The organism is Actomonas aquatica, assembly GCF_019679435.2.
Lineage (GTDB): Bacteria > Verrucomicrobiota > Verrucomicrobiia > Opitutales > Opitutaceae > Actomonas > Actomonas aquatica.
Window position 1 is genome coordinate 3,976,664 of the sequence record NZ_CP139781.1, and the last position, 230,686, is coordinate 4,207,349.

129 protein-coding genes and 1 pseudogene (2 of these 130 cut by a window edge) are annotated in these 230,686 nt (G+C 65.3%); 59 read left to right on the forward strand and 71 right to left on the reverse strand.

The genetic code is table 11. From position 1 onward, the window contains the following. The 5 genes and pseudogenes from K1X11_RS15345 to K1X11_RS15360 all read left to right on the forward strand — a co-directional run. Window positions 1-40,511 carry the 3' portion of a hypothetical protein gene (locus tag K1X11_RS15345; protein ID WP_324726003.1) on the forward strand. 16,408 nt of this gene lie to the left of the window's left edge, so the window shows 40,511 of its 56,919 coding nt (coding positions 16,409-56,919); its start codon lies beyond the left edge, outside the window; its stop codon occupies window positions 40,509-40,511. Then, window positions 40,450-40,707: pseudogene (locus tag K1X11_RS23520) on the forward strand (LEPR-XLL domain-containing protein); the annotation flags it as partial. The gene K1X11_RS15345 and the pseudogene K1X11_RS23520, both read left to right, overlap by 62 nt. A 45-nt stretch (window positions 40,708-40,752) precedes the next feature. Then, window positions 40,753-60,174 (forward strand): hypothetical protein, encoded by a 19,422-nt coding sequence (locus K1X11_RS15350; protein WP_324726004.1) that lies wholly within the window; start codon window positions 40,753-40,755, stop codon window positions 60,172-60,174. Then, window positions 60,171-62,645, forward strand: a complete 2,475-nt coding sequence (locus K1X11_RS15355) for an MBG domain-containing protein (RefSeq protein WP_221031120.1) — start codon at window positions 60,171-60,173, stop codon at window positions 62,643-62,645. The genes K1X11_RS15350 and K1X11_RS15355 overlap by 4 nt, the downstream gene beginning before the upstream one ends. Before the next feature lie 135 nt (window positions 62,646-62,780). Continuing rightward, window positions 62,781-63,785, forward strand: a complete 1,005-nt coding sequence (locus K1X11_RS15360) for an autotransporter outer membrane beta-barrel domain-containing protein (protein ID WP_221031121.1) — start codon at window positions 62,781-62,783, stop codon at window positions 63,783-63,785. A gap of 175 nt (window positions 63,786-63,960) precedes the next feature. On the opposite strand, the gene gndA is transcribed toward K1X11_RS15360, so the two are convergent. Both gndA and K1X11_RS15370 read right to left on the reverse strand, forming a co-directional pair. Continuing rightward, entirely contained in the window at window positions 63,961-65,466 is a 1,506-nt protein-coding gene (gndA, locus tag K1X11_RS15365; protein ID WP_221031122.1) for an NADP-dependent phosphogluconate dehydrogenase, read from the reverse strand. Window positions 65,467-65,589: 123 nt separating this feature from the next. Further along, complete coding sequence (locus K1X11_RS15370; protein WP_221031123.1) at window positions 65,590-65,874, reverse strand: hypothetical protein; 285 nt, start codon at window positions 65,872-65,874, stop codon at window positions 65,590-65,592. A gap of 152 nt (window positions 65,875-66,026) precedes the next feature. Between K1X11_RS15370 and K1X11_RS15375 the strand changes: the two genes are divergently transcribed. Then, the gene (locus tag K1X11_RS15375) at window positions 66,027-67,064 is read left to right on the forward strand and encodes a hypothetical protein (protein ID WP_225919454.1); all 1,038 of its coding nucleotides are present in this window, start codon (window positions 66,027-66,029) and stop codon (window positions 67,062-67,064) included. 33 nt (window positions 67,065-67,097) lie between these two features. Here the strand turns inward: K1X11_RS15375 and K1X11_RS15380 are convergent, their stop codons facing one another. The 10 genes from K1X11_RS15380 to K1X11_RS15425 all read right to left on the reverse strand — a co-directional run bounded on the left by K1X11_RS15380 (window position 67,098) and on the right by K1X11_RS15425 (window position 85,915). Then, the gene (locus K1X11_RS15380) at window positions 67,098-67,463 is read right to left on the reverse strand and encodes an energy transducer TonB (protein WP_221031124.1); all 366 of its coding nucleotides are present in this window, start codon (window positions 67,461-67,463) and stop codon (window positions 67,098-67,100) included. A 152-nt stretch (window positions 67,464-67,615) separates the two neighbouring features. Next, window positions 67,616-67,981, reverse strand: coding sequence for an energy transducer TonB (locus tag K1X11_RS15385; protein WP_221031125.1), 366 nt, complete (start codon window positions 67,979-67,981; stop codon window positions 67,616-67,618). A gap of 212 nt (window positions 67,982-68,193) precedes the next feature. Then, on the reverse strand, window positions 68,194-68,646 hold the full coding sequence (locus K1X11_RS15390; RefSeq protein WP_221031126.1) for a molybdenum cofactor biosynthesis protein MoaE: 453 nt from the start codon (window positions 68,644-68,646) through the stop codon (window positions 68,194-68,196). A gap of 29 nt (window positions 68,647-68,675) precedes the next feature. Next, entirely contained in the window at window positions 68,676-72,041 is a 3,366-nt protein-coding gene (locus K1X11_RS15395) for an immunoglobulin domain-containing protein (protein WP_221031127.1), read from the reverse strand. Between the two features lie 62 nt (window positions 72,042-72,103). Further along, window positions 72,104-76,141 carry an immunoglobulin domain-containing protein gene (locus K1X11_RS15400; protein ID WP_221031128.1) on the reverse strand — a complete coding sequence of 1,346 codons (4,038 nt, stop codon included), beginning with the start codon at window positions 76,139-76,141 and terminating at the stop codon, window positions 72,104-72,106. Between the two features lie 131 nt (window positions 76,142-76,272). Continuing rightward, the gene (locus K1X11_RS15405) at window positions 76,273-79,854 is read right to left on the reverse strand and encodes an immunoglobulin domain-containing protein (protein WP_221031129.1); all 3,582 of its coding nucleotides are present in this window, start codon (window positions 79,852-79,854) and stop codon (window positions 76,273-76,275) included. Next, window positions 79,851-83,648, reverse strand: coding sequence for an immunoglobulin domain-containing protein (locus tag K1X11_RS15410; protein ID WP_221031130.1), 3,798 nt, complete (start codon window positions 83,646-83,648; stop codon window positions 79,851-79,853). The genes K1X11_RS15405 and K1X11_RS15410 overlap by 4 nt, the downstream gene beginning before the upstream one ends. A gap of 259 nt (window positions 83,649-83,907) precedes the next feature. Beyond that, on the reverse strand, window positions 83,908-84,150 hold the full coding sequence (locus tag K1X11_RS15415) for a MoaD/ThiS family protein (RefSeq protein ID WP_221031131.1): 243 nt from the start codon (window positions 84,148-84,150) through the stop codon (window positions 83,908-83,910). Next, complete coding sequence (gene moaC / locus K1X11_RS15420; RefSeq protein ID WP_221031132.1) at window positions 84,147-84,671, reverse strand: cyclic pyranopterin monophosphate synthase MoaC; 525 nt, start codon at window positions 84,669-84,671, stop codon at window positions 84,147-84,149. The genes K1X11_RS15415 and moaC overlap by 4 nt, the downstream gene beginning before the upstream one ends. Before the next feature lie 26 nt (window positions 84,672-84,697). Then, complete coding sequence (locus tag K1X11_RS15425; RefSeq protein ID WP_221031133.1) at window positions 84,698-85,915, reverse strand: molybdopterin molybdotransferase MoeA; 1,218 nt, start codon at window positions 85,913-85,915, stop codon at window positions 84,698-84,700. Window positions 85,916-86,026: 111 nt separating this feature from the next. Between K1X11_RS15425 and moaA the strand changes: the two genes are divergently transcribed. Both moaA and K1X11_RS15435 read left to right on the forward strand, forming a co-directional pair. Next, complete coding sequence (moaA, locus tag K1X11_RS15430; RefSeq protein WP_221031134.1) at window positions 86,027-87,052, forward strand: GTP 3',8-cyclase MoaA; 1,026 nt, start codon at window positions 86,027-86,029, stop codon at window positions 87,050-87,052. Window positions 87,053-87,202: 150 nt separating this feature from the next. Next, window positions 87,203-93,343: an autotransporter-associated beta strand repeat-containing protein gene (locus K1X11_RS15435; RefSeq protein WP_221031135.1), complete on the forward strand. Its 6,141-nt coding sequence runs from the start codon at window positions 87,203-87,205 to the stop codon at window positions 93,341-93,343. 116 nt (window positions 93,344-93,459) lie between these two features. On the opposite strand, the gene K1X11_RS15440 is transcribed toward K1X11_RS15435, so the two are convergent. The 4 genes from K1X11_RS15440 to K1X11_RS15455 all read right to left on the reverse strand — a co-directional run bounded on the left by K1X11_RS15440 (window position 93,460) and on the right by K1X11_RS15455 (window position 96,950). After that, complete coding sequence (locus tag K1X11_RS15440; protein WP_221031136.1) at window positions 93,460-93,657, reverse strand: YgaP family membrane protein; 198 nt, start codon at window positions 93,655-93,657, stop codon at window positions 93,460-93,462. A gap of 90 nt (window positions 93,658-93,747) precedes the next feature. Next, the gene (locus K1X11_RS15445; RefSeq protein WP_221031137.1) at window positions 93,748-94,392 is read right to left on the reverse strand and encodes a Crp/Fnr family transcriptional regulator; all 645 of its coding nucleotides are present in this window, start codon (window positions 94,390-94,392) and stop codon (window positions 93,748-93,750) included. Then, on the reverse strand, window positions 94,389-95,291 hold the full coding sequence (locus K1X11_RS15450; RefSeq protein WP_221031138.1) for a 3-methyladenine DNA glycosylase: 903 nt from the start codon (window positions 95,289-95,291) through the stop codon (window positions 94,389-94,391). The genes K1X11_RS15445 and K1X11_RS15450 overlap by 4 nt, the downstream gene beginning before the upstream one ends. A gap of 33 nt (window positions 95,292-95,324) precedes the next feature. Beyond that, a complete protein-coding gene (locus K1X11_RS15455; RefSeq protein ID WP_221031139.1) occupies window positions 95,325-96,950 on the reverse strand; it encodes a sigma-54-dependent Fis family transcriptional regulator in 1,626 nt (541 codons plus the stop codon). Window positions 96,951-97,173: 223 nt separating this feature from the next. Between K1X11_RS15455 and K1X11_RS15460 the strand changes: the two genes are divergently transcribed. Then, on the forward strand, window positions 97,174-97,626 hold the full coding sequence (locus tag K1X11_RS15460; RefSeq protein ID WP_221031140.1) for a YHS domain-containing (seleno)protein: 453 nt from the start codon (window positions 97,174-97,176) through the stop codon (window positions 97,624-97,626). Window positions 97,627-97,659: 33 nt separating this feature from the next. Then, a complete protein-coding gene (locus tag K1X11_RS15465; RefSeq protein WP_221031141.1) occupies window positions 97,660-98,238 on the forward strand; it encodes a uracil-DNA glycosylase family protein in 579 nt (192 codons plus the stop codon). Window positions 98,239-98,258: 20 nt separating this feature from the next. On the opposite strand, the gene K1X11_RS15470 is transcribed toward K1X11_RS15465, so the two are convergent. Then, the gene (locus K1X11_RS15470; protein WP_324726005.1) at window positions 98,259-99,164 is read right to left on the reverse strand and encodes an N-acetylglucosamine kinase; all 906 of its coding nucleotides are present in this window, start codon (window positions 99,162-99,164) and stop codon (window positions 98,259-98,261) included. A gap of 46 nt (window positions 99,165-99,210) precedes the next feature. Further along, entirely contained in the window at window positions 99,211-100,137 is a 927-nt protein-coding gene (locus tag K1X11_RS15475; protein WP_221031143.1) for an alpha/beta hydrolase, read from the reverse strand. 99 nt (window positions 100,138-100,236) lie between these two features. On the opposite strand from K1X11_RS15475, the gene K1X11_RS15480 reads away from it, so the two are divergent. Further along, window positions 100,237-101,556: a TonB family protein gene (locus K1X11_RS15480; RefSeq protein WP_221031144.1), complete on the forward strand. Its 1,320-nt coding sequence runs from the start codon at window positions 100,237-100,239 to the stop codon at window positions 101,554-101,556. Window positions 101,557-101,651: 95 nt separating this feature from the next. Here the strand turns inward: K1X11_RS15480 and K1X11_RS15485 are convergent, their stop codons facing one another. Together K1X11_RS15485 and K1X11_RS15490 are read right to left on the reverse strand one after the other, a co-directional pair. Then, window positions 101,652-102,380, reverse strand: a complete 729-nt coding sequence (locus tag K1X11_RS15485; protein ID WP_221031145.1) for a sugar isomerase domain-containing protein — start codon at window positions 102,378-102,380, stop codon at window positions 101,652-101,654. 27 nt (window positions 102,381-102,407) lie between these two features. Beyond that, window positions 102,408-103,286, reverse strand: a complete 879-nt coding sequence (locus K1X11_RS15490) for a class I SAM-dependent methyltransferase (RefSeq protein WP_225919455.1) — start codon at window positions 103,284-103,286, stop codon at window positions 102,408-102,410. A 149-nt stretch (window positions 103,287-103,435) separates the two neighbouring features. Here K1X11_RS15490 and K1X11_RS15495 point away from each other — a divergent pair, with 149 nt between their 5' ends. Together K1X11_RS15495 and K1X11_RS15500 are read left to right on the forward strand one after the other, a co-directional pair. Then, window positions 103,436-104,479 carry a DUF481 domain-containing protein gene (locus tag K1X11_RS15495; RefSeq protein WP_221031147.1) on the forward strand — a complete coding sequence of 348 codons (1,044 nt, stop codon included), beginning with the start codon at window positions 103,436-103,438 and terminating at the stop codon, window positions 104,477-104,479. Window positions 104,480-104,546: 67 nt separating this feature from the next. Beyond that, window positions 104,547-105,278: a DUF1223 domain-containing protein gene (locus K1X11_RS15500; RefSeq protein ID WP_324726006.1), complete on the forward strand. Its 732-nt coding sequence runs from the start codon at window positions 104,547-104,549 to the stop codon at window positions 105,276-105,278. Between the two features lie 7 nt (window positions 105,279-105,285). On the opposite strand, the gene K1X11_RS15505 is transcribed toward K1X11_RS15500, so the two are convergent. From K1X11_RS15505 to K1X11_RS15520, 4 genes are all read right to left on the reverse strand, one after another. Then, the gene (locus tag K1X11_RS15505) at window positions 105,286-106,335 is read right to left on the reverse strand and encodes a histidine kinase dimerization/phospho-acceptor domain-containing protein (RefSeq protein ID WP_221031149.1); all 1,050 of its coding nucleotides are present in this window, start codon (window positions 106,333-106,335) and stop codon (window positions 105,286-105,288) included. Window positions 106,336-106,346: 11 nt separating this feature from the next. After that, window positions 106,347-107,030, reverse strand: a complete 684-nt coding sequence (locus tag K1X11_RS15510; RefSeq protein WP_221031150.1) for a response regulator — start codon at window positions 107,028-107,030, stop codon at window positions 106,347-106,349. Window positions 107,031-107,088: 58 nt separating this feature from the next. Continuing rightward, window positions 107,089-107,640, reverse strand: a complete 552-nt coding sequence (locus tag K1X11_RS15515) for a DUF2231 domain-containing protein (protein WP_221031151.1) — start codon at window positions 107,638-107,640, stop codon at window positions 107,089-107,091. Between the two features lie 99 nt (window positions 107,641-107,739). After that, window positions 107,740-108,759 (reverse strand): aldo/keto reductase, encoded by a 1,020-nt coding sequence (locus K1X11_RS15520; RefSeq protein ID WP_221031152.1) that lies wholly within the window; start codon window positions 108,757-108,759, stop codon window positions 107,740-107,742. Between the two features lie 107 nt (window positions 108,760-108,866). Between K1X11_RS15520 and K1X11_RS15525 the strand changes: the two genes are divergently transcribed. Beyond that, window positions 108,867-109,421 carry a PAS domain-containing protein gene (locus K1X11_RS15525; RefSeq protein ID WP_221031153.1) on the forward strand — a complete coding sequence of 185 codons (555 nt, stop codon included), beginning with the start codon at window positions 108,867-108,869 and terminating at the stop codon, window positions 109,419-109,421. Further along, window positions 109,418-110,593 carry a methyl-accepting chemotaxis protein gene (locus K1X11_RS15530; protein ID WP_221031154.1) on the forward strand — a complete coding sequence of 392 codons (1,176 nt, stop codon included), beginning with the start codon at window positions 109,418-109,420 and terminating at the stop codon, window positions 110,591-110,593. The genes K1X11_RS15525 and K1X11_RS15530 overlap by 4 nt, the downstream gene beginning before the upstream one ends. Window positions 110,594-110,746: 153 nt before the next feature. On the opposite strand, the gene K1X11_RS15535 is transcribed toward K1X11_RS15530, so the two are convergent. Continuing rightward, window positions 110,747-111,655, reverse strand: coding sequence for a 5'-methylthioadenosine/S-adenosylhomocysteine nucleosidase (locus tag K1X11_RS15535; protein ID WP_221031155.1), 909 nt, complete (start codon window positions 111,653-111,655; stop codon window positions 110,747-110,749). An 86-nt stretch (window positions 111,656-111,741) separates the two neighbouring features. On the opposite strand from K1X11_RS15535, the gene K1X11_RS15540 reads away from it, so the two are divergent. Together K1X11_RS15540 and galB are read left to right on the forward strand one after the other, a co-directional pair. Beyond that, the gene (locus K1X11_RS15540) at window positions 111,742-112,659 is read left to right on the forward strand and encodes a malate dehydrogenase (protein WP_221031156.1); all 918 of its coding nucleotides are present in this window, start codon (window positions 111,742-111,744) and stop codon (window positions 112,657-112,659) included. Window positions 112,660-112,792: 133 nt separating this feature from the next. Next, a complete protein-coding gene (gene galB, locus K1X11_RS15545; RefSeq protein WP_221031157.1) occupies window positions 112,793-115,504 on the forward strand; it encodes a beta-galactosidase GalB in 2,712 nt (903 codons plus the stop codon). 250 nt (window positions 115,505-115,754) lie between these two features. On the opposite strand, the gene K1X11_RS15550 is transcribed toward galB, so the two are convergent. From K1X11_RS15550 to K1X11_RS15565, 4 genes are all read right to left on the reverse strand, one after another. Further along, complete coding sequence (locus K1X11_RS15550; RefSeq protein WP_221031158.1) at window positions 115,755-117,149, reverse strand: Gfo/Idh/MocA family oxidoreductase; 1,395 nt, start codon at window positions 117,147-117,149, stop codon at window positions 115,755-115,757. Between the two features lie 70 nt (window positions 117,150-117,219). Next, window positions 117,220-117,777 (reverse strand): NUDIX hydrolase, encoded by a 558-nt coding sequence (locus K1X11_RS15555; protein WP_221031159.1) that lies wholly within the window; start codon window positions 117,775-117,777, stop codon window positions 117,220-117,222. 177 nt (window positions 117,778-117,954) lie between these two features. Beyond that, window positions 117,955-118,998: a glycoside hydrolase family 113 gene (locus K1X11_RS15560; protein ID WP_221031160.1), complete on the reverse strand. Its 1,044-nt coding sequence runs from the start codon at window positions 118,996-118,998 to the stop codon at window positions 117,955-117,957. 19 nt (window positions 118,999-119,017) lie between these two features. Beyond that, complete coding sequence (locus tag K1X11_RS15565; RefSeq protein WP_221031161.1) at window positions 119,018-119,944, reverse strand: TerC family protein; 927 nt, start codon at window positions 119,942-119,944, stop codon at window positions 119,018-119,020. A gap of 123 nt (window positions 119,945-120,067) precedes the next feature. On the opposite strand from K1X11_RS15565, the gene K1X11_RS15570 reads away from it, so the two are divergent. Then, the gene (locus tag K1X11_RS15570) at window positions 120,068-120,619 is read left to right on the forward strand and encodes a hypothetical protein (protein ID WP_221031162.1); all 552 of its coding nucleotides are present in this window, start codon (window positions 120,068-120,070) and stop codon (window positions 120,617-120,619) included. A 220-nt stretch (window positions 120,620-120,839) separates the two neighbouring features. Then, window positions 120,840-121,073, forward strand: a complete 234-nt coding sequence (locus tag K1X11_RS15575) for an SWIB/MDM2 domain-containing protein (protein ID WP_221031163.1) — start codon at window positions 120,840-120,842, stop codon at window positions 121,071-121,073. A 175-nt stretch (window positions 121,074-121,248) separates the two neighbouring features. On the opposite strand, the gene pap is transcribed toward K1X11_RS15575, so the two are convergent. Next, complete coding sequence (gene pap / locus K1X11_RS15580) at window positions 121,249-122,739, reverse strand: polyphosphate:AMP phosphotransferase (protein WP_221031164.1); 1,491 nt, start codon at window positions 122,737-122,739, stop codon at window positions 121,249-121,251. Between the two features lie 122 nt (window positions 122,740-122,861). On the opposite strand from pap, the gene K1X11_RS15585 reads away from it, so the two are divergent. After that, a complete protein-coding gene (locus K1X11_RS15585) occupies window positions 122,862-123,827 on the forward strand; it encodes a DMT family transporter (RefSeq protein WP_221031165.1) in 966 nt (321 codons plus the stop codon). Between the two features lie 129 nt (window positions 123,828-123,956). On the opposite strand, the gene K1X11_RS15590 is transcribed toward K1X11_RS15585, so the two are convergent. From K1X11_RS15590 to K1X11_RS15600, 3 genes are read right to left on the reverse strand one after another with little or no spacing between them, the layout of a single operon-like run. After that, window positions 123,957-124,739 carry an esterase/lipase family protein gene (locus K1X11_RS15590; protein WP_221031166.1) on the reverse strand — a complete coding sequence of 261 codons (783 nt, stop codon included), beginning with the start codon at window positions 124,737-124,739 and terminating at the stop codon, window positions 123,957-123,959. Continuing rightward, window positions 124,736-125,611, reverse strand: coding sequence for a DMT family transporter (locus K1X11_RS15595; protein WP_221031167.1), 876 nt, complete (start codon window positions 125,609-125,611; stop codon window positions 124,736-124,738). The genes K1X11_RS15590 and K1X11_RS15595 overlap by 4 nt, the downstream gene beginning before the upstream one ends. A 15-nt stretch (window positions 125,612-125,626) precedes the next feature. Continuing rightward, window positions 125,627-126,064, reverse strand: a complete 438-nt coding sequence (locus K1X11_RS15600; RefSeq protein ID WP_221031168.1) for a cytochrome b562 — start codon at window positions 126,062-126,064, stop codon at window positions 125,627-125,629. Between the two features lie 178 nt (window positions 126,065-126,242). Between K1X11_RS15600 and K1X11_RS15605 the strand changes: the two genes are divergently transcribed. The 3 genes from K1X11_RS15605 (at window position 126,243) to K1X11_RS15615 (ending at window position 133,129) form a co-directional block, all read left to right on the forward strand. After that, the gene (locus tag K1X11_RS15605) at window positions 126,243-127,922 is read left to right on the forward strand and encodes an alkaline phosphatase family protein (RefSeq protein ID WP_221031169.1); all 1,680 of its coding nucleotides are present in this window, start codon (window positions 126,243-126,245) and stop codon (window positions 127,920-127,922) included. A 551-nt stretch (window positions 127,923-128,473) separates the two neighbouring features. Further along, on the forward strand, window positions 128,474-132,256 hold the full coding sequence (locus K1X11_RS15610; RefSeq protein ID WP_221031170.1) for a TonB-dependent receptor plug domain-containing protein: 3,783 nt from the start codon (window positions 128,474-128,476) through the stop codon (window positions 132,254-132,256). Window positions 132,257-132,436: 180 nt separating this feature from the next. After that, entirely contained in the window at window positions 132,437-133,129 is a 693-nt protein-coding gene (locus tag K1X11_RS15615) for an SDR family NAD(P)-dependent oxidoreductase (protein WP_221031171.1), read from the forward strand. Between the two features lie 137 nt (window positions 133,130-133,266). Here K1X11_RS15615 and K1X11_RS15620 read toward each other — a convergent pair whose 3' ends face one another. Continuing rightward, complete coding sequence (locus tag K1X11_RS15620; RefSeq protein ID WP_221031172.1) at window positions 133,267-135,732, reverse strand: glycoside hydrolase family 44 protein; 2,466 nt, start codon at window positions 135,730-135,732, stop codon at window positions 133,267-133,269. Between the two features lie 149 nt (window positions 135,733-135,881). Between K1X11_RS15620 and K1X11_RS15625 the strand changes: the two genes are divergently transcribed. Then, window positions 135,882-137,480 (forward strand): GH39 family glycosyl hydrolase, encoded by a 1,599-nt coding sequence (locus K1X11_RS15625; protein WP_221031173.1) that lies wholly within the window; start codon window positions 135,882-135,884, stop codon window positions 137,478-137,480. Between the two features lie 303 nt (window positions 137,481-137,783). Here the strand turns inward: K1X11_RS15625 and K1X11_RS15630 are convergent, their stop codons facing one another. Together K1X11_RS15630 and K1X11_RS15635 are read right to left on the reverse strand one after the other, a co-directional pair. Then, the gene (locus K1X11_RS15630) at window positions 137,784-138,491 is read right to left on the reverse strand and encodes a response regulator (protein ID WP_221031174.1); all 708 of its coding nucleotides are present in this window, start codon (window positions 138,489-138,491) and stop codon (window positions 137,784-137,786) included. A gap of 12 nt (window positions 138,492-138,503) precedes the next feature. After that, the gene (locus tag K1X11_RS15635) at window positions 138,504-141,545 is read right to left on the reverse strand and encodes a sensor histidine kinase (protein ID WP_221031175.1); all 3,042 of its coding nucleotides are present in this window, start codon (window positions 141,543-141,545) and stop codon (window positions 138,504-138,506) included. Between the two features lie 157 nt (window positions 141,546-141,702). On the opposite strand from K1X11_RS15635, the gene K1X11_RS15640 reads away from it, so the two are divergent. Next, window positions 141,703-142,725, forward strand: coding sequence for an LLM class flavin-dependent oxidoreductase (locus tag K1X11_RS15640; protein WP_221031176.1), 1,023 nt, complete (start codon window positions 141,703-141,705; stop codon window positions 142,723-142,725). Between the two features lie 22 nt (window positions 142,726-142,747). On the opposite strand, the gene K1X11_RS15645 is transcribed toward K1X11_RS15640, so the two are convergent. After that, complete coding sequence (locus tag K1X11_RS15645) at window positions 142,748-142,975, reverse strand: addiction module protein (protein ID WP_225919456.1); 228 nt, start codon at window positions 142,973-142,975, stop codon at window positions 142,748-142,750. Window positions 142,976-143,222: 247 nt separating this feature from the next. On the opposite strand from K1X11_RS15645, the gene K1X11_RS15650 reads away from it, so the two are divergent. After that, window positions 143,223-144,923, forward strand: a complete 1,701-nt coding sequence (locus tag K1X11_RS15650) for a family 43 glycosylhydrolase (protein WP_221031178.1) — start codon at window positions 143,223-143,225, stop codon at window positions 144,921-144,923. A 14-nt stretch (window positions 144,924-144,937) separates the two neighbouring features. Here K1X11_RS15650 and K1X11_RS15655 read toward each other — a convergent pair whose 3' ends face one another. From K1X11_RS15655 to K1X11_RS15670, 4 genes are all read right to left on the reverse strand, one after another. Next, window positions 144,938-145,189, reverse strand: coding sequence for a hypothetical protein (locus K1X11_RS15655; RefSeq protein WP_221031179.1), 252 nt, complete (start codon window positions 145,187-145,189; stop codon window positions 144,938-144,940). A 220-nt stretch (window positions 145,190-145,409) separates the two neighbouring features. After that, entirely contained in the window at window positions 145,410-146,594 is a 1,185-nt protein-coding gene (locus K1X11_RS15660; protein ID WP_221031180.1) for a Bcr/CflA family efflux MFS transporter, read from the reverse strand. A gap of 365 nt (window positions 146,595-146,959) precedes the next feature. Then, entirely contained in the window at window positions 146,960-149,764 is a 2,805-nt protein-coding gene (locus tag K1X11_RS15665; RefSeq protein WP_221031181.1) for a cellulase family glycosylhydrolase, read from the reverse strand. 118 nt (window positions 149,765-149,882) lie between these two features. After that, window positions 149,883-150,341 (reverse strand): hypothetical protein, encoded by a 459-nt coding sequence (locus K1X11_RS15670; RefSeq protein WP_221031182.1) that lies wholly within the window; start codon window positions 150,339-150,341, stop codon window positions 149,883-149,885. Window positions 150,342-150,476: 135 nt separating this feature from the next. Here K1X11_RS15670 and K1X11_RS15675 point away from each other — a divergent pair, with 135 nt between their 5' ends. Next, window positions 150,477-152,300, forward strand: coding sequence for a hypothetical protein (locus K1X11_RS15675; RefSeq protein ID WP_221031183.1), 1,824 nt, complete (start codon window positions 150,477-150,479; stop codon window positions 152,298-152,300). On the opposite strand, the gene K1X11_RS15680 is transcribed toward K1X11_RS15675, so the two are convergent. From K1X11_RS15680 to K1X11_RS15700, 5 genes are all read right to left on the reverse strand, one after another. After that, window positions 152,219-154,309, reverse strand: a complete 2,091-nt coding sequence (locus K1X11_RS15680) for a protein-disulfide reductase DsbD family protein (protein WP_221031184.1) — start codon at window positions 154,307-154,309, stop codon at window positions 152,219-152,221. The two genes, K1X11_RS15675 and K1X11_RS15680, sit on opposite strands and share 82 nt — an antisense overlap. Before the next feature lie 78 nt (window positions 154,310-154,387). Further along, a complete protein-coding gene (locus K1X11_RS15685; protein WP_221031185.1) occupies window positions 154,388-155,344 on the reverse strand; it encodes a PLP-dependent cysteine synthase family protein in 957 nt (318 codons plus the stop codon). Window positions 155,345-155,367: 23 nt separating this feature from the next. Continuing rightward, window positions 155,368-158,214, reverse strand: coding sequence for an insulinase family protein (locus tag K1X11_RS15690; RefSeq protein WP_221031186.1), 2,847 nt, complete (start codon window positions 158,212-158,214; stop codon window positions 155,368-155,370). A gap of 40 nt (window positions 158,215-158,254) precedes the next feature. After that, complete coding sequence (locus tag K1X11_RS15695) at window positions 158,255-159,241, reverse strand: PLP-dependent cysteine synthase family protein (RefSeq protein ID WP_221031187.1); 987 nt, start codon at window positions 159,239-159,241, stop codon at window positions 158,255-158,257. 117 nt (window positions 159,242-159,358) lie between these two features. Further along, entirely contained in the window at window positions 159,359-160,537 is a 1,179-nt protein-coding gene (locus tag K1X11_RS15700) for a helix-turn-helix transcriptional regulator (protein ID WP_221031188.1), read from the reverse strand. A gap of 105 nt (window positions 160,538-160,642) precedes the next feature. Between K1X11_RS15700 and K1X11_RS15705 the strand changes: the two genes are divergently transcribed. The 10 genes from K1X11_RS15705 to K1X11_RS15750 all read left to right on the forward strand — a co-directional run bounded on the left by K1X11_RS15705 (window position 160,643) and on the right by K1X11_RS15750 (window position 174,909). Next, window positions 160,643-163,330, forward strand: a complete 2,688-nt coding sequence (locus tag K1X11_RS15705) for a TonB-dependent receptor plug domain-containing protein (RefSeq protein ID WP_221031189.1) — start codon at window positions 160,643-160,645, stop codon at window positions 163,328-163,330. A 113-nt stretch (window positions 163,331-163,443) separates the two neighbouring features. Next, window positions 163,444-164,670, forward strand: a complete 1,227-nt coding sequence (locus K1X11_RS15710) for a TlpA family protein disulfide reductase (RefSeq protein WP_221031190.1) — start codon at window positions 163,444-163,446, stop codon at window positions 164,668-164,670. A 221-nt stretch (window positions 164,671-164,891) separates the two neighbouring features. Further along, the gene (locus tag K1X11_RS15715; protein WP_484460793.1) at window positions 164,892-165,644 is read left to right on the forward strand and encodes a sulfotransferase-like domain-containing protein; all 753 of its coding nucleotides are present in this window, start codon (window positions 164,892-164,894) and stop codon (window positions 165,642-165,644) included. Window positions 165,645-165,656: 12 nt separating this feature from the next. Then, window positions 165,657-166,559: an aminotransferase class IV gene (locus K1X11_RS15720; protein WP_221031192.1), complete on the forward strand. Its 903-nt coding sequence runs from the start codon at window positions 165,657-165,659 to the stop codon at window positions 166,557-166,559. A gap of 28 nt (window positions 166,560-166,587) precedes the next feature. Further along, a complete protein-coding gene (locus K1X11_RS15725) occupies window positions 166,588-167,463 on the forward strand; it encodes a YitT family protein (RefSeq protein ID WP_221031193.1) in 876 nt (291 codons plus the stop codon). Window positions 167,464-167,613: 150 nt separating this feature from the next. Next, window positions 167,614-168,144 (forward strand): RNA polymerase sigma factor, encoded by a 531-nt coding sequence (locus K1X11_RS15730; protein ID WP_221031194.1) that lies wholly within the window; start codon window positions 167,614-167,616, stop codon window positions 168,142-168,144. 14 nt (window positions 168,145-168,158) lie between these two features. Further along, the gene (locus K1X11_RS15735) at window positions 168,159-169,304 is read left to right on the forward strand and encodes a FecR family protein (protein ID WP_221031195.1); all 1,146 of its coding nucleotides are present in this window, start codon (window positions 168,159-168,161) and stop codon (window positions 169,302-169,304) included. Window positions 169,305-169,412: 108 nt separating this feature from the next. Next, entirely contained in the window at window positions 169,413-172,637 is a 3,225-nt protein-coding gene (locus K1X11_RS15740; protein ID WP_221031196.1) for a TonB-dependent receptor, read from the forward strand. A 23-nt stretch (window positions 172,638-172,660) separates the two neighbouring features. After that, window positions 172,661-173,818 (forward strand): TlpA family protein disulfide reductase, encoded by a 1,158-nt coding sequence (locus K1X11_RS15745; protein WP_221031197.1) that lies wholly within the window; start codon window positions 172,661-172,663, stop codon window positions 173,816-173,818. A gap of 98 nt (window positions 173,819-173,916) precedes the next feature. Further along, complete coding sequence (locus tag K1X11_RS15750; protein ID WP_221031198.1) at window positions 173,917-174,909, forward strand: aldo/keto reductase; 993 nt, start codon at window positions 173,917-173,919, stop codon at window positions 174,907-174,909. Here K1X11_RS15750 and K1X11_RS15755 read toward each other — a convergent pair. Genes K1X11_RS15755 through K1X11_RS15765 form a run of 3 tightly spaced genes read right to left on the reverse strand, consistent with a single transcriptional unit; the run spans window position 174,903 to window position 177,678 of the window. Further along, entirely contained in the window at window positions 174,903-176,378 is a 1,476-nt protein-coding gene (locus tag K1X11_RS15755) for a hypothetical protein (RefSeq protein ID WP_221031199.1), read from the reverse strand. The genes K1X11_RS15750 and K1X11_RS15755 overlap by 7 nt on opposite strands. Next, complete coding sequence (locus tag K1X11_RS15760) at window positions 176,375-177,250, reverse strand: ABC transporter ATP-binding protein (protein ID WP_221031200.1); 876 nt, start codon at window positions 177,248-177,250, stop codon at window positions 176,375-176,377. The genes K1X11_RS15755 and K1X11_RS15760 overlap by 4 nt, the downstream gene beginning before the upstream one ends. After that, window positions 177,247-177,678: a GntR family transcriptional regulator gene (locus tag K1X11_RS15765; protein ID WP_221031201.1), complete on the reverse strand. Its 432-nt coding sequence runs from the start codon at window positions 177,676-177,678 to the stop codon at window positions 177,247-177,249. The genes K1X11_RS15760 and K1X11_RS15765 overlap by 4 nt, the downstream gene beginning before the upstream one ends. Before the next feature lie 172 nt (window positions 177,679-177,850). Here K1X11_RS15765 and K1X11_RS15770 point away from each other — a divergent pair, with 172 nt between their 5' ends. From K1X11_RS15770 to K1X11_RS15790, 5 genes are all read left to right on the forward strand, one after another. Then, the gene (locus tag K1X11_RS15770; RefSeq protein ID WP_221031202.1) at window positions 177,851-179,101 is read left to right on the forward strand and encodes a helix-turn-helix domain-containing protein; all 1,251 of its coding nucleotides are present in this window, start codon (window positions 177,851-177,853) and stop codon (window positions 179,099-179,101) included. Window positions 179,102-179,189: 88 nt separating this feature from the next. After that, window positions 179,190-179,981, forward strand: coding sequence for a hypothetical protein (locus K1X11_RS15775; protein ID WP_221031203.1), 792 nt, complete (start codon window positions 179,190-179,192; stop codon window positions 179,979-179,981). Window positions 179,982-180,198: 217 nt separating this feature from the next. After that, window positions 180,199-183,003: a TonB-dependent receptor gene (locus K1X11_RS15780; protein WP_221031204.1), complete on the forward strand. Its 2,805-nt coding sequence runs from the start codon at window positions 180,199-180,201 to the stop codon at window positions 183,001-183,003. A 32-nt stretch (window positions 183,004-183,035) separates the two neighbouring features. After that, on the forward strand, window positions 183,036-184,475 hold the full coding sequence (locus K1X11_RS15785; protein WP_221031205.1) for an alkaline phosphatase D family protein: 1,440 nt from the start codon (window positions 183,036-183,038) through the stop codon (window positions 184,473-184,475). 49 nt (window positions 184,476-184,524) lie between these two features. After that, window positions 184,525-185,868: a GntP family permease gene (locus tag K1X11_RS15790; RefSeq protein WP_221031206.1), complete on the forward strand. Its 1,344-nt coding sequence runs from the start codon at window positions 184,525-184,527 to the stop codon at window positions 185,866-185,868. Here the strand turns inward: K1X11_RS15790 and K1X11_RS15795 are convergent. Together K1X11_RS15795 and K1X11_RS15800 are read right to left on the reverse strand one after the other, a co-directional pair. Continuing rightward, the gene (locus tag K1X11_RS15795) at window positions 185,848-186,558 is read right to left on the reverse strand and encodes a hypothetical protein (RefSeq protein WP_221031207.1); all 711 of its coding nucleotides are present in this window, start codon (window positions 186,556-186,558) and stop codon (window positions 185,848-185,850) included. The two genes, K1X11_RS15790 and K1X11_RS15795, sit on opposite strands and share 21 nt — an antisense overlap. Window positions 186,559-186,641: 83 nt before the next feature. Next, entirely contained in the window at window positions 186,642-187,181 is a 540-nt protein-coding gene (locus K1X11_RS15800) for a S24/S26 family peptidase (protein WP_221031208.1), read from the reverse strand. Here K1X11_RS15800 and K1X11_RS15805 point away from each other — a divergent pair. From K1X11_RS15805 to K1X11_RS15820, 4 genes are all read left to right on the forward strand, one after another. Beyond that, window positions 187,180-187,791: a flavin reductase family protein gene (locus tag K1X11_RS15805; RefSeq protein ID WP_221031209.1), complete on the forward strand. Its 612-nt coding sequence runs from the start codon at window positions 187,180-187,182 to the stop codon at window positions 187,789-187,791. The two genes, K1X11_RS15800 and K1X11_RS15805, sit on opposite strands and share 2 nt — an antisense overlap. Before the next feature lie 145 nt (window positions 187,792-187,936). Beyond that, window positions 187,937-189,127, forward strand: coding sequence for a hypothetical protein (locus tag K1X11_RS15810; protein ID WP_221031210.1), 1,191 nt, complete (start codon window positions 187,937-187,939; stop codon window positions 189,125-189,127). A 60-nt stretch (window positions 189,128-189,187) separates the two neighbouring features. Beyond that, window positions 189,188-189,739, forward strand: a complete 552-nt coding sequence (locus tag K1X11_RS15815) for an adenine phosphoribosyltransferase (RefSeq protein WP_221031211.1) — start codon at window positions 189,188-189,190, stop codon at window positions 189,737-189,739. Window positions 189,740-189,802: 63 nt separating this feature from the next. Continuing rightward, window positions 189,803-190,786 (forward strand): D-2-hydroxyacid dehydrogenase, encoded by a 984-nt coding sequence (locus K1X11_RS15820; RefSeq protein ID WP_221031212.1) that lies wholly within the window; start codon window positions 189,803-189,805, stop codon window positions 190,784-190,786. Window positions 190,787-190,897: 111 nt separating this feature from the next. On the opposite strand, the gene rsgA is transcribed toward K1X11_RS15820, so the two are convergent. Further along, window positions 190,898-191,977, reverse strand: coding sequence for a ribosome small subunit-dependent GTPase A (rsgA, locus tag K1X11_RS15825; RefSeq protein ID WP_221031213.1), 1,080 nt, complete (start codon window positions 191,975-191,977; stop codon window positions 190,898-190,900). Window positions 191,978-192,204: 227 nt separating this feature from the next. Here rsgA and K1X11_RS15830 point away from each other — a divergent pair, with 227 nt between their 5' ends. Further along, on the forward strand, window positions 192,205-192,894 hold the full coding sequence (locus K1X11_RS15830; protein ID WP_221031214.1) for an energy transducer TonB: 690 nt from the start codon (window positions 192,205-192,207) through the stop codon (window positions 192,892-192,894). Window positions 192,895-193,227: 333 nt separating this feature from the next. On the opposite strand, the gene K1X11_RS15835 is transcribed toward K1X11_RS15830, so the two are convergent. Beyond that, window positions 193,228-193,530 (reverse strand): YhbY family RNA-binding protein, encoded by a 303-nt coding sequence (locus tag K1X11_RS15835; RefSeq protein ID WP_221031215.1) that lies wholly within the window; start codon window positions 193,528-193,530, stop codon window positions 193,228-193,230. Window positions 193,531-193,584: 54 nt separating this feature from the next. Next, window positions 193,585-195,654: a TonB-dependent receptor gene (locus tag K1X11_RS15840; RefSeq protein WP_221031216.1), complete on the reverse strand. Its 2,070-nt coding sequence runs from the start codon at window positions 195,652-195,654 to the stop codon at window positions 193,585-193,587. A 459-nt stretch (window positions 195,655-196,113) separates the two neighbouring features. Between K1X11_RS15840 and K1X11_RS15845 the strand changes: the two genes are divergently transcribed. Further along, entirely contained in the window at window positions 196,114-197,658 is a 1,545-nt protein-coding gene (locus tag K1X11_RS15845; protein ID WP_221031217.1) for a SulP family inorganic anion transporter, read from the forward strand. 74 nt (window positions 197,659-197,732) lie between these two features. Here the strand turns inward: K1X11_RS15845 and K1X11_RS15850 are convergent, their stop codons facing one another. Continuing rightward, window positions 197,733-198,518, reverse strand: coding sequence for a M90 family metallopeptidase (locus tag K1X11_RS15850; RefSeq protein ID WP_221031218.1), 786 nt, complete (start codon window positions 198,516-198,518; stop codon window positions 197,733-197,735). 94 nt (window positions 198,519-198,612) lie between these two features. Here K1X11_RS15850 and K1X11_RS15855 point away from each other — a divergent pair, with 94 nt between their 5' ends. Further along, window positions 198,613-199,497 (forward strand): nucleotidyltransferase family protein, encoded by an 885-nt coding sequence (locus K1X11_RS15855; RefSeq protein ID WP_221031219.1) that lies wholly within the window; start codon window positions 198,613-198,615, stop codon window positions 199,495-199,497. Window positions 199,498-199,602: 105 nt separating this feature from the next. On the opposite strand, the gene K1X11_RS15860 is transcribed toward K1X11_RS15855, so the two are convergent. The 5 genes from K1X11_RS15860 to K1X11_RS15880 all read right to left on the reverse strand — a co-directional run bounded on the left by K1X11_RS15860 (window position 199,603) and on the right by K1X11_RS15880 (window position 202,889). Continuing rightward, on the reverse strand, window positions 199,603-200,370 hold the full coding sequence (locus K1X11_RS15860) for a DUF547 domain-containing protein (RefSeq protein WP_221031220.1): 768 nt from the start codon (window positions 200,368-200,370) through the stop codon (window positions 199,603-199,605). A 65-nt stretch (window positions 200,371-200,435) separates the two neighbouring features. Beyond that, entirely contained in the window at window positions 200,436-201,104 is a 669-nt protein-coding gene (locus tag K1X11_RS15865) for a peroxiredoxin-like family protein (protein WP_221031221.1), read from the reverse strand. 69 nt (window positions 201,105-201,173) lie between these two features. Then, window positions 201,174-201,425, reverse strand: coding sequence for a glutaredoxin family protein (locus tag K1X11_RS15870; RefSeq protein WP_221031222.1), 252 nt, complete (start codon window positions 201,423-201,425; stop codon window positions 201,174-201,176). Window positions 201,426-201,559: 134 nt separating this feature from the next. Further along, on the reverse strand, window positions 201,560-202,153 hold the full coding sequence (locus K1X11_RS15875) for an acyloxyacyl hydrolase (protein WP_221031223.1): 594 nt from the start codon (window positions 202,151-202,153) through the stop codon (window positions 201,560-201,562). 148 nt (window positions 202,154-202,301) lie between these two features. After that, entirely contained in the window at window positions 202,302-202,889 is a 588-nt protein-coding gene (locus K1X11_RS15880) for a carboxymuconolactone decarboxylase family protein (protein ID WP_221031224.1), read from the reverse strand. 148 nt (window positions 202,890-203,037) lie between these two features. Here K1X11_RS15880 and K1X11_RS15885 point away from each other — a divergent pair, with 148 nt between their 5' ends. Together K1X11_RS15885 and K1X11_RS15890 are read left to right on the forward strand one after the other, a co-directional pair. Then, the gene (locus K1X11_RS15885) at window positions 203,038-203,982 is read left to right on the forward strand and encodes a LysR family transcriptional regulator (protein ID WP_221031225.1); all 945 of its coding nucleotides are present in this window, start codon (window positions 203,038-203,040) and stop codon (window positions 203,980-203,982) included. A gap of 159 nt (window positions 203,983-204,141) precedes the next feature. After that, on the forward strand, window positions 204,142-206,829 hold the full coding sequence (locus K1X11_RS15890) for a hybrid sensor histidine kinase/response regulator (protein WP_221031226.1): 2,688 nt from the start codon (window positions 204,142-204,144) through the stop codon (window positions 206,827-206,829). A gap of 100 nt (window positions 206,830-206,929) precedes the next feature. On the opposite strand, the gene K1X11_RS15895 is transcribed toward K1X11_RS15890, so the two are convergent. Next, a complete protein-coding gene (locus K1X11_RS15895) occupies window positions 206,930-207,487 on the reverse strand; it encodes a hypothetical protein (protein WP_221031227.1) in 558 nt (185 codons plus the stop codon). 161 nt (window positions 207,488-207,648) lie between these two features. On the opposite strand from K1X11_RS15895, the gene K1X11_RS15900 reads away from it, so the two are divergent. Further along, a complete protein-coding gene (locus K1X11_RS15900) occupies window positions 207,649-208,929 on the forward strand; it encodes a dicarboxylate/amino acid:cation symporter (RefSeq protein WP_221031228.1) in 1,281 nt (426 codons plus the stop codon). Between the two features lie 167 nt (window positions 208,930-209,096). After that, the gene (locus K1X11_RS15905) at window positions 209,097-210,467 is read left to right on the forward strand and encodes a hemolysin family protein (protein ID WP_221031229.1); all 1,371 of its coding nucleotides are present in this window, start codon (window positions 209,097-209,099) and stop codon (window positions 210,465-210,467) included. A 150-nt stretch (window positions 210,468-210,617) separates the two neighbouring features. Here the strand turns inward: K1X11_RS15905 and K1X11_RS15910 are convergent, their stop codons facing one another. Further along, window positions 210,618-211,673, reverse strand: a complete 1,056-nt coding sequence (locus tag K1X11_RS15910) for an SMP-30/gluconolactonase/LRE family protein (RefSeq protein WP_221031230.1) — start codon at window positions 211,671-211,673, stop codon at window positions 210,618-210,620. 269 nt (window positions 211,674-211,942) lie between these two features. On the opposite strand from K1X11_RS15910, the gene K1X11_RS15915 reads away from it, so the two are divergent. Beyond that, a complete protein-coding gene (locus tag K1X11_RS15915) occupies window positions 211,943-212,875 on the forward strand; it encodes a hypothetical protein (RefSeq protein WP_221031231.1) in 933 nt (310 codons plus the stop codon). A gap of 77 nt (window positions 212,876-212,952) precedes the next feature. On the opposite strand, the gene K1X11_RS15920 is transcribed toward K1X11_RS15915, so the two are convergent. From K1X11_RS15920 to K1X11_RS15940, 5 genes are all read right to left on the reverse strand, one after another. Further along, window positions 212,953-213,597 carry a D-sedoheptulose-7-phosphate isomerase gene (locus tag K1X11_RS15920; protein WP_221031232.1) on the reverse strand — a complete coding sequence of 215 codons (645 nt, stop codon included), beginning with the start codon at window positions 213,595-213,597 and terminating at the stop codon, window positions 212,953-212,955. A gap of 12 nt (window positions 213,598-213,609) precedes the next feature. Then, window positions 213,610-214,563 carry an ROK family protein gene (locus K1X11_RS15925; RefSeq protein ID WP_221031233.1) on the reverse strand — a complete coding sequence of 318 codons (954 nt, stop codon included), beginning with the start codon at window positions 214,561-214,563 and terminating at the stop codon, window positions 213,610-213,612. A gap of 313 nt (window positions 214,564-214,876) precedes the next feature. Beyond that, complete coding sequence (locus tag K1X11_RS15930; protein WP_221031234.1) at window positions 214,877-215,872, reverse strand: DNA/RNA non-specific endonuclease; 996 nt, start codon at window positions 215,870-215,872, stop codon at window positions 214,877-214,879. A gap of 279 nt (window positions 215,873-216,151) precedes the next feature. Further along, the gene (locus tag K1X11_RS15935) at window positions 216,152-216,658 is read right to left on the reverse strand and encodes a peroxiredoxin (RefSeq protein ID WP_221031235.1); all 507 of its coding nucleotides are present in this window, start codon (window positions 216,656-216,658) and stop codon (window positions 216,152-216,154) included. Between the two features lie 151 nt (window positions 216,659-216,809). Continuing rightward, window positions 216,810-219,188 (reverse strand): TonB-dependent siderophore receptor, encoded by a 2,379-nt coding sequence (locus K1X11_RS15940; RefSeq protein WP_221031236.1) that lies wholly within the window; start codon window positions 219,186-219,188, stop codon window positions 216,810-216,812. A 229-nt stretch (window positions 219,189-219,417) separates the two neighbouring features. On the opposite strand from K1X11_RS15940, the gene K1X11_RS15945 reads away from it, so the two are divergent. Further along, window positions 219,418-220,503, forward strand: a complete 1,086-nt coding sequence (locus tag K1X11_RS15945) for a LacI family DNA-binding transcriptional regulator (RefSeq protein ID WP_221031237.1) — start codon at window positions 219,418-219,420, stop codon at window positions 220,501-220,503. A gap of 12 nt (window positions 220,504-220,515) precedes the next feature. Here K1X11_RS15945 and K1X11_RS15950 read toward each other — a convergent pair whose 3' ends face one another. Further along, window positions 220,516-222,204, reverse strand: coding sequence for a mucoidy inhibitor MuiA family protein (locus K1X11_RS15950; protein ID WP_221031238.1), 1,689 nt, complete (start codon window positions 222,202-222,204; stop codon window positions 220,516-220,518). 207 nt (window positions 222,205-222,411) lie between these two features. On the opposite strand from K1X11_RS15950, the gene K1X11_RS15955 reads away from it, so the two are divergent. Continuing rightward, window positions 222,412-222,927 (forward strand): RNA polymerase sigma factor, encoded by a 516-nt coding sequence (locus K1X11_RS15955; RefSeq protein WP_221031239.1) that lies wholly within the window; start codon window positions 222,412-222,414, stop codon window positions 222,925-222,927. 22 nt (window positions 222,928-222,949) lie between these two features. Beyond that, the gene (locus K1X11_RS15960; protein ID WP_221031240.1) at window positions 222,950-223,744 is read left to right on the forward strand and encodes a hypothetical protein; all 795 of its coding nucleotides are present in this window, start codon (window positions 222,950-222,952) and stop codon (window positions 223,742-223,744) included. 288 nt (window positions 223,745-224,032) lie between these two features. Here K1X11_RS15960 and K1X11_RS15965 read toward each other — a convergent pair whose 3' ends face one another. Together K1X11_RS15965 and K1X11_RS15970 are read right to left on the reverse strand one after the other, a co-directional pair. After that, complete coding sequence (locus K1X11_RS15965; RefSeq protein WP_221031241.1) at window positions 224,033-225,193, reverse strand: spondin domain-containing protein; 1,161 nt, start codon at window positions 225,191-225,193, stop codon at window positions 224,033-224,035. A gap of 80 nt (window positions 225,194-225,273) precedes the next feature. Beyond that, complete coding sequence (locus tag K1X11_RS15970; RefSeq protein ID WP_221031242.1) at window positions 225,274-225,870, reverse strand: GNAT family N-acetyltransferase; 597 nt, start codon at window positions 225,868-225,870, stop codon at window positions 225,274-225,276. A 315-nt stretch (window positions 225,871-226,185) separates the two neighbouring features. Here K1X11_RS15970 and K1X11_RS15975 point away from each other — a divergent pair, with 315 nt between their 5' ends. Further along, window positions 226,186-227,613 (forward strand): PAS domain-containing protein, encoded by a 1,428-nt coding sequence (locus tag K1X11_RS15975; RefSeq protein ID WP_221031243.1) that lies wholly within the window; start codon window positions 226,186-226,188, stop codon window positions 227,611-227,613. Window positions 227,614-227,826: 213 nt separating this feature from the next. Here K1X11_RS15975 and K1X11_RS15980 read toward each other — a convergent pair whose 3' ends face one another. Continuing rightward, window positions 227,827-229,266 (reverse strand): esterase/lipase family protein, encoded by a 1,440-nt coding sequence (locus K1X11_RS15980; RefSeq protein WP_221031244.1) that lies wholly within the window; start codon window positions 229,264-229,266, stop codon window positions 227,827-227,829. 289 nt (window positions 229,267-229,555) lie between these two features. Between K1X11_RS15980 and K1X11_RS15985 the strand changes: the two genes are divergently transcribed. After that, window positions 229,556-230,686: the 5' portion of an FRG domain-containing protein gene (locus tag K1X11_RS15985; RefSeq protein ID WP_221031245.1), read on the forward strand. The gene runs 78 nt beyond the window's last position; only the first 1,131 of its 1,209 coding nucleotides appear in the window; it begins with the start codon at window positions 229,556-229,558; its stop codon lies off the right edge, out of view.

A 230,686-nucleotide genomic window follows, 5' to 3' on the forward strand; every position in this document is an offset into this window, starting at 1 on the left:
TTGCCGGTTCCGGCGGACCTTACTGGGTCGACTCCAACGGCGACGGTATCGTCAACGGCGACGATACGCCCGACGCCTCCGGCGCCCTCGGCCTCGCCGTCGGTGGCGTGAACGCCGCCCTCGCGCTGCTCAAGCAGACCGTCGAGACCGACCCGATCACTTACGTCGCCCTCAAACTCCACGCCGACTCCGCGGCCTTCGTTGGCCTTTCCGACCTCTTGGTCCTCGAAGCGACCAACATCACTGTTGAGATCAACTACGCCGACGATCCCAACGGCGTGGTCCGCGCCGGCGACTTCAGCCAGATGACTGGCGGCGGCCTCTCCATCCTGACCGGTGGCGAGTCCATCCTCATCGACTTCAGCGACGAGCTGCTGCGCGTGAACATCGGCACCGCCAAACTGCAGGTGGCCAGCTTCGTGTTCCTCGAAGGCTCCCTCGCGCTCACCCGCACGCCGCAGACCATCACGCTCGCCGACGGCACCTCCGTGGCGACCTCGATGCTCACCCTCGGCGGCTCGAACCTCAACGTCTTCGCCGGCGTCAACGGCCCGGCCGACGCCGAAGGCGCGATCGGGTTTAGCCTCACCGGCGTCGACTTCGGCCTCGCGCTCTTCACCCCGGACGAAGGCCAAGACGCGCTCGCCGACCTCACTTGGCTGAGCCTCAAGGCCGAAGCGACCAGCATCGGCGTGATCGGCATCCCGGGCCTGACCCTCTCGGCCACCGACGTGGCGATCGAACTCAACCAAGTTTCCGGCGCCGACGCCGCCACCGCCGACCTCCGCGTCGTCGATTACGGTGCCCAATCCATCACGGTCGAAACCGGCCCGTCCTCCTCGGTCGAAATCGACTTCGCCGGCGAGCTCGGTCAGCTGATCCAGGTCAGCGGTCAGATGAACGCCAACGTGTTTGGCTTCTTCCACGTGGCTGGCGGCCTCGCCTTCCGCCAAGCCTCCGAGACGATCACCCTCGCCGACGGCACCGAAGTCGAAACCCGCGCCCTCACTCTCGGCGGCACCGGCCTCACCGCCTTCGCCGGCATCAACGGCCCGGCGACCAACAGCGGCGCGATCGGCTTCAGCCTGACCGGCGTCGAGTTCGGCCTCGCGATCTTCAGCGAAGTCGTCGACCAGAACGATCCGTCCGCGGTCGCCGGTCGCTGGCTCTCCCTCTTTGCCACCGCCGAGACCGCCTCCTTCGACGGCATCACTGGTGTCACGATCGCCTCCGAAAACCTCGAAGTTCAGGTCAACCGCCAACTCGGTCTCGCGGATGGCGTCACGCCCAATGTGGTCGACTTCAGCACCGAGGCCTTCGAGCTGCCGACCAGCTCCAGCTCTTCCATCGCGCTCGAAATGAACGGCGCCGACGGCGAGCTCCTGCGCGCCTCCGGTCTGCTCGACATTGATCTCTACGGTTTCGTCCAACTTCACGGTAACCTGGCCGTCTCCCGCTCGGACGGCAGCGTTACCCTCGACGACGAGTCCACCGTCGCGACCGACCAACTGCTCATCGGCGGTGAAGACCTCAACGCCTTCGCGGGTGTGGCGATCGACGGTGAACCCTTCCTCGGCTTCGAACTCGGCAACGTCGACTTCGCTCTGGCCCTCCAGACCGACAAGGCCGACGCCACTCGCCAATGGGTCACCTTCGATGGCGAAGCCGGCCGCGCCGCCTTCATCGGGGTCCCGGGTCTGACCGTCGAAGCCGACACCGTGAACCTTGAGATCAACCAGGCCGCCTCCGACGGCACGATCATCGATTATGCCACCACGCCGCTCAACGTGGCTACCGGCACGGGCACGACCCGCGACATCACACTCTCCGCCGAAAACGGCGAAACCCTGCGCGCTTCGGCCAACATCAATCTCGATGTCTTTGGCTTCGTCCAACTCTCCGGCGGCTTCGCCTTCGAGAAGACCCAGACCGAAATCACCCTCGCCGACGACACCACGGTGCAGACCGAAGTGCTCGCCATCGGCGGCACGGGTGTCACCGCCTTCGCCGGTATCAACGGTCCGGCCGACAATGGCGGCGCCCTCGGCTTCAGCCTCACCGGCGTCGACTTCGCGCTTGGTCTCTTCTCCGGCACGATCGCGGGTGAAGACGTTTCCTGGACTTCCCTCCAAGCCAACGCCGCCGGCTTCGCCATGGTCGGCGTGCCGGGCCTCACCGTTGGCGGCGACACGGTCTCCATCGAGATCAACCGCTTCAACGGCGACATCGATGGCCGCGACTCCGCCGACCTCGTCATCGACTACGTCACCGGAGCCACCAGCTTCACCGTAGCGACCGGCCTATCGGATTCCTTCTCCTTCAACATGGATGGCGCGAAGGGTCAGCTCACCCGCATCGTGGGCAACCTCGACCTCGATATCGCGGGCTTCTTCTCCTTCTCTGGTGGCGTCGCCTTCGAACAATCGCGCGGCACCGTCATGCGCAGCGACGGCAAGTCCGTCGACGCCGACCTGCTCCTCGTGGGTGCGGCCAACGTCGACGCCTTTGCTGGCCTGAACGGCGGCTCCTCCAACGAGCTCGGCCTCAAACTCTCCTCCGGCGACTTTGCCTTCGCCCTCGTCACCGATCGCTCGAACCCGAACTGGCGCTGGATGGCCCTCCGCGCCGAGGCGACTCAACTTCAATTTGTCGGCCTCGACGGCATCACCGCTGAAGGGCAGGGCGTTATCGTTGAGATCAACCGTAATCTCAGCTCCTCCGATAATACCGTCCTCGGTCTCGACCTCACCGGCACGCTCGGCGAAGTGACCTTCGGCCTCGGCGGCGAGACGGCCTCCTTCACCATTACGCAGGACAGCTCCGACGCCGACGTCGACGCCGCCCTCAAGACTGCGCTCGAATCCCTCACCGGCATCGGCGCAGGCAACGTCCAGATTCTCGGCAACCGCACCACCGGCTACACGCTGGAATTCATCGGAGCGCTGCAGGGCCAGGACGTGACCGGGCTGACGGTAAACACGACCGCGCCGACGATCACGACCGACGTAACCGAACGCATCGCGGCCGCCGCCGGCGTTAACAGCGTCCAGGAGCTTCGCCTCACCACCAACGGCGCGGGCTTCGGTGCCTTCACCCTGACCTTCGGCAGCGAAACGACTGCAGCCATCACGCTGACCGACGACGCCACCGCGCAGGCCGCCGCCATCAAGGCCGCCCTCGAAGCGCTCAGCGGCATCGGCACCAGTGACATTACTGTCAGCGAAGCGACCGGCTCGGTCTCCGGCGACCGCCGCTACGCCATCACCTTCGGCGGCAGCCTCGCCGCCACCGAAGTCGATCTGCTGCGCGCCAAAGTCACGCTCTCCGGCGTGGTGCAAAACGCCACCTACACGCTGACCCTCGGCACCGCCGAATCGACCCTGACCTTCACCTACAATGGCAACTCGGTCGACGTCGCCATCCCCGAGGCCGCCTCCGACGCCTTCATTGCCTCGGCGATCCGCACCAACCTCGAGACCCTCGCCGGCATCGGAGCCAACAACGTCGAAGTCACCGGCACCCGCACCGACGGCTTCACCATCACCTTCATCGGCGCCCTCGCCGGCCAACCCGTCAACGGCCTCACCGTGGCGACCGCGCTGCCCGAGATCACCACCACCGTCGACATCATCGGCAGCGGCACCTCCGGCCAGCTCGAGATCCAGGTCATCACGATCGACAACTCCAGCCTCTCCGGCTCGGGCCGCTACCGCCTCACCCTCAACGGCGAAACCACCGTCGAGATCCGCTTCGCCGGCAGCGACGTTACCAACAACAAGCGCTACATCCGCCAAGCCCTCGAAGGCCTCAGCTTCGTTGGCGCGGGCCGCGTGACGGTGACCTACGACTCGTCCTCCACGATCAGCGAACAACGCTACATCGTGACCTTCGCCTCCAGCGTGTCCCCGCGGATCAGCGGCGTGATGACGGTCAACAACTCGGGCCTGCGCAACGCGACCGTGTCCACCACCCGGACCCAAGCCGGCAGCCTCTCAGCGGGTCAGTCCCAACGCATCACGATCACCGCGCCGACCGGTGGCACCTTCCGCCTGCAGATCACCGACAACGGCGTCACCTATACCACCAGCGTGCTCTCCATCGGCGCGACCGCCTCCGAAGTCGCCCAAGCCCTCACCGCCGCCTGGACCCCGATCTCCTCGGGCACGGTCGAAACGACCGGCACCGACGTTTACGTCATCACCTTCAATCCGGACTCCTTCGAAGGCCGCACGCCGGACACGATCGCGGTGCTCGCCACCCCGACCGGCCCGTCCGCCACCCTGACCTCCGAGATCACCGGCGGTTCGACCAAGAACCTCGGCGGCGCGATCACCGTGGCGGTGACCATGACCACCGCGGGTCAGGCTCCGACCGGCGAGACCCAACGCCTCGTCCTCGGCCAAGGTGCCAACGGCACCTTCACGCTCAGCTGGGTGATCGACGGCACGACCTACACCACCGCCGCGGTCTCCTTCGACGCCACCGCCGACGAACTGGTCGACGCGGTCTTCAACGCGCTGAAGGACGACTTCACGACGCTGACGATCACGGTGACCGAATACGGCAACCGCACTTGGGACATCGAATTTGAAGACGACCTCGCCGGCCGCGATTTGGTCGCCGCCACCGTTGCGCTCACCCTCGACACCACCAGCGCTTCCCTCACCACCGTCCAGGTCGGTAGCGCCAACCCGAATGGCGGCGACGTGGTCCTCGACTGGTCCGGCGCCAACGCCCTCACCGTCACCACCGGTCCGGGCGAGACCCTCGACATCACCATCGACGGCGTCGATGGCAACGTCACCCGCGCCGAGGCCTACCTACACCTCAACCTCTTCAACTTCGTCAACCTCGCCGGTCTCTTCGCCCTCGAGGTGAAGGAAAACACGCTGCCGGCCACCGACGGTAACGGCACCGAGGACTTCGACATCCTCACCCTCGGCACCGACGACGCCTACCTCTTTGCCGGTGTCGGTGGTCCCTACTGGGTCGATTCCAACGGTGACGGCCGTATCACCGTTTCCGATACGCCGGAAACCGCCGGTGCCTACGGCATCCAAGCCGGTGGCGTTTCCGCCGCCATCGCATTGGTCCGCGCTGCCGGTGGCACCTCCACGGTTTCCTACGTTGGCGCCACCGTCACGGCCGCCACCGCCGGGGTTGTCGGCTTCGACGGTCTCTTCACCCTGACCGCTAACGACATCACGGTGGAGCTCAACCAGGCCAAGGACTCCGCCGACGAGACCGCCACGCCGGACGTCTTCGACTTCACCCGCTTCACCAACACCGGCCTATCCGTTCGCACCGGCGGCACGCCGATCGATGTAGCCTACGACGCCAAGGTGCTGCGCGCTGTCATTGGTGACGCCACCGTGGCTGTCTCCGAGTTCATTTACCTGCGCGGTTCGCTCGCCTTCGAAGTCGGCAACGCCGTCACCATCTCCGACACCGATGGCACCGAACACGAGGTCACTAGCCTCAACTTCGGCGGTGACGGTCTCCATGTCTTCGCCGGCATCGGTGGTCCTTATTGGGCCGATTCCAACAACGATGGTGTAATCAACGGCGACGACACGCCGGACTCCGCCGGGGCGCTCGGTATCGCTCTGGAGAACGTCTCCGTCGGTCTCGGCGTCTTCACCCCGACTGCGGACGGTGCCACCGATCGTTACTACGCGCTCAAGATCGCCGCCGACACCGCCAGCTTCGTGGGCGTCAACGGCTTCACGCTCTCCGCCAGCGGCATCACCATCGAGGCCAACCAGGTCAGCTCCTCCGACGCCAACGCCACGCCGCTCGACTTCACCAGCCTCGTGGCCGGTGGCTTCGATATCCTGACCGGCGGTGACACCATCACCCTCGACTTCGATTCCGAGCTGCTCCGCGTTTCGGTGGCCGACGCGACCATCGCCATCTCCAGCTTCTTCTACATCCGCGGTGGCTTCGCCTTCGAGAAGGGCCGCGAGATGACCATCACCGACACCGACAACGCCACCAAGACGGTGGATGTCGTGACCTTCGGTCTCTCCGACGCCTACGTCTTTGCCGGTATCGGCGGCCCGTATTGGACCGACTCCAACAACGATGGCGTGCTCGACGAAAACGACACCCCGCTCAGCGACGGTGCCCTCGGTGTGGCCATGGCCGATGTCGACGTGGGTCTCGCGCTCTTCAAGCCGACCGACACCAACGACGCGGTTTCTTACACTGCACTCTCTGCCACCGCCGCCACCGGCCAACTCGTGGGCATGGGCGACTTCGTGGGCCTCATCGCCAACGGCATCACGCTCAACCTCAACATCGCCAGTGACCCGGCCGTGACCGAGGCCCCGTGGCCCGCCGCCATCGACTTCACCAAGCTCGACGGTGGTTCGCTCTCCGTCGCGACCGGCAACGATCCGGTTACCCTCGATTTTGATTCCCGCACCGTCGGGGTCTCCATCGCCGATGCCACTCTGACGCTCGGCAACTTCATCTACGTGCGCGGCGCCTTCGCCTTTGAGCAGTCCTCCGCCATGACGATCGACGACGCCGACGGCACGCAGATCGAGGTCGAAGGCATCACGATTGGCGCCTCCAACGTTTACGTCTTCGCCGGTGCCGGCGGTCCTTACTGGAACGACTCCAACAACGACGGCGTTGTGAATGGCGACGACACGCCGGCCGCATCCGGTGCCCTCGGTATCGCTCTCGCCGGTGTCGACGTGGGTCTTACGCTCTTCAAGCCGACCGATGTCGCTTCCACGGTGCGTTACACCTCGCTCAGCGTGGCGGCTGACTCCGCGTCCTTCATCGGCTTCGGCGGACTCGACCTCACCGCCAACGGTATTTCGGTCGAGGTGAACCACGCCTCCGATACGGCCGACGCCAATGCCGACGTGGCCGTGCTCGACTTCACCAGCCTCACGGGCGGCAAGTTCTCCGTGCCGACGGGCGGTGATCCGGTTGACCTCGACTTCGACGCCTCGCTCCTGCGCGTGCAGGTGGCCGACGCGACCTTCGCCATCGGTGAATTCATCTACATCCGTGGCGGTTTCGCCTTTGAACTGCGTGACACCGTCGAGATCACCGACGTCGGCGGTTCCACCAAGGAAGCCCAGCTCGTCACCTTCGGCCTCTCCAACGTCCACGTTTTCGCCGGCGTCGGCGGACCTTACTGGAACGACTCCAACGGCGACGGCGTGGTCGACGGCACCGACACCCCGGATGCAGCCGGCGCCCTCGGCGTGGCTCTCGGCGGTGTGGATGTGGCCATTGCCTTCTTCAAGCCGACCGACGTCACCGACACGATCACCTACACCGCGGTCAAGGTGTCCGCCGACTCCGCCAGCTTCGTGGGTCTCGGCAACGCGCTCCAGCTCTCCGCCAACGGCATCACCATCGAGGCCAACATCGCCAGCGACTCGGCCAACCCGACCTTTGATCCGGCTCCGGTGAACTTCACTGCGCTGACCGATGGCAGCCTCTCGGTCGCCACCGGCAATGGCTCGATCGCCCTCGATTACGCCACGACACTGCTCCGCGTTTCGATCGCCGACGCCGTCTTCCAGGTTTCCGAGTTCGTTTATGTGCGCGGCGCCTTCGCCTTCGAGGCGGGCACCACCGTCACGGTCAACACCGCCGGCAGCACCCCGACCAGCGTCGAAGCCGATGTCATCACCTTCGGCGCCGAGAACGTGCGCATCTTCGCCGGCGTGGGCGGTCCCTATTGGCAGGACAACGACAACGACGGTGACATCGACGCCGACGACGAAGCCCTCGACACCACCGCCACCGGCGTGGCCATCGACGGCGGCACCGTGGCCCTCGCGCTCTTCAAGCCGACCGACGAAGCCAATACCAACAGCTACCTCTCCCTCAGCGCGTCCGCCGCCTCCGCCAAGCTGGTGGGCATCCCGGCCCTCACGCTCAGCGCCAGCGACATTTCGATCTCGCTCAATCAGGTCAGCTCGACCGACAACGAGGCCCCGGTCCTCGATCTTTCCGGCCTGCCGGGTGGTGGCCTTTCCGTGGCAACCGGTGCATCGACCCAGCTGCTCAGCTTCGCCGACAGCGTTCTCCAGGTGGAGATTGGCGATGCGACCCTCGCGGTCTCCGAGTTTATCTACGTGCGCGGCGGCTTCGCCTTCACCAAGGGCGCGACCACCACGGTCACGGATACGGCCGACACGCCGAACTCCATCGAGGTCGACACCCTCAGCTTCGGCGCCTCCAACGTGCACGTCTTCGCCGGTGTCGGTGGTCCTTATTGGGCCGACTCCAATGGCGACGGTCGTATCGACTCCTCCGATACGCCGGACAGCGACGGTGCGGTCGGCATCGCCTTCGGCGGCGTGGACGTTGCCCTTGCGCTCTTCACCCCGACCGACGAGGCGAACCTCTCCCGTTACACCGCCCTCAAGATCGAGGCCGACTCGGCCGAGTTCGTGGGCCTGCCCGAGGACACCTTCACCTTCGAGCTCAACGACATCACGGTGTCCTACAACGCGGCCACGGGGCCGACCGGTCTCTCGCCCCCGCCGTCGGCACTCAACCTCAGCGCACTCACCGGCGGTGGCTTCACCGTCGCCACGGGCGGCGATCCCGTGTCCCTCGACTTCAATGGCGAGCTGCTGAGTGTCTCCGCGGCGGATGTCACCCTCGGCATCGCCAACTTCGTCCAGGTGTCCGGCGCCTTTGCCTTCTCCAAGTCCGGTAGCAACATTCAGGTCGTAGCGAGCAACGTCGCCGCCGGCATCACGGTCGGTGGATTTTCGGTCGGCATCAACAGCGGTTCACTCGCCCTCGTCATCGACGAAAACGGCGGTGTGGCCATGCAGGCCGGTGGCGCCTTCTACCTCACCGGTCTCGACTTCGCCGGCATCACGGTCGATTCGATCGCCCTCAGCTACAACAACTCGGGCGTCGATTACTCCGGCGTCGGCGACGCGCTCGACATCGAGATCGACGGCATCACCCAGACCCTCGCCGTCGCCAACGGCACCGCCGAATCGCCCTTCATCGAGTTTAAGGCCAATAACCTGAGCTTCACCGTTGGCGGCCTCATCTCGGTTTCCGGTGACTTCACCTTCTCCAAGGGCCCGAACGCCGACGGCCTCGATGTCGTTAAGATCGGCATCACCAACTTCGAGACCGCGATCGGTGACGGCACGACTGACTTCCTCTCCATCTCCAACGGCACGGGCGCGATGGTGGTCAACGATGCCGGCTACATCGCCAGCCTCTCCGCCGACGTCGCGGTCGACTCCGGCATCGGTATCAGCCTCACCGCCGACAACTTCACCTTCAACCTCGCCAACGTCACCCGCGTCGTTTCCGAGACCATCGAGGTGGGCGGCCAATCCTACACCCTCGAGGCCAACGCCGGCACGCTCATCAGCGTCTCCGCCGATCCGCTCTCTCTCACCGTCGCCGGGGTCACCCTGAGTGGCAGCTTCTCCTTCAGCCAGACCACCGACACCGATGACAACAGCATCGTGGTCGTCTCCGCGGCCAACATCTCCATCCCGAACTTCGCCGGTCAAGGGGCAGGGGACTCGCCGGTCAGCATCACCAACGCGCAGGGTCTCTTCGTTCTCACCAACGACGGCATCGCCGGTTCGCTCTCCTTCGTCGCCGACCTCAACATCGGTGTCTTCGCCGCGGGTGCCACGCTCATCTTCGAGATCAACGACACCGGCAACGCCATCTCCGCCGAGGGCGTGTTCGGCACCGTCATCCTCGAGGCCGGCAACTACACCCGCATCGTCATCGAGGGCCTCGAGATCTCCTTCCCGGGTGTCACCATCTCCGGCAACTTTAGCTACAAGTCTGCCACGGTTAATGGCTCCACCGCCCAAGTGATCGTCGGCTCCGAGGTCGAAGTCTTCATCGGTGACAGCGGTGTTGGTCTCAAACTCGTCAACGGCGAGGCCATCTTCGTCGAGCAGGGCGGTAAGCGCGCCGGTCGTATCACCGGCACAGTGTCCATCGAAGGCGTGCCCGGCTTCACCCTCGGCGCCACGCTGACCCTGCGTATCAACGATCTCACTACCGCGGTGACCCAGACGGCCATCATCGCCGGCGACACCGTTTCGCTGAACTTCTCCGCCTCCGAAGTCAGCGACGGCACCACGCCGTTCCTCCAGTTCGTCGGCACCGATGTGAAGCTCTCCATTGCCGACACCATCGAAGTCTACGGCAACCTCGCCTTCACCCGCACCGCCAACAAGTTCCTCCTCGGCATCGACAGCGGCTCGGTGTTTGTCGGCAGCGGTCCTTACAAGAACAGCGACGGCACGCTCAACAGCGACGCCATCGGCATCTTGGTGAAGGACATCGAATTTGGCTTGGTGATGTATACCAACAGCGCCACCGCCAAATACGCCTTCAGTGGTTTGGGCACCCTCGGTTTTGTGGGCCTCGACGGACTCGACTCCGCCGCCAGCTCGGTCGGCGCCAAGTTCGGCGTCGCTCTCAACAAGACCGGCGCGGTCGTTTCCGAATCCATCCCGACCGGCGGCACCTCACCGTTCGCGCTGTCGATCACCACCACGACCGACTCCCCGATCTACCGCGGTGGTCTCACCATCAGCATTCCGGATGCGTTCACCCTGAGCGGCACCTTCGACTTCCAGCGTCAGACCAATGGTGACCTCAACATCGGCATCACTTCGGCCTCCCTCTCCATCGGCAGCGGCGACTACGCCATCGGCGGCACCGCGGCCTTCGTGATCTCCGAGACCAACGGCTTCCAGCTCACGTCCTGGTCCATCACCAGCGCCACCATCGCTGGCACGACCCTCAGCTTCGCCAGCGGCGCGTCCCCGAGCGCCGCGTCCTTGCCCAACGGTGGCGAGATCTATGCCGCCACCGGCTCCAGCCCGCCCGTAGCCCAGAGCACCACCGACTTCTCCGTCGGCCCGCTGTCCATCACCGGCCCGGGCGTGTCCCTCGAGGACTTCAACTTCAAGGACAGCAAGCTGATCCTCACGATCGGCATCTCGACCGACAAGATTGCCCTGGCCTTCGGCGGTTCCTCCTCCGCCTCCGCCCAATCCTCTTCCGGCATCAAGGCTGAACTCACCGGCCTGCTCGTTACCTTCGACGTTTCCGTCGACCTCGCTGCCGGCTTCGAAATCGACGCCACCGGCGCGTGGACCGTCGATGCCGACAACCTGCTCATCAGCGTCCCGGGTGTCTTTGAAGTCACCGCCACCGATGTTTCGGTCGGTTACGATCCGGCCGCCGGCGACAGCCAGGAGCTGCTCTCCCTCGGCACCGCGTCGATCAAGTTCCTCGTCAGCGCCACCGGCGACGGCAACGCGCCGCTGACCGCCTCCCTCGCGCAATACACCACCGACGAAGGCACCGTCCTGCCGGGTCTCACGCTGCGCGGTGACGGCTTCACGATTGGTGAAGCGCGCCTCACGGTCGCCAACCCCAACGGCAAGATCTCGATCGCCGGCATCCTCGAGTTCGACGACATCAGCATCGGCGTCACGAACTGGTCTGTGAAGTTCGACGGCACCGAGTCCCCGGGCTTCGACGGCACCATCTTCCTCGCCACCAGCGGTGCGGCCTTCTTCCCGGGTTCCTCGGTCTTCTCGGCCACCTTCTCCGACAGCACCGACTCCGGCACCGACGCGCTACGCGCCGACCTCACCTTCACCGACGGTCGCGTCGATGGCTTCGTCTTCTCCGCCGACATCTTCGAGATGACCATCGGCACCTTCTTGGTGCTCGGCACCGAGAAGTTCACCCTCGATACCCGTGCGGCCGGCACCGACGACGCGCTCGCCATCTTTGGTCAGGTCACCGCCGACGTGAAGATCGGCTCGATGCAGCTCGGTGGTCTCGGCCGCAACTTCTACATCACCGGCAATGGCGACTTTAAGGTCGGCAACCCGAATGACCCGTCCGCGAAGTTTGCGGTGGGTATCCGCCTCGGTGGTGCCACGGGTGAAAACTTCATGTGGCCGTCTTGGCTGCCGATCCGCATCAGCTCGATCGCGCTGGAGTGGGCCGACTTCGAGGCCGATCCGGGCAACTTCGACATCATCCTGTCGGCCACCGTTGCGCCAAATGCGCTGCCGGGCTTCACGCTCACGGGCACGGTCGATGGCATCCGCATCCGTCCAAGCCTGTTGCTCGAGGGTAAGTTCCCGATCGTGGATATCGCTGGCTTCGGCATCACCGCCGAAGGCGCCGGCATCAGCGGCGGTCTCATCGGCGGTATCATCAAGGTCACCGGCAACGCCACCGACGGATATGAACTCGGCGACGAATTCACCGCCGAGTCCGACATCGTCGACCGCATCCTCTTTGTTGGCATCCAGGGCGGCATGGAACTCGCCGGGGCCGCCGGCTTCGGCGTGCAGCTCGCCTTCAGCGAACTCGGCCCGCTGGGCATGATCGTCGAGGCTTCGGTGCCGGGCGGCATCATCCTCGAACCCAACACCGGTCTCGCCATCAACAACTTCGTCGCCGGCGTCGAGTTCTTCAAAACGCTGCCGTCGATCGACGAGCCGTTTGAGCTGCGTAATCCGGAGTTCGATGTCACCGCCGTCGCCGGTGATGCCGGCGCGTGGTTAGCCGCCGTCAAACAGCAGGTCCTCAACCAATGGGTCGGCATCCAAGCCAACCCGGCGCTGGGTGGCTTCGGTGCGGCCTTCACGTCCCCGATGCTCATCAAGGGCTCGGCCAAGATCTTCACCGCCTACGCGTCGCAACAGACCTTCAACGGTCAGGTCGACCTGATCATCAGCACTGACGGCAAGATCCTCATCAAGGGTCAGCTCAACTTCGCCGCCGACCTCATCAGCATCTCGGCCAAGCTCTACATCGACATCTCCAACATCGCCGATGGGGCCGCCACCGTGCTCTTCCTCGCCGACATCCCGGATCAGGTCGAGCTGCTCAGCATCGACGGCAAGTTCCAGATGGGCTTCCGCAATGACGCCGGCGAAGAGGTGGCCATTCCGGTCGTGCCGACGTCCGCCTTCAACAGCACCGCCGTGCCCACCGCCTCGCTGGCCAACCCGACGACGAACGGAGCCAACGCCGGCACGCTCAACCTCTACCTCGACGCCGATGGGAAATATTACATCGACGTCAACTACGAGCCAGGCGCACTCGGCACCCTCAACTACGAGTCCATTCTCGACTCCGGTCAGGAGTTCACCCTGTCGCTCACCAAGGCGGACGGCACCACCGTCAACATCGCGGTCAACGGTCGTCCGACCCCGATCGCCACCGGCTTCGATGCCAATAGTCTGCCCACGTTCTCGGTCGTCACCGGCAACTCCGAGGCCGACCTCCTCGCCAAGCTCAAGAACGAGGGCGTTACCCGCTTCCGTTACCAGATCACCGAAGCCGACTTCGGTTGGCAGCCGGGCACCCTGAGTGTGTCCTTCGCGGCCGGCTCCTTCGCCCAGGTCACGTCTTCGAGTTCGTCCAATGTGCGCCTTATCAGCGAAGGCGGTAAGCACTACATCGATGTCAACCTCGGTGCCGGCAGCACCTCTCTCAACTACGCTGCGATCCTCGAGGATGGCCAGGAGTTCAGCACCACTTACGAACGTGAGGACGGAGACTCACTGCGCCTGACTCTCGACGGCACCCCGGTGGGCCTCAGCACGTCCACCAACGGTAGCGGGGAAACCGTCTACAGCGTGGTCGCCGTCGGTGGTGGCGAAGATGCCGCGACCGTTTACGAGGCTGCCGATGTGCAGTGGTTCCGCTACGAAATCACGGCCGTCGCCAACCTCACGGATCCGGCTGACACTCCGGTGCCCGCCACCGATCTCGCCAGCGGGTCGCTCACTGTAACGTTGGCGTCCGGTCAGGCTTTCGAGACTGCCGTGGGCGCAACCAGTCCGGGCGAAAACGCGGCCCAAACCCTATCGGTGGTCATCGAGGGCCCCACCGCATCGCTCGCATCACTCGGATCGGGTGGGGCGGCCGCCATCCGCGACATCAACCGTCAGGGTTACATCGACATCATCTTCAACCCGACCACCACCAGCGGGGCGACGCTCTCCATCACGGATGCACCGGTGGTCACCCTCGATGGTGCCAGCGCGGCCAACGTCACCCTCGGCGTCGGCACGCTTGTCGCCGGCACTACCGGCACCTACCGCTACACCTTCACCGGTGAATTTGAGGCCGGCGATATCACCCTCAACATCGCGGCGGCCACGTTCGGGGATTCCACGGGCGCAACCAATCTCGCGCAGACTATTGCCCTCACCATCGAAGGCAGCACCGCCTCGGTCGTCGATCTCGTGCCCGGCTCCATCATCGGTCTCACCGTCTTCGAAGATCGTGGTTATATTGACGTCACCTTCTCGGCCGGCACGGGCGCCGGTGTGACCAACGAGTCCATCGTCGATGCTGACGCCGAGTTCATCCTGTCCTTCGCCGATGGCACCGCGCTCACAATCAACGGCGCCGCCACCCAGCCGGGCGATCTCGCGGGCACCGACACCTATCGTTACAGCTTCACCGGCGATATCGTGGCCGGCACTGCCACCATCACCTTCATCGCCGGCTCCTTTGCCGACGAGGATGGTGTGGGCAACTTGGCCAGCACGGTCGAAGTCACCTTCGCCCAGCCGACGACCAGCCTGACCAATGTGGCCGACGGCGGTATCACCGATACCGAGACGCTCAATGGCATGGGTTACTTCGAGCTCGAGCTCGCGGCCGCTCTCGCCAACGGCACCATCGACGCCTCGACGCTCACCGCCGACGATCTGGCGCTCATCGTTTCCAGCATCAAGACCCTGTCCTTCAATGGCACGGCCTTCTCGGGCGACGACCTTTCCAACTACACCGTTTCGGCCACCGACTTCGATGGGGATAACAACACCCTCACCATCGCCAATCACGGCTTCGCCGCCAACACCCGGATCCGCCTCTCCTCGCTCCCGGATCCGGATGACGTCAACGCCACCGTCGCCTTCCCGACCGGCCTCAGTGCCAAGGACTATTACGTCATCGTGGTGGATGCGAATACCATCAAGCTCTCCGATAGTGCGGGCGGCGCGGCCGTCTCCTTCACCACCGGCAGCCTTAAGAGCACCACCAGCTTCCAGGTGCGCGAACAGCCTGCCGCTACCAGCGGCAGCTCCATCACGCTCAACGCTCACGGTCTGAGCGATGGCGACCTCGTTACCCTCAGCGAGGTCACGCTCGGCACGTTGCCGTCCGGTCTCGTCGCGGGCGATTACTACGTCATCCGAGAGGATGCCAACACCATCCAGCTCGCGCTCACGGCCGGTGGCGACGCGGTGGCCTTTACCACCTCCACTTCCAGCGAAGGCGGCGAATTCCAGCTCGTCACGCGCAGCACGGTAACGACCGGTGTCACCATCGATCGCGTGGAGCGCGTCCAGGAGAACGGTGCCGATACCAACCGCTTCCGCTTCTACTACACCGGCACCTTCTCGGTGCCCGATCTCTCCACCCGTTACGAGGTTCGCATCACCATGGCCGAGGGCGCCTGGCAGGACAGCGACGGCAACGACTCCGCCGCCTTCTCCGCCAGCTTCAGCCTGCGCAAGCCCGCCACCACCTTCTTCATGGAGCTCAGCGGTGGTCTCACCCTTAACGCCCTCGGCCTCACCGATGAGCCCATCCTCGATATCCGCGGCAACGTGCTCTTCGAGATCACCGAGGTCGACGGCGGCTCGCAGATCAAGCTCACCTTCAACGGCACCTTTAAGGTCATCTACCTCGGTAACCTCGGTTCCGTCGCCGGTGTCTTTGTGCTCGATACCTCCAGCACCACCGCCAACGAAGCCGTCACCGTGCGCGACCTGCTCTCCGACATGGGCATCACGGTTCCGGACGGCGCGGCCTACGATATTGCCCTGCCGCGCCTCTGGGGTGCCATCGGCCTCGAGACCAATCTCGAGTTCCTCAAGAACATCGGCATCGACATCAAGGTCGCGGGCACCTTCCAGATCAACACGACCAACGTCGACAAGACGGTCACGCTGAGCCTCGAAGGTATCCCGGGTGACCAGTTCGCCACCCTTGATGCGACCGACAATGCCATCGCCGCCCTCAATGACGGCACCATCGATGCCGCGCTCCTCGCGCTCTTCACCGGCGCCAACAGCCTCGATGCGGCCAACTACTCGGTCTACGAAATCGTCAACGATACCCTCTGGCGCATCGTCGATAACACCACCGAAGCCCAATACTTCATTGAACTCAGCCGGACCGGCGGCATGGGCGGCTCCGATGGCTCCGAGAAGAGTGTCTTTAACCTCCGCAACGACAACCAGACCATCGTGCTGGAGTCGAAGACGCTGCTCATCGCGGCTTACGCCTACGCCTCGTTCACCATCGACGGCACCGAGCTCTTCCGCATCAGCGCCGCGTTCTCCTTCAAGCTGAAGACCTCCAGCGTTGAGTTCTTCGCCGACGGCCACATTCGCATCGGCCCCAATGGCACCGAGATCCTCGAGGCCCGCGTGCAGGCCCTGCTCATCGCCGACACCGGCGGTATGGCTGGTAAGTTTAAGCTGGGCGCGAACCTCAATCTCCCGGGCATCGCCATGGGTGGTTCGATCGACCTGCTCATCAATACCCGCGGTGAAGACGTCGTCTACAACGTGCCGGTATTCCTGCGTGCCGCCGTGGGCTACGATACGGTCACGATTTCCGGCACCCCGCAGCAGCTCAACATCGCCCCCGATACCCTGCCTCCGGGCGACGATGGCTCCAGCTACTTCGATCCGATCACCGACGGTGGTGACGTCACCAAGTCCTCCCTGCGCGACGACGACTCCAAGTCGCCCGGTGCCTACATTGCGATCGGGGCCATCGCCTCGGCCGATGTGCTCGGCGTCTTCAACTTCGATGGTATCTTCTTCTTCTCCATCGATGCGTCCGGCATCGAGCTGCAGGCCGCCTTCAACACCCAGCTGAAGACCCCGATCGGCAACAAGGTGCTCTTCGAATTGAGCGGCTCCCTTTCCGTGGTGGTCGATGGCGACGGTGTTTATGGCCGGGCCGAACTGACCATGGTTGATTCCAACGAACCCATGATCCCGGGCTGGACCTGGTCCAACGCCAACTTCCTGTTGGAACTCAACACCGCGACGGTTTCCAAGACCTTCACGAGCTATAGCTACGATACGAGCTCCGGGGCCAAATCGCTGGTGGCCGCGGACGTCACCCTCCAAGGTCTCTACTTCCGCCTCAAGGTCGGCGGCACCCTGGCGTTCCAGACGACTCTCGGTGACGCGGTCGCCCTCACCGGTAGCTTCACCTTCACCATCAACGGCACCGACGGCTACGTGGAGATGTTTGCCAATGCCAAGGCGGAGGTCGCGGGTGCCGAGGTGGGTTCAGCCGCCGGCGGTTTCCGTATCGGTGTGCTCGATGGCACGCCCTACATCGCGGCCTTTGTGCAGATCCAAGTCGGGGCGGGCGCGAGCGTGGATGCGCCAGACGGAGCCGAAGAACTCAGCGGCACCGGCTTCGAGATTCAGTTCCGCTTGGCCTTCTTCGTGAACACCGCCGGTTCGGATATCACGATTGATGGCGTCCTGCTCAAGCAAACCGAGATCAAGCTCGCGGCCTCCGGTTTCATTCAGTTCAACCTCGGCGGCGTCGCCGGTTTCCGCATCGAAGGCGAGTTCTCGATGGTGGCTAACGCCGACGGGTTCGAAGTCGGCGTAGCGGGTTCCTTCAAGGCGCAGCTCGCTGGTGAGGTCATCTTCAGCGCTCGTGCGTCCGGCGCACTCTCCGTCATCGATATCGCCCCGGACGGCGCGCCGACTCCGATTTACGTCATCGCCGGCTTCCTCGAAATCACGGTCGGTGCCGGCAACATCGCTGGCGGTAACGGCTTTGGCTTCGACGCCACCTTCCGTCTCGAGGTCAACACCACCAACGAGGAAAAGGTCTACACCTTCCAGAGCTCCTCCAAGACCCTTGAGGCCGGTATCTATGTGCGCCTCTTCGCTTCGGGCGACCTCTGGATCGGCACCGAGGACACCGGCTTCAACCTCGGCGGCTCCTTCTACCTCGAAATGGGGACGAATGGCCTGATGGTCTCCGTCACGGCCACGCTCGGCCTGCAGGTGGCGGGCACTCAGATCATCGGCTTCGACGCATCTGGCGCTCTGTTGATCAACACCAAGGGCATTGCCGCCCAGTTCAACGTCACCCTTGGCGTGGGCGGCACGTCATTGTTCGATTTGAGCGGCACCTTCACCTTTGAGGTCAATACCACCGGCGACGCCATCAACACCACCATTGGCAACGCCACCGTCGATCTGCCCGCGGGTCCCTACCTGCGCCTCGAGCTCGTCGGCCAGTTGACCTTGTTGAGTATCCTCGAACTCGACGGTAGAGCCCTGTTCCTCTTCGAGAACAACACCCTGACTCTAAGCGTCACTGCGACAGCCGACTTCTCGCCGCTCGGCTCGCTCGGCGCGACCGGCACCCTCACCATCAGTTCGGCCGGCGTCTGGGGCAGCCTCTCTCTGGCCGGTTCCCTCGGCTTCGATCCGGTGACGCTCTCCGGCTCCTTCCGTGTTGCGATCAACACCACCTCCTCGGCGCGCAACATCTTGGTGCTCGACGTCAACACCACCACGGGCGCCGTCGGCGGCACCAAGGAAGAGTCCATCGCCGCCCAGACCATCATCCTGTCCTTCGGTGGCTCCTTCAATGTCGGTCCGTTCTCCATCAAGGGCAGCGCGATGCTGAAGATGTCCTCGAGCGGCTTCACCATCACCTTTGATGCCGGCATCGACCTCGGCATGTTCGGCAGCCTCTCCGTGAAGGGTGGAGCTGAGATCGGCACAAACGCCCAAGGCGCTTACTTCGCCATGTATCTGGGCCTCGGCACCAACGTGCTCGGCTTCGGCCTCATTCAGATCTCCGGCAACTTCACCCTGGTCCTCAACACCAGCTCGCAGTCGGTCACCATCGGCTCCGAGACCATCGCCGGCAGCACCTTCAAGGTCTCCATCGGCATGAAGCTCAAGATCTGGGTCTTCGAGGTGAATGGCTCAGCCTCCATCGGCGTCGAGAACGGTCTGTTCATCATCCGAATCAACAACTTCGGGATGAACTTCTTTAACATCATCACCGTGCGCCTCAGCGGCTACGTCCGCTCCGACGGCCAGTTTGAGTTCACCGCTTCCGCTGGTGTCCGCCTCAGCTTCGGCCCGGTCTACTTCTACGCCAACTTCAGCCTCACGCTGGCCAGCTGGGGCTTCCGGGCCTCCGGCAGTGCCGGTGCCGGTGTGAACATCGACTTCGGTCTCTTCGAAATCGATATCAGCATCTCCTTCGGGTTCACCCTGTCCTTCAACATCCAGAAGGGCGAAGCGACCTTCTCCTTCAACATCTGGAAGTTCAGCTTCGACATCACTTGGAGCTTCGGTGCCCCGCCCATCCTCGCCACCAAGATTGGCTCCACCCTGCGGCTTAACGTGGGTGTCGACGCGCGCCACCGCGGCGGCAGCTACACGTCCGACGGAAACGAGAGCTTTACCGTCACCCATCTCGGTGGTTCTCGCGGCAACGAAACCGTGCGTGTCTCCGGCCTCGGCTTCGAACAGGACTACGGAGGCATCTCCAAGATCCTCGTCAACGACGCCGGCAACGGTAACGACTCCCTCACCATCGGGGCCGGTGTGCTTGCCGATGTCGAAATGAACGGTGGTGTCGGTAACGATACCCTCATCTCCTTCACCTCCGGGTCCAACATCCTGCGTGGTGGCTCCGGCAACGATACCCTGGCCGGCGGCTCCGGCAGTGATCGCATCTACGGCGGTTCCGGCGACGACACCTTGTTCGGTTACAGCGGCAACGACTTCCTCTACGGCGAGTCCGGCAACGACACCATCTTTGCTGGCTCCGGTAGCGACTGGATCGAAGGCGGCGACGGTAACGACACGCTCTACGGCGAATCCGGCAACGACACCTACGTCTTCTCCGGCAACTTCGGCACCGATACCCTCAACGAGACCGTCACGGCCGTCACCAACTCCTCCGGTGACACCATCATCAGCAACAGCACCCACAACGACACCGGCGACACCGTCGACCTCTCCGGCATCGGCGGCGCCATCACCTTCGACCTCACCACCTCCTCCTACAAGGCGACCTTCGGCAGCAACGTCATCAACGACGCCGGTCGCAACCTCGAGATCTGGGTCGGTGGCACCGCCTCCGATCGCTACAACGTCAGCGGCACCTCCTCCAACAACGTCACCCTGCGCGGCACCGTCGCGCCCGACACCTACAACGTCACCATGGGCAACCTCGGCGGCGCGGTCATCATCGACGACTCCAACAGCTCCACCGATGTCGACGTGCTCAACGTCACCTCGACCGGCAACACCGCCATGCGTGTTTCCGATACCTCCGGCGACGCCAAGATCACCCAGAACGGCGACGAGGTGCGCTATGCCCCGGACTTCAACAACGTCGAATCGATCAACATCGTCGCCAACTCCGCCACCGTCACCATCGACGGCAGCGGCACCGAAAAGATCGACCTCCGCGAAGACTTCACCATCGACGCCAACCAGATCCTCTGGAACGGCCGCGTCCACGCCGGCCGCATCGACTTCGACTCCGCCACCACGCTCACGGTCAACTACGACCTCGTCACCCGCGACAACGGCAACATCCGCCTCCACAATACCGCCGGTAACATCCACCTCTCCGCCGGTATCTACGTGGCCTCCGGTAGCGGCTACATCGGCAACGGCAACGGCACCGTAACGCTCACCTCCGACGCCGGTGCCATCACCACCGACGGTGAGGGCTGGGACATCGGCGACGGCGCCGGCGCCGGTGGCTTCGACACCTGGCTCGATTGGGCGCTGCGTTACGCCAAATACACTGCGGACTCCGTCGATACCGATAACGGAGAGATCATCCAAGCCGGCGCCTTCTCTTGGGAAGAGTCCCTCTACCGCTCCAACGGCTCGACCCTCCGCTCCGCCAACGGTGCCTTCATTCAAGCCGACGCCGGTCGCCTTCTCCTCACCGCCCAGAACGGCGTCGGTGCCGCCGTCTCCGGTGCTCAGATTTCGCCGCTCTCCATCTTCATGGACGTCAATGAACTGTCCGTGAACACCCCGACGTCCGTCACCTCCTACATCATCGAGATCGACGACGTCACCAACATCGCCGATTCCACCACCGGCGTCATTCAGCTCATCAGCCTCTTCGGCAACCAGACGGTTCAGGAGCCGATCAACACCACCACCGAGGTCATCCTCTCCGGTAACACCCTGGAAATCTCCCAGCCGGTCATCTCGACCAACACCATCTACGTTTACCCGACCAATCCGTCGCTGGCCTTCACCATCATCCCGACCCTCACCACGCTCGGCAGCGTCCCCGAGGGCTCCGGCGGCCTGATCCTCACCCAGGACGAGGTCGATAACATCCAGTCGAGTAACATCGTTTACTTCGGCTCCGACGAGCTTCTCACCCGCTTCTACATCGGCGACCGCACCATCACCCCGGTTATCTTCTCGGTGCCGACCACCGTCCTGCGTGGTGATACGATCGACATCCTTTCGCCGCTCCAGACCCAGGTGCTCTACATCCTCGGCGACGGCACCACCACCACGCTCTCCGCCGATGTCACCGGTCTCAGCCAGTCCATCAACGACACGGTTGAAGTCGACGGCGTCCGCTCCATGACCGCCACCGCCGGTAGCATCATCATCGGCAACCCGGGTGGTCAGATCGATGGCAACGGCGCCGGCGGGGCCGACAGCCTTTCGCTCTCCGCCACCGGTTCCATCACCATCGCCAACGGTGTCGGCCAAAACAAGGCCCTCCAGGACCTCACCCTCACCGCCGGCAGCACCATCGATATCGGCGGCTCCGTCACCCTCGACGGCGACCTCACCGTCACCGATGCCACCACGCTGCGCTTCCGCGGTTCCGTGACCATCGCCGGTGACCTCGTCATCACCCAAGCGACCGACATCACCTTCGACGGCCCCGTCACGGTCACCGGCAACGTTACGATCGCCGAAGGCGCTTCCATCACCTTCAACGGCAACACCGCCGTCGCCGGCAACGTCACCATCGGCGACGCCAACGACTACTCCAAGATCGCCTCGATCTTCTTCGCCAACAACGCGCGCTTCGACTTCGGCGGTGACACCGCCATCTACGCCAATGGTGCCATCACCTTCGGCAACGCCGTCGGCGGCCTCGGCGCTCCCTACGAGCCCGACAGCTTCACCCTCGGCACCAACGCCACCCTGACCTTCAACAACAACACCGACATCGGCGAATCCACCCCGATGACCGTCGTTCAAGCCGCCGCCGTCAACGTGACCGGCGCGCTCACCGCCGGCGACGTCGTCATGACCAATGTCGCGGGCAATCTCATCCTCGATGCTACCAACGTCGTCCGCTCGCTCGACATCACCTCGACCGGCTCCGGCGTCTCCACTTTCATTCGCATCAACACCCTCGAGGTCGGCGACGGCAACGCCACCATCACCGCCAACCAGCTCAACCTCCTCGGCACCGTTTCCGACACCGGCGCGCAGTCCTCGCTGACCATCAAGCCTTACACGGTCTCCCGTGCGATGGTCATCGGCAACTCGCCGCCCTCCGTCACCACCCCGACCTTCAACAACCGCCTCGACATCTCCGCCACCGAGGTCGGCCTCATCCTCCCGGGCTTCTCGGTCGTCAACTTCGGTGACGCCGCCGCCGGCACCGGCGCGGTCTACCTCGCCTACATGGGCTCGCAGATCTCCACCGGCGAATACTTCAACAAGACCCAGATCTTCGGCGGTTCGATCAACGTCACCCGCGACCACGACATCAACGCCACCGTCCCCGAGTTCCGCCTCGTCGCGCTCACCGGTGACATCAACGTCGATGCCCGCATCGGTTACGCCCAGGACAACACGGCCGCCGATCGCAACCCGTGGGTCCGCCTTGAGGCCGCCGGCAGCATCAACGTCAACGCGGCGATCTACGCCCTCGACCGCATCTCTCTCACCGCGGGCCAGGGCACCGGCAACGGCAGCATCACGGTCGCCTCCACCGCCTTCCTCGCCACCACTTCCACCACCGGCTCCAACAAGCGCATCGAACTCGCCGCCGGTCTCACCTCCGGCAACATCACCCTCACCGGTGCCTCCGCCGAATCCTCCATCCTCAGCGCCGCCGGCGATAACAGCTCCATCGTTCTCTACGCTCGCGCCGGCACCATTACCCAGACCGATGGTCGCCTCGTCGCCGAGCTCTTCACCAGCCAGAGCAGTGGCAACACCTCCGTCCGCACCACGGTCGAGCGGGTAGGGGAAGCCTCCCTCGCCGGCGAAATCTTCACCGATGGCACCCTGCGCACCATCGACGGCGCCCGTATCACCGGCTCCGGTGCCTACACCCAGACGGAAACCGATGACCTCCAGCTCGACCAGATCACCACGGTCTCCGGCGGCATCAACGTCACCACGACCAATGGCGGCACCATCACGGTCGACACCCTAAATTCCTCCACCGGCAACGTGACCCTCACCGCCGCCGGCGCCATCACCGACTTCACCCCGTCCGCCGACACCACCAACAACGTCACCACCGGCGGCACCTTCATCTTCTCCGCCCAAACCGGCGTCGGCACCTTCGGCCTCGCCGACTTCGACATCGCTGTCAGCGCCGTCCAGGGCACCAACGCCGTCTCCGGCGACATCGTCCTGCAGGATCCCAACACCCTCACGATCTCCGGTGCGGTCGCCACCCTCGCGGGCAACGGCAACATCCACATCACCGTCGATGTCGGCACCTTCACCGTCGCCGCCGGCGTCACGGCCCACGGCTCCGGCAACATCGTCCTCAACGCGGTGAATGGCACCTTCACCCAGAACGCCGCCACCACCATCTCCTCCACCACCGGCTCGCTCGACCTCGACGGCAACAGCGTCAACCAGTCCGGCGCTCTCGCCACCGGCAGCACCGGCACGATCGATGTCACTGCCGACATCGGCACCATCACCATGGTTGACGGCGCCACCACCACCACCGTCGACGGCGCCATCACCTACACCGCCGCTGCGACCATCAACGTGGCCACCCTCACGTCCACCACCGGTGACCTCACCCTCACCGCCACCGCCGGTCGCATTTCCGACAACACCGCCGCCGAGGCCGCCAACCTCACCACCACCGGCCAGACGACCCTCACCGCCGCCACCGGCATCGGTGCTTCCGGCGTGGCCGACATCGATACCTCCATCGCCACTCTCCAGGCGACCAACACCGCGACCAACCACATTTATATCCAGGAAACGGATACGCTCGTCATCAACGGCACCGGCGTCCGCACCCTCGCCGGCAACGGTCGCATCGATATCGACGTCGATGCTGGCAGCCTCACCAACGACAGCGTCATCACCGCTCACGGCTCCGGCACCATCACCCTCAACACCGACGCCGGCACCTACACCGCCAACGCCGCCGTCTCCTCCACCTCGGGTGCCATCACCTTCACCGCCGACGCCATCGCGCAAAACGCCAACGTCAGCACCACCACCGGCTTTGTGAGCTACACCGCCGATGTCGCCGGCATCACCATGGCCGATGGCACCAGCACCACGCTCACCACCGGCGCGACCACCTTCACCACCGCCACCGACATCGCCCTGTCCCGCATCGTCGCCACCACCGGCACGATCACCCTCACCGCCACCGCCGGCAGCATCACCGACAACACCGCCGCTGAGACCGCCAACCTCACCACCACCGGTCAGGCCACGATCACGGCCGACACCGGCATCGGCTCCGCCGGCAGCGATGCCGACATCGACACCACGCTCGCCAGCCTCGCCATCACCAACAACACCAGCGGCAACATCTTCATCCACGAGACCAACGGCCTCATCATTAACGGCACGGGCGCTCGCACCCTCGCCGGTAACGGCAACATCAACATCGATGTCGACGCCGGTGCCTTCACCGTTTCCTCCGTCGTTACCGCTCACGGTTCCGGCACCATCACCCTCAACGCCGACGCCGGCGCGCTCACCCTCAACGCGGTCGTCAGCTCCACCACCGGTGCCATCGCCCTGAGCGCCGACTCCATCGCCCAGAACGCCAACGTCTCCACCGGCGACGCCGCCACCATCACCTACACCGCCGACACCGCTGGCATCATCATGGCCGACGGCACCACGACCACCACGGTCACCGGCGACATCACTTACACCGCCGCGACCAACGTCGCGCTCTCCCGCCTCCTCAGCACCGACGGTAACCTCACCGTCACCGCCACCGCTGGTGCCATCACGGACAACACCCTCGCCGAGTCCACCAACCTGAGCACCTCCGCGCTCGCGACCCTCACGGCCGCGACGGGGATTGGAGCGACGGGGGCAGCAGACATCGACACGGCCGTCGGCTCCCTCACGGGTCGCAACACGACTTCGGGCGGGATCGTGATCGAGGAAGACGACGCGCTGACGATCACGCCGGCAGGCCTGATCAACGACGCGAGCGGGCAGCCGATCATCCTGACGACGGAAGCGGGCACGCTGACGATCACGGGCGTGATCACGGCGACGGGCGCGGGCAAGATCCGCCTGAGCGTGGCCGGAGCGACGTCCGACATCATCACGAGTGCCGCGATCAGCACGGGCAGCGGCCCGATCAGCCTGATCGCCGCGCGCAGCATCAATCTCAATGCCGGCACCTCGATCGCCACGACCGGCGCCGGCACGATCGACCTCGAAGCGACGGCCGGCTCGCTCACCCTCTCCGACAACGTGGCAGTGACCACCGCCGGCGGAAACATCCGCTTGCTGGCGCAAATCGACGTGACGCTGTCGGGCCTGAACGCGGCGAGCGGCAACATCTCGGTGACGGCGACGACCGGCTCGATCGCCGACGCCGGCGAAACCCTCACCGACCTCACCGCGACGGCCACGCGCCTGTGGGCGGCGATCGGCATCGGCACGGCCGACGCGATCGACACGAACATCGCGACCCTGGCCGCCGCCGCGACGACCGGTGGCATCCGGATCAGCGAGGAAGACGACCTCACCATTGGCACCGTGGCCGCCGTGCCGGTCAGCCGCGTGACGACGGCCGACACGACCACGACCGCGACCAATACCGCGTCGACCTCGGACCTCGAAGCGACGACCGGCGCCACCGAGATCACCTCGCTGGCCGGCTCGATCCTGCTGACCGACGGGGTGGACGCCGACACCCGCGCGATCCAGTCGACGACCGGCGACATCACGCTGACCGCGGCGAACAACATCACCTTCGAAGCCTCGATCGAATCGACCTCGGGCAACCTGAGTCTGACCGCGCAGACCGGCGGTATCATCGACAACACGGTCACCGAAACCGCGCTGCTGATCACCACGACCGACGCGACGCTCACCGCGGCGACCGGCATCGGCAGCGCGAACGCGGCCGACATCGATACGACGGTCGGGCGCATCACCCTCACCAACACGACCAGCGGCGGCATCTTCATCCACGAAACCGCCACGCTGACCCTCCTCGGTGCGCAGACCCAAGCCGGCAACGGCCCGATCTCGATCCTGGTCACGACCGGCGACCTGCTCACCACCGGCGCAGTCACCGCGCACGGCTCGGGCAATATCTTCATCCAAGCGGCCGCCGGCAACGCGACCCTGCAAGCCGACCACACGTCCACCAGCGGCCACCTCACCGTCCTCGCCGCCCAGACCCTCACCCTCGAAGCGGACCTCAGCACCGGCACGACCGGCACGGTGGACTTGGAAGCCAACGCGATCAGCGCCATCGCCACGGCCGACATCACCACGGCCGACGGCGACGTCCGCCTGCTCGCCACCACCAACATTATCCTCGGCGGCGTCATCACGACCAACACCGAGGTCTCACTCACCGCGACCACCGGCTCGATCACCGACGTCGATACCGACAACACGGTCGACATCGTCTCCAACAAGCTCCGCATCGTGGCCGGCGTCGGAGCCGGCGAATCCACCAACCACCTGGAAACCACCACCGGCACCTTGTCGGCGCGCGCGACCTCGGGCGGCCTGTTCCTGACCGAGACCGATGCGCTCATTATCGACGACGTGGCGGTCACGGTGCAAAAGGTGGGCGTCGACACCGGCGTCACCCCGACGACCGACGCCACTCAGTCCGACCTGATCACGACTGCAGGCAACGGCTCGATCGTCCTCATCACCGGCGGCGACCTCACCTTGGAAGACGGCACGGCCACGGCGAACAACCGCGCGATCGAGGCCAACGGCACCGGCAACATCCTCCTTTCCACGACCGGCACGATTACGGCCAACGCCGACACGCTCGCGGGCACCGGCCACATCAGCGTCATCGCCTCCGACACGATCACGCTCAACGCGACGGCCGATATCGAGACCGGCGGCACGGGCACGATCAACTTGGAGGCCACCAGCGGCTCGATCACCCAAGCCGACAACAGCCGCATCACCTCGGCCACCGGCGACATCCGCTTGCTCGCCAACGTGGACGTTACCCTCGGTGGTATCACCACGGACGCGAACGCGTCCGTCACTGCCTCAACCGGCCAGGTTGTCGACGCTGGCGACGTGAGCGGCGGCGAAGACATCAACGCGGTGGGCCTGCGGATGGTGGCCGGCCTCGGCATCGCCGGAGCGACGACCCACCTCGAAACGCAGGTCACGACGCTCACCGCACGCGCCACCTCTGGCGGCATCTACCTTACCGAAACCGACAGCCTCGGAATCGACGACGTCGCGGTGACGATCCAGCAAGTCGACACCGACGCGACGGTCGACCCGGTTACGGACGCCACGCAGTCCGACGTCATGACGACGGCCGGCGACGGCAATATCGTCCTCGTTACCGGCGGCGACCTGCTCATCAACGACGGCACGGCCGCTACCGATGACATCGGCGTCCAGGCTGACGGTGCCGGTAACATCCTGCTGTCCACGACCGGCACGATCACCTCGAACGTGGATGTCAACTCGACCACGGGTCACATCACGCTGATCGCGTCCAACTCCATCTCGCTCACCGACACGGCCGACGTGCGCACGGGCGGCACGGGCACCATCAATCTCGAAGCGACGACCGGTAGCATCACGCAGGACGACAACAGCCGGATCATCAGTGACGCTGGTGAAATCCGCCTCCTGGCGAACGTGAACATCACGCTGGGCGGCATCACGACCAACACCGACGCCTCGCTCACGGCGACCACCGGCTCGATCATTGATGCTGGCGACGCGTTTGGCGGCGAAGACGTCATTGCGGCAGGCCTGCGCCTGGTGGCCGGCCTCGGCATCGCCGGACCGACGACGCACCTTGAAACGCAGGTGACGACGCTCACCGCACGCGCCACCTCCGGCGGCATTTACCTTACCGAAACCGACAGCCTCACGATCGACGACGTCGCGGTGACGATCCAGCAGGTCGACACCGATGCGACGGTCGACCCGGTGACCGACGCGACGCAGTCCGACGTCATGACGACGGCCGGCGACGGCAACATCGTGCTGGTTACCGGCGGCGACCTCTTGATCAACGACGGCACGGCCGCGACCGACGACATCGGCGTCCAAGCCGACGGTGCGGGTAACATCCTGCTGTCCACGACCGGCACGATCACCTCGAACGTCGATGTGAACAGCACCACGGGTCACATTACGCTCGTCGCCTCCGACTCGATCTCGCTCACCGACTCGGCTGACATCCGCACCGACGGCGGAGCGGGCACGATCAATCTCGAAGCGACGACCGGTAGCATCACGCAGGACGACAACAGCCGGATCATCAGCAACACCGGTGAAGTCCGCCTGATCGCGAACGTGAACATTACGCTGGGCGGCATCACGACCAACACCGACGCGTCGCTCACCGCCACCACCGGCTCGATTATTGATGCTGGCGACGCGTTTGGCGGCGAAGACGTGAACGCCCTGGGCCTGCGCCTGTGGGCCGGCCTCGGTATCGGTGGAGCGAATACGCACATCGAAACGGCCGTCACGACGCTGACCGCGCGTGCGACTAGCGGCGGCATCTACCTTACCGAAACCGACAGCCTCACGATCGACGACGTCGCGGTGACGATCCAGCAGGTCGACACGGATGCGACGATCGACCCGGTTACCGACGTCACGCAGTCCGACGTCTTCACCACCGGCGGCGACGGCAACATCGTGCTCATCACCGGCGGCGACCTGCTCATCAACGACGGCACGGCGGCGACCGACGACACGGGCGTCCAGGCGCACGGCGCGGGTAACATCCTGCTGTCCACGACCGGCACGATCACGAGCCACGTCGACGTCAACTCGACCACGGGTCACATCACGCTGATCGCGTCCGACTCCATCTCGCTTACCGACTCGGCCGACATCCGCACGGGCGGCACGGGCACGATCAATCTCGAAGCGACCACCGGTAGCATCACGCAGGACGACAACAGCCGGATCATCAGTGACGCTGGCGAAATCCGCCTCCTGGCCAACGTGAACATCGTCCTTGGCGGTATCACGACCAACACCGACGCCTCGCTCACGGCGACCACCGGATCGATCACCGACGCGGGTGACGCCTTCGGCGGCGAAGATGTGATCGCGGTGGGCCTGCGCCTGGTGGCGGGTATCGGCATCGCCGGTCCGACCACGCACATCGAAACGTTGATCACGACGCTGAGCGCACGCGCCACCAGCGGCGGCATCTACCTTACCGAAACCGACAGCCTCACGATCGATGACGTCGCGGTGACGATCCAGCAGGTCGACACCGATGCGACGATCGACCCGGTCACGGATGCGACCCAGTCCGACGTCATGACCACGGCCGGCGACGGCAACATCGTCTTGGTCACTGGCGGCGATCTGCTGATCAACGACGGCACCGCGCTCACCGACGACATCGGCGTCCAAGCTGACGGCGCGGGTAACATCCTGCTGTCCACGACGGGCACGATCACCTCGAACGTGGATGTCAACAGCACCACGGGTCACATCACCCTGGTCGCGTCCGACTCCATCTCTCTCACCGATACGGCCGACATCCGCACGGGCGGCACGGGCACCATCAATCTCGAAGCGACCACCGGTAGCATCACGCAGGACGACAACAGCCGCCTGATCACGGCCAATGGCGACATCCGCCTGCTCGCGAATGTGAACATCGTGCTCGGTGGCATCACGACCAACGTGAACGCGTCGCTCACGGCGACCAACGGCTCGATCACGGATGCCGGCGACGTGAGCGGTGGCGAAGACGTGAACGCCGCGGGCCTGCGCCTGTGGGCGGCGATTGGTGCGGGTGAATCAAGCGCACACCTGGAGACTGCGGTCGATACGCTGAGCGCGCGTGCAACCTCGGGCGGCGTATTTATTGATGAAACCGACGCGCTCGTAATCGACGACGTCGCCGTGACGATCCAGCAAGTCGACACCGACGCGACGGTCGACCCGGTCACGGATGCGACGCAGTCCGACGTCATGACGACGGCCGGCGACGGCAATATCGTCCTGGTTACCGGCGGCGACCTCTTGATCAACGACGGCACGGCTGCGGCCGACAACGCCGGCATCGCCGCGCACGGCACGGGTAACATCCTGCTGTCCACGACGGGCACGATCACCAGCAACGTCGATATCAGCAGCGGCACCGGCCACATCAGCTTGATCGCCTCCGACTCGATCACGCTGAACGCGACTGTGGATGTGACGACGGCCGGCACGGGCACGATTAACCTTGAAGCGACCACCGGTAGCATCACGCAGGCCGACAACAGCCGCCTCACCACGGCCGATGGCGACATCCGCCTCCTCGCCAACGTGGACATCACGCTCGGTGGCCTCACCACCAACGTGAATGCGTCGCTCACCGCGACCACCGGCTCGATCATCGATGCCGGCGACGCCTTCGGCGGGGAAGACATCAACGCCGCGGGTCTGCGGATGGTGGCGGGAATCGGCATCGCCGGCCCGACGACCCACCTCGAAACCGCGGTCACGACGCTCACCGCGCGCGCCACCTCGGGCGGCATCTATCTTACCGAAACCGACAGCCTCACCATCGACGACGTCTCTGTGACGATCGAGCAGGTCGACACGGACGCGACGACCGACACCGTCACGGACGCCACGCAGTCCGACGTGATGACGACGGCTGGCGACGGCTCAATCGTCCTGGTGACCGGTGGTGATCTGATGATCAACGACGGCACGGCCGCGACCGACGACATCGGCGTCCAAGCCGACGGCGCGGGTAACATCCTGCTGTCCACGACGGGCACGATCACCTCGAACGTGGATGTCAACAGCACCACGGGCCACATCACGCTGGTCGCGTCCGACTCCATCTCTCTCACCGATACGGCCGACATCCGCACGGGCGGCACCGGAACGGTGAACCTCGAAGCGACGACCGGTAGCATCACGCAGGACGACAACAGCCGGATCATCAGCGCGACCGGCGACATCCGCCTGCTCGCCAATGTGGACATCACCTTGGGCGGCATCACGACAGGCGTGAATGCTTCGCTCACCGCCACGACCGGTAGCATCACCGACGCTGGCGACGCCTTCGGCAACGAAGACATCATCGCGGCGGGTCTGCGGATGGTGGCCGGAATCGGCATCGCCGGCCCGACGACCCACATCGAAACGGCCGTCACGACGCTGACCGCGCGCGCCACCTCTGGCGGCATCTACCTTACCGAAACCGACAGCCTCACCATAGACGACGTCTCTGTGACGATCGAGCAGGTCGACACCGACGCCACGACCGACACCGTCACGGACGCCACCCAATCCGACGTCATGACGACGGCCGGCGACGGCAACATCGTGCTCATCACCGGTGGCGACCTGCTGATCAACGACGGCACCGCGCTCACCGACGACATCGGCGTCCAAGCCGACGGTGCGGGTAACATCCTGCTGTCCACCACCGGCACGATCACCTCGAACGTGGATGTCAACAGCACCACGGGCCACATCACGCTGGTCGCGTCCGACTCCATCTCTCTCACCGATACGGCCGACATCCGCACGGGCGGCACCGGAACGGTGAACCTCGAAGCGACGACCGGTAGCATCACGCAGGACGACAACAGCCGGATCATCTCGGTCAGCGGCGACATCCGTCTGCTCGCCAATGTCGACATCACCTTGGGCGGAATCACCACCAACGTGAATGCGTCGCTCACCGCGACCACCGGATCGATCATCGACGCCGGCGACGCCTTCGGTGGCGAAGACATCATCGCGGCGGGTCTGCGGATGGTGGCCGGTATCGGCATCGCGGGTCCGACGACCCACATTGAAACCCTGGTGACGACGCTCACCGCGCGCGCCACCTCCGGCGGCATCTACCTTACCGAAACCGACAGCCTCACGATCGACGACGTCGCGGTCACGATCCAGCAGGTCGACACCGATGCGACGATCGACCCGGTCACCGACGTGACCCAGTCTGACGTGATGACGACGGCTGGCGACGGTGACATCATCCTGGTGACCGGCGGCGATCTGCTCATTAATGACGGCACGGCGGCGACCGACGACACGGGCATCAGCGCGGACGGGGCAGGGGACATCCTGCTGTCCACGACCGGCACCATTACCAGCAACGTCGATATCACTAGCGGCACGGGTCACATCACGCTGGTCGCGTCCGACAGCATCTCTCTCACCGATAGCGCCGACATCCGCACGGGCGGCACGGGCACGATCAACCTCGAAGCGACCACCGGTAGCATCACGCAGGACGACAACAGCCGGATCATCTCCGATACTGGCGAAGTCCGCCTGGTCGCCGACATCGACATCGTCCTCGGCGGCATCACGACCAACACCGACGCCTCGCTGACGGCGACCACCGGCTCGATCACCGATGCGGGTGATGTGAGCGGCGGCGAAGACATCATTGCTTCCGGTCTGCGCCTGGTGGCTGGCCTCGGTATCGGTGGAGCGAATACGCACATCGAAACGGCGGTCACGACGCTCACCGCGCGCGCGACCTCGGGCGGCATCTACCTTACCGAAACCGACAGCCTCACCCTCGACGACGTCGCGGTGACGATCGAGCAGGTCGACACGGACGCGACGACCGACTCGGTCACCGATGCGACGCAATCCGACGTCATGACGACGGCCGGCGACGGCAACATCGTCTTGGTCACCGGCGGCGACCTGCTCATTAACGACGGCACGGCCGCGACCGACGACATCGGCGTCCAGGCTGACGGCGCGGGTAACATCCTGCTGTCCACCACCGGCACGATCACGAGCAACGTGGATGTGAACAGCACCACGGGTCACATCACGCTGGTCGCGTCCGACAGCATCTCTCTCACCGATAGCGCCGACATCCGCACGGGCGGCACGGGTACGATCAACCTCGAAGCGACCACCGGTAGCATCACGCAGGACGACAACAGCCGGATCGTCAGCGCGACCGGCGACATCCGCCTGTTCGCCAACGTGGACATCACCTTGGGCGGTATCACCACGGGCGTGAATGCGTCCCTCACCGCCACGACCGGCTCGATCACGGACGCTGGCGACGCGGCTGGTGGCGAAGATGTCATTGCAGCGGGCCTGCGCTTGGTGGCCGGCCTCGGCATCGGCGGTGCCACGACCCACCTTGAAACGCAGGTGACGACGCTCACCGCGCGCGCCACCTCCGGCGGCATCTACCTTACCGAAACCGACGCCCTCACCATCGACGACGTCGCGGTGACGATCGAGCAGGTCGCTACCGACGCGACGACCGCCACCGTCAATGACGCCACCCAGTCCGACGTGATGACGACGGCTGGCGACGGCGACATCATCCTGGTGACCGGCGGCGATCTGATGATCAACGACGGCACGGCGGCGACCGACGACACGGGAATTAGCGCGGACGGGGCAGGGGACATCCTGCTGTCCACGACCGGCACCATTACCAGCAACGTCGATATCACTAGCGGCACGGGTCACATCACGCTGGTCGCGTCCGACAGCATCTCTCTCACCGATAGCGCCGACATCCGCACGGGCGGCACGGGCACGATCAACCTCGAAGCGACCACCGGTAGCATCACGCAGGACGACAACAGCCGGATCATCTCGGTCAGCGGCGACATCCGTCTCCTCGCCAACGTGAACATCACCCTGGGTGGTATCACCACGGACGCGAACGCGTCCGTCACTGCCTCAACCGGCCAGGTTGTGGACGCCGGCGACGTGAGCGGCGGTGAAGACGTGAACGCGGCGGGTCTGCGCCTGGTGGCCGGCCTCGGTATCGGTGGCGCGAATACGCACCTTGAAACCGCCGTCGACACCCTCACCGCACGCGCCACCTCCGGTGGCATCTACCTTACTGAAACCGACGCCCTCACCATCGACGACGTCGCGGTCACGATCGAACAGGTCGACACCGATGCGACGACCGCCACCGTCACCGACGCCACCCAATCCGACGTGATGACGACGGCCGGCGATGGCTCCATCGTCCTCATCACCGGCGGCGACCTGCTCATCAACGACGGCACCGCGCTCACCGATGACATCGGTGTCCAGGCTGACGGCGCGGGTAACGTCCTGCTGTCCACCACCGGCACGATCACCTCGAACGTCGATGTGAACAGCGCGACGGGCCACATCACCCTGGTGGCGTCCGACAGCATCTCGCTCACCGACTCGGCCGACCTGCGCACGGGCGGCACGGGCACGATCAACTTGGAAGCGACCGCCGGTAGCATCACGCAAGCCGACAACAGCCGCATCATCAGCGCGGCCGGCGACATCCGCTTGGCTGCCAACGTGAACATTACCCTGGGTGGCATCACCACGGACGCGAACGCGTCGCTCACCGCCACGACCGGCTCGATCACTGACGCTGGCGACGTGAGCGGTGGCGAAGACGTGATCGCCGCGGGCCTGCGCCTGGTGGCCGGCCTCGGCATCGGTGGCGCGACGACGCACCTCGAAACCGCCGTCGACACGCTCACCGCGCGCGCCACCTCCGGCGGCATCTACCTTACCGAAACCGACAGCCTCGTAATCGACGACGTCGCCGTCTCGATCGAGCAAGTCGGCACCGACGCGACCACCGCCACCGTCAACGACGTGGCCCAGTCCGACGTGATCACCACGGCCGGCAACGGCGCGATCGTGCTCTCCACGGGCGGCGACCTGACGCTGAACGACGGCACGGCGGCCGCCGACAACACCGCGCTCTCCGCGCACGGCACGGGCAACGTGCTGCTGCAAACGAGCGCCGGTTCCATCACGGCCAACGCCGACCTGCTCTCGGGCACCGGCCACGTCACGCTGACGAGTGCGGACTCGATCACCTTCACCGCCACCGCCGACCTGCGCACCGCGGGCACGATCACGCTCACCGCGCAAACCGGCGCGATCACCCAAGCCGACGACAGCCGCATCGCCTCGACCGCGGGTGCGATCCAACTGAGCGCGGCGACCGACATCACGCTCGGCGGCCTCACCACCACGGGCAACGTGGCCGTGACCGCGACCACCGGTTCCATCCTCGATGCCGGCGACGCCTTCGGCGGCGAAGACATCCTTGCCTCCGGCCTGCGCCTGTGGGCCGGCACCGGCATCGGTGGCGCGACCACCCACCTGGAAATCAACGCCACGACCCTCACGGCGACCGCGACCAGCGGCGGCCTCTACCTCTCTGAAACCGATACGCTCACGATCGGCACCGTCACGGTCACCACTCAAGCGGTGGACAGCGCCGCGGGCATCACCGCCGTGACCGCGACCGCCCAGTCGGGTCTGTCCACCACGGCCGGCGACGGCAACGTGGTCCTCGCCACCGGCGGCGCGCTCACTGTCACCACCGCGGTCACCACCCACGGCGCGGGCAACCTCCTGCTCGCCACCACCGGCTCGATTGCAATCGCCGCCAACCTCGCTTCCACCAGCGGTCACCTGACCCTGACCGCGACCGACTCGATCACCCTGGCCGCTGCGACCACGGTCACGACCGGTGGCACCGGCACGCTCACCGCGATCGCCACCACCGGCGCGATTACCCAAGCCGACGACAGCCGCTTTATTACCGCCACCGGCGACATCGCGCTCACCGCCGCCACGGACCTCACCCTCGGCGGCCTCACCACCGACGCGAACGCCTCGCTCACCGCCACGACCGGCTCGGTCCTGGACGCCGGTGACGCCTTCGGTGACGAAGACGTGATCGCCGCCGGCCTGCGCCTGACCGCCGGCCTCGGCGCGGGCACCAGCACCGACACTCTGGAAACCGCCGTCACGACCCTGGCCGCGACCGCGACCTCCGGCGGCCTCTTCCTCCTGGAAACCGACGGCCTCACCATCGGCACGGTTGCTACCACCACGCAAACCGTCGGCACCGACGCCACGACCACCACGACCACCACCACCGACCTCACGGGTCTAAGCACCACGGCTGGCTCCGGTGCGATCGTGCTCACCACCGGCGGCGACCTGACCCTCAGCGCCCCGGTTACCACCGCCGCGGCCGGCAACGTCCTGCTTGCGGTCACCGGCACGCTCACCGCCGATGCTGTCATCAGCAGCACGACCGGCCACCTCACGCTCACCGCGACCGACACCCTGGCCCTCAACGCCAACCTCAGCACCGCGGGCACCGTGACCGTCACCGCCACCACCTTCACCCAGACCGACGGCACCCGCATCACCACGACCGGCGATGTGGCCATCGAGACCACCGGCGACCTCACCCTCGCGGGCATCACCAGCAGCGGCAACGTGGCCCTCACCGCGGGCAACATCTTCGATGGCGGCGACACCGGTGGCGCCGATGTGGTCGCCAGCGGCCTGCGTGCTGTGGCGACCGACGGCATCGGCTCGGCCACCGACGCCCTCGAAACCACCCTCGCGACTCTCGCCGCGACCGCAACCGGCGGCGGTATCCACCTCTCCAATACCACTGCGCTCACCGTGGGCAGCGTGGCGGTCAGCACCGCGCAGGTGGGCACCGACGGGACCACCACCGCCGCCGACCTGGCCGCCCTCGCCGGTGTCACCACCACCGCCGCCGACGGCGTGATCGCGCTCACCACCGCCGGCACCCTCACCATCAGCGCCGAGGTCACCGCCCACGGCGCGGGCACGATCGCCCTCACGACCACCACCGGCGACATCGCCTTGGGCGCGCTCGTGAGCTCCACCTCCGGTGACCTCACCCTCAACGCTGCGGCCCGCGTGCTCGACACCACCGCCACTGAAACCCCGCTGCTCATCACCACCGGTGCGCTCGACCTGACCGCGACCGGCGGCCTCGGCCAAACCGGCCTGGGCGACCTCGACGTGTCCGCCAGCAGCCTCTCGCTCACCAACAACGGCGCCGGCTCGATTTACCTCAAGTCCCACGCCACCACGACCCTCTCGGCCACCAGCCTCACGCCCTCGGGCTCGCTCTTCTTCACCCAAGCCACCGGCAACCTCACCGTGGGCGGCGCCCTCACCGTGGCCCAGGGCAACCTGACCCTGCGCGGCGCGGGCACGATCGCACTCAACAACGCCCCGGTCAGTGCCGCCGGCACGATCACGATCCAGGGCGGCACGGTCACCGCCACCGCCTCCTCGCTCACCTCCACCGCCGGTGACATCAAACTGGCCGCCGCCTCGAGCCTCAGCCTCGACGCTAGCTCCAGCCTCACCGCCGCCGGTGACCTCTCAATCGTGAGCGGCGGCAACGCGACCCTCGCGCAGGCGAGCACCCCGGGCCTCCTGGATATCCGCGTGGCGGGCAACCTGAGCCGCGCCGGTGGTGAACTCCAATCGAACCAGCTGCGCCTGACGGTCGGTGGCAGCGCGGGCAGCTCGGGCAACCCGATCATCACGCGCACCAGCGGCACGGCCGATGTGCGTGTGAGCGGTGCGACCTATATACTGGAGCAAAACGCCCTGTCCGCAGGCCGCGGCGGCGTGACCCTGGCGACCACCTCGGGTGGCAGCTCGGTGCTCAACGTGGCCGGTGGCAGCCTCACCTCGACCGGCGGTGGCATCACCGCGACCGGCTCGGGCACGCTCATCCTGCAAAGCGGCGGCAGCCTCACGATCGGCACCAGCGTGACCAGCAACTCGGGCAGCATCACGGTCAACGCCGGCTCCATCGTCGATGGCACCGGTGATGAAGGTGCCTTGTTCGTGACGCCCAACGGCACGCTCACCCTCAACGCTTCCAGCGGCATCGGCAGCGCCGGTTCCGGAGACATCGACTTTACCGCCGCCGCCGTGGGGGCCTCCACCTCCACCGGCAACCTGAACCTCTCGACCACGGGCTCGACCACCACCACCGGCCTCACGGTGGGCTCCGGCTCGGGCACCCTGCAGATCGCCGCCGGCGATGACCTCACCGTCTCGGGCACGATCTCCCACGGTGGCTCGGGCGCGGTCAACGTCACCGCCTCGGACAACCTCAACGCCTCGGGTGCGATCACCGGTGGCACCGGCACGGTCACGGTCACCGCGGGCACCAATGCCAACGTGGGCCGCGTGTCCACCGCGGGCACCGGCGCCGTCACCGTCACCGCTGGCGGCAGCCTGAGCACCGGTCAGGTCAGCACCGCCACGGGCACCCTCGATCTTAACGCCGGTGGCACGGTCACGGCCAATGGCACCGTCTCCAGCGGCTCGGGCCGCATCACGGTCCAAGGCGGCGGCAACGTCACCACCACCACGATCAGCTCCACCTCGGGCAACATCGGGGTGAGCTCCACCTCCGGCCGCATCCAGACCGGCAGCGTGAGCACCGGCAGCGCCGGCACGCTTACCTTCAACGCCGCCACCACGCTGTCGACCGGAGCGCTCACCAGCGCCACCGGCCGGATCCAACTGAGCTCCGGCGGCGCCACCACCGTGAACGGCGCGGTGAACACCACCTCGGGTGCCTTCACCCTGACCAGCGGAGGTAACGCCACCACCGGCACGCTCACCAGCACCACTGGCGCGATCAGCGTCACCGCGGCCGGCTCGGCCACCCTCGGTGCGATCACCAGCCAAAGCGGCAACGTGAGCCTCACCGCGCAGGGCGGTAGCCTGACGCTGTCCACCGTGGCCACCGGCAACGCCGGCACGCTCACGGCCACCGCCGCCACCACCTTTACGGCCACCAGCCTCACGACCGGCACCGGAGCGATCAACGTGACCGCCGCCGGCAACCTCACCAGTGGCGCGATCAGCAGCCAGAGCGGCGCGGTCACCGCGCGCAGCACCGGCGGAGCGACCCAGCTGTCCACCGTGGCCACCAGCGGGGCGATCACGCTCTTCGGTCAAACCGGCCTCACCGTGACCGGTGCGATCACCGGTGGCGCGAATGCGATCACCCTTACCAGCGCAGCCGGAGCGATCAACGCGGCTGGTGCGGTGACGGGCACCGGCGGCCTCAGCGCCACTGCCGCCACCACGCTTAACCTGCACAGCTACACCGGCGCGGGTGCCGTGAGCCTGCAAAGCGGCGGCAACCTCCAAAGCGGCGCGATCAGCCTCACCTCCGGCAACATCGCCGTTACCTCCACCAGCGGCAGCGTGACCCTGGGCACCGTGTCCACCGCTGGCGCGAGCACGCTCACCCTGCAGTCCGCCGGCGCGCTCACCACCGGAGCGCTGGCCACCCAGACCGGCCGCATCTCGCTGACCGGTGGCAACACCACCACTGGCGCGATCAGCACCACCACCGGAGCGCTCACCGTCACCGCCGCGGGCACCTTCCGTGCCACTGGCGCCCTCACCACCACCAGTGGAGCGATCAACCTGTCTGCCACCGGCAACGTCACCCTGGGCACCGTCTCCAGCAGCACTGGAGCGATCACTCTGGCGAGCACCGGCGGCAGCCTGAGCGTGGGCAACGTCGTGACCACCGGGGCAGTCGACCTGGACGCCCAAGGCAACCTGGTGCTCACCGGCACGCTGCAAGGCGGCTCGGGCGCGGTGACGCTGACCAGCGCCACCGGCCAAGTGACCCTCGAAGGGGCGGTCACCACCACCACCGCCTCTTTGAACCTGCAAAGCGCCGGCGCGCTGGTGCTGCGCGGCGGCTTTACCTCGACCCAAGGCGGCACGCTGAGCCTGCGCTCCACCGGCTCGACGGTGAACGTGGGCCGGGTGCAGACCACCGGTCGGGTGGACCTGGAAGCGGCCGGCACGCTGACGGTTGAAGAAGTGGTCGGCGGCGCAGGCGCCGTGAACCTGACCAGCACGGGCAGCTTCATCGAAATGACCGAGCGCATCTCCACGGGCACTGGAGCGATCACCCTGTGGGCCTACGGGGACGCCAAGCTGCACACCCTCAGCTCCTCCTCCGGCCTGATCAAAGTCACCTCCCAGACCGGCTCGATCACCAGAACCACCTCCGGCACCAACATCTTCGCTTCGGTTGCTCCGCAGCTGACGATTATGGCGGCCGGCAAGGTGATCGACCTCACCGTGGAGTCCGACACGGTCGTCGTGAATGGAACGACGGTCTACCGTCGTCCGCCGTCCCTCACCATCAACATCTACGTCGTTCTCTAGCCATGACCGTAGATGCCAAAAATTTACCTTCTTTTGCGTTGTCAGTGGCGAGTGCCGCCAGCTTCCTAAAACCCCTCAAGCGAGGAGAATACGTTTGATAAGCGGCACGCATAATACTTCACCCCGAAAGTCTGCCTTCCTTATCGAAGGGTTGGAGCAGCGCGTGTTGTTGTCTGCGACGCCGATGGCCGTGCCGTTTGAGCCAGTCGTGCCGGTGGGTGCCGTTCAGGTCGAAAGCCCGATGTCCGAGACCTCCGCTGAAGTGATGGCGGCCACGGCAGGGGAGGATGTTTCGCTTTTCTCGCTGGCTGATCTGCCGACCATCGTAATGGAAGCCTCCACCGAGGACGACGCAGCGGCGGCCGGCGCGGATGTGGTGGGGGATGAGGGAAGCGTGGAAGGTGATGATGCTCCGGCGGTCGACGTGATCGATGAAAACGGTGCGGCTGACCCGACCGAGAGCACTGACGATGAGGTCGTGGTGGCGGATGATTCCGGCGCCGATTCCTCCGATGAGCCCACGACGATTGCAGACGACGAGCTGACGCAGCTCGCCGAATCGCTCTTTGGTCCGGGAGCCGGCGATACGACCACCATGATTGGCGGGATCGGCTCGGAAGTGATTCTGCAGGGGGAACACGAAGGCGAAACCGTGACCTTGCTCAGCGACAACACGCTGTTGGTCGGTGACGAGATCTTCATCCTTTCGCCGCTCCAGACCCAGAACCTCGTCATCTTGGGCGACGGTTCGACCACCACGATTTCCACCAACATTTCCGGCACAAGCCAGTCCATCAGCGATACGGTGGAGGTGGACGGTGATCGTTCGATCACGGCCACTGCTGGTAGCATCATCATCAGCAATCCCGGTGGCCAGATTGATGGCAACGGTGCCGGCTTGGCCGATAGCCTTACCATGAGCGCGACGGGATCCATCTCGGTCGCCAATGGGGTCGGGCAGAACAAGGCCCTGCAAAACCTGACAATGACCGCCGGCGGCTCCATTGACATCGGCGGAGCCACGACCCTCACCGGTAACCTCACGGTCAACAACGCCACCACCGTCCGCTTCCGTGGAGCGGTTACCATCACCGGAAATGTCGTTATCACCAAGGCAACTGACATCACCTTTGACGGGGCGGTGACGATCACCGGCAGCCTCACCATCGCCGAGGGTGCGTCCATCACGTTTAATGGTAACACTGCGGTGGCGGGCACGGTATCGATCGGAAGTGCGGTGGACTATACGAAGATCGCCTCGATCTACTTCGCCAACAATGCCCGGTTCGATTTCGGCGGCCTCGCTTCGATCTACGTCAACGGCGCCATCACGTTCGGCAATGCCGTCGGTGGCCTCGGCGGCGCTTATACGCCCGACGGCCTGACCATCGGTCTCAACGCCACGCTCACCTTTAACAACAATATCAATCTCGGATCTTCCTCCCCGTTCAGTGTGGTCAATGCCGCTGAGGTGACCCTGACGGGATCCCTCACCGCCGGTGATGTCACGATGAGCAACGTGGCGGGGAACCTGATCCTCGCGGCCACGACCACGGTCCGCTCCATCGACCTCACGTCCACCGGTTCTGGCGCTTCGACGTCGTTGCGGGTCAACACCCTCGAGGTGGGTGATGGCAATGCCATCTTGACCGCCAATCAGATCAATCTCCTCGGCACCATTTCCGACACCGGCGCGCAGTCCACGCTGACCATCAAGCCCTACACGGTATCGCGTCCCATTGTCGTTGGGCAGTCCCCGCCGTCCACGACCACCCCGACTTTCAATAACCGCCTCGACCTCGAGGCCAGTGAGATCGGCCTCATCCTGCCGGGCTTCGCAGAGGTCAACATCGGTGACGCAGCCGCGGGCACAGGCACGGTTTATCTCGCCTATATGGGGTCGCAGATTTCCACCGGCGAGTATTACAACAAGACCCAGATTTTCGGTGGCGACATCATCGTCACCCGCGACCACGACATCAACGCCACCGTTCCCGAGTTCCGCCTCGTGGCCCGCACCGGCGACATCACCGTCAACGAGCGCATCGGCTACGCGGTCAACAACACCTCGGCCGATCGCAACGACTGGGTTCGCCTCGAAGCCGCCGGCGACATCATTGTCAACAAGGGCATCTACGCTCTGGACCGCATCTCCCTCACCGCAGGCCAGGGCACCGGCACGGGCACCATCACGGTTGCCTCCACTGGGTTCATTTACACCACCGGCACGACCGGTTCCAATCTCCGCATCGAACTCGTCGCCGGTCTCACCTCCGGCAACATCAACCTCGCCGCCCCGTCCGCCGAAGCCGCTCTCCTCAGCGCCGCCGGCGACAACAGCTCCATCGTCCTACTCGCCGCCTCCGGTTCGATCACTCAGACCGACGGCCGTCTCGTCGCCGAGCTCTTCACTGCCCAAAGCAGCGGAACCACTTCCGTCCGCACCACCGTCGAGCGGGTAGGGGCCGCGACCCTCGCCGGCGAGATCTTCGCCGATGCCACCCCGCGCACCATCGACGGTGTGCTCATCACCGGCAGCGGGGCCTTCGTCCAGACCGAGTCCGACGACGTTCAGGTCGACCAGATCACCACCCACACCGGTGGCATCGACCTCACGACCACGAACAGCGGCACCATCACGATCGATTCGATTATCTCCAATACCGGTGGCAGCGTGGTCCTGACCGCCGATGGCGCTATCGCCGACCTCACTCCGGCCAACGACGCAACGGCCAACATTTCCACCACCGGCAATCTCACCTTCACCGCTCAGACCGGAGTGGGTGCCACCGGTGATGCCGACCTCGATATCGCAGTCACCGGCGTCCAGGGCACCAATGCCGTATCCGGCGACATCGTGCTCCAAGACCCGAGCACCCTCACGATCTTCGGTGCCCTCGCCACCCTGGCCGGCAACGGCAACATTCAAGTCACCGCCGATGCCGGCACCCTCGCCGCCAACGCCGATGTCACCGCCCACGGTTCCGGCAACCTCACGCTCACCGCTTCCACCGGCGCGCTTAACCAAGCCGCCTCCACCACCGCCAGCTCCACGTCGGGTAACCTCGACCTCGATGGCGATACAGTCACGCAGTCTGGCGCGCTGAGCACTGGTGACACTGGCACCATCGATGTGGATGCCGACGTCGGCGCCATCACCATGACCGACGGTGCGACCACCGACACGGTCGACGGCGCCATCGCCTACACCGCCGCGACCAATGTCGACCTCAGCGACATCGAATCCGCCACCGGCAACCTGACGATCACCGCCACCGCCGGTTCGATCACCGACAATACCGCCGCCGAGACCGCCAATCTCACCACCACCGGCGACACCGTGCTTACCGCCGATACAGGCATCGGTGGATCCGGCGCCGCCGACATCGACACCACCATCGCGACCCTCGCCGCCACCAATAATACCAGCGGCGACATCGTCATTCAGGAGTCCGATGGTCTCGTCATCAATGGCACCGGTGTCCGCACCCTCGCTGGCGACGGCAACATCGACATCGACGTCGACGCCGGCGCTCTCACCAACGACGCCGTCGTCACCGCCCACGGTGCCGGCACCATCACCCTCAACACCGACGCCGGCGCCTACACCGCCAACGCCAACGTCTCCTCGACTTCCGGCGCCATCGCGGTCACCGCCGACTCCGTCGCCCAAAACGCCGACGTCACCACCACCACCGGCACCATCGATGTCACCGCCGACACCGCCGACGTGGTCATGCAGGATGGCACCACCACCTCGACCACCACGGGGGCCATCACCGTCGGCGCCGCCACCGACATCGACCTTTCCGTTATCAACTCTACCAGCGGTGACCTCACCCTGACTGCCACGGCTGGTGCCATCACCGACAATACCGCCGCCGAGACCGCCAACCTCATCACCACGGGCCAAGCCACCCTCACGGCTGCCACGGGCATGGGATCCGGTGGCGGGGATGCCGACATCGACACGACCCTCTCCACCCTCGCGGCGACCAATACCACGAGCGGCAACATCTTCGTCCACGAGACCGACGGCCTTATCATCAACGGCACCGGCCTCCGCACCCTCGATGGCAACGGCAACATCGACGTCGATGTTGATGCCGGTGACCTCACTGTCGACAGCGTGGTGACCGCCCACGGCTCCGGTTACGTCACCCTTAATACCGACGTCGGCACCTTCACCTTCAACGCCGCCGTTTCCTCGACCTCCGGCGACCTCACCTTCTCGGCCGACGATATCGCCCAAAACGCCGACGCCAGCACCTCCATCGGTGCCATCGTTTATACTGCCGATGTCGCCAACATCACCATGGCCGATGGCACGACCACGTCGACCACCACGGGCACCATCACTTTCACCGCCGCCGACTCTATTAATCTGTCCGCCGTTACCTCCACGTCGGGCAACCTGGATCTCGAAGCCACCGCCGGCGCGATCACCGACAACACCTTGGCCGAGGACGCCAACCTCTCGACGTCCGGTTTGGCTGAGCTCCTTGCGGCGACGGGCATTGGAGCGACGGGAGCAGCAGACATCGACACGGCGGTGGGTTCGCTCACGGGCCGCAACACGACCAGCGGTGGAATCGTGATCGAAGAAGACGACGCGCTGACGATCACGCCGGCCGGCCTGATCAACGACGCGAGCGGGCAGCCGATCATCCTGACGACGGAAGCGGGCACGCTGACGATCACGGGCGTGATCACGGCGACGGGCGCGGGCAAGATCCGCCTGAGCGTGGCCGGAGCGACGTCGGACCTCATCACCAGCGCCGCGATCAGCACGGGCAGCGGCCCGATCAGCCTGATCGCCGCGCGCAGCATCAATCTCAATGCCGGCACCTCGATCGCCACGACCGGCGCCGGCACGATCGACCTCGAAGCGACGGCCGGCTCGCTCACCCTCTCCGACAACGTGGCAGTGACCACCGCCGGCGGAAACATCCGCTTGCTGGCGCAAATCGACGTGACGCTGTCGGGCCTGAACGCGGCGAGCGGCAACATCTCGGTGACGGCGACGACCGGCTCGATCGCCGACGCCGGCGAAACCCTCACCGACCTCACCGCGACGGCCACGCGCCTGTGGGCGGCGATCGGCATCGGCACGGCCGACGCGATCGACACGAACATCGCGACCCTGGCCGCCGCCGCGACGACCGGTGGCATCCGGATCAGCGAGGAAGACGACCTCACCATTGGCACCGTGGCCGCCGTGCCGGTCAGCCGCGTGACGACGGCCGACACGACCACGACCGCGACCAATACCGCGTCGACCTCGGACCTCGAAGCGACGACCGGCGCCACCGAGATCACCTCGCTGGCCGGCTCGATCCTGCTGACCGACGGGGTGGACGCCGACACCCGCGCGATCCAGTCGACGACCGGCGACATCACGCTGACCGCGGCGAACAACATCACCTTCGAAGCCTCGATCGAATCGACCTCGGGCAACCTGAGTCTGACCGCGCAGACCGGCGGTATCATCGACAACACGGTCACCGAAACCGCGCTGCTGATCACCACGACCGACGCGACGCTCACCGCGGCGACCGGCATCGGCAGCGCGAACGCGGCCGACATCGATACGACGGTCGGGCGCATCACCCTCACCAACACGACCAGCGGCGGCATCTTCATCCACGAAACCGCCACGCTGACCCTCCTCGGTGCGCAGACCCAAGCCGGCAACGGCCCGATCTCGATCCTGGTCACGACCGGCGACCTGCTCACCACCGGCGCAGTCACCGCGCACGGCTCGGGCAATATCTTCATCCAAGCGGCCGCCGGCAACGCGACCCTGCAAGCCGACCACACGTCCACCAGCGGCCACCTCACCGTCCTCGCCGCCCAGACCCTCACCCTCGAAGCGGACCTCAGCACCGGCACGACCGGCACGGTGGACTTGGAAGCCAACGCGATCAGCGCCATCGCCACGGCCGACATCACCACGGCCGACGGCGACGTCCGCCTGCTCGCCACCACCAACATTATCCTCGGCGGCGTCATCACGACCAACACCGAGGTCTCACTCACCGCGACCACCGGCTCGATCACCGACGTCGATACCGACAACACGGTCGACATCGTCTCCAACAAGCTCCGCATCGTGGCCGGCGTCGGAGCCGGCGAATCCACCAACCACCTGGAAACCACCACCGGCACCTTGTCGGCGCGCGCGACCTCGGGCGGCCTGTTCCTGACCGAGACCGATGCGCTCATTATCGACGACGTGGCGGTCACGGTGCAAAAGGTGGGCGTCGACACCGGCGTCACCCCGACGACCGACGCCACTCAGTCCGACCTGATCACGACTGCAGGCAACGGCTCGATCGTCCTCATCACCGGCGGCGACCTCACCTTGGAAGACGGCACGGCCACGGCGAACAACCGCGCGATCGAGGCCAACGGCACCGGCAACATCCTCCTTTCCACGACCGGCACGATTACGGCCAACGCCGACACGCTCGCGGGCACCGGCCACATCAGCGTCATCGCCTCCGACACGATCACGCTCAACGCGACGGCCGATATCGAGACCGGCGGCACGGGCACGATCAACTTGGAGGCCACCAGCGGCTCGATCACCCAAGCCGACAACAGCCGCATCACCTCGGCCACCGGCGACATCCGCTTGCTCGCCAACGTGGACGTTACCCTCGGTGGTATCACCACGGACGCGAACGCGTCCGTCACTGCCTCAACCGGCCAGGTTGTCGACGCTGGCGACGTGAGCGGCGGCGAAGACATCAACGCGGTGGGCCTGCGGATGGTGGCCGGCCTCGGCATCGCCGGAGCGACGACCCACCTCGAAACGCAGGTCACGACGCTCACCGCACGCGCCACCTCTGGCGGCATCTACCTTACCGAAACCGACAGCCTCGGAATCGACGACGTCGCGGTGACGATCCAGCAAGTCGACACCGACGCGACGGTCGACCCGGTTACGGACGCCACGCAGTCCGACGTCATGACGACGGCCGGCGACGGCAATATCGTCCTCGTTACCGGCGGCGACCTGCTCATCAACGACGGCACGGCCGCTACCGATGACATCGGCGTCCAGGCTGACGGTGCCGGTAACATCCTGCTGTCCACGACCGGCACGATCACCTCGAACGTGGATGTCAACTCGACCACGGGTCACATCACGCTGATCGCGTCCAACTCCATCTCGCTCACCGACACGGCCGACGTGCGCACGGGCGGCACGGGCACCATCAATCTCGAAGCGACGACCGGTAGCATCACGCAGGACGACAACAGCCGGATCATCAGTGACGCTGGTGAAATCCGCCTCCTGGCGAACGTGAACATCACGCTGGGCGGCATCACGACCAACACCGACGCCTCGCTCACGGCGACCACCGGCTCGATCATTGATGCTGGCGACGCGTTTGGCGGCGAAGACGTCATTGCGGCAGGCCTGCGCCTGGTGGCCGGCCTCGGCATCGCCGGACCGACGACGCACCTTGAAACGCAGGTGACGACGCTCACCGCACGCGCCACCTCCGGCGGCATTTACCTTACCGAAACCGACAGCCTCACGATCGACGACGTCGCGGTGACGATCCAGCAGGTCGACACCGATGCGACGGTCGACCCGGTGACCGACGCGACGCAGTCCGACGTCATGACGACGGCCGGCGACGGCAACATCGTGCTGGTTACCGGCGGCGACCTCTTGATCAACGACGGCACGGCCGCGACCGACGACATCGGCGTCCAAGCCGACGGTGCGGGTAACATCCTGCTGTCCACGACCGGCACGATCACCTCGAACGTCGATGTGAACAGCACCACGGGTCACATTACGCTCGTCGCCTCCGACTCGATCTCGCTCACCGACTCGGCTGACATCCGCACCGACGGCGGAGCGGGCACGATCAATCTCGAAGCGACGACCGGTAGCATCACGCAGGACGACAACAGCCGGATCATCAGCAACACCGGTGAAGTCCGCCTGATCGCGAACGTGAACATTACGCTGGGCGGCATCACGACCAACACCGACGCGTCGCTCACCGCCACCACCGGCTCGATTATTGATGCTGGCGACGCGTTTGGCGGCGAAGACGTGAACGCCCTGGGCCTGCGCCTGTGGGCCGGCCTCGGTATCGGTGGAGCGAATACGCACATCGAAACGGCCGTCACGACGCTGACCGCGCGTGCGACTAGCGGCGGCATCTACCTTACCGAAACCGACAGCCTCACGATCGACGACGTCGCGGTGACGATCCAGCAGGTCGACACGGATGCGACGATCGACCCGGTTACCGACGTCACGCAGTCCGACGTCTTCACCACCGGCGGCGACGGCAACATCGTGCTCATCACCGGCGGCGACCTGCTCATCAACGACGGCACGGCGGCGACCGACGACACGGGCGTCCAGGCGCACGGCGCGGGTAACATCCTGCTGTCCACGACCGGCACGATCACGAGCCACGTCGACGTCAACTCGACCACGGGTCACATCACGCTGATCGCGTCCGACTCCATCTCGCTTACCGACTCGGCCGACATCCGCACGGGCGGCACGGGCACGATCAATCTCGAAGCGACCACCGGTAGCATCACGCAGGACGACAACAGCCGGATCATCAGTGACGCTGGCGAAATCCGCCTCCTGGCCAACGTGAACATCGTCCTTGGCGGTATCACGACCAACACCGACGCCTCGCTCACGGCGACCACCGGATCGATCACCGACGCGGGTGACGCCTTCGGCGGCGAAGATGTGATCGCGGTGGGCCTGCGCCTGGTGGCGGGTATCGGCATCGCCGGTCCGACCACGCACATCGAAACGTTGATCACGACGCTGAGCGCACGCGCCACCAGCGGCGGCATCTACCTTACCGAAACCGACAGCCTCACGATCGATGACGTCGCGGTGACGATCCAGCAGGTCGACACCGATGCGACGATCGACCCGGTCACGGATGCGACCCAGTCCGACGTCATGACCACGGCCGGCGACGGCAACATCGTCTTGGTCACTGGCGGCGATCTGCTGATCAACGACGGCACCGCGCTCACCGACGACATCGGCGTCCAAGCTGACGGCGCGGGTAACATCCTGCTGTCCACGACGGGCACGATCACCTCGAACGTGGATGTCAACAGCACCACGGGTCACATCACCCTGGTCGCGTCCGACTCCATCTCTCTCACCGATACGGCCGACATCCGCACGGGCGGCACGGGCACCATCAATCTCGAAGCGACCACCGGTAGCATCACGCAGGACGACAACAGCCGCCTGATCACGGCCAATGGCGACATCCGCCTGCTCGCGAATGTGAACATCGTGCTCGGTGGCATCACGACCAACGTGAACGCGTCGCTCACGGCGACCAACGGCTCGATCACGGATGCCGGCGACGTGAGCGGTGGCGAAGACGTGAACGCCGCGGGCCTGCGCCTGTGGGCGGCGATTGGTGCGGGTGAATCAAGCGCACACCTGGAGACTGCGGTCGATACGCTGAGCGCGCGTGCAACCTCGGGCGGCGTATTTATTGATGAAACCGACGCGCTCGTAATCGACGACGTCGCCGTGACGATCCAGCAAGTCGACACCGACGCGACGGTCGACCCGGTCACGGATGCGACGCAGTCCGACGTCATGACGACGGCCGGCGACGGCAATATCGTCCTGGTTACCGGCGGCGACCTCTTGATCAACGACGGCACGGCTGCGGCCGACAACGCCGGCATCGCCGCGCACGGCACGGGTAACATCCTGCTGTCCACGACGGGCACGATCACCAGCAACGTCGATATCAGCAGCGGCACCGGCCACATCAGCTTGATCGCCTCCGACTCGATCACGCTGAACGCGACTGTGGATGTGACGACGGCCGGCACGGGCACGATTAACCTTGAAGCGACCACCGGTAGCATCACGCAGGCCGACAACAGCCGCCTCACCACGGCCGATGGCGACATCCGCCTCCTCGCCAACGTGGACATCACGCTCGGTGGCCTCACCACCAACGTGAATGCGTCGCTCACCGCGACCACCGGCTCGATCATCGATGCCGGCGACGCCTTCGGCGGGGAAGACATCAACGCCGCGGGTCTGCGGATGGTGGCGGGAATCGGCATCGCCGGCCCGACGACCCACCTCGAAACCGCGGTCACGACGCTCACCGCGCGCGCCACCTCGGGCGGCATCTATCTTACCGAAACCGACAGCCTCACCATCGACGACGTCTCTGTGACGATCGAGCAGGTCGACACGGACGCGACGACCGACACCGTCACGGACGCCACGCAGTCCGACGTGATGACGACGGCTGGCGACGGCTCAATCGTCCTGGTGACCGGTGGTGATCTGATGATCAACGACGGCACGGCCGCGACCGACGACATCGGCGTCCAAGCCGACGGCGCGGGTAACATCCTGCTGTCCACGACGGGCACGATCACCTCGAACGTGGATGTCAACAGCACCACGGGCCACATCACGCTGGTCGCGTCCGACTCCATCTCTCTCACCGATACGGCCGACATCCGCACGGGCGGCACCGGAACGGTGAACCTCGAAGCGACGACCGGTAGCATCACGCAGGACGACAACAGCCGGATCATCAGCGCGACCGGCGACATCCGCCTGCTCGCCAATGTGGACATCACCTTGGGCGGCATCACGACAGGCGTGAATGCTTCGCTCACCGCCACGACCGGTAGCATCACCGACGCTGGCGACGCCTTCGGCAACGAAGACATCATCGCGGCGGGTCTGCGGATGGTGGCCGGAATCGGCATCGCCGGCCCGACGACCCACATCGAAACGGCCGTCACGACGCTGACCGCGCGCGCCACCTCTGGCGGCATCTACCTTACCGAAACCGACAGCCTCACCATAGACGACGTCTCTGTGACGATCGAGCAGGTCGACACCGACGCCACGACCGACACCGTCACGGACGCCACCCAATCCGACGTCATGACGACGGCCGGCGACGGCAACATCGTGCTCATCACCGGTGGCGACCTGCTGATCAACGACGGCACCGCGCTCACCGACGACATCGGCGTCCAAGCCGACGGTGCGGGTAACATCCTGCTGTCCACCACCGGCACGATCACCTCGAACGTGGATGTCAACAGCACCACGGGCCACATCACGCTGGTCGCGTCCGACTCCATCTCTCTCACCGATACGGCCGACATCCGCACGGGCGGCACCGGAACGGTGAACCTCGAAGCGACGACCGGTAGCATCACGCAGGACGACAACAGCCGGATCATCTCGGTCAGCGGCGACATCCGTCTGCTCGCCAATGTCGACATCACCTTGGGCGGAATCACCACCAACGTGAATGCGTCGCTCACCGCGACCACCGGATCGATCATCGACGCCGGCGACGCCTTCGGTGGCGAAGACATCATCGCGGCGGGTCTGCGGATGGTGGCCGGTATCGGCATCGCGGGTCCGACGACCCACATTGAAACCCTGGTGACGACGCTCACCGCGCGCGCCACCTCCGGCGGCATCTACCTTACCGAAACCGACAGCCTCACGATCGACGACGTCGCGGTCACGATCCAGCAGGTCGACACCGATGCGACGATCGACCCGGTCACCGACGTGACCCAGTCTGACGTGATGACGACGGCTGGCGACGGTGACATCATCCTGGTGACCGGCGGCGATCTGCTCATTAATGACGGCACGGCGGCGACCGACGACACGGGCATCAGCGCGGACGGGGCAGGGGACATCCTGCTGTCCACGACCGGCACCATTACCAGCAACGTCGATATCACTAGCGGCACGGGTCACATCACGCTGGTCGCGTCCGACAGCATCTCTCTCACCGATAGCGCCGACATCCGCACGGGCGGCACGGGCACGATCAACCTCGAAGCGACCACCGGTAGCATCACGCAGGACGACAACAGCCGGATCATCTCCGATACTGGCGAAGTCCGCCTGGTCGCCGACATCGACATCGTCCTCGGCGGCATCACGACCAACACCGACGCCTCGCTGACGGCGACCACCGGCTCGATCACCGATGCGGGTGATGTGAGCGGCGGCGAAGACATCATTGCTTCCGGTCTGCGCCTGGTGGCTGGCCTCGGTATCGGTGGAGCGAATACGCACATCGAAACGGCGGTCACGACGCTCACCGCGCGCGCGACCTCGGGCGGCATCTACCTTACCGAAACCGACAGCCTCACCCTCGACGACGTCGCGGTGACGATCGAGCAGGTCGACACGGACGCGACGACCGACTCGGTCACCGATGCGACGCAATCCGACGTCATGACGACGGCCGGCGACGGCAACATCGTCTTGGTCACCGGCGGCGACCTGCTCATTAACGACGGCACGGCCGCGACCGACGACATCGGCGTCCAGGCTGACGGCGCGGGTAACATCCTGCTGTCCACCACCGGCACGATCACGAGCAACGTGGATGTGAACAGCACCACGGGTCACATCACGCTGGTCGCGTCCGACAGCATCTCTCTCACCGATAGCGCCGACATCCGCACGGGCGGCACGGGTACGATCAACCTCGAAGCGACCACCGGTAGCATCACGCAGGACGACAACAGCCGGATCGTCAGCGCGACCGGCGACATCCGCCTGTTCGCCAACGTGGACATCACCTTGGGCGGTATCACCACGGGCGTGAATGCGTCCCTCACCGCCACGACCGGCTCGATCACGGACGCTGGCGACGCGGCTGGTGGCGAAGATGTCATTGCAGCGGGCCTGCGCTTGGTGGCCGGCCTCGGCATCGGCGGTGCCACGACCCACCTTGAAACGCAGGTGACGACGCTCACCGCGCGCGCCACCTCCGGCGGCATCTACCTTACCGAAACCGACGCCCTCACCATCGACGACGTCGCGGTGACGATCGAGCAGGTCGCTACCGACGCGACGACCGCCACCGTCAATGACGCCACCCAGTCCGACGTGATGACGACGGCTGGCGACGGCGACATCATCCTGGTGACCGGCGGCGATCTGATGATCAACGACGGCACGGCGGCGACCGACGACACGGGAATTAGCGCGGACGGGGCAGGGGACATCCTGCTGTCCACGACCGGCACCATTACCAGCAACGTCGATATCACTAGCGGCACGGGTCACATCACGCTGGTCGCGTCCGACAGCATCTCTCTCACCGATAGCGCCGACATCCGCACGGGCGGCACGGGCACGATCAACCTCGAAGCGACCACCGGTAGCATCACGCAGGACGACAACAGCCGGATCATCTCGGTCAGCGGCGACATCCGTCTCCTCGCCAACGTGAACATCACCCTGGGTGGTATCACCACGGACGCGAACGCGTCCGTCACTGCCTCAACCGGCCAGGTTGTGGACGCCGGCGACGTGAGCGGCGGTGAAGACGTGAACGCGGCGGGTCTGCGCCTGGTGGCCGGCCTCGGTATCGGTGGCGCGAATACGCACCTTGAAACCGCCGTCGACACCCTCACCGCACGCGCCACCTCCGGTGGCATCTACCTTACTGAAACCGACGCCCTCACCATCGACGACGTCGCGGTCACGATCGAACAGGTCGACACCGATGCGACGACCGCCACCGTCACCGACGCCACCCAATCCGACGTGATGACGACGGCCGGCGATGGCTCCATCGTCCTCATCACCGGCGGCGACCTGCTCATCAACGACGGCACCGCGCTCACCGATGACATCGGTGTCCAGGCTGACGGCGCGGGTAACGTCCTGCTGTCCACCACCGGCACGATCACCTCGAACGTCGATGTGAACAGCGCGACGGGCCACATCACCCTGGTGGCGTCCGACAGCATCTCGCTCACCGACTCGGCCGACCTGCGCACGGGCGGCACGGGCACGATCAACTTGGAAGCGACCGCCGGTAGCATCACGCAAGCCGACAACAGCCGCATCATCAGCGCGGCCGGCGACATCCGCTTGGCTGCCAACGTGAACATTACCCTGGGTGGCATCACCACGGACGCGAACGCGTCGCTCACCGCCACGACCGGCTCGATCACTGACGCTGGCGACGTGAGCGGTGGCGAAGACGTGATCGCCGCGGGCCTGCGCCTGGTGGCCGGCCTCGGCATCGGTGGCGCGACGACGCACCTCGAAACCGCCGTCGACACGCTCACCGCGCGCGCCACCTCCGGCGGCATCTACCTTACCGAAACCGACAGCCTCGTAATCGACGACGTCGCCGTCTCGATCGAGCAAGTCGGCACCGACGCGACCACCGCCACCGTCAACGACGTGGCCCAGTCCGACGTGATCACCACGGCCGGCAACGGCGCGATCGTGCTCTCCACGGGCGGCGACCTGACGCTGAACGACGGCACGGCGGCCGCCGACAACACCGCGCTCTCCGCGCACGGCACGGGCAACGTGCTGCTGCAAACGAGCGCCGGTTCCATCACGGCCAACGCCGACCTGCTCTCGGGCACCGGCCACGTCACGCTGACGAGTGCGGACTCGATCACCTTCACCGCCACCGCCGACCTGCGCACCGCGGGCACGATCACGCTCACCGCGCAAACCGGCGCGATCACCCAAGCCGACGACAGCCGCATCGCCTCGACCGCGGGTGCGATCCAACTGAGCGCGGCGACCGACATCACGCTCGGCGGCCTCACCACCACGGGCAACGTGGCCGTGACCGCGACCACCGGTTCCATCCTCGATGCCGGCGACGCCTTCGGCGGCGAAGACATCCTTGCCTCCGGCCTGCGCCTGTGGGCCGGCACCGGCATCGGTGGCGCGACCACCCACCTGGAAATCAACGCCACGACCCTCACGGCGACCGCGACCAGCGGCGGCCTCTACCTCTCTGAAACCGATACGCTCACGATCGGCACCGTCACGGTCACCACTCAAGCGGTGGACAGCGCCGCGGGCATCACCGCCGTGACCGCGACCGCCCAGTCGGGTCTGTCCACCACGGCCGGCGACGGCAACGTGGTCCTCGCCACCGGCGGCGCGCTCACTGTCACCACCGCGGTCACCACCCACGGCGCGGGCAACCTCCTGCTCGCCACCACCGGCTCGATTGCAATCGCCGCCAACCTCGCTTCCACCAGCGGTCACCTGACCCTGACCGCGACCGACTCGATCACCCTGGCCGCTGCGACCACGGTCACGACCGGTGGCACCGGCACGCTCACCGCGATCGCCACCACCGGCGCGATTACCCAAGCCGACGACAGCCGCTTTATTACCGCCACCGGCGACATCGCGCTCACCGCCGCCACGGACCTCACCCTCGGCGGCCTCACCACCGACGCGAACGCCTCGCTCACCGCCACGACCGGCTCGGTCCTGGACGCCGGTGACGCCTTCGGTGACGAAGACGTGATCGCCGCCGGCCTGCGCCTGACCGCCGGCCTCGGCGCGGGCACCAGCACCGACACTCTGGAAACCGCCGTCACGACCCTGGCCGCGACCGCGACCTCCGGCGGCCTCTTCCTCCTGGAAACCGACGGCCTCACCATCGGCACGGTTGCTACCACCACGCAAACCGTCGGCACCGACGCCACGACCACCACGACCACCACCACCGACCTCACGGGTCTAAGCACCACGGCTGGCTCCGGTGCGATCGTGCTCACCACCGGCGGCGACCTGACCCTCAGCGCCCCGGTTACCACCGCCGCGGCCGGCAACGTCCTGCTTGCGGTCACCGGCACGCTCACCGCCGATGCTGTCATCAGCAGCACGACCGGCCACCTCACGCTCACCGCGACCGACACCCTGGCCCTCAACGCCAACCTCAGCACCGCGGGCACCGTGACCGTCACCGCCACCACCTTCACCCAGACCGACGGCACCCGCATCACCACGACCGGCGATGTGGCCATCGAGACCACCGGCGACCTCACCCTCGCGGGCATCACCAGCAGCGGCAACGTGGCCCTCACCGCGGGCAACATCTTCGATGGCGGCGACACCGGTGGCGCCGATGTGGTCGCCAGCGGCCTGCGTGCTGTGGCGACCGACGGCATCGGCTCGGCCACCGACGCCCTCGAAACCACCCTCGCGACTCTCGCCGCGACCGCAACCGGCGGCGGTATCCACCTCTCCAATACCACTGCGCTCACCGTGGGCAGCGTGGCGGTCAGCACCGCGCAGGTGGGCACCGACGGGACCACCACCGCCGCCGACCTGGCCGCCCTCGCCGGTGTCACCACCACCGCCGCCGACGGCGTGATCGCGCTCACCACCGCCGGCACCCTCACCATCAGCGCCGAGGTCACCGCCCACGGCGCGGGCACGATCGCCCTCACGACCACCACCGGCGACATCGCCTTGGGCGCGCTCGTGAGCTCCACCTCCGGTGACCTCACCCTCAACGCTGCGGCCCGCGTGCTCGACACCACCGCCACTGAAACCCCGCTGCTCATCACCACCGGTGCGCTCGACCTGACCGCGACCGGCGGCCTCGGCCAAACCGGCCTGGGCGACCTCGACGTGTCCGCCAGCAGCCTCTCGCTCACCAACAACGGCGCCGGCTCGATTTACCTCAAGTCCCACGCCACCACGACCCTCTCGGCCACCAGCCTCACGCCCTCGGGCTCGCTCTTCTTCACCCAAGCCACCGGCAACCTCACCGTGGGCGGCGCCCTCACCGTGGCCCAGGGCAACCTGACCCTGCGCGGCGCGGGCACGATCGCACTCAACAACGCCCCGGTCAGTGCCGCCGGCACGATCACGATCCAGGGCGGCACGGTCACCGCCACCGCCTCCTCGCTCACCTCCACCGCCGGTGACATCAAACTGGCCGCCGCCTCGAGCCTCAGCCTCGACGCTAGCTCCAGCCTCACCGCCGCCGGTGACCTCTCAATCGTGAGCGGCGGCAACGCGACCCTCGCGCAGGCGAGCACCCCGGGCCTCCTGGATATCCGCGTGGCGGGCAACCTGAGCCGCGCCGGTGGTGAACTCCAATCGAACCAGCTGCGCCTGACGGTCGGTGGCAGCGCGGGCAGCTCGGGCAACCCGATCATCACGCGCACCAGCGGCACGGCCGATGTGCGTGTGAGCGGTGCGACCTATATACTGGAGCAAAACGCCCTGTCCGCAGGCCGCGGCGGCGTGACCCTGGCGACCACCTCGGGTGGCAGCTCGGTGCTCAACGTGGCCGGTGGCAGCCTCACCTCGACCGGCGGTGGCATCACCGCGACCGGCTCGGGCACGCTCATCCTGCAAAGCGGCGGCAGCCTCACGATCGGCACCAGCGTGACCAGCAACTCGGGCAGCATCACGGTCAACGCCGGCTCCATCGTCGATGGCACCGGTGATGAAGGTGCCTTGTTCGTGACGCCCAACGGCACGCTCACCCTCAACGCTTCCAGCGGCATCGGCAGCGCCGGTTCCGGAGACATCGACTTTACCGCCGCCGCCGTGGGGGCCTCCACCTCCACCGGCAACCTGAACCTCTCGACCACGGGCTCGACCACCACCACCGGCCTCACGGTGGGCTCCGGCTCGGGCACCCTGCAGATCGCCGCCGGCGATGACCTCACCGTCTCGGGCACGATCTCCCACGGTGGCTCGGGCGCGGTCAACGTCACCGCCTCGGACAACCTCAACGCCTCGGGTGCGATCACCGGTGGCACCGGCACGGTCACGGTCACCGCGGGCACCAATGCCAACGTGGGCCGCGTGTCCACCGCGGGCACCGGCGCCGTCACCGTCACCGCTGGCGGCAGCCTGAGCACCGGTCAGGTCAGCACCGCCACGGGCACCCTCGATCTTAACGCCGGTGGCACGGTCACGGCCAATGGCACCGTCTCCAGCGGCTCGGGCCGCATCACGGTCCAAGGCGGCGGCAACGTCACCACCACCACGATCAGCTCCACCTCGGGCAACATCGGGGTGAGCTCCACCTCCGGCCGCATCCAGACCGGCAGCGTGAGCACCGGCAGCGCCGGCACGCTTACCTTCAACGCCGCCACCACGCTGTCGACCGGAGCGCTCACCAGCGCCACCGGCCGGATCCAACTGAGCTCCGGCGGCGCCACCACCGTGAACGGCGCGGTGAACACCACCTCGGGTGCCTTCACCCTGACCAGCGGAGGTAACGCCACCACCGGCACGCTCACCAGCACCACTGGCGCGATCAGCGTCACCGCGGCCGGCTCGGCCACCCTCGGTGCGATCACCAGCCAAAGCGGCAACGTGAGCCTCACCGCGCAGGGCGGTAGCCTGACGCTGTCCACCGTGGCCACCGGCAACGCCGGCACGCTCACGGCCACCGCCGCCACCACCTTTACGGCCACCAGCCTCACGACCGGCACCGGAGCGATCAACGTGACCGCCGCCGGCAACCTCACCAGTGGCGCGATCAGCAGCCAGAGCGGCGCGGTCACCGCGCGCAGCACCGGCGGAGCGACCCAGCTGTCCACCGTGGCCACCAGCGGGGCGATCACGCTCTTCGGTCAAACCGGCCTCACCGTGACCGGTGCGATCACCGGTGGCGCGAATGCGATCACCCTTACCAGCGCAGCCGGAGCGATCAACGCGGCTGGTGCGGTGACGGGCACCGGCGGCCTCAGCGCCACTGCCGCCACCACGCTTAACCTGCACAGCTACACCGGCGCGGGTGCCGTGAGCCTGCAAAGCGGCGGCAACCTCCAAAGCGGCGCGATCAGCCTCACCTCCGGCAACATCGCCGTTACCTCCACCAGCGGCAGCGTGACCCTGGGCACCGTGTCCACCGCTGGCGCGAGCACGCTCACCCTGCAGTCCGCCGGCGCGCTCACCACCGGAGCGCTGGCCACCCAGACCGGCCGCATCTCGCTGACCGGTGGCAACACCACCACTGGCGCGATCAGCACCACCACCGGAGCGCTCACCGTCACCGCCGCGGGCACCTTCCGTGCCACTGGCGCCCTCACCACCACCAGTGGAGCGATCAACCTGTCTGCCACCGGCAACGTCACCCTGGGCACCGTCTCCAGCAGCACTGGAGCGATCACTCTGGCGAGCACCGGCGGCAGCCTGAGCGTGGGCAACGTCGTGACCACCGGGGCAGTCGACCTGGACGCCCAAGGCAACCTGGTGCTCACCGGCACGCTGCAAGGCGGCTCGGGCGCGGTGACGCTGACCAGCGCCACCGGCCAAGTGACCCTCGAAGGGGCGGTCACCACCACCACCGCCTCTTTGAACCTGCAAAGCGCCGGCGCGCTGGTGCTGCGCGGCGGCTTTACCTCGACCCAAGGCGGCACGCTGAGCCTGCGCTCCACCGGCTCGACGGTGAACGTGGGCCGGGTGCAGACCACCGGTCGGGTGGACCTGGAAGCGGCCGGCACGCTGACGGTTGAAGAAGTGGTCGGCGGCGCAGGCGCCGTGAACCTGACCAGCACGGGCAGCTTCATCGAAATGACCGAGCGCATCTCCACGGGCACTGGAGCGATCACCCTGTGGGCCTACGGGGACGCCAAGCTGCACACCCTCAGCTCCTCCTCCGGCCTGATCAAAGTCACCTCCCAGACCGGCTCGATCACCAGAACCACCTCCGGCACCAACATCTTCGCTTCGGTCCAGCCTGTCTTCCAAGCTGCGAGGATCATTGACCTCACGGTTGAAGCGGCATCGGCCTCGATCAACGGCACCGTCGTTTATCGTCGCGATTCCGCCACCACCATTAACATCTACGTCGTCTTCTCATGAGCGCTTTAACTTTTGCAAAAGTGATCACTGGGGCGGTGGGACTTTCGCTGGGCGCGGGAACCCTGCTCCATGCCCAAGTGGTCGAAGAAAACCTCGCCGCGCTGGCCCAAGCCGATTCCGCCCTGGTTGCCATCGCTTCGCCTTCGGGTGACTTGGTGCAATCCACCGATGGTGGCGCCAACTTCAGTGTCACCCGCACGGCGACTGCCACGGGCCTGATTAACCTCAATGCCTCGGGCGACACCGTCATAGCCGTGGGCGACGCCGGTTTTATCGTCCGTTCCACTGATGGCGGTTCTACGTGGGCCGGTGCCTCGTCGCCGGCCTTTACCGGAGAATTGCGCGATGTGGTGTCCGATGGCACCCGTTGGGTTGCGGTGGGCACGGCCAATTTCAACACCGCGGTGTTTTACTCCAACAATGCCGGCAGCAGCTGGTCGACCGCGTCGGTTCCGGCCATCAGTGGTGTGCTCCACGGTGTTACCCATGATGCCGGCACGGGCTTGTGGACGGCGGTGGGCACGGACGGCATCTTCAGCGCCCGCATTCTTTCCTCGAGCGATGGTATGACTTGGACGTCAGTGACCGTGCCGACCGGAGCCTCGGGTCTCACCGATGTGGCTGCCGATGGCGCGGGTAATCTGTTGGCCGTTGGCGAGGCGGGTTCACTCCTCGTTTCCAGCGATGGCGGCGCGACCTTCGCGCTCGCGGCCAACTCTGGCCTCGTTTCGGAAAACCTCAACGTGGTCGCCTACTCGTCTACGGCGGGCTGGGTCGCGGGTGGTGACGATCTCGCTCAAATCAGCTATACGACGGGCGGCGGTGCGGTGCTCATGCAGGCACCTGTGCCCGGAGCTGGTGACATAACGGCGCTTGCGGTGGATGCGACCGGTGCGGTGATCACTGCCGGACAGCTCGCTGGTTTCCAGTCCATTACGTTCGCCCCGATCGACGACCAATCACTCTCCGTGGGCACCTTGACGCTCACTGCCACGGCCAGCTCCGGCCTGCCGGTCGCCTTTGAATTGGTCTCGGGCCCGGCTACCCTCGCTGGCGATCAACTCACGCTTACTTCCACGGGCACGGTCACGGTGCGTGCAGTGCAAACCGGTGATGAAACCTACGGACCGGCGGCGCCGGTCGAGCGTTCCTTTGCCGTCGTCTTGGAGGCTGCGACGGTATCGCTGTCCGATTTGAGTGCGACCTACGACGGTTCACCCAAGGCCGCTTCCGCCACCACGGACCCGGCGGGGCTGACGGTTGTCCTCACCTATGATGGCAGTAGCACGGCCCCCAGCGACGCCGGCAGCTACGCGGTTGTCGCCACGATCTCCGATGACACTTATTCTGGCTCGACGACCGGCACCCTGGTCATCGCCAAGGCTGACCAATCGATCACCTTCAGTGCGCCGGCGGATCGTGATCTTGCAGACGGAGGCTTTGTGCTGAGTGCCACTACTTCGTCTGGTCTCCCAGTGAGTTTCACGGTCGATTCGGGTCCCGCTACGCTCGCGGGCAACACCCTCACGCCCAACGACGTGGGCACGATCACGGTGACCGCCAGCCAATCCGGTGGGGTCAACTACAACGCCGCGTCGCCGGTGACGCAGAGCTTTGACGTCACGGTGGCCACTCCGGAGATCATCCTGAGCGACCTCGAGGTGCCCTATGACGGCAGCCCTAAAACGGTGACGGCTACGACTGTGCCTCCGGGTCTCACGGTAGTGATCACCTACGATGGTTCGGCTACTCCGCCCACTGCGGTGGGTTCCTACACCGTGTATGCGGAGATCGATGATATCCAATACTCGGGCAATACCACGGCCACCTTCGTGATCACCAAAGGTGCGCAAACGATCGATTTCCCGGCTCCGGCCGACATCGCCTTCACGGCTGATCCGCTGGCGCTCACCGCAACCGCGAGCTCTGGTTTGCCGGTGACCTTTGAGGTGGTGAGCGGCCCGGCGGCGGTCGTCGATGGTGCGCTCGAGTTGAGCGGTGCGGGCACGATCACCGTGCGTGCGCTCCAGGCGGGTGATGCGACCTACGCGGCGGCCTCGCCGGTCGAGCAGAGCTTCAACGTTTCGGTCAACTTCGGCTCCTGGCGCGCCGAGAACTTTAACCCGACCGAGCTGGGCGATCCGGCCGTCAGTGGCGCCGATGCGGTCTATGCTGATGACGGCATCAACAACCTGTTGAAATATGCGCTCGGCCTGCCGGTGGCCGCCAACACCGTCCTACCGACCGCGATCACGGCCGAGACCGGGGTGTTCGTTTTCACCTTCGACCATCCCGAGTCGGTGACCGATGTGACCTACGAGGTGGAGGTCTCGAGCGACCTGCAGAACTGGTCGACTGATGGCGTGAGCCTTGAATCCACCGGCACCAGCGAAGGTCGCGTGCACTGGCGTGCGACCCACGCGAGTGATGGGGTGCAACGGCTCTTCTTCCGCCTTAAAGTGACGCTTTGAAGGCGTTCGTTGCTGCTGTATTGATCCTGGCCTGAATCGAGCTAACGCTTGTTTCCGCTGGTCCTATCTGCGGGGCTACCCGCTTTCCTATTCACCGAACTGAACGCCCGAACCCGGATTCATTCCTTTTCACTCATGAAGACCACACGCACTTTGCGGATCCTTGCACTCGGCCTCACCGGCCTGCTGATGAGTGGCGCCCTTCGCGCCCAAATTGATAATTTCGACAGCCTCAACGGTTACGCCGCCGGCTTGGAAATGCGCCTGACCAACTGGCACTCCGATCTGAGCACGCTGCGCAGTCCGGCGCAGGGCTGGACGGTTTCCGTCGATGGTGAGCATTTCGAACGTGACGTCGATCCCGCCACCGACCGGCTGAAGCGCGACAACTCCGGTCAGCAATTTGCCCTCAACATCGGTTGGGGCACCACCGAATGGAACGCGGGTGTGTCCGTCGGTATGACCGACGCGAGCAGCGACTACGAAGAGATCAATTCGCCCGCGCCGGTGCCCACCACGGGCTCCGTCGATACCGAAGGCGTCTCGGGTCGCCTCTGGGTCGTGGGTAAGGTGGGAGCGGTCACCATCGATGCGGCGCTCGGCATGGCCGAGACGAGCTACGATGGTATTCGCAACAGCGACATCGGCTCATCGATGGCCGAGTTCGACGGCTCCGACACCTTTGGCTACGTCCGTGCGTCCTACGATTGGGCGGTGAGCGATTCGATCGTCATCGTGCCTTTCGCCGGTCTGGTTTGGGTCGATTCCGATGCCGATGGTTTCACCGAGCAGGGCACCTCGCCGGATCGCCGCATCGTGGGCGACTTCTCCACCAGCGAGAGCAACGCGGTCTTCGGCGCGACCATCATGGCCGCCAAGGGCAACTGGAAGCCCTACCTCACGCTGGGCTACTTCACCGAGCTTTCCTCCGACGCCGCAGTGCTGTCCGTGCAAGCGATCAACGGCTTTGACCTCGGTCAAGGTGTCGTGCCCAACGCCTCGGAGAGTCTCTTCCATGCCTCCCTCGGCGTTGATGCCGACTTGGGTGAAGGCTGGGCCCTGCGTGGCTCCGTCGACTTCTACACCGGCGGTGACGAAGAGCAGACCGGCCTCCGCCTGAGCGTCGGCCGCAGCTTCTGAAGCGGCCCGGTCTCCTTTTCACGTTCCAGACCCCCGTCGTCTTCTGACGGGGGTTTTTTGTATCCATTTGGACAGGACACTGCGGCCCGGCCCGCGCCCCAAAGAAAAGCCGCGTTCCGGGGAGGGAACGCGGCGAGAAGGATGAGAGAAAGGGAATCCTTAGTCAGACCCGGGCTCAGGCCTCGAGCTGCGGACGGTCCTTCTGCGGCCAATCAACGTGGTAGAACTTACCGCGGGGCTGGTCGACGCGCTCGTAGGTGTGGGCGCCGAAGTAGTCGCGCTGAGCCTGAAGCAGGTTGGCCGGGAGGCGGGCACTGCGGTAGCCGTCGTAGTAGGCGAGGGAGGAGGCAAAGGTCGGGGCCGGGATGCCGTGTTCGGCAGCGAGGGCGACCACCTTGCGCCAGTTTTCCTGGGCGGCCTGGATCGTCTTGTTGAAGTAGGGATCGAGGAGCAGGTTGGCCAACTTCTTGTCGCGAGCGAAGGCCTCGGTGATCTTCTGCAGGAAGCCGGCGCGGATGATGCAACCGCCCCGCCAGATCTGAGCGATTTGGCCGAAGTTGAGTTTCCAGCCATACTCGTTTTGCGCCTCGCGCATGAGCTGGAAGCCCTGGGCGTAGGAGCAGATCTTGGAGCAGTAGAGGGCGTCGTGGATGGCCTGGATAAGGGCCTTCTTGGCGCCGGTGTATTTCTTCTTCTTCGGACCCTTGAGGATCTTGGAGGCGGCGACGCGCTCGTCTTTGACGGCGGAGAGGCAGCGGGAGAAGACGGACTCGGCGATGGTCGGGGCGGCGACGCCCATGTTGAGGGCGTTCACGCTGGTCCACTTGCCGGTGCCCTTTTGGCCGGCGGTGTCGAGGACAACGTCGACGAAGGCCTTGCGGGAGGCGGGGTCCTTTTGGCCGAGGATGTCGGCGGTGATCTCGATGAGGAAGGAGTCGAGCGCGCCCTTGTTCCACTCGCCGAAGATCTCGCCCATTTCCTTCGGCTTGAGGCCGAGGATGCCCTGCATGAGGTCGTAGGCCTCACAGATCATCTGCATGTCGCCATACTCGATGCCGTTGTGGACCATCTTCACGTAGTGACCGGCACCGTTTTCGCCGATGTAGGCGGTGCAGGGCACGCCACCCTTGACGGGCTTGCCGGGCTCGGCGCCCTCGAGGGGCTTGCCGGTGTCCTTGTCGACCTTGGCGGCGATGGCCTTCCAGATCTTGGCGAGTTCCTTGAAGGCGGCCTTGTCGCCGCCGGGCATGAGGGACGGGCCGAAGCGCGCACCCTCTTCGCCCCCGGAAACGCCGGAGCCGATGAAGCGCAGACCCTTGGCCTTGAGCTCCTGCTCGCGACGGATGGTGTCGGTCCAGAGGGCGTTGCCGCCGTCGATGATGATGTCGTCCTTGTCGAGCAGCGGGATGAGGCCGTCGATCACGGCATCGGTCGCACGACCGGCCTGCACGAGGATGATGACCTTGCGCGGCTTGGCGAGGGACTTGACGAAGTCCTCCATGGTGGCCGTGCCGACGAGACCGCCCGGGGTGTCGGGATTGGCTTCAACAAACGCATCGGTCTTTGCCGTGGTGCGGTTGTAGACCGAAATCTGGAAACCGTGGTCGGCGATATTGAGGGCAAGATTTTGACCCATCACGGCGAGGCCGATGAGTCCAATGTCGGAGTGTTCTTTGGGCATACGGAAAGGGTGAACGTGCATGAATAACGCCGATGTGGCTATCGCAAAACCCGCACCGGGATTGTGAAAAGACGCAAGCAGTTGAGCGCTTCATCCAATTGATGAACGCACCCATGGCGGGAGCTAACGGGACTGGTAAAACCCCTTGGTGGGGAGGAACTGGGCCAGCACATCGACCACCGGAGTGAGGACCCGCGGTTCGTTGCGTTCGTAGATCCACTGGAAGCCGACGGTGCTGACGAACAGGAATATGAGCAGGCCGAGCACGTATTTATTCATGCGCGCGGCGTGACGCACCAGAATGAGCGCGAGGACGCCACCGGCGATGATCAGGAGCACGTTGATCCAGAAACGCTGCGGCACCGCCTGCAGCTTCTCCAACGTGGTCATGGCCATCAGTAACAACATGGTGGTTTTCCCTAAGGGATACTCCCCCGCATGGACAGGGCAATGGTGGCACTGCGGTTAGTTTGACCAATTTTTGCGCAGCCCGGCTCCGACGTTGCGCGGGTATCGGGCACGGCCCAAGTTGCCGCATTGTGAGCGACGAGCGCCCCCAGTTGAAAAAACCCAGTTTCCCGATCGCGGATCGCTTGCGCGAGTATCTGCTGCACTGGCGGCGAGAGCGGCCCTTGCCGGTGAGTTACGAGCGGTTGCGCGGGTTTGAGGAGTCCTGCCCGTTACCCGACGCCAAGGGAGAGCCGACCCTATGGGATAGCGTGATCTACAGCCGGCTGGAGATGGGTCCTCTGCACGACGACCTCAAACGCATGTATGCGCTCCTGCGCACGGATGGCGACATGTCGGTGATGCAACACCTCTACGTCGACCGCATCGACTACTGTTCGTTCGGCAACTCGGCGCCGTTTCGCATTCGCATCGTCAATGCCTACAACGACAACGCCGACTACTTTTACATCAAGCGCGGTGACGCGTCGCGCGTTTACGGCCTCGAGCTCGAGCACCTGCTCTCACCCAACCGCATGAACTACCTGACTCACGGCGGCACCTTGGTGGAGGAGCATGTGGCGGGGGTGCCGGGTGACGCCTTTACCCAGAACTGGCTCACCGGCCGGGATCTCAAACCCGTGCGCGTCGCCAAGGAGTTGGTGAAGTTCAACGAGCGCTGTTTCGTGCGCCTGCTCGGCGACATGCGCGCCTACAACTGGGTCGTCGTCATCATCCCTGATTTTGAAAACTTCCAGCTGCGCATCCGTGCGATGGATTTTGACCAACAGAGTTACGAGGGGCGCCTGAACTTCTACCGTCCGCAGTTTTTTAAAGAGAACCGAGAGCTGGCGATGTTCTGCATGAAGCACCTGCGGGTGGAGACGGCGCAGCAATATCAACGCGAAGAACACGTCGCGATCCTGCACCGCGCCGCCATCACCCAGACCAAGCTGGCTGAGCTGCTCGGAGCGATGATGGCAGACCGCATCGCGCCCGACGAACACGTGAAGCAACTGCGCGAAGGCCTCGCGGATTACTTCAAGCGCGAGGCGTATCTGCGCTGCGCCTGCATGGGCGAAATCGTGCGCGAAAACCTCGAGTCGATCCGACTCGGCGTGACTTCACCGGTGCCTGGCCCGCTGGCTTGAACGCCGGGCTCGGTGGCCTCGCGATCGCGCGTTTCAGGAGAACTTCAGCGGCAGGCGCAGGCGCACCCAGACGGCCGCACCGTCCTTCTTGGCCGGCTTGAAGACCCACTGGCTCACGGCCTTCACCGAAGCGGCATTGAAGCCGTCGACGGTGGATTTCACCACCTCGGCGGTCGAAACCTTGCCTTGATCGTCGATCACGACCTCGACCAGCACCATTCCGGTCACGCCTTGGGCTTTAAGCTCCGCCGGGAAAACCGGCGGCGGCGTGCGCAGCGGCTGCGGATTTTCATCCACTTGGGAGTGGACGACCGGGTCGCCCGCGACGGCGCACATGGCGCTGCCGACGAAGGCGAAAATCAGACTCAGGAGACGGAGGCGATTCGTATGCTTAGGCATGACGACAGCGCCTTCGGCGCAAGTCGAGGCGACTTGAGCCGATTACATGAATTAATTTCAGGTCGTGTCTAAATTGAGGAGAACTTCTGCTGGCGCTGGAGGCTTCTCCTCATCCTGGCGCTGCCCGCGCCGGCGTGCGGCCGAGCTTCACCTCAGGTCTGCGGCGTGAACTTCAAGGGCAGCTTCAAGCGCACCCAGACGGCGTGACCGTCTTTTTGGGCGGGACGAAAGCGCCAGTTTTTCACCGCTTCCAGCGAAGGAGCGTTGAAGTCGTCTTCGGTCGATTTCACGACCGCGGCGCTGTCGACCTTGCCGGTGTCGTCGACGATCAGTTCGAGCACCACCATGCCGGTGATTCCCTTGATCTGGAGCTTGCGCGGATACTCCGGCGGAGGGGTGCGCAAGGGCTGGGGAAAGACATCCACGGCGGAGTGGATCTCGGGAGCATCCGCGGCGAAGACGGAGCTCGCAATGGCGAGGCAGAGGGCGAGCAGAAGACAGGATGGTTTTGCTGGCATGTCGGCCCTGTTTTCGGCCCGATTGCCGCCGAGTTGAGGTGACGAATTGGTGGCGGGCAGGCAGGGCTTTTGGCCTGACGCGAATTTACCTCTGAAAGCCGGGCAGATGACCGCGCTCAGCCATGAAAACATTTCAGCCAGAAACTGTCCGATGTATTCAAATTAGTAATACTGAAAGGCTTTTGCGGTTGCCGTGTGCCGCCGACTTGAACTCAAGCGAGTGGAGGAGAGGCGTCCGCAAAATCGCCGCGGGTGGCGCAGTTGATCCAGGTGGTGGCGCCGCTGGAGTAGTGTTCCTTTTTCCAAATCGGCACGCGGGCTTTGAGCTCGTCGATGATGTAGCGGCAGGCGTCGAAGGCGGGTCCGCGATGCGCGGCGGCGACGCCCACCCACACGGCCATGTCGCCGATCTGCAGGTGGCCGACGCGGTGCACGGCCTCGGCCGCGAGGAGGTCGAATTTTTCGAGGGCTTCGGCGAGCACGCGTTCACCTTCGCGTTCGGCGAGTTCGGCGAAGGCCTCGTATTCCAGCGAGTCAACGGGCTGGCCCTCGTTGTGATTGCGCACGCGACCCTCGAAGGTCGCGCAGGCCCCGGCCCGCGGATGGTCGAGGGCCGTGGCGAGCGGGGCCGGATCGATGGGTTGGTCGCTGATTTTAAAAGCCATGCTGAGGCCAAGGTTGAACGGAGGCCGGTCTAGTTGTCGACGGCCGGTGCTTCGTAAACCTCGACCATGGCCTCTCCGCTCTGTTGTTGGGCCGAGGTAATCTGCGCGGTGTAAACCCCGGGCGGGAGGTGAACCAGCAGACAGGCATCGTTGCTGTCCTCGGCCAGCGCGAATGCGCCCACTTGGGCACTCACGCCGGGTAGCTGGGAGGCGTTGGGGGCGTCGGTCCAACGACTGTTTTGCAGCAACACCTGCTCGCCTTCGAAGAGTCTGAGCACCGGATCGGGCAGCGGGTTGGCGACGTTGAAGGTGCCCAGAGTGGGGCCGATGCCGCGGATGAGCAGTCGTTTGGGTTGCGGGCCCGAGACCACAAATCCGAGCACCACCGCGCCTTCGCCGGAGCCCGAGACCTGACCTCGGGCAGAGAGGTTGGTGAGCCGGGCGGCGTAGCCCACCGGAGCCTGGCGATCGTAGATTTCGATCAGCGTGACGCCCGGCTCGCCGGAGGCGTCGCTGACATGCATGGTCACCGGACCGGCATACGCTTGGTAGAGGAGCGCGGCGTCGGTGCTGTTTTCATCGAGGGGAAAGGCGCCGACCTGGCTCGCGGTCAGATTGAGTCCGTTGGCGTCGCTGCCCTGCGACCAGTTGTTGTTTTCCAAAAACGGGTAGCCATTGGCGTAGAGCTGCAGGCGAGGGTCGGGCAGGTAACCGGCAATCTGGTAGTTGCTCAGGGTCGGTCCCACGGCGCGGAGCATGGTAGCGAGTCCGCCTTGGCCGCCGACCACGAAGCCAACGATGATCTGTTGATTGGCACCGAGGCGGGTGCGCGTGGAGAGGTTGATCAAGCGCTCGGGGCCGTTGGCTGCCGCTGGCGTGGCAAACAGCGCACCGAAGGTGCCGCCGGTCAGTGTGGCGGTTAAGGAATTGTCATGCAGCGAACCGGCCAGGGTTTGCCCATTGGCGGTGAGTTGGAAGGAGCCATTTGGGGTGATGGTTCCCTGCAGTCGGGTCTGGGTGGCGCCGCTCAGGACGAGTGCCTCGACGTTGCCGTCTCCGAAAACGAAAAGATGGCTCGAGGGCAGTAGGCTGCGCATCGGCGCCAGCGAGTGGTGTCCGATCAAAGCGGATGGGGTGAAGGCGTCGGGTGCGACCGGGGTGGTTTCGAGAACCACGGACTCGTCCGGCAGCGTGATTGTCGCGCCGGTGGGCGTCAGCCCGATCAGGAGTTTGCCCCGGTAGGCGCCAGGGACGGCTTCAGTCGAGGTCTGGGCGAGATCGATCTCGGTGGTGTCGTTGTTGGCGAGGGTCAGGTTCTGCGCGAAGGCGACCAGTCCGGTCGCTGGCACGTGCAGCAACAGCGTCGCCCGGCCGAGGGTGTCGAAGTCCAGGGCGCCAAAATTCGCCGCAGTGGCGGGAGTGCGATACGTGGTGTCGTTGATGGATGAGCCGACTGAAACCGTGACGGCGGGACCGCGGGTCAGCCCGCGCCCATTTCGGGCCGAGAGCATGTAGAAGCCGGCATCACGGGCGGCGAATCCGGGCAGGCGCAGGGTCGGCTGATTTTGGTTCGGAATGATCGTGCCGTCCTTTGTCCACCACAGGTCCGGGTCGGGCCAGCCGGTCACGTGGGCCGCGAGGACGAGCTCTCCACCCGGCGGCACAGCGACGGTGGTGGTGGCCATGGAGATGGTGGGTTTGGTGAACACCGGGAATGTGACCGGCAGGTCGAGCTCGACGATCCGGCTGTTCACCGAGCCGACCCCGTTGGTGACGGTGACCCAGTAGGTGCCGTCGTCGGCGGCCTGCACGTTGTTGAGCGTGAGCGTGGTTCCGGTCTCGCCCTCGATGGGGCCGCCATTGTGGTTCCACTGATAGGTGGGGGCCGGGACGCCGGTGGCCGCGACCGAAAAGGTGACCGTATCGCCAAACGACGCGGAGAGTCCCTCCGGTTGCTGGGTGATCACCGGGGCCTCGCCGGCCAGCACGGTGACGGTCGCGGTGCGGCTGGGGCGGCTGCCGGTGTAATCGGTCGCGACGAGGACGTAGGTGCCGGCGTGGTATGGGCTCGCCGACTGAACGGTGAAATCCGGGGTGCTCAACCCCCGCCACTCTTGCCCGTTTTTCCACCACGTATAGCGCACATCGCTGCCGATGGCCTCGCCGATCAGCGCAAACGGTTCGCCGGGGTTGACGGTCACGTCCTGCGGTTGCGTGACGAAGGTGGGGCCACTCAAAGCATCGACGACTTCGATCACCGCGGGATCGCTTTCGGCCGAGCCCACGTCGTTGGTCACCACCACCGTGAAACTGCCCTCGGGAGAATCGAGCGTTTCGAGAAACAGTTGGAAAGAGGTCGCGCCGGGAAGGGCGACGCCGTCGCGATACCATTGGTAGCGCAGGGGGGCCGTGCCGACCGCGGACACGGTGAGGGGCAACGTGCTGTCGTAGCGCGCGACCACTTTGGATGACGGGTGATAGCGGAGCACGGGAGGCTCCGGCGGTTGAATCACCACGGTGGCGGTCGAAGAGGTGGCTGAGCCGGCGGCATTGGTGACGACGACGTGGTAGTCCCCGGCGGTCGCGGCGGTAGCCTGGTCGATGCTCAGCGAAGATCCGGTGGCTCCGGTGAGGGCGACGGCGTCCTTGAACCACTGATACGTCGCCGTGGAATTGCTGGTCACCTGCACGCTGAGGAACAGGGATTCGCCGGCTTTCACGGTGGTCAAGTGAGCGGGACCGGCGGTGAATTGCGGAGTGTCTCCGCCGGAGCCGGCCCCTACGGTGAGGGTGATGGAGGCGCTGGTGGCGGAGCCAAAGGCATTGGTGACCACGGCGTGGTAGGTGCCGGAGTTTGCTGCGGTCGCGGAGTCGAAGGAGATGTAGGTCTGAGTCTGGCCGGAGAGCGCGCTGTTGTTTTTAAACCACTGCACGCTGGTGAACGGATGGCCGGTGGCGCCGATGGCCACTGCTACGGAGGATCCGACGTCGACGCGGCGGTCCGGACCGACCGAGGTGATCACCGGTGGGTTTGTGGTGGTGGGGATGCTGACACGCGCTGTGCGCGAGGTGACGGAGCCATCGGCGTTGCTTACGACGACATCGTAGTCCCCCGCGCGGCTTGGGTCGGTGGCCGAGAAGAAGAGCGAGTTGTTGGTGGCGCCGCTCACCGGCACGCCGTTGCGTCGCCATTGGTAGGTGAAGCTTAAGTCACTTCGCACATCGACGCTGATACCGATATCGGCTCCACCCACCAGTTGCGTGGATGCCGGGTGCACGAGGATCATGGGGGGCGCACCGAGGACGAATGCAGCCGTGGTGGCGAACAGGATGACCCATGTGCTGCGGATGGCGCGCAGGTGGTTGAGTGAAAAGCGCGGAGGCAAAACGCTCATTGCGAGGCGATTTATGGACCGAGGGTTTAAGTTCAATGGGAGAGGCTTAGCGCGAGGGCGGATCAGTTTGGGCCCGGAGCGAAACCGTCGAGGGTGGTGGAGTCGAGATGGTAGGCGCCGGTGCGGGTGGTGCCGCTGCGGTGGTTGTAGAACTCGATGATGCGGAGGAGTTCGGAGAGCGAGAGTTCCGCGTCGCGGTTGGTGTCGGCGGAGTGGAAGCGCGCGAGGATGGGGCGTTCGCCGGTAGGTGGAGTGAGCGCGGTGGGGTCTGCTTCGACGCCGTCGGGCGTCTCGGCGTTGAGGCGATAGCGACCGGTGCGGGTGGTGCCCGACCGCGTGTTGTAGAGCTCGATGGCGCGGAGCAGTTCGGAGAGTTCGATCTGTCCGTCGTCATTCAGATCGCTGTCGTGTCGCGTGGGGGGTGCGGGCAGGATGAGCGGATCGGGGTTGGCCAGCGAGGCGGTGAGGGAGCCGTCGAAGGAGGCTTCGATGCGGGTTACGAGTTCGGCGTCGGCCGCGCCGGAGGTGTTCTCCAGCAGGTAGGTGAAATGCAGAACGGAAATGGGACCGCCGGTCCATGTCCATTCGGCGAGATCGGTGTCGCCCGGTTCGGTCGAGGAGGTGGCTGTAGTGGAAGATTCGATACTGATGAAGGTCCAGCCGGCGGGCAGGAGGGCCTGGAGCGTGAGTTGGTCCGGCGAGCCCTCGTAGTCGACGGTGTTGCGGATCCACACCCGGGGGCGGCCGTCGTGCCGGGCGCGGTAGGCTTCGTGTCGCGCGACGAGGGTGCCGGGGGCGATGGCGAGATCGAGCCGGGCGGTTTGACTGCTGGCGTGGCCGAAGGGATTGGAAGCGATGACGGTGTAGTTGCCAGACAATGACGCGTTGAAATCGGGCAAGGTGAGGGTGGGGCCGGTGGCGCCGGCGATGAGGCGGCCGTCGCGTCGCCATTGGTAGGTGGGGGTCGGGTCGCCGGAGGCGGCGACGGAGAGGGTCGCGGTCTCGCCGGCGGGGATGGACCGCCCCTCCGGCTGGAGGATGAAGGCCGGTGCGCTCGGGGGCAGCACTTCGAGGCGGGCAGCGTTGCTTGAGACCAGGGTGGTGCCGTCGTGCACCTGTGCCGTGACGTAGCCATCGTCGCTTAGAAGGACTGCGGCGAGCTCCAGGGTGGCGCTGGTCGCGTTCGCCACGGGGGTGCCGTTCAGCAGCCATTGGTAGGAGAGGTTGAGTTCCGCGTCGGAGGTCGCGGTGACGCTGAACGTCGCGGTCGTGCCGGCGTAAACGGTTTGGGCGGCGGGGTGTTCGACGATGACGGGCGGATCTGTCGGAAACAATGTGGTGATCACGGCCGGTCGGCTGTCCCTGCTGACGGCGCGGTTGGTGACGGTCACGTAGTAGGTTCCCGAAAAGGGCTCGTCGGGTGGGAGTCGCAGCGTGGCCCCGGTGGTGTCGGTGGAGGCATCAAAGGGTTCGGGCGAGCGATGCCATTGATAGAAGAAGTTGGCGCCGTAGAGCGACCGCGCAGTCACGCTGAGTTGGGGGAGCGCGGTGGGGTCGGTGATGGTTTGAGAGGCGGGGTGGCTGATGATCACCGGCGCGGTGTCTTCTTGGAGGGTGAGCCGCATGGTTTGGCTGGTGATGGATCCCCAGGCGTTGGTGATCTCGACGTGGTAGTCGCCGGCCGCTGCCGCGGTGAAGTGGGGAAACTCCAGTTCGGGGCCGGTTTCGTCGGTCAAGGGCTCGCCCTTGTGATACCACTGGTAGGCAAAAGGTTCTTCGCCACTGACGTGGACATACAGCCGGACCGGTTGGTCGATGCTCCGGGGCATGCTGCCGGATTGGCGAAGGATGCGAGGGTGAGGTCGAGAGGTGAGGCGCGACACTTCGATTTCCCGCGTCGTGACGGTGCCATCGGGGGTGGTGACGGTGGCGGTGTAGGTTCCAACGGTATCTTCGCTTACGGTGAGCGGAAGAGAGGTGGGGGATGTGCGGAGGAGAGGCTGGGTGATGGGCGCGCCGTTCAGCGTCCATTGGACGTCCAGCGACGGGGCGTAGGGAGCTGCTTCCAGTTCGGTTTCGTAGCCGTAGGCAGCGACGACGTCGCCCGAGACGGAACGAAGGACCGGGTGGTCGGCGAGACGGTGAAAGTGGACGGTGGTATCGGCGCTGCGGGTTGACCCATATTTGTTGCTGACCAGCACGTGATACGTGCCGGCATCGGCCGGCCCGGCCCCCGTGAGGTCAAGTTGCGCGGATTGGCCGTCGGCCAAAGCGACGTCGTCTTTGAACCACTGGTAGGTGAGGGTATAGGTGGAATCGGCCACGATCTGCAGGCGGCCCGAGCTGCCCGCGATGAGCTCCAGGCTGTTGGGCTGTTGATAGATTTTGGGTCCATCGTAGGGCTGGACGGTGAGGGTGGCGGGTTCGCTCTGCACGCTGCCGACGGAGTTGGTCGCGACCACGTGATAAGTCCCAGCGTGGTCCAGGGTCACCTCGCTGAAACGCAGAGAGGAGCCGGTGGCTTCAGCCAGAAGTTGGCCGTCTTTATACCACTGCAGGGTAGGTTGGGGAGAACCGGTCACGTAAAAGTTCTCCCCGAAGGGGACGAAGTCAAAGGTCAGCCCCACACCTTCGAAGGAGCGTTGTCCTTCATCGACGATCCGGCTGGAGGGATGGGCGAGGATAGTCGGCGCACGGTCGGGCATGATGGAAATGTTGGCGTCGAGAGAGCGGGTGCTGGTCCCCTCGCTGGTGGTCGCCACCACGTGGACCGTGCCGGCCAGATTGGGGGAAAGCTGCAGGGTCGAGGAGGTGGCGTCGGGAAGCGCCATGCCGTTGTGATACCATTGCAGGGAGTAGGGCAGGGAGCATTGTGCGGCGACGCGGATATAGTGATTGGACGAGCCCGGGATCAGGACCTGATCGGAGGGTTGACGGACAAAGATAGGCCGAGGCGTATCGAGGGTTTGAACGACGATCACGGGGTCGCTGCGCAAGGTTTTGCCGGTGCTGTAGTCCTCCACTCGATAGTTGCCGGGGGTGTCGACGCGGAGAGACCAATGGGTTTCATCGGGGATGGGCAGGCCGTTGCGAAACCACTGGATTTGAGTCGAGTCCGTGATGTTTGAAGTGGCCAACAGGGTAAGGGACTTTCCCGGGAACAGGGTTCGCTCACCGTCGGCGATGCGGAGGTAGAGTGGGTCTGGCTCGCGGAAAGCGAGTTCCCATGGGTCGGAAGTGATTTCGCCGGCCACATTGGTCAGGCGGACCCGATAAGTGCCGAGGTTGGCAGCGGTGATGTTGGGGATGTCGAACGATGCTTGAACCCACGTTTCCTGCGTCGCGATCACGTCATCGTTGTGCAGGAGCTCGACCGTCATCGGCGGGGTGCCCGTGTGATAGAGGAAAACGCCGAAGTCATCTCCGGGGGAAAGGGAGGCCGGAGCCGATAACAGGGTGATGCGCGGAGCGGTATTGGCAGGGGCGGTCACGTGAAAGGGCGGGAGGGAGCTGCTCCCCGCCGCATTGGTGGCTGTGAAGACGTATTCGCCCGCATCCGTTGGGTAGGAGGGGAGGCCGATTCGCAGAAAGAGATCGGAGCTGTAGGGCTCACCGTTCTTGGTCCATGCGTAGGTGACGGGGAGCGCGCTTTGCACGACCGGATAAATGCTGAGGGCAGAACCGTAGTTGAGCTCCAGGTCGGGGTCACCGGATAGAAAAACGGCGGGTGGAGCCGGTGTGAGCACTTCGAGCGCCACGGGAGCGCTGGCCAAGGAGACCTCGTCCTCGCTGGCTGTGACATGATAGAGACCGGCGTCGGCGGTGGTGGTGGAGTCGATGCGGAACCGACGCTCCGTCGCGCCGGGCAGTGCTTCGCCGTCGTGATACCATTGGAAGCGGAAAGCGCCGGTCTCCGGCGTGGTGATGGCTTCCATGTCCGCAGGCTCGCCGGCGTTGACGATCTGGTTGGGGGTAACCACGACCGTGTCGATGGCCGCTTGAGCCGCGAGGGAGAGCGCGAGGCTGAGGCCCAGGCCGACGGTCAGTTGACGCCACAGAGGTGTGACGACGCGCATGCGGTGAGGCGAAGGCTTCTTCATATCGCAAGGGGGAGACGACGGGAGGAGCCGTCACGGAGGGGTCACGGCGTTGTCGGTCCTAAATGACAACCGACCGCGTCAAACCCGCCGCATTTTTTTTGGGGGGCGCGCGTGGTTGGGGGCGAACTGGATCAGTTCGGGCCCGGGGCGAAGCCGTCTTCGGTGGTCGCGTCGGGGTGGTAGGCGCCGGTGCGGGTGGTGCCGCTGCGGGTATTGTAGAGCTCGATCACACGGAGGAGTTCGGAGAGGGACAGGGTGCCGTCTTCATCGGTGTCGGCGAGGTGGTAGTGCACCAACGCAGTAGGGTCGATCGCCGGCGTGAGCAGATCGGTTTCGAAGCCGTCGGTGCTGTCATGGTTTTCTCGATACCGGCCGGTGCGGGAGGTGCCGTGGCGCGTGTTATAGAGTTCAATGACGCGCAGGAGTTCGCTGAGTTCGAGTCGGCCATTGGCATCGGTATCGGCGCTGTGTCGGGACGGTGGTGGGCCCAGGCGCAGCGGGTCGGGTTGGATGAGGAATTCGGTGGGAGTCCCGTCGCTGGTCCAGGAAATCATTGCGCTCAATTCGGAGAAATCGGTTTGGTCGAGCGGGGCTTGCAGCACGTAGGTGAACGTCAGCGAGTTGGCAGCCGGGGCGTTCCAGGTCCATCCGGCGAGGGAAGTTGTTGCGTCTGCCGGGGCGCTGTCCGCGGTCGAATCACTGGAGATCAAACTCCAGCCTTCCGGGAGCAGGGCCTCCCACGTGAGCGTGTCGATGCCGCTGCCCAGCAGCACTTGGTTTTTAATGGTGACGCGGCGCTGGGTATCCCAGCCCCGACGGAGGACACGATGGGTGCCAATCGCCTGGCCGTCGCCGGGGGCGACGCGCAGCAGGAAGCTGCGACTGGCGACGCGGCCAGCGGCGGAGGTGATCTCGACCGAATAGACGCCGGCGTCGGTTGCACTGAGTTCGGTCAAGGTGAGGGAGGCGGCATCGGCATCGGGCAGGAGCACGCCATCCTTGCGCCATTGGTAGGAAAGGTCCGTGGCGGCGATGGCTTCGACGCTGAACTGAGCGGTCGAACCTAGCGGCAGCGGGGCGCTCGGTCGGGCAAACCCGGTGATAAGTGGGCGGTCCGGCAAGGCGAGTGTGACCCGTGCGGCTTGAGTGGAGGCTACGCCATGGTCGTTGCTCACGATAAGGGAATACAGGCCAACGTCGTCGGTGGACTGCAGGTTCACCGTGTGGGTGAGCTGGGTGGCTCCCGGGATATCCACGCCGTTGTGGCGCCACTGAAATTGCATGGGGGTCGGGCTAGAGACTGAAGCGGTGAGGACTTTTGAGTCTCCGAAAGCGATGGCGGCATCCAGCGGGTGGGCGATGATATCAGGCAGGAGGTTTTTCTCGGGTGCCGGGAGCACCGAAACCGTGGCGGTGTGACTGGTCACCGTGCCAGCCGGGTTCGTGGCGACGACGTGATACGCTCCGCTGATGTCGTCCAAGCCCCAGTCCTTCAGAAAAAAATATTTGTCGGAAGAGGTAGTCAGAGACTCACCGTTGCGGAACCATTCATATTGGAGGCCTCGGATGCTTTCCACCTCGACCGTCAGCGCAGGCACTGAACTCATTGAGGAGGAAATCTGGAGACTGGCGGGGTGTCTGGTGATGGTCGGAGCACCAACAGGTATGACTGCCACAGGGGCGGGCGTGCTGGTGGCGGATCCGTTTTCGTTGGTGACGATGACGGTGTAGTCCCCGGCGTTGTTCGCCGAGAGATTGCCGATTCCGTAGGTGGGGGAGTTGGCACCGGGAATGTCCTCCCCGTTGAGTTGCCATTGATAGGTCATGGGCGACTCGCCCACGGCCGTGGCTTCGAGGTAGAGGTATGACCCTTGGTCGAGGGTTTGGGGAGTGGGATGGAGGCTGAGGTATGGGGCCAGGCCATCCGTGAGTCGGGACACTTCAACGGGCGGCGAGATAAACTCCCCATCGGCAGTTGTAACGATCAAGCGGTAGGTGCCATCCGCTTCTGGACCGGAGCGGTCAGAACGCCAGAGCGATACGCCGGTTGCACTATAGGGTTCACCGTTACGTTCCCAGCGTGCGTCCACGACAGGCACGCTGAGGCTGAAGTGGATGTAGGTGTCTCGGTTGAATCGAATTTTGCGGTCGCCCGGAACCACCCGAAAGACCGGTTGCTCACCCTCCGGGTCGACCGTGACCGTGATCGGGTCTGTGGTCACGGTGTTGCCTGAGTAGTCGCTCAACTCCAGCTGGTAAACACCGGCTTCGCTGACCTGGAGGGTGGTTTGCCTTTCGTCTTCGATGAGCACGCCGTCCATGAACCAACGTCGTTTGTTATGGGAGGAGTAGAATTCCAACTCGATCTCGAGTTCCGCCGTTGTTCCGGGTAGTAGACTCACGGCACGGGGCTGCGCCAGGATGTTGGGCAAACCGCGGTTGTAGGGCATGCCGGTAGGAAACGGGTGGATGACGAGTTCGGCAGGGTGGCTGACGCTGGTGCCCGTGCCGCGAGACACGACGGCGTGGTAAGGGCCGGGTATCGCGAGCTTACTACCCTCCAACAGTTGCGGCACGACCCGGAGGGGGAGGGTGGCGCTGGTCGCGCCCGATAGCGGACTGTTGTTCAAATACCATTGCACCGTGCCGTAGCCGTCCCACTCGATCGTCAGATCAGTGCCCTCTCCCTGTTGAATCTCAGTCGAGGTGGGATGGCGGGTGATCACCGGCGCTGTATTTGAGCGGTCAATCACCTCCAGCTGGATGGTGCGAGCGGGGGAGCTGCCGGCTTCGTTGTTCACTGTCACCGTGTATTCCCCGGCGTCCGCCAATTTGAGTGGGGCAAGCCTTAGTGAAGCACCGGTCGCATCCGGCAGCAGGATGCCGTCATGGTGCCAAGTGTAGGTGAAGTCTCCTGAGTCGGTCGCCGTGACTTTCAGGGTGATCTCATCCTCGTCGGAGCCGGTGAAGAAGGCGGTGGAGTCGCCGGTGGCCCAGTGGATTTTCGGGGGTTGTAGGTAAGAAACGGATACTCCAATTGGCAGACTGCGAAAGGTGCCGGCGAGATTGCTCACCTCCAGGTGGTAGCTGGCCGCATCGGCGATGGTGGCATTGGTTTTTGAGTAGGAGGATTCGGTTGCGCCGGGAATGAGGTGACCGTCCTTGAACCACTGAAATGAGAACGGTGGATTTCCGGTGATGCTCGACATCTTTAGTTGGAACGTTTTTCCCGCGGCGACCTCGGTGTTCCTGTCCATTCGAAAGGCGAGCGGTGGGGGACCTGGGTCGATTTGGATGGTAAATGGGTCGCTGGTGGCTTCGCCCCAGTCATTGGTGGCCCGGATTTGGTAGGTTCCAGCGTTCTCGAAATTCACTGGGCCGATAAAGAAGTAGCTGGGGTAGGTTGCCTCTTTGATAACCTCATTGTCGCGGATCAGGGCATAAACCTGAGGACGGGAGCCGAGCGTTTCGAAGGCGCAGGTGGCAAAGCGCCCGTAGACGACGGATTGGTCGGCCGGCATTTTAATGAACGACGGCGCGACAGGTTGTTCCTCGGGACTCGTTGCCGAGAAGTCGGTGGTGCCCCCCGCCGAATGCTGGCTCTCAGGTGGTGCTGACAGTGGATGAGGTGCACCGGCCGCAGCCACCCCCGTGACGATGATCGCGAGGGTGAAGCATAGGAAGCGTCGTAGCGGCGGGGGGGAGAGCTTCATGGTAAGGTCGATCCCGGTGCGAAACCGTCGTCGGTGGTGGCGTCAGGGTGGTAGGCGCCGGTGCGGGTGGTGCCGCTGCGGGTGTTGTAGAGTTCGATCACGCGGAGGAGTTCGGAGAGGGAAAGCGTGCCGTCCCAATCGGTGTCGGCGAGGTGGAAACGGCGTAGGGTGGACTCTGCGCCAACATCGAGATCGGGGTCGGGCGCGTAGCCGTCGACAGCGTCAGGTTCGACGCGATAGCGGCCGGTGCGGGTGGTGCCGTAGCGGGTGTTGTAGAACTCGATCACGCGGAGGAGTTCGGAGAGGTCGATGAGGCCGTCCGCGTTGGTATCCGCCGAGTGGCGACTGGGCACCGGGGCCAGCACGATGGGGTCGGGCATGGCGAGGGCCTGGAAGTCGAGAAACTCGTGGGTAGACTCCAGCAACGCGGCGAGTTCCTCGGTGCCGGTGGTGGTGCTCGGCGGGGTGAGGGTGAACTCGAAATCGAGGGTGCCGGTGGGCAACTCGGCCCAGCTCCATTCCAGCAGATCCGTCTCGCCGACAGTGGGCGCGGTGGTGGTGCCGGTGGCGTTTTGCGCGGCGAGCGACCAGCCGGCGGGCAGGAGCAGCGCGTAGGTGGCGTCGGTGATGTCGGCGAGGGGTGTAAGGCTGGTGTGGATACGCGCGGGCTGACCGGTCCACACGCCGTTGCCGACGATGCGATGGCGCCCGCGGAGGGGGCTGCCGCCGTTGGCGAGGCTGACGGTGGCCGCAGGGCTGGTGTAGTGGAAGTCGCCGATGCTGACTTCGACGGTGTAGTCGCCGACATCGCTGGCTTGGACCGGGTCGAGTTCGAGACGGTAGGTAGTGGCGTCGGGGATCGCTTCGCCGTTGTGGAACCATTGGTAGCGGGCGGTGCCGGGAGAGTTGAATAGGGTCACCTCAAGATTCACCGTCTGGCCGGGACTCACGGTGTGACTGTTAGGTGGCACAATTTCCGTCGGAGCGTCGATGGTCGGGGCGCGGGTGACTTCGACCGTATCGGACCAGACTTCTCCGCCAGCCGAACTGACTTTCACTTGGTAGGAGCCGAGCGCATTCGTGGTGTCGCCGCCGATGGTGTGCCGTTCCCAGTCGGCGTCGGGAATGGGCTCACCGTCGTGATACCACTGGTAGGCGACCTCGTGCGCGCTCTCCACTCCGACCGCGAGCGCGAGTTCCGTGCGGGTGGGGTTGCCGACGGCACCGCCTACGGGCTGTTCTGTGATGACGGGGGGCGTGAGCGGCAGGGGTTCGAGCAGGGCCGGATTGCTGTCGACGTAGCCAAAGATGTTGGTGATGCGGGCAACATACTCGCCGGCGTCATCGGCTGAGAAGTGATCGAACTCCAGACTGTTGCCGAAGCCCCCCGGCACCGGTTGGCCATCCTTCAGCCATTGCACTCGCATCGGCGCAGGACCAAATGCCTCGACGCTCAGATAGACCTGGCGGGCGTCGTAGCTGCCCAAGCTCATGGATCGGGATCGAGGGTGTCGCCCAATTTGAGGAAGCGAGCTGTAGTCAAAATGGTTGATGGTCATGGCGCGCGAGGTGAATTCACCGGCGGCGGTGGTTACAGTCACCGTGTAGGTGCCCTCGCTACCGTCCCATAAGTCGGTCCAGAAGCTGAGATCAGTCTGCTCGGGCACGACGACTCCGTCCCGTCGCCAAACCACCTGTGACGGGGCGTCAAAGGTGCGCACGGTCAGCAGCGGCTCGTGGTGCTGGGCCGTGCCGTATCCTGAAAGTTGTGACCATGCGATCACGCTTCCCGACGTGTAGCTGAACACCAGACTCGGGTCGCGCGGGCCGGTGGTGACAATGGCTTCCGCGCTGGAAAGGGTGTTCCCGTTGCGCGTCACTTCCACGCGGTAGGTGCCGGCGGGGGTGGCACCGATGGTAGCCTGGAAGCTCGACTGGGTCTGTCCGTCCACGGCCACATCATCCCGATACCACTGGAAGGACACGCCTTTGTCGCTCCGGAGCTGGACCGCTAGATAGTGGTCGGGGGAATAAGTGCCTGCCTCGTCGTGAAAACTGGCCGGGTGGCGCACGATGGCCAGGGGCGGGACCGGCTGCACCGTGACCGTGGACGTTTCGCTGCGGGTGGTGCCGGTGGTGTTGGCGGCTTCAACATAGTAGGAGCCGGCGGTGGCGGTGGTGACGTTGAGCAGGGCCAGCGTGGAGTTGTTGGCATTCGCCAGGGCTTCGCCGTCCTTGAACCACTGATACGTGATGTCGCTTTCCGATTTGGCAGAGATCGAGAGCCCGTAGTTGTCGCCCTCTTCGAGTGAGAGCTCGGCCACAGGTTGGAAGGTGATGCGAGGGGCTTCCGGCAGTTTTTCGATGACCCGTGCCACCAGAGTGGTGATCTCACCGGCAACGTTGGTGACTTTGACCGAGTAGTTGCCCACGACATCCGCAGCCTGACCTGTGAGGTAGTAGTTGGAATAAATGGCATCCGGGATCTCTTCGCCGTCGTGATACCAGGCGAAGGTCATGGGTTGGGTGCCGGTGGGGAAGACAGAGATGGCTTGGCTGCTGCCGGAGGTAAACGCGATGTCGTAGAGCACGCCGCCGCCGATCGCGGGCGGCGTGGGTGGGTAGGGGCCGACGGTGAGGCGGGCCGGCGGGGTCTCCGCCGTGCCGGCAGCGTTGGTCACGCGCAGCACGTAAACACCGGCGTCGGATTCGCTGAGTGAAGAGATGGACAGGCTGGGAAGCGTAGCGCCGGGCAGGGGTTCACCGTCCTTGAACCACTGGTAGGCCATGGGCTGCGAGCCGTTGGGGGAAACCTCGAAGGAAAAGTAACTTCCCTCCGGGCGGGTGCTATCGACGGGAGGGCGACCGTAGGTAAGGAGAACTGGCGCCCGCAACGGCTGGCGCGAGAGCGTAAACGGGGTGCTGACGGTGGACCCAGCGGCGTTCGAAGCCCGCACCGTATAGGTGCCGAAGTCTGCCAAGGTTATCTCGGGCCAGCTGAAACTGGCGGTAATGACGTCGCCGTAAATGAAAGTTGCCTCGAAGGAACGCAGCACGGTTCCGTCGCGCATCAACTCGAACAACATTGGCAGGGATCCGGTGGCGTTGAAATAGGCCTCTGGCTCGCCGAGGCCGAGCTCGCCGACGAGGTCGCCGCTTACGTGGGTGAAGACCGGTGGTTGCAGCGAGGTGAGGGGAATGGGCGATACCCGTATGGATTGGGTGCGAGTGCCGAGACGATTGGCCACCCGCACTTCGTAGATGCCGCCGTCGCTCGGTGTCGCTGCGGCGACTTCAAGGCGGGCGCGACCGTCGTTCTGCAGCAGTTCGCCGTCTTTCCACCATTCAATGGTCACGGGTGTCGAACCTTCCCAATTGACCGTCAGTGCAAAGGGCTCGCCGGGCGCGAGTTCGAAGTCGTTGGTCCAGTTGCGGATCGTCGGGGCCGTCCGTTTGGCTACGCGAAGGGCGACGGGTTCACTCTCCGCTACACCAAACGCGTTTGAAACCTGCACGTAGTAGGTGCCCTCCTCGTAGGAACGAACGGGGTCCAGCACGAACGTGTCCCCCTCTGCGACCGGCTCGGTGTAGTGTTTTTGAAACCACGTGTAGGTGAGCGGCGGTGTGCCGGTGGCGTGGGCCACCAGTTCGACTCGATTCCCCTCGATCACTTCGAGTAGCGGGGTATCCGGCGTGAGGCTCACCCCGCTGGGGGCGTCCTGGGCGGAGAGGGTTGTCAGGCAGGCCAAGCCCAAGCCCAGGCCGGCGCGAAGAACACGTTGCAGCGTATGCATAGGAGAGAAAACAGAGGGTGGGGTTCGCACGATGCTTCCGCCCGCGTGGATGGGCGGGCGTTGGTGATTCCGCACGACGCATCGCGTCGCTCGCGGAATCATCCTGAGGGCCAGTCGGATGATTAACGGGCCAAGTGGGGGCATGGGAAGACGCGCACTCTGTGATGCCCGCTACGCAGCAGGCAAGCCCTGCGGCGACGCGCGTCGCGGGAATCCGGCCGCCGAATGAGTGGCAGAAGCACTGCTGCCGGCGTCCGCTTCAGCCGCCTGCTACGGGCGGAATGAAGACCACTTCGTCGCCGTCGTTAAGCGGGGCGGGCCAGGGGGCGAAGTCGCCATTGATGGCGGCGCGCAGGCGGTCGACGGGCAGGGTGAAGCTGTGCGTCGTGGCCAGCTCCTCGTAGAGCGTGGCGGCGTCGGCCGCGGCCGTCTGTAGGGTCTCGTTGGATACGCCGCGCTGCTCCCGCAGGATGGCGAAATAACGCACGTGGATGGTTTTCATTCCTCGTATTCGGGGACCGGCTCGCTCGGGTTGGTGCCGGGCGCGTGGTAGTCGGCTTTGCCGCCGGTCTTTTCAATGAGACGGGTTTCGCAGATGACGATGCCATGGGTCACGGCCTTGCCCATGTCGTAAAGGGTGAGGGCGGCCACGGTGGCGCCGGTGAGTGCTTCCATCTCGACGCCGGTTTTGGCGGTGACCGACACGCGGCAATGGATCTCGACTTCGACGGAACCGTCACTGGCGGTCGGGCGCGGGTGAAGCTCGATCGCGCAGTTGTCCAGCGGCAGTGGATGGCAGAGCGGAATGAGGTCGCTGGTGCGTTTGGCGCCCATCACGCCGGCGAGGCTGGCGGTCTGGAAAACGGGGCCCTTTTTGCCGCTGATTTCCTTGTCGTGAATGAGGGTGGCGAGAGCCGCGGGGAGGCGCACCACGGTGAGCGCATGCGCGGTGCGCAGGGTGGGGGTTTTGTCGCCCACATCGACCATGCGGGGGCGGTTTTTTTCGTCCAAGTGCGAAAGCATGTGCAGCAGTCTAGCGGCAGACTGAATCAGGTCCAGCGCCAGAACGTGAACGTGTCGCCGGCGGCAAAGTCGGTGGCCTCGGCCGGGAGTTCCACGAAGCCGTCGGTGCCGAGCAACCCGCCGAGGTCGCCCGAGGTGTTGAACGGCGCGGGATGGGCGGCACGACCGCCGGCCCCGTCGTCGCGCACCTGCACCGGCAGCATAAACGCCAGCGGTTTGGCGAAGCGAAACGGTTCGGCGAGGCGCACGGTTTCGGGCGGCGGCGGCGTGGCACCGAGTTGGTGCCGCAGCGCGGGCAGGACGTAGCGATGCAGACAGGTGTAGGTGGAAACGGGGTTGCCGGGCAGCGCGAACACCGGCGTGCGGCGTGAGCTGGTGCCAAACCATAGCGGTTTGCCGGGGCGTTGCGCGACGCCGTGCAGGTGGTTGGTGACGCCGAGTTCGGCGAGGGCTTTGGGGATGTGGTCGAGTTTGCCCTTGGAGACGCCGCCAGTGAGCAGCACGAGGTCGAACTCGGCTAACACGCGTCGCAGCGTGGCGTCGATCTCCGGTCGATGGTCGCGGAGGTGAAACCGTTCGATGCGTCCGGTCAGGCCGCTCTGTAGGAGGGCGGCGCGCAAAGCGTAGTCGTTGGAGCGGCGTATTTGGTGAGGCCCTACGTGAGGCGCGTCGACTTCGACCAACTCGTCGCCGGTCGCGAGGATGGCGACGCTGGGGCGGACGGCGACGCGAAGTTGGGCGGCGCCGACGGTGGCGGCGACCGCGATCTCGCGTCCGGAGAGGCGGGTGCCGGGTGCCACCAACGTGGTGCCGGTCGCCACGTCGGACCCGGTGCGGTGGAGGCTCTGCCCGGATTCGCAGACGGCGCCTGCCGGGATGATGATCGTCTCTCCGTCTCGCTCGGTTTCCTCGTAGGGGATCACGGCGTCGGTCCCGTTCGGCAACACGGCGCCGGTTGCGACTTCGATGCACAGACCGCTGGCCGCGAGGGTTTGGGCCATCATGCCGGCGGCCTGGAATCCGGTGCAGCGCAGGCGGCGCTCGACGCTGGAGTCGGTCAGGTCGGCACTGCGCACTGCAAAGCCGTCCATCGTGATCCGGTCAAACGGCGGGAGCGGGCGATCGGCGGTGATGGTTTGCCGGAGGACGCGTCCGTGGGCCGCCGCCAACGGGCAATCCTCACTTGGGAGGGCGGCGAGGTGGGTGGTGATGAGTTCGGTCGCGGCGGCGGGAGTGACGAGCATGGGGCGGGCGATAATAAGGTCAGCGACGGCACGGGTGCAACCCTCGGGAGTGGCCGGGAATACAAGCGCGGGGTTGTCTTGGGCGGCTTTGGCGTCTTGGTGTGCGGACTCATGCCCGATGCCCCTCCGATCCACGATATCCACGGTCGCCCGGTGCGCGACCTGCGCATCTCGGTGACGGATCGCTGCAACTTTCGTTGTCCGTATTGCATGCCGAAGGAGGTGTTTGGGCCGGGTTATCCCTTTCTGCGTGACCCGCAGTTGATGGCGACCGATGAGATCGTGCGGATCGCGGGCGCGTTTGTGCGGCTGGGGGTGGAGAAAATCCGTCTGACCGGTGGTGAACCGCTGCTGCGGGCCGACCTGCCGACGCTCATCGCGCGGCTCAAAGGCGAATTAGGCGTGCCGGATGTCGCGCTCACCACCAATGGTTGGCTGCTGGAGCGGCGGCTCGACGCCTTGCGGGAGGCCGGTTTGGACCGCGTTAACGTCTCCGTCGATTCGCTCGATCCCGAGCGGGCGGGGCGCATGAACGGCCAGGGCCTGGACTCTCGGCGCGTGCTCAGCGCGATCGACGCCGCCGTGGCGGCGGGGCTGCACGTCAAAATCAACACCGTCGTGCAGCGCGGGGTGAACGACGGCGAAATCGAAACCATGGCGGCCTATTTCCGCGAGCGTGGCCTGCCGCTGCGCTTCATTGAGTTCATGGATGTGGGTAACACCAATCACTGGGAAGGCTCCCAAGTGGTTCCCGCCCAAGATATTGTTAAAAGAGTCGCCGCTCGCTGGCCGCTCGATCCGGTGGGGCCGACCTACCGCGGCGAGGTGGCTCGCCGGTATCGTTATCGCGACGGGGCAGGGGAGATCGGGCTCATCGCTTCGATCACCGAGCCGTTTTGCGCCGACTGTCACCGGGCCCGCCTCTCGGCTGATGGCAAGCTCTACACCTGTCTCTTCACTGCCCTCGGTTGGGATGTTTTGGGCTGCCTGCGCAGCGGGGCGGACGATGCCGCCCTCGATCACTACGTGGGCCGCATCTGGGCGGGCCGGCGGGATCGTTATTCCGACGAACGGGCCGAGGTGTTGGCCAGTGGCGAGGCGCGACCGAAGGCGGAAATGAGTTATCTGGGGGGGTAGGGCGTGGGCCGAATCCGCCGCAGATTCGGGTCGGGTTGGGCCGCAGTCGGGTAGGTATATTTACACCCAAAAAGCGTCTTGTAGGTTGTAGGGAAAAGTCCCTATTTTTCAGGGGTGCGTCGCCCCTGGTCCCAGCTTCTTCTTACCATCGTGTCCGTTTTGGCGGCTGCGGCGGGTCTGCATGGCCAGGTTTTGACGGAGAGTTTCACGGGCACCTCGGCTTCCGGCTGGGTCTTTTCGGGCACCAATTACACGCCGGTGCTCACGGCCTCGCAGGGCATTGATACCGCGGGTGATGGTTGGCTGCGACTCACCTCGAATGGCAACAACCAGGCGACCAGCGCCTATTACGATTCTGCCTTCAACGCCGCCGGTGCCACGGTGTATGCATCTTTTCAATACGCGACGTGGGGTGGCAGCGGCGCTGACGGCATCACTTTCTTCCTTTTTGACGGGGCGCAGTCCTTTGTGGTCGGCGCGGACGGCGGCTCGATGGGTTACGCGCAGAAGACCGGCGTGGATGGTCTGGCGGGCGGCTACATCGGCGTCGCCATCGACGAGTTTGGTAACTACTCCAACCCGACCGAAGGCCGTATCGGCGGTATCGGATTCACGCCCGATTCCATCGCGGTGCGCGGTTCGGAAGCTTCCGGTTACGCCTACCTCGGCGGCAGCGGCACCCTTTCGACTTCGATCGATACGCCCGGGGTCGGCTCGCGTCCCGTGGTCTACAACCAAGTGCAAGTTCTCCTCAACGCGACCAACCAGCTCACGGTCACGCTCCAGCAGGGCGGCACCTCCCCGCAGACGATTCTCCAGATGGACCTCTCGGCCTACGAGCGCCCCGAGACCTTGAAGCTCGGCTTCACTGCCGGCACCGGTGGCTCCACCAACTACCACGAGATTCGTAACATCGACGCCTCCACCATCGGCGCGAGCCTCTGGTCCAACAATCTCGGCACCTCCAACTGGGACTCGAACAACAACTGGGATCCGACCGTCACCCCGGGCAATGGCGAAGACATTCTCTTCGACAACACCCACGTCTCCACCGCGCAGACGATCGATACCTACGCCGACCGCAATGTCCGCTCGATCACCTTCGACGCCCCGTTCGACTACACGCTCAACAATAACACGCTCACGTTCGACAACGGTGGCGTGGCGGGCTTCTCCGGCATCGCGGCCACCCAGACCCACGGCTCTGGTAACCACACCATCAATTCCGACCTCGTCGCCGACAACGACATCTACATCCGCAACACCAACAGCGGCGACCTCACCCTCAACGGTGACCTCACCACCGGCGGCAACACCGTGACCTTCGATGGCACGGGCGACACCTTCGCCACCGGCGCCATCACCGGCTCCGGCGACCTCATCAAGAACGACGGCGGCTCCCTCACCCTCTCGGGCTCCAGCACCTACTCCGGTGGCACCGCGCTCAACAACGGCACGCTCAACGCCGACTCCTCCACGGCCCTCGGCACCGGCACCGTCACGATGTCCGGCGGCACCCTCGCTTCCACCAACGGCTCCACGGTCGGCAACGCCATCACCCTCACCGGCGACGCCGCCATGGATGGCTTCGGCACCACCGGCACGCTCACGCAGTCCGGCGGCAGCTACACCCTCGGCCTCGCCGACTCCACCCTCGGCAACGTCAACCTCTCCAACAACAACACCGGCCGCACCCTCACCACCGAGGTAATCGGCACGAGTGAGATCACCGGCACCATAGCCAACGGCGGCACCAGCGCGGGCAACCTCACCAAAACCGGCGCGGGTGAACTCATCCTCTCCGGCGCCAACACCTACACCGGCACCACCACTATCTCTGAGGGCACGGTCACGCTCGGCGGCAACGACCGCCTGCACAACGCGTCCGATCTCGTCATGGGCGCCGGCGCCAGCCTCAACCTCAACGGCTACTCCGAGCGCATCGACAACCTCACCGGCGGCGACGGTGCCTCCATCAATTACGGCACGCCGGGTGGCGCCAATACCTTCATGTTCGACAACTACACCGCTCCCGGCAGCGGCGTGCTTGTCATCAACAATTGGGAGCAGGGCACCGACGCCCTCGCCACCACCGTCAACAGCCAGAACGTCAGCACCATCTACCTCTCGGGCTACGGCGTCGCGACCTACACCGGCTCCACCACGTCCTACGACTCCGCCACCGGCTACTTGCTCGGTGCCGCCGCCGTCACCGAAAAAGAGTGGGACGGCAGCTCGAGCAGCACCTGGAGCACCAACTCCAACTGGACCTCCTCCGGCGAACCGACCTCCACCCAAGTCGCGCTCTTCGACGACCTCGGTCTCGGTCGTCTCGATGTTGATCTCAACACGTCCTACACGCTCGCCGGTATTCGCTTTGGTGAGAACGCCACGTCCACTTACCGCATCGCCAACACAGCCTCCGACATCACCCTCGCCGGCACCGTCCCCTACATTCAGCAGCAGAGCGACGTCACCCAGGAACTCTACTTCGACGACCTCTTCCTGCGGAACAACACCGTCGTCGACATCACCGGCGCAGGTGACCTCGTGCTCAACGCCGACATCAAAGAGACCAACGGTTCCTTCGCCCTCATCAAAGACGGCACCGGCGACGGCAAGCTGATCATCAACAACAATTACAACAGCTACACCGGCGGCCTCTACATCAACAACGGTATCGTGCAGATCCAATACGGCACCGCCCTCGGCACGGGCTCGGCCCAGGGTCACATCGCCGACGGCGGCGCCCTCGAACTCTCCAACTCCGGCACCACCACCAACACCATCAACGTCGCCGGCACCGGCGTCGACAACGGTGGCGCCATCCACAACGTCGCGGCGACCAACACCCTTTCCGGCACGATCAACCAGACCGCCGACACTCGCATCGCCGCCGACGCGGGCACCACGCTTAACCTCACCGGCAACGTCACCGGCTCCGGCACCGACACCACCTTCGCGGGCCCCGGCACCATCAACGTCTCCCAGATCACCACCGGCTCCGGCACGGTCACCGTCGAGTCCGGCACCGTCGCCTACACCGGCGGCACCGCCAACACCTACACCGGCGTCACCACCGTCGCCTCCGGTGCGAACCTGGACCTCAACAAAACCGCCGGCGTCAACGCCATCGGCTCGGGCGGCCTCGTCGTCAACAGCGGCACCGTCACCCTCCAACAGAACAACCAGATCGCCGACTCTGCCTCCGTCACCCTCAACGGCACCGGCACCCTCGATCTCAACGAGCGCACCGAGACCATCAACCGTCTCAATACCAATGCCGGCAGCACGGTCGACCTCGGCACCGCCGGCGGCCTCACCCTCAGCGCCGGTTCGGTCACCAACTCCACCCTCACCGGCAACCTCGTCGGTGGCTCCAGCTCGACCCTCAATGTCGCCGGTCTGAGCAACGTCTACATCACGCAGAACAACACCAGCTTCACTGGCACCACCAACGTCCAGGCCGGCACGCTCAACATCTCCGCCAACGAAGCCGTCGGCACCGGCGCGATCAACGTCTCCTCCGGCGGCAACTTCCAGATCCAGGGCGGCCTCGACATCGACAACACCGTCACCCTCAACGGCACCGGCACCGGCGGCAACGGCGCCCTGCAAAACTTCACCGGCAGCAACACCCTTTCCGGTTCCGTCGTGCTCGGCTCCAACGCCCGCGTCGAAACCAACACCGGCACGCTCACCCTCTCCGGCACCGTCACCGGCAGCGGCAACATCCTCACCGTCGGCGGCACCGCCAACACCGTGATCTCCGGCACCCTCGCCAACGGCAGCGGTGGTCTCACCAAGGACGAGTCCGGCACGCTCACCCTCTCCGGCGCCAACACCTACACCGGCGCCACCACCGTCTCCGGCGGCACCCTCATCGCCGCCAACGACAACGCCCTCGGCACCGCCGCCACCGGCACCACCGTCGATAGCGCCGGCACCCTCGCGCTCACCAACAACATCACCATCGCCAGCGAGGCCCTCACCAACAACGGCCTGCTCGACAACGCCTCCGGCACCAACGAATACGCTGGCGTCATCTCCGGCACCGGCGACGTGCAGGTCTCCAGCGGCCAACTCACTCTCTCCGGCACCAACACCTTCTCCGGCGACGTCATTGTCACCTCCGGCACCACCCTCGTCGCCACCTCCGACGACGCCCTCGGTTCCGGCGGCGGCAACACCTCGGTCCTCTCCGGCGGCACCCTCGAACTCTCCGGCGGCATCGATTCCGATACCGAAAACATGATCTACCTCGCCGGCACCGGCAACGGTGGCGCGGGCGCCGTCCTCAGCTCCTCCGGCGACAACATCCTCGACGCCCCCTTCACCCTCACCGGTGACGCCACCATCTCCGCCACCGCTGACACCCTCACGCTCGGCACCCAGGGCACCTCCCCGATCTTCGACCTCGACGGCTACGACCTCACCCTCAACACCGACGGCGGCGACATCATCTTTGAGGCCGACTTCACCGACGCTGGTGACGTCTACAAGACCGGCTCCGGCACGCTCTCCCTCAACCACTCCGAGGCCTACCCGGCCATCCTCTCGCCCGACACCGACTTCTACTTCCAGGACGGCACCACCATCCTCAACACCTACAACAACGAAGACACCGGCATCCTCGGCGACTTCACCGTGGGTGATGGCATCGGCGCCGCCGGTTCCGCGCTCTTCCAGCAGGGCCACACCGAGAGCGGCAACGGCTACCTCTTTAACAACCTCATCTCCGACTCCTCCAACGTCACCATAAACTCCGACGGTTATTGGGACCTGCAGGGCTACAAGGAGATCGTGAACAACGTCACCATGAACGGAGGCACCATCGAGGCGATGAACGGCTCCGGCACGGGCGACCGTCTGGACATCATCGGCACCCTCACGGCCTCCGGCGGCACCACCTCCACCATCGAGGGCCGCCTCGGCATGAACAACGACACCGCCAAGTCCATCGTCGTCGACGCCGGTGCCACCCTCGACATCAACGCCGTCCTCTCCAACGGCGGCTTCAACAAGACCGGCGACGGCACCCTCGAACTCTCCGGCGCCAACACCTTCACTGGCACCGCCCTCATCTCCGACGGTATCGTGCGGGTCGATAACGACACCGGCCTTGGCGCGGTCTCGGGCGACACCCGGGTCCTCTCCGGCGGCCAACTCCAACTTGATGCCGTCACCATCGGCGCCGAGTCCCTGCAGATCGCCGGCAGCGGCCACAACAACGACGGCACCGGCGCCCTCCGCGCTCTCACCGGCACCACCAACACCTGGGGCGGCAGCGTGCTCATGACCGCCAACGCCGAGATCCAAACCGACGCCGGGGCCAACCTCACCGTCAACGGCGGCATCACCGGTTCCGGCCGCACCCTCACGGTCGACTCCATCGGCGACACCACCTTCAACGGCGCCAACACCTTTAACACCCTCAACAAGACCGGCGGCGGCACCCTCACCGTCACCAACAGCAACACCTACGCCACCGCCAATGTCACCGAAGGCACCTTCGCCCTCGGCAACTCCAACATCCTCTCCGATACGATGGATGTGAACCTCGGCGCGGCCGGCACCTTCAACGTCGGTTCCTTCACCGAGGTCATCGACGACCTCACCGGTAGCGGCACCCTCACCATCGCCTCGGGCGGCGACCTCACCATCGACAAGATCGGCGGCAGCCTCTCCGGCGGCACCCCGACCGGTGCCTTTACCGGCGTGCTCGATGTCGACGGCATCATGACCCTCAACGGCGGCACGATCGGCGCGGCCGACGGTACTGGCTCCACCGGCACCATGATCCTCACGGCCGGCAACACCCTCAACATCGTCGATGACTTCAACTTCGGCGGCACCCTCGAGCTGGCCGACAACACCACGCTCAATCTCGTCAACAACGGCACCACCTTCGACGTCGGCACCCTACGCGTCACCGGCGACAGCGTGATCGACTTTGGCGGCACCGATATCGCCACCCTCAACATCGGCACCCTCGAAATCGACATCGGCGGCACCATCTTCGCCACCAGCTGGAACAGCTTCTACGACCTCTGGACCGCCACCAACTTCAGCGGCGCGACCCTCGACGAGCGCGGCGCCACCACGGCGCAGATCACCTTCGATGGCTTCACGTCGTCCGACACCATTTGGCTCACCTACGACTACGGCGCCAACGAGATCACCGTCCCCGAGCCCAGCACCTACGGTGCGATCCTCATGGGCGCCGCCCTCGCCGGTTGGTTCTGGCGCAAGCGCCGCAAGGCCAAGACCGCCGCCACCACCACCGCCTAAAGGTAGGGGCGGACCCCGCCTGAGGCGGGCAAGCGCCGGGCCGATCGCACCCAGCCGGCCCGAACAGTGTCGGGCCGCTGCGATGTTTCGGTCGAGTTCGGGATACAGGTAAGAGCTTACGACTCCGTCGCGTCCTTTTTCGCAGTGCTCAGCTTCAGCGGCACGTAGAGCGGACACCAGCGCAACACCGCCGTGAAGAGCGGCACCAGGCCGATGAGGCCCCACAGGCTTTCGAAGTAAAACCCCGCGCCGAGAGCGGCGAGGCCAAGAATGATACGGGCGATACGATCGGCGGATCCAACGTTGCAGGTCATGTTGAGTAGGGGATGGAGGGTTGGGTGGTTTGGGATGAGTGTTCGGAGAACCCGCCCATCCTACCCGCGACGCCCGTCGCCTTCAGTGACTTAGTCACACAAGCCGCGCAGCGCCTCGGTTTCTCGCACCCGTAATCGACCGCGCCCGGCTTCCACCCAGCCCACCGCCACCCATTGCGCGAGCGTTCGACTCACCACTTCGCGCGCCGTGCCGAGTTCATCGGCCAGCACCTGATGCGTCGCACGCACTTCGCCGTCCGCGTCAACATCGCGCAACAGCAACGCCGCCAAGCGCGCATCGACGCGCCGAAACGACACCGCTTCCAACTTGCCCAACACCGCCGCCAGCCGCGTTCCGAAAAGCCGAAACACGTAGCCGCGCCACCATGCGCTCTCATCCATCCAGCGGCGAAACACCGCCGCCGGCACCGCCCAGCCTTGCGTGTCCTGTTCCACCACCGCCTGTGCCGGAAACGCCACCTCGCCCAAAATGCACGACGCGGTGAGCAGACAACTCTCGCCCGGGGCGATGTGATAAAGCGTCGACTCCCGCCCCTCCTCGCTCAGCTGGTAAACCCGCACCGCGCCACGTTCGACAAACACGATCTGGTTGCACCGATCTCCCGGCCAGAACACCTGCGCCGCCGCCGGCAGTTTCACGCGCTGCGCCGCCGCGACAAATGCCGCGACCTCGGCGGGCGGGGCCTCTCGTAGCCAGGCCGGCGGTGGGTTCACGTCGCCGACTCCCCTTCCCGCAACAGCGTCTCCAACACCGTGATCAACCGCGCCCGCAAGGGCTCGCCCCGGGCGCTGAATTCGCGTTGTCGTCGCTCGTATTCGCTGCGCCCGGCGGGCGTCTCGATCATGATCGGCTCATAGCCGAGGTGACGCAGGTCATACGGACTCGCCCGCATGTCGATCTCGCGAATGTCGCGCGCCAGCACGAAGCAATCGGCCACGAGCTCCGACGGCGCATACGGCGCCAGTTTGTAGGCCCACTTGTAGAGGTCCATGTTCGCGTGCAGACAGCCGCGCTGCTCCAGTGCGATCGCCGTTTCCCGCGTCGGCTGATGCCGGTTCAGCGGCCGCGCTGGCGCGGTGAAGAACCGAAACGCGTCGAAGTGCGAACAGCAGCCGGAGCCCTGTTCCACGATGCGGGCAATCTCGTCGGGCGGAAACCGCAGCGGGTGCGCGTTGTGCCGCACTTCCTCGGGCGATTGCCGGTAAACCATCGCCCACTCGTGCCAGCCGAAACAGCCAAAGAACGCCGGGCGCGTCGCAGTCGTGGTCAGAAACGCATGCAGCCAGCGCACAAAACCGCGCCGCTTTTCGGGCAACGCCTCCGGGGCCACCCGCACACCGTCACCAGATTCCTGATACTCAGGCCACCGCAGATACTCCCGCGCGGTCTCGCCCGCCAGCACCACGCCGGGCCCCGGATGCCACCGCCGCAGCCATGCCGGGCGGAAGGAGTAGTAGTTGAATAGAAAATCCTCCACCGGGTGTTTCTCGCCGCGCGCCGCGCGCTCGCGATGGCCGCCCACCAGTGCATCCACCCGCGCCTCGTGCGCACGCCGTCGCGCCTGCCAAGCAGGTTCGTCGAGCACGGTCGTCGTGTTGTCGGTGGCGATCACGTCGGCCAGCAAACGCCCGCCAACCGTCCCGCGTCAAGGGGCCGTAGCGACCGGCGTCAGCGCGTCGCGGCGGGCGAGGCCGAGGGCGTTGAGCCGGGAGGCGAGGGTGGTGGGTTTGACGCCGAGCAATTCAGCGGCGCCGCCGGGGCCGCGCACGCGGCCGTGAGCGCGTTTCATCGCCAGGGCAAGGTTGCGTCGTTCGAGCGCGCGCAGTTCGGCGACTGTGAGCGGCATCACCGCTTCGTCTTGATCGTGCGGTGTGGCGGTGACTGGGGCGGCACCGGTGTCGGTGCCCAATAATTCGCCGAACCGCATCGGGCCGCCGCGCGCCAGGATCGCGGCGCGTTCGACCAGGTTCTGCAGTTCGCGCACGTTGCCCGGCCAGGCGTAGTTCTGCAGCCGTGCCACTTCGGCGGTGGGCAGTTGCGCGCCCGGCAACTTGAGTCGTCGAGTCGCGCTGGCCGCGAAGTAGGCGGCGAGCAACGGGATGTCCGAGCGGCGTTTGCGCAACGGTGGGAGCGTGAGCGGGAAGACGCGCAGGCGGTAATACAGGTCGGCGCGAAACCGACCGGCCGCGACCTCGGCCTCCAGGTCGCGGTGCGTCGCGGCGACGATGCGCACATCGACCGTTTGCGTGCGGTCGTCGCCGACGCGCTCGATTTCCCGCTCCTGCAGCACCCGCAGGAGTTTGGCCTGCGCGGCGAGCGGCATATCGCCGATCTCGTCGAGAAAGAGCGTGCCGCCGTCGGCCAATTGAAAGCGGCCCACCCGGTCGCGGATGGCGCCGGAAAACGCGCCTTTCACATGGCCAAACATCTCGCTCTCAAACAGCGCTTCGGGGATCGCACTGCAGTTGACTTTGATGAGCGCCCGGGCGCGGCGCGGACTCCGGTCGTGCAGCACGCGAGCGACCATCTCCTTGCCGGTGCCGCTTTCGCCAAGCACGAGCACACTGGCGTCCGTCGGCGCGACGAGCGCGATCTGTTCCAGCACGCGGCGCAGCGCGGTGGAGTTGCCCACGATCTCGCCGCCGGAAAAGGTCTGCCGCACTTCATCCTGCAGGTAGCGATTCTCGGCTTCGGTGCGCGCCTGCAGGCGTTCGATTTCGGCAAAGGCGCGGGCGTTGGAGAGGGTCACGGCAACATGGTCGGCGAAGATGCGCAGCCACTTAAAATGCGCGTCACCGTGCAGGTGCCGGTCAAACATTTCGAGCACGCCGAGGGTCTCGCCGCGGAACACCAGCGGTTGGGCGGCGTAGGTGCGTAGCCGTTCGCGCCGGGCCCAAGCCTGGTCGATGATCCAGGCCTCCTTGCCGTTCAGGCCGAGCTCGCGGTAGGGCCGACCGGTCGAGGCCACCCGGCCGACTTGCGGCAGGTTGAGCGGCATCCGGTTGAAGCCATCCGTCTCGCCGGAGAGGTCGGTGTCGGGCGTGAGGGAGTTGCCGTGGCCGGCGGAGAGGTGCAGGCAGCTCGTCTGGTCGCGGCAACGTTCGCGCCAGCGACAGGTGGCACATCGATCACCCGGACCGGGCAGCCAGATGCGCACCAGCGCCACCGCATCACAGCGCGCCAAGCCGGTGACGACAGCTGTGGGCACATCGGCCGGATCCCGGGCCGAGGCGATCTCCAACATGAGCGAGGGCAGCGTTTCCAAATTCATAGGCAGGCGACGTAGAATCGTTGGCAACCAACGATCTTTCGTAGAGCGACGAAAACTCGTCGATATTCCGGCGCGGAGCCGTGGAGGTGTAACGTGTTGGAGGGTGGTATGTTAAATTCTCACAACCGGAGTTGGCACGAGGGGTGTTAAGAGCTCTGCCGACGCCGGGGCCCACGCTGCGGCGCCATCCATCCACTAACCAACCAACCTCTGTATTCAAAAAATGAACACTCGTTTATCCTCCCTCTTCGCCTTGGCGATCCTCCTCGTGGCGCCGTTGTTCGGCCAGTCGGCCGTCAATGTCGCCGGTGCCAGCAATGTCGCCGTCAACGGCTACGACACGGTGGCCTTCTTCACCGAATCCAAGCCGGTCCACGGCTCGCTCGACTACTCGGCCGAGTATCAAGGGGCGACCTACTACTTCGCCAACGCGAAGCATCAGAAGCTCTTCAAGGCCAACCCCGAGCGTTACGCCCCGCAGTGCGGTGGCTACTGTGCCTACGGTGCGTCCCTCGGCTACATCCTGCCGGTCGATGTGAACACCTGGGTCATCGTCGACGACAAGCTCTACCTGAACCTGAACCCCGACATTGCCAAGGCCTTCGGTGAAGACCTGAGCGGCAACATCGCCAAGGCGCAGGCCAAGTGGCCGGAGCTCGCCAAGAGCGCCCGCTGATCTCCCCGAAGTATCCTGTAAACAGATACGATCGTGGACGACCTGCTGGCCGAGATTGACCGTTGCACGCGTTGTGCGGCCCGGTTGCCGCACCCGCCGCGACCGGTCGTCTCGGCCCATCCGGCGTCCCGGATTCTGATCATCGGCCAGGCCCCCGGACGGCTGGTGCATGCCTCCGGGGTGCCGTGGCAGGATCGCAGTGGCGATCGCTTGCGCGAATGGCTCGGTGTCGATGCAGCGACATTTTATGATCCGCGCAACTTCGCCCTCATGCCGATGGGCTTTTGTTTTCCCGGGTCCGGCCCGCGCGGCGACCTGCCGCCCCGACCCGAGTGTGCGCCGCTATGGCACCAGCGACTGCGGGCGGCGCTGACCGAGGTGAAGCTCACGCTGTTGGTTGGCCGCCATGCGCTGGCTCATTACCTACCGGTGGCAAAAAGTAGTTCCTTGGCGGATACGGTGAAGACTCACGCCTGTTCAGGAGCGCGCGATGTGTTTGCCCTGCCGCATCCGTCGCCGCGCAACCGCGTATGGCTGGCCCACAACCCGTGGTTCGCCGCGGAGGTGGTGCCGAAGCTGCAGGTCCGGGTAGCCGCGGAATTGGCGCGCTGAGGGTCGGTTGAAGCCGGACCCTACGGGATGCGTTGCAGCAGACGTTGCACGCCGAGAATGGGTGCGTCGGTCACCGGCGTGAGGGGCAGCGGCGAGCGCGACGCGAGCGCGGAGAGCACCGCGGGATGGGTGAGAATGGGGCCGCTGAGACCGGCGGGAATCGCATCGAGAGGTGTCGCCACAAACAGTCGGGTCGCCACATGGATGGCGAGGTCGAGCAAGCCTTTGGCCGACTCGAGCACGAGTTGGCGGGCGGTGGGGTCGCCTTCGGAGGCAAGGTGCAGGACGGCGGGCGCGAGCGCGGCGATGCGTTTGTTGGGCTCGTCGCCTTGGTAGAAATGGCGGGTGAGCGCGGCGGCATCGGCGTCGTTGCCCAGTTCGCCATGGCTGCGCACGATGGGACCAAGGCGGGTGGCGGGTGACCAGCCCTGCAGTTCGAGCAGCCCTTGAGCGATGGCGCGCCGACCCAAGTCGTAGCCGCTGCCGGGATCCCCAAAACGCCAGCCCAGCCCACCGGCGTAATGCACTGAACCATCGGGACCGCGCGCGGCGACAAAGGAGCCGGTGCCCCCGTGCAAGACGATGCCAGGTTGGCCGCCGGTCGCGAGTTCCAGGACGGGTAGGGAATCGTCGGCGGTGTGGACGGTGCCGAAGTCCTGCAGCTCCGCCGCCAATTCCCGCCAAAAGGCTGGCGCGCCCGCCATGTAGAGGTGCGTGTGGGTGACAGTGCCGCGGTGGATTTCACCGAGGGCCGTCAGCAACACCGCCCGCGCCTGATCGGGACCCACGGCGTTGGGATTGCAACCCGGCGCAACCTGTCGCGCGACCACCTTGCCCTGCTCATCCACCAGAATGAGTTCGGTCTTGGTCCCCCCGCCGTCGACGCCGATGCGATAGGTGCTGTTGTTGTTGCCCACGGAACACACGGAATACCCGGACAGCTCCCAACGCAGTCCCAAAATGAACCGGTGTCTATTCTTGCGAAAGCGTCGCGAGCCAATCGGCGCAGCGGGCGGTCCAGCCTTGGAGGTGGCCTTTGCCGATGGCGAGGGCGAAGCCGTGTCCACCGGTTGGATACAGGTGCATCTCGGCGGACACGCCGTGGGCGATGAGCGCACGGTAGAAACGCAGGCTGTTCTCGACCGGCACCGCGTCGTCGTCGCTGGCGTGCAGCAGAAAAGTGGGCGGGGTGTCGGCGGTGACCTGGAGGTCGTTGGAGTAGTGTTCGATCAACTCCGTGGTGGGTGCTTCGCCGAGGAGGTTGGTGCGACTGCCGCCGTGGGTGACGCCGTCCTCCATGCTGATCACCGGATAAATTAGGATCGCGAAGTCGGGACGGCTGCTCAGGCGATCGACCGGGTCGGCGGCTCCCGGGTCACCGGCGTCAAAGTGAGTCGCCGCCGTCGAGGCGAGGTGGCCGCCGGCGGAGAAGCCCATGATGCCGACCTTGGTCGGATCGATGCCCCATTCGGCGGCATGGGCGCGGGTGAGGCGGATGGCGCGCTGCGCGTCGAGCAGCGGTGACAGCCAGGGCTTCACGTTGCTGACGTCCTCGGGCGTGCGGTATTTGAGCACGATGGCGGTGACGCCGATGCTGTTAAGCCAGTTGGCGGTGTCGGTGCCTTCCCAGTCGTAGGCCAGGCCCCAGTATCCACCGCCTGGGCACACGATGACGGCCTGACCGTTGGCGGCGCCGACCGACGGGCGCCGCACCTCGATGGTCGGGTGCTGCACCTGGTAATACCAAAAGATGGTGTCCCGCAGCTCGCCGACTTCAACGAGCTCAGAGGTTTGGTGGTTGGGTGGCGTGCCTTCCCAGAGCGGAAGGACTTGGGGGGTGCCGGTGGCAGAAAGAGCGAGGGTGGTGGCCATGATGAAGGGGATTAACAGACGGCGCATGGGGGAGACAGTGGATCGGCGGGTTGGGATGCACAATGCCGCAAGTGCGCCGCAAGGGTGGCTTGCGGAAGCGATCGCGGAATGGCATTGAGATCCACCATGCGAATATGGCTCCGATGGTGGGTGGTTTTGGTGGTGGTAGGAGGGGGCCTGTTCGCTCAAGGAGCTTCTTCCGAGGGTGAGATCTGGCAGGAGCTGGAAACGGTTTTTGCGCGGGATCGGGAGACGGATCGGAATGATGGCGCTGGCCGGCGCAAGATTTTCGAAGCTTATGCCCGCTTGGCGGAGCAGGGGGTGGCGGCGGCATCGTGGCGACTGGGTCAGATGTGGGAGGAGGGTGACGGTGGGGCGGTGGATACCGTGAAAGCGCGGGAGTGTTATGCCGCAGCTGTCGACGCGGGACTAGCCGCAGCAAATTTTAATCGCGGGTTGTTGGCCCTGCAGGGATTGGGTGAGGGGCGGGATGTCGCCGTGGGCGTAGCCCATATCACAGCAGCGGCGGAGTCCGGTTACGTGCCGGCGCAACGGGTGTTGGCCCGCATTCATGCGGACGACCGATTTGGGGTGGAGGACCCGACGAAGGCTTTGCGTTGGGCGCGTGAGGCGGCGGCGCAGGATGATGCGGCAGGACAGGTGCAGGTGGGCGATCTGGTCACGCAGGGAATCGGGATCGAGCGCGACGTGCTCTTGGCGCGCGATTGGTATCAGTTGTCGGCCGAGCAGGACTACGGAGACGCCATGCTGATGATGGGGAAGAGTCTCATCGATAGCGGTGATCCGTTGATCGGGATGCAGTGGTTGGAACTGGCTGGCAGTGCGGGTAATTTGGATGCCGCGTTTTTGACGGCGGTGGTCGGCATGCGCATCGGCCGCGACGAGGTGGCCAAGGATGATCCCACGGCTAACGCCGTGGTGCAGGCTTTGCTTTTGGGTGCTTTTCAGACCTTGGCGGAAAAGGGGCAGGGGCAGGCGATTGAAGTAGTGGAGTTGGTTGCGGCAGGGGACAGTTTGTTTGAGGCCGTGGAGTATGTGATGGAGACGTCCCACACCGAGCGCATGCGACGTCGTTTCGAGTTGGCTGCCCGGCGCACGGTGGAGACTCCGAATGGCACGATCGAACCGCCGAAGATCATTCACATCACCGAAATTGAGATACCGGTGATTGCGGAGTTGGGCGAAGTGACCGGGGAGGCGCAGGTGAAGATGACGATCAATTTTCAGGGCAAGGTGATCGCCGTGGATCTCATGAATCCGTTGCACCCCGCGTTGGAGGCGGCGGTGCGCAAGGCGGTGCTGCAGTGGAGGTTTGAGCCGGCCAAAATCAACGGGGAACCGATGGCGGTGCAGACCACCTTCACCGTGTCGCTGCAGCACTCGCGGCTGAAGTCGCTCGGTGGTGGGGTCGAAGAACAGCTGTAAGGAGCGCGTGGGTCGCTCGGTCGCGACGCGGCTAGACGGTGGCCGGGGTCACCGTCCCCGGCTACAGCAGGACGCCTCGCCGGAGGATCGCCGCTTCAGCCGATGAGTTTGGAGAGGCGGGTGCGGTATTTTTTGGAAAGCGCGATGTTGGCTTCCATGCCGCCGGGCAGGTTTTGGCTGCGCACCACGGGCAACTCATGGCCATTGTCGCGGAGCCAGGTCATGGTTTCGAGGGCGAGCAGGTTGAGCAGGGTGGCGCCAATGAGCGTTGAGGTGGGGCCGGCCATTTGGCCCTCCGCGACTTCGACGATGGCGTCGCCGGAAACGCCGAGGTTGTCCAAGACGTGGTCGGCCACGGCGTGCAGGTTCTGGCCGCCGGGATGGACCGTTTTGGCGGTGCTGCTCATGGCCACCGAGGTGAGGCCGATGACGGTGAGTCCGCGGGCTTTGGCGGCGAGGGCGACTTCGATGGGAGAGGCGTTTTTGCCCGAGTTGGAAATGACGATGATGACTTCGCCGGCGTGCAGGCCGTGGGTGTTGTGGTAACGCTCGGCGAGGCGGGTGCCGTAACCGACGACGTTTTCCGAAAAGCCCATGCCGGGATCGAAGACGCCCGAGACGGGCATGAGGCCGCCCGCGCGGCCGATGATCTCGCGGCCGATGATCTCAGAATGGCCGCTGCCGAAGGTGTGCAACACGCCGCCGTCGGCGATCGATTGGCCGATGAGGGCGCCGCAGGTTTTGAGCGTGGCGGCGTTGGTTTCGCGGGCGCGCTGGAGGAGCGCGGTGGCGGTTTCGAAATAAGAATCTGCGGGGGAAGACATGGGAAAAGCTGAAACGCTGAAATGGGGTTAGTGCTCCCAGCGGCCGTAGACGCCGCAGGGGAGGGTTTTGCCGTCGGCTTCGATGGGCAGGCCGACTTCGCCGCTGGTGATGGTGCCGCCGAGCCGTTTTTGGTGGGCGAGTTCGGCGAGCAGGTTGCCGACCACGGTGGGCGAGAGGCGGGCGGTGTAGGCGTTGATGAGGAAAAAGACGGGTTGGTCGGAGAGCAGCTTGCCGCACTCGTCGAGCAGTTCCCAGAGGTGGCTCTCGAGTTTCCACATTTCGCCGCCGCTGCCGCGCCCGTAGGTGGGCGGATCCATGATGATGGCGTCGTAGGTGCGACCGCGGCGGATCTCGCGACGGACAAATTTGAGGCAGTCGTCGACGATGTAGCGGATGGGGGCGTCGGCCAGGCCGCTGAGGGCAGCGTTCTCACGGCACCATTTCACCATGCCTTCGGCGGCGTCGACGTGGCAGACGTTGGCGCCGGCTTTGGCCGCAGCACAGGTGGCGCCGCCGGTGTAGCCGAAGAGGTTGAGCACGTTTACTTCCCGACCGGCGGCGCGGGCGGTTTTGATGCGTTCGGTGCACCACTCCCAGTTGACCGCCTGCTCCGGGAAGAGGCCGGTGTGTTTGAAGGAGGTGGGCGAGATGCGAAAACGCAGGCCCAGCGAGTCGTAGTCGAGGTGCCAGGAGTCGGGTAATTTCGTGTTAAACTCCCACTTGCCGCCGCCCCGGTCGCTGCGGTGGTAGTAGCCGTCCCAGTCGGTCCATTTCGGGCCGGCGCGGCGTGGCCAAATCACCTGCGGGTCGGGTCTTACGAGGGTCACCTTGCCCCAGCGCTCCATTTTCATGCCCGCACCCGCGTCCAGCAGACGGTAGTGTCGCCACTGGTTCGCGATTGCCATTGAGGGGGCGGATTGCAACGTGCTCATGAATCTCGGCAATCTGACATGCGGGGCGGCTCTGTAAACGAATCTCCCGGTGTTGTTTGAGCGTTGGGATCCCGACTTGTTATTGACTTAGACACTAGGGTTAATCCCCTAGACCGCAAACCATGAACATTTCCTCAATCAAGAAGACGGCGGTCGCGTTGCTGATCGCTTCCCTCGCCAGCGTCGGCCTGCAGGCCGATGTGATCGCGACCAAGGATGGCGCGCGCCTCGTCGGCACCATCAAGAAGATCGATGGCGGCAAGGTCACGCTCGGCACGACCTATGCCGGCGACATCACGATCAACCAAAGCGAGGTGGAGTCCATCACCATGGACAACCCGCTGGTGGTTCGCCTCGAGGGCGGCACGACCATGGAGGGCACCGTGACGACGTCCGCCTCCGGTCAGGTTTCGATCGCGGGCAAGGATGGCACGATCAGCACCACGGTGGGCAAGATCGCCACCACCTGGGCGCCCGGTGGCACCGATCCGGCGGTGGCCGCACTCCAGCGCAAGTGGGCTTATGAGGCTGCCGTCGACATCACCGGCAAGGCCGGCAATCGCGAGCAGCTCGGCACCGCCGTGGCCCTGCGCGCCACGCTCTCCAACGCCAAGGACAAGCTCCAGTTTTACACCAGCTACAACCGCCAGGAGACCGACAACGTGAAGTCGGCCGACCAGTTCAAGGCCGGGGTGGACTACCAAAACAACTTCAAGGGTCACATGTCGTGGTATGTGCGTAACGAAGGCGGCTTCGACCGCATCAAGGACATCGAGCTCTACAACGTGTCCGCTGCCGGTATCGGTTACGACTTCATCAAGAAGCCGCACCAAACTCTCACCGGTCGCGCCGGTCTCTCGTTCCGCTATGAGGGTTACAAGAACCCGATCACCGAGGACGTGAAGAGCGCCGGTTTGGACTTCGGCCTCAACCACAGCTACGAGTTCGCGACCATGAAGATGACCAACGCGCTCACCTTCGTGCCGTCCTTCGACGATTTCGCCAACTACCGCGCCATCCACGACTCGTTCTTCGAAATGCCGATCACGGCCTCGAAGTGGAAGCTGCGCATCGGCCTCAACAACGATTACACCAGCGAGCCGGCTCCCGGGGTGAAGAGCATGGACACCACCTACTACACCCGTCTCGTCCTCAACTGGGACTGAGCCACCGCACGCGATTCCTCGGAATAACTTTCCCCTCGGCGGCCTCTGCTTCGGCATGAGGCCGCTTTTGTTTTTACTGCTCGGCGCGACACTCGCCACGGCCGCGGCCACCGCCGCGGAGCCGTCCCACACGTGGCGCAGCGGGCCGGACCCCGTGCCGCTCCTGGAACTTTTCACCAGCGAAGGCTGCTCCAGTTGTCCGCCCGCCGAGGCCTGGCTGGCCGGGCTGCGTCACGATCCCGGCCTGTGGCGCGACTTTGTGCCGCTGGCCTGGCATGTCACCTACTGGGATCGACTCGGCTGGCCCGACCGCTTCGCCAACCCGGCGTATACAAAACGTCAATACAGCTACGCCGCGGCCTGGGGCTCCGGCCGCGTCTACACGCCCGGCGTGGTGCGGGGAGGCACCGAATGGTCCTGGCGGAGTGGGCGGGCGCTGGGTGCGAGCGCCGCGGGAGCGCGCGGTGGTGAACTGATCGCGGAGCTGCGCGACGGCGCGTTGCGAGTGGCTTACGCGCCTCTCGGCGAGCCCGACGCCAAAGACCTCGAAGTGCACGTGGCACTGCTCGGTGGCGCGATCGTGAGTGACGTGCGCCGCGGCGAAAACCGCGGTCGCCGCCTGCAGCATGAGTTTGTGGTGTTGGCGTGGACGCGGGCCTCGCTGCGCGACGGGCGTGGCGAGATGACATTGCCCGAGGTGCCGACCGACCTGAAAGCCGGGCGCCGAGCGGTGGCGGTGTGGGTGAGTCGCCCCGGCGAACCGACGCCGTTGCAGGCAACGGGCGGTTGGTTGGAGTGAGCGCTCGTCAACGCCATTGCAGCGTCGCCGTGAAGGTCTCGCTGGTGGGCCGGTCGCTGGTGGTCGTGGTGAAGGTGAGGCCGGGGTGTAGGGCGGCGAGGGCATGCACGATCCGCAGACCGAGTTGCGGACTGTCGGCGGACCCGGTTGGCGCCGGGCTGGTGGATCGCACAGCGTTGCGGATTTCGCATCGCGGGTGGTCGGCGGTCTGGCCGATGTGAATGTGGATCGGACCGGCGCCGTGGCGCAGGGCGTTGGTGAGAAGGTTGTGCAGCATCTGTCGCAGGCGTCGTGGGTCGGCTTGGATGGCGGGCGCGGTCTCCTCCACGTTGAGCTCGATGTCGCGGTCCTGCTCGCGGGCCAGCAGTTCATAGACGTCGATCATTTCCCGCACGAGGACCGCGAGGTCGACCGGTTGCAGTTCGAGCGAGAGGCGGCCTTGTTCGGCGGTGGCGAGCAGCAAGCACTGATCGACGTAGTCGGAGAGACGGCGCATTTCGTCCTGCAGGGATTCGGCGAGGGCGGGTTCGATGCGGTCGGCGGCATCCTCGACCTGCAGGCGCAGGAGGGTGAGGGGCGTGCGCAGCTCGTGGGCAACCTGAGCGGAGAATTCGGTGAGCTGGCGAAAGCGGGTGTCGAGGCGATCGAGCAGCGCGTTGATGTTGCGCTCGATGTCGCGGAACTCGTCGTCGGCGTGCGGCACGTCGACCCTTTGGTCGAGCCGGCGGGGGCCGATGGCCTGCAGTTGTCGGTTGAGGAGCTGGACAGGGGCGAAGGCGCGTTTGGCGAGGTAGAAACCGAGTGCGAGGGTGAGCAGGATGACCGGCACCGCGTAGATCAGCGACAGGTGCAGGAGTTCGCCGGCGATATCGGCCACTTCGCCGTCGGAGTAGTTGCCGTGCAGGGTCCAGGTTTCGTGGCCGGGGAGTCCGCGTTCCCATTTTTCGACCCGCAGTTCATGCAGGAGGTGCAGGTAGGTGAGGCCCACAAAAACGGCCAACACCACAAGCAGGCTGAGGGTGAACCACAGGGTGATGCGCCAACGCAGGGATTTCACGGGAGGATGAGTCAGTCGGTGGCCGGCGGCGGACGCAGGGCGAAGCCGACGCCGCGCACGGTGTGGATGAGGGGCGGCAGGCCGTCGCGGTCGACCTTGGTGCGCAGGTAGTTGATGTAGACGTTTACGACGTTGGTGCCGGAGTCGAAGTGCTGGTCCCACACGTGTTCGATGATGGCGGTTTTGCTCACGGGTTTGGGGCTGGCGGTCATGAGCAACTCGAGCAGCGCGAACTCGCGGTTGGTGAGGCTGAGGGTCTGATCGCCGCGGCGCACGGTGTGGGCGATGAGGTCGAGCTCGAGGTCGGCCACGCGCATGCGGTCGTTGGCTTCGGGGCGCTGGCGTCGCAGCACGGCGCGCAGGCGCGCCAGCAGTTCGATCATCGAAAAGGGTTTGGCCAGGTAGTCGTCGGCGCCGGCGTCGAGGCCCGCCACCCGGTCCTCGAGGCCGTGGCGGGCGGTGAGCATGATGACGGGGAAGGTGAGCTGGCGGCGGCGCAGTTGCCGCACCACACTCACGCCGTCGAGGGCGGGCATCATGACGTCGCAGACCATCGCGTCGTAGGGATGAGTGGTGGCCAGCCACAGCGCCTCGGCGCCGTCGGCAGCGACGTCCACCGCGTAACCCGCCTCGGCCAATCCTTGTTGGAGATGGGAGGCGACTTTGGGTTCATCCTCGGCGACCAGCACGCGCATGGAAGGAGCTTAGGATCGAGGGACGGACAGGCGAGGCCGGAGCGTGCTCACGGTTTGCTTAATGGTCGTCATCATCGTCGTCGTCGTGATGTCGGCGACGGGACGACGCGTCGGCCGAACCCGCGGTCGGGTTGCCGTCGGTGGCGGTGGCCAGGCGTGGATGGATGCCGGCGCCTTGTTGGTAGACCAGCTTGCCACCGTAGTGTCCGGTGAAGCCGACGCCCACCGCGGCGGCGAGGGCGATGACGGCCGTGGTGATGCTGAGCCCGCGGGCGATGGTTGGCTTGCGGGTGAGAGCAACGGCCCCGAGGGCGACAAGTGCCGCGACGATAGCGGTGGCGTTGGTGCGTTCGGCCCATTCCTCGTGCTCGTGCAGGATGGCCTCGTTGGGCAACGCATCCTCGACGATCTCCTCTTCCTCGCCGCCGGATTGCACGGCGACGATGGAACCGAGGGCGCCGAGGCTGAGCAGGGCGGCGGCGATGAAGGGCAGGTGGGCCCGGCGAGTAAAGGCGGCGGCGATGGCCACCGGCGCACCAAGGAGCAGCAGGACGATGGGGAAATGCACCAGCGCGGGGTGCAGCGGATCGGGTATGATTTGAGCAAGCATGGCGAAGACGGATTTGATTTCGCCGCCATGCTAGCGGACCGCGGTTAAGAAACCGGGCCGGGTTACGTTAGAATTTCCTAATCCGCCGCGCCGTCTGTCTCAGCCTAGTGGATACGGCCAGCGCTGGGTGATGGCGTCGATTTTCGCGAGGACGTCGCTGCTCAGCGTGAGGTCGAGCGCGCCGAGGTTTTCTTCGAGCTGCTCCATCGTCGTGGCGCCGAAGATGGAAGAGGCCACGAAGTCGTGCTGGCGGCTCCAGGCGAGGCACATCGCGACCGGATTGAGGCCGGCCTCGCGGGCGAGCTCGTGCAGCGCGGTGACGGTGTTGAGGCTGCGCTCGTTGACGAAGCGGTTGCTCATCTTTTTCTGCCGTTCGCCGTCGCCTTTGAGGTATTCGGTGAAGCGGGCGGGTTCGGGCAGGGCGCCGTCGTTGTATTTGCCCGAGCACACGCCGCCGCCCAAAGGAGAGTAGGGCAGGCAGCTGATTTTCTCGCGGCGGCAGATCTCGGCCAGCGCGTCTTCGAAGCGGCGGTTGAGGATGGAGAAGTTGTTCTGGATCGTTTCGTAGCGGGCGAAGCCGTTGGCGGCCGCGACGGCCTCGGCCTTCATCGTGCCCCAGGCGCTTTCATTGCTGGATCCGACGATGCGCACCAGGCCCTCCTCCTTCAGTTCGGTGAGCGCTTCGAGGATTTCCTCGTAGCTGCCGTCAGGGTCGGGCCAGTGGGTTTGGTAGAGATCGATGTAGTCGGTCTGGAGGCGGCGCAGGCTACCCTCCACGGCGGTGCGGATGTGATGGCGATCGAGGGCGGCATTGCCGTGACGCACCGGCGGCACGAACCAGCCGTGGGCCGGGCCGACAACCTTGGTGGCGAGAATGATCGACGCGCGGGGTTTGGTCTGCAGCCAACGGCCGACGATTTCCTCGGTGCGGTGGACCCACTCGGCTTTGGGCGGCACGGGATAAATCTCGGCGGTGTCGTAAAAATTGATGCCGGCCTCGTAGGCGCGGTCGAGCAGGGCGAAAGCCTCCTCCTCGGTGTTGCGGGCACCAAAGGTCATCGTGCCGAAGCATAAGTCGGTGACAGTGAGATTGCTGCGTCCAAGGCGGCGTCGTTCCATGTGGCCCACCCAAGCCCGGGGCGGGCAAGAGTGCAAGAGGTGCGCAATTTTCGCCTTCAAGAGGGAGGGCGAGTGAGTCGATGGGGATCCCAAACCTTCCTAGTTCCATGGCACGTCCCAAAATCCAACCCACCGGCGAGGAGGTCACCTTTTCGCCCGACGAGGTCATCGTCTCCAAGACGGACCCGCGCGGGGTGATCACCTACGCCAACGCGGTTTTCCAGCGCGTCTCGGGCTACACCGAGGCCGAGTTGCTGGGCCAGCCGCACAATCTCATTCGCCACCCCGATATGCCGGCCTGCGTCTTCAAACTCCTTTGGGATGTCGTCCAGAGCGGCCAGGAGATCTTCGCCTACGTCAACAACCTGGCCAAGGACGGGCGCAACTACTGGGTCTTCGCCCACGTGACGCCGAGCTGTGACGCCTCCGGCCGCATCGTGGCTTACCATTCCAATCGCCGGGTGCCGCATCCGGATGCCCTCGCCAAGGTCAAACCGCTCTACCGCACCTTGCTCGAAGCCGAGCGCGCCGCCGGTGGTGGTGCTGCCGGCATGGCCGCCTCCTTGGCCCTCGTTGAAAAGACCCTCGCCGCCGCCGGCCAGAGCTACGGTGAGTTTGTCTTCAGTCTTTCCGCCGAAACCAGTCTCGCCGCTTCGTTATGAGTGACTCCGCTTCCATCCTCCGCGAACTCACCGCCATCTGCGAGCGCGCCGCCAACGGCGACCTCGAGGCGCGCGTTTCGCCCGCCCCCGAGTCGGCCGAATTTGCCGCGCTCGGCGGGGCCATCAATCACCTGCTCGACATCTGCGACGCTTACGTGCGCGAGTCGGCCGCCGCCCTGGAGCATTGCGCCCGCGGTGAGTTTCACCGGCCGATCCTGCTACGTGGCCTCCATGGCTCCTATCGCCAGGCTGCCGTCACGATTAACCGCGCCGCCCACAAGATGGCCGAAGACGCGGCTACCATTGAGCGTTTTGCCGCCGAACGTCGGGAGGTCGCCCAGCGCGTCACCCGCACGACCGAGTCGGTCAACCAGTCCGCCCACAGCCTGCGGGAAACGGCGACCTCGATTCAGGAGCACGTGCACCAGAGCCGTCGCCTCGCCGACGAGGTGGCGCAATCTTCCGATGCCGCCGCGCAGAACATCAACGCGGTCGCGGCCGGTTGCCAGGAGCTGAGCATTTGCACGACCGAGATCACGCGTCGCACCCAGGAATCCGCCCAATTCACCCGCTCTGCGGTCGATGAAGCGACGCGCGCCGGGACGGCCGTCAGCGAGCTCGGGGGCGCCGCCCGCGAGATTGGCTCGGTCGTCGACGTGATCAGCAAGATCGCGCGCCAAACCAACTTACTCGCGCTCAACGCCACCATCGAAGCCGCCCGCGCCGGCGAACACGGCCGCAGTTTTGCGGTGGTCGCTGGCGAAGTGAAATCACTCTCGCGCGAGACCGCCGAAGCGACCGGCAAGATCGCCGACCAGATCAAAGGCATGCAGGCCGCCACCGCCAACGTCGGCAAAGTCATCGGTGGCGTGGGTGAGTCCATCCAGCGCATCGATGCCAGCGCGTCCGCCATCTCGGCCTCGGTGTCCGAACAAGCGGCCGCCGTTGAAGAGATCGCCCAACGCATCGCCCAAGTTTCCGCGTCCACGACTGCGATTTCCCAACGGATGGCCGACGTCGCGACGTCCACCGAGAACCTCGATGGCGTCACCGGCGGGCTCAAATCCGCCGCCGATCAGCTCGCCGTGGATGCCGGTGCCCTGCAGCAGGAAACGCGGGGACTCAACGCCGGGGGCGACGCCTCAGATTCGTCGTCCCGTATGGCCGCTTAATTTCGCACTTATCAGGGAGTCGCGGCTCATCCTCCACCTTGGTGATTAGGAACTCGGAGGAACACGGAGGATGGCCGCGGCTCACCTGGTTTTTCGATCAGCGCCAGGGAGCCGCCTCCGCCGCGCGTGAATGCGCCGCGCTTTGTCCCGGACTTAGTCGTGCGCCGCGATGATGGCGCGCAGGACGCGTGAGGCGATTTGGGAGACGCCCAGCTCGTTGTCATCGATCGGGTTTTTGCCGTGCTGGCCACCCGCGAGGTCACTTAGACCGCGCACGATCAGGATGGGTTTCTGGTTGGCCCAGGCCACGTGGGCGAGGGCGGTGGATTCCATGTCGGTGCAGCGCGCCTGCCACACGCGGAAGATCCATTTGCGATACTCGGCGTTGTCCAAAAACACCGTGCCGGCCACGCCGTTGCCCCCCACCGAAACGTCGACCACGCGACCGCCCTTCTTCATCGGCGGCAGGTCGGGCAGGACTTTGCGGGCGACGTCGAGCAGCTCGGGATCACAGGGGAAAAAGGCCATCTCGCGCAGGCCTTCACCGTCGCCGCGGTCGGCCAGGATGGAATCCGGGAAGATCATGCCGAAGTTTTCGATCTTCGGTTTCAGGTAGTCGGGCACGAGGTATTCGCCGGGCTGGTCCGGGTCCTCGTTCAGGTAGGCCGCCTCATCGTGGTAGGCCCAGCGCTCGGGAATGACGACGTCGCCCACATTGAGCGACGGATCGGTGCCGCCCGCCACGCCGGCGAAGAGCACGTGGGTGATCGGAAAACGTTCGAAGGCCAGCTGCAGCCGATAGGCGGCGTTGACCGTGCTCACGCTGGTGCTGAAGACGACCACCTGTTTGCCGTCGACTTCACCGCGCCAGAAATCGACGCCCAGATGCTGGACGAGTTCCCAGCCGTTGGCCTCGTCGATCTCGAGCACCTCGTGCAACGCCTCCATCTCCGGGCGGTAGGCGCCCAACACGGCGTAGAGCCGCTCGGCGGCCGAGGCGGAAACCGCCAAAGCGAGGAAGGTGAGGGTGAAGGAAACGAGGGCCAGGCCGTTGCGAATCATGACGGTGGGGCAAGCAAGCGAAGTGCCGAACCCTGCGCAAGGTCATGTCGTTTGTGACCGGCCCCGAACGTGCTACACTTCGCCCCATGAAAGTTTCCATCATCGGCCCGGGCCGGGTCGGCGCGACGCTCGCCTACACCCTGGCCCTCAAAGGTCTCGCCTCCGAACTCGTGTTGGTGGGCCGCAACCGCGACCGCGCGGCCGGTGAAGCGCTCGATATCGAGCACGCCCAGCTCTTTTTGCGCGCGCCGCTGGAGGTGCGCGGCGGCGATATCGCCGATGTCGCGGGGTCGGCCGTGATCGCGGTGTGTGCCTCGGCGCCGACGCCGACTGATATGAGCGATCGCAACCAGCTCGCCGCCGCCAACGTGGAGCTCATGCGCGAACTCATTCCAGCCGCGGTGGCCGCTGCGCCGGACGCGAAACTGCTCATCGTGAGCAACCCGGTCGACGTCATCACCTGGCAGGTGCTGCAGCTCACCGGCCTGCCGCCGACTCAGGTGTTTGGCACGGGCACGCTCATCGACTCGGCGCGCTTTCGCGATGCCTTGTCCAACCAAGTGGGCATTCACCCGGCGGACATCCGCAGTTACGTGCTTGGTGAGCACGGTTCGTCGCAATTTGCCGCCATGAGCCTGGCGCAGTCGGGGGCGGAGCCTTTGGAAGATACGCCCGAGCGGCGCGAACTGTTCAAGCAGACGACCGACGCGGGCCTCCAGGTCTTCCGGCTCAAGGGCAACACCTGCTACGCCGTGGCTGCGGCCGCCGCCGAAGCGATCGAAGCCATCGTGCACGACACCTGCCACACCATGCCGCTGAGCATTCGCATCGACGGCCACTACGGCGTCGAGGGCGTGTGCCTGAGCCTGCCGGTTGTGGTGGGCGCGGGCGGCATCGAACGTATTCTCCTGCCGCCGCTCAATGCCGAGGAACGCGCCGCCTTCGCCACCAGCGCCCGGCGCGTGCGCGAAGTGATTGAGGCGGTGGGTGCGGCGAACGGGTAGGGGACTAGCTTCCGGCAATAGATAGCGCGTGTGTTCGGGAGGCGCGCCCTTGCCCTGCCCTTGGTGGATGATTGTGGTGGACCTCCTCCCCATCGTTCCCTCAACCCCTGTTCCCTCGAACCCCACGCATCCAATGGCTGTTCGTCGACGCTTCCCCCGTCTCGCCCTCGTCCTCTCGTTTGTCTGCACCGCGATCGCGGTCTCCAGTGTCGCTGCTGCTCCGCGCGAGCGCCTGTCGATCAATGACGGTTGGCGGTTCTACAAATATGCCTCTACGGCCGAGGCCGATGCCCTCATTTACGACGTGCGCCCCGACGACAGCGCCGCGCGCGACGATCGGCCGGCCGACGAGAAGCCGACCGAGGCCGTCGCCATCGAAGTCCATCAGCAGGTGCTCAAGCCTTGGATTCTTCCCAGCGGCAACGCCTTCATCAAAGACCCGGCGCAGCGCCATACCCGGCCAGAGGGCGACCCGGGTGCGGACTTCCCCTTTGTGCAGGACGACTTCGACGACAGCGCGTGGGAGGCGGTGACGTTGCCGCACGACTGGGCTATTGCCGGTCCGTTTTACGCTGGTGATCCCGCGCCTGTCGGTGGCGGCATGGGTCGCCTGCCCAGCCCGGGCGTGGCCTGGTATCGGCGCGATCTCGTCATCCCGGCCAGCGACGCCGGACGGACCATCACCCTCGAGATCGACGGTGCCATGTCCTACTCGATGGTGTGGCTCAACGGCCACCTCGTGGGCGGCTGGCCCTTCGGCTACACGACTTACCACCTCGACCTCACGCCCTACGTGAACTTTGGCGGCGCCAACCAGCTCGCCATCCGCCTCGACAACCCGCCCAACTCCTCCCGCTGGTATCCGGGCGGCGGCCTCTACCGCAACGTCTGGCTGACGAAAACCAACCCGGTCCAAGTCGCCCAATGGGGCACCTTCATCACCACCCGCGACGTGTCGGCCGAGGCCGCGACGATCGATTTGGAGCTGGTGGTGCAGAACAACGGTGATGCGGAGGAGACGGTGACGGCCGAGACCTCGATTGAGTTCCAGGGCGGCGTGGTGGCGCGGTTCCCGGATCGCGAGACCAAGGTCGGCGCCGGAGCGAAACAGCGCCTCGCCACGACCGTGGAACTGGAGAACCCGCGGCGTTGGGGACCGCCGCCGAACCAGGTCCCCCACCTCTACCGCGCCATCACCACGCTGCGCCGGGGCGGCCAAGTCGTCGACACCTACGAAACCCGCTTCGGCATTCGCACGCTCGAGTTCCACCCCACCAAGGGGCTCTTCGTGAATGGCGAGCACATCACCTTCCAGGGGGTGAACCAGCACCACGATCTCGGCGCGCTCGGTGCGGCCTTCAACGTGCGCGCGGCGGAGCGTCAGCTCGAGCTCCTGCGCGAGGCCGGCGTGAATGCCATCCGCCTGGCGCACAACCCGCCCGCCCCCGAGTTGCTCGAACTCACCGACCGCATGGGCTTTCTCGTCATCAACGAGAGCTTCGATGCCTGGGAGCGCAAAAAGCCGCCGCTCGATTTCCACCTCATCTTCCCCGACTGGAGTGAGCCGGACATGCGCGCGCTCGTGCGCCGCGACCGCAACAGCCCGTCGGTCATCATGTGGAGCACCGGCAATGAGGTGGGCGAGCAATACACCGGTGAAGCCGGCGCCGCCGTCGCGCAGCGTCTGCACGACATCACCAAGGACGAAGACCCCACGCGGCCCACGGCGGCATCGTTCAACTTTGCCAAGCCGCACATGCCGATCCTCCGCGTCATGGACGCCATCACGCTCAACTACCAGGGCGAGGGCATCCGCAACGCGCCGGCTTACGCGCACCTCAAAGGCATCAACACGCCGCCGCTGTATCCGGCATTCCATGACGCGTTTCCGGCCAAGATGATCATCAGCAGTGAGAACGCCGCCGCCGTTTCCAGTCGCGGCGAATACCTCTTCCCGGTCACGTCCGGCATCAGCGCACCGGTCGAGGACGGGCAGGGTGGAGACCCGGTGGCGATGCACGTGAGCGCTTACGAACTCTACACCGCGCCCTTCGGTTCCTCGGCCGACAAGGTGCTCGGTTCGCTGGCGCGCCATCCTTACGTGGCTGGCGGTTTTGTGTGGAGCGGTTGGGATTATCTCGGTGAACCGACGCCTTACTACGGCGCGCGCAGTTCGTATTTCGGCATCATCGACCTCGCCGGTTTTCCGAAGGATCGTTTCTACCTCTATCAGGCCGCGTGGCGCCCGCACTACCCGATGGTGCACGTGCTGCCGCATTGGAACTGGCCCGATCGCGTGGGTCAGATCACGCCGGTGCATGTCTTCACGACGGGCGACGAAGCCGAACTGTTTCTCAACGGCGAATCCCTCGGCCGCAAAACCAAGGGCGAGTTCGAGTATCGGTTGCGCTGGGACGATGTCGTTTATGAGCCGGGCGAGATCAAAGTCGTCGCCTACAAACACGGCACCAAGTGGGCGGAGCAAACGGTGAAGACCACCGGCCCGGCGGCGGCGCTGAGCGCAGAGCCCGATCGCGCGACGATCGCGGCCGACGGCCAGGACCTGAGCTTCGTGACGGTGCGGGTGCTCGACGCCGACGGTGAATTCATCCGCAATGCGAAACCGGAGTTACGGTTTTCGATCAGCGGCCCGGGTGAAATTGTGGCGACCGACAACGGCGACCCGACCGACCTGACCGCGTTTCCGTCGCTGCAGCGCAGGGCGTTCAACGGCCTCGCGTTGGCGATCGTGCGTGGCCAGCCCGGCGAGCCGGGTGAGATCACGGTGACGGTCGAAGGGGACGGGCTGACGGCGGGTCGTGCGGTGATCGCGACGCAGGAGTAGGCGCACGCATTTTCGAGCAGGTGCCGACGCGGCCCGGAGGTCCGCGTCCACCCTCGGAGGGGCAAGGGAGCGCGAGCAAGCTCGCAGCCTACAGTGTGGGTGCGAGAGCTCAACGTAGGCTGCGAGCTTGCTCGCGCTCCCTTGCCTCACGGCGCCGGGTTCGTCCGAAGTGCGCAGCGATTCCGGTTCGCGGGGAGAAAGAGAAAGATAAAGAGGAACGAGAAAGAGCGGGGAGATGCCTTCGTGTAGGCTACACCCGGTAACATGCCGCCCAGCCGAAGCGCGGGGGCGGGGCGCTGAGCAACGCGTTGGCGATGGGGTGATCGACGAAGCGGCGTTGTTGGCGGTCGAACTTCAAGGTGCCGCCGAGTCGCTGGGCGATGCAGCCGAGAATGAACACCTGCGACAGCGGACCCGAGACACTGAAGGGCGAGCGCGCCTGCTCTTGCCCCAGGCAGGCGAGGGCGAAGTTGGCGAAGTGGTCGCTGTTCTTCTGCGGGAAGCGCGGCAGGCGCGGGGCCATCTCGCGCATCTTCTCCGCGGGAATGATGCGCAGGGTCGCGCTGTGTGTGCCGCCGCGAAAGACGGTGCCGTCGGCGGAGTAGAGGTATTTGCCGTTGCGGGCGCGTTCGGCGCCGACGGTTTCCTCGGGCGGCAGCGCGGGTTGGTTGTCCACGCCGTCATACCAGAACACGTCGCAGGCGGGGTGGCCGCGACGCTGCGGAAAGCCAAAGCGGATCGTGCTCGCCTGCGGGAAGATGTAGTCGTTGGGGCCGTCGCGTTTCACGGCCTCGATGGTGTCGGGCAGACCGAGGTCGAGGAAGCGGTGCGCCGTATCCAAAATGTGGGGAGCCCAGTCGCCGAAGGCGCCGTCGCCGTATTCAAACCAGCTGCGCCAATTGCCGGGGTGGAGCCGTTCGCTGAAGTCGTGCATGGGGCGGCCGACGTGCCACAGGTCCCAGTCGATCGTGTCGGGGGTCGGGCGGCCGTGATCGAAGCCGTCCACCGTCCAACCGTGCCAGCGACGGGGCGAGTTCATGAAGGCATCGATGCGGGTGATGTCCTTGATGATGCCCGCTTCGCTCCAGGCTTTGAACTGGAAGTAGTTGGGCCCGGAGTGGCCTTGGTTGCCCATCTGGGTGACCACGCCGGTGCGTTGCGCTTGCTCGATGAGCAGGTCGACCTCGTCGAAGGATTGAGCGAGGGGCTTTTCGACAAAAACGTGTTTGCCGGCGGCCATGGCCAGCATGGCGATGGGGCAGTGGGAAAAGTCGGGCGTGGCGATGACGACGGCGTCGATGTTGCGCTCCTGCTCGGCCAGCATCTCGCGGAAGTCGGCGTAGTAGGGAATGTCGCCGAGCATCTGGCGGGGCTCGACGCAGTGCGCGCCGCCGAGGTCGACATCGGCCGCGGTTACGAAGGTGGTGAGGCCGGTGTCGTTGAAGGCTTGGATGAGGGCCTGGCCGCGGTTGCCGATGCCGACGAGGGCGAGCCGCACGCGGTCGCTGGTGGCGTTGGCGGAGGTGGCTGCAGCCTTGGTGGCGTTCGTGGTGCCGGAGCCGCTGCGCGTTTGGCAGCCGGCCCAAAGTAAAGAGGAAGCAAGGGCGCCGGAGCGCAGGAAGTCGCGACGGGTAGGACGGGGCATTCGGTCTTGCTAGCGGGTTTGCGGGCGGCGGCCAAGCCGATGCCGCCGCCGCTGGTGCGAAAGGTTAAGCTTACCCTTTCGCGGTCTCCCCGACCAGCTGCGGGCGGGCGAGCAGGTAGGCGGCGATGTGGTTGCCTTGGTTGAACTCACCGCTGGCGATCGCGGCGTCGACTTCGGCCACGGTGTGGGCGTGGATTTCGATCTCCTCGTTGCCGTCGAGTTGTTGGTCGGAGATGCGGCGCACGCCGCGGGCGAGGAAGGCGTGGAAGAGGTTGTTCTGGCGGGCGGGGTTGGGGAAGAAGCGGTGGACGAGGCTCCAGTCGGAACCCTCCGCGCCGCACTCTTCCAACAACTCGCGACGGGCGCCCTGCTCGGGTGTTTCGCCGGCGTCGAGCATGCCGCCCGGAAGCTCGAGGGAGAAGGTGTTGCCGCCGTGGCGCCACTGGCGCACCAGCAGCAGACGACCGTCTTCGAGCACCGGCAGCACATGCACGAAGTCTGACATCTCCAGCACGTAGAACGGCTCGATCACGAGGCCGTCGTGGCGGCGACAGGAATCGGCGCGCAGGTGAATCCAACGATCCTGATGAATGATGCGGGAGCTAAGGGTTTCCCAAGGGTGCAACATGGGGCGGATCGCAACGCATGACCGCAGTCGCGTCGAGTCCGCGACGGGGAATCTTTCTCTTTCGTCTTTATCGTTCTCTTTCTCCCCACCGGGCGGAATCCACCTGTCTCACGCGGACAAAGGTAGAGAGAAAGAGAAGGACGAAAGAGGCCGTGAGGGGTTTGGTGGTTGGGGCGATTATGGCAACCAGTGCCGCGCGATCACTTCGCGCATGTGCGGGTCGCTTTTGAGGAAGGTCTCGCCGCGGGAGTCGCCGGGAAACCATTTCCACAGAAAGGCGCCGAGCAGGTCGTCATCGGGTTGTTCGATGGCGGTGAGAGCGCGGTCGAGGCAGAGCGCCTGCAGGGAGGCGCCGCCGGCGCGGCGGTCGCCGTCTCGCCAGGGTTCGCGGGCGACGTTGAGGCCGGTGTCGTAGCCGAGCTCCATGAGCACGACCCGGAGACCTTGGCGGCGACCGTAGTCGAGCAGGTCTTCGCGGATGCGGCTCCACGCGCGATCGAGTTCACTGGGGGTCGGGTAACGGTCGTGGTCGACCAAGGGGAAGTAGGCCGAGACCGAGATACAATCGAGAGCGTCCCAGAAGGGCACGCGTTGGTAGTCGGGCCAGTTGGCGGCGTAGGAGAGCGCGGCATCGGTTTCGGCGCGCACGGCGGCGATGATGCGGCGCCATTCGCGTTCGTGACCCGGGATGGTTTGGTCGAGTTCGCTGCCGACCACAAAGCCGTCGGCGTCGCGGCAGAGGCGGGCGAGGCGGGTGATCCAGGCTTCGTAGTCGCGGAAGAAACGTTCCCATGCGGCGTCGTCTTCGAAACGAATGTCGCCGCGCCAACTCCAGCCGGCGCGCCACGGGGCGAGGTGCGGCGTGATGCAGATTTTCAGGCCGAGGCGTTGGGCTTCGGCGATGGGGCGAGCAAGCCAGACCGGCGCTTCGTCGGGATCCTCGGGCAGGCGTCCAAACGAGATGGAGCCGTCGCGCTGAATGCCGCCGTAGGGATGGATCTGCACCCAGTTGCCGCCGAGGGCTTTGATTTCCTGCATGGCTTCAACCATCTCGTCGGTGCCCCACTCGCGGCCCCAAGTCTGGCAGGAGATGACGACGCCGCGGATGGTATCATCGGGATTTGGTGGCGCCGACTCCGGCGGCTGGGCCATGACCATTGCACCGTCGAATGCGCCGCACATGCCGAGCAGGCAGAGGAGTGGCAGCAGGCGGACGGTCATAACAAAATGGCGGGTTGTTCTACGCCTCGTCTTTCTTGGCGGGGAAGAGCAGGGAGGCGCCGACGGCGAGGGCCAGCACGCCGCCGATCACCCCGAGCGAGATGCCGACCGAGATGTGATAAAAGGCGGAGACCAACATCTTGACGCCGATGAAACTCAGGATGACCGCGAGGCCGACGTTGAGAAAGCGGAACATGCCCATGACGCCATTGAGCGCGAAGTAGATGGCGCGCAGGCCGAGGATGGCGAAGATGTTGGACGTAAAAACGATGAACGGCACGTCGGTGATCGCCAGCACCGCCGGGATCGAATCGAGGGCGAAGGCGACGTCGGTGGTCTCGATCACCAGCAGCACCACAAAGAGCGGGGTGGCCATACGAATGCCCTGCTCGGTGGTGAAGAAGTGTCTGCCGTGATAGTGGTTGGAGACGGGGTAAACCTTGCGCAGCAGGCGCACGGCAAAGTTCTGCTCGGGGTCAAACTCGTCATCCTGCGGCAGGGCGAGCTTGATGCCGGTGTAGACCAGAAACGCGCCGAAGACGTAGATCAGCCAGTGAAAGCGGGCGAGCAGGCTCACCCCGGCCACGATGAAGACGAAGCGCAGGACCGCGGCGCCCACGATGCCCCAGAACAGCACCCGATGCTGATACTCCGCCGGCACCTTGAAGTAGGTGAAGATGACGATGAACACGAAGACGTTGTCCACGCTCAGCGCGATCTCCACCACGTAGCCCGTGAGCCACTCCATGCCGTGTTTGGGGCCGAGCCATGTCCACACGACGACGCAGAACACCATCGCCAGGCTGAACCACACGCCGCACCAGGTGAGAGCTTCGCGCAGGTGAATCGTGTGCGACTTGCGGTGAAACACGCCCAGATCGAGGGCGAGCATCGCGATGATGAAGATGAGAAAGGCGCCCCAGGCCCAAAGTGGCAGTGTCTCCATGGCAGGCGCGGAGGATGCGTGGCGGGGAACACGCGGCGCAAGCAGTGAGTCGGACGGAAAATCCGACACCGCCCGTCACTTGACCCCCGGCCCCGACGTCTTTGTGTTGTGCCTCTCCCCGCCATGCCGATTTCCCGTTTCCTGCTCCCGGTCCTTGCCGCCACCCTCACGCTGTCCGCCAGCGCGCAGGGGCTGCGCAATCCTTTTGGGCGCAAGGCCGAGGCGACGGTCGCCGCCCCCGAGCAGGCGGCGCCGGTGCAGGATGCGCAGTTGCAGTTTGTCGGCACCTTCGGCTGGGGCGACAGCAAGCAGTTCCTCATCTACAACGTGTCCAAGAACCGTTCGTTCTGGGTTGGGCTGGAGGAAGAGGGGCCGGACGGCGAGGTCGTGCAGGCTTACGACGCCGAGTCCGGCGCGGTGCAGGTCATCTTCAACGGCCAGCCGCTGAACCTCGCCCTCCAGGTCGCCACCATCGCGGGCGGCGGGGCGCGTCCGCCCGGTCCGGTGCCGACCGCGGCGCAGTCCAGTAATGCTTTGGTCAATACAGTGAAGGTCAATCCGACCCCGGCCGACGAACGTCGTCGCCTGGAAGCGGTCGCGGCCGAAGTCCGCCGCCGTCGCGCGCTGCGCCAGCAATCAAAGACGAATCAGAATCCCGGCTCGAACAATCGCTGAGGTCGGTCGGATCGGCTGGCGGGGTCGATTGTAACTAAATCGTGAATACGGCGAAAAGGCGGTCGCCGGGCCGCGCCCTCAGTCGTGGAAGGGCCGATTTGGCAAGCGGATTTACCTCTGAAAATAGCCCGTTTTACCTCTTAAAAACGTATTGCTTTACCCGGGGCGCAGTCTACACCCGGAGTCCGCTATGGCTAAACGCAAACCCAACGCTGCATTCATGAAACCGGTAACCCCCGACGAGGCCCTCGCTGCCGTAGTTGGGTCGAAGCCGCTCCCCCGGACCGAGCTCACCAAGAAGCTCTGGGTCTACATCAAGAAGAACAACCTGCAGGATCCCAAGGTGAAGACCAAGATCAACGCAGACGACAAGTTGAAGAAGGTCTTCGACGGCAAGAAGTCCGTCAGCATGTTCGAGATGACCAAGCTGGTCTCCGGTCACGTGACCAAATAAGCTTTCTTACCCTTTCTCTCTTTCTTGTTTTCAACGCCTCGGCTTCGTGCCGGGGCGTTTTTTTTGCGATGAAGGGGCGGAGCGAGACCGAAAGATGCCGGGCGTAAAGCCCGACCCACAAGGAGTTTAATCCGTATGCGGTGGGTCGGGCTTCACGCCCGACACCTTTCGCGGCCTAGCCGTCCAACGCCGCGGTGATCTGCTTGCAGGCGGTGCGCAGGACGTCGAAGCGGGCGTAGCGTTTGTTGTTGGCGGGCACCAGATTCCAAGGGGCGTAGGCGGTGTCGGTCAGAGCGAGCATGTCGCCGACCGCAGTTTCGTAGGCCGCCCACTGCGCGCGGTTGCGCCAGTCCTCGTCGTTGATCTTGTGCTGCTTGTAGGGGGTGTTTTGCCGGGACTCGAAGCGGAGCAACTGCTCCTCCTTGGAGACCTGCAGCCAGAATTTCACCACGATCGATCCGTGGTGCACCAGTTGCTCCTCGAAGTCGTTGATCTCGCCAAAAGCCCGTTTCCATTCGTGTGGGTGGCAGAAACCTTCGATGCGTTCGACCAGCACCCGGCCATACCAGGAACGGTCAAAAATGGCGGTGAACCCGTCGCGCGGGATGTGCTGCCAGAAACGCCAAAGGTAGTGGTGGGCCTTCTCTTCGGCGGTCGGTTTGGCCACCGGAATGACTCGATAATCGCGGGCGTCGATGGCGCTGGTGAGGCGGCGAATGGCGCCACCTTTGCCGGCGGCGTCCTGTCCCTCGAAAACAAAGACGACGGAGCGTTTGGCCTGTTTGGCGCGGCGGATCGCCTTGTTGAGGCGACCGAGCCACTTCTCGCGCTTCTCCTCGTATTGCTTCGAGCTGAGCTTGTGGTCGAGCGGCAGGGCGAGCAGGCGCTCGCGGCCATCAGGGCGCAGCGCCACGATGCGTTTCGGTTTGTTGGGCGCCTTCTCGGGACTCTTGGCGAGCTGGCTGGTGTGCTCGCGAAAACGGCGCAGCAGGGTCAGGCCGAAACTTAAGTTGCGGAAGCGGGCGTCGGAGGCGTCGATGCGGTCCCAGTGTGCGCCCGGTCGGTCGGTCTCGCCGAGAATGTGTTCGGCGGTGCGGGCGAGGCGGTCGTAAATGCGATGGCCGCGCTGCTGCTCTTCGGTCACGCGCCAGGCGGTGTCTTCGTTGGCCAGCAGCTCCTTCAGGCGTTTGCCCTGCTGGGCCTTGGTGAGGTGGAACCAGACCTTGATGACGAGGGTGCCGTTTTCGGCCAGCAGGCGTTCGAAGTGACGGATGCGGCGCAGTTCGTGATCGAGATCGGCGAGGGCCTTTTTGGAGCGCGCCTCTTCGCGCAGGGTTTCGGTATACCAGGAACCGACAAAAATACCGACGCGGCCACGGGTGGGCAGGTCGCGCCAGAAGCGCCACATAAAGGGGCGTTCGCGCTCCTCGTCGGACGGATCGGACACCGCGATGGTTTCGACGCCGCGCGGGTCGAGCCAACCCATGAGCGTGTTGATCGCGTCGCCGCGGCCGGCGGCGTCAACGCCAGCGGGAATGAGCACCACTTTAAACGGCGCGTTCTGCAGCTCGACCTGCAGCTGCACGAGGTCGGCCCGCAGCTGGGCGACCTGTTCGTCGTAGTCTTTTTTGGAGAGCTTGGCTTTGTCGCCGTTGCCTTTCGCCATGGCCGCGGAGCTTGGCCGAACCGGTCGCGGGCTGTCGAGCCTCGGGACGCCATCGAGCGGCGGGGTGGAGTCTTGCGTCGAGCCGTGGGGAACGAGCAACGTGGCGGGCTTCCTCTATCGCGATGCCTGTCCCTGATCCTGCCCTGCGCCGCCGTGCGGTGTTTATGCTGCTGCTCACGTCCCTGTATTGGGGCATGAGTTTTCCACTCATGAAGGCGATCGGTCAACTGGTCGAGGTGGAGGCCCCGGGCGCGAGTTCGTGGTTTTATGGGGCGATGATGATCATGCCGCGCTTCCTGCTGGCGGCGATGGTGGTGGCGGTGGTGATCGGGCCCGGGCTGCGTTCAATCACGAGGGCGGAGTGGCATCAGGGGGCGTTGTTGGGTGGTTTTTCAGCGGGTGGCATGTTGCTGCAGGCGGATGCACTGCAGTTTACCGAGGCGTCGACGGTGGCGTTTCTCACCCAGTTTTATGCCATCCTTATTCCGCTGTATGTGGCGGTGCGCACGCGGGAAAATCCGGGCGCGAGGGTCTGGCTTTGCGCCGTGTTGGTGCTGGTCGGCGTGGGCGTCTTGGGGCGTTTCGATTGGCGGGCGCTGCGCCTGGGCCGCGGGGAGGCCGAGGTGTTGCTGAGCTCGATCTTTTTTGGCGTGCAGATCTTCACGCTCGGGCGCAGCGAGTTTGCGCACAATCGACCGCTGCCGATCAGCTTTGTGATGTTTGCGGTGCAGGCGGTGGTGTTTGGTGCGGTGGTGCTGGTGTCGGCACCGGACGTCGCGGCGATCGTGGCCCCGTTGCGCTCGGTGCCGTGGTGGGGTCTCACGCTGGCGCTCACCGCGTTCTGCACGCTGGGCTCTTTCCTGATCATGAACAAATGGCAGCCACACATCAGCGCGACGGAGGCGGGCTTGCTGTATTGTGGCGAGCCGGTCTTCGGCTCGTTCATGACGCTGTTTTTGCCCGGCCTGATTTCGGCGTGGGCGGGGTTAAACTATGCCAATGAATCGCTCACCGGACACCTGCTGGTGGGCGGCGGTCTGATCCTCATCGCCAACGTGCTGCTGCAGCTGCGGCGAAGCGCCGCCTAGCGCCGCCCAGCGGCGCATCTTTAGTCTTTATCTTTATCTTTCTCCCCGTGGAGCGAATCCCGGCCGGTGGGGAGAAAGATAAAGATAAAGATAAAGAATAAAACGAAAGAAGAAGGGGGGCTTCGTCCTCTACCGTGCGAAGGCACCGTCGCGCAGGAAGGTCACGACTTGGGTGATGGCGGGTTTGCGGTATTGGATCCAGGTGTGGGAATGCGGCAGCACGAGGTGGTCGGCCATGCCCTCCAACTTCGTCTCGGCGACGCGCACTTTGCCGTCGCCCGGGCCGCCGCACCAATAGGCCAGCAGGGGATTGATGGGACGATTGCCGGCGAGGATGCCGAGTTGCGGGCCCTCCGGCCAGGCGCCGAGTTGGTTGGGGAAGGAGTCGGGCGCGGTGCTGAGACGGCGACCGTTCACGCCGGTGCTGAGCTGAAAGAGTTTCCAGCGGCCGATGCGATCGACGAGCGATGAGCCTTGGTTGGGCGGGGCATACATGACCACGCGGCCGCGGGTGAGTGGCTCGGGCACGCCGTGGGTTTTGAGCCAGCCGCGCAGCATGATGCCGCCCATCGAGTGGGTCACAAAATGCACCGGCGGGGCGCCGTCGCTGAGGTCGACTCCGTGCGCTTCCAGTTGGGTTGGCAGCCAGGTTTCGCACAACTCCGACAGCGGGGTGCGCAGCGAATCGTAGCTCAAATTGATGACGTGGTATCCCTCGCGTTGGAGGGCGCAGGCGGTGCGTTTCATCGCCCAGGCGCCGAGCCCGAGGCCGTGCAACAGGACGACGGTTTCTCCGGCGGGTGACGCCACGGCCGCGGTGGAGGTCGGCGGAGCGGAAGAAACGGAAGCGGCGGGAACATTCACGGTGCAGAGGCAGAGCAGGGCCGCGAGCCCAGGGGCGAAGCGCGTCATGAGGCGGCGACGATGTGGGTCGGCCGCGACGGACGCAAGGACGCGGCGGCGCGGAAGGTCACCGCCCCGAGCACGATCGCGCCGCCGAGCAGGGACAGCGGCGTGGGTTTTTCGCCGATGGCCAGCAGCACCCAGAGCGGGTTGAGCAGGGGCTCGATCACGGGGATCAACACGGCCTGCAGCGCGGTGACGTGTTTGATGGCGTAGGCATAAAGTAAATACGAGACGCCGAGTTGGCCGACTCCGAGCAGGATCAGAGCGGTCCAACCGCTGGGCGAGGGCAGGGGAGCCGACAGCATCCACGGCAAGCCGCAAAGGAAGGCCAGGGCATTACCGAGGATGATCGACTCCAGCGGCGAGCCGTCCTTCTGGCGGCGCAGGGCGATGATCATGGCACCGAAGAACATTCCGGACAACAGCCCCAGGGCGTCGCCGCCGAGATTGCCGCTCACGGTGAGGCCGTCGGCCAGAAACAGGGCCATGCCGCCGAGCACGACCACCACGATCGTCCAATCGAAACGACTGGTGCGTTCACCCAGCGCCCAGGCGCCGAAGAGCGCGATCCACACCGGCGCGGTGTATTGGAGCAGGATGGCGTTGGCGGCGGTGGTGAGTTTGGTCGCGGCGCAGAACGCGACGGTGCAGCCGGCATAAAAAAACGCGCCCAGCAGCTGCGGGCGCGAAAAGGTGAAGTGCAGCCGTCGTGCGCGGACGCCGAGCAGGAAGAGGGCGGCGAAGAACCCACGCCCGCCGGCGACCGCCAGCGGCGGCCAGTCCACGTGTTTGATCAACAAGCCGCCGCTGCTCCACAGCACCGCGGCTGCCACCAGCAGCACGACGGCGCGACGATGCTCGGTGGCGGTGGTCGGCACGGGCGGGTGGCGCGATCAGTCCTTGGGACGGCGGTAGGCCTTGTGGCCGGAACGTTGCGCGCTGCGCATTTCGCCCACCAAGGCCTCGGCCTTGGCGTTGTCGCCGGCCTTGAGCGCGGAAGCGACGTCGTCGATGACAGTGAGGAAGACCTTCATGTCCTCGTGGTATTTCTTAATGAAGTCGGCGCGCTGAGCCTCGGGGATGTCGGCGGCGTATTCCGGCTCGTAGTCGAGGCTCTTGACCGCGGCCTCGCGGATGGTGGCGAGCAACTCGAGGGACTCCGCGTTGCGATCGGCCTCACGGACCGAGCGGCGCAGGTCGCGGAAGGCGTCGCCCATGACCTCCATTTGTTCGCCGAGGGGCGTGTGTTCCTCCTCATCGGCACGGGCGGCGGTGGGGAGTGTGAGCAAGGCGGCGAGGGAGGAGAGAAGGAGCAGACGACGGAGTTTCATAATAGAGAGAAGGGGTGGAAGTCGGGCGCCAGCCAGACAGATCCGGGAAGGCCGGTCAAACCTGAGGCGAGCTGGAGCCGGCGGCTTCTGAAAACGTTGAAAGATTACAATTAGGTGAGGATGGCGTTCCGGCGTTGTGCGGCGGCGGTGGAGGCGTTCAGGTGGCCCTTTAACGCGTATGAAGACTTCACCGTTTCGCACTCTTCTCTGGTTGGGCTCCGCCCTCGCCGCGACCGCCTCTGTTTCGCTTTTTGCCCAGGAGCAGGACGCGTCGGCGAAACCTCCGCGGCTGGTCGTGGGCATTGTGGTCGACCAAATGCGTTACGACTACCTCACGCGTTTCCAGGGCGCCTTGGGTGAGGGGGGCTTCAAACGTCTGATGCGTGAGGGCACGCAGTTTCGTTCGATGCACTACAACTACGCGCCGACCGGCACCGGTCCGGGTCATGCGGCCATCTGGTCGGGCGCTTACCCGGCGACCTCCGGAATTTCCAACAACGACTTCTACGATCACCAACTGGGCCACGAAGTGTATTGTGTCGAAGACGCCTCGGTCACGCCGGTGGGCACCGACGCCGAGGAGGGGCGCCGCTCGCCGCACCGGCTGCTCGTGACCACGGTGGGCGACGAGTTGAAGCTCGCCACCAACAACCGCGCGAAGGTTCTGGCCATCAGCCTCAAGGATCGCGCGAGCGTGCTGCCGGGCGGTCATTTCGCGGATGCCGCGTTCTGGTTTGATGCCACCACGGGGCGCTTCGTGAGCTCGTCGCACTACCTTGAGGAGCTGCCGTATTGGGTAAGTGACTACAACGGCAGCGGCCGGGCCGATGCGCTGATGCACAAGCCGTGGGTCTTGCGGGATGAGGCGGCGACCTACACGGAGAGCCTGCCCGACGACAACCCGTTCGAAGAACCCTTCAAGGGCACGGCCGCGCCGGTGTTCCCGCACGACCTGAGTGCGGTGACGCCCGATCCGCGGGAACCCTTCAAGCCGCTGGCGACCTCGCCGTGGGGTAACGTGATGGTGCGGGAACTGGCGCAGGCGGCGCTCGAGCACACCGACATCGGGCGCGATGACACGCCCGACGTGTTGGCCGTGAGTTTTTCGGCCACGGATTACATCGGCCATCGCTTCAGCCCGACCTCCCTCGAGGTCGAAGACACCTATCGCCGACTCGACGACGACCTGGCGGCGTTGTTGGAAACGATCGATGCCACCGTGGGGCTGGAGCACACGGTGGTTTTCCTGACCTCTGACCATGGCGTTTCCTTTAACTCCTCCTTCCTGCGTTCGCGCGGTATGGCTTCGGCGCGCACCTTGGACAAAGGTGCCTTCCTCTCTGGGATTAACGCCGCCTTGGCAGAGCACTATAGCGCGGTCGACACCTCGACGTGGGTGGCGGAACTCTACAAGGGACAGATTGTATTGGACCGCCGCGCGATTCGCGTCGCGGGTTACGATTTGGAAGAGGTAAGCGAAGTTCTGCGTGATCGGCTGCTGGAAATGGATGGCGTGGTGGATGCGATGACGGCTGCGGAATTGCGCGAAGGCGCGCTGCAGAGTGGCTACCGCGCGCTGCTGCGGCGAGGGGCTCACCGCACGCGCTCCGGCGATGTCTTTGCGGTCTTCGCGCCGGGATCCGTTTTCGGTTACGCGCACGGCGGCGCCGGTCACAGCGAACCGTTTTCCTACGACACCCACGCGCCCTTCCTGATCGCCGGTCCGGGCATCGCGGCTGGGGCGGAGGTCTATGAGCGCGTAGCCATCACCCAGATCGCTCCCACGATTTCGGCGCTGCTCAAGATCAACGAACCGGCCGGTGCCTTCGAGGGACCGCTGCCGCTCTTCGAGCCCTGACAACGCGGTCGGCGGCGGGAAGGGTGGGGGCGGAAATCGACCGACGAGGCCACGGCGGCGTGTCTGGGCTTGCCCAGGCATGTCCTCGATCCCGTGGCAATTCACCCCGGTTTTTTTGTGACCAGCAGTCACAACATTGTCGCGAATTTTAGTGACAAGCTTTGGCGCTTCAAAACTGTTAAGGTCCTTTTGCTTCACATCGGGCGACTCATCCACGCTCCGATTTCCCCTAACCCCAACTCGACCCCATGCTTCCCCTGTCTGCCTTCACTCGGCGGCTCCGCCCCTGCTCACGGCACCGTCGTGACCGGTTGAACCGCGTTGAACTAGGCGACCCGATGACGGCCAAGCCTCTGGGTAACCCCGTTCCGACTTCGGTCGGTTCCGTCTAAACGACCCCACCGATTATCCAATCGGCCTTTTTTTGGCCTTTTTGATTTAACGCAAAACTACCCTTTCACGCCTCCGCCCCGCTCTTCCGCGCCGGCGAAGACGTTCCCCCTTTCGGGGGCGCGGAACACCGCTCTCCCGAACCCTGAACACCTAACCCCATGCTTGCTAAAACACTGACTTCACCCGCCGCTTCGACGAAGCGGACGTATTGGAAGAGAGTGTTCGCGGCGGGTCTCCTCGGACTCGGCCTCTCGGCCAGTGCGCAGGACGCCCCCCAAACGAACGACTCTGAGATCGACGATGAAGAGCTCATCGTCTTGTCCCCCTTTGTGGTGGACGCCCAGGAAGACGCCGGTAGCTACCGCGCCACCTCGACCCTCGCCGGTTCCCGCATCCGCACCGATCTGAAGGACGTCGCCTCCTCGATCTCGGTCATCACGGCCGAGTTCCTCAAGGACACCGGCGCGACCGACAATCAGACGCTGTTGCAATACACCACCAACACGGAAGTGGGCGGTGTGTATGGTAACTACGCTGGCGTCGGCGGCACCTTCATCGATGGTGCCAACGAAGGTTCGAACTTCATTCGTCCGAACAACAACACCCGTGTGCGCGGTCTCGATTCGGCCGACAACACCCGCGACCTGTTCCAGTCCGACATCCCCTGGGACGCCTTCAACGTGGGTCGCGTCGACCTGCAGCGCGGTCCGAACTCGATCCTCTTCGGTTTCGGTTCCCCCGCCGGTATCATCAACACCAGCATCAACGGTGCGACCCTCGGTCGTTCCTCTGGCAATGTTGAGTTCCGCGTCGGCAAGTATGGCAGCATGCGCGCCTCCTTCGATTACAACAAGGTGTTGATCGAGGACGAACTCGCGGTGCGCGTGTCCGGTGTGACCGACGATACCCAGTATCGTCAGGACCCGGCCTTCAACCGCTCCGATCGCCTCTTCGCCGCCCTGCGTTGGTCCCCTGAGTTTCTCAAGACCGACTCGGCCTCGACGGTGATCCGCGCCAACTTCGAACACGGTGAAGTGACGGCCAACCGTCCGCGTGTGCTCCCGCCGTGGGATCACATCACGCCCTACTTCGATCCCAACGCCATCAACAAGCAGTCCTGGGATCCCTACTACGCCTGGGCGACCGGTCTGGTGAGCTACTCCTCCTCGGCCCCGGCCCCCGGCATCACGCCGAACGAGTGGGTCGTGCAATACTTCGGCCCGGGCGTGCAGAACGTCACCGCGCCGAACTTTGTCTACAATTCCGCGGACGCCACCGACTACGTTTCGGTCTACCAGTCGAGCCCGGGCACCTACTGGGGCATCAACGCTACCGGTGGTCGTGACGGCGGTATCGGCGGTTTCCCCTACGGTTCCAACATCGGTATCGGCTCCTACGCCGACGCCGCCCGCAATGCCGACCGTGCCGGCCTCGCCAGCTTCCCGGCGGCCGACAAGGGCTTCTACAAGCGCAAGTCCATCACCGATCCCTCCCTCTTCGATTTCTACAATCTGTTGATGGATGGTGACGCCAAGCGCGAGTGGCAGAACTGGGACGCCTACAACATCACCCTCGAGCAGACCCTCTTCGACGGTCGCGTGGGTCTCGAGCTCGTCTACGACCGCCAGGAGTATGACGACGGTCAGTCCCGCAATCTCAACGATCCCTTCATCTCGGTCGACATCCGTTCGAACCTCATGCGTTACCCGGGCGTCTTCACCGACATCGCGGTGGCCAACCCGAACGTCGGTCGCGCCTTCGTTGCCGGCAATTCCAAGAACGGCGGCAACAGCATGACCTTCACCGACCGTGAAAACGTCCGCGCGACGGCCTTTGCCGACGTGCGCTTCGACGACTTCATGGACGACGAATCCTTCCTCGCCCGCATGCTCGGTCGTCACGTCTTCACCGGCGTGTATTCGGAAGAGACCTACGATCGCGAAGAGCGTAACTTCGTGCGCTACGCCGTGGACAACTCCTGGTCCGATGCCATCGGCACCGGCCCGAGCGGCGACGGCACCGGTGGTCTTTCCGCCGGCGACACGACCATCGACTGGGTCTTCTACCTCTCCGACAACCTGAGTTCCTACAACTCCGCCTCGGGCCTGAACCTGCCGCGCATCACCGGCATGCACGACCCGTCCGGCGAGCACGGCATCCTCTACTTCAACAGCCGTTGGAACGCTCCGGCTTCGGTCAACCCTGGCGACTACTGGTTCAGCAACGCCGCGGGTTACACCAACACGCCTCCCGGTGAGGACCTCACCGAGTCCGAAAACCCGCGCAACTACGTGGGTTGGGAAACCGGCTCCTTCCAAGTGCTCAGCGCCATGGGCGGCGACATCGATCGCCTCTACACCGATGTGAGCGCCACCCGCCGCGAGACCGAATCCACGGCTCTCACCTGGCAGGCCTACCTCATCGACGACCTGCTCGTCGGCACCTACGGCTGGCGCGAAGACACCCAGAAGGTGCGCGCCGGTGCGTCCAGCGCGCAGGACGTCGGCAACACCGACGGCTACGCCTACACCAACCCGCCGCTCAACCCGCTCGACGAAGATACCGGCGTCAGCGAAGGCCAGAGCCGCAGTTGGGGTCTCGTGCTCCACACCCCGCGTTCCATCCGCGAGCGCATGCCCTGGGGCACCAACCTGAGCCTCACCTATAGCAACGGCCGCAACTCCCGCGTCGAAAACCGCTACGGCTTCGACGGCATGCAGCTGCCCAACGCCAAGGGTGAAACCAAGGACTACGGTGTGGTCATCAGCACCCTCGACGACCGCCTCCAGTTCAAGATCACCAAGTATGAAACCACCGTGACCGACGCCAACATCTCCAGCGTCACCACGGAAGTCTCCACCCTCGGTTCCAACACCTACGTTCTGCGCAACTTCGAGGCCTGGGGCACGGGCACCGTCATGGGCTACCTCGCCGGCATCGACGGTCAACGCACCGGTGAAGAGTGGTTCTGGAACTGGGCCACGGTCGACGGCAACAACGTCCCCGGTGCTGAAAATATGCCGGGCGCTTGGGACTCGGCCTACAACGACCCGAACGGCGCGTTGTTCCAAAACCATCCCTCCACCGCCGTCCAGCAGGCCGCGATCAACTCCTGGCTCTCCCAGATGATGCCGGAAGAGTGGTTCAAGGCCTACGGCTTCAACATCAACTACGCCGCCGCTCTGGCCGGCGACTACGCCAACGCCATCCCGGGTTGGGAAGCCTCGGCCAACATCGGTGCGCTGCAGCCCTCCGGCGGCGGTCGCATCAACGGTGTGTGGCCGACCGGCACCGCCAACAACAAGTCCGAAGGTTGGGAATTTGAGATCGTTGGTCAGCCGACCAAGAACCTCAACATCTCCATCAACGCGTCCAAGACCACCGCGTCGCAGACCGCGCTCGGCGAGAGCCTCGTGAACTTCATCGAGTCGCAATACGCCAAGTATCAGTCCCCGGCCGGTGACCTCCGCCTCTGGTGGGGTGGTGGTGAGTCCTTCCGTGTCGCCTACCAGCGCGACATCTGGTCGGCCTACCAGTTCCAGCTCCAGACCAACGGCAAGATGGTTGCCGAAATGGCTCCGTGGCGCGCGAACATGATCGCCAACTACAACTTCGATGAAGGCCGCCTCAAGGGCACCAACATCGGTTTGGCTTACCGTTGGCAGGACGGCCGCATCCTCGGCTACTCCCTCAACGCCGCCCAGGACAACCTCGACATCGACTCTCCGATCTGGAGCGCCTCCGAGGACCACCTCGACCTGTGGGTCGGTCACGAGCGTCAGCTCACCGAGAAGCTCCGTTGGCGCGTGCAGGTGAACTTCCGCAATGTGGGTGAAAGCCCGAACCTGGTGCCGCTCAGCGTGCAGCCGGATGGTTCGCCTGGCGCCTTCCGTATCGCCGAAGGCATGACCTGGAGCCTCACGAACACCTTCTCCTTCTGAGCCCAAAGCACTCAACTCACGGCGCTGCTATTGGATGCGTGGCGTCGTGGGGAAAAATGGCCGGATTCTCATGGGGTCTCCGGTCATCTTGAGGAGATTCGAACCCCCGTCGCGCAAGCGGCGGGGGTTTTCTTTTGCCCTCGTTTGATCCCGCTCCGCTCCCGTGCTCCTGCTTGTGCCATGTCACGCATCGCACTCGTCACGGGCGCCAACCGCGGAATCGGTCTGGCCATCACCCGCGGGCTCGCCGCCGCCGGTTTTAAAGTCTGGCTCGGCTCCCGCCAGCTGGCCGCCGGTGAGGCCGCTGCCGCCGAGCTGCACCGCGAAGGCCTGAGCGCGGTGACCGCCGTCGCCCTCGACGTGGGTGACCCCGCCTCCATCGCGGCTGCGCTGGCGACGATAGAAGCCGCTGGCGATACCATCGACGTGCTCGTGAACAATGCCGGCGTGCTCTACGGCGGGGCCTTGCTCGAACTCGACGACGCGCAGGTCGACCAATCCATCGCCGTGCACCTCACGGGTCCGCTGCGCCTGGTGCGGGCCTTGGCGCCGGGCATGATCGCACGCGACTACGGCCGCATCGTGAACCTGTCATCGGGTTGGGGCGCGTTTTCGGAAGACCTCGGTGGTCCCGACATCTACGGCGTCACCAAGGCTGCGCTCAACGCGCTCACCTTGCGGCTCTCACGCGAGTTGCCGGGGAACGTGAAGATCAACGCCATGTGTCCGGGCTGGGTGCGCACCCGCATGGGCGGCGACGAAGCGACGCTCTCCCCGGAGCAGGCGGCCGACACCGCCCTGTGGCTCGCGCAGCTTCCGGCCGATGGCCCCACCGGCGGCTTCTTCCGCGCCCGCAAACCCCTGCAGTGGTAGGACGCAGTCGGGCGCGGTTACGCCCGACATCCATCCACAACGGCTGGTTTAGCCTGCTGTAGCCGGCCTCGGTGAGGCCGGACCGGGGTCAACGACCCCGGCTACAATAAAGTAGCACGAGTCGTATCCGGCTCCCCTCAATCGATCTCGTAAACTTCGACCAGGGCGATGCCGGTGGTGTCGCCGGCACCGGCAACGATCGCGCTGTAAACGCCCGGTGGCAGGGTGATCAGCAGGGTCGAATCCGCTGAGCCGGCGGGGAGCGGAAAGGCGCCCACGCTCTGGGCGGCAGCGGCGATTTCGTTCGAGTAAGCGACGTCGCCCCAATCGTCGTTTTGATAGAGTGGCACGGATGCGCTCTGACCAAAAATACGCAGCACCGGGTCGTTCATCACCCCGCGGATACTCCATTGCGCGAGTGTCGGACCGATGGCGCGCACCAGCACGGTTTGTGGATCGGTGCCGGTGATCACGAAGCCGGCGACGAGGGTGTCGGAGCCCGTGCCCATCCAGGTGCGGGCGGAGATGTTGGTGAGGCGGGCGGGGCTGGCTGCATCGGTCTCGTAGGCTTCACCGAGGACCACGCCGGTCTCGTCGTTCGCATCGCCGATGCGCGCGGTGTAAGGACCGGGTTCGAGGGTCGTGAGCAGGCCGGCGTCGAGGCTGCTTTCGTCGAGCGCAAAGGCGCCGAGTTGACTGGAGGCGTTGGCAATGGCCGTCGCGTTGTCGGCCCAGTTGTCGTTGGTCTCAAACGGTGTCGCGCTGGGGCGGGACAGGTCCATGACCGGATCGGGCAGAAAGCCAGCGATGAAAAAATCCTCGAGGGTCGGGCCGATGCCGCGCAGCAGGACTTCCTTGTTGCCGGAGCCACCCACCACAAACCCCACGGTGAGGGCGTTGACGCCGGCACCACTCACCGCGCGCACCGAGACATTGGTAAGGCGCGAGGGGCCGCTGGTCGTCGGGGTCGGGGTGACCGCGCCGGGCAGGGTGATGGAGGAGACCGAGAGCGCGGGCAGGGTGAGGTTGAAGGCGTTGCCGGACACCATCGCCGAGCCGATGACCAAGGCGTTGTTGCTGGCGGAAACAAAGGTCTCGTCGGCCGGCAGGTTGGCCAGCTGGCGCACGGCGTAGACGCCGTCGCTGATGCTCGGCGTGTTGAGGGCGACGCGGGTGGAGGTGCTGGAGTCCAGCGCGCGGTTGACCAGCACGATGGTGAGGGCGCCGGTGGTGCTGTCGGTCGTGGCGTAGGCGGAGACCAGCTCCTCGTTGGTCGAGGTGGCGCGCGCGGTGACATCGCCGTTGTAGTTGGCGAAGAGGTGCATCACCTCCCACATGCCGGGCTGCCAGGACCAGGGCGTGAAGATCTCCACGCCGTGCTCCATGAAGGTGCCGATCATCGAGGCATACCAGACGGAAGCGAGCGGCGCATCGGTGACCGCGATGTCGATTTCGGTCAGGCCGAGCGTGACGCCGTGGTTGGCGCCGAGGTATTGGTCGAGCCACGCGTTGCAGCGACCGAAGATGTATTCATTATTTATGGACGTGTCCCAACCGCCGTTGATGGCGTGCACGCCGTTGGCGTCGGGGCTCACGTAGTCTTCGTCGAAGAAGGTGCGGTGCACCTGCACGATCTCGGCGGGCGTCGTGGTGCTCGGGTAGTAGTGGATGTCGAGCACGTCGAGCAGGCGGATGCCGGTGCGGGCCTGTTCCTCGCCGACGCGTTTGATGAAGTATTCGAGCCAGGGGTAGTTGCGGCCATCGACGGTGATGGGGTCGGCCCAGTTATACCACTGCCACTCGTTGGCTGCGACGGGGCCGGTGAGTTTGATGTCCGGGTAGCGCGCGCGGGCCGCTTTGGCGTAGGCGAAGTAGCGCTGCATGAAGGCCTCGGGCGAGAGTTGGTCGGGCATGACGTCGTCGTGCGTGCCTTCCCATATCTCCGGCTCGTTATCCATGCTCCAATACACGAACTGGCTGCGGTCGAGGCCGAGCCCGTCGGGTGAGATCCAGTGCTCGAGGATCGCGGTCGAGGTGGCGGCGTCGCTGTCGGTGAGGTAGAGCGCGGGGTCACCTTCCTGCTGGGCGTCGTGGCCGCCGGCGGAATTGGGCACGCCGCCGCCCGCGAGGTTTTGGGCGACGCCGGTCCACCATTGCGCCTGGTTGTAATTCCACTCGTTGAAGTTGTGGTCGGCGTTGTCGGCCACCTTGCCGAGGAGTTGGAAGCCCCAGAGCGATTGCACGCCGGGCAGGTTTTGCTGGAGCTGGGTTTGGGCGAAGTCCCAGTCGTTGGCGTAGACGTTGTTATACCAGTCGGGGTGAGAGCTGAGCTTCTTCTGCCAGTTGTATTTGGTGCCGTTGTTGCCGCCGAGGGTGCGCATCATGCGCAGGCCCGAGTCGCGAAAGCGGGTCCAGTCGGCCGCGGTGCGCAGATTGCCGGGTTGGCCGGGGGTGTCGTTCTTGCCGTAGAGGTAGGGCGAGACCGGCAAGCGGTCCTGCGTGACATCGATGGCGATGCTGACGGATTGGGCCGAGACAACGGTGCTCGCCCAAGGCAGGAGCATCGCCACCAGCACGGTGCGAAAGGGGGTTCGTTGGGACATGGACAAAAGGGGGTGGCGGATCTTCTCGTCGGCCGCCGGGGGAGTCAATCGGCGCCCTGTCCCGCTTTTTAGTGACGGGCGCGATTGGTCGCCGGGTGGTAGGATGTCCGGGCATGCGCTTGGCAAAACCCCTCTCCGTCCTGGCTCAGGTGTCCCTGGGTCTGCTCGCTTTTCACGCGGTCGATTCGTCGACGGCGTCGGCTGCGGAACGGCCGGTGCGAGTCATCGAGGCACATCTGGCGGATGAGGCCGGTCCGATGATCCGCATGCACAATCTCTGCGTCGGTGCGGGTCGCGCCAACGAAGGCCTGCGCGCCGATTGGCAGCGCCAGTTGACCAAGGCGCACAACGAGTGCGGTTTCCGCTACATCCGTTTCCACGGGCTCTTCACCGACGACATGGGCGTGTATTTCGAGGAGAACGGCGAGCCGGTCTACAACTGGCAATACGTCGACGAGCTCTTCGACTTCATCCAACGCATCGGCATGAAGCCCTTCATCGAGCTCGGCTTCATGCCCAGCCAACTCGCCAGCGGCACGCAGACCATTTTCTGGTGGCGCGGCAACATCACCCCGCCGAAGGACTACCAGAAGTGGGCCGACTTCATCGCCGCCTTCACCGAGCACGTGACCGAGCGTTACGGCCGCGACGAGGTGCTCACCTGGTATTTTGAGGTGTGGAACGAACCCAACCTCGACGGTTTCTGGATGGGCAATCCCGAGGGGCTGCCGTGGGAGGAATGGGCTCCGGGCGCACGCGCCGAATACCTGAAGCTTTACGCCACGACCGCCCGCGCCGTGAAGTCCGTCGACTCCGACTACCGCGTTGGTGGACCGGCGACGGCCGGCGAGGCTTGGATCGATGAAACGCTCGCGTTTTGCGCCGAGGAAAACGTGCCGCTCGATTTCATCAGCACGCACAGCTACGCGACCATGGGCGGTTTCCTCGACGAATACGGCAACACCGGCACGGTGCTCTCACCCGACCCCGAATCGATCACCGCCGGCGTGCGCAACGTGCGCGCCAAGATCGACGCCTCGCCCTTCCCGGATGCCGAGCTGCACTACACCGAATGGAGCTCCTCCTACACCCCGGCCGACCCGATCCACGACACCTACCACAGCACGGCCTTCATCCTCGACAAGATGAAGAACATCGGAGCCGACGCCGACTCGATGTCGTATTGGACTTTTACTGACATCTTCGAGGAGCCGGGTCCGCGCAAGACGCCCTTCCACGGCGGCTTTGGTATGATGAACTACCAGGACCTCACCAAGCCGGCCTACTTCACCTACAAGTTCCTCAATACGCTCGGCGACACGACGCTGCGCAACGACGATCCCGAGTCCTACGTTTGCCGCGATGAAGCGGGCGGAGTTCAGGCCCTCTTCTGGGACTTCGCCCTTAACACGCCGCCCGAAGGCGTGAACAACCAGGACTACTACAACACCGACTTGCCGGCGGAACCGGTGGGCGACGTGGTGCTGCAACTCAGCGGGCTGCGTCCGGGGTCGTATCAGTTGAAAGCCACGCTGGTGGGTTATCGCTCCAACGACGTGCAGACCGCCTACATCGACATGGGGCGGCCGAACCAAATCACGCGTGAGCAGGTCGCGACGCTGCGGGCGGCGAGTGATGGCTCCCCGCGCCTCGACGAGGCGATCGAAGTGGGAGCGGATGGTGCTTTTGCCCGCGAATTTCCGATGCGGGAAAACGATGTTTGGTTGGTTGAGCTGTTGCCGTTGTGAACCCGGCAATTCGCTCTCGGAGCCGCCGGTGCTGAGCATGGCGCCGGCGGTTCCCTTCCGAACCCGTAGTGCCGGCTTCAGCCGGCATCTTTTTTAGGTGGACGCGGACCTCCGGGCCGCGTCGGCGCGCGGAGGGGCAACGCAGCGCGACCAAGGTCGCAGCCTACAGTGTGCTTTCGTCCCCTGCAGGGTAGGCCGCGAGCTTGCTCGCGCTAACGGCGGAGTGGCGACGGCGGGTGGATGACAGGCGGTCGCTGCTATATTACGTCACGAATAATCGGATACGTTTTCTCCCACCCGACCCTACCGCTCTGTCCCCGGTTTGGGCAGGTCGGCGGGGAGTTGGGCGATGAGGGCGACGGCTTGGCTGCGCGAATGCACGTGCAGCTTCTCGTAGATGCGGCGCACGTAGGTGTTCACGGTCTGAAAAGACACGCCGAGCGAATCGGCGATCTCTTTGTAGAGGAATCCCTGCGCGAGCAGGGCGAGGACCTCGTATTCGCGTTTGGAAAGTTTGTCGGCCGGGTTCTCGACCTGGGGGGCGGCGGCTGGTTTTTGGAGCGACTGCACCACTTTTCGGGCGATGTTGCTGCTCATGGGCGAACCGCCGGTGTGCACGTCCTGCAGGGCGGCGACCAATTCCTCGCGGCGGGAACGCTTCAGCAGGTAACCCGTGGCGCCGGCGGCCAACGCGTCGAAGATGTAGTTCGCGTCGTCGTAAACCGTGAGCATCACAAACTGCGTTTTGGGCAGCTGCAGCTTCAGCTCGCGCACGCATTCGATGCCGCTTTTGCCGGGCAGATTGATGTCGACCAAGGCCACGTCCGGCGCGATCGCGGGCAGGTCGGCGATCGCGGTTTCGGCGTCGGGAAAGGCCTGGGTGAAACGGAAGCCATCGGTCTCATTGATCCAGCCCGTGAGGATGTCACGCAGTCCGTCGTCGTCTTCGACCAAGGCGACGGAAATCGAGGTGGAACCAGTGGCGGGAGCAGTAGAAGCGGAAGCAGACACGAGTAAAAAACGCTAAGCTTGGGATCGGGCGGCTGTCGATGGCGCGCCGGGCACGGGGACGACGAAAGTCACCGTCGTGCCGTCGCCGGGGGCGGACCGGACCTCGCAGCGACCGCCGATGCGTTCGAGGCGTTGGCGCATGTTGCGCAGGCCATTGCCGCCGCCGGGGCGATCGCTCGGGCGTTCCGGCAGCGCGGCCGGGTCGAATCCGCCGCCGTTGTCCTGCACCACCAGCTCGAAGCCGCGCGGCTGCAGGCGCAGGTGAAGTTGCACGACGCTGGCACCGCCATGGCGCAGGGCGTTGTTGAGCGCCTCTTTGAAGGCGAGAAAGAGGTGGTGGCGGTGATCAGACGGCACGTCCCAGGCGGGCAGTTCGAAGGGCAGATCGAGACGGCAACGCACCTCGGCGGCGCGCAGGAAATCTTCCGCAAACTTGCCCATGTAGGAGACGAGGCTGTCGAGCGTGTCGTGCCGGGGATCGACTGCCCACACGATTTCGTCGAGCGCGCGGGTCATGTCTGTCGCCGTTTGTTGAATACGCGCCAGCAGCGGGCCGGCGCGCTCCGGGTCACGCATCACCGCCGGCGCGCTCTGGCTGAGCATGGAGATGCGGGTGAGGCTGGTGCCCACATCGTCGTGGATGTCGCGCGCGATTCGGGCGCGCTCGAGTTCGAGGGCGTGACGTTGTTCCAGCAGTTCGAGCCGGTGGCGCAGGCGGCGGCGCGTGAGCGTGCGCACAGCGAACGCGACGGCGCTGAGCATGAGCAGGGTGCAGCCGCCGAGGAACCACCACGTCTGCCAGAAGAACGGCGCCACGGTGAAGCTTACAGTCGCCGGGGTGGTGTTCCACAGACCGTCGTTGTTGCTCGCGATGACGTGGAATTGATAGCTGCCGGCGGGCAGTTGGCTGTAGCTGGCGGTGCGGTCGGTGCCGACCTCCACCCACGACTTGTCCAGGCCCTCCAGGCGGTAGCGGAACTGCACCTTGTCGGGGGAGACGTAGCTGAGACCGGCGAAGCGGAACTCCAGGCGCTGGTGGTCGGGAGGCAGGGCGGTTGGCAGCTCGTCGGCAGGGGCGTCGAGCGTGCGACCATCGACGTCAAACGACTCGATCACAACCGGCGGCGGCAGGGGATTGGTGCGGACTTTGGCCGGATCGACGCAGACCAGTCCGCGGCTGTTGGCAAACCACAGCCGACCGTCCGGCGTGGTGCAGGCACTGCCCTGGCGACCGCCCAAAAACTCGACGATGGGCAGGCCGTCGCTGCGGTCGTAGATCTGACTCGGAAAGGTGCTCAGTTCACCGTCGGCGCAGCGGTGCAGGTCGGCGCGGGCCACGCGTTGAATGCCGCGGTGGGTGGCGAGCCAGAGGTAACCCTGCGCGTCGGCGAGGATCGCGCTGATGGCTTTGTCGGCCAGACCTGCCTCCGGGGTAATGAGGTCAAACCGGCCGTCGCGATAACGGGTGAGGCCATGGTCGGCGGTGCCGATCCACAGGGTGCCGTCGGGTTCGGCCAGCAGGCTGTGCACGGCATTGCTGCCGAGGCCGTTGTCGCGATCGAAAACGGTGGTGCCGGTGGGCGTGATGCGCACGAGTCCGCCTTGGGTGAAGCCACACCAGATGGTGCCGTCGGGCGCGAGCGCCACCGCGCTCACATCGTCGCTGGCGCCGAGCGGTGATTTCACCAGCCACGTGGACCCGGTGGGGCTGAGCCGGAGCAGGCCCTCGCGGTTTCCAACCAACAAGTCGGGCGTGCCGGGCACGGGCAGCAGGGCGAGCACGGGACTGGAGGTTTCGTCGACGCTGGGGGGCCTTTCGAACTGACCGCCTTCCAGGCGATAGGGACCGCCCCACCAGAAGTTGCCGGCCCAGATTTCACCGGTCGCGCTGGCGGCGACAGCGGGGATGTAGACGTTGTTCAGGCCGGCATCGGCGGCGTAGCGTTGCCAGGTGTCTCCAGAATAATGATACACGCCGGCACCGTCGGTGCCGATCCAGAGCGAGCCATCGGGGCTGGCGGCGACTGACAGCACACTGCAGCCCTGCCACTGGTCGGGGGCGTTGAGCACGGCGAAGCCGGTGGGGTGAATCGAGACGAGGCCGGCGCTGCCGATGCCGACCCAAAGCGTGCCCTCGCGGTCCTCGTGCAGAAAGCGCACCCAGTTTTGCGGCAGGCCGTCGGTGCGGTCGAGGTGCACCGGGGGGCGACCGTCGGCGTAGATGAGGTGCAGGCCGGAATTGAGCGTGCCGACGGCGAGCGTGCCGTCGCTGAGCTCGAGGCAGGTCGCCAGTGAGTCGTCGCCCCACGGGAAGGGACCGCGGTCCTCTACCCAGCGGTCGTCGCGCCACTTGCGGACGCGGTTGTCGCAGAGGATCCAGGCGCCGCCGTCGGCGGTGGCGGCGAGACCAAACACGTAGTTGGCGGCCTGCGGAGTGGGCAGGTTGACCGGGATGAGCGCGTCGTCGATGAGGCGGGCGGCGGCGCCGTTTTCGACCACCCAGATATGGCCGTTGGGGCCGCGCGACCAGGCCATGTTGCCCGGCTTCTCGGGCGCGATGAGGGAGGGAATCTGCTCGCCGTGGCCGAGGGCGCTGAGGGCGCCGTATTCGTGCATGGCCCACAGCCGTTGCTGCGGGTCGCTGCCGAGGCCGATGATTTTCTCGTTGTCGGCGCCGGAGGGCAGGGTGGCGATTTGGAAGGAGCCGTCGGTGAGGCGGGTCACGCCGCCGGCTTCGTGACCGATCCACAGGGTGCCGGCCGCATCCTCGAAGAGCGCGGAAATGCGGCGGTCGCGCAGGGCGGGAGTGTTGGCGGAATCGAAAACGCGGAAGCGTTTGCCGTCGAAACGAGCGAGTCCGCTGTGCGTGCCAAACCACAGGTAACCCTCCTGCGTTTGCGTGGCCGAAGTGACGAGGTTTTGCGGCAGGCCGTCTTCTGTCTGCCACACCCGCACCGCATAACCGTCGGCCAGAAAGGTCTCCGCCCAGCCGGTGACCGCGCTGCTCCAGAAAAGCAGCAGCAAAAGCAGAGGTGCGCGAAGGAGCGTTTTCATGCGAGCGGTCAGGGCGGGCGTGACGAAGCCGAAAGGCTGGCCCCGAGGCTGCGGGGCGGGTCGGGGGGCAGCAAGGTCTGAGACACGGGTGCGGCGGGCATGAGCATCATTTATGCGGCGCGAGTTGAAGGTCGGCGCGGAGTGCAGATTGTGGGGGATGAAATCACTCGGATTCCTCTCCTTTGGGCATTGGTCGCCGTCGCCGCACTCCGGCACGCGATCCGCTGGCGACGCGCTGCTGCAGTCGATCGACTTGGCGGTGGCGGCGGAGGAGCTGGGCTGGGATGGCGCCTATTTCCGCGTGCACCATTTTGCGCGGCAACTCGCCTCGCCGTTTCCGCTCTTGGCCGCGATCGGCGCGCGCACGCAGCGGATCGAGATTGGCACCGGGGTGATCGACATGCGCTACGAAAATCCGTCCTACATGGTCGAGGATGCGGGCGCGGCTGACCTGATCGCGGGGGGCCGCCTGCAACTCGGCATCAGTCGCGGCTCACCCGAGCAGGTGATCGATGGCTGGAAGCATTTTGGCTACGAACCGGCCGCCGGGGAAACCGAGCAGGACATGGCCCGCCGGGGCACCGAACTGTTTCTGGAGCGACTTTCCGGCCAGGGATTTGCGGCGCCGAATCCGCGGCCAATGTTTCCGAATCCGCCGGGGCTGCTGCGTCTTGAGCCGCACGCCGAAGGCCTGCGTGAGCGCATCTGGTGGGGTTCGGCCTCCAACAGCACGGCGACGTGGGCGGCGCAGCTCGGCATGAACCTGCAGAGCTCCACGCTCAAGTGGGACGAAACCGGCGAGCCCTTTCACGTGCAGCAGGCGAAACAGATCCGCGCCTACCGGGAGGCCTGGAAAGCGGCGGGGCACTCCCGCCAGCCGCGCGTCTCGGTGAGCCGCTCGATCTTCGCGCTGGTGGACGACCGGGACCGCGCCTACTTCGGCGGCGACGAACGGGACGGCGATGCCTTCGGTATCCTGGAAGCGAATACGCGGGCGATCTTCGGCCGTTCCTACGCGGCAGAGCCCGACCAACTCATCGCGCAGCTGAAGCAGGATGAAGCGATCGCCGAAGCCGACACCCTGCTCTTCACCGTCCCGAACCAACTCGGCGTCGCCTACAACGTCCACGTCCTCGCAGCCATCCTCGAGCACGTCGCCCCCGGCATGGGCTGGCGGTGAGGCTCCGCGCGGAAAACTGCGTTCACAGTCCGGTCCGTTGCCGCGCTTCGGCCATAACGTTTTCCAATGAGAGTCCAGTGGCGGTGCCTTCCTGAATCTCGGCGATGCGGCGACGGGTTTCGGCTCTCCAGGCAGAATCGACCTCAGGGGTGATTTCTCCGTGTGCTGCAAGCAGGATACGTTCGACCAATTCGGCCCGAACTTCATGCGGAAGCTCACGTGATTCGGCCACGATTTGTTCCAGGGTCATTGGCATACGTCTCAGCATGGGCCTTACGGCCGAGCCGGCAAGTCTGGTGGTTTGCACTTCATCGGACAGAAGGGGAGGCCAAGATTCTCTTGGCGCTTTTGGGTTAGGGCGTGCCTGTCGCATGGTTTCAGACCGACTATCCCGGTTCCTGTCCCGAATAGTCGTGACAGGGAAATGGGGGGCGGGGGACGGTGAGGCTCGCCCCGTGGGAACCTGACTGCGAACGTGGGCGTCCCCCTTTTTGTCCATGAGCCACGAATCCCTTTCCCGCCCTTCACCGACCTCCGAAAGCCCCGCTCTGCGCCCGACGCGCCGCACGATGCTGAAGTCCTGTCTTGCCGGTGCCCTGGCCGCACCGATGTTGCGCAGCTGGGCGGCGAGTCCCGAGGCAGCGGCCAAGGCGGCGACCGCGACCGGCGACGCGCCGGCGGGCCATCCTGAGCTGCACTGGCGGCGTGGCGTCGAGGGTCAACGCATCGCCGATCTGGGCGATGGCACCTTCCTCAATCCGGTCATTTCCGGCGACCATCCGGACCCGACGGTGCTCAAGGATGGCGACGATTATTACATGACGTTTTCGTCGTTCAACTCAGTGCCGGGCATCGTGATCTGGCACTCGCGCGATCTCGTGAACTGGACGCCACTCGGGCCGGCGCTGCGCGAAAACATCGGCACGATCTGGGCGCTCGATCTGTGCAAGCACGGCGATCGCTACTACGTTTACATGCCGGTGCTGCCGCCGGGCAAACCGTGGTCCACCTACGTGATCTGGGCGGAAAATCCGGCCGGTCCGTGGAGCGATCCGATCAACCTGCACCTCGATAACTGCATCGATCCGGGCCACATCGCGGGCGAGGACGGCAAGCGTTACCTCTTCGTGAATGGCATTCGCAAAGTGCGCCTCACTGATGATGGTCTGGCCGTCGATGGTGAGCTCGAGCCGGCCTACGATCCGTGGCGCTACCCGGACGATTGGATCACGGAAAACTTCGCCCCCGAAGGCCCGAAGCTGCTGTGGCGCGGGGAGTGGTTGTATCTTGTGACGGCGGTCGGCGGCACGGCGGGTCCGGTTACGGGCCACATGGTCATTGCGGCGCGTTCGCGCTCGGTGCATGGACCGTGGGAACATTGTCCGCACAACCCGCTGGTGCGCACCACGTCGATCGACGAGCCCTGGTGGTCGCGCGGCCACGCGACGCTGGTGGAGGGCCCCAGTGGCGATGGCGATTGGTGGATGGTGTATCACGGTTACGAAAACGGTTTCCGCACGCTCGGTCGGCAGACGCTGCTCGAGCCCATTGAGTGGACCGACGACGGCTGGTTCCGCGCCAAGGGCGGCGACCTCGGTCACCCCTTGCCTATCCCGCAGGGCGGCGAGGCGGTGGAGCCGGGTTTCCCGCTCTCGGATGATTTCACCCGCAACAAGTTTGGCGTGCAGTGGGCTTTCCATGATCCGAAGCCGGACGAGATGGAGCGCGTCACTTGGGGCGATGCCGCCCTCACGCTGGCGGGCACCGGTGAGTCGCCGGTCGATAGCTCGCCGCTCACCTGCATCGTGGTCGATCGCGCTTACGAAGTGGAGGTCGACATGGAGCTCGAAGGCGCGGTCGAAGGCACCTTTCTGTTGTATTACAACCCCAAGGCCTTCGTCGGTGTGGGCTTCACCGGCGAGAAGGCCAAGACCTACCAATACGCCGAGACTCACGACTGGGCGGCGGTGCCGTTTGAGGGGCGCAAGCTTCGCGCGCGCATCGCCAACGACCACCACGTCGTGACCTACCACTACTCGGCCGACGGCGGCAAAACCTGGCGTCGTCATCCGACCCGCATGGAGGTCTCAGGCCTGCACCACAACGTGTTTGGCGGCTTCCTCAGCCTCAAGGTCGGCATCTGCGCACTGGGCGAAGGCAAGGTCACCCTGCGCAACTTCACCTACCGCGCACTGTAAGTTCGGCGCGCGCCTCAGTCGTCCGTTTCGAAGCACTCTGGTGCCTTCATCTGGCACTCGAGGGGGCTGAGAAAGTCCTCCCACGAACGCACGGCATCGGGGTCGTCGTCCAGCAACTGCTGGGTGCGCATGTGTCGCCAGAACGGCAGTGCCTCCTGGGTGGGATGCTGCACGTGCACGCGCAGTCCGGCGGACTTGAGGGAGCGCAAGAACGCGCGGCCGGTGCCGTGGCGCCGGGCGGCGGCGCGCAGGTAGAGAATTGTCACGTCCTGTGGTCCGGTAATCTCGATCCGGCAGCGTGGATCCAAGCGACCCGCGCGAATGAAGCCGCGCAGAATGTGAGTCGCCGGATGCAGCCGCCCGCGGGAAACGGAAACCGGACGTGTCGGGAGTGAACTCACGGGCACCAACGACCGCCCGCCTTGCCACGTCGTTCCACGCGTCCCGCGATCCCCCACCGCGATGTGGCGAAGCGCGCCCTGGCGTCTATGCCGCGGTGAGGGTGCGGCGGGTGAGGAGCATGGTGCTTACCGGGACGAGGGCGGCGACGCCCATGGCTCCGACGATGGCGGGCAGGGTGTGCGGGAGCCGAGTTGATAGGCCGCTGGCCAATCCCGCTACGCCGAATTGGGTCGCGCCCAGTAGTGCCGCGGCACTCGCGCCGCTGTGCGGGAAAAACTCCAGGTAGTTGGCCTGCAGGTTGGGCGCCACCGCGCCCAGGGCGCCGACCGCGATCATCATCGCGCACATGAAGCCGAGCACCGGCCAGTCACCGAGCGTCGCGATCACCACCAGCAACATGCCGAGCGCCTGCACTGTGGTCGCACCGCGCAGCACGGTGAGCGAGGGCAGGCGCGAGAGCAGCAGGCGGTTGAGCAGGTTGAAGCCGAGCATGGCCACGATGTTGGCCGCGAAGAGCAGCGAGAAATGGCGCGCCGATTGGCCGAAGTGTTCCTGGTAGATGAACGAGGCGTGGGTGATGAAAAGCATCAGCACGGAGAAGCCCGCCGCCTGCCAGAGCACGAAGGGCAGGGCGCGTTTTTCGCGCAGCACGTTGAGGTAACGTTGCAACATGCCGGTGGTGCCGGGCGCCACGGCGCGCTTGGGCGTTTGGCGAAAGATGACGCGCTTCGCGACCGGGATGAGGAAGAGCGCGTAGGCGGCGAGGAAGAAGAAGATCCAGCGCCAACTGGCGACCTCGAGGATGGCGCTGCCGACGCTCGGCGCGATGCCAGGGGCGACGATCATGATGAGGCCGATGAGGGAAAAGAGTTTGGCGGCGTCCTGCCCCGAGACGCGGTCCCGCACCAGCGCTGGCACCGACACCAGCACCCAACCGGCGCCAAAGGCCTGCACAGCGCGACCGATGAGCAGCAACGCCATGTTGCCCGCAAAACCCACCACGAGCGCGGCGACCAGATAGAGCGCGAGGCCGCCCAGCAGCACGGTGCGGCGACCGAAGTGATCCGACAGAGCGCCGCCGATCAACTGGCTGAACGAGAGCGTGAAAATATACACCGAGATGCTCAGCGAGATGTCGGCCACACTGACCTCCAAGGCGCCGGCCATTTGCGGAAAGGCTGGCAGGTAGGTGTCGACCGAGAACGGCCCCAACATAAGCGTCAGGGCCAGGGCGATCGTCAGACTGAACGGAACGTGCGACTTGGACATGCGGAGGGTCCAAGTCAGGCCGCAAAACGGGAAAGGCAAACCTCCGGGTGATTTCCGGGCACCGGTGGGACGAACGGTCCGAAAGACCGGTTCAGGGCACGTGTTTTGGCAATGTCGGTTCGTCTGCCAAAGTGTCTTTTCCCGGTAGAGCCGACCGCGGCGGAACGGGCCACGGATCACACGGATGTGGGTCTTTGTCGGCGGGGCGTGCCTGCCAGTCGCCGCTTTGGCGCGATGCGATCCCGCGTCCGCCGGATGGTCGCCCCGGGGCCACGCTTTCACCTCCGGTTCAAGCGCAGCTACTCCCTGGCATCGGGGCCTTTCTATCCGTGCGGATCCGTGGAATCCGTGGCGAAGAACGCGTTTTACGGCATGGCGTAAACTTCGACCAAGGCCACGCCGGCGGTGTTGTCCTTGCCGCTGATGAGAATGGTGTAGGCTCCGCCGGGCAGTTCGGTGAGCAGCACCGAATCGCGCGAATCGTTGGCGAGAGGGAAGGCGCCGACCTGGGCGGCGGCGGCTGTGATGGCGCTCACGTTGTTGCCGACGCCCCAGTCGTCATTGGTCGCGAGCGTGGCGGAGGAAGCGCCGTCGACACGCACGATCGACATGACGGGATCGGCGAGCGCGCCGCCGACGTTGAAGTCCGTCAAGGTCGGGCCGATGGCGCGGATGAGCAGGCGTTGGGTGCCGCTGCCGTTGAGCACGAGACCGGGCACGAGCACTTCGTCGCCGGTGCCCACGTAGGCGCGGGTGGAGAGGTTGGTGAGGGCGCTGCCGGGGGACGGCGGGGTGAGGTCGAAAAACTCCAACAAGGCCACGCCGGTTGCATCGTCGACGCCGGCGGCCTCGGCGGTGTAGCGACCGGGTTCCAGGGTGACGAGCAGGGCGGCGTCTTTGCCGCCGGTCTGCAGGCCAAAGGCGCCGGCCGAGGCGGTGGCGTTGGTGAGGGCGGTCAGGTCGGCGACGTCGCCCCAATTGTCGTTGGCGGCGATGGGTTGTTGTTGGTCGTCGAAGATGGTGAGCGTTGGGTCGGCCAGCGTGCCGCGCACGTTGTAGGGCGCCTCGCTGAGGGTGGGGCCGACGGCGCGGATGAGAAAGGTGCGGGGGGCGTTGCCACCGACCACGAAGCCGGGCGTCACGACTTGGGCGCCGGTGCCGACGCGGGCGCGGGTGGAGAGGTTGGCGGGCGCGAGATCCGTGCCGGCGGAGGCGGCGATGAGGTTGACGGTGGAGGTGCCGATGACGGTGCCGTTGGCGAGAGCGGTCAGGGTGATCGGCGTGATGGCGGCGGTGCCGGCGGGCGGGGTGCCGGTGAGGATGCCGGTGGTGGCGTCGAGGCTCGCCCAGGTCGGCAGGTTGGCGGCGGCGTAGGTGTCGGCAGTCGCGCCGGACAGGGGGAGCGGTCCCCAAGCCCCGGCGGTGCCGATGGTGAACGGAGCCCAGGAGAAGGCGGGCGCGAGGTTGGCGAGTGGTTCCTCTTCAACGATTTCGCCGGGCGAGCCGGTCACGTTGCCGTCGCCGTCGAAGGTGAGTTGGTAATCGAGCGTGCGGCCGCTCCAGAAGTGGAAGGTGAGGTCGACGGTGGTGTTGGTGGTCTCGGCGAAGAAGGCCGGAGTGAGCGTGATCGTGCCCGCGTCGTAGGCGGGGCGGTAGGTGGCGTTGTATTCCTTGTAGGAGGTCCAGCTTTGCGGGCCGGCATTGCCGCCGCTGGCGTAGACCGCCTGCATGGTGGCGACGAGGTCGCCGCGGAAATCGGTCGGGATGGTGAGGCCGTTGGCTTTGATGCCGGTGGCGGCGGAGAGCGCCGGGGTGCTGAGGTAACGCACGTGGAAGGTCCAATCGGGTCCGGCGTCGAAGCGGGCGACGAGGGTGGCCTTCTCGCCGTAGGTGCCGGCGGCGTAGGCGGCGAGGGTGCCGGCCTTCACGGTGAGGGTGTTGCCGCTGACGGTGTAGTCGTCGTCGGGCGTGAGGGTGGTGTCGCCGGCGTGCAGCGAGACGAATTGGTTGCCGTTGAGATTGAGAGTGATGGGGGTGTCGACCACCGGCGCGCCGCGGCGGAGCAGGATGAGGTCGGTGGCGGCGGTGCTGGAGCGGCCGGTGAGGCTGTGCTTGATAATTGAATACAGCACCGGGTCGCGCCAGGTGAGGGTGGCGCGGTTGAAGTGTTGGCCGTTGTCCCACCACATGTGGGTGATGTTTTGGGTGCGGGCGTAGGCGGTGAAGTGTTCGAAGAACTTAAGCATCTCGCCGCGCTCGACGGCGCCGGAGTCGTTGTCGAAGGCGAGCAGACCGTATTCGCCGAACACGACCGGGACGCCTTGGGCGACGAAGGTGTCGTGGGTGCGGTCGATCGCGCCCTCGAGGTCGGCCTGCGTCTCGGCGTCGAAGGTGGTGGTGCCGGCTACGTTCACGCTGAAGGGCCAGAAGCCGTAGTAGTGCACGGTGGCGATGAGGTTGGGGTCATCGAGGGTTTCGATGGTGCTGGCGAGCGAGTCGAGGAAGGGTTGCTCGGACTTGGTGACCACGGTGGGCAGGACCAGCGGGCGGGTGACGTTGCCGCCGCCGGAGGCGCGCACGAGGGTGTGGAACTCGGTATTCAGCTCGGCCAGCAAGGTGCGCGACTGCTCGTCGCTCATGTTCTCGAAAACGGGCTCGTTGATGCTCTCGAACATGAGCTCGGCCGGGTGGTTGGCGAAGCGGGTGCTGAGCTGGGTCCAGAGGGCGCGGTAGCGGGCGAGCACGGTCTCGCGCTCGGTGGGCATCTTTTCCACCCACTGCCAGGAGTCGTGGTGGAGGTTGAGCATGACGTGCAGGTTGGCGGCGAGGGCCCAGTCGACGATCTGTTCCACGCGGTCGAGCCAGGCGGCGTTGATGGTGTAGTCGGGCGCCGGACCGGTGTGGTCGGTCCACGTCACCGGAATCCGGATACTGTTAAAACCCTCGGCGGCAATGGCCTGAATGAGCTCCTCGGTGACAAGCGGATTGCCCCAGGAGGTTTCGGTGGGAATGGCGTCGAGCGTATTGCCGAGGTTCCAGCCGGGCTGCATCTCATCGACGTAGGTCTGGATGCTGGTGGATTGGGCTGACAGCGTGGAAAGGAACGCGGCCGAGCAAAGCAACACGGCGGCGCAGCGCCGCACGAAGCGCGAGAGGGGGAGGAGGGTCATGGCGAGGGTTTGTGGGTCAGCGGGACGAATCGAACCGCACACGGCAACTCAACGTCGATATAACGTTAAATCAAACTTTAGCGGACGCTTTCTCGCAGACCGGGCGTGGTCGCTACGGCTATTCGACATGAATGCGAGCGTGGACGGACGGTGGGCGTTCCCATTGGCCCCAGGAACCGGGCCAGTCGATGGGGCGGCCGGCGAAACCCACGTCGCCATCAGGGCCGCCGCGGAAGGCGGCGCGGACCCGCACCAGGATGTCGACTCCGGCGCTTTGAGCGGGGGCGGCAAAAACGTAGTGCACCTGCGGTTCGCCGGGTTGGGCGTAGTGGTTGAGGGTCCAGGTTTCGCCGCCATCGAGGGAGCATTCGACTTGGAAAAATTCGATCCACTCGGCGGGGGCATGCACCGTCTCAGCTTCGATCGTGATGTGGGCGGTCTCGCCGGCGCGCACAAAGACAGGGGCGGCGATGGTGAGTGTGCGGTCAGGCGGTGGGGGCGGGGTGCGGAAGACCAGCGCCAGCAAGCCGCCCAGAGCCAGGGTAAAGAGGAGGATGGCAGGCGCGGTGGGTTTCATGAAGCAGGCTCGCGCTGGACCACAGCGGGCATCGGGGAGGGAAGCAAGGACGGGGCGGCGGGGTCGGGAAATGAAATGAGTTGTCTGATGTGGCGACTGCCGACGTGTTGAAGGCGATGCGACGATGCGGGAGTTATGAGCGTTTCTAGTCTGGTGGGCGTAATAGCGACCGGCGGTGGCGCCGTGACGGCCCCTCTGGCCGGAGCGGTGAGTGTGCTGCTGGTGCTGTTGCCGGGGCTGGCGTTGTCGCTGCTCACCCGGCCGGCGCATGCGGTGGAGCGGCTGGCGCACAGCGTGATCCTGTCATGCTTGGTTGGATACGTTTCATTCTGGGTTTACCTGCAGGACTTTGCGTGGGGACGTTGGTTCACGATGGGGGTGCTGGGCGTGAGTGCACTGGCGTTGGGCGTCGCTGCGGTGGTGGCGCGGGCGAAGATATTTGAGGCGGAGTTGCTGCGGGTGCTGGGCATCGTGTTGGCGACGGTGGTGGTGTATCTCAGCGTGCTTAACCTGGTATCCTTCGACGGTTCACAAGGGCAGTTGGCGAATACGTTTTTTTTCCCGCAGTGGAACGACAACACGGTGCAGGATTCGGCGGCGGCTCAGCTCTTTGCCGGGCAGTCGATGGAGAAGGTGGAAGGGTGGCGGCTGAGTGAGCGGCCGCCCTTGCAGGCGGGCTTCCTGGTGATGTCGGGCGTGCCGTTTTTCGGCTCTTCGCTGTGGCTGCAGGCGGCGGGGGTGGCGGTGAATTCGCTGTGGGTGATCGCGCTGGCTTATGTCGGTTTGATGGCCGGGCTGACGCGGCGGGCGCTGGGCCGTGTGCTGTGGTTGGCGGTGTTGGTGGGTTTTTTATTCAACAGCAGTGTTTACGTCTGGCCCAAGCTGCTGGCGGGCACGTTGGTCGTGCTGGGTGCGGCCTATTGGTGGTATGCCGGCACGGGAGCAGCGATGGGCGGTCGCTTGTGGCTCGGCATTGTGGCGTGGGGTGGTGCGTGGTTTGCGCATCCGGCGACTGGTTTCGCGGTGGGCCTGGCGGTCGCGTGTGGCGCGGTGGTGGGCTGGCGGATGATCCGGCAACGGCCGCCGCACCGCGTTTGGACGCTGGCGGTGTTGGCACTCACCTTGGCGTGGATGTTGGTGCCGTGGAGCCTTTACAAGAGCCGTCAGCCGACGGCAGAGAACGTGTTGCTGCACTACCATCTCGGTGGGGTCTTTGACGGGCAGACTGATGGATCGGTGGCCGATACCATTGTCGCGTCCTATCAGCAGCGCTCGGTCGGTGAAGTGATGGCGCGCAAATGGAACAACCTGCGCACGCTGCTCCTCCCGTGGGGCGACTACGGCGAAGGGGCGATCGAATGGCGGCGCCGCGACTACTACCACCTGAGCGCGGCGCTCGGGGTGTTGAACGTCGGTTGGCTGGTTTGGCTGGCGCACGGAGTGGCGAGGTGGCGGAGGCGCCGAACGCCGGCGGCGGACGAAATGGAAACGGTTCCGCGGATGGGACCACCGTTCATTGGTGCACTGTTGGTGCTCGGGGTCTGGGTGCTGTTGGAGTTCGGGGCGTTGGCACCAGAGATCGCGGTGTGGCTGGAGCACGATTTTGGGCCGCCGCTTGCGCTGACGATTTTGCACCAAGGTTCCTACGCGCCCTACCTGTTGCTCGTGTTGGTGGCCGCGGCTTGGGTCGCTCAACTCCCGGACTGGGCGTGGCGCACGGTGGCCGGCCTGCACCTCGCGGTGTTTGGCTGGTTTTATGGACTCACGCCGCGAGCGCTGGATGGCGCCGGCGGCGTGAATATCGCAGTGGTCCTCACGCTGGGGGCAGGTCTGGCGGGACTCTGCCTCGCGTGTCTGGGCCGGTGGTCAGAGCCGCCTCACTCTTCGAGCGCGTCGAGCACGATGCCGGGGGTGAGGAGCTCGGGGAGGACGACCGGGTCGGGTTCGCCGGGTTTGTAGATCAGGTTGAATGGGACGGCGCTCCGGTTCCACTTGGCGAGCTCGGCGGTGATGGCCGGATCGCGGTTGGTCCAGTCGGCTTTGAGCGTGAGCACGTTGGCGTCACGGAAGGTTTCCTTCACGTCCTCGGAGTTGAAAACGAGCTTCTTGTTGGCCTGGCAGGTGGCGCACCAGCGAGCGGTGAAATCGACGTAGACGGGGCGGCCTTCGGCGCGGGCGGCGGCGATGGCTTCGGGGCTCCACTTTTCCCACACGACGTCGTTGGGGGCGGGGGGCTTGGGCCAGCCGAAGGCGGTGCCGGCGCCGAGCAGGAGCAGGCCGGCGGCGATGCCGATGCGGCGGCGCGTGGCCTTAGCGCCGGGAGCGGCGTAGCGGCCGTAGAACCAGACGCCAAAGGCGATGAGGGTGAGGCCAAAGATGGCGTTGAGCGCGCCGCCTTCGGTGGTCTGACCAATCAGAACCCAGACAAGGTATCCAACGGTCGCATACAGCGGGAAGGCCATGGCCTGCTTGAAGGTCTCCATCCAGGCGCCCGGGCGCGGCAGCACTTTGACCGCGCCGGGGAAGAGGGAGAGCAGCAGGTAGGGCAGGCTCAGGCCGACGGCGATGACGGTGAAGATCAGGAACGACTCGGCGACGGAAACGGCCAGCGCGGCGCCGAGGGCGGGCGCGAGGAAGGGAGCGCTGCAGGGCGTGGCGACGACGGTGGCGAGCACGCCGGTGAAGAAGGTGCCGGTGAGTCCGTCCTTGGACTGGAGCTTGGCACCGACACCGGTGGCGCTGAGGCCGAACTCAAACACGCCGCTCATCGCGAGCGCGAAGATGAGCATGACGGCGGCGAGCACGAAGATGAAGGCGGGCGACTGGAGTTGGAATCCCCAGCCGAGTTGGTCACCGCCGGCGCGGAGCACGGCGAGCAGGCCGGCCAGCGCCCAGAAGGAGGCGAGCACGCCGAGGGCGAACACCCAGCCATGCATGGCGACCTTGCGGCGGTCGGCGCCGGCTTGGTTGACGAAGCCGAGGATCTTGATGCCGAGCACCGGGAAGACGCAGGGCATAAGGTTGAGAATGAGGCCGCCCACGAAGGCGAGGGCGAGCGTGCCGATGAGGTTGGTCGAACCGGCGGCGGGCGCAGCATCGGCGGAGGTCGCCGTGCCGTCGGCCGTGGTGGCAGTGGCGGGAGCCGCGCCGAAAGCGACATCGACGGCGAGACCCTGCAGGTTGCGATCGCCGACCCAGGCGTTGTCCTGGCGGAGCACGCCCATGAGACGGTCGCCGTCGCCCATGTAGTATTCGGAGACGGGCAGGGTGACGGTGAGAGTGCCGTCGGCAAAGGTGTGCGATTGCGGCAGGTCAAACTGCACGAGCGCGTCGCTGGCGAAGAACCACGGGTTGGTCGGTTCGGCGTCGAGGCCGCTGACGGTGAGGGTGACCGCGGTGGCGCTCTTGCTGGCGGAGACTTGGAGATCGGTCGGCAGGACCGGGAGCGTGTTGATCGTGGCGCGCACCTCGTCGCCGTGGTCGGCGTGTGGCTGGCGCGGGGTGTTGGCGTCGACGACCGGCAGGGTGAGTGCGAAGGGCGCGTCGCCCGGAATGCAGACGTCGGCACACATGAGCCAGTCGGCGTGGCCCTGGAGGGTGACTTCGGTGCCGGGCGTGAGGTCGGCGGGCGGGGTGAGTGTCACCGGAAGGTAGGTGACGTTTTCGTAGCCATTGCCGGTGATGGTGCCGTGGGAATCGCGGATTATGCTGGGTGTGGGCCATTGGATTTCGCCGGCGGTCCAGCCCTCGGGCAGTTGCCACTCGATGGAGGTCGGGTAGCCGGTGCCGGCATTGATCCAGTAGGAATGCCAATGGGATTCGTGTTCGAGGCGCAGGGCGACGGTGATGGGTTCGCCGGGACGCACGGCGGCGTCGGCCGAGGCGAGCGAGGCCTCAACTTGGGCGAAGGCGACCTGGGTGAGCAGGAGGCTGGCGAGCACCGCGCTGAGTTTGCGGAGGAAATTCATGATACGTGCAGACTGGTGAAAGGGGGGAGAGGCGCAACCGGCGCGGATTGTTCCCGGGAAAGGTCGATCGGTATCCGTTTAGCCGGTGACGTCGTGATGAAACAGGCGGGTGGAGTAATAACGTTCGGCGCGGTCGCAGAGGATGGTGGCGACCTGGGCTTGTGGGCCGAGTTCGTGGGCGAGGTGCAGGGCGGCGCAGAGGTTGGCGCCCGAGGAGGTGCCGACGAGCAGGCCGAATTCGCGAGCGAGGCGCTGGGTCATGGCGAGGGCGTCGGCGCTGCTGACCTTGCATTTGCGATCGATCGGCGCCTCGCGCACCAGCGGCGGCACGTAGCCACCGGCGATGCCTTCAATGGCGTGACAACAGGGCAACTCGCCAGCAAGCATGGCGGCTTCGGACGGCTCCATCGCGACGACGAGGGTGTCGGCGTGGGCGGCTTTCAAGGCGCGACCGCAACCGGTGATGGTGCCGCCGGTGCCGTAGCCGGACACGAAGGCATCGACGCGGCCGCCGGGAATCTGGCGCAGGATTTCCGGGCCCGTGGTTTCCTCGTGGTCCTGCGCGTTGAGGGGGTTCTCAAACTGGCAGGGCAGGAAATAACGCGGATCGGCGGCGGCCATCTCGCGGGAGAGCGCGATGCCCGTGCCGTAACCATCGGTGGTGGTGAAGAGCTGGATCGACGCGCCGAAGTGGCCGATGAGGTGGCGACGTTCCACGCTGGCCGATTCGCTCATGAGGATCTTCACGGCGTAGCCCTTGGCGGCGCCCACCATGGCGAGCGCGATGCCGGTATTGCCGGAGGTGCACTCGAGAATGATCGAACCAGGATGCAGCAGCCCGCGCTTCTCGGCATCGTTGATGATGTGCAGCGCGAGACGGTCTTTGATGGAGCCCGACGGATTCAGATACTCGGCCTTGGCGTAGATGGTTATCCCCTCGGCAGCGAAGTGCAGCGGCAACAGGGGCGTATTGCCGATAAGATTGAGCACGGGCGAAGAGGCCGCGGCGGAGCGGGAGGCGGACGCGTAGGGCATGGCGAAGGGAAGGTGAGCCTTCATTATTGGAACTGGCGGGTGGTCTTCCAAGCCTCGCGATCGGTGAAGGTGGCGGGCACGGCGGACTCGGTGTGGTTTTCGCCGGAGAGCAGCACGAGGCGCTCGCGTTTGCCGGGGCCGCTCAGAACGTTCGTCAACAGGCTGACGAGTTCGGGCTGGGTGAGCTCCTCGAGGGCGGCGAGGGTGGCGGCGCGGCGTTCCCAGTCTTCGTCGTAGGTGAAGGCGAGGCTGAAGAAGCGGCCGGCTTTTTCGGCGAGACTCTTGTCCTTGGCTTCGAGGTTGGAGCGGGCGCCGGAAATGAGGGTGGCGAACGCCTCGGGGGAGAGCTCAGCCAACTGCGCGGGCAGCGTGGCAATGAAGGTCTCGGCGCGCTCCCGCAGGGCGTCGGGGTCGTGGGTGCTGGATTGGATCACGAAGTAGAGCGAGCGGGTCTGGCGGGAGCTGCTGCTGCCGGCGCCGACGATGTAACCCAGTTGCTGGCTGGTGCGCAGCTCGTTGAAGAAGGGCTGGGCGATGAAATTGCCGAGCACGGTGGCGGCGGCGCGCTGGCGGGCGTCGGCGCCAGGCAGGAAGAGCTGGGTGCTGAACACGGAATTCACGCCCGCCGTGGTGTCGACATCGGCGATCACTTCACCGGGCTCCTGCAGAAGCTCGCGGGGCCGGCGTAGTTTATCCTCGGATACGGCGGCGAAGTCCAAGCCGTCGCGCAGCTCCCGCGATGTGGTCAGCGCGGTCTCGGGGGCGACGTGGCCGTGCACGATACCTTCGAGCGTGCCGGCGGCAAAAAACGCTTCGGCGACGGCGGCAACCTCGTCCCATGTGGCGGCTTCGGCGGTCGGCAGGAGTTGGTCGGGCAGAAAGTTGTAGGCGTTGCTCCAGGCGCTGCGGCGGGCGTTGGCGAGTTGGAAGGCTTCGGTCTGCGGGAAGCTGCGCAGCGTGCGCAGGTAACCTTCCTTGAGGGCGGCGAAACGTTCGGGGGTGGGCGCGATGTGCGGCAGCAAGTCCACGGTTTCGCGGGCGAAGCGCAGTGCGGAGTCGCCGAAGCCGGTCACGGTGAGGTCGAAGCCGGTGGCGGAGACGCCGACATTGAAGCTCAGACCCGCGCGAGCGGCTTCATCGGCGGTGGCGTTGAGCGCGTCGCCGAGGCTGGCCTCGAAGAGGGCGAGCAGGGCGGTTTCGCGTGGACTGATCGCGGCGCCGGCCGGCACGAAGCGGAAGCGCAGGCTGGTTTGCGGACGTTGAAACTCGAGGTCGGGCGCGTAGAAGAGGGTGAGGCCGGGCTCGCGGGTGAGCAGGGTGGGGCGTTCGACGAGGAGGCTGGGAGCGGCCGGCACGTAGGGATTGGCGCGGGGGAGGGCAAAGGTGCCGTCGGCCGGGTCGCGGGCGTCGAGCAGGCGCTGGTAGGCCGGGCCGGTGTCCTCAGAATATGAATACGCGGTGCCGTAGAACTCCTCGGTGCGGTCGGTGGGGACGCCCTTGGCGGTGAACACGGCGATCAGGTTGTCGGGCGTGAGCTGGTTGAGGATGTTGCGGTAGTCGGCTTCGTCCGGCGCGACCCAGACGTGGGGCACGCGTTCGGCGACGGCGAGTGGGTAGAACAGCGCCTGGTTGGCGAGAGCGGTGGCGAGGCGGGCGCCTTCGCCGCGGTCGTTGTAGGTCTCGTTGAGGGCGGCGATGCGGGCGGTCTCCTCCCAGAGGGTGGTGGGGAATTCGCTGTGCTGGAGGAAGTCGATGTAGCCGAAGATGAGGTCGAGGACGCGGGGGAGATCCGCGGCGCCTTCCGGCGTGAGCGACACGCTGAGGCTGAGGGAACTGTAGTCGGCCGTGCGGTCCCAAATGCCGCCGCCGGCATTGAGGGCGAGACCGGCTTCTTTGAGGGCGTGTTCGAGTCCGCCGGCGCTGGAGTGTGAGAACAGGCGGGCGATCAGTGCATCGTTCTTGGCCCCGAAGTTGGTGCGGGTGGCGGTGAGCGGAAACTGGAGTTGCAGGGCGCGCACCTCGCGCACGGGTTCGACCTGCGCGAGACGGAAAGCGGCCAGGCGTGGTTGGTAGGTGGCGGTGTGGTGCAGGGGGCCGAGTTCGCGATTGGGGATGGCGGAAAAGTGGCGACGCGCCATGGCCTCGAGTTCGGTGAGCGGGGCGGCGCCGGTGATGGCGAGCGCCATGCGGTCGGCGCTGTAGTAAGCGTTGAAGAAGGCGCGCACGGTGGCGGAGTCGGCGTGGGCGAGCGTGTCCTTGTTGCCGGCCGTGAAGCGGGACTCAGGCGAGTCGGGGGCGTAGAGTTCGCGCATGACATTGTAGATGCGGCGGCCGTCGTTCTGGACGTGGCGCATGACCTCGTTGTGCACCGCGTTGACTTCACGCTCGGTGAAGGTGGGGGTGAAGAGCGGGGCGATGAAAAACTGGGCGAAACGGTCGAGGGTGTCGTCGAGCGCCTCGTGGCGGACTTCAAACTGGTAGTTGGTGTGGTCGGAGGAGGTATAGGCGTTGGTGTAACCGCCGTTGTTTTTCACGAAGGTGCCGTATTCGCCCTCGTCGGGAAATTTTTCGGTGCCGAGGAAGAGCATGTGCTCGGTGAAGTGGGCGAGGCCGGTGGCTTCGAGTGGGTCCTCCAGCTGGCCGACATGAACGGCGAGCGCAGCAGCGGATTTGTTGAAGGAGGGATCGCTCACCAGCAGCACGCGCAGGCCGTTGTCCAACACGAGTCGGCCAAAGGTTGCCTGATCGGTCGGGGCGACTTCGCGCGGCGGCAAGTCTGTCGGCCGGGCGGTGGCGTGGGTGGCGGTGGCGGTGGCGAGTGCGGCCAGGAAGGTGCCGGCCAGCAGAGAGAGGCGAAGGAGTCGGGTCATGGATGAAACGAAGGCGAGTGAGGGTGAGTGGCGCAGGCGCCTAGTTTTGGGACGAACGAGGGGCGGAAAACCCTACGTCAAAGGCGTCGATTGGCGGAAAAAGCTGAGTGGAAAGGTAACGGTCGGCCCGATCACAGAGGACGGTGGCGACCTGAGCGGCAGGCCCGAGCTCACGGGCGACACGCAGAGCCGCGATGATGTTGGCGCCGCTGGAAGGTCCGACGAAGAGGCCATAATCACGGGCGAGGCGGCGGGCGGCGGCGAAGGCTTCCGCACTGTCGACGCGTTCGGTGCGATCGAGGCGAGCTTGGCGGAGCAGGGGCGGTTGAAAGCCGCCAGTGAAACCTTCGATCAGTTCACAGCAGGGCAGCTCGGCAAGGGTGCCGTGGCCTCCCACCGCTTCGACCGCGACGAGTTGGCAATCGGGATTGGGCTCGCGCAGCGCGGCGCCGCAACCAGCGAGCGTGCCACCGGTCCCGTAGCCGGCGACAAAGGCATCGACCTGACCGTGCGGAATTTGCGCGAGGATTTCGGGGCCGGTGTGGGTGGCGTGGTCGGCGACGTTGCGCGGGTTTTCGAATTGGCGGGGCAGGTAGGTGTGTTCCGGGTCGGTGGCGGCCATTTGTTCGGCGAGAGCGATGCCGCTGAGGTAGCCCTGGTTGGCGCGAAAGAGGGTGAGCTCGGCGCCGAGGTGGCGGATGAGATGGCAACGTTCCGCGCTGGCGGAGTCACTCATGAGAATGTGCACCTTGATGCCGAGCCGGGCGCCGAGGGTGGCGAGCGCGATGCCGGTGTTACCGCTGCTTACTTCGACGACGCGGAGGTCGGGGGACGGGGCGCGCGTCCGTAACAGATCATTGAATACAGTCGCGGCGAGACGGTCTTTGATGGAGCCGGAGGGCAGCAGATATTCCGCCTTGGCGTAGAGCGTGACGCCTTCCGCCGAGAAGGGCAGCGCCAGCAGCGGCGTGGGGCCGGGCGAGGGCAGTGGCGGCGGGCGGTGGGAGGATGCGGAGGGTCTAAACATGGACGGTCGTCGCGGACATGAGTGCCCGGGGAAACGACCGTGCGTCGTGACTCTGCCGAGTCAGGTTAACTTTAGTTAGGTGTTGCTCCCGCCCCGCTACGGGCGGCGGCGGCGCGATCAGCGCAGGGCGATGATCAACTGGGCGCGGCTGCCGACTCGCAGCTTCTGGTAAATGCCGCTGATCTGCACGCGGATGCTGCCTTCGGTTTTGTGCAGCTGTTGGGCGATGATTTTGTTGGGCAGGCCTTCACAAATGAGCGTGGCGATTTCGCGTTCGGCGGGGGTAAGTTGCGCCAGCAATTGGCGACGATTGCTTTGGCCGTCACTGCCGACGGCGGCCTCTTTCAGCCGCACCACAAAAACCGGTTGCTCCATGCCGCCGCGGTTGTCTTTGCGCATGGTGATGGCGGCTTCGATTTCGCCGTGAGGCGCGACCACTTCGCTCGTGCGGGGAGCGGGGACGGCATTGGGCGAAATTTCCTGACCAGAGGTGAGCAGGGACATTTTCAACTCTTCGCAGGCGCCGGTGATTTCGGGCGGCAAAGCGAAAACGGCTTGCGAGTTGTAGCGACGCGCCTCGGTGGCGCCGAAGTTCCACACCGCACAAAGGCGGGAGGCTTCGATGCTGGTGTAAATGACATGCAGGTTCCAATCGAGGAAGAGCACGGCATCGGGTTGAGCGCGGTAAAACGACTCCAGCAGCACGCGCGTGCGGCGCTCGCCTTCGTAGGCATCGAGGCGTGCCAAGGCGGCGTCGATGTGGGGATGCAGAGAGTGCAGGCGGGCGAGTTCGTCCGGGGAAAAATCGCTTTGGTCGGATCGGCGGCGCAGGGCGAACGACGTGGTCACTTCGCCAGCGTTCCAGAAAAGCAGGTGAGCCGAGTAGCGCCAGCCGAGCGGTTGCATGTAGCGTTGGTAATAACGCGTTTGCGGAATCTTGCGCGGGTCCGCCATCAGCTGCGAATGGCTGTAGGCCGGCACGCCGGGGCGGGCATCGAGGAAGGGTTGGAAAAAACTGCGCCCTTCGCCGGCGACAACACCTTGCATGTGGGAGTCGTCGGGCACGCGGGAGTTGGCCGAGGTGAAGCGGCGGGTGGTGGATTCCTTGCGCCAGTCGGTGTAGCCCTGCGACATCACCATGCTGTCGTGCGGCACCAGATCCTCGAAGAGCGACTGCAGGCTTTTCCACAAAGCGTTGATGCCCAGAGCGCGGTTCACTTCCAACACCGCCTGCTGCTCGGCGGCTTGCAGCGCGCGGGCGGGAGGGAGTTCGGGACAGTAGGTGGTTTCGGACATGTCGTGTTTTTGCGAATACAAGCAGGAAGCAAACCAACGCCGCTGAGGTCGGTCTTAACGTTTGTTAGATTGAGTCGTGCGTTGCCCCTTCCCATCGGTCGGGTCATGGCCAAGCCGACCTATCGCACACTTCTCACCGCAGCGACCCTTGCGGTGTTTTCACCCGGCGCTCTATTGCGAGCGCAATCCACTCCCACCCCAACTTCATCCGACGCGGACACCACCGCCGCAGAGGTCATGGAGTTGCAACAAATGGAAGTAACCGGTTCCCGGTTGCGTTCCCTCGTGGGTGAACAACCCGCCGTGCCGGTGCTCAGTATCAATAACGAAGAACTGGTGCGCCGCGGCGTGACCCGGCTGGCCGATGTGCGCTGGGCGATTCCGCAATTGGGCGTGTCACAAGGTTTTAATGACAATCTCGTCAATGGCGGCCCGTCCCGCGCGCAGATGTCGAGCACGACCTTCGATCTGCGCGGCCTCGGCGGCAACTCGACGCTGGTGTTGGTCAATGGCCGTCGCATCCCCCACTCCGGCCAGGCCTTCCCGGGCGGCGCCGGTGGTCGCGAGGACTTTAATGTGGATGGTCTGCCGATTTCCGCGATCGAGCGCATCGACGTCCTGCCGCAAGGTGCTGGCGCCATCTACGGTGCCGACGCCATCGCCGGCGTGGTCAACCTCGTGCTGAAGAAAAACTACTCCGGCGGAGAGATTGATTTCACCTACGACGACACCTTCAGCACCGACGTCGCCAACTTCACGACGAGTCTCACGGCAGGTTTCACGCAGGACAAATTGACGACGTTCTTCACCGTAAGTCGCTCCACCCAAAACGCCCTCGGCGCGCGTGACCGCTACTTCACCGCCAATGCCGCACCGTCGGTTTACAGCCCGCTGGAAGGCGCGACCTTGAGCATGGAGCGCTACCCCGCCACGGCGACGTCGCCGGTCCCGGGCTTCGGCACACCGGTGGTGGCGTTGCCCGCCGGCACCACGGGCACCGACTACACGACCGGTGATCTGACGGATGGCTCCGATATGCCGCTCTACCGCACGAGCGACTACTCACAGCTGATCAACGAATCCGACACGACCAGCGTCTCCGGTCGCATCAACTACCGCGTGAACAATCTCTTCGAACCTTACGCCGAGGTGCGTTGGTCGCGGATGAGCTTTGATTACGTCGGCACGCCGTTGACCTTCCTCAACCAGTTGCCCGTCGGTTACATCGGCAATCCTTTCGATGTGCCGGTTTACCTCAGCAAAACGTTTTATGACATCCGCCCGCAGGTGGAGTCGTCGCAGGAGAACTCCGCCATCGTGCTCGGCACGCGCGGTAACCTGCCCGCCGGCTGGACCTACGACCTGAGCTACACCTGGACGCGCAATCAGGTCTGGGACAATGCCATCAACAACGGCTTCAACTACGCGGCGCTCACCGCGGCTTTGGCCGAGACCGATCCGAGTCGTCAGATCAACTTCGCCTACGACTCCGCCACGATGGAGAACCCGAATGGTCAGTCCCTGATCGATCTGCTCTCGACCACGCTGCACGAAGACACCTCCGATCTCTACTCCGCGCTATTCAGTGCGAGTGGCCCGATCTGGGAAGGTTGGGCGGGTGATGTGCAACTCGCCGTCGGCGGCGAGTCGCAGCGCGAGGAAGTGGAGTTTTTCCTGAGCCCGGCGCTTTCCTACGCCCTGCAGGATCCGTTCACCCGAACGATCAATGCGGCCTTTGCGGAAGTTGCCGTGCCCTTGCTGGGCGAGGCGCAGGACCTGCCGTTGGTGCATCGTTTGGAAGTGCGCGGCGCGATTCGTCACGAGGACTTCTCCGACATCGGCGGGCATGCCAGCCCGAGCGTGAGCGTGTTGTTCCAGCCGGTGGAGTGGATGACCCTGCGCGCCAACCGCAGTGAAGGCTTCAAGGCGCCCAAGCTCTACGACCTGTTGAGCCCCTACTACGACACCACCACCAACATCCTCGAACGCTACGGTTACTACGATCCTTACCGCGGCAACGAAGCGGTGTTCGGCACCTACGACCTGAGCACGGGTGGCCAACCCGGCCTGCAACCGGAAACCTCCGTCTCCTACAACGCCGGGATCGTCATCGACGTCCCGGGCATCGAAGGCCTCTCGCTCTCCGCCGACTGGTGGGAAACCGAGTTCGATGATCGCGTTGGCTCCGCGAGCTATCAGGTGTTGTTCGAATACTTCCCGGAGCGCATTACCCGTGGTCCGCGTCTGGCGACCGATCCGGCAGACTGGCTCGGCCCGATCACCGGCATCGACAGCAGCTCGATCAACCTCTCGTGGGTGCGCGCCACGGGCATGGACTTCTCCATGACCTACCACCGCATGACCGGCTGGGGCGAGTTCCTCGCGCACGCCACCTACACCAAGCAGGATCCGCAGGAGCAGCAAGCCACCCCGGGTTCGTCGCTCAGCTACCGCTACTTCCCGGAACGCCTGAGCGGCTCACTCGCCTGGATCAAGGGTCCGTGGGAGGCCGGCGTATCGGTCAACTACCAGGGCACCTACACGCCCTACGGTCCGACCAACACCACTTGGATCTACCCGTCCCTGATCGAGTGGAACCCGCGCGTCGCCTATCAGTTTGGCCGTGACCCGAGCGCTGGCTTCTTCAGCAGCCTGCTCAGCGACACCAAGCTGTCGCTCACCGTGATCAACGCGCTCAACAACAAGCCCGGCCCGGCCGCGCTCGCCAGCAATCGCTACGTGAACGACCCGCGTCTGAGCCGCTACGTGCTTAGTTTGAACAAAAAGTTCTGATCCGCGGTCACCCGCTGTCGGCTCGCTGTTGTCCGCACCGCCAAACGCGCGGTGCGGACTTCCCGCGGAGCTCCTTCGTCTTTTCTCCCTCCTTGCCGTTTCGGCCTTTGCCCATGTCTCCCTCTTTGCTCTCCCGTTCTCTTTTTTCCCGTCTGTTGCCGGCGGCGCTCCTGGCCTGCGCCGTCGCGCTGCGGGCGCAGGACGAACCCTCCTCCAATGATCCCGCGCAGGAAGCCGCGTGGGCCGAAGTGCAGGCCATCATGACGCGGCCCTCTTCCTTCGCCGACAAACCGCGTGATGAACTCACGCCTGCGGACCGGCGGCTGGGTATGCGGGAGTCGGATCAGCGCAGTCAGGACCTGGAAGCCGCCATCGATGCCTACGTCGCGACCTATCCGGATGATCCCCGCCGGTTGAATGTTTTCGTGATGCTGTCGTATCAGCCTCCTCACTACATCACCGGATTCACCTCGGCGGATGATGAAAATCCGACGTGGGGGAGTCTCGAGGGCGACGAGGTCAAGGCGGCGGCCTTTGCCGAACGCCAATGGCAGCGCATCGACGAAGTGCTGGCTTCGTCCGACGCCACCGAGCGCGAAATCGGGGGAGCCTTCTACAGCCGCTACGTGGATACCCGCAGCGTTTTTCTGGACGATCGCACCGAGGAGAACCGGCAACGCTTCCTCGACGTGGCCGCCGCGATGATGGACCGCCTGCCCGATGCCGCCGGCCGCCTGGTGCGCGAGCACACGGGTTTTCTGCAGGAGTATGGCACCGAGGCCGAACAGGCCGCGTTTTTTGCCCGGCTTGAATCCAGCGAGGACCCCGAGGTGCAGCGCATGCTGGCGGAGGCCAAGGGCGACTACAGTCGTTTCGACGGCATCGCCGAGACCGCCTTCACCGCCGCCGATGGCCGTGAAGTCGACCTGACCAAGATGCGCGGCAAAGTGGTGTTGATCGACTTCTGGGCAACGTGGTGCGGTCCCTGTATCGCCGAGATTCCCAATCTCGTGGCCAACTACGCCAAATACCACGACCAGGGTTTTGAGATCGTGGGGATCACGCTGGAAAACTCCGGGGTGCGCAGTGGTTTCGACGATCCCGCCAACGCCCCCAAGCTGGCGGCCGCCAAGGCTCGCATGCTCGCCTTTGCGGACAAGCGTGAGATGCCCTGGCCGCAATATTTTGACGGCAAGTTCTGGCAGAACGATCTCGCCCAGCGTTACGGCATCAACGCCATCCCGGCCATGGTGCTGATCGGTCCCGACGGCGAAGTTGCCTCGATCGAGGCCCGCGGACCCGAGCTCGAGCGCCAGATCAAGCGCCTGCTCAAACTTTAACCGGTAGCGGCGGGTCCGTGCGCTGTCGCCGGCGTTGTATCAAGCAACGCATTACGGAGGATGTTCATGTCCTTCCGCTGCCGTTTCCCTTTCAGCTGTAGTTGTTGTTGGGCCCGGGTAGCCCGTTGCGGGGCCCGGGCCTGTTTGGCTCCTGAGCAGCCGGTGCGTTTTCCCCTTGGCAGGTAGCCGGGCTTGGTGCCTGTAACTGGGCCGTTATGATGATGGGTTCTCCCGGGATACGGATCGCAATGTGGTCGGGGCCGCGGAACATCTCCACGGCGTTGATGCGCAGCTTCGGAGCGCGCGCGGATTGCGCGGTGACCGACGAGCCGTTCTACGCCCACTACCTGCAGGCCACCGGCATCGTGCATCCGGGCCGCGAGGAGATCATCGCCTCGCAATCCACCGATGCGACCGAGGTCGCGACCTGGCTGAGCGGTCCGCCGCCGGAAGGGAAGGCGGTGTGGTATCAAAAACACATGACGCATCACCACTTGCCGGGCATGCCGACGGACTGGTGGGAGACCGTGCGCCACGCCTTTCTCATTCGCGAACCGGCCGACATGCTCACCTCGTTGCTTGAGGTGTTGCCGCAACCCGACCTCGAAGCCACCGGCCTGCCGGGGCAGCGACGTATCTACGATTCCATTACAGCCCGCCAAGGCGGTGTGCCGCCACCGGTGATCGATTCGCGCGATGTGTTGCGCAACCCGGCGGGCGTGTTGCGCGCCCTGTGCGAGCGCCTCGGTATTGCGTGGGATCCGGCCATGCTGCAATGGGCGCCGGGCCCGCGGCCAACCGACGGCGTGTGGGCGCGGCATTGGTATCGCAACGTCGAGGCCTCGACCGGGTTTGCGCCCTACCGGCCGAAGGACGCAGTGGTGCCGGACGGCTACCGCTCCGTGTTGGCCGAAGCCGAGGACCTGTATGCCGAGATGGCGCAGCATCGGCTGCAGGTGCCCGACGTATCCTGAATTTCTCCCGCCATGCTCCAGCCCTACTACGAAAAGAACGCCAACCTCATCGTGAACCTCAACGGTCGCCTCGTGCACCGTGATGAGGCGGGGGTGTCGCCCTTTGATTCGGCGGTGCAGAACGGCGACGCGGTGTGGGAAGGGCTGCGGCTTTACGCGGGGCGGGTTTTTCGGCTGCAGGCGCACCTCGACCGCCTGCGACGCTCGGCGGAACTGCTGCAGTATGCCGGTTACCCCGACGATGAGACGCTGGTGCGGGAACTCGTGCGCACCTTCGAAGCCAACGGTATGTTCGACCACGTGCATGTGCGCCTGACGGTGAGCCGCGGACTCAAATACACCTCCGGCCTCGACCCGCGCATCAACACGCGGGGGTGTTCGTTCTTCATCCTGCCGGAGTGGAAGCCGCCGGTCTACGATAAGTCCGGCATCACCCTCGCCACGGCCCAGCACCGGCGACCGCCGCCCAACGTGCTCAACCAGCACATTCACTCCTGCAACCAACTCACCAGCATCCTGGCCAAGCTCGAGGCCAATGCGGCGGGCGTCGATGATGCGCTCATGCTCGATCTGCAGGGCAACCTGGCCGAGACCAACGCTACCCACGTTTTCGGTGGGCGCGGCGACACGCTCCATACCTCGACCACCGTGGCATGTCCGGAGGGTATCACGCGCAGCACGGTGCTGGAGCTTTGCCGCACGCACGACATCCCGCACGAGGTGCGCGACATCCCGCGGGCGGAGTTGGACGAGATGGACGAACTGTTCGTGACGGGAACGATGGGTGAACTCGTGCCGGTGGTGCGGCTCGATGGACGCACCTTCAAGCCCGGGCCGCTCTATGCTCGCCTGAGCGAACTGTTCGCCGGCGAGGTCGCGCGGTCGGCCGATCCGCTACTGGTGGAAACACGCTGATCGCCCGTCGACCCTTTTGCTGAACGCCATGGCTCAACCTGTATCCACTTCGTCCCGACGCCGCGATCCGCGCCCGCGCACCTGGCGTGACCTTTGCCTGGTGGTGCTCGGCTCACTCATCGTCGCGCTGGGCTTCAACCTGCTGCTGCGTGCGGGCGGCATCGCGCCGGGTGGTGTGCCCGGAGCGTCGTTGGTGCTGCAGCGATTGAGTGGGATCGAGCCGGCGATCTGGCAGGCGTTGCTCAATGGCGCGCTGCTCATCTTCGGTGGTCTCATGCTGGGGCGCGGGTTTCTGGTGCGTTGCGCGCTGGGCTCGGCATTGGTGCCGACCTTCGTGGCGCTCACGCGCGAGCTGCCGCCGCTCACACAGACGCCGTTGTTGGCCGCGATCTGTGGTGGGGTGACGGTGGGAATCGGCATTGGTCTCGTCTTCCTCGGGCGCGGCTCGGTGGGCGGCTTCAGCACGGTGGCGATCGTCTTGCACCGCAAGTGGGGCTGGGCGGTGGATCGCTCCATCATGGCGCTCGACGGGGTGGTGATTGCGGCGGCAGCGTTTGTGTTTCCGACGGAGCAGGCGCTGTGTGCGATCGTGGCGGCGGCCTTGCTCAGTCGCACGGTGCGCCGGGTGTTGAGTGGCGGTGATCACGCCAAACTTGCCCTCATCGTGACCTCGCAACCGGCGGCGGTGGCCGATGCGGTGCTGCACGAGATCGACCTCGGTCTCACGCGCCTGAGCGGCGAGGGTGGCTACACTCGAGAGGCGCGCGACATACTCATGGTGGTGATGCGCCCGAGCGACACGCCACGACTAAAGCGGGTGATCAAGCAGCACGACCCGCGGGCCTTTTTGACCCTCACCGACGCCAGCGAAGTGCTGGGCTACGGCTTCAAGATGCACGAGTAGGCAAGCGGGGCGGAAAACGCTTTGACGTGCGACTTCGGGGTTTCCGTTAGTTGAACGCTGGAAATTATTTTTGACCCTTGCTCAAGGTCGGTTGGCGACCCCTGTTGGCATGGCGCTGGCTCCCGGGTGAGCTGGTTCCGCGCCTCCTTGATGACTCCGTCCGACTCGAAACAGGCCCAGTGGTTTTCCCGTGAAGTGCTGGTGCATGAAGCCGCTTTGCGCTCCTTCCTGCGCCGGCGTTACCCGTCCCTGCCCGATATCGATGACTTGGTGCAGGAGAGTTTTTTGCGGGTTTTCAAGGCACACGGCAGTTCCCCGATTCATTCGGTGCGCGCCTTCCTTTACACGACCGCCCGTAACCTCGCGACGGACTATTTCCGCCGACGCCAGGTTGTCGCGATTGAAGGAGTAGCGGAAGTGGAGGACCTGGCCGTCCACCTTGATGAGGTGGAGTCCATTCCGGACACCGTCGCCAAAAACCAGGAAGTCGCCCTTTTGATCCAGGCCATCAAAACCCTCCCGCCGCGCTGCCGCCAGGTGCTGACCTTGCGTAAAATCTACGGCATGTCGCAACGCGACATCGCTGAGCGGCTGGGTATTACCGAGCACACGGTCGAAGCTCACGTGGGGGCCGGCGTGCGCAAATGCGGCGAATATTTGGCAGGGCTGGGTCTCCCCTAAATTCCTCATCGGCAATGTCGCAAAGTTCCTTTCCCTCCGACTCTTCTTCCGCTGATTCCATTGGGTCCGCGGCCGCCGCTTGGGTGGCGCGGCGCGACCGTGGGCTCACCGCGGCCGAAGAAGCTGAACTGACGGCGTGGCTCGAGGCCGATCCGCGTCATCGGGCACGTTATGAAGGTCTCGGCATGTCGTGGGCCTTTCTGGATGGTTTGGCGCAGTGCCGGCCGGAAACGGATGATGAGCCGGATCCCAATCTGTTCATCGAAGACGATGAGTTTTCGCCGGAGAGCGAGGATGAGCGGCCGGTGTCGTGGCGTCGGCGGTGGGGGGCGGTGGCGGGATGGGCGGTTGCGGCCAGTCTGGCGGTATTGCTGACGTGGACGCGCAGCGATTCCGATCAGGAGGTGGCCTCGAGTTTGGAGGCATCTGTCGAGTCCGTGATGGCGGCAACCGAGAACCCGGTGATTGAAGTGTCACCGCCGTGGTCGTTCGAGGCCGCGGAGACGGGGCCTTTGCGGCTGCCGGATGGTTCGCTGGCTGATCTCAATGCCGGAGCGCGGATCGAGGTGGCGTTTACGGCCGCACGCCGAGATGTGCGTCTGCTGGCGGGCGAAGCCCATTTTACCGTGGTCAAGGACGCTCGCCGACCGTTCATCGTCGAGGCAGCCGGAATGCGTATCCGCGCGGTGGGGACAGCGTTCAACGTGCGGCTCTCAGCGGCTCAGGTTGAGGTCCTGGTCACCCATGGCTTGGTGGCGGTGGATGCGCACGACATGCCGACGCAGCCCGACGCCGATCCGCTCGCGGTCAGTCAGGGCGCGCTGCTTTCGGTGGGTGAGCGCGCGCAGGTCAATTTGGCGGGGGCCATACCGGAGACCGTGGTGGAGGTATTGCCAGAAGTGTTGGTGGCGGAGGCACTCGCTTGGCAGCCACCGACCATACGCTTCGAAAATGCGCCGCTGGAAGAGGTGATCGGACTTTTTAACGGCGCCAATGACCGTCAGTTGCGCATCGCCGATCCGAAACTGGCGGCGCTGCGGATCGAAGGCGTTTTTCGTCGCGACAATGTCGATGCGTTTGTGCGTTTGCTGGAAGCAGGTTTTGGCGTGGCGGCGCGGGAAAACACGCTCGGTGTGACCGAGCTGCGGGCGGCCCGTTGAAGCGGCCAAGGTCCCGCGACGTGCGATCGCCAAAAAAATTCTAACGGAAACGTCACGCTCGCCCGTTTCCCCCGGGCAGTGGCCGCAATGGCGCACTGTCTTCGACCTATGAACTTGCTCCGCTTCTTCCGATCCGCTCCCTCGGGTCTTCGCCGGCTTTGCCCGATCGTCGGTGTGGCTCTCGCCCTTGTTCTGTCGGCTTTTGCTGCTGACGAGGAACCGACTCAATCTTTCGACCTGCCGGCGGCTCCCGCCGGTGAGGCGCTCAAAGTGCTCGCGGCCCAGTCTGGTCGGGAGCTCATCTTTCAACCCAGTGTCGTGCGCGGTGTCAGCACGCCGGAACTCAAGGGCGTGTTTACGGTGCGGCAGGCATTGGCGGCTCTGCTGGCGGATACCGAATTGGAGGCCGTGTTTGACGAGGAGACCGGGGCCATTGCCATCGTGCGGCGCAAGGTGCCGCCGGGGACCCGGAGCACGGCGCGCAATGATGACGGCACGCTTGCCCTGGATACCTATACTGTCGAAGCGACCAAGATCGATGGCACCATCAATCGCGGTCTGCTGCAGGCCGGGGAAAATGCGCCGCTCTACCACGACGTGATCAGCCGGGTGGATATCGAGCGTATGGGGGTCTCCAGTCTCGAGGAACTTTTCCGTTACCTGCCGCAGACCTCATCGGTCACGACGGCCCTACAGACTGCCGGCAATAATACGGGCACCTCAGGCGGGCTGACGGCCCGCTATTCGACGATTGGTCTGCGAGGCTTCAACTCCGCGCAAACCGTGATTCTGGTGAACGGACGCGCGATGCCGCGCACCGGGTTGACGGATGTTGGAGGTGCTGACCTCGGGCGCATTCCGCTCGCCGCCGTCGAACGGGTGGAGGTGCTGCCGTCCTCCGGCTCGGCCATTTACGGGGCGGGGGCGCTGGGCGGTGCGATCAACATCATTTTGCGCAAGGAATACGCGGGTCGTGATCTGACGACCTACATCGGCACCTCCACCGAAGGCGGCGCAACGGAGATGCGCTTCACCTACCTCGAAGGGCTGCGCTTTAACGAAGGCCGGACCGGTCTCACCATGACCTTGAGTTATCACCATCGCGACGCGCTGCGTTTGGAGGATCGCGACTATCTCGACCGTGCTCTGCAGCGCTACGGTCCGGACTCCACGCTCACCAACGCTCAGGGCGAACTCTACTTCGAACGCCTGATGTTGCAGGCCTACGCCGGGGCGCCTGGCACGATCTTGATCGGTTCCGGCGCGGCGGCGTCTGACCTCGGTATCCCCGGCGCCGACGGCGTGCGTTTCGCGTCGATCCCGGCGGGCACGACTCCCGAAGAATCGTTTCAGCTCACGCCGGCCGATTTCACCGCTACGGCTGGTGTGCCCAACCTTGAATCACGCTATGGTCGGACCGTCATCTACCAGCCCACCGAAGCCTTCAGCTTCAACGCCATTTTGGAACACGAGTTCCTGCCGGATCGGCTCGACGGCTACGTTGAATTCACCGTCGGCCGCAACGGCCAGAACTACTCTGCGCCGCAGAACTTTTCCGTGGCGCTTTCCGCGACCGATCCGCTCAACCCCTTCCGCACCGATGTGACGCCGGGCTTTGTCGGCCGACCGATCACCTTGTTTCTCGATCTGCCCGACCTGCCGGATCCGGAGTATGACACGCAGTATGATTCGGCCCGCATCGTGGCCGGCCTCAAAGGCCAGATCACCGAGACTTGGGAGTGGTCGATTGACGGCACCTTTGACTACAGCGACAGCGACGTGCACAGCACCAGCGCCGAGGCCAACCTCACCAATCTCACCGCGCTCTCGCCCTACACCGATCAGGGGCCGCAGGCCGCGCCGGAAACCCGCCGCGCCATCTATCCGATCTTTGCCGATCACGACCTGTATCCGGTCAGCGAGGCGGTGGTGGCAGACTACTTCGGTTACGACCGCCACTCGTTCAGCGAGAGTGAGCAGGCGGAGGTCAACGCCCGTTTGCTGGGGGAGGTTTTCCGCCTGCCGGGTGGCCCGGTGCGTGCCTCCGCCGTGGCCAAGTATTCAGATTGGACCTACGACAGCGGCCAGGCCTATCTTTACAGCAACGGCTACTACGAAGCGATCAACGGTGTGCCGTTTACGTCCAGCCCAAGCTCCAGCGAAGCCAGTCGTGAAGCCATCTACGGCGCGGTCGAGTTGAGCGTGCCGGTCTTCGGGCCGGACTGGCACCCGATTCCGTTCATTGAGGCTTGGGATATTCAGGCGAGCCTCTCCCGCGAGGAGAACACTTCGGAGGGGGTGGACTCCAACGGCGATCTGTTTGCCAACGAGCAGTCGGCCAACAGCAACGTCGTCGCGACCAAGATCCAGTTCACCCCCGACATCGCGATACGCGGTTCCTACTCGGAGGGGTTTTATCCGCCCAACTGGGATGACGTGAGCCTGCCCGAGAGCGAGTTCATGCTGCCGGGTTTTTTCCCGGATCCCGCACGCGGCAATACGATGCAGTTCACGCCGATGATGACGATCAAGCAGGGCGGCAACCCCGGCCTTGAGCCGGAGACGGCCGAGTCGTGGAACGCGGGTCTGATTCTCACACCGCGCTTTTGGCCGGACTTCTCCCTCAACCTCGATTTCTGGCGCATCGAGAAAAGCAACGCCATCGTCTTCTCCTCGTTTGTGGACATCATCGCCAACCCCGAGGCTTTTGGCTTCCTGATCACTCGCGAAGCGCCGACGGCGGACGAGGCCGCCATGGGCTGGCTCGGGCGTATCACGGCGGTGGATGCGCGCGCCTTCAACGCCTCGATCACTCGCACCGAAGGCGTGGACATCCGCCTGCACTACCTGCTGCGGGCCGGCGATATCGGCGATTTCTCCTTCAAGGCCAATGCGACCTTCACCAACAACTTTGAACTGCTCGCCACGCCTACCGCTCCGATGGTGGATCAAGTGGGCGGTGCGGGGCCGGCCCACTGGCGCGGCAACGCCGCAGTGACCTGGCAACGCAACCGCTGGTCCGCCACACTCACCGGTCGTTACCTCGACAGTCGTTATGGCCCTACCACCGATCCGTCGCCCAGTTATCCGGGCGCGTATCCAATTGATGGGCACAAACGGCCCTCGATCCTCACCGCCGACGTGCAGCTGAGTTACGAGCATCCCTACGCCACGGGTTCCCGCAATTGGTTCCAGGGCACCAAGTGGACGCTGGGGGCGCTGAACGTGACCAACGAGGCCCCGAGTTTCGTGACCGACGGACTGTCCTTCTACGATCGGGCCGCTGACCCGCGGCAACGCTTCGTCTACGTGCAGATCAAAAAATCCCTCTGAACGACGCCTCAGCCAACCACACAATGATCCCTCCTTTTTCGTTTCTTTTTCGCCGATCTTTCGCCGCCGCGATTGCGGTCCTGGGGCTGGTGTTGGGCTCCGGGACCGCGGTCGCCGGCGAGTCCGCCGAGGCGGACCTTGCCACCCTGCGTGAGCTGATGAGTCCGGAGCGTCCGCCGGACCTGACGCCACGTGAGAATTACCTGTGGTTTGACCAAGTCACGCGACGCGTCAGTGCCGCCGCCCTCGCATTTTTGGAGGAGTATCCAGAAGATCCGTTGCGGTGGGAGGTGGCGTTGATTCTACAGCAACGGCGGTTCCAGCCCCGCTACGTCATCTCGATCGATGAATCGTATCCGGAAGGTGGTGAATCTGCGGTGCATCGGGATGAGGCGGCGGAGGCGGCCTTTGAGGCCAAAGTTGTGGCGATCGAGGCCGAGTTGCGGGCTGCCACCGATGCACCGGAGCACGTCCGCGAGCAGTTGGCCTTTCATGATCTGAATCCCAAGTTCTTCCCGGCTTACGAAGCGCTGCGAGCGGGAGAAGAACCGGATCTGTCGACGCTGGAGCCGGCCTTCCGGGCCTTTCTGGCGGAGTGGCCGAACAGCGAAACCGGCCGCGGGATGTTGCCGACTTTTGTGAACCTGAAGATGAAGACAGCGGCAGCGCCCACCGAGGAGGAGGTGCTGCAGGCCTTCGCCGAAAGTCCCAATCGGCACGCCCGGGCTTACGTGCGCGACCGATTGCGATTCTTTGAGTTGAGTCAGAAACCCTTCGAGCTCGCCTTCACCGCCATCGACGGTCGGGAGGTCGACCTGACTGACCTGCGCGGCAAAGTGGTGCTGATCGACTTCTGGGCCACCTGGTGTGGCCCGTGCATCGCCGAGCTGCCCAATGTGAAGCAGGTGTATGCCGACTATCACGACAAAGGTTTCGAGATCATCAGCATCTCACTGGACCAAGAGAAGGATCGGCAAAAATTCATCGATCTGGTGGCGGCGGAAGCGGTCACTTGGCCGCAGCGCTTCGAGGGCAAGGGCTGGAACGACCCCCTGGTGAAGACATGGACGGTGAGCGGCATCCCCGCGATGTTCCTGCTCGATCAGAACGGCATGCTGGTTTCGACCAACGCCCGCGGGCCGAAGTTGGAGGCCGAAGTGAAGCGGCTGCTCGAGCTCTGACTGGCGACGGCACTGACGGTGAGCGCACCCCGGGCGGATCGGTGGTGCGCCAGCGTTGACTTGCCAGCGGAGGCTCAGGTGCTACGCAAGCAAGTGACATGCAAACACGCCCCTTTGGGAACACCGGCCGCGCGGTCGGAGAAATCGGTCTTGGCACCTGGCAGCTCGGCGCAAATTGGGGAGATGTCTCCGAGGAAGACGCCATCGAGACGCTGCGCACGGCTGTCGAGGGCGGCGTGACGTTTTTGGATACGGCCGATGTCTACGGCGCGGGCCGCAGCGAAACGATCATCGGCGAGTTCCTGAGCGACCATTGCGACGATCCGGACGACTTGTTTGTCGCCACCAAGCTGGGCCGCGGCAGCGAGCCGGGCTGGCCGCTGAACTTCACGCGGGCGGCGGTGCGCGAGCACACCGAAGAGTCGTTGGAGCGACTCGGCATCGACGCGCTCGATCTCACGCAATTGCACTGTGTGCCGACCGAGGAGCTCAAAAAAGGCGAGCTCTTCGGCTGGCTCGACGAGCTCAAGGACGAGGGCAAAATCAAGGCCTACGGCGCGAGCGTGGAGTCGATGGAGGAAGCGTTGTTCTGCCTCGAAGACGGTCGGGTGAACTCGCTGCAGATCATCTTTAACGTGCTGCGGCAGAAGCCCGCCACGGTGCTCTTTGAGAAGGCCAAAGCGGCCAACGTCGGCCTCATCGTGCGCCTGCCGCTCAACAGCGGATTGCTCGGCGGCAAGATGTCGAAATACACCACCTTCGCGGCCGATGATCACCGCAATTTCAACCGCGATGGGCAGGCCTTTAATGTGGGTGAAACCTTCGGTGGTCTGCCGTTTGAGACCGGGCTCGAGATCATCGAGGAGCTGCGTCCGCTGGTGCCGGAAGGTTACACCATGGCCGAGTTTGCACTGCGCTGGATCCTCGATCACGACGCGGTGAGTGTGGTCATCCCGGGCGCCCGGAACCCGGCGCAGGTGAAGTCCAACCTCGCCGCCGCCGCGCTTGATCCGCTCTCGCCCGAGCTGCACGAAAAGCTGGCCGAGTTCTACCGCGCCCAAGTCGCCGAACACATCCGTGGCCCCTACTGAGGTCGGGGCGCGGTGCGCAGGCGGATTTCGCCTTCCGGCAAGACGTCGACGATGCGCAATTCCAGCGCAGCCGGATCGACGTCCCAATCGACAGGCAATTGCAGGGAAAACGTGCCGCGCAGCCCGATGCTGAGGTTGGTGAAGTGCGACGGGCCCGTGCTAAGTTTAACGATCCATGCGCGGCGGGCGGAGTGATCGACCCAGACCCACATGGGCGGCCGTTGATGGGAGATGCGAGACTGTCGACTGGGGCGGGCGGCGGCAAAAAGTTCAAGGGTAACGCCGGGGCCGCCGATCACCTCGGTGTCGCCGGTGATGCGGACACGGAGCGTGTCGGTTTCCAGGGCGGAACCGAGGTGGCCGGGCAGGGTGCCGAGCACCTCCAAGCGCAGTCGGGCGAGCTTGGCGGAGACTTGGTCAGGGGCATCGGAAACCGCAGCCGCGGGGTCGGCGATTTCCAGAGTGGCGAGGTAGGGCAGGGCTTGCGTCTGCTCGATGGTGTAGCCGGGCAGTCCGAGCTGCTCGGCGATGCCGGGCGAAGGCAGGAGGAGATTGTCGTCGAACTCGCTGCGCCGGTCTTCGGCTTGGGTCGGCAGCGCGCGGATTTCGTTGAGCTGCCAAACGGCGTGTGGATCGAGTCCCGCAAAATTGATCTCCGTCGTCCGATACTTGTCGGAGTAGTAGGGCTGGGGCGGGGTGGCCGTCATGGTCGCGTCGCCCACCGGTAAGCGGGGCAAATCGTTTGGGTTGGCGGGCAGGATCGTTTCGAGCAACGCCAGGCCCGCGACGTAGCCGCCGATGATCAGCAGGTGTTGGCGCGTGCGGGGTCGGCGGTATTGCCGGAGGGTGAGACCGACGGCGAGCACAACGGTGCTGATGGCGACCAGCCAGCCCACGATGGGGCTGTAATCGAATAACTGAACCGACCGGTGCGACCGCATGCTCACCAGGCCCACGGTCAACGCCAGCGGCATCCCCACAAAAATTCCCACGGTTGCGCCGAGGAAGTGGCGACTGGTGCGGCAAAGCGACGCAACCAAGAGCAGCAAGAAAAAGAAGAGGGCGTGCAGAGCACCGGATTGAGCGATGCGGGCGGCGAGGTCGGAGATGGGCCAGGATTGCCCGCCCTGAGCGGTCAACACGCCGGCCACGGCCGGAACGAGGACCAGCACGACGGCGCCGGTGAGCATTTTGGCGACCGCCACCCATTCGCCGCGGAGGGGACGCACGCGCCAGGCAGCGCGGAGCTCGGCGCTGGGATGGTTGAAGGCCAACAGGCTGAGGAGAATGAGCCACACGACGCCCCAGGAGAGGGCGATTATCCCGGTGAGCCAGGTCAGGGCGTCTTCCGGACCGGTGGCGAGTCCGGCCTGCAGTCGGGCGTAGGCCCAGAGCACGGCGATCCAGGCGGGTAGCAACCAGCGGAAGAGCCGCCAGTCCTCGGCGAGGGTGAAGCGGAGTGTATTCATACGATGGTTACAGGGGGCGGGAGCGTCGGTTGGGGGCCGCGCACGAGGGCGAGGTAGATGTCGCGCAAAGGCAGCGCCGTGGCGGTGGCTTCTGGCGGAGAGGTGGCGGGGTCGAACTGCGGGTCGATGTAGCTCACGCTGCCATCCTCATGGCGTTGCACCTGCCAGACGTGTGGCGGCGGTTCACCAAAGGGTTGGGTGACGCGACGAAAACGGGCCCGCAGGGACTCGATTTCGGTTTCGAGCCGGAGGTGACCGCGACGGATCCAGAGCAGGCGATCGGCGAGGGTTTCGACGTCGCTGATCTCGTGCGAAGAGACGAGCACCGTGGTGCCGTCTTCGGCAACGAGATCGACGAGTTGTTGCACCACCTGATCGCGGGTGACGAGGTCGAGTCCGCTGAAGGGTTCATCGAGCACCAGCAGTTCGGGGCGGTAGGGCAACACGCTGGCGAGGTGGGCCTTCATGCGCTGGCCGCGGGAAAGGGTGGTGAGACGCTGGTGGCGAGGCAGCTCCAGCGCATCGACGATGCGGCGTTCGAGCTGGCGGTCCCACTGCGGGTAGAGTGAACGCCAGCGGGCGAGCAGCGTGTCGACCGTGAGGGCGCGGTGGTGCTGGAGGTCCTCGCTCACGTAGCCAATGCGCGCCCACTCGCGCGGGCCGAGTTGGCGGTGGTCGACGCCGAAGATCGTCGCGTGGCCGTAGCTGGCGGGCAGCAGTCCGAGCATAAGGCGCAACGCGGTGGTTTTGCCGGCACCGTTGGCACCGCAGATCACACTGACCGAGCCGGCCGGGAAGTGGCCCGAAAATTGGGCGACGGCAGTGTAACGACCGAAGCGGCGGGTGAGCTGGTGGGCGGTGAGCGGGCTCATGGCCGGGCGGCTTTGGCGGCCGGGGTGTCGGTCGGCGTGGGGTCGAACTCACCACCGAGACGTTGCCAGTGTTTGCGCAAGGCGGCTTCGACCTCGCTGAGTTTGATGCCGGTTTTGCGGGCCTCGATCACGACGCGTTCGAGGTCGGGTCCGAGCACGGAGGCCTTTTCGGCGCGAGTGCCGGTGATGGCTTCGGCGACGGTGGTGCCGACGGCGGGGGTGGAGATGAGGATCCCCTCCTGCTGGAGTTGGCCCACGATCTTGCGGGCGGTGTTGGGGTTGACCCGCAGGGCTTGGCTCAGCTGGCGGACGGAGGGAAACCGTTCACCGGGCAACAGGCGGCCGGTGAGCACGGCCTTCTTCACGGCCTGCACCACCTGTTCCGTGATGGGCAGACCCGGTTTGAGGTCGACGGGGAAGGGTAGCATGCTGTGCTAGATGAGATAGCACAGGTAACACGGCAAGTCGAATTGCTGGCGGATTGAAAAATGGGGCGAAGTGCGTCGCGGGTGGGGAGGGGCAATGTTACGATTTGCGGCGGAGGGTGGCTTCGGGTTTGCGCCGGAGGTGGGCGGGGCCCTAGCCCTGAGGGTCACGACGATGCGGAGCCGTTTTATCAAGTTGGTCGAGGAGGGGAGCCTGACGTTTACGCAGGTGTGCGCGCGCTTTGGGATCTCGCGCAAGACCGGCTACAAGTGGCTCAAGCGTTTCCGCGAGCAGGGGGATGCGGGGCTGCACGAGTTGAGTCGGGCGCCGTTGCAACACGGGCGGCGGGTGGCACCGGCGATCGAGCGCGCGGTGCGGGCGGTGCTGGAACGGCATCCGGAGTGGAGCGATGGCAAGGTGCGCGCGGCTTTGGCGGCGGACGGACTCGAGCCCCTGCCGGCGCTGGGCACGATCGAGGCGATTCGGCAGCGACCGGAACGCGGGCGAGTGGCGGTCGATGCGTCGCGCCTGCAGGTCAACGATGTCTGGCGCTTGGTGGTGGGGCCGGCGTCGGTGGCGTTTGGCGTGAATCACCGCGGGTATGCGTTGTGGGATGAGGCAACGGGATTTGTGCTGGCGGCGGATGTGTTGCCGGAGGACGGCGAGGGCGGGCGGCGGACATTGGTCCGACGGGCGTGCGCGCAACATGGTTTGCCGACGCGGCTGCGTTGGCCGGTGGAGGCACTGCTGGAGGAAGCGGGGACGCTGGGGTATCACACGCCGGAGACGGTCGAATTGATGCGCCAAGGCGTGCAGGTTGAGTTCGTGGCGGAGGCGGTGGTTCTGCCGGTGGCGAACGTGAATGCGGAGGCGGACGAGGCGGTGTGGGGCGCGCTGCGGGAGCGTTTGCGTCATTTGCCGGCGGGCGCGGACCTGGGTGGTCTGGGGCGACGGGCCGGGGGCGAATCGCGGGAGGTGGGTGAGGCAGTTTTTGTGCGGGAGTGGCGTGAGTCGTTGCCGCGTTGGCGGGGGCGCTTGAGTGCGTGGGCAGACGGTCACAACGCGGGCGCGCGCGATGCGGCCGGGGCGTTGACCGGGCCGGCGACGCGTTATCGGCCGAGCCGTCGGGGGTGGCGTGAGGCGGGGGCGGTGGCGGCGGACGCGGGAGCGGCGGAGTCCACGCGCCGTGTTTCGGAGAAGGGGCTGTTGCATTTTGAGGGGCAGCGTTGGCTGTTGGGTCGGGCCTTTGCGGGGTGCGACGTGGAGCTGAGTGCGTTGCCGGAGACTGGGCGCTGGCGGGTGAGTTTTGCCGGGCAGGCGTTGGGTTGGCTGGAGTCGGCTGACGCGCTCGACGGCGATGAATGGGGGCCGCCGCAGCGGGTGCGCGCGCTGGAGGTGGTTACGGCCAACGCAAAGATCAGGTGACGGCGCGGTCTTGGCTTTGACCTGCGTCGGCGGAAGGAGGCAGATCGGAGCGATGTCGTTTCGAAACCTCGTTTGTGTGTTTCTGTGGATGAGCTCCCTGGTCTGGGGCGCGGAGCATACGGGGGACCCGGGTGACGGCGGATGGCAGTTTGAAGAACTGCGCCGCTGGCCGGCGGAGGAGGCGCGGCAGGGCGTCGCGGTCGACGCACAGTCGTTTTACGTGATCAGCAACTATCTCATCGGTCGTTACGACAAGGTGAGTGGCGAGCGCACCGCGCAGTGGGCGTCGGCCGAAGGCGGGCCGTTCATTCACCTGAATGCCGCGGTGGTGTGGGAGGGTGAGTTGTGGGGGGCGCACTCCAATTACCCGACGGTGCCGATGGCGAGTTCGGTGGAAGTCTGGTCGCTCGATTCGCTGGAGCATCGGCGCTCGATTGCGTTGGGCGTGGCGACCGGATCACTGGTGTGGATGGATCGACGGGGCGACCGCTGGTGGGCGTGTTTTGCCAATTATGATGGCAAGGGCGGCGTGCCGGGGCGTGATGCGCGCTGGAGTGAGTTGGTGGAGTTTGATCACGAATGGCGGCGACTGCGGGGCTTTGTTTTTCCGGCGGAGTTGGTGGAGCGCATGGACGGTTACAGTGCCTCGGGCAGCGTGCCGGCCGGGCCGGGAGCCTGGTGGGTCGCGGGGCACCACGTGCCCGAACTTTACCGCGTGGAATTGCCGGAGGCGGGCGCGACGCTGCGTTGGACCGCAACGGTGAGCACCACGATTCCCGGGCAGGCGCTGGGCTTGGATCCGGAAGACCCGGAGCTCCTCTACGGCATCGATCGCAAGACGCGGGAAGTGATCGTGGGGCGGCTGCGGAAGGTGCGTTGAGGTCTGTTTTGCGGTGTTACCGATGTAATAATAACACTGGTAACGGCGAGCCCGCGGGACAGGGAATGGAGGGCGATTGAAACGGCTGAAATAAGGGGAGGAGGTGTCGTTTGGGTGTCAGCCAAGTGACATTGGCAACGATAGCGTGACAGCCTTCAGAACCGTTTGACGAGGGTAGTAAAAGGCAGGCAAACGGGCTGCGAATTCCTGACCCGTTATGCGTTTCTTATCACTCTCCCCCCAACGCCTGCGCGAACGAATCGCCGTGGGCCTTTGTTGCTTGTTCACGGCTGGAGCCGTTTCCGCTGAATCGCTCACCGGCCTGGTGCGTGATGCCAATAACCAGAGTTTTCTCGTCGGTGCGCGGGTGTCGGTCGACGGCACTGGCCGCGCGGCCACGACGGACCGTGAAGGCCGTTTTACGATGCGTGATCTGGCGCCGGGCACCTACACGGTGACGGTGGATTATCTCGGCTACGACACGGTGAGCCAGACGGTGGTGGTGCCCAATGGCGCTGATGCCGCGGTCGACTTCAGCGTCGGCGGCGAGGTGCTCGAGATGGCGGCCTTTGTGGTTGAAGGTAACCGCGAAGGTCAGGCCAAGGCGCTGCAGCAGAAGCGCGTGTCGGCCAACCTCGTGGACCTCATCGCGGCCGACAACATCGGCAAGCTGCCCGACGGCAACGCCGCCGAAGCCGTGCGTCGTCTGCCCGGCGTGGTGGCGGAAATCGACCAGGGGGAAGGTCGCTTCATCGTGGTGCGCGGCATCGATTCCGCGCTCAACAACGTGACCATCAACGGTCAGGTCGTCGGCTCACCCGATGGCGGCACCCGCGCGGTGGCGATGGATGCGGTGCCGGCCGATTTGATCAGCCGCATCGAGGTGATCAAAGCGGTCACGCCGGACATGGATCACAACGCGATCGGCGCGTCGGTGAACATCGTGACGCCGAGCGCGTTCGACCGCGACGAAGCCTTTGCTTCGGCCAAGTTCTCCACCGGCATCAACGCCAAGAGTGATCGCGCCTCCTATGATGGCGCCGTGTCCTACGGTTCGCGTCTTGCGGACGAGCGTTGGGGCATCGTGGTGGGCGCCAGTTATTCGTATCGCCGCTACGCTTCGGACCTCGCCAGTGTCGGCGCCTGGGTCGACCGCAACGGCTATTACGTGCCCTCTGGTTACACGCTCTTCGACTATGATGTGGAGCGCCAACGCGGCGGCGTGAATGCCGGCGTGGAGTTTCGCCCGACCGACGGACGCAGCTTCTATCTGCGCAGCAGTTTCAACACGTTCCAGGACGACGAAGGTCGCAACCAGGTCGACTACGACTTCAACCGAGGCACACTTTCCAACCAGACTGCCAACACCGGCGAGTGGTCGCAGGGGCGCGCCTCGCGCGAGTTTCGCAGCTACTTGCAACGAGCCCGGATCAACAGTGTGCAGGCGGGCACGGAGCTTGAGTTCGATCGCTCCACCTTCGACGCCAGTGTGACCGTGGGTCGCTCCGAGCGCATCACGCCGCGTCGCGTGGACTGGGAATTCCGTTCGTCGTCCAGCGCCTTCCCGAGCAGCTACGACACGAGCACGCATCCGATTCCGACCCTCACGCCGAGCGATAATTTTTACGAGGCCTCCGCCTATCCCTTCCGCCGCGTGCGCCGTCGTTCGGATGCCGAGGTGGAGGACTTGGTGAGCGCCGAACTCAACTTCAAGCGCGAGGCCGAGCTTCTCGGTGGCCATGGTTCCTGGAAGGTCGGCGCGCGCTGGCTTTCGCGCGACAAGTCGCTTGATCGGAATAATGAAAACTACACCGGCGCGACGAGTTTCAGCCTGTCCGAGCCGGGTCTCGCGGGCGGTGAACCGGACGACTTCATGGACGGCCAGGTGCAGTTTGGCGCCACGCTCGACAACCCGGCGCTGGAAGCGTTCTTCGCCAACAATCCCTCCTATTTCGAATACGATCCGGATGGCAGTCTCGCGAACTCCACCGAGTCCGACTTCGATGTCTCGGAAGATGTGATGGCCGCCTACGCAATGGCCGATGTGAGCTGGGGTCAGTTGACCGTGCTCGGCGGTGTGCGTCTGGAGGCCACCGAGGCTGACTACGCCGCCAACGAATTTGGCGAAGAAAACGGTTCGCCCATTTTCCGGCCCATCACCGGCAGCAACGACTACACCGATGTGATGCCCGGCCTGCACCTGCGTTACGCGTTCAGCGATCGCCTGCAGCTGCGCGCGTCGTGGACCAACACCATCGGCCGCCCGGCCTACGGCGATCTGGCGCCGGTGCGCGAGACCGAGGTGGAGCAGGTCACCGCCAACGAGTTCCAGGGCAGCATCAGCACGGGCAATCCGGATCTGAAACCCTATGAGTCGATGAACTTCGACGCGGGCCTCGAATACTTCCTCGACGGCGCCGGCATCCTCTCCGCGGCGGTTTTCCACAAGGAGATCGACAACCCGATCTACGGCAATTCGACCTCCCTTTTCGACACCACCTTCGAGGGGCGCTTTTATTCCCAACTCGGTCTGTCGCGGCCGGAGAACGGCGACTCCGGCAAGGTCACCGGTATCGAGCTCAACTACCAACAATACTTCACCTTCCTGCCGGGCCCGTTCAACGGCTTCGGGTTCTCGGCCAACTACACGTGGACCGACTCCGAGGTCACGATCTTCTCCCGCCCGGGGGAAAAGCTGCCCTTCTTCAAGCAGGCGGATGGCGCCGGCAACGTGGCGCTCTACTACGAGAAGTATGGGTGGGACGTGCGCCTCGCGCTCAACTACAGCGGCGAGTATCTCTCCGGAGTCGGCGGCGCAGCCGATCAGGACTTCTACGTCGATTCGCGCCTGTCGTGGGATTTCAAGATGTCCTACCGCATCAACGACCACTGGCAGGTTTACGGAGAGATGCTGAACATCTTCGAGGAGCCGCTGCGTGAATCCTGGGGCACGCAGCACTTCCTCGCCGGTCGCGAAATCTATTCCTGGAACGCCAAGCTCGGCGTGACCTGGCGCATGTAATTCCGGTCATCCCTCAACCTGCTGTCATCGTCATGTTGTTTTCGCTCGTTTCTCTCCGTCGTGGTTTGGCTCTGCTGCTCGCGCTCGCGCTCGCGGTCGCGTTGCCGTGGGTCGCGGCCAAAGATGAGGATGGTTATGCCCGCATCCTCCAGGGGCCTATGCTCGGCGCCGTCTCGCCCACCACCCAGCTCATCTGGGTGCGGGTGAGCCACCCGGGCGACGTGGCCGTCGTCTACGGCACGGACCCGTGGCTGGAGGCGGAGGACACGCGTATCAGCAAAACGGTGACAGCGGCCGATGGCGACGATCGCATCGTGAAGATCGAGCTCACCGGGCTCGCTCCCGCCACCACCTACCACTACCGCGTTCAGGTGGCTGGTCGGGTCGACAAATATGTGGCCGAACTGCCGGCGTGGAGTTTCCGCACCGCGCCGGCGGTCGGCACCCCGGCCGTCTTCCGGGTGGCCTTTGGCTCCTGTCTGCGCCTGCAGACTCAGCCGTCCGACCGGATCTGGACAGGGCTCGCGGCGTGGTCGCCGGATCTCTTCCTCTGGTTGGGCGACAACATCTACGGGGACTCCCGCGATCCGCACGTGCTGGCCGAGGAGTATCGCCGCATGCACGACGTGCAGCCGCTCAAACCGCTGTTGCGCAGTGTGCCGCAACTGGCGATCTGGGACGATCACGACTTCGGGCTGAACAACCACGACCGCACGCATCCCGAAAAGGCTGCGGCCTACACCGTGTTTCGCGACTACTGGGCCAACCCGGCCTTTGGCGAAGCGGGTAATCCGGCGGTGTATTTTCAATTCAACTACGGCGGCGTCGATTTCTTCATGCTCGACGTGCGCATGTATCGCGACCCCAACAAGGAGGATGTTGCGCACAAGACGATGCTCGGCGCGCGTCAGCTGGCCTGGCTCAAGGCCGGTCTGCAGGCGAGCACGGCACCGTTCAAGGTGCTCGTGAGCGGCAGTGGCTGGAGCGGATCCAAGGGCGAGCACGGCGATGCGTGGTCGGCCTTCTTGGAGGAGCGGGACGGTTTGTTTGATTTCCTGCGCGACGAAGAAATCGGCGGCGTGGTGCTGGTGTCGGGTGACACCCACCAGGGTGAACTCAACGCCATGCCGTGGTCGGACCGCGGCGGTTACGATCTCTACGAATTTGTCAGCTCCCCGCTGGGACAGCGTCCGTCGCAAAGCTGGGTGGTGCGCTACCCGGAGGTGCGCTTGCGGGCGGGTTACACGGCGTCGTCGAATGTCGGTGTGCTGGAGTTTGATTTGAGCGACGACGAGCCGCGGCTGCGTTTCGTGCTGGTCGATGAAAGTGGTCGTCGCGTGTGGACGCCGCTCGAGGTGCGGGCCGACGAGTTGCGCAACGGAGTGGTGTCGTGGCCGGAGAAAATCGATCCCGCCATGCAGGAAGCGCAGGCGCGGCGCGCGCAGGGTAAGCCCTACTTTCCGGCCCCGTGAGTGTCGCCACAGTTGAGCATCGCCGCGGGACGGCGGGAGTGCTTGCGTCATGAACGTTATCGCCCCGCTCGTATCCCTGCTCCTTGCCATTGCGTTCATCGTGGTTGCCACGACGCGGTGGCGATTGCCGCCCTTTCTGGCGCTGCTGCTCGCCGCCTGTGCCTACGGGGTGGCGTCGGGCCTGTCGCCGGCCGAAACGCTGGTCGCCATCACGGGCGGGCTCGGGCGGACCGTGGCCGGCATCGGCATCATTATTGCCAGCGGCTGCATCATCGGGGCCGTGCTCGAGCAAACGGGCGCGGCGATGGTGATGGCCAACGCGGTGCTGAAGGTCGTGGGCCGCTCGCGCACGGTGTTGGCCATGGGGCTTACGGGCGGCGTCGTGTCGGTGCCGGTGTTCTGTGATTCTGGATACGTGGTGCTGGCGCCGCTGGTGCGGTCGTTGGCGCGCCGGGCCAAACAATCGATCGCGGCGCTGGCGGTGGCCCTGAGCATGGGGCTTTACGCGACGCACTGCCTGGTGCCGCCCACGCCTGGGCCGGTGGCGGCGGCGGAGGCCTTGTCGGCGGATTTGGGTCAGGTGATCGCGCTGGGTTCGCTGGTGGCGGTCGTGGTGATCGGTGTCTGCTGTCTCTTTGCGATGTGGGCCGGGCGGCGTTGGTATATCGAACCGCCCGCGGCGCAGGTGGCGCCCGCGGCGGGTGAAGCGGAGGAGGCGGGCGTGGTGGCGAGTTTGCCGCGGGCGTTTGCGCCCATCGTGCTGCCGGTGGCGCTGATCGCGCTGCGTTCCTTTTTCCCGGGGGCGGAGGGCTCGCGCTGGGCGGCGACGGTGACGTGGTTGGGCGACCCCAATGTGGCGCTACTCCTCGGGGCGCTGCTGGCGCTGGTGCTGGCCCGTCGGCACGGGGCGGCGGAGTTGGGGGAGTGGTCCGGCGAGGCGTTGCGCAGCGCGGGGGCCATCGTGCTGGTGACGGGGGCGGGCGGCGCGCTGGGCGCGGTATTGCGGGCGACGCCGTTGGCGGAGGCGATCGGCACGCAATTGGCGTCGATGGACCTCGGTTTGTTCAACATCGTGCTGCCCTTTCTGGTGGCGGCCGGACTGAAGACCGCGCAGGGCTCGTCGACCGTGGCGATTGTGACGACGGCTTCGTTGTTGGCTCCGCTGTTGCCGGCGCTGGGACTGGACCAAGGCACGGTGCTGACCCTCACGGTGCTCGCCATCGGCGCAGGCTCGATGACGGTGTCGCACGTGAACGACAGTTACTTCTGGGTGATCACGCAGATGTCGGGCATCACCGTGTCGCAGGGTTACCGACTCATCACGCTGGCGTCGGCGGTGGCGGGTGGCACCGCTATCGTGGTGATCGTGATCCTACGCTTCCTGCTCGGTTGAGCGGCGCTGCGAGAGGTGGGCCATCAGCAGGGTGAAGAAACAGAGCACGAGGTTCTGCATCGGCAGCTGTAGGGGCACCGGCAATACGTAGATGAGGGCGACGGTCGGGGCCCAGATGCCAAGGTTGGCGATGAAGACCGGTAACAGATCGCGACCATACCAACCGCGGCGACGCACACGGGCCCAGACCGGGGCAAAGTTAAATCGGTGTTCGATCCATTGGTAACCGAGCCACATGCCCGGCACGGCCCAGAAAGGACCGTAGACCAATTGATCGAGCAGGGACTTGAGCACGACGGTGCCGACGGAAGGCTCGGTGCCGAACAGCGCAGCCATGCCGGCGTAGAGCAGGTGGACTTCGACGCCCTTGGCGGCCCAGAACAGAACGAGTCCGACTCCCTGGCTGAGGTCGTAGCGACTGCGAGTGGCGGGCATGGCGCGCAGGTAGAGCCACGGAATCAGGCCGCCGGCGAGCGCGGTGGAAAGCATGCTGAACCCGACGCCCCAGCGGGCGCGCACCTCCGTGAGACCACGCAGCGCCTCCGCCACGCCCGGGGCAAAATAGTAGCCCAGCACGATGGCGAGCGCGACGGCCTGCAGGGCAAGACCCGGCAGGATATTGGCGCGGGCGCCATCCAGCCCAGCCCGCCAGGGGGCAACCGGTTTGGAGGAAACAATCGAGTCCGACATCGGCGCGACGTTGCGCGAATCCTGTCCCCCTGCAACCACCCAACCTCGTCGCCGACAAAAGTAACCGAATGGCGGTGTCTGTCTTATTGAACCACGCCCGGCTTCGCTGGCGTGGCGGTGAAGGCGGCGGTGACGACGCCGAGGTAGTTGCGCGCGGTGATTGGCGTGGGGTCGGCGCGGCCGGCGTTATTGACGCCGACGGCGATCCAGCCGTGGCGAGTTGGTTTGGCCAGGGCATGGGCGATGAAACGGCCGTCGGGGCCGCGGTAGAGCACCACCTGGCCGCGTTGCAGCTCGGCGTAGGGAATGGGTTCGGTGACGATCCAGGCGTCGGGCGGGATGAGTGGCTCCATCGACAGGCCGAGTCCGCGCCAGGCCCGGGCGCCGGGGATGCTGGCGGCGTAGGCGTCGGCGCGCTGCGAAAGGGCGCGGTCGATGTCGCGGGCGGAGGCGGCTGGGTCGCGCACCGTGAAGCGCTCAATGCGGGGCACCGTGACGGTGAGGGGCGGGCTGCTGCAAGCGGGCAGCAAGAAGCTCGCGAGCAGGAGGCAAATCACCACAAAAGCGGGCGAAGTGGAGTCCTTGGATTGGCAAGGCGAGCGCATCGGGTAGAGTAAAAACATGTTGGTCGATTTTGAGAAGCTCGCGGGCCCGAAGGCCTACCACTGGATGACGGCGATCATTGCGCCCCGGCCGATTGCCTGGGTGTCGTCGATGGGGCCGGAGGGTCAGGTGAACCTGGCGCCATTTTCGTTTTTCACCGGGATCACGTCCCGGCCGCCGACGTTGATGTTTGTGCCGATCAATCAGCACGACGGCACGCCCAAGGACACGATGCGCAATATCGAGGCGACGGGCGAGTTTGTGGTCAACGTGGTGACCGACGATCTGGCCGAGACGATGAACGCCACGGCGGCGATGTTGCCGTATGGCGAGAGCGAGTTTGAGGCCGGCGGCATCGAGGCCGCGAAGTGTGAGCAGGTAAAGGCCCCGCGCGTGGCGGCGGCTCGCATCGCGCTGGAGTGCAAGTTGGACCGCATCGTGAAGATCGGCGATGAGCCGGGCGTGGCCAACTGCGTGTTCGGCCGCATCCTGTGGGCGCACGTGAGTGATGAGATTTTGAATACGGAAGGCCGGATCGACCCGACCAAGCTCGACCTGACGGGTCGTATGGGCGGCGACGACTACGTGCGCGCCCGCGAGAAGTTCAGTATCGGTCGACCGCCGCGCTGAGGCCCGCAGGCGTGGCGCTGCCTGCACCCGCAGCGGCAGGGGGCGGCGTGTAGCGGTGGGGTGGTGACGATCAGGATTCTCGGCTTCCCATGGGCGCGGTCTGCGCCCAGCCTGTGCGCCCGTGATCGACCCCGCCACGTCTGCTGTGCCTTCGTCCGATAACGTTTCCGCTGCCCGCGGCCCTGCGGGTGGCGGCGAGTTTAAGCCCGACGCGTGGCGCGGAGGAAAAGACCGCCCAAGGGTGGGGCAGCGCCAAGATGGCCGTTGGTGGTGGGTGGATCCGCAGCGGGGGCCGGTGTTTGTGGCAGGCCTGGCGGGGGTGGCGCGTTCGGTGGGATCGCAGTCGGTGATCGGGCAGTTGCGGGGCTGGGGTTTTAATCTGCTGCTTCCGCCGGTGGCGGAGGGGTTTTGCAACCGGGGGTTGCCGCATGTGGCGGTGTTGGAGTTGGCCAAGTCGGGCGACCGGATGTTGCGGCAGGCCGGGGTGGCGTTGCCGGATGTGTTTGATCCCCGCTGGGAGGAGGCGGTGCGGCAGCGCGTGAGCGTGGAGCCAGCGACGGCGGGGTTGGCGGCGTATGTAGCGGATACGGAACTACGCTGGGGCGGGGAGGCGAAACCGGGGGAGGCGTTTGACCGGCCGAGTCTGTTGCAGGTGTGTTTGAGTCTGGATCCGGTGCATGCGGCTTACCATGCGGCGTGGGAGTTTGTGCTCGCGACGCGGCCGGGGGGGGTGAGTGATCTGGTGCGGGACTGGGCGGTGACTTTGCCCAATAAAGAAACGCTGCGGCAGATGACGGCGGATGATCAGGTGCTGGATTCGCCGGCGTTCCGGATTGATCACGAGCGGTTTTTGCGGGAATTTTGTCAGCGTTATCATCGGGTGGTGGGCGAGGCGCTGAAGACGGCGGATGGCACGCGTTTGTGGTTGAGCGCGCCGCTGAGTGCGACGACGCCGGCGGTGGTGCGGTCGACGGCGGCGGCGCAGGTTGACGTGGCGCTGGTGAGCGAACCAGGGCTGGGCGGCGGCTGGACGCCGGAGTTGATCTGGGGCGTGGATGGCAGCGGTTGGAGTGGGCAGCGCAGCGTGCTGGACCCGGCGGCGCTGAGCGATCTGGAGCGGCAGCTGGCGCGCACGCGAGAAACATTGTTGGCGTGGAGCGAACAGCCGCAGGTGGTGGGTTACGTGTGGTCGCGCTACGCGGGGGGCGATGTGGAGGCGGACGGGCCTGGTTTGAGCTCGTTGTTGGATGACAACGGTCGGATCAACCATGCTCGGGTGGACCCGTTGGCGGCGTTTAATAAGGCGGCTGCGGCGCTCCGGGGTGCGGTCGGTTAACCTTGCGACGGAGGGGGCGGGCGGGGCAGGGTGGGCGCCCTTTTCCACCAATTGCTCGCCATGGAATCCAACCATCTCGCCGATTATCTGAAGCAACGTATCCGCACTGTGCCCGACTGGCCGATCGCGGGGGTGAATTTTCGCGACGTCACCACGTTGTTTAACGACCCGGAGGCGTTTCGGGTGATGATCGAGGCGTTCTCGCTGGATTGCACCCGGCTGGCGGTGGATGTGATCGCGGCGATCGATGCGCGCGGTTTTATCATCGGCGGCGCGCTGGCCTATCAGTTGCACAAGCCTTTCGCGCTGGTGCGCAAGAAGGGCAAGCTGCCCTATCGCACGGTCTCGGAGGACTACACGCTGGAATACGGTTCGGCCACGATCGAGATCAACGAGGATGCCTGCGCGGCGGGTCAGCGGGTGCTCTTGGTCGATGATTTGATCGCGACCGGCGGCACCTTGTTGGCGGCGGCGAAGCTGTTCCAGAAAATCGGCGCGGAGGTCGCGGGCGTGGCGGCTATCATCGACCTGCCGGAGCTGGGCGGTTCGGCCAAGCTGCGCGATGCCAAGCTGCCGGTGCATGCGTTGTGCGCGTTCAGCGAGAGCGAGTAAGGGAAATTTCACTACAATCGACTCAACCCAACTCACTTAACCAACACGGGAGCGCGCGACACCATGGGCCTGAAGATCTGGAGCAATACGAAGTTCAACGAGACGGCGGAGCAGACCCTGCGCGACGAGCTGGCGCAGCGCGGACACGAGTTGGTCTTCTCCAGCGCGGCCAACGCCAATGTGCTGCAGGGCGGTGGGGAGGATCCGGATCTCCCCGGCGCGGACATCGCGTTGGGGCAGCCGGATCCGGCGCAATGCCTCGGCCTGTCGAGCCTGCGTTGGGTGGAGGTTGTGACGGCGGGTTACACGCGCTACGACCGGCCGGAGTTTCTGGAACCGTGGCGGGAACGCGGCGCGGTGTTTTCCAACATGTCGGGCGTGTTTGCGGAGCCCTGCGCGCAACACGTGTTGGCGATGATGTTGTCGCTGTCGCGGCAGTTGCCGGCCTCGTATCGTGATCAGTTGGACGACCAGCGCTGGGAGTATTTTCAGCGGCGTTACGACTCGTCGCTGCTCAATGGGCAGACGGTGCTTATCCTGAGTTACGGCACGATCGCCAAGCGACTGGTGGAGCTGTTGCAGCCCTTTGGGATGAAGATCTACGCGCTGCGGCGACGAGCTTACAGCGAGCGCGGAGTGCACGTCATCGCGGAAGATCGGCTGACGTCGGTGCTGCCGGAGGTGGACCATCTCGTGAACATCCTGCCGGAGAGCGAAGCGACGTATCATTTTGTGAATACACGACGGCTCGGTCTGCTGAAGCCGACGGCGAGGTTCTACAACATCGGCCGCGGGACTACGGTGGATCAGAACGCGCTCATGGAGGCGCTCAACAGCGGCAAACTCGACGCGGCCTATCTCGATGTGATGGATCCCGAGCCGCTGCCGCCGGAGCACCCCATGTGGCGCACCAAGAACTGCTACATCACGCCGCACACGGGTGGCGGGCGACGCGATCAGGACGACGCCATTGTGGCGCATTTTTTGAAGAACCTGGCGGCGTTTGAGCGGGGGGATTTGGACGCGATCGAGAATCGGATCGTGTGATGCGCGGAGGCGCGCGATAGCGCGGCGGAGAGGCAGGGGTAGCGCGACCAAGGTCGCGGCCTACGCGGAGAGGCCGGGGAAAGCGGCCGAGACGGCCGCTGCTACACCGCTTTAGTCGTCGGGGGTGATGCGGCGGCCGCCGCGTTTGGGTTCGAAGGCTTTTTTGCGCCAGCCGGGTTTGTTGGCGACGGCGCGGGCGGCGCGGCGGGCGGCGGGTTTGGGGGCGTGGTCGCCGGTGATCTTCAGGTAGTGAATGTAACGCTCCGTATCGAGCGTGCCGTTCTCCAGCGCGGCTTGGATGGCGCAGCCGGGTTCGGTCTCGTGCTGGCAATTGCTGAAGCGGCAATGGCGGGCGAGGTTCACGATGTCGGTGAAGGTTTCGGTGACCCCTTCGTCGGCCACCCAGAGCTGCAGTTCGCGCAGTCCGGGGGTGTCGATGAGCAGGGCGCCGCTGGGGGTGCGCACGAGCTCGCGACGGGTGGTCGTGTGCCGGCCCTTGCTGTCCTTGGCCCGGACTTCGCCGGTGGGCAGAAAGTCGTCCTGGGTGAGCAGATTGGCGAGGGTGGATTTGCCGACGCCGGAGGAGCCGAGGAAGGCGAGGGTGGTGCCCGGGGAGGCGAGTTTGCGCAACTCGCCGAGACCGCGACGGCGGGTGGTATTGGTGAGAATGATACGCACGCTCGGCACGAGTTGGGCGATCTCGGCTTTGACGCTTTCCGGGTCTGGGTGGACGTCGCTCTTGTTGAGCACGATGACGGGTTCGGCGCCACTTTCGCGGGCGGCGACGAGGAAGCGTTGGATGCGGGCGGGGTTGTAGTTGCGATCCAGTCCACTCACCAGGAGCACGTAGTCGATGTTGGCGGCCACGACTTGTTCGATGTCTTCTTCACCGGCGGCGCGGCGGGAAAACTTGGTGCGGCGCGGCAGCACCGCGTGGATGTCGACGCGCTGACCGTCCTCGCGATGGCTGATGGCCACCCAATCGCCGACGGCGGGAAAATCGCTCGTTTGGGCGTGGCGATGGAAGAAGCCACCGCGGCATTCGCCGAGCCATTCCCGATCGGCGTCCTGCACCGCGTAGAACTTGCGTCTCAACTCACAGACGACCCGCGCCGGTTTGAGTCCAGCCGCGAGGTGAGGAGCGAAGGCTTCGGACCAAAAAAGGTTCCAGCCGTAGTGATCGAGAGACATGATTGAAGAAGAAAATGGCGGTTCACAAAGGGTGCGCCGGAAAGTGCAAGCTTTGCGTGGGGGATTTGGCGAATGTGACGTATTATCTAGCTACCATGATAACACAGCTCCAGACCGTTCCGCCGGCGGTGGTGCGAGCTGATCCCCGCAGTAAAACCCCCGCCGCAAATCGCCCGCAATCGCGGGCAACCCCCAAACTTGATCGTCCTGATTGGCATTATGAACCGGTGCTTCCGCTCGTCCACATTCCGTGGCTCGCGTTGGTGGCTTCTGGTGCGATGCACGTCGTCGTCATGTTTGCGTTTAACGACAAAGCTCCGCCTCCGATCAAGGCTGAGTCGATAGAACAAATCTCCGTCCAACTGATGGAGATGCCTCCCATCGAGGAATTGGATGAACCCGAAAAGGTGTTCGACCCGGACGCCGCACAGCAGGAGGAGCTCGACCCGGGCGCCTACGTGCCAATGCAGGCCGACGTGCCGTCGATCATAACCGACGCGACGTTTGTCCAAAAACTCGATTATGCGTCGCTGTTGCCGAAACCGGACTTCGACGCCGCCAAGGTCGTGAGCATCCCGTCGCGCATCGCGCACGGCAAGGTGCGTCCCGACCAGATTCAAGACCTCTTTAACCTCGGTGACCTCGACCGCGTGCCGGAGCCCATTCTGCAGCGTCCGCCGGTCTTCCCGCCCAGCCTCAAGAACGAGGTGCGTGAAGCCGAAGTCGTGGTCGACTTCATCGTCGGCGCCGATGGTAAGGTCCCTTGGGCCAAAGTGTATTCATCGACGCATCGTGGATTCGAGGATGCGGCGGTCCTCGGTGTTTCCCGCTGGCAGTTCCGCCCCGGCATGAAAAACGGGCGCAAGGTGGCCACGCGCATGCGTGTGCCGCTGAAGTTCCGGGTGGTGGACGACTGAGCCGATCCCTTGGTTGCCAACCTCCCCCCGCGCCGCGGGAAATGATTCAGCGAGGCGCCGAACCCAGAAACGGTTCGGCGCCTCTTTGTGTTTGGAGCCCTCCGCTAAATGGGGCCGCGCGTGCGCAAGTATGCGTATGTTGGAGACGCGGCGGATGCCGTAGGCTGGGAGTGTCGGTATCGTATAGTTCCTATTTCCGCCACGAACCGTGGGCCGGTTCGAATGGAGCCCATCTTTCGTCCTGCTGGCGTGGGACGAGAGTCGAGTCGAGCCGCGCCTCAGGAGTGGGGCGCGGCTCATTCGGTGGGTGCCGGGGCGGGGCGAACTCGGGGCCTACTGCTCCGGCGACTGCGACGCGTCGTCGATGGGGCGGTAGTAAAGGGCGGTGCGACCGACGGTGCCGACGAGGGCACTGGAGGTAAGGGTGGCGAGTTCGGCGAAGAGAGCTTCGCGGGCTTTGCGATCGGTCTCGCCGGCGCGCACTTTGATGAGGCCGTTGCGGGAGAGTTGGCTGTTGAGCTCGCGGATGACGGTGGCGGTCACGCCCTCGCGGCCAACGGTCACGCTGGCTTCCAGGAGTTGGCCTTCGCTGCGCAGGACGCGACGTTCGGCACCGGTGAGGGAGGGAGTGGTCATGCGCGCAGAGGAGGACGGCGGCGGCGCGGCGTCAACGCTCGTTGTGGGCTGCGGTCACCACGTCCAACGCACGCCGGCGCGACTGAAGCGCGGGGTGCCGAGGTCGTAGAGGCCGTCGGTGGTGCGGCGGGTGACAACGGCTTCATCGAAGACGTTTTCGATGGCGACGAAGAGTTCACGGTCGGCGGCGAAGCGGTAGCCGAGGCGCAGGTCGACCGTCATGGCGGCATCGAGCACGAGGGTATTGGCGTCGTCTTCGTAGGCGTCGCTGAGGTAGCGGGCCTGCGCGCCGAAGGTGAGCGCGGCGAGCGGACGCCAGTCGGCACCGAGGACAACGGTATGGCGCGAAACTTGGGGCAGGTTGAGTCCGGTGGCGTGGTCGCTGGAATCACTGTAGAGGTAGTCGGCGCGGAGCGTCAGGGCGGTGGCGGGTTGCCAGTGGGCGGAGAGCTCGAGGCCGTGCACATCAACCCGGGGGAGATTTTCGCGGCGGCGGCCGAGACCGCCAGCGGGCACAAATCCCACGCCGGGCACGACGCCGGGACCGGCACCGAGGGTGACGTTGGCAACGGCGTCCTCGAGGCGGTTGGTGAAGGCGTTGGCGCGTAGGCGCAGGTCGCGGGTGGCGAACGTAGTGCCCAGCTCGATACCGCGAAGCGATTCGGGCGCGAGGTCAGGGTTGGCCTCGGTGATGTCGTTGCCGACGCGGAAGGGGCGGTAGAGCTCGTTGAGGGTCGGCAAGCGGAAGGCGCTGTAAGCGGCGGTGTGCAAACGCCAGTTGTTGGTAGCTTGCCAGACGAGTCCGGCACGCGGATTGAACTCCACGCCGTCGCGACTGGGCAGGTCGTCCTCGCGCACGATGGAGCCGGCGGTGCGATCGATCTCGATGCGGTGGGCGTCGCTGAGTTGCCAAGCGTCGAGGCGGGCGGAAAGGCTGCCGCGGAGGGCGGAGGTGAGGGCGCGGTCATGGTGAGCGAACACGCCGGCAAAGGTCTGGGTGCCACCGGCCCGGCGATTGCGAGTGAAGTCATCGCCGGAGCGGAAATAGTTTTCGCGGGTTTCACCCTGCACCCAACGCACGTCGGCACCGGCGGTGGTGGTCTGGTCGTTGTCGGACCACGTGATGGTGGCGGCGGCTCCGGCGGCATCGGCGGGCACGGCGTATTGATCAAGCACGGCGATCTCGCTGTCGCGGGCATCGCTCACGGAGGTGAAGCGATTGGCGAATTCCTGCGTCTGGACGTAGGCCGTGGCGGTCCAGTCGGCGGGGGCGCTGAGCAGTTCGAGAGTGCCGGAGGCGGAGGCGGCGAGCAGCGCCTCGCGGGTGCGGTTGCGTTGCAGGGGTGTGCCGTTACCGCGCTCCTCACGGAAGATGCGAGCGGTGAGCGTGCCGCGGGTGCCGTTGGTGGTGGTGCGGGACCACGAGACCTGGGCGGTGCCCTGTTCGAGGTCGGTGGGGCGGTCGATGGGGCCAGCCCACTCCGACGCGGTGCGGCGAAAACCGTCGGACCGGAAGCCACGAGTGTTGATGGTGAACGTGTCGGCGCCACGCACCGTGGTGTGGTGGAGGTCGGCGGCGAAGGTGCCGAAGTCTCCGCCCTCTATTTGTAGTTGGGTGGAGGATACGGCGGCGTCGGCGGGCTGAGATGAGGCGGTGAGCAGTTGAATGGTGCCGCCGAGCGCGGCGCTGCCCCAGGCACTGGAGCCGCCGCCGCGCACGATCTCGGCGGAGGTCAGAGCGAGGCGCGGGGCTTTGCTCCAGGTGACCCAGCCGCCGAAGGGATCGTTGAGGGGAATGCCGTCGACGAGGACGAGGGTGCGGCCGGCGCCGTTGGGGCCGAGGTTGCGCAGCGAGACGCCTTGGGTGGTGGGGTTGGCGGAGAGGCTGCCTTGGCGGCGGAAGAGGCTGAAGGCGGCGGAGGCCTTGAGCGCTTCGTCGACGGTGAGGGCGGTGGTGTCGCTGAGGTCGTCAGCGTTAAAGACATCGACCGTGACCGGCAGAGCGGAGAGTGGCTGAGGCGAGCGGGTGGCGGTAACGACGAGCGGATCGAGCACCTGGGCGGCAGCGGCGACCGGGAGGAGGCTGAAGGCGAGGAAGCGAAGACGAAGCGCGCGAAACAGCATGATGGGCAGCCCGACACCCTCATGCGAAGGAGCCGGCCGGTCAACCGACGCCCCCATTCCACCCGGCTACACGTCAAACAGCCCCCGGCGACCGCGCCCACGGATTATTCAAGTTGTCACCTAATAGGTGACAAAATTAGCCAAGGCTAATAATTATGGGTGTTGTAAGCCGTTGGAAGTTAGGAGGAAGGCGGGTTTTAAGCTCTTCGAGTTGGGAAATAGTGGGTGAAATGGTGTCACCTAATGGGTGACAGGTGGAGCGGGCGGGGTGGGGATGGTGAGGGGAGTTAAGGATTGCGTTGGAGGTGGGTGGGAGTCTTTCTGCGCGGCCCGTTGGTTGACCGCGGGGGATGCTTCTTACCCGCCCACTCGTTTAGCTTTTCCATTCACCGCCCGACTGGGGCGCAGGCGTCGACCCCAACGTCGGCGCTTTTTGTTTGGGCCTATTCCTCCCACGACATGACCAACCCATTTCGCAAAAAACGCGGCAATTTGAAGGACGATGCGCTCTCCGGGCTCACCGTCGCGCTGGCGCTCGTGCCGGAAGCCATCGCCTTTGCCTTTGTGGCGGGGGTGCCGCCGTTGGTGGGCCTGTATGCGGCCTTTTTCATGGGCTTGATCACGGCGATGTTTGGCGGTCGTCCGGGCATGATTTCGGGCGCGACCGGCGCGATGGCGGTGGTGATGGTGGCGCTGGTGCAGGAGGGTAATTTGCGCGGCGGCGAGGGCGCGGGACTGGAGTTTCTTTTCGCGACCGTGATCCTGACCGGCCTCATTCAGATGCTGGTGGGGGCGCTGCAGTTGGGGCGGTTGATCCGACTGGTGCCGCACCCCGTGATGATGGGTTTTGTGAACGGTCTCGCGATCGTGATCTTCCTGGCGCAGCTCGACATGTTCAAAGAGCGCAACGGTGCCGAGGTGGGCGACTGGTTGTCTGGTTCGGCGCTGTGGCTCATGCTCGGGTTGGTGGCGCTGACGATGGCGATCATCCATTTTCTGCCCAAGTTCACCAAGGCCGTGCCGTCTTCGCTGGCGGCGATTCTGGTGGTGGCGGGCATCGCGTTTCTGGGCGTGAACACGCAGGTGGTCGGTGACCTCGCGAGTGTGCAGGGCAGCCTGCCGCAGCTGCATCTGCCGAACGTGCCGTTCAACCTCGAGACGCTCGGGTTCATTTTCCCCTACGCGGCGATTCTGGCGTCGGTGGGGCTCATTGAATCGCTGATGACGCTGCAGCTGGTGGACGAACTCACGGAGACGCGCGGCAAGGGTAATCGGGAGTGTGTGGCGCAGGGCGCGGCGAACATGGTGAGTGGCTTCTTCGGCAGCATGGGTGGATGCGCGATGATCGGGCAGAGTCTGATCAACATCCGCTCGGGCGGGCGTGGTCGCACCTCCGGTATCGTGGCGGCGGTGGGCCTGTTGATCTTCATCCTGGTAGGCGCGCCGTTTATCGATCGCATTCCGATCGCGGCGCTCACCGGCGTGATGTTCATGGTGGTGATCGGCACCTTTGAGTGGGCGACGTTCAACACCTTCGGCAAGGTGCCGAAGAGCGACATCCTGGTGGTGGCGATCGTGACGGGTGTGACGGTCTACGCGGACCTGGCGATCGCGGTGTTGGTGGGCGTGTTGGTTTCGGCGTTGGTCTTTGCGTGGAAGAGCGCGCAGCACGTGCGTTTGATCACGGTGGAGGACACGCATCAGCGACGCACCTACCTGCTGAGCGGGTTGTTGTATTTTGGTTCGGTGCGGGAGTTCGCCGAGCAGTTCACGCCGAGCGAAGATCCGACGGATGTGGTGATCGATTGCCGTGACACGCGCGTGTGTGACCTGTCGGGCTTGGAGGCGATCAATGCCTTGGCCGAGCGCTACCGCAAAGTCGGCAAGACCCTGCACCTGCGTCACCTCTCGCCGGACTGCCGACAGATGCTGCAGAACGCCGGCAATCTGGTGGATGTCGAGGTGATGGAAGACGATCCGCACTACTCGGTGGCGCGGATTTGAGGTCGGCGCTTAAATGCTCCGCTGATCGGTCGATCCTTGTCCGGAAACGATATCTCCGCCAAGTAAAAGAGGTATCAACCCTTTGAATACCAAGTTTGCGGGTCGAGCTGGTAGTAGGTTTGGAGCTCGGCGTAGAGGTCGGGGCGCTTGCGGGCGAGTTGGCGGGGTTTTTCGAAAAAGGCCTCGGTGGCGACGGCGAAATACTCGGCGGGGTTGGTGGCGCCGTAGGTGTCGAGCACGGTGCGTTTGCCGTCGGCGGCGAGGCGTTCGAGGCGGGCGTGGCCGTCGGTGAGGACGTGGGTCCAGCGGGCGTAGTGTTCGGGGGCGCGGAGGAAGGGCGTGCCATCGGCGCGGCCGTCGGCTTGGTCGAGTTGGTGGGCGAACTCGTGGAGGGTGACGTTGTGGCCGTCGAAGGTATTGCGGGCGCCGCTGAGCACGGCGTTCCACGCGAGCACGATGGTGCCGCGGCTGGAGGATTCGCCGAGGCGGACGACTTCGCGTTCGACGACGATGCCGAGCTCGTCGACGAGGCGTTCGCGGGCGCGGTAGGCGGCGGGGTAGAGTAGGATGCTGCGCAGGCGCGGGAAGGGCGGTCCGGGGAGTTTGAGGCAGAGCACGCAGGCCTGGCCGGCGACGGTGAGCACCATCTCATCGGTGAGGGTGAGGCCGCCGCAGGCTTCGAAGTGTTTGTCGCGGACAAAGCGGGCGATCTGTTGGTGCAGGGTTTCGCGCAGGTCGGCCGGGAGGTGTTGGTAAAGGGGAACGTTGGCTTCGAGGATGGCGATCCAGGCGGGATCAAAAACCACGGGGCCGGGGTCGGGGGGATTCAGCCAGGCGGCGAGGCGGGTCCAGAAGCTCATGGGGGCAAGAGGCAAGGGTGGCGGGGCGGCGAAGGCAACGGCGCGCGTTTTTGAGATGGAGTCGGGCGGGCGGGCGCTGTCTGGTGGGCGGCGTATGGCATCTCCGACGCTTCTCGTTCTCGCGGCTGGCATGGGTTCCCGTTACGGCGGGCTCAAGCAACTCGACCCGGTGGGGCCGGCGGGCGAAACGATTTTGGATTACGCGGTGTTTGATGCGGTGCGGGCGGGTTTCGACCGGGTGGTGTTTGTGATCCGCCGCGATTTTGAGGACGCGTTTCGGGAGCAGGTAGGGGCGAAGTATGTGGGCAAGCTGGAGGTGGCGTATGCGTTTCAGGCGCTGGACATGTTGCCGGAGGGCGCGCTGATGCCGGAGGGGCGCGAGAAGCCGTGGGGAACGGGGCACGCGGTGTGGTGTGCGCGCGAGGTGGTGGGCGAGACGGCGCCGTTTGCGGTGATCAACGCCGACGACTTTTTGGGCGCGGATGCGTTTGCGCAGTTGGCGGGTTTTGCGGCGGAGCCGGATGCGGATCACGCGATGGTGGGTTACCGGCTGATGAACACCTTGTCGGAGCAGGGCGCGGTGTCGCGCGGGGTGTGTCAGGTGGACGCGGACGGCCTGCTCACGGAAGTGGTCGAGCACACCGGGATCCAGCGCCGTGATGTGGGGCCGGGGGGCGAGGCGCTCTTTGCGGGCGACGAGATTGTGTCGATGAACTGCTGGCTTTTTCAGCCGACGTTCTGGGGCGCGCTGGATCGGCAGTGGCGGGCGTTTGTGGCCGAGCGTTTGGGCGAGCCGAAGGCGGAGTTTTATTTGCCGGCGGCGGTGTCGGCGGAGATCGAAGCCGGGCGGACGTCGGTGCGGGTGCGGGCTACGTCGGCGCGGTGGTTTGGGGTCACCTATCGCGAGGACAAGCCGCTGGTGGAGGCGATGCTGCGCGGGTTGATCGCGGAGGGGGCGTATCCGTCACCGCTTTTTTGATACGGGATGCGCGATGCGGGATGCGGGGTGCGGGATGGGGGATACGGGATGGGGGCGGTGAGGCAACGGGGAGCGGCCGAGACGGCCGCTGCTACACCCGGAGAGTTACTGGGCGTTTAAGGTCCAGTCGTAGGGTTGGTAGGTGATCTTCCACTTGCCGGGGTTTTGGCGGAGGGACTTTGCGAGGTCGTCGGGGAGGAATTGGGCGGCGTAGCGGAGGAGCTCGGCGTCGGTGGTGGCGAAGTCGGCGCGATACCAGTTGAGGAGTTGGGAGAGGGCGGCTTGGCGGCGGCGCGGGTCAAAGGTGTTGCGGTGGGCGAAGAACCATTCGGCCTGTTGCTGCAGTTGGGTTTCGAGCTGCGCGGCGCTGTAGGCCTCGGCGCGGAGCTGGGCACAAGAGAGGGCGGCGCAGACGAGGGCGAAGTGGATGCGGGGTTCGTCCCAACGTTGGCGGATGATGGCGTGCTCGATCTGGTTGAGGGTGAGGGCTTCGCCGTTGACGACGGCGAGGGGGACTTCCCAGGGGGCTTTGTCGTCGGCGGGACCGGTTTGGCCGAGGCCGTGGATGACTTTGATGGAGTCGATCGGGTAGACGCTGAGGACGAGTTTGAGGGTGTAGGCGTTGTAGGCGTTGATCCAGAAGGCGAGCCGGGCGTCGGCGGAGTCGAGAGTGGCGGGATCGGTGGTCGCGAGTTGGGCGAGGTAGGCGTCGAGCCGCGGGTCGGTGCGCAGGGCGGCGTAGTCGACGCGTCCGTCCTCGACATGATCGTGGAGCAGCGCGTCGAAGGTGTCGTGGGTGAACGCGGTCGCGGCGCTCAGCGAGGTGAGGGCAACCCACAGCGGGGCCAGGAAAAGGAGAAGGGCGCGTGGCATGGCGCAATGAGAGGGTTGGATCGGGCAATTCATTCCCGAAGCGGTGAGGGGGGACGCGGGGGTGATTAACCCTGGCGCAACAGGCGCACGATCTCGGCCGGGTCGAGACGACGGGCGGGATCTTCGTCGATTGAGGCGGCGCGAATGGTGCGGTCTGGATTGATGAGGTAGGTGGCGGCGAGGGGCAGTTGGCCGTCGCCGGCAGGGCCGTTGGCTTGGGCCAGGTCGATGCCGAACTGGCGGTAGACCTGGCGGACGCGACCGGGGAGCGGGTAAGTGAGGCCGAAGCGGGTGCTCACTTTGAGGCCGAGGTCACAGAGCAGGGGAAAGGCGAGGTCCTCACGGGTTTCGAAGGCGAGGGCGGGGTCGGGCAGCTGCGGGGAGATGGCGACGAGTTCGGCGCCGGCGGCGCGGATTTCGGGCAGGGCGCGTTGCAGACCGCGCAGGTAGGTTTCGCAGAAGCCGCACCAGCCGCCGCGGTAGAACACGAGCACGACGGGGCCGTGGCGGAGGAGGTCTTTCAAGCGGGTGGGGCGGCCGGCGGAATCGGCGAGGATAAAGTCGGGCGCGGTATCGCCGGGCGCGAGGGCTTCGCGGGCAAGGCCCTCATCGACGAGGGTGGCGATGAGCTGTTCGATGGTGCGCAGCTGTGCCGGGGTCACGGCTTTCCGCCACGCCGCGGCCCGCTCCGCGAGTTCGCGGGAGGTTTGATGCTGGGCGGGCGTGGAGGACATGGTGACGGTGGAAAGGGGCCATCCGGCAGGAGCGGTGGCTCCGGGGCCGGAGGGGCGTGGTGGGAGGACTCAGGCAGCAAGCGGAATGCCGCAGGAGACGAGGAAGGGCACGAGTTCGACGGCGCCGAAATCGGAAAGGATTTTGCCTTCCCAGTCGAGCACGGGGGCGAAGGTTTGGCCGGAGAGGCGGCGCATGTCTTCGAAGGCGGCCGGGTCGCCGGAGACGTTGCGCTCGTGGTAGGAGACTTGAGCGTCATCGAGGACGCGGCGGGCTTCGGCGCACCAAGGGCAGCCGGATTTGGTGTAGAGGACGGGAGTCATTGGATTTTTGATTTTGGATTCTCGATTTTGGATTTGGCGGAGGGCCGGAGAGGCAGGGATTTGGGTCACAGAGATCACAGAGGAGGGCACGGAGGACACTGAGCGATCGAGTTATGTATTTTAATGGTGGATACTCAGGGGCGCCAGGCGTGGCGGTCGGCGGCGTCGCTGGCGGAGCCGGCCCAGAGGGAGCGCAGGCTGCCGAGCGGGCGGCTGTAGACGATGGAGACGGTTTCGGCGCCCGGGTTGTGACGGCCGAGGCCGGCGTTGGAGAGGTGGCCGATGCGCAGGCCGAGACGTTGGTTGCGCGGCAGTTCGCGGGTGAGTTCGGCGAAGGAGTAGAACTCGAGTTTCAGGCCGAGGTCGCGATCGGGTTCGTGTTGATAGTAGAACGGACCGGAACCGAGGGTGAGTCGGTAGTTGGGCGAGAGTTCGAGGTGGTAGATGAGGCCGGCACCGGCGAACCAGGTGCGCGAGTCGGTGAGGTTGAGGCTCACGTAGGGATGGATGCCGTGCCACTGTTGCGGGAAGCGCAATTCGAGGGCGGCGAGGGGATCGGCGGGTTCGTCGTCGAGCACGCCGAGCATGCCGAAACGGGCGACGAGGGTGTAGCTTTCGGTATCCGGGGCGGCGGTGCGAATGGCAGCGGCGGCGGGCGCGGCGGACAGGGTGCTCAGCAAGAGCAGGACAAACAGGGAGCGGAGGGAGGTTTTAGGTAGAGCAGTCATGGCTTAAGTTCCGGTTGAAGGGAGGGGCGCCTTGAAAGCTGGGAAGGGACGAGAGGGGATCCGCTGAAGGTCTAGACCACGGGAAGGGGGCAGTGGTTCGACGGGGCGTCGCGTGGAGGCGACGCCCCGTCGGGTCTTACTCCAGACTTCAGGCTGCTTGCTGCTCCGTGGCTTCACCACGGAAAGCGGGATCGAGGGCCACCGGGGAGAGGTGGATGAAGTAGTTGCTGATGATCTTCTGCACGACGCCGAGGAGGATCTCGACGGCCTGCTCGCGGGTGTAACCGGCGGCGATGAAGGCATTCAGTTTTTCGGGCGAAATGTAGCCGCGATTGGCGACGATCTCGCGGGTGAGGTTGATGAGGGCGTCGAGCTTGGCATCGGGCACCGGGTTGCCGGCGCGGACGGCGGCGACGATGGCCGGGTCGACCTTGACCATGGCTTTGGCGACGAGGCTGTGGGCGGCGACGCAGTAGCCGCAGTCGTTGACCGAGGAGATGGCGATGAGGATGAGCTGTTGCTCGGCCGGGCTGAACGACGTCTTTTCAAACGCGCTGGAGGCGGCGAGGTAAGCGTGCAAACCGGCGGGCACGTTGGCGATGGCGCCGATGAGGTTCGGCACGAAGCCGAAGGCCTTTTGGACCGCGGCGATGGCGTCGCGGGAGGCGGCGGGAGCGTCGTTGATGGAGCGCACCGGCAGTTCAAGGGAGGCGGGAGAAACCGTGTTGTTATTCATGGGACGAACTTGAGTAGATGAAGGTTGGTTTTATTCGCGGCCCCGCAGTGGGCGTTGCCGTCGATGTCCCAGAATAGCCCGAAACCATAAATAGCGGAAATCGTATGATCCGCTTGTAGTAATAGGATTATCTTATAACGGAAATGGCATGGAACTGAGGCATCTGCGGACCTTCGTGGCGGTGGCGCGGCACCTGAACTTTACGGTGGCGGCGGCGGAGCTGCATGTGGCGCAGCCGGCGGTGAGTCAGACGATCCGGGATCTGGAGGAGGAGATGGGGGTGACCTTGTTTCAGCGCTCGAAGCGGTCGGTGCGGCTGACGGCGGCGGGCACGGTGTTTCGCGGGGAGGTGGAGCGCATTTTGGAGACGGCGGACGGGGCGGTGCGGGCGGCGCAGCGGGCAGCGCGGGGTGAGGTGGGCAAGCTGGTGCTCGGCTACATGGGTCCGGCGACAACGCCGTTTTTGCCGCGGGTGTTGCGGGCGTATCGTGAGCTTTATCCGGATGTGGAGTTGGTGCTGCACGAGATGATGCCGACGGAGCAGCTGGCGGCGTTTGAGCAGGAGCGCATCGATGTGGCGTTTACGCGGCCGACGGGATTGGCGGGGCAGCGGTTGTGGTTGGAGGAGGAGTTGATTTACACGGACCGGGTGGTGGCGGCGGTGCCGTCGGATCACGCGTTGGCGCAGCGTCGCGGCGGGACCTTGCCGGTGAAGCGGTTGGGGCAAGAGACCTTGGTGGTTTACCAGCAGACGGGGGCCATGGGCCTGTATGACATCATCATGGGCATGTGTCGGCGGGCGGGGATCGCGCCGCGGGTGGTGCAAGAGCCGGATTTAATGCCGACGGTGGTGACGCTGGTGGCGGCGGGAGTGGGGATCGGTCTGGTGCCGGGCTGTGTGGCGTGTCGGCATGTGCCCGGGGTGGAGTTTCGGGAGCTGAGTCCGCGGTCGGATGACGTGCCGTTGGTGATGGCGTGGGGGCGGGACAATGCGTCGCCGACGCTGGGGGCGTTTTTGGATGTGGTGCGGGAGTTGAAGCCGGCGATTCAGGCGCAGATGGAAGGGGCGGCGCATTGCGGGCGGACGAGCTGAAATAAATGAAATTGAAGTTTCGTTGCAATATGCGGTCAGGCAGCGATACGGTGTCCCTTACTGGTCGTTCCTTCTGTAATCCTGCCGCTGATGAAGCGGTGCCTCGCCTCGTGAAGGGTCCGTGTCAGCGGCCGCGTGAGGGGGGCGTTCCCCGTAGAGATGAGGTTTCCGATCTATCGCAGTCTTATTTTCGCCACGCTCGGTTTACTGGGCGTGGTGCTCGGTGGCGTGGTGTTCTACTGGCTGGCGTTACAGGGGCTCCAACAGGCAGAGATGGGGCGTTTGCAGGCGCGGGCGGAGCAGCGGGCGACGGAATTGCGGGCGAAGGCGCGGGAGGCGGAGACGTATGTGCGGGCGTTGGCGGCCAACTCGGTGGTGAGGACGCTGGCAGCGGGAGATGGGGGGGAGGTGGCAGAGGCGGACCAACTGCGGCGGTTGGAGGAGGACCTGCTGGCGACGATGCGGGCGAACCTACGCGTGCAGCAGTTGCGATTGATCATGGCGGATGAAGCGGGCCGCGAGTTGGTGCGGGTGGACCGAAAGTCGATTTGGGAAGATGTGAGGGTGGTCGGCCCGGAGCAGTTGCAGGAGAAGGGGCACCGGGACTATGTGCGGAGGGGTCGGACCCTGGAGCCCGGGCAGGTGATGCTGGTGCCGATCAGTTTAAATCGGGAGGAAGGTCAGGTGGAGTTGCCGTATCGGCTGGTGGCGCGGGCGGTGGCGCGAACCGAGCCGGTGGAAGGGGGGCCGTCGGTGCTGGTGGTGGCCAATGTGGATGTGACCCGGGAGGTGGAGGCCTGGCAGCGGGAGTCGGGCGAGGGGTTGAAGGTGTATTTGCTGGGTGAAGACGGGGCATTTTTGTCGCACCCGGATCCGGCGCGGCGGTTTGGGGTGGAGCTGGGCACGGGGTTTACGGCGGAGCGGGAGTTTGCGAATTGGGAGTCGATGCGGCACGACGGGGCGGCCCAGCGGCAGATCGAGAGGGACGGTCCGGGGCATTGGTTGGGTTATGTGGAGGTGCCGGTGTTGGTGCGTTCGGCGCCGGAGCCGGTGGTGTTGGCGCGGGTGGTGATGAGAGCGACGGATCGGTTTTTGGAAGGGACGGCGGGCATGGTGTTGCGCACCTCGATGCCGCTGGCGGCGCTGGTGGCGGTGGGGCTGGCGGTCCTAGCGATCGTGATGTGGCGGGCGGTGGCGCGGCCCTTGGATACGATCCTGCCGGCGGTGGCGGCGTATCGCGGTGGGGGCACCTTGCGCATTCCGGTGCGGGTGGGGTCGACGTTTAAGCCCTTGGCGCAGGCGGTGGAGCGCATGAGCGCGTTGTTGCACGAGCAGTCGGAGGCGTTGGAGATGGAGACGAATGAGCGCCAGGTGTCGCAGCAGGCGATGGAGACGATCATGTCGGGCATGCCGGATGCGGTGTTGGTGGTGGACGAGAAACGGCGGGTGGCGTTTGCGAACCCGCGGGCGTGTCGGCTGTTTGAGCGGAAGGCAGAGGCGTTGTTGGGCACACCGTGTCCGTTGCAGTTTGAGTGCGACCAGGTGCTCGAGCTGCAGTATGGCGAGCAGTCGGCGAAACGTCGTTTGGAGGTGCGGGCGGTGGAGTTGGGGTGGATGCGGCGGACGGCGCAGCTGGTCGTCATTCGGGATGTGACGGAGGTGTTTGTGCTGTCGGAGCAGTTGCGGCAATCGGCCAAGATGCGGGCGCTGGGGCAGCTGGCGGCCGGGATTGCGCATGATTTTAACAACGCGCTGGCGGTGATGACGATGAGTGCGGAGATGCTAACGAAATGTGAGCAGGACGACGTGGAGCAGGCGAAGGAGTTGCAGGACGAATTGCGGGTGGCGACGCGGCGGGCGCGCGACCTGACGCGGCAGTTGTTGATTTTCAGCCGGGGAGACGAAGGTGAGGCGCGACCGATCAACCTGTCGGACTTGTTGGTGGGGTTGCTGAAGATGTTGCGGCGGACCTTGGCCCCGAAGGTGACGGTGCAGACCTCGTTGGAGGCGGACCTGTATTTGGTGGATGCGCGGGAGTCGGAGATCGAGCAGGTGGTGGTCAACCTCGCGATCAATGCGCGCGATGCGATGCCGCAGGGCGGGAAGCTACAGATCACCACGAGCAACCGGGTTTTTGAGCACCCGCTGGAGGTGGAAGGGGTGCATGTGCCGCCGGGGCATTATGCGGTGTTGGAGGTGGCGGACAATGGTTCCGGGATGACGCCGGAGGTGAAGGCGCAGGTCTTTGATCCGTTCTTTACCACGAAGGATCGGGGCAAGGGCACGGGGATGGGGCTGGCCAATGTTTTCGCGATTGTGGAGCGCCACGACGGGGTGGTCGCGCTCCACTCCGAGCCGGGCCAAGGGACCTGTTTCAGCATCTACCTACCGCAGACGCTGAGGACGGTGGAGGCGACTACCGGAAGTGAGGAGAATCTGTTGGAGTTGGCCTCCTGTCATGGTTCGGAGCGGGTGTTGGTGGTGGAGGACGAGCCGGTTTTGGCGCGCCTGATGGTGGTGTGTCTGGAGGAATATGGGTATGCGGTGGAGCACGTGTTGGCGGGCGAGGAAGCGTTGCTGCGCTTGCAGGATGATTCGCAGGCGGCGGTCGACCTGATTATCGCGGATGTCCTGTCCCCAGGTATGGGTGGGTTGGAGTTGAGTGTGGAGTTGTCCGCGCGGGGCCTTGAAGTCGCCGAGCTGTTGATCTCGGGCTCGTCCAATTGTTCGGAGGAGGAGGCGAGGGCGGCGTTGGCGCGAGGGGCGCGGTTTTTGGGTAAACCGTTTACGCCGTCGGTGCTCGTCAAGATGGTGCGAGAGGTCTGCGACGAGCGAAAGCGGGGTTAGGCGTTAAGGGGCCACGCTTTCGCCTTTGGCTCAACCGGCAGCTACTGGTGGGACCGGAGCGCGTGTATTGCGCTGGACCCACGTAATTTGAAGACAGCCCCTAGAGTTCGAGTTTGAGGGTCTGCACTTCGGAATCGGTGGCGGTGCGCAGGCGGATCACGACTTCGAGTTCGTCGATGGCGGCGGGGTAGGAGGCGCGCATGGGTTCGAGGGCCTGGAGTTGGCCGGGCTCGAGGGTGAAAATTTCGGGCACGGGCACAAAGTTGCCGAGCACGGAGCGGACCTCGGCGACGCGCAGGCGCAGGGCCTCATCGCTGGTGTTGCGCAGGGTGATGGTGAGCGATTGGCGGGGCGGCGCGCCACCGCCGCGACGGGCGCCGGGACCGGCGTAGGCGCGGGGCCGGCGATCGGTGAGGGCGGGTTCGTCGATGACCACGGGTGCGCCGCCGAGGCGTTGGGGCGGCAGGGCGTCGACGAGGCGGAAGGGGCCGAGTTCGGCCACGACTTCCAATTGATCACCAAAAAAGTGGGCCCGGCCGGTGATGACGGGTTGGGGCGGAGGAGGACCGGAGCGTGGGGGGGCGCCGCAGCCGGCGACCACCAGCAAGGTGATCAGCAAGGCGAAGGAGCAGCGGAGCATCGACGATCGGGGGGGCATGAGCGAAGCGGACAGGAGTGAGACGGCGAGGCGGCTTAAGTGTTTCGTGGAGAAGCGGAATAATGCGCGGAGGGCGGCGCGGCGCCAAGCCTGCTGGGGTAAGGGGCGTCCGGGCGTTGACGGTGACGGCGAGGCGGTTGATGGTGCGCGGCAACCTGCTCATGCTCGCCGCGCTCTTTTCTCAACGACACCTCACCCGCAACATTCTCGTCGCCATGGCCCTGGGCATCGCCCTCGGCGTGGGCCTCAACCTGTTGGGAGTCGATGCGGAGTCGCCCGGGTTTCTGGTGGGGCAGGTATTTCCGACCATCGGTGGGATCTTTGTGCGGCTGCTGCAGATGATGGTGGTGCCGCTGGTGTTGTTTTCGCTGATGACCGGCACGGCGGCGCTGGATGATGTGCGCAAGCTCGGTCGCATTGGCATCAAGACCCTGGCCTTCTATCTCGGGACGACCGCGCTCGCGATTACGATTGCGATCGGTCTGGCGGTGTTGGTGCAGCCGGGGGCCGGGTTCACGCTCAACTACGATCACGATTTTGCGGTGAGTGAGAGTCCGCCACTGGCGCAGGTGATCATGGACATTTTCCCGACCAACCCGATTCAGGCGATGGCCGAGGGCAAGATGCTGCAGGTGATCGTCTTCGCGATCCTGTTTGGCATCGCCATGTGTTTGGCGGGCGAGCCGGGCAAGCGGGTGTTGGCCATCGCCAACGACCTGAATGAGATCGTGATGAAGCTCGTCATGATCCTGATGCTGGCGGCGCCGTTTGGTGTATTTGCGCTGGTGGCCAAGACCTTCGCGCTGGAGGGGCTGAGTGCGATCGTGGCGTTGGGCAAATACTTCGGCCTGGTGGTGGTGGCGCTGGCGGTGCACGCTTTCGTGTCTTACGGCGGCATCCTGAAGCTCTTCACCGGGCTCGGCGTGATTAACTTCTTCAAGATGATGCGACGGGTGCAGTTGTTTGCCTTCTCCACGGCGAGCAGCAACGCGACCCTGCCGGTGAGTCTGGAGAACGCGGAGCACAATCTGGGCGTCAAACCCTCCATCGCGTCGTTCACGATTCCGCTCGGCGCGACCGTCAACATGGACGGCACGGCGATCATGCAGGGCGTGGCGACGGTGTTCATCTCGCAGGCGCTCGGCATCGATATCGGAATCCAAGGTTACCTGATGGTGATTCTGACCGCGACGCTGGCCTCCATCGGCACGGCGGGTGTGCCGGGGGTGGGGCTGATCATGTTGGCGATGGTGTTTCAGCAGGTGGGTCTGCCGATCGCGGCGATTACGGTGATTTACGGAGTCGACCGCCTTCTCGACATGGCGCGCACGGCGGTGAATGTGACCGGCGACGCGGTCGTTTCGGTGATCGTGGCGAAGAGTGAAGGTGAATTTGACCAGGCGGTTTACGACGCCGACGAGCCGGAGTGGCAGAAGGATTGACACGCGCGGTGAAACGAAAAACCGGCCCGAAACGGGGAGGGGCCGGCGTGGAGGGGCCGTTATCCGAGAGGATGAAACTTTGTGATGCGTGACGATTCCGCTCGCCGGGAGCGGTGGGGTTTTCACTTTCCAGCGCTCCTTTCCGAACTCACGTTGTCCCCCAGTTCATGAACTCCATTTCCAACGAGCTGTTGATCCTGCTGCTGTTGCTCCTGATCAATGGCATCTTCGCCATGGCGGAGGTCGCGCTCATTTCGGCGCGCAAATCGCGCCTGCGTGAGCTCGCGGAGGACGGCGACAAGCGGGCCGAACGGGCGTTGGCGGAGGCGTCGGAGCCCTCGCGATTTTTGTCGACGGTGCAGGTGGGCATCACGCTCGTGGCGGTCCTGGCCGGTGCGTTTGGTGGTGGGGCTCTCACGACGCGTTTGGAGAGCTTTTTGGCCGGCATCGGTCCCCTGGCAGAGTTTTCCCATAGCATCGCGCTGACCATTGTGGTGGTCGGCATCACCTTGTCGTCGGTGGTGTTGGGTGAGCTCGTGCCGAAGCGCATCGCGCTGATGAAGCCGGAAACAATCGCGCTGATCCTGGTGGGCCCCATGCACAAGCTGTCGCGCATCGTGGCGCCGGCGGTGAACTTGCTGACGTGGTTGTCGGAGTTGGCGTTGCGGCCGTTTGGCCTGCATCGCGCGCCAAAGGAGGCGCCGGTGACCGAAGAGGAGGTCAATATTCTGGTCGAGCAGGGCATGACCGAAGGCGTCTTCAACGAGAGCGAGCGCGACATGGTGGCGGGCGTGCTGGAGCTCGATGAGATGCCGGTCACCTACCTCATGACGCCGCGGCCGAAGCTGGTGTTCCTGGATCTGGCCGAGCCCGACGAAACGAATTGGCGCAAGGTCGTGGCCAGTGGTCACTCGCACTTCCCGGTCGTGCACGACAACCGCGAACAGGTGGTCGGCATGGTGTCGGTGAAAGCGATCTGGGCCAACAATGCCTTTGGGGTGCCGACGCAGTTGCGGCACCTGCTGACTCCGCCGCTCACCGTGCCGGAGACGATGATGGCGAGCGCGTTGCTCGAACAGTTTAAGGTTTCGGGCAAACACATCGCGCTGGTGGTCGACGAGTTTGGCTCCGTGGCGGGCATCGTGACGCTTTACGACGTGCTCGAAGCCATCGTGGGCGACATCCCGGAGTCGGGTCGCGACGACGAGCCGGAGGCGAAGCAACGCTCCGACGGCTCTTGGTTGGTGGATGCCACCTACGATATCGACGAGCTGAAGGAGCTCACCGGCATCGACGAATTCACCCACGAGGAGGAAGCGGAGTTCCAGACGGCCGGTGGTTTTGTGATGACCCACTTCGGGCGCATTCCGTCGACGGGCGAAGCGTTTGAGCATGACGGCTGGCGCTTTGAGGTGGTCGACATGGACCGCCACAAGATCGACAAGCTGCTCATCTCCAAGTTGCCCGATGCGGCCGAGGACGACGGCGAGAAGCGCCGCGATCGCGACAACGACGGCGAAGAGCAGGTCGCGGGCTGATCCGAACCGCGTCGCTCGGACACCCCACGGCTCCTTATTCTTTCCTCTTTATATTTCCCTTTCTCTTCGGGGAGCGGATGGGTTCCGGCCTGGGGGGAGAAAGAAAAAGATAAAGAAGAAAGAGAAAGAGGGAGTCGGGCGGGGCCCGACTTACCAGCCCCGGCCTAGCCAAGTCGTTTGGGTGGGGATGCGGACGAGGGAGTCGTCGGCGGTGAGGAAGAGGGTGGTGCCGTCGGGGCCGCCGAAGGCGACGTTGGCGGTGCCGCGACCGGTGAGCAGGGAACCCAGGTGCTCGCCGTCGGGGCTGAGGATGACGAGGCCGCCGGGGCCGGTGGCCCAGACGAAGCCATCGACATCCACTTTCAGGCCGTCGAAGCCGCCGCGACGGCCTTGCTCGCGCAGCGGGCGACCATCGAAGAACACGCGTGGTTCACCGACGGCTTGGCCGGTGGCGTCGAGGGAGAGGGCGTAAATGTAGGGTGCGGCGCCGTCGGTGCTGCTGATGTAGAGGGTGCGTTCGTCGGGGGAGAGGCCGATGCCGTTGGGGCGGCTGATGGCGGCGGTGAGCAGGTGGACCTGGCCGCTGGGTTGGAGGCGGTAGACGCCTTGGTGGGGCAGTTCCTTGCCGACCTTTTGATCGGTGAGGCCGTAGGGCGGATCGGTGAAGAACAGGTCACCGGAACGGGCGCGCACGAGGTCGTTGGGGCTGTTGTAGCGGAGGCCTTCGAAGCGGTCGGTGAGGGTGGAGAAGGTGCGGCCGTCGGCGTTGAGGCGGGCGAGGCGGCGGTCGCCGTGTTGGCAGAGCAGGAGACGGCCGGCGGCGTCGAAGGCGAGGCCGTTGGCGCCCTCTTCGTAAGGCGCTTCGCTCATGAGGCCGGTATAGCCGGAGGGGTGGAGGAAGAGGCGGGTGCCGCGCGCGGCGGTCCAGGCGTAGGCCTTGTTTTCCGGCACGTCGGTGAAGAGCAGGCGGTCGTGGGTCGCGTCCCAGACGGGGCCCTCGGCCCATTCGAAGCCGGTGGAGAGCAGCTCCATGTGGGCGTCCGGCGCGAGGCGGTCGTCGAGAGCCGGCGAGAGGCGCTCGACGGTGCCGAAGACGGGGTAAGCGCCGGGCTCTTCGTTGAGGATGTGCGCGAACGTGGCGGTGACGGCCGAGAGGGAGAGCGCGAGAGCGGCGGTGGCGGTGGAAAGCAAGCGAGGGACAGGCATGGGGCAGGAGAGGTCTTTCGTCTTTCTCGTTCTCCCTGAAGGGCGAAAGGCTTCCGGCTGGCGGGGATTACGAGAAAGATAAGGAGTAAAGAGAAAGAAGGGGGAGGTGGGGCGAGGGAGGGGCCTTTGACCGTTAACGCTGGGCCATCGCGTTTTGTGAACAACGTGTGGACAAGGGGGAACAACTCACAGCAAGTTGCGTTTGCTTTGTGGAGAGGGTCAGCCGACGTTGGCGAGCCTTCCACCACGACGATGAGCCGCGACGACACATGCAAGACCCCTTCACCGGCCAACCGACCTGCATCCAAGGTGGGCGACTCCCCGACGAAGAAAGCTGGCGCGCGCTTCAACACGATCACCGGCGACGACTGGAAGCGCTCGCTCGCTTCCGCGCGGCTGCGGCGGCAGTCGGCATCGGAACGTATCCGGACGATGACCTCGTCCTCTGGGAACCCGACGAAATAGGGCTGCTGGCGGCGGCGGATCCGCTGTGGAGTGAACTCGATGAGGCAGCGCGGGCGTTTCGCGCGACCTTTCCGTTGATCGAGCTGGAGGACTTCGGGTTTCCGGCCGACGTGGAGGATTTGTTGGGCGAATGCAGTCCGCGCCTGCGCCCGATCAGCAGTGGGGTGGAGGCGACGGCGTTCGAGGCGGAGGATCAATCGATCTACAAGTTTTTCATGCCGCGCGACGATGGGCACATCGGCGGTAGTTTTGAGTTTTACCGCAGTGACGACGTGGCGCTGCAGGCGGAGGCGGCGGACGGGACGTATCAGGCGATGTTGGAGAAGTTTGACCTCATCCTGCGGCTGGGCGGCATGCCGACGGAGGTGGTGGGCGTGACCAAGCGTGAAGGCGTGCTGGTGACGAAGCAGACCCTGGGCGGGCTGTTGGGGGAAGGCGCGGACACCTCGGGCGTGCAACCGGCGGGACTCATCGCGTGGCCGTCACGGTTTCTGCGGGCGCACCGGGATCATCCGCGGCTGTATTTTGTGGACGGGGCGCCTTGGCTGGTGGCCGATCTGCACAGCAAAAACCTAGTGAAGGCGGCGGACGGGCAGCTGCGGGCGATCGATCTGTTGGCCGCGCCGTTGCCGCTCGATTTGGTGGCGAAGGAACCGCTGTTGGCCGACTGGCTGGAGCGCGTGAAGGCCGATGCGAGTGCGACGGTCCTGCGCGCGGTGGACGATGACGAGTTGTGAGCGCGGCGGGGGTAGCGGCGGAGAGACAGGGACTTTTGTTAACCGCGGATGGATACCGGGGGGGGGCCGCGCTGAAATCAGTCGGCGGTCTGCGCGAAGAAGCGGTTTTCCAGAGCGATGCAGAGGGCGTGGTAGATGGGCAGGTGGCGTTCCTGGATGCGTGGGGTGCTTGTATGGGGAACGCGGATACAGACGTCGCACAGGGGCGGCATCGCGCCGCCGCTTTGGCCGGTGAGGCCGAGGGTGTGCATGCCGCGGGTGCGGGCGACGCGCAGAGCGTGCAGGACGTTGGTCGAGTTGCCCGAGGTGCTGATGGCGAGCAGGACATCGCCGGGCTGGCCGTAGGCGTGCACCTGTTGGGCGAAGACGAGCTCCGGGGAGACATCGTTGGCGAAGGCGGTGGAGAGGGCGGTGTGCGCGGTGAGGGCGACGGCGGGCAGGCCGCCCTGCAGTTGGTCGGCGAGGAGTTGGCCGGCCTCGCCGTGTTGGGCGACCAGCGCCTCGCGGTCGGCGGGGGGCAGGGGGCGTTTGAGCATGAAGCCTTTGACCAATTCGCCCACGATGTGATCGGCATCGGCGGCGCTGCCCCCGTTGCCGCAGGTGTAGAGGCGGTGGCCGGCGGCGAAGGCGTCGCCCAGCAGGTCGGTGGCCGCCTGGACGTCGGGCAGGATGGCTTGCAGATCGGGATAGTCTTGGCCGAGGGCGATGAGGGTGGGGCTCATGGGCGAGAGGGTTCAGGCGAAGTCGTGCACGGCGGCGGCGATGGCGCCGTGGCTACCGATCGTCTCGCCGAGGGTGGCGGGTTCGATGCGACAGGCGGCACGCGAGGGAGCGAGGGTTTCAGCGGCGAGTTCGGCTGCGAGGGTGGGCTCGAGCAAGTGACGAGCCTTGGGAAAGAAGCCGCCGAGGGCGATGCACTCGGGGTTCAGCAGATCGATGGTGAGGGCGAGGGTCTGGCCGAGGCGTTGGCCGGCTTCGGCCCAGATTTCCCGGGCGAAGGCGTCGCCCGCGTCGGCGGCTTCGGCGAGGGTTTTGGCGGTGATGGGCGGTGAGTCGTCGTGCCAGCGCGGAGCGATGTCGGTGCGGCCGGCGCGGCGCAGTTCGGCGAGGCGGGCGATGCCACCGCCGCTGCAAAAGCCTTCGACGGAGCCGGCTTTGCCGAAGCCGACGGGGCCATCGGGGGCGAGGCGCACGTGGCCGATTTCCCCGGCGTCGCCGGTGGTGCCAGCGTAGAGGCGACCGTCGAGGATGAGGCCGGCGCCAAAGCCGGTGCCGGAGGTGCAAAAGACGAAGTTTTGCGTGCCGCGGCCGACGCCGAAGATCCACTCGGCGAGGGCGCAGGCATTGGCGTCGTTCATCAAGGTGGCGGCTCCGCCGAAACGGGCAACGAGTCGTTCGCAGATGGCGATGCCGTGCCAGCTGGGGTGCAGGTTGGGCGGACAGGTGATGGTGCCGGTGCGGGGGTCGAGCGGACCGCCGCAGGAGACACCGATGCGCAGAGGGCGCTGGTCGTTGGCGCGCAGGGCGGCGATGCCGGCCTTAAGTTGCGCGAAGGTGGTGGTGAAGTCCGCGGTGGGCACGCGCACGGTTTCGACCACACGTTCGCCGTTCCAGTGACATACGGCGCATTTGGTGCCGCCGATATCGAGACCGAGGTAGTGGAAGTCGGAGGGAACGGAAAGCGACATGACGGGGCGGGAGACCGTCGGGCAAAGCCAGGCGGATTTCAATGGGGAAGGCGTGGATCGGCGCACCGGCCGTGGGAGGGGCACGGAGAGCGACCGACCGAGAGGCAGAGATTTTTTTTAACCACGGATTTCACAGATGAGCACAGAAGGCTGGCGCACTGATTTCGGCGGAGAGGCAGGACTGTTTTTTAAACCACGGATGCACACGGATGGCTTCGCCTACCGGCTACGCTCTGATGTTTTGGCGGAACGGTAGTGGAGCCTATCCGTGTTCATCCGTGGTTAAAAAAGGCGGTTGCTCGGCTCGCCTGGGTTACCAGACGCGGGTGGCGCGTTTGGATTCGAGGGCGGATTCGGCGGGATCGGGGAGGGCGGGGAGGAAGTCTAGGCCGGTGCGCTGCTCGAGTTCGTCGATGGTGACGAGGAAGTCGCCGAGGCGGGCGCTGTCGGCGGGAGAGGACGGGAAGAGGAAGGCTTGGGCGCGGACGCGGCCGTCGCTTTCGTCGACGAGGATCATGTAACAGGCTTCGGGGATGGCGGGGCGGTTGCGGGCTGAGCCGGGCAGGCGGGCCGGGGGATTGCCGAGCACGGGACCGCAGAGCACCCAGATCTCGCTAAAGCGGGCGGGGTAGGCGGTGGCGATTTCCATCTCGAGCTGCTTCCAGAGGCCGGCGTTGAGGCGATGCAGCTGCGGGATGATGTTGCTCATGAGAAAAGTCTCGCGCTGGGCGGGTTCACCGTAGCGGGTGGCGATGGCGTAGTTGGGCGCGAGGTGACCGCGGTCGTAGCCGGTGCCGGTGTAGGCGTCGCTGTCGATGCGGGCGACGGTGCGGCGATCGACGTCGAAGCGGTCGGGGCGCTCGGCGGGCGTGGGCAGCGGGGAGATGTCAGCCACCCGGTAGGCGGCCCAGCGCGCGACGCCAACGTTGTCGTCGTAGCCCACGAGGTAGCCGGTGTTGGTGAGCAGGCGGGTGACTTGAGCCGGAGAGTTGGCGGCGACGGGGGCGCCAGCGTAGAGATGGGTGCGGTCGCCGGGGGCGGGGGCGGCGCTGACGAAGTCGGGGCTGTAGTAGAGCTGGTAGAGGTCCCAGGCGACATCGAGCGGGTCGACGCGTTTGTTTTCGGCGAAGGTATTGCCGACGAGTTGGCGGACCTCGGCCTGGCGACCGGGCGGCTGGAGAAAATACCAGACGCCGCCGCCGAGCAGGATGAGGGCGTTGAGCCAGAAGAAGGCCTTGGTGCGGCGAAAGCGGGCGGGCAGCGCGCGTTTGGCGCGGGCGGAACGGGACTTGGTGGAGCGGCGTGGCATGGAGAACGGTTGCGGCGAGCGATACAGTGACGGCGGCGGCGGAGAGGCAGGGTTTTTTTTTTAAACCACGGATGAACACGGATGGGCTCCACTAACGTTCCGCCAATACCCATCAAACGGGTTCAGGGCGTAGCCGGTAGGCGAAGCCTTTCGTGTCCATTCGTGGTTAAGAAACTCGGTGTGGGCGGGCACAAAAAACGCCTCCCGGGAGCGGGAGGCGTTTTTTAGTTCGTAGTTTGTAGTCGGTGACCGTCGGTCAGCTGACCTCGTAGCTAGCAGTTACTTGGCCAGAAATTGGATGATGTCGTTGGCCTGTTCGGTCGTGGAGCCCTTGTGGTCGGCGTAGACGATCTTGCCGTCGTGCACGAGGTAGGCGGAGCGACTGGCCATGATCATGCCGTTGGCGCCGAAGGCTTTGGCGACGGCTTTTTCGGTGTCGGCCAGGAGGGTGAAGGGGAAGTGGTATTTCTCCTTAAAGGCAGCCTGCTTTTCGACGGTGTCATAGGAGACGCCGATGACGGCGACGCCCTGGTCGGTGAGCTCTTCGTAGGCGTCACGCAGGGAGCAACCTTGTTTGGTGCAGCCCGGGGTGTCGGCCTTGGGGTAAAAATACACCAAGGTGTAGTCATGCGACGAATACACGTCGGCCAGGTTGAGTTCGGAGCCCTCGTCGGTGAGGGCGGAAACCGCGGGAGCGGGGGCGCCCACATCAAGCGGGGCGGCGGTGCCAAAGCTGAGCATGGTGAGAAAGAGGACGGTCGTAAGCAGGGATGCGCGACGTTTCATGATGGGTAAGACTTAAGGGACCGAACGACATTTCGGCAAAAGCGCAAGTCGGGCGGTGTCGGCATCCGTTAACGCAAAACGGCCGGAGCCCAAGCGACTCCGGCCGTGCGTGAGAGGGCGGCGTGCAGCTACGCCGCCGGTTACCCAACTCTCAGAATTTGTAGGTGAAGGAGGCCTTCACGTTGAAGGGGTTGCCGGGGACGGCGGCGGTGCGGCTGCCGGCGGCGAGGATGTAGTCCTTGTCGAGGACGTTGTTGAACTGCAGTCGGCTGGTCCATTGCTCGGACTTGTAGCTGAAGCCGAGGTTCACGAGGGTGCGGGCGTCGACCAGGAAGGTCGGTTGGTTGGGCACAAACACGTCGCCGGGGAGCGGGGTGCTGGTGGTGTAGCCGGTGGCGTTTTCGCCCACGACGTCGCCCTTGTAGTCGATGCCGATGTTGACGCCGAAACCGCTGAGGGCGCCTTCGCCGAACTGGTAATCGGCGTAGATGGCGCCGTTTTGGTCGGGCACGGCGCGCACCCGGACCTCGGTGATGGGTTGGCGAATCTCGAAGGAGGTGAAGTTGCCGATGAGGGTGAGGTTTTTGTTCACGGCCCAGGCAAACTCAGCTTCCCAGCCCTTGGAGTTGAGGTCGAGGTAGAGCGGGTTGGGCAGGAGGTCGGCCTCGGCCTGGCGGCCCTGCGCGACGAGGGTGTAGTAGTCGCTGTTGGGCACGGCATAATTCTGCTGCGAGATGTCGAAGTAGGCGACGGAGGCGGTGAGGCGGTCTTCGAAGAGGTTGAGCTTCACGCCAAACTCGTCCTGTTCGCCGGCGGCGGCGCGGAAGGAGGAGCCGTAGGTGCCGGGGTTGAGGGAGGACGGCATGGTGCCGCCGGAGGAGTTGAAGCTGTAGAACAGCGAGACGCCTTCGATCGGTTTGACCACGAGGCCGAGAGTCTTGGCGGTGGTGGACAGGGAGTAATCGGGATCGGTGATGGCGGGCGGCAGGCCGGTGTCGTCGATGCGTTGCAGGTTGCCGAAGTAGCGTGAGACGCCGCCGGAGAGCAGGATGCGGTCGTCGAGCAGGCCGAGGTTTTCGTAGACGAAGAGCTGGAGGTCCTGCTGGCGACCGGTGCGGTTGCCGCCGCCGGCGGCGAGGGAGGGTTGCGGCCAGACGCGATCGGGGAAGGTGATCGAGTCGAGGTCGCTGGCGAGGATGGAGGGGCGGGCGGCGGCCGGGTAGGCTTTGAACTGCACGCGGGAGTAGTTGGCGGAGACGCCGGCGATGGTGGTGGAGTTGAACCACTCCTCTTCAAACTTGGCGGCGTAGTCGTTGCGGAAGTGGCCCTCGGTGTAGAAGAGGTCGACGGCGCCGTTGTTGCGGGTGAAGAGCCAGGTGGAGGGGTCCGGGATCGGGCTCGGGGTGGAGGACGGCACGGCGGTGGGGCCGCTTTGGTCGACCGACCAGGTGATGCCGGGCTCGTATTTGCCGGTGGTGGGGTTGCGGGTGACGGGGATGCCGGCGATGGCGGCGGAGGTGCCGCCCTGGTCTTCGCGCACGACGTGGTTGGCCATGAACTGGAGGCGGGAGGTCACGTGGTTGCCGAGGTTGGAGAGGAGCTCGACGGTGAGACGCTCGGTGGCGCGGTGGCGGAAGTCCTGATCGTTGCCGAAGGAGAAGTCGCGCGGCAGGCCGCGGGCGATGAAGGCGTAGTCATCGGAGCCGACGGAGGGATCGATGGGCAGACCGACGAGGGTGGTTTCGCGGTTCTGCATGAACTCGGCCTTCACGTTGAGTTTGTGGTTGTCGCTGAGCTGCCAGGCGAAGGACGGGGCGAGCAGGTAGCCGGTGCGGAAGTAACCGCGGGTGTAGCCGTCGTTGTCCCAGTAGGCGGCCACGAGACGCACGGCCATGTCGTCGTTGACGATGCGGTTGAGGTCGGTGCTCACGCTGGTGGTGCCGTATTGGGCCCAATCCATGCTCACGGAGCTCTGGTCCTTGCCGATGATGGGGGACTTGGTGATGGGGTTGAACTGACCACCGGGGGAGCCGCCGGGCACGAGGATGGCGTTGGGGCCCTTGATGATCTCGATGCGCTCGATGTTGAAGTTGGGCAGGGAGGCGGAGTAACCGTCCTGACCGGAGATTTCGGTGCCGTCGATGAACTCGTGGGAAACCTGGAAGCCGCGGATCATGTAGCGGTCACCACCGACGGGCAGAGTGGATTCGACGACCGGGGTGATGTATTTCGCGGCGTCGAGCATGCGGGTGCTCATGGTGTCCTTGAGGAAGTCCGAAGTGACGACGGAGATCGTCTGCGGGATGTCCTGGATGGACGTGGCGACGCGCGAGGCGGAGAGGGCTTGGTTGGACTGGTAAGGGTTGGGGGTTTCCTCCTCGATGACGAAGGCGGGCAGGACGACGGTGGGTTCGGCGGGGCCGGCGGGAACGGTGTCGGCGGAGGGGGTGGATTGGGCGCCGAGCGAGCCGGCGAGGAGTCCAAGGCATGCGAGCACACGGTGCCGCAGAATGACAGCGGGTAGGGTCATAGGAGGGGTGGGTTTTGCTTGGTTTGGGATACAGTTATCCCCGGGCGACACGTCGCGGGTAGTGGGGGTAACCGTTTGGGAAAGGGGTTGGGGTGGGGGCGGGATTGACCCCCGGGGTAGGTGCAAAAAGACGTAGCGCACGATGTTGCCGGCGCGACGCGACGTGCTGCCGAACTGTCATTCAACGGTAACCTTTTGAGGGCACGGGGGTGGTGGCATCAGCGAGCGCATGGATGAAGCAAAGGTCACCCTGCGATCATTGGCGCGGCAGCTCGGACTCTCCCCCACCACGGTGTCGGATGCGCTGCGCGGTCGGGGGCGGGTGAGCGCGGAGACGGCGGAGCGGGTAAAGGCGGCGGCGGAGGCGTGTGGGTTTCGCATCAACCCGCTGACCTCATCGGTTTTGGCGGAGGTGCGGCGCAGCCGGCACGACGGGTTGCAGGGCGTGATCGCGGCGGTGGATCTGCAGGAGACGGAGCACTGGCCGCACGGGCCGTTTCCGGCGGAGCTGGTGAAGGGGGCGCGCCAGCGGGCGCATGAGATGGGTTTTGACGTGGAGACGTTTGTGGCGGGCGGCCGTGACCTGCCGCTTCGTCGGCTCGACGGCGTGCTGCGGGCACGCGGCATTCACGGAGTGATGGTGTTGCCGAGCTGGTATCAGCCCGATGTGCGCGAGCTCGATTGGTCGCGGCTGGCCGGAATCTACACCGACTTCGTCACCTCACAGCCGGCGTTGCATGTGGTGTGTCTCGATCACTACGCGTCGATCTACCGGCTGCTCGGGCGGTTGAAGCAACGTGGGTATCGACGTCCCGGATACATCTTCGAGCAGCAGCGCAGCGTGCGTATCCAGCACCGGCAGCGGGCGGCGTTCGCGGCGTTTTTGGCGGTGAACCCGGAAGTGGAGTCGGTGCCGATGGCGGTGACACAGGCCGCGTTGAAAAAGGAGGAGTTCCTGAGCTGGTTTCGAGCGGAGCGGCCGGACGTGGTGTTGACGCATGCGGCGGCGGTGCAGGACTGGATCGAGGAAGAGGGCGCGGCGGCGACCACGGGTTTTGTGCTGCTCAACAAGATTGATCAGGTGCGCCCGTGTGCGTGTCTGGACCAACAGCCGAGGGTGATCGGCGCGCGCGCGTTGGAGATGGTGGCGGCGCAGGTGTTGTGCGGTCCGTTTGGTCCGCCGGTGCGGCCGACCCGCACGCTGCTCGAGGCCCTCTGGGTGGAGGGCCCGAGTGTGCGGCCGCCGGAGGAGGCGGAGTCGGATCGGACGGAGGCGGCGGCGGAATGGCCGAGCGACGAAGCGTTGTCGGCCTGAGTTACCCGGGGCTTACTCCACGCCGGTGACGGGCAGGTCGTTGGGGTGCTCGATGCTGAACTTGAGGTCGAGGGTGCGGGAGGCGCCGGGGGCGAGGGAGCCGGTCCAGGTGAGGATGCCTTCTTCGTCGCGGTGGAAGGCCTTGGACTTGTCGTCGCCGGTGGCGATGTCGCGGGCGGTCGGGCTGAGGAGCTCGACTTTGATCTTCTCGTGGCGGGAGACGGGCAGGGGCTCGGCGATGCGCAAGGTGACGGGCACGGACTTGTGGTTGGTGAGGGTGAGTTTCACCTCGTAGGTCACGCGGGTGCCGGAGTTGGTGAAGCCGGTCTTTTCGACGAAGCGGTTGGTGAGGTCGCGTTCGATGGCGATGCCCTCGTCGACGCCGAGCGCGAGGTCGAAGTCCTCGCCGGGCATGGTGGTCTCGAGTTGGCTGTTGGCGATGAAGGCGCCGTCGACGAAGGACGCGAGCGGGCCGCCGAGCAGCGGGAAGTCGGTGGTGTTGGAGACGGTAGCGGAGAGGAAGGCGCTGGCGATGTATTTGGGCGTGCTGTCGTAGCGCAGGCCGGCGGGCAGGGTGACGGTGGTGACGGAGACTTTTTGGGTGGTGCCGTCGGCCGGAATGGTGGCGGGAGCGGTGATTTTGAAGGTGGCGGCGGTGAGGCCGGTTTCGACGGTAGCTTGGGCGACGGCCATGTCGGCCTCGACTTCTGCTCGGCCGGCGATTTTGAGTTCGGGAGCGGGCGCGGCGGCGCGGCTCACGGAGAAGGCGGAAAGGGTGATTCCTTCTTCGTCGGCGTAGCGACGTCGTTGTTCGAGTTCGGCGACGATCCACGGTTGGGCTTCGGGGGCGGAGCCGCCGGCGCTGGGGCGGGCGGTGGAGAGGGTAAGGGCGACGTTGGTCCAGGGTTCGCCGGTGCGGTTGGTCACTGAGGCTTGGTAGTCGAAGGCGACCTCGCGGGCGGTGGAGTCGAGGCGGGCGTTGTAGACCGGTGCCCAGCGGGCGCCGGGCACGGTGTAGGAGAGGGCAAGTTGGCCGGGGCCAGCGGTCGAGGTAGTGAGGCGCACGGTGACCTCCTTGACGGCGCGGCGACCGGGGAGGCGGCCACGGGCTTCGTTGAGCTGGGCCTGGGCGGCGGCGATTTTTTGGGCGAGGTCTTCGCGTTGGTCGGAGAGGTTGCGCTTGGCGGTGGCGAGGCGGGCTTGGTTTTCGGCGGCGAAGCTCAGGAGGTTCTGCAGCTCGGAGAGGTCGCGGGGCGCGGCGGGGCCTTCGGTGGGCGGGGTGGTTTGGGCGCGGATGATTTGGTCGAGCACCATCGACTCGCGATCGAGGAGTTGGACTTTGTCGGCGAGCGTCTGGTCCTGGTCGCGGAGGGATTCGAGGGATTGCTCGAGCTCGCGGATTTGGGGGCTGGGCTCGGACTCGACGAAGACGTTGCGGGCGTTGACATCGAGGATGGTGGTGCCGGCGGGGCCGCTACCGCGGACTTGGAGGGAGTTGTCCCAGAGGTTGGCGGGCAGGCCGGTGAGGGTGATGGTGGATTCGCCGGCGGGCAGGGTGAGGTCGGCGTGGCGTTCGACCAAGGCGCGGTCGGGATAAACGGTCACGGCCGTGATGGTCGATTTGGTGGGCGCGGCGGAGAGCAGCGCGGCCGAAGTGAGGAGCAGGCAGAGGGCGGGCAGGCGGCGGCGGAGAAAAGTCATAACGAGTCGGAGGGAGTTTTAGAGACAACGCGGGAGGCGTTGAGTTCTTAGACGCAGGCGGAGTCGGCGATATTCAATCGGCTGGGGCAAAAGGTGCGAGGTGTCCGCAATCAAACCGGGCGTTGGTTCGTTGTTTGAGGAGAGAATGATCCTTTTTTCCATGAATGCGGGGAATAAGAGCCCGGGCTTAGGGGCTCTAGTGTCCCCGTGCCTGCACCAAGCTCCAGCACTACGACGACCGATAGCGATGCCGACCTGCTCAACGCGGGGTTTCGTTATGCGCTCGCGTTGTTGCACCACCGCGAAGACGCGGAGGATGTGGCGCAGGAGGCCTGGCTCAATCTGCACCGGCGTTACGGACGGGTGCCGTCGCGCGCGACGTTGTTCACGGCGGTCAAACACATCGTCATCGACCGCTATCGGCGCGCCAAGGTGGTATCGTTTGAAACCGGTGAAGAGCTCGATGAACCCGATCCGGCGGCGAGTGATGCACCCGGAGCCGAAGCCGATGTGGAGACCCTCTTGGGGCACCTGCGGCAAAACGAGCGCGAGGCGCTGTTCCTCCACTATATCGAGGGGCGCACGGCGGAGGAGATCGGTCGGATGACGGAGCAACCCCGCAATACCGTGCTCAGTCTGATGCGTCGGGGTTTGCAAAAGCTGCGCTGCATCGTTTCCCCAGACGCGTCCGGTCCGAGCCTCTCGGAGCAAGCGACGCCGTAGCTCCCTCCTCATTCCTGATTTTGTGAACGAACCTGAGCAGTCCCTGCGCAAACACTACGAGCGGCAAAGCCTGTCGCCCGAGCGCGTTGCTGCGATCCTGGCGGAGGGGCGCAAGCTCGCGGAGGAGCGGGAGCGACGTCTGCGCTGGTGGCGCTGGAGCGGCGGTTTGGCTGCGGCGGCAGCGGTGACCGCGACGGCGGGTCTCGTATGGACGGCGCGCTCGCCGGACGAAGGCGGCACGCCGCCGGTCGCGATCACGGGTGAAGGCGTGGCGGCGTCGGCACCGGCCGTGGATGGCGCGACGCTGCAGGCGGGCATCCGGGCCTTTTTTAATGACCCCGACTACCAACTCGATCGCATGGCACTGGATGCCGCGGAGTTGGTGGCGTGGATGCAAACGCAGGGGGCGCCGAGTGAGCTGAGCGTGCCGGCGGCGGTGGATGACTTGGACAACCTCGGCTGCGAGATTCTCGATGTCGATGGGGTGTCGGTTTACATCCTCTGTTTTTATCTCGATGGCGTGCCTCGCGGTGAGGACGGCACGCCGATGCTCGGCAAAAAACTCATGGCGGTGAACGCGCCGGATGCGCCGGAGGGCGCGCCTGCGATGATGAAACCGCTCGACCTGGTGCACCTCGTGACGGTGCCTCGCGATCAGTTTGTGGGGGCGCCGCAGGTGGGGGATCCGGTCGCGGTGACGCGAGACGGCAATTGGGGTTTCGCGACGTGGGCGGGAGACGACGTCGTGTATGTCGCGGCCTCGCCGGCGGATGCCGAACGTTTTGCGGCACTGGCGGCGCAGCTGGGGCAGTCGTGAGGTTGGGTTGACCTTCGGTTGGCGGCGGGAGGCCGGGCCGGGCGAAGGAGCGGAGAGGCAACGCAGCGCGAGCAAGCTCGCAGCCTACAGTGTGCTGGCGGAAGCGAGATGTCGGCCGTGTGGATGGCGGTGGGGCGGGGGCGGCTCGACACGAGGTCGAGCTCTAAAGGTGGTGGTGAGGCGTATCCGGTGGGTGGTTACACGTGGGCACAAAAATGGCCCGCCTGCACGGAGCAGGCGGGCCAGCCTTGTTGCTTTTGAACTACCCGGATGGGAAAGGGATGCGGCTTAGCGGCCGACTTCGTAGATTTCGACGAGGGTCACACCTTCGGTGTCACCGTTGTTGCTGACCTGAGCGGTGTAGGCACCGGCGGGCAGGGTGAGGAGCAGGGCGGCGTCGGCACTGTTCTCCGGCAGGGTGAAGGCACCGACGGTGGCGGTGGCTTCGGTCACGTCGGCGGCGACCCAGTTGTCGTTGGTGGCCATTTCCACGCCGTCGGCGTCGAAGACGGTGAGGACGGGATCGGCGAGGAAGTCGGCGATGTTGAAGTCGGCCAGGCCCGGACCGACGGCGCGGACGAGCACCTGCTTCTCGGTGCCGGAGCTGACGACAAAACCGACGACCTGAGTGTCGTCACCGGTGCCGGCGCGGCCACGGGAGGAGAGGTTCAGCAGGCGGGACGGGGTGGTGGATTCACCGTCGACGACGGAGATGATGATCTCGGCGATCTGGTAGCCATTGGCGGTGAAGTCGGCGGACTGGAAGGTCACCGGCTGGCCGGGGGCGAGGGAGGTGGCGTCGAGGATGCCGCCCTGGCCGGCGGCCATGAAGCCCGGGTGGAGGGCGACCACGCCGTTTTCGGTGGTGCCGGTGTTGGGCGCGGCCTGGGCGAGGAAGGCGGTGGTGGCGGGGAGCTCGTCGTTGACCTCGGTGCCGGCGTCCCAGACGGCGGCGCCCCAGACCGGGATGGAGCGGGCCATGACATTGCCCTCGTCATCAAAAAGCGGATACGCCATCGGCGAGTCGTTGCCGAAGAAGGCGTCGTTGCTGGGGATGAGCATGGAGGCGTAGCTGAAGTAGCGGTGCGCCGGGATGGAGGGATCGAGATCGAAGATGCGGGTGACGGAGCGGCCGGGCGCGAAGGGACCGGCGAGGACGGCGGAGTGGCCGTCGGGTTGCTCAACGCCGAACTCGACCTGGACGAGCGAGGCGTTGCCGTCTTCGGCGGCGGACTCGAGGGCCGCGGAGGCGGCGGAGCCGGCGTCGAAGAGATCGAAGGAACCGTCGTGGACAAAGAGTTGCGGGTTAACGAACCAGATGCCGTTTTCCGGCGAGGTTCTGCGCACCGTGACAGACACCTGCACCGCGAGGGCGGCGGAGGCGGTGATCAGAGAACCGAAGGCGAGGCGGAGGCCCCGATGGCGGAAGAGGAAGGAGATTGCATTCATCAAACCGGAGCAACGAGTGGCGCGGCGGTTTGATTGCAGAGCGCGAAACTTTTTTTCGCGGAGGCGAAATCGAGCCGGGTTCAGCGGGCGGCGGAGTGGCGCTGGGGCGAGGCGAGTTCCTTGCGGAAGATCCACTCGATCCCGTCGATTTCGTCGTGTTGTTGTCCGATTTGTTGGAAGCCCAGTTTGAGGGCGAGGCGCAGGGAGGCGGTGTTGTCGGGGGAAATGGAGAGGAAGCAGGCCTGCAGGTCGGCGGTCTGTTGGGCCCAGGTCATCATGGCGCGCACGGCTTCGGTGGCGTAGCCCTGGTTGCGGTGGTCGGGGGCGATGCGGTAGCCCAACTCGGCGCCGTGGTGGGAGTAGGGCAGGAGGAAGGGGTCGGGCGGCAGGTGGTGGAAGTTGATGCTGCCGATGAGGGTGTCGGTGGCGGCCAGGACGATGGAGCGGTGGATCCAGCCGAGTTGCACCGGGTTGTCCTGCACCAGTTGCAGACGTTGGCGGGCGAACGCGGCGGAGGGCAGCAGGGCGGGGTCGGGCGTGTGAAAATTGAGCGTGCTCACGACGCGCGAGGCGCGGCCGGCGGCGAGGTCACGCAGCGCTCGCAACGGCAGAGCCTCCAGTCGCAGGCGCGACGTGGTGAGAGGCGGGATGCTTGGGGAATGGGCGGCGGCGGACATCGACAGGACAAAAGTCGCGTGCAGTGTGCCACCGCGCGGGGACGGCCCGCATCCCATATCTTGTCAATGTGGTCACAATGCGTGCGGCGGGGGCGAAAGAGGGACGAAGCGCGGGGAACGCGCCGCGATGTTAGGGCTGGGTGGTGGTGGCGGCCATGATACCGGATCGGCCAATAAGTGCGCACGATTGGCGCAGGACTGCGGGGCGAGTGGCCGGGTGGTGTGCTTAACTCTCTAGTTCCGCCGTCTCACTACGAGTCGCGGTGCTACCCCCGCTTTCCCCCCTCCCCCTTAATCCCCTACCGCTCCACCGCCGTGAATAATTCGACCACGATCCCCACCGGTGTGCCCCAAAACTTTGAGGTGCATGAAACCTTCTTCTCGATGACGGATGGGCGCGGAGTGATCACCGATGGCAATGCGGTGTTTGCGCGGGTGAGTGGTTATCCGTTGGAGCGCATGGTGGGCGAAAATCACAACCTGATCCGGCATCCGCTCATGCCGCGCGCGGTGTTTCATCTCATGTGGGCGACGTTGCGGCAGCGGCACACCTTCATGGGTTACGTGCTAAACCTCGCGGCCAACGCCAACCACTACTGGGTGTTCGCGGTCATCACGCCGATCGACGACGGTTACCTCTCGGTGCGCATCAAGCCGAGCGAAGGTCGGCTCGAGCAGATCGAGGCGCTCTACGCGGATGTCCTGGCGCAGGAGAATGCGTGGATCGCAGAAGGAGTGTCGCAGGGCGCGGCGGCCGAGCGTGGCGTGCACCATTTGCTGCGGCAGTTGGAGCAGGCGGGCTGGGCGGATTACCGGGCGTTTAGCCACGAGGCGCTGTTGGGCGAAATCAAACACCGCGACTCCCAGGTTTCAGCGCGGGGGTTGCGACTCTTCAACGAGGTGATGGCCAACTCGGCGCCGCCGGAGTTGCAGCACCTGCACGCGCAGGCGCGGCACACACATGCACGCCTCAACGGCTTGTTCGGCGAGTTGGATCGGTTTCTCAACGGCAGTCTGGCGGTGGTGGAGCGCACGCAGGCGATCGCGCAGATCGGCAACTCGTTTCAGTTGAGCGCGCTCAATGCGCATCTGGCGGCGCATCCGCTCGGCGCATCGGGCGTGGTGATCGGCACGGTGGCGGGCTTTCTGGGCGAAACGGCGCGGCAGATGAGCCGGAACATGGACACGCTTTCGGAGCACATCGCCGATGCCTCGGGGGCGGTATCGGATGTGGCGTCGTGCATCTGCGTGGCGCGCATTCAGATCGAGATGGTGCTGAGTTTTCTGGGCGAGATCGGCGAAGAGGCCGAGTCGCGCCAACACGGTTCGGCCGCGGAAGCGCGGGTGCGCAGTCTGCAAAAGGCGTGTGGTCGCGCGGCTCAGGCGGCGGCGGAATCGGTCGGTGTGATGGTGGCGCGTTTGCCCCTGCTACAGGCCGACCGGGAGCAGTTGCAGAAGGACATCATCGCGCTGCAGTCGGCGCAGGTGTCGGGCCTCACGGAAGCGGCGCGCCTCGGTGTCGCGGAGCAGTTGGGCAGCATGTTCAGCGAGATGCGGCAGCAGATGGAGCAGACCAAGGCCGAGTTGGAACACCTCGGCGAAGGCATCCATGATCTGGTGGTGATGACGCGGTCGATGCCGGAGGTGGTGAAGACCTTGCTGGCGTCCTTGGCCGACGGCCAGCTCAAGGCGGAAGGCGGCAAGACCGCACCGTCGCGCGTGGTCGAGTCGGTGCGGCCGTGAGGCAGGATGATTTCGTCACAGAGCGCACGGAGGTGGCACTGAGACCACGGAGGTCAGAGCCGGAATGAAGGCGGGGCCGAGGGGCTCAGAGAGCGCGAGCAAGCTCGCGGCCTACAGTGCGGTGTTCGAACGCGGAATGTAGGCGGCGAGGCTGTGAGGCAGTGAGGCAGGGCGGAGCGGCCGACACGGCCGCTGCTACATCAGGCTCTATGGTTAGAGGTCAGGGGGGAGGTCTTCGCCTTTGGGTTGGTCGGCGAATTTGTCCTTCTGGCGGGAGCGGCCGCTTAGGTTGATGTCCTGGGAAAGTTGATACACGCCAGTGCGCACGTGGCGGCGCACGGTGATGTCGATCATCATGGTGCGGTTGGGGGCGAAGTGGCGTTGCACGGCGCTGAAACGGCCCTGGTATTCGGCGACGGTGTAGTAGGCGTAGCCCTCGGTGGGGCGGGCGACGACCTTGACGCCGAAGTGATCGCCGATCTCATCGCGCTCGAACCAATCCGCCATGACGTCGTGGTCGAAGTAGTAGGTGAGTTTGCCGGGGTTAAGGCGGTTGCGTTGGCGGTCGACGAAGAAGCCGGGCGGCAGGTCCTCGGCGCTGTAGTTGGGGCCGGCGGTGAAAAGGATCTCGTAGTCGTCGAGGCGGGTGCCGCGGTCGTCGTTGAGACGCACGATGAGTTGGCAGTAGCGACTGGTGCGGAACTCGCGCGCCACGCGGAAGAGGTTGCGCTCCGTGCGTTCCGCCTCGGCTTCCTGGGTGGCGGCGGTGAGGGTCTCGAGGTGGCGGCAGACGGTGCGGTAGGCGGCGGCGGTGCCGACCTCGAGGCAGCGCATGATCCAATGCAGGGTCGGGTGGGAGCCGTCGTCGTTGGGCGGCACGCTGCGCATGATGCCGATGTCTTCGCCGGAGTGGGCGAGGCCGGGGAGCACGCCGAAGCCGCTGGGCGCGGCGCTGCGTTCATCGGTGATGACGAGCTGGTTACCCTCCTGATCGAGGCGCAGCAGGCCGTAGTTGAGGTTGGCGGCGGCGGCGCGCACGACGCCGTCGGAACCGGGTTCGCCGGTGTAGCTGTTGAGGTTGTCGTAGAACTTCCGCTCGATCGTCTGGCCGGTGAGGGTGAAGACGTAGAGGCGGGCGGCGGTGCAGTCGAAGTCGAGCCAATCGCGGTTGAGTTCCCAGGCCTGGTCGCTGCCGAGTTCGAGCCAGTTGAGCACGCCTACGCCGGGTTGCACGCCGGTGGCGAAGGACTTGAGGCGGGAGAGGCGGCCCTTGCCGAGTTGGGCGAGGGCGGAGCCGTGGTTGGCGGGGGCCAGCATGACGAGGTGGCCGAGCGGGCAGCGGCGCAGGTTGGCGGCGTGGAAGAGCTCGATCCATTTGCGCACGACGGGACCGCCGGTGGAGTGGGTGATGCAGGCGAAGCGTTCGCCGCGGGCGAGGTGGGGCAGGATCTCCTCGCGCACGGCGTGTTCCATGCCGCGGGCGATGTCCTCGACGGTGACCTCGTCGGAGAAGGACACGTATTTGGCGAGGTAGAGGTGTTGGATATCGATGCCGAGCTGTTGGGCCGCGGGCAGGCGACCGAGGGCGGCGGGCAGGCCGCCGTAGGTGTTGAGGTGGGTGACACTCCAACCGTGGACGAAGACGACTCTCATGGGTGGGGAGGGGACGAGGGTGAGCGAGCAGTCGAGTCAGGCAAAGAACGGCCAGTGGGCGGAGGTTGGCGGACGGCGGGGCGCGTGGCAAGGCGTGCGGGCGGCGGGAGCGGGGCGAGGACGGAGCGGAGGGGCAACGTTAGCGCGAGCAAGCTCGCAGCCTACAGTGTGGTATCGAAAACGAAATGTAGGCCGCGAGCTTGCTCGCGCTGGCGTGAGACGGCCTCTGCTACATCTTGCTTGTCGGGTTCGGCCCCGGCAGGGTGGCCGGGCTTTACCCTTTCTTGCCATGGCTCGTGCCCGTTTCGCTTCCCCTGCTCCGGCCGTTCCGCCGGAGGCCGCCCGCACCATCCGCACCATCGGCGAGGCCGTGGCCGCGCTGACCGACGATGCCTTCATGAAGGACATCCGGCCGGGCTCGAGTGCCAAGCGCGGCGACGATGCATTTGGGCTGTGGTTCCGCGGCCACGAACGCTCGAACTACGAACTTACGCCAGGCATGCTGCGGAACTCGTTGCGACGTTCCGGGCGTTACGTGGACGAGGTATCGTTGGTGCGGCATTTCAAGGCGATGAACCCAGACGCGGCTCCGGCCAATGCGAGTGACTTCGAGTGGCTCGTGACGATGCAGCACTACCTGACACCGACGCGGCTGCTCGACTGGACCGAGAACCTGCTGGTGGCGCTCTACTTTGCGGTGCGCAATCCGGCTTACGACGACGAGGCGGATGCGGCGTTGTGGCTGCTCAATGCGAGACGGCTCAACTACCACACCTCGGCGACGGCGCGCATGGCCGAGCTGGCCTTTGATCAGGATCCCGACGTGGTGGCACGGGCGGCGTTGTCGCGCAGTCGCGAGCGCATCGAGTGGCACGATACCTTTGTGCGCGAAATGGCGACGCTGAGGGTGGACCGGGCGGACTACCGGATCGAGCGCATCGAGAAGGCGTTGGTGACCGAGGAGGACAAGGCGCGGGGCGTGAAGCCGGTGTTACTCGACGGCCGCGAGGTGAGTGATGCGCAGCCGTTGTGGCGGGACCTGCGCGACTACACGGCGCGACCGCCGCGCGGGGCGAAACTGAATCTGTATCATAAAACCAGTTACGCGAAGCCGGAGGGCATTTACGCGCGCTTGCGTATGCCGGTGGCGGTGTATGCCAATCGCACCAACAGTCGCATCCGCAGTCAGGCGGGCGTGTTCACGCTGCACGGCGGCAAACACGTGCACAATCCGAACACCTACGTGGCGGGGCGGGCGTTCAAGACGCCGGTGGGGCTGCCGATCTCGCTGGTGGAGATCGACGCGGGCTTGCAGCGCAGTCGGCTGCTCAAGTGGTTGTGCATCCCGGCGGACTGTCGGGCCGACATGCGCAAGGCGCTCGCCATCATGGGCGTGACGGAAGCGACGCTGTTTCCGGAG

Excerpts from the sequence above, each read along its gene's own strand:
- K1X11_RS15350 (WP_324726004.1), top strand. The coding sequence starts at position 40,753 with ATGTCCGAGACCTCCGCTGAAGTGATGGCGGCCACGGCAGGGGAGGAT.
- K1X11_RS15355 (WP_221031120.1), top strand. The coding sequence starts at position 60,171 with ATGAGCGCTTTAACTTTTGCAAAAGTGATCACTGGGGCGGTGGGACTT.
- K1X11_RS15360 (WP_221031121.1), top strand. The coding sequence starts at position 62,781 with ATGAAGACCACACGCACTTTGCGGATCCTTGCACTCGGCCTCACCGGC.
- gndA (WP_221031122.1), bottom strand. The coding sequence starts at position 65,466 with ATGCCCAAAGAACACTCCGACATTGGACTCATCGGCCTCGCCGTGATG.
- K1X11_RS15370 (WP_221031123.1), bottom strand. The coding sequence starts at position 65,874 with ATGTTGTTACTGATGGCCATGACCACGTTGGAGAAGCTGCAGGCGGTG.
- K1X11_RS15380 (WP_221031124.1), bottom strand. The coding sequence starts at position 67,463 with ATGCCTAAGCATACGAATCGCCTCCGTCTCCTGAGTCTGATTTTCGCC.
- K1X11_RS15385 (WP_221031125.1), bottom strand. The coding sequence starts at position 67,981 with ATGCCAGCAAAACCATCCTGTCTTCTGCTCGCCCTCTGCCTCGCCATT.
- K1X11_RS15390 (WP_221031126.1), bottom strand. The coding sequence starts at position 68,646 with ATGGCTTTTAAAATCAGCGACCAACCCATCGATCCGGCCCCGCTCGCC.
- K1X11_RS15395 (WP_221031127.1), bottom strand. The coding sequence starts at position 72,041 with ATGAGCGTTTTGCCTCCGCGCTTTTCACTCAACCACCTGCGCGCCATC.
- K1X11_RS15400 (WP_221031128.1), bottom strand. The coding sequence starts at position 76,141 with ATGAAGAAGCCTTCGCCTCACCGCATGCGCGTCGTCACACCTCTGTGG.
- K1X11_RS15405 (WP_221031129.1), bottom strand. The coding sequence starts at position 79,854 with ATGAAGCTCTCCCCCCCGCCGCTACGACGCTTCCTATGCTTCACCCTC.
- K1X11_RS15410 (WP_221031130.1), bottom strand. The coding sequence starts at position 83,648 with ATGCATACGCTGCAACGTGTTCTTCGCGCCGGCCTGGGCTTGGGCTTG.
- K1X11_RS15415 (WP_221031131.1), bottom strand. The coding sequence starts at position 84,150 with ATGAAAACCATCCACGTGCGTTATTTCGCCATCCTGCGGGAGCAGCGC.
- moaC (WP_221031132.1), bottom strand. The coding sequence starts at position 84,671 with ATGCTTTCGCACTTGGACGAAAAAAACCGCCCCCGCATGGTCGATGTG.
- K1X11_RS15425 (WP_221031133.1), bottom strand. The coding sequence starts at position 85,915 with ATGCTCGTCACTCCCGCCGCCGCGACCGAACTCATCACCACCCACCTC.
- moaA (WP_221031134.1), top strand. The coding sequence starts at position 86,027 with ATGCCCGATGCCCCTCCGATCCACGATATCCACGGTCGCCCGGTGCGC.
- K1X11_RS15440 (WP_221031136.1), bottom strand. The coding sequence starts at position 93,657 with ATGACCTGCAACGTTGGATCCGCCGATCGTATCGCCCGTATCATTCTT.
- K1X11_RS15455 (WP_221031139.1), bottom strand. The coding sequence starts at position 96,950 with ATGAATTTGGAAACGCTGCCCTCGCTCATGTTGGAGATCGCCTCGGCC.
- K1X11_RS15460 (WP_221031140.1), top strand. The coding sequence starts at position 97,174 with ATGAACACTCGTTTATCCTCCCTCTTCGCCTTGGCGATCCTCCTCGTG.
- K1X11_RS15475 (WP_221031143.1), bottom strand. The coding sequence starts at position 100,137 with ATGCGCCGTCTGTTAATCCCCTTCATCATGGCCACCACCCTCGCTCTT.
- K1X11_RS15480 (WP_221031144.1), top strand. The coding sequence starts at position 100,237 with ATGCGAATATGGCTCCGATGGTGGGTGGTTTTGGTGGTGGTAGGAGGG.
- K1X11_RS15485 (WP_221031145.1), bottom strand. The coding sequence starts at position 102,380 with ATGTCTTCCCCCGCAGATTCTTATTTCGAAACCGCCACCGCGCTCCTC.
- K1X11_RS15490 (WP_225919455.1), bottom strand. The coding sequence starts at position 103,286 with ATGGCAATCGCGAACCAGTGGCGACACTACCGTCTGCTGGACGCGGGT.
- K1X11_RS15495 (WP_221031147.1), top strand. The coding sequence starts at position 103,436 with ATGAACATTTCCTCAATCAAGAAGACGGCGGTCGCGTTGCTGATCGCT.
- K1X11_RS15510 (WP_221031150.1), bottom strand. The coding sequence starts at position 107,030 with ATGCGCGTGCTGGTCGCCGAGGATGAACCCAAAGTCGCCTCCCATCTC.
- K1X11_RS15515 (WP_221031151.1), bottom strand. The coding sequence starts at position 107,640 with ATGCTTGCTCAAATCATACCCGATCCGCTGCACCCCGCGCTGGTGCAT.
- K1X11_RS15520 (WP_221031152.1), bottom strand. The coding sequence starts at position 108,759 with ATGGAACGACGCCGCCTTGGACGCAGCAATCTCACTGTCACCGACTTA.
- K1X11_RS15525 (WP_221031153.1), top strand. The coding sequence starts at position 108,867 with ATGGCACGTCCCAAAATCCAACCCACCGGCGAGGAGGTCACCTTTTCG.
- K1X11_RS15530 (WP_221031154.1), top strand. The coding sequence starts at position 109,418 with ATGAGTGACTCCGCTTCCATCCTCCGCGAACTCACCGCCATCTGCGAG.
- K1X11_RS15535 (WP_221031155.1), bottom strand. The coding sequence starts at position 111,655 with ATGATTCGCAACGGCCTGGCCCTCGTTTCCTTCACCCTCACCTTCCTC.
- K1X11_RS15540 (WP_221031156.1), top strand. The coding sequence starts at position 111,742 with ATGAAAGTTTCCATCATCGGCCCGGGCCGGGTCGGCGCGACGCTCGCC.
- galB (WP_221031157.1), top strand. The coding sequence starts at position 112,793 with ATGGCTGTTCGTCGACGCTTCCCCCGTCTCGCCCTCGTCCTCTCGTTT.
- K1X11_RS15550 (WP_221031158.1), bottom strand. The coding sequence starts at position 117,149 with ATGCCCCGTCCTACCCGTCGCGACTTCCTGCGCTCCGGCGCCCTTGCT.
- K1X11_RS15555 (WP_221031159.1), bottom strand. The coding sequence starts at position 117,777 with ATGTTGCACCCTTGGGAAACCCTTAGCTCCCGCATCATTCATCAGGAT.
- K1X11_RS15560 (WP_221031160.1), bottom strand. The coding sequence starts at position 118,998 with ATGACCGTCCGCCTGCTGCCACTCCTCTGCCTGCTCGGCATGTGCGGC.
- K1X11_RS15565 (WP_221031161.1), bottom strand. The coding sequence starts at position 119,944 with ATGGAGACACTGCCACTTTGGGCCTGGGGCGCCTTTCTCATCTTCATC.
- K1X11_RS15570 (WP_221031162.1), top strand. The coding sequence starts at position 120,068 with ATGCCGATTTCCCGTTTCCTGCTCCCGGTCCTTGCCGCCACCCTCACG.
- K1X11_RS15575 (WP_221031163.1), top strand. The coding sequence starts at position 120,840 with ATGAAACCGGTAACCCCCGACGAGGCCCTCGCTGCCGTAGTTGGGTCG.
- pap (WP_221031164.1), bottom strand. The coding sequence starts at position 122,739 with ATGGCGAAAGGCAACGGCGACAAAGCCAAGCTCTCCAAAAAAGACTAC.
- K1X11_RS15585 (WP_221031165.1), top strand. The coding sequence starts at position 122,862 with ATGCCTGTCCCTGATCCTGCCCTGCGCCGCCGTGCGGTGTTTATGCTG.
- K1X11_RS15590 (WP_221031166.1), bottom strand. The coding sequence starts at position 124,739 with ATGACGCGCTTCGCCCCTGGGCTCGCGGCCCTGCTCTGCCTCTGCACC.
- K1X11_RS15600 (WP_221031168.1), bottom strand. The coding sequence starts at position 126,064 with ATGAAACTCCGTCGTCTGCTCCTTCTCTCCTCCCTCGCCGCCTTGCTC.
- K1X11_RS15605 (WP_221031169.1), top strand. The coding sequence starts at position 126,243 with ATGAAGACTTCACCGTTTCGCACTCTTCTCTGGTTGGGCTCCGCCCTC.
- K1X11_RS15610 (WP_221031170.1), top strand. The coding sequence starts at position 128,474 with ATGCTTGCTAAAACACTGACTTCACCCGCCGCTTCGACGAAGCGGACG.
- K1X11_RS15615 (WP_221031171.1), top strand. The coding sequence starts at position 132,437 with ATGTCACGCATCGCACTCGTCACGGGCGCCAACCGCGGAATCGGTCTG.
- K1X11_RS15620 (WP_221031172.1), bottom strand. The coding sequence starts at position 135,732 with ATGTCCCAACGAACCCCCTTTCGCACCGTGCTGGTGGCGATGCTCCTG.
- K1X11_RS15635 (WP_221031175.1), bottom strand. The coding sequence starts at position 141,545 with ATGAAAACGCTCCTTCGCGCACCTCTGCTTTTGCTGCTGCTTTTCTGG.
- K1X11_RS15640 (WP_221031176.1), top strand. The coding sequence starts at position 141,703 with ATGAAATCACTCGGATTCCTCTCCTTTGGGCATTGGTCGCCGTCGCCG.
- K1X11_RS15645 (WP_225919456.1), bottom strand. The coding sequence starts at position 142,975 with ATGACCCTGGAACAAATCGTGGCCGAATCACGTGAGCTTCCGCATGAA.
- K1X11_RS15650 (WP_221031178.1), top strand. The coding sequence starts at position 143,223 with ATGAGCCACGAATCCCTTTCCCGCCCTTCACCGACCTCCGAAAGCCCC.
- K1X11_RS15660 (WP_221031180.1), bottom strand. The coding sequence starts at position 146,594 with ATGTCCAAGTCGCACGTTCCGTTCAGTCTGACGATCGCCCTGGCCCTG.
- K1X11_RS15665 (WP_221031181.1), bottom strand. The coding sequence starts at position 149,764 with ATGACCCTCCTCCCCCTCTCGCGCTTCGTGCGGCGCTGCGCCGCCGTG.
- K1X11_RS15670 (WP_221031182.1), bottom strand. The coding sequence starts at position 150,341 with ATGAAACCCACCGCGCCTGCCATCCTCCTCTTTACCCTGGCTCTGGGC.
- K1X11_RS15675 (WP_221031183.1), top strand. The coding sequence starts at position 150,477 with ATGAGCGTTTCTAGTCTGGTGGGCGTAATAGCGACCGGCGGTGGCGCC.
- K1X11_RS15680 (WP_221031184.1), bottom strand. The coding sequence starts at position 154,309 with ATGAATTTCCTCCGCAAACTCAGCGCGGTGCTCGCCAGCCTCCTGCTC.
- K1X11_RS15685 (WP_221031185.1), bottom strand. The coding sequence starts at position 155,344 with ATGCCCTACGCGTCCGCCTCCCGCTCCGCCGCGGCCTCTTCGCCCGTG.
- K1X11_RS15690 (WP_221031186.1), bottom strand. The coding sequence starts at position 158,214 with ATGACCCGACTCCTTCGCCTCTCTCTGCTGGCCGGCACCTTCCTGGCC.
- K1X11_RS15695 (WP_221031187.1), bottom strand. The coding sequence starts at position 159,241 with ATGTTTAGACCCTCCGCATCCTCCCACCGCCCGCCGCCACTGCCCTCG.
- K1X11_RS15700 (WP_221031188.1), bottom strand. The coding sequence starts at position 160,537 with ATGTCCGAAACCACCTACTGTCCCGAACTCCCTCCCGCCCGCGCGCTG.
- K1X11_RS15705 (WP_221031189.1), top strand. The coding sequence starts at position 160,643 with ATGGCCAAGCCGACCTATCGCACACTTCTCACCGCAGCGACCCTTGCG.
- K1X11_RS15710 (WP_221031190.1), top strand. The coding sequence starts at position 163,444 with ATGTCTCCCTCTTTGCTCTCCCGTTCTCTTTTTTCCCGTCTGTTGCCG.
- K1X11_RS15715 (WP_484460793.1), top strand. The coding sequence starts at position 164,892 with ATGGGTTCTCCCGGGATACGGATCGCAATGTGGTCGGGGCCGCGGAAC.
- K1X11_RS15720 (WP_221031192.1), top strand. The coding sequence starts at position 165,657 with ATGCTCCAGCCCTACTACGAAAAGAACGCCAACCTCATCGTGAACCTC.
- K1X11_RS15725 (WP_221031193.1), top strand. The coding sequence starts at position 166,588 with ATGGCTCAACCTGTATCCACTTCGTCCCGACGCCGCGATCCGCGCCCG.
- K1X11_RS15730 (WP_221031194.1), top strand. The coding sequence starts at position 167,614 with ATGACTCCGTCCGACTCGAAACAGGCCCAGTGGTTTTCCCGTGAAGTG.
- K1X11_RS15735 (WP_221031195.1), top strand. The coding sequence starts at position 168,159 with ATGTCGCAAAGTTCCTTTCCCTCCGACTCTTCTTCCGCTGATTCCATT.
- K1X11_RS15740 (WP_221031196.1), top strand. The coding sequence starts at position 169,413 with ATGAACTTGCTCCGCTTCTTCCGATCCGCTCCCTCGGGTCTTCGCCGG.
- K1X11_RS15745 (WP_221031197.1), top strand. The coding sequence starts at position 172,661 with ATGATCCCTCCTTTTTCGTTTCTTTTTCGCCGATCTTTCGCCGCCGCG.
- K1X11_RS15750 (WP_221031198.1), top strand. The coding sequence starts at position 173,917 with ATGCAAACACGCCCCTTTGGGAACACCGGCCGCGCGGTCGGAGAAATC.
- K1X11_RS15755 (WP_221031199.1), bottom strand. The coding sequence starts at position 176,378 with ATGAATACACTCCGCTTCACCCTCGCCGAGGACTGGCGGCTCTTCCGC.
- K1X11_RS15760 (WP_221031200.1), bottom strand. The coding sequence starts at position 177,250 with ATGAGCCCGCTCACCGCCCACCAGCTCACCCGCCGCTTCGGTCGTTAC.
- K1X11_RS15765 (WP_221031201.1), bottom strand. The coding sequence starts at position 177,678 with ATGCTACCCTTCCCCGTCGACCTCAAACCGGGTCTGCCCATCACGGAA.
- K1X11_RS15770 (WP_221031202.1), top strand. The coding sequence starts at position 177,851 with ATGCGGAGCCGTTTTATCAAGTTGGTCGAGGAGGGGAGCCTGACGTTT.
- K1X11_RS15775 (WP_221031203.1), top strand. The coding sequence starts at position 179,190 with ATGAGCTCCCTGGTCTGGGGCGCGGAGCATACGGGGGACCCGGGTGAC.
- K1X11_RS15780 (WP_221031204.1), top strand. The coding sequence starts at position 180,199 with ATGCGTTTCTTATCACTCTCCCCCCAACGCCTGCGCGAACGAATCGCC.
- K1X11_RS15785 (WP_221031205.1), top strand. The coding sequence starts at position 183,036 with ATGTTGTTTTCGCTCGTTTCTCTCCGTCGTGGTTTGGCTCTGCTGCTC.
- K1X11_RS15790 (WP_221031206.1), top strand. The coding sequence starts at position 184,525 with ATGAACGTTATCGCCCCGCTCGTATCCCTGCTCCTTGCCATTGCGTTC.
- K1X11_RS15795 (WP_221031207.1), bottom strand. The coding sequence starts at position 186,558 with ATGTCGGACTCGATTGTTTCCTCCAAACCGGTTGCCCCCTGGCGGGCT.
- K1X11_RS15805 (WP_221031209.1), top strand. The coding sequence starts at position 187,180 with ATGTTGGTCGATTTTGAGAAGCTCGCGGGCCCGAAGGCCTACCACTGG.
- K1X11_RS15800 (WP_221031208.1), bottom strand. The coding sequence starts at position 187,181 with ATGTTTTTACTCTACCCGATGCGCTCGCCTTGCCAATCCAAGGACTCC.
- K1X11_RS15815 (WP_221031211.1), top strand. The coding sequence starts at position 189,188 with ATGGAATCCAACCATCTCGCCGATTATCTGAAGCAACGTATCCGCACT.
- K1X11_RS15820 (WP_221031212.1), top strand. The coding sequence starts at position 189,803 with ATGGGCCTGAAGATCTGGAGCAATACGAAGTTCAACGAGACGGCGGAG.
- rsgA (WP_221031213.1), bottom strand. The coding sequence starts at position 191,977 with ATGTCTCTCGATCACTACGGCTGGAACCTTTTTTGGTCCGAAGCCTTC.
- K1X11_RS15835 (WP_221031215.1), bottom strand. The coding sequence starts at position 193,530 with ATGACCACTCCCTCCCTCACCGGTGCCGAACGTCGCGTCCTGCGCAGC.
- K1X11_RS15840 (WP_221031216.1), bottom strand. The coding sequence starts at position 195,654 with ATGCTGTTTCGCGCGCTTCGTCTTCGCTTCCTCGCCTTCAGCCTCCTC.
- K1X11_RS15845 (WP_221031217.1), top strand. The coding sequence starts at position 196,114 with ATGACCAACCCATTTCGCAAAAAACGCGGCAATTTGAAGGACGATGCG.
- K1X11_RS15850 (WP_221031218.1), bottom strand. The coding sequence starts at position 198,518 with ATGAGCTTCTGGACCCGCCTCGCCGCCTGGCTGAATCCCCCCGACCCC.
- K1X11_RS15855 (WP_221031219.1), top strand. The coding sequence starts at position 198,613 with ATGGCATCTCCGACGCTTCTCGTTCTCGCGGCTGGCATGGGTTCCCGT.
- K1X11_RS15860 (WP_221031220.1), bottom strand. The coding sequence starts at position 200,370 with ATGCCACGCGCCCTTCTCCTTTTCCTGGCCCCGCTGTGGGTTGCCCTC.
- K1X11_RS15865 (WP_221031221.1), bottom strand. The coding sequence starts at position 201,104 with ATGTCCTCCACGCCCGCCCAGCATCAAACCTCCCGCGAACTCGCGGAG.
- K1X11_RS15870 (WP_221031222.1), bottom strand. The coding sequence starts at position 201,425 with ATGACTCCCGTCCTCTACACCAAATCCGGCTGCCCTTGGTGCGCCGAA.
- K1X11_RS15875 (WP_221031223.1), bottom strand. The coding sequence starts at position 202,153 with ATGACTGCTCTACCTAAAACCTCCCTCCGCTCCCTGTTTGTCCTGCTC.
- K1X11_RS15880 (WP_221031224.1), bottom strand. The coding sequence starts at position 202,889 with ATGAATAACAACACGGTTTCTCCCGCCTCCCTTGAACTGCCGGTGCGC.
- K1X11_RS15885 (WP_221031225.1), top strand. The coding sequence starts at position 203,038 with ATGGAACTGAGGCATCTGCGGACCTTCGTGGCGGTGGCGCGGCACCTG.
- K1X11_RS15890 (WP_221031226.1), top strand. The coding sequence starts at position 204,142 with ATGAGGTTTCCGATCTATCGCAGTCTTATTTTCGCCACGCTCGGTTTA.
- K1X11_RS15895 (WP_221031227.1), bottom strand. The coding sequence starts at position 207,487 with ATGCCCCCCCGATCGTCGATGCTCCGCTGCTCCTTCGCCTTGCTGATC.
- K1X11_RS15900 (WP_221031228.1), top strand. The coding sequence starts at position 207,649 with ATGCTCGCCGCGCTCTTTTCTCAACGACACCTCACCCGCAACATTCTC.
- K1X11_RS15905 (WP_221031229.1), top strand. The coding sequence starts at position 209,097 with ATGAACTCCATTTCCAACGAGCTGTTGATCCTGCTGCTGTTGCTCCTG.
- K1X11_RS15910 (WP_221031230.1), bottom strand. The coding sequence starts at position 211,673 with ATGCCTGTCCCTCGCTTGCTTTCCACCGCCACCGCCGCTCTCGCGCTC.
- K1X11_RS15915 (WP_221031231.1), top strand. The coding sequence starts at position 211,943 with ATGCAAGACCCCTTCACCGGCCAACCGACCTGCATCCAAGGTGGGCGA.
- K1X11_RS15920 (WP_221031232.1), bottom strand. The coding sequence starts at position 213,597 with ATGAGCCCCACCCTCATCGCCCTCGGCCAAGACTATCCCGATCTGCAA.
- K1X11_RS15925 (WP_221031233.1), bottom strand. The coding sequence starts at position 214,563 with ATGTCGCTTTCCGTTCCCTCCGACTTCCACTACCTCGGTCTCGATATC.
- K1X11_RS15930 (WP_221031234.1), bottom strand. The coding sequence starts at position 215,872 with ATGCCACGCCGCTCCACCAAGTCCCGTTCCGCCCGCGCCAAACGCGCG.
- K1X11_RS15935 (WP_221031235.1), bottom strand. The coding sequence starts at position 216,658 with ATGAAACGTCGCGCATCCCTGCTTACGACCGTCCTCTTTCTCACCATG.
- K1X11_RS15940 (WP_221031236.1), bottom strand. The coding sequence starts at position 219,188 with ATGACCCTACCCGCTGTCATTCTGCGGCACCGTGTGCTCGCATGCCTT.
- K1X11_RS15945 (WP_221031237.1), top strand. The coding sequence starts at position 219,418 with ATGGATGAAGCAAAGGTCACCCTGCGATCATTGGCGCGGCAGCTCGGA.
- K1X11_RS15950 (WP_221031238.1), bottom strand. The coding sequence starts at position 222,204 with ATGACTTTTCTCCGCCGCCGCCTGCCCGCCCTCTGCCTGCTCCTCACT.
- K1X11_RS15965 (WP_221031241.1), bottom strand. The coding sequence starts at position 225,193 with ATGAATGCAATCTCCTTCCTCTTCCGCCATCGGGGCCTCCGCCTCGCC.
- K1X11_RS15970 (WP_221031242.1), bottom strand. The coding sequence starts at position 225,870 with ATGTCCGCCGCCGCCCATTCCCCAAGCATCCCGCCTCTCACCACGTCG.
- K1X11_RS15980 (WP_221031244.1), bottom strand. The coding sequence starts at position 229,266 with ATGAGAGTCGTCTTCGTCCACGGTTGGAGTGTCACCCACCTCAACACC.